The organism is Bradyrhizobium sp. USDA 4510 (assembly GCF_054059095.1).
Map to the genome: position 1 here is coordinate 1,832,376 of NZ_JBSSBT010000001.1, position 230,686 is coordinate 2,063,061.

192 protein-coding genes and 3 pseudogenes (2 of these 195 only partly in view) are annotated in these 230,686 nt (G+C 65.1%); 118 read left to right on the plus strand and 77 right to left on the minus strand.

Going from position 1 to position 230,686, the window contains the following annotated elements; translation table 11 throughout:
• The 4 genes from ACVMDN_RS08160 to ACVMDN_RS08175 all read right to left on the minus strand — a co-directional run.
• Window positions 1-260: the beginning of an ABC transporter ATP-binding protein gene (locus ACVMDN_RS08160; RefSeq protein ID WP_456835884.1), read on the minus strand. It extends 1,366 nt beyond the left edge of the window; only the first 260 of its 1,626 coding nucleotides appear in the window; the start codon lies at window positions 258-260; its stop codon lies beyond the left edge, outside the window.
• Complete coding sequence (locus tag ACVMDN_RS08165; RefSeq protein ID WP_456843632.1) at window positions 257-1,087, minus strand: ABC transporter permease; 831 nt, start codon at window positions 1,085-1,087, stop codon at window positions 257-259. The genes ACVMDN_RS08160 and ACVMDN_RS08165 overlap by 4 nt, the downstream gene beginning before the upstream one ends.
• A 2-nt stretch (window positions 1,088-1,089) precedes the next feature.
• Window positions 1,090-2,067 carry an ABC transporter permease gene (locus tag ACVMDN_RS08170; protein ID WP_168857950.1) on the minus strand — a complete coding sequence of 326 codons (978 nt, stop codon included), beginning with the start codon at window positions 2,065-2,067 and terminating at the stop codon, window positions 1,090-1,092.
• 238 nt (window positions 2,068-2,305) lie between these two features.
• Entirely contained in the window at window positions 2,306-3,919 is a 1,614-nt protein-coding gene (locus ACVMDN_RS08175; RefSeq protein WP_456835358.1) for an ABC transporter substrate-binding protein, read from the minus strand.
• 435 nt (window positions 3,920-4,354) lie between these two features.
• Between ACVMDN_RS08175 and ACVMDN_RS08180 the strand changes: the two genes are divergently transcribed.
• Window positions 4,355-4,654 carry an HU family DNA-binding protein gene (locus tag ACVMDN_RS08180; protein ID WP_021077434.1) on the plus strand — a complete coding sequence of 100 codons (300 nt, stop codon included), beginning with the start codon at window positions 4,355-4,357 and terminating at the stop codon, window positions 4,652-4,654.
• Between the two features lie 163 nt (window positions 4,655-4,817).
• Here ACVMDN_RS08180 and ACVMDN_RS08185 read toward each other — a convergent pair whose 3' ends face one another.
• Entirely contained in the window at window positions 4,818-5,597 is a 780-nt protein-coding gene (locus ACVMDN_RS08185) for an SDR family oxidoreductase (RefSeq protein ID WP_456784222.1), read from the minus strand.
• Between the two features lie 331 nt (window positions 5,598-5,928).
• On the minus strand, window positions 5,929-6,915 hold the full coding sequence (locus ACVMDN_RS08190; protein WP_156436032.1) for an ABC transporter substrate-binding protein: 987 nt from the start codon (window positions 6,913-6,915) through the stop codon (window positions 5,929-5,931).
• 476 nt (window positions 6,916-7,391) lie between these two features.
• Here ACVMDN_RS08190 and ACVMDN_RS08195 point away from each other — a divergent pair, with 476 nt between their 5' ends.
• The 7 genes from ACVMDN_RS08195 to ACVMDN_RS08225 all read left to right on the plus strand — a co-directional run bounded on the left by ACVMDN_RS08195 (window position 7,392) and on the right by ACVMDN_RS08225 (window position 14,779).
• Entirely contained in the window at window positions 7,392-8,486 is a 1,095-nt protein-coding gene (locus ACVMDN_RS08195) for an ABC transporter substrate-binding protein (RefSeq protein ID WP_057015157.1), read from the plus strand.
• Window positions 8,464-9,480, plus strand: a complete 1,017-nt coding sequence (locus ACVMDN_RS08200) for an ABC transporter permease (RefSeq protein WP_141340949.1) — start codon at window positions 8,464-8,466, stop codon at window positions 9,478-9,480. The genes ACVMDN_RS08195 and ACVMDN_RS08200 overlap by 23 nt, the downstream gene beginning before the upstream one ends.
• Window positions 9,474-10,271, plus strand: coding sequence for an ABC transporter ATP-binding protein (locus ACVMDN_RS08205; protein WP_229193070.1), 798 nt, complete (start codon window positions 9,474-9,476; stop codon window positions 10,269-10,271). The genes ACVMDN_RS08200 and ACVMDN_RS08205 overlap by 7 nt, the downstream gene beginning before the upstream one ends.
• Complete coding sequence (locus ACVMDN_RS08210; RefSeq protein WP_057015137.1) at window positions 10,265-11,437, plus strand: acyl-CoA dehydrogenase family protein; 1,173 nt, start codon at window positions 10,265-10,267, stop codon at window positions 11,435-11,437. The genes ACVMDN_RS08205 and ACVMDN_RS08210 overlap by 7 nt, the downstream gene beginning before the upstream one ends.
• 32 nt (window positions 11,438-11,469) lie before the next feature.
• Window positions 11,470-12,564, plus strand: a complete 1,095-nt coding sequence (locus ACVMDN_RS08215) for an LLM class flavin-dependent oxidoreductase (RefSeq protein WP_456835357.1) — start codon at window positions 11,470-11,472, stop codon at window positions 12,562-12,564.
• The gene (locus ACVMDN_RS08220; RefSeq protein WP_141340950.1) at window positions 12,561-13,502 is read left to right on the plus strand and encodes an ABC transporter substrate-binding protein; all 942 of its coding nucleotides are present in this window, start codon (window positions 12,561-12,563) and stop codon (window positions 13,500-13,502) included. Before ACVMDN_RS08215 ends, ACVMDN_RS08220 begins: the two co-directional genes overlap by 4 nt.
• A 431-nt stretch (window positions 13,503-13,933) precedes the next feature.
• Window positions 13,934-14,779 carry a CmcJ/NvfI family oxidoreductase gene (locus ACVMDN_RS08225; protein ID WP_168859349.1) on the plus strand — a complete coding sequence of 282 codons (846 nt, stop codon included), beginning with the start codon at window positions 13,934-13,936 and terminating at the stop codon, window positions 14,777-14,779.
• Window positions 14,780-14,820: 41 nt separating this feature from the next.
• Here ACVMDN_RS08225 and ACVMDN_RS08230 read toward each other — a convergent pair whose 3' ends face one another.
• Window positions 14,821-15,984 (minus strand): IS4 family transposase, encoded by a 1,164-nt coding sequence (locus ACVMDN_RS08230; protein WP_456834807.1) that lies wholly within the window; start codon window positions 15,982-15,984, stop codon window positions 14,821-14,823.
• Between the two features lie 336 nt (window positions 15,985-16,320).
• Here ACVMDN_RS08230 and ACVMDN_RS08235 point away from each other — a divergent pair, with 336 nt between their 5' ends.
• Window positions 16,321-17,556, plus strand: a complete 1,236-nt coding sequence (locus tag ACVMDN_RS08235) for an MFS transporter (RefSeq protein WP_076824329.1) — start codon at window positions 16,321-16,323, stop codon at window positions 17,554-17,556.
• A gap of 114 nt (window positions 17,557-17,670) precedes the next feature.
• Here the strand turns inward: ACVMDN_RS08235 and ACVMDN_RS08240 are convergent, their stop codons facing one another.
• The 4 genes from ACVMDN_RS08240 to ACVMDN_RS08255 are packed head-to-tail and all read right to left on the minus strand — an operon-like array spanning window position 17,671 to window position 20,893.
• The gene (locus ACVMDN_RS08240) at window positions 17,671-18,435 is read right to left on the minus strand and encodes an anti-sigma factor family protein (RefSeq protein ID WP_168858919.1); all 765 of its coding nucleotides are present in this window, start codon (window positions 18,433-18,435) and stop codon (window positions 17,671-17,673) included.
• Entirely contained in the window at window positions 18,432-18,959 is a 528-nt protein-coding gene (locus tag ACVMDN_RS08245) for an RNA polymerase sigma factor (RefSeq protein WP_057015143.1), read from the minus strand. Before ACVMDN_RS08245 ends, ACVMDN_RS08240 begins: the two co-directional genes overlap by 4 nt.
• Window positions 18,956-20,413, minus strand: a complete 1,458-nt coding sequence (locus ACVMDN_RS08250; protein WP_168858918.1) for a YncE family protein — start codon at window positions 20,411-20,413, stop codon at window positions 18,956-18,958. Before ACVMDN_RS08250 ends, ACVMDN_RS08245 begins: the two co-directional genes overlap by 4 nt.
• A 12-nt stretch (window positions 20,414-20,425) precedes the next feature.
• Window positions 20,426-20,893 (minus strand): DUF305 domain-containing protein, encoded by a 468-nt coding sequence (locus tag ACVMDN_RS08255; protein ID WP_057015145.1) that lies wholly within the window; start codon window positions 20,891-20,893, stop codon window positions 20,426-20,428.
• A 266-nt stretch (window positions 20,894-21,159) separates the two neighbouring features.
• Between ACVMDN_RS08255 and ACVMDN_RS08260 the strand changes: the two genes are divergently transcribed.
• The 3 genes from ACVMDN_RS08260 to ACVMDN_RS08270 all read left to right on the plus strand — a co-directional run bounded on the left by ACVMDN_RS08260 (window position 21,160) and on the right by ACVMDN_RS08270 (window position 26,442).
• Window positions 21,160-22,812: a hydantoinase B/oxoprolinase family protein gene (locus ACVMDN_RS08260; RefSeq protein WP_168858917.1), complete on the plus strand. Its 1,653-nt coding sequence runs from the start codon at window positions 21,160-21,162 to the stop codon at window positions 22,810-22,812.
• Between the two features lie 7 nt (window positions 22,813-22,819).
• Entirely contained in the window at window positions 22,820-24,859 is a 2,040-nt protein-coding gene (locus tag ACVMDN_RS08265; RefSeq protein ID WP_168858916.1) for a hydantoinase/oxoprolinase family protein, read from the plus strand.
• 347 nt (window positions 24,860-25,206) lie between these two features.
• Window positions 25,207-26,442, plus strand: a complete 1,236-nt coding sequence (locus ACVMDN_RS08270; protein ID WP_168858915.1) for an ABC transporter substrate-binding protein — start codon at window positions 25,207-25,209, stop codon at window positions 26,440-26,442.
• A 192-nt stretch (window positions 26,443-26,634) separates the two neighbouring features.
• Here ACVMDN_RS08270 and ACVMDN_RS08275 read toward each other — a convergent pair whose 3' ends face one another.
• Window positions 26,635-27,849 (minus strand): mandelate racemase/muconate lactonizing enzyme family protein, encoded by a 1,215-nt coding sequence (locus ACVMDN_RS08275; protein WP_076824326.1) that lies wholly within the window; start codon window positions 27,847-27,849, stop codon window positions 26,635-26,637.
• A gap of 237 nt (window positions 27,850-28,086) precedes the next feature.
• Window positions 28,087-29,349: an amidohydrolase family protein gene (locus tag ACVMDN_RS08280; protein WP_168858914.1), complete on the minus strand. Its 1,263-nt coding sequence runs from the start codon at window positions 29,347-29,349 to the stop codon at window positions 28,087-28,089.
• 153 nt (window positions 29,350-29,502) lie between these two features.
• On the opposite strand from ACVMDN_RS08280, the gene ACVMDN_RS08285 reads away from it, so the two are divergent.
• Window positions 29,503-29,922, plus strand: coding sequence for a nuclear transport factor 2-like protein (locus ACVMDN_RS08285; RefSeq protein WP_168858913.1), 420 nt, complete (start codon window positions 29,503-29,505; stop codon window positions 29,920-29,922).
• Between the two features lie 162 nt (window positions 29,923-30,084).
• Here ACVMDN_RS08285 and ACVMDN_RS08290 read toward each other — a convergent pair whose 3' ends face one another.
• Window positions 30,085-30,843, minus strand: a complete 759-nt coding sequence (locus tag ACVMDN_RS08290; protein WP_168858912.1) for a GntR family transcriptional regulator — start codon at window positions 30,841-30,843, stop codon at window positions 30,085-30,087.
• 201 nt (window positions 30,844-31,044) lie between these two features.
• On the opposite strand from ACVMDN_RS08290, the gene ACVMDN_RS08295 reads away from it, so the two are divergent.
• The 12 genes from ACVMDN_RS08295 to ACVMDN_RS08350 all read left to right on the plus strand — a co-directional run bounded on the left by ACVMDN_RS08295 (window position 31,045) and on the right by ACVMDN_RS08350 (window position 48,110).
• The gene (locus tag ACVMDN_RS08295) at window positions 31,045-31,899 is read left to right on the plus strand and encodes an ABC transporter ATP-binding protein (protein ID WP_057015161.1); all 855 of its coding nucleotides are present in this window, start codon (window positions 31,045-31,047) and stop codon (window positions 31,897-31,899) included.
• Window positions 31,900-31,901: 2 nt separating this feature from the next.
• Window positions 31,902-32,678, plus strand: coding sequence for an ABC transporter permease (locus ACVMDN_RS08300; protein WP_050425957.1), 777 nt, complete (start codon window positions 31,902-31,904; stop codon window positions 32,676-32,678).
• Window positions 32,679-32,722: 44 nt separating this feature from the next.
• Window positions 32,723-33,748: an ABC transporter substrate-binding protein gene (locus ACVMDN_RS08305; protein WP_168858910.1), complete on the plus strand. Its 1,026-nt coding sequence runs from the start codon at window positions 32,723-32,725 to the stop codon at window positions 33,746-33,748.
• Between the two features lie 139 nt (window positions 33,749-33,887).
• The gene (locus ACVMDN_RS08310) at window positions 33,888-35,324 is read left to right on the plus strand and encodes an amidohydrolase family protein (RefSeq protein WP_168858909.1); all 1,437 of its coding nucleotides are present in this window, start codon (window positions 33,888-33,890) and stop codon (window positions 35,322-35,324) included.
• A 173-nt stretch (window positions 35,325-35,497) separates the two neighbouring features.
• Window positions 35,498-37,930: a CaiB/BaiF CoA transferase family protein gene (locus tag ACVMDN_RS08315; protein WP_168858908.1), complete on the plus strand. Its 2,433-nt coding sequence runs from the start codon at window positions 35,498-35,500 to the stop codon at window positions 37,928-37,930.
• Window positions 37,930-39,006 carry an ABC transporter ATP-binding protein gene (locus ACVMDN_RS08320; RefSeq protein ID WP_168858907.1) on the plus strand — a complete coding sequence of 359 codons (1,077 nt, stop codon included), beginning with the start codon at window positions 37,930-37,932 and terminating at the stop codon, window positions 39,004-39,006. Before ACVMDN_RS08315 ends, ACVMDN_RS08320 begins: the two co-directional genes overlap by 1 nt.
• Complete coding sequence (locus tag ACVMDN_RS08325) at window positions 39,003-40,028, plus strand: ABC transporter ATP-binding protein (protein ID WP_168858906.1); 1,026 nt, start codon at window positions 39,003-39,005, stop codon at window positions 40,026-40,028. Before ACVMDN_RS08320 ends, ACVMDN_RS08325 begins: the two co-directional genes overlap by 4 nt.
• Entirely contained in the window at window positions 40,025-41,572 is a 1,548-nt protein-coding gene (locus ACVMDN_RS08330) for an ABC transporter substrate-binding protein (protein WP_057015153.1), read from the plus strand. Before ACVMDN_RS08325 ends, ACVMDN_RS08330 begins: the two co-directional genes overlap by 4 nt.
• A 3-nt stretch (window positions 41,573-41,575) precedes the next feature.
• Window positions 41,576-42,532, plus strand: a complete 957-nt coding sequence (locus tag ACVMDN_RS08335) for an ABC transporter permease (RefSeq protein ID WP_057015154.1) — start codon at window positions 41,576-41,578, stop codon at window positions 42,530-42,532.
• Entirely contained in the window at window positions 42,529-43,413 is an 885-nt protein-coding gene (locus tag ACVMDN_RS08340) for an ABC transporter permease (protein ID WP_028343670.1), read from the plus strand. The genes ACVMDN_RS08335 and ACVMDN_RS08340 overlap by 4 nt, the downstream gene beginning before the upstream one ends.
• Window positions 43,414-43,495: 82 nt before the next feature.
• Entirely contained in the window at window positions 43,496-46,798 is a 3,303-nt protein-coding gene (locus ACVMDN_RS08345) for a carboxyl transferase domain-containing protein (protein ID WP_456843633.1), read from the plus strand.
• 226 nt (window positions 46,799-47,024) lie between these two features.
• Entirely contained in the window at window positions 47,025-48,110 is a 1,086-nt protein-coding gene (locus ACVMDN_RS08350) for an IS4 family transposase (protein ID WP_253587271.1), read from the plus strand.
• Window positions 48,111-48,347: 237 nt separating this feature from the next.
• Here the strand turns inward: ACVMDN_RS08350 and ACVMDN_RS08355 are convergent, their stop codons facing one another.
• Window positions 48,348-49,982 carry a flavin-containing monooxygenase gene (locus ACVMDN_RS08355; RefSeq protein WP_456835356.1) on the minus strand — a complete coding sequence of 545 codons (1,635 nt, stop codon included), beginning with the start codon at window positions 49,980-49,982 and terminating at the stop codon, window positions 48,348-48,350.
• Window positions 49,983-50,217: 235 nt separating this feature from the next.
• Between ACVMDN_RS08355 and ACVMDN_RS08360 the strand changes: the two genes are divergently transcribed.
• The 4 genes from ACVMDN_RS08360 (at window position 50,218) to ACVMDN_RS08375 (ending at window position 54,910) form a co-directional block, all read left to right on the plus strand.
• Window positions 50,218-51,441 carry a cytochrome P450 gene (locus ACVMDN_RS08360; protein WP_456835355.1) on the plus strand — a complete coding sequence of 408 codons (1,224 nt, stop codon included), beginning with the start codon at window positions 50,218-50,220 and terminating at the stop codon, window positions 51,439-51,441.
• A 118-nt stretch (window positions 51,442-51,559) separates the two neighbouring features.
• Complete coding sequence (locus tag ACVMDN_RS08365; protein ID WP_456835354.1) at window positions 51,560-53,161, plus strand: GMC family oxidoreductase; 1,602 nt, start codon at window positions 51,560-51,562, stop codon at window positions 53,159-53,161.
• An 18-nt stretch (window positions 53,162-53,179) separates the two neighbouring features.
• Window positions 53,180-53,629 carry a hypothetical protein gene (locus ACVMDN_RS08370; protein ID WP_456835353.1) on the plus strand — a complete coding sequence of 150 codons (450 nt, stop codon included), beginning with the start codon at window positions 53,180-53,182 and terminating at the stop codon, window positions 53,627-53,629.
• 258 nt (window positions 53,630-53,887) lie between these two features.
• Window positions 53,888-54,910 carry a S1C family serine protease gene (locus ACVMDN_RS08375; protein WP_456835352.1) on the plus strand — a complete coding sequence of 341 codons (1,023 nt, stop codon included), beginning with the start codon at window positions 53,888-53,890 and terminating at the stop codon, window positions 54,908-54,910.
• Between the two features lie 99 nt (window positions 54,911-55,009).
• Here ACVMDN_RS08375 and ACVMDN_RS08380 read toward each other — a convergent pair whose 3' ends face one another.
• Window positions 55,010-55,939, minus strand: a complete 930-nt coding sequence (locus ACVMDN_RS08380) for a TorF family putative porin (RefSeq protein WP_456835351.1) — start codon at window positions 55,937-55,939, stop codon at window positions 55,010-55,012.
• A gap of 6 nt (window positions 55,940-55,945) precedes the next feature.
• Complete coding sequence (locus ACVMDN_RS08385) at window positions 55,946-56,602, minus strand: VIT1/CCC1 transporter family protein (RefSeq protein WP_141341359.1); 657 nt, start codon at window positions 56,600-56,602, stop codon at window positions 55,946-55,948.
• A gap of 135 nt (window positions 56,603-56,737) precedes the next feature.
• Here ACVMDN_RS08385 and ACVMDN_RS08390 point away from each other — a divergent pair, with 135 nt between their 5' ends.
• Together ACVMDN_RS08390 and ACVMDN_RS08395 are read left to right on the plus strand one after the other, a co-directional pair.
• The gene (locus ACVMDN_RS08390; protein WP_168859090.1) at window positions 56,738-57,364 is read left to right on the plus strand and encodes a hypothetical protein; all 627 of its coding nucleotides are present in this window, start codon (window positions 56,738-56,740) and stop codon (window positions 57,362-57,364) included.
• Window positions 57,361-58,761, plus strand: a complete 1,401-nt coding sequence (locus ACVMDN_RS08395) for a DASS family sodium-coupled anion symporter (protein WP_456835350.1) — start codon at window positions 57,361-57,363, stop codon at window positions 58,759-58,761. The genes ACVMDN_RS08390 and ACVMDN_RS08395 overlap by 4 nt, the downstream gene beginning before the upstream one ends.
• Before the next feature lie 476 nt (window positions 58,762-59,237).
• Here ACVMDN_RS08395 and ACVMDN_RS08400 read toward each other — a convergent pair whose 3' ends face one another.
• The 5 genes from ACVMDN_RS08400 to ACVMDN_RS08420 all read right to left on the minus strand — a co-directional run bounded on the left by ACVMDN_RS08400 (window position 59,238) and on the right by ACVMDN_RS08420 (window position 66,803).
• Complete coding sequence (locus ACVMDN_RS08400) at window positions 59,238-60,017, minus strand: alpha/beta fold hydrolase (RefSeq protein WP_456835349.1); 780 nt, start codon at window positions 60,015-60,017, stop codon at window positions 59,238-59,240.
• Between the two features lie 5 nt (window positions 60,018-60,022).
• On the minus strand, window positions 60,023-61,318 hold the full coding sequence (locus tag ACVMDN_RS08405) for an O-acetylhomoserine aminocarboxypropyltransferase (protein ID WP_456835348.1): 1,296 nt from the start codon (window positions 61,316-61,318) through the stop codon (window positions 60,023-60,025).
• Between the two features lie 109 nt (window positions 61,319-61,427).
• Window positions 61,428-62,732, minus strand: coding sequence for a nicotinate phosphoribosyltransferase (gene pncB, locus ACVMDN_RS08410; RefSeq protein ID WP_028343682.1), 1,305 nt, complete (start codon window positions 62,730-62,732; stop codon window positions 61,428-61,430).
• Window positions 62,733-62,793: 61 nt separating this feature from the next.
• On the minus strand, window positions 62,794-66,336 hold the full coding sequence (locus ACVMDN_RS08415; protein ID WP_456835347.1) for a molybdopterin cofactor-binding domain-containing protein: 3,543 nt from the start codon (window positions 66,334-66,336) through the stop codon (window positions 62,794-62,796).
• Window positions 66,336-66,803, minus strand: coding sequence for a (2Fe-2S)-binding protein (locus ACVMDN_RS08420; RefSeq protein ID WP_076827089.1), 468 nt, complete (start codon window positions 66,801-66,803; stop codon window positions 66,336-66,338). Before ACVMDN_RS08420 ends, ACVMDN_RS08415 begins: the two co-directional genes overlap by 1 nt.
• A 275-nt stretch (window positions 66,804-67,078) precedes the next feature.
• Here ACVMDN_RS08420 and ACVMDN_RS08425 point away from each other — a divergent pair, with 275 nt between their 5' ends.
• From ACVMDN_RS08425 to ACVMDN_RS08460, 8 genes are all read left to right on the plus strand, one after another.
• Window positions 67,079-68,527, plus strand: a complete 1,449-nt coding sequence (locus ACVMDN_RS08425; RefSeq protein ID WP_168859095.1) for a 6-hydroxynicotinate reductase — start codon at window positions 67,079-67,081, stop codon at window positions 68,525-68,527.
• Window positions 68,524-69,432 (plus strand): UPF0280 family protein, encoded by a 909-nt coding sequence (locus ACVMDN_RS08430; RefSeq protein WP_168859096.1) that lies wholly within the window; start codon window positions 68,524-68,526, stop codon window positions 69,430-69,432. The genes ACVMDN_RS08425 and ACVMDN_RS08430 overlap by 4 nt, the downstream gene beginning before the upstream one ends.
• A 16-nt stretch (window positions 69,433-69,448) precedes the next feature.
• Window positions 69,449-70,033 carry an amino acid synthesis family protein gene (locus ACVMDN_RS08435; protein WP_016842455.1) on the plus strand — a complete coding sequence of 195 codons (585 nt, stop codon included), beginning with the start codon at window positions 69,449-69,451 and terminating at the stop codon, window positions 70,031-70,033.
• Between the two features lie 28 nt (window positions 70,034-70,061).
• Complete coding sequence (locus ACVMDN_RS08440) at window positions 70,062-71,276, plus strand: ABC transporter substrate-binding protein (protein WP_168859097.1); 1,215 nt, start codon at window positions 70,062-70,064, stop codon at window positions 71,274-71,276.
• A gap of 214 nt (window positions 71,277-71,490) precedes the next feature.
• Window positions 71,491-73,380: an ABC transporter permease gene (locus ACVMDN_RS08445; RefSeq protein WP_456835346.1), complete on the plus strand. Its 1,890-nt coding sequence runs from the start codon at window positions 71,491-71,493 to the stop codon at window positions 73,378-73,380.
• Window positions 73,377-74,168 (plus strand): ABC transporter ATP-binding protein, encoded by a 792-nt coding sequence (locus ACVMDN_RS08450; protein ID WP_016842451.1) that lies wholly within the window; start codon window positions 73,377-73,379, stop codon window positions 74,166-74,168. Before ACVMDN_RS08445 ends, ACVMDN_RS08450 begins: the two co-directional genes overlap by 4 nt.
• Window positions 74,165-74,869, plus strand: a complete 705-nt coding sequence (locus ACVMDN_RS08455) for an ABC transporter ATP-binding protein (protein WP_038383941.1) — start codon at window positions 74,165-74,167, stop codon at window positions 74,867-74,869. Before ACVMDN_RS08450 ends, ACVMDN_RS08455 begins: the two co-directional genes overlap by 4 nt.
• Before the next feature lie 15 nt (window positions 74,870-74,884).
• Entirely contained in the window at window positions 74,885-75,340 is a 456-nt protein-coding gene (locus tag ACVMDN_RS08460) for a MarR family winged helix-turn-helix transcriptional regulator (RefSeq protein WP_057017555.1), read from the plus strand.
• A gap of 191 nt (window positions 75,341-75,531) precedes the next feature.
• Here the strand turns inward: ACVMDN_RS08460 and ACVMDN_RS08465 are convergent, their stop codons facing one another.
• From ACVMDN_RS08465 to ACVMDN_RS08475, 3 genes are all read right to left on the minus strand, one after another.
• Window positions 75,532-76,200, minus strand: a complete 669-nt coding sequence (locus ACVMDN_RS08465; protein WP_168857885.1) for a hypothetical protein — start codon at window positions 76,198-76,200, stop codon at window positions 75,532-75,534.
• A gap of 103 nt (window positions 76,201-76,303) precedes the next feature.
• A complete protein-coding gene (locus tag ACVMDN_RS08470; RefSeq protein WP_168857886.1) occupies window positions 76,304-77,704 on the minus strand; it encodes a selenium-binding protein SBP56-related protein in 1,401 nt (466 codons plus the stop codon).
• 387 nt (window positions 77,705-78,091) lie between these two features.
• Window positions 78,092-79,288, minus strand: a complete 1,197-nt coding sequence (locus tag ACVMDN_RS08475) for an amidohydrolase family protein (RefSeq protein WP_076827077.1) — start codon at window positions 79,286-79,288, stop codon at window positions 78,092-78,094.
• A gap of 146 nt (window positions 79,289-79,434) precedes the next feature.
• Between ACVMDN_RS08475 and ACVMDN_RS08480 the strand changes: the two genes are divergently transcribed.
• On the plus strand, window positions 79,435-80,208 hold the full coding sequence (locus ACVMDN_RS08480) for a ferredoxin--NADP reductase (protein ID WP_168857887.1): 774 nt from the start codon (window positions 79,435-79,437) through the stop codon (window positions 80,206-80,208).
• 120 nt (window positions 80,209-80,328) lie between these two features.
• Here the strand turns inward: ACVMDN_RS08480 and soxA are convergent, their stop codons facing one another.
• The 9 genes from soxA to ACVMDN_RS08525 form a co-directional block, all read right to left on the minus strand.
• On the minus strand, window positions 80,329-81,102 hold the full coding sequence (soxA, locus tag ACVMDN_RS08485) for a sulfur oxidation c-type cytochrome SoxA (protein WP_168857888.1): 774 nt from the start codon (window positions 81,100-81,102) through the stop codon (window positions 80,329-80,331).
• Window positions 81,099-81,419, minus strand: coding sequence for a thiosulfate oxidation carrier complex protein SoxZ (gene soxZ, locus ACVMDN_RS08490; protein WP_168857889.1), 321 nt, complete (start codon window positions 81,417-81,419; stop codon window positions 81,099-81,101). Before soxZ ends, soxA begins: the two co-directional genes overlap by 4 nt.
• A complete protein-coding gene (locus ACVMDN_RS08495; RefSeq protein ID WP_076827069.1) occupies window positions 81,419-81,883 on the minus strand; it encodes a SoxY-related AACIE arm protein in 465 nt (154 codons plus the stop codon). Before ACVMDN_RS08495 ends, soxZ begins: the two co-directional genes overlap by 1 nt.
• A 13-nt stretch (window positions 81,884-81,896) precedes the next feature.
• Window positions 81,897-82,325, minus strand: coding sequence for a sulfur oxidation c-type cytochrome SoxX (soxX, locus tag ACVMDN_RS08500; RefSeq protein WP_168857914.1), 429 nt, complete (start codon window positions 82,323-82,325; stop codon window positions 81,897-81,899).
• Window positions 82,326-82,338: 13 nt separating this feature from the next.
• Window positions 82,339-83,610: an NAD(P)/FAD-dependent oxidoreductase gene (locus ACVMDN_RS08505; protein ID WP_253587485.1), complete on the minus strand. Its 1,272-nt coding sequence runs from the start codon at window positions 83,608-83,610 to the stop codon at window positions 82,339-82,341.
• Window positions 83,611-83,668: 58 nt separating this feature from the next.
• Window positions 83,669-85,855 carry a xanthine dehydrogenase family protein molybdopterin-binding subunit gene (locus tag ACVMDN_RS08510; protein ID WP_168857891.1) on the minus strand — a complete coding sequence of 729 codons (2,187 nt, stop codon included), beginning with the start codon at window positions 85,853-85,855 and terminating at the stop codon, window positions 83,669-83,671.
• A gap of 10 nt (window positions 85,856-85,865) precedes the next feature.
• The gene (locus ACVMDN_RS08515; protein ID WP_016846497.1) at window positions 85,866-86,315 is read right to left on the minus strand and encodes a (2Fe-2S)-binding protein; all 450 of its coding nucleotides are present in this window, start codon (window positions 86,313-86,315) and stop codon (window positions 85,866-85,868) included.
• A gap of 153 nt (window positions 86,316-86,468) precedes the next feature.
• On the minus strand, window positions 86,469-87,866 hold the full coding sequence (locus ACVMDN_RS08520) for an MFS transporter (protein WP_168857892.1): 1,398 nt from the start codon (window positions 87,864-87,866) through the stop codon (window positions 86,469-86,471).
• Window positions 87,867-87,965: 99 nt separating this feature from the next.
• Window positions 87,966-88,589: a TetR/AcrR family transcriptional regulator gene (locus ACVMDN_RS08525; protein ID WP_210262874.1), complete on the minus strand. Its 624-nt coding sequence runs from the start codon at window positions 88,587-88,589 to the stop codon at window positions 87,966-87,968.
• A gap of 77 nt (window positions 88,590-88,666) precedes the next feature.
• Here ACVMDN_RS08525 and ACVMDN_RS08530 point away from each other — a divergent pair, with 77 nt between their 5' ends.
• The 4 genes from ACVMDN_RS08530 (at window position 88,667) to ACVMDN_RS08545 (ending at window position 93,551) form a co-directional block, all read left to right on the plus strand.
• A complete protein-coding gene (locus tag ACVMDN_RS08530) occupies window positions 88,667-89,029 on the plus strand; it encodes a darcynin family protein (RefSeq protein WP_016846500.1) in 363 nt (120 codons plus the stop codon).
• Between the two features lie 611 nt (window positions 89,030-89,640).
• Window positions 89,641-91,383, plus strand: a complete 1,743-nt coding sequence (locus ACVMDN_RS08535) for an ABC transporter permease (RefSeq protein WP_050385128.1) — start codon at window positions 89,641-89,643, stop codon at window positions 91,381-91,383.
• Window positions 91,384-91,406: 23 nt separating this feature from the next.
• Entirely contained in the window at window positions 91,407-92,432 is a 1,026-nt protein-coding gene (locus tag ACVMDN_RS08540; protein ID WP_168857894.1) for an ABC transporter substrate-binding protein, read from the plus strand.
• 15 nt (window positions 92,433-92,447) lie between these two features.
• Complete coding sequence (locus ACVMDN_RS08545) at window positions 92,448-93,551, plus strand: ABC transporter ATP-binding protein (protein ID WP_456835345.1); 1,104 nt, start codon at window positions 92,448-92,450, stop codon at window positions 93,549-93,551.
• Between the two features lie 232 nt (window positions 93,552-93,783).
• On the opposite strand, the gene ACVMDN_RS08550 is transcribed toward ACVMDN_RS08545, so the two are convergent.
• A complete protein-coding gene (locus ACVMDN_RS08550; protein WP_456835344.1) occupies window positions 93,784-94,572 on the minus strand; it encodes an IclR family transcriptional regulator in 789 nt (262 codons plus the stop codon).
• A 123-nt stretch (window positions 94,573-94,695) separates the two neighbouring features.
• Here ACVMDN_RS08550 and ACVMDN_RS08555 point away from each other — a divergent pair, with 123 nt between their 5' ends.
• Both ACVMDN_RS08555 and ACVMDN_RS08560 read left to right on the plus strand, forming a co-directional pair.
• The gene (locus ACVMDN_RS08555) at window positions 94,696-96,516 is read left to right on the plus strand and encodes a flavin-containing monooxygenase (RefSeq protein ID WP_456835343.1); all 1,821 of its coding nucleotides are present in this window, start codon (window positions 94,696-94,698) and stop codon (window positions 96,514-96,516) included.
• A 49-nt stretch (window positions 96,517-96,565) separates the two neighbouring features.
• Window positions 96,566-98,509 carry an alkyl/aryl-sulfatase gene (locus ACVMDN_RS08560; protein ID WP_168857897.1) on the plus strand — a complete coding sequence of 648 codons (1,944 nt, stop codon included), beginning with the start codon at window positions 96,566-96,568 and terminating at the stop codon, window positions 98,507-98,509.
• Between the two features lie 120 nt (window positions 98,510-98,629).
• Here the strand turns inward: ACVMDN_RS08560 and ACVMDN_RS08565 are convergent, their stop codons facing one another.
• From ACVMDN_RS08565 to ACVMDN_RS08590, 6 genes are all read right to left on the minus strand, one after another.
• A complete protein-coding gene (locus ACVMDN_RS08565) occupies window positions 98,630-99,334 on the minus strand; it encodes an ABC transporter ATP-binding protein (RefSeq protein ID WP_456835342.1) in 705 nt (234 codons plus the stop codon).
• Window positions 99,327-100,076, minus strand: coding sequence for an ABC transporter ATP-binding protein (locus tag ACVMDN_RS08570; RefSeq protein ID WP_076827049.1), 750 nt, complete (start codon window positions 100,074-100,076; stop codon window positions 99,327-99,329). Before ACVMDN_RS08570 ends, ACVMDN_RS08565 begins: the two co-directional genes overlap by 8 nt.
• 10 nt (window positions 100,077-100,086) lie before the next feature.
• Complete coding sequence (locus tag ACVMDN_RS08575) at window positions 100,087-101,073, minus strand: branched-chain amino acid ABC transporter permease (RefSeq protein ID WP_168857899.1); 987 nt, start codon at window positions 101,071-101,073, stop codon at window positions 100,087-100,089.
• The gene (locus tag ACVMDN_RS08580) at window positions 101,073-101,942 is read right to left on the minus strand and encodes a branched-chain amino acid ABC transporter permease (protein WP_028334343.1); all 870 of its coding nucleotides are present in this window, start codon (window positions 101,940-101,942) and stop codon (window positions 101,073-101,075) included. Before ACVMDN_RS08580 ends, ACVMDN_RS08575 begins: the two co-directional genes overlap by 1 nt.
• Window positions 101,943-101,958: 16 nt before the next feature.
• Window positions 101,959-103,212: an ABC transporter substrate-binding protein gene (locus tag ACVMDN_RS08585; protein WP_168857900.1), complete on the minus strand. Its 1,254-nt coding sequence runs from the start codon at window positions 103,210-103,212 to the stop codon at window positions 101,959-101,961.
• A 302-nt stretch (window positions 103,213-103,514) separates the two neighbouring features.
• Window positions 103,515-104,582 carry a glycosyltransferase family 4 protein gene (locus tag ACVMDN_RS08590; protein ID WP_057017535.1) on the minus strand — a complete coding sequence of 356 codons (1,068 nt, stop codon included), beginning with the start codon at window positions 104,580-104,582 and terminating at the stop codon, window positions 103,515-103,517.
• 313 nt (window positions 104,583-104,895) lie between these two features.
• Between ACVMDN_RS08590 and ACVMDN_RS08595 the strand changes: the two genes are divergently transcribed.
• From ACVMDN_RS08595 to ACVMDN_RS08615, 5 genes are all read left to right on the plus strand, one after another.
• Window positions 104,896-106,659, plus strand: coding sequence for an ABC transporter ATP-binding protein (locus ACVMDN_RS08595; RefSeq protein ID WP_076827043.1), 1,764 nt, complete (start codon window positions 104,896-104,898; stop codon window positions 106,657-106,659).
• An 84-nt stretch (window positions 106,660-106,743) separates the two neighbouring features.
• The gene (locus ACVMDN_RS08600; protein ID WP_456835341.1) at window positions 106,744-108,945 is read left to right on the plus strand and encodes an amylo-alpha-1,6-glucosidase; all 2,202 of its coding nucleotides are present in this window, start codon (window positions 106,744-106,746) and stop codon (window positions 108,943-108,945) included.
• A 60-nt stretch (window positions 108,946-109,005) separates the two neighbouring features.
• Window positions 109,006-109,593: a PRC-barrel domain-containing protein gene (locus ACVMDN_RS08605; protein WP_141340353.1), complete on the plus strand. Its 588-nt coding sequence runs from the start codon at window positions 109,006-109,008 to the stop codon at window positions 109,591-109,593.
• An 88-nt stretch (window positions 109,594-109,681) separates the two neighbouring features.
• Window positions 109,682-110,920, plus strand: coding sequence for an MFS transporter (locus tag ACVMDN_RS08610; protein WP_229190824.1), 1,239 nt, complete (start codon window positions 109,682-109,684; stop codon window positions 110,918-110,920).
• Between the two features lie 263 nt (window positions 110,921-111,183).
• A complete protein-coding gene (locus tag ACVMDN_RS08615; RefSeq protein WP_456835340.1) occupies window positions 111,184-112,815 on the plus strand; it encodes a L,D-transpeptidase family protein in 1,632 nt (543 codons plus the stop codon).
• Window positions 112,816-112,926: 111 nt separating this feature from the next.
• Here ACVMDN_RS08615 and ACVMDN_RS08620 read toward each other — a convergent pair whose 3' ends face one another.
• Window positions 112,927-113,985, minus strand: coding sequence for a class I SAM-dependent methyltransferase (locus ACVMDN_RS08620; RefSeq protein WP_057017529.1), 1,059 nt, complete (start codon window positions 113,983-113,985; stop codon window positions 112,927-112,929).
• 180 nt (window positions 113,986-114,165) lie between these two features.
• On the minus strand, window positions 114,166-115,593 hold the full coding sequence (glgA, locus tag ACVMDN_RS08625) for a glycogen synthase GlgA (RefSeq protein ID WP_253587478.1): 1,428 nt from the start codon (window positions 115,591-115,593) through the stop codon (window positions 114,166-114,168).
• A gap of 153 nt (window positions 115,594-115,746) precedes the next feature.
• Between glgA and ACVMDN_RS08630 the strand changes: the two genes are divergently transcribed.
• From ACVMDN_RS08630 to ACVMDN_RS08665, 8 genes are all read left to right on the plus strand, one after another.
• Window positions 115,747-116,979, plus strand: a complete 1,233-nt coding sequence (locus ACVMDN_RS08630; RefSeq protein WP_456835339.1) for a CaiB/BaiF CoA transferase family protein — start codon at window positions 115,747-115,749, stop codon at window positions 116,977-116,979.
• 117 nt (window positions 116,980-117,096) lie between these two features.
• The gene (locus ACVMDN_RS08635; protein ID WP_141340339.1) at window positions 117,097-118,638 is read left to right on the plus strand and encodes an ABC transporter substrate-binding protein; all 1,542 of its coding nucleotides are present in this window, start codon (window positions 117,097-117,099) and stop codon (window positions 118,636-118,638) included.
• 6 nt (window positions 118,639-118,644) lie between these two features.
• Window positions 118,645-119,595, plus strand: coding sequence for an ABC transporter permease (locus tag ACVMDN_RS08640; protein ID WP_057017526.1), 951 nt, complete (start codon window positions 118,645-118,647; stop codon window positions 119,593-119,595).
• A complete protein-coding gene (locus ACVMDN_RS08645; RefSeq protein ID WP_456835338.1) occupies window positions 119,582-120,454 on the plus strand; it encodes an ABC transporter permease in 873 nt (290 codons plus the stop codon). The genes ACVMDN_RS08640 and ACVMDN_RS08645 overlap by 14 nt, the downstream gene beginning before the upstream one ends.
• Window positions 120,451-121,437, plus strand: a complete 987-nt coding sequence (locus ACVMDN_RS08650; protein ID WP_456835337.1) for an ABC transporter ATP-binding protein — start codon at window positions 120,451-120,453, stop codon at window positions 121,435-121,437. The genes ACVMDN_RS08645 and ACVMDN_RS08650 overlap by 4 nt, the downstream gene beginning before the upstream one ends.
• Window positions 121,434-122,402 carry an oligopeptide/dipeptide ABC transporter ATP-binding protein gene (locus ACVMDN_RS08655; RefSeq protein ID WP_253587476.1) on the plus strand — a complete coding sequence of 323 codons (969 nt, stop codon included), beginning with the start codon at window positions 121,434-121,436 and terminating at the stop codon, window positions 122,400-122,402. The genes ACVMDN_RS08650 and ACVMDN_RS08655 overlap by 4 nt, the downstream gene beginning before the upstream one ends.
• Window positions 122,403-122,486: 84 nt before the next feature.
• A complete protein-coding gene (locus tag ACVMDN_RS08660) occupies window positions 122,487-123,557 on the plus strand; it encodes an alcohol dehydrogenase (protein ID WP_456835336.1) in 1,071 nt (356 codons plus the stop codon).
• A gap of 109 nt (window positions 123,558-123,666) precedes the next feature.
• Window positions 123,667-124,749, plus strand: coding sequence for an isocitrate/isopropylmalate dehydrogenase family protein (locus tag ACVMDN_RS08665; protein ID WP_076827029.1), 1,083 nt, complete (start codon window positions 123,667-123,669; stop codon window positions 124,747-124,749).
• Between the two features lie 39 nt (window positions 124,750-124,788).
• Here ACVMDN_RS08665 and ACVMDN_RS08670 read toward each other — a convergent pair whose 3' ends face one another.
• Entirely contained in the window at window positions 124,789-125,106 is a 318-nt protein-coding gene (locus ACVMDN_RS08670) for a hypothetical protein (protein WP_076827027.1), read from the minus strand.
• Between the two features lie 522 nt (window positions 125,107-125,628).
• Window positions 125,629-126,024, minus strand: a complete 396-nt coding sequence (locus ACVMDN_RS08675) for a helix-turn-helix domain-containing protein (protein WP_016844123.1) — start codon at window positions 126,022-126,024, stop codon at window positions 125,629-125,631.
• Window positions 126,025-126,588: 564 nt separating this feature from the next.
• On the opposite strand from ACVMDN_RS08675, the gene ACVMDN_RS08680 reads away from it, so the two are divergent.
• Window positions 126,589-126,903: a hypothetical protein gene (locus tag ACVMDN_RS08680; protein ID WP_156436237.1), complete on the plus strand. Its 315-nt coding sequence runs from the start codon at window positions 126,589-126,591 to the stop codon at window positions 126,901-126,903.
• A gap of 51 nt (window positions 126,904-126,954) precedes the next feature.
• Here ACVMDN_RS08680 and ACVMDN_RS08685 read toward each other — a convergent pair whose 3' ends face one another.
• From ACVMDN_RS08685 to ACVMDN_RS08695, 3 genes and pseudogenes are all read right to left on the minus strand, one after another.
• A complete protein-coding gene (locus ACVMDN_RS08685) occupies window positions 126,955-128,274 on the minus strand; it encodes a dicarboxylate/amino acid:cation symporter (protein WP_057017518.1) in 1,320 nt (439 codons plus the stop codon).
• Between the two features lie 87 nt (window positions 128,275-128,361).
• Window positions 128,362-129,816, minus strand: a pseudogene (locus tag ACVMDN_RS08690) (sensor histidine kinase).
• 234 nt (window positions 129,817-130,050) lie between these two features.
• On the minus strand, window positions 130,051-131,325 hold the full coding sequence (locus tag ACVMDN_RS08695; protein ID WP_057017516.1) for a serine hydrolase domain-containing protein: 1,275 nt from the start codon (window positions 131,323-131,325) through the stop codon (window positions 130,051-130,053).
• A 169-nt stretch (window positions 131,326-131,494) separates the two neighbouring features.
• Here ACVMDN_RS08695 and ACVMDN_RS08700 point away from each other — a divergent pair, with 169 nt between their 5' ends.
• The 6 genes and pseudogenes from ACVMDN_RS08700 to ACVMDN_RS08725 all read left to right on the plus strand — a co-directional run bounded on the left by ACVMDN_RS08700 (window position 131,495) and on the right by ACVMDN_RS08725 (window position 137,470).
• Window positions 131,495-132,409: an intradiol ring-cleavage dioxygenase gene (locus ACVMDN_RS08700; protein WP_076827021.1), complete on the plus strand. Its 915-nt coding sequence runs from the start codon at window positions 131,495-131,497 to the stop codon at window positions 132,407-132,409.
• Window positions 132,410-132,753: 344 nt separating this feature from the next.
• Window positions 132,754-134,064 carry a CmpA/NrtA family ABC transporter substrate-binding protein gene (locus ACVMDN_RS08705; RefSeq protein WP_141340334.1) on the plus strand — a complete coding sequence of 437 codons (1,311 nt, stop codon included), beginning with the start codon at window positions 132,754-132,756 and terminating at the stop codon, window positions 134,062-134,064.
• A gap of 61 nt (window positions 134,065-134,125) precedes the next feature.
• Window positions 134,126-135,028: a nitrate ABC transporter permease gene (gene ntrB / locus ACVMDN_RS08710; RefSeq protein WP_253640374.1), complete on the plus strand. Its 903-nt coding sequence runs from the start codon at window positions 134,126-134,128 to the stop codon at window positions 135,026-135,028.
• 10 nt (window positions 135,029-135,038) lie between these two features.
• Window positions 135,039-135,833, plus strand: a complete 795-nt coding sequence (locus tag ACVMDN_RS08715) for an ABC transporter ATP-binding protein (RefSeq protein ID WP_057017512.1) — start codon at window positions 135,039-135,041, stop codon at window positions 135,831-135,833.
• A gap of 115 nt (window positions 135,834-135,948) precedes the next feature.
• Entirely contained in the window at window positions 135,949-136,374 is a 426-nt protein-coding gene (locus ACVMDN_RS08720; RefSeq protein ID WP_076827212.1) for a globin family protein, read from the plus strand.
• 195 nt (window positions 136,375-136,569) lie between these two features.
• A pseudogene (locus ACVMDN_RS08725) lies at window positions 136,570-137,470 on the plus strand (SMP-30/gluconolactonase/LRE family protein).
• Between the two features lie 94 nt (window positions 137,471-137,564).
• Here ACVMDN_RS08725 and ACVMDN_RS08730 read toward each other — a convergent pair.
• Entirely contained in the window at window positions 137,565-138,650 is a 1,086-nt protein-coding gene (locus tag ACVMDN_RS08730) for a substrate-binding domain-containing protein (RefSeq protein ID WP_456835335.1), read from the minus strand.
• 118 nt (window positions 138,651-138,768) lie between these two features.
• Here ACVMDN_RS08730 and ACVMDN_RS08735 point away from each other — a divergent pair, with 118 nt between their 5' ends.
• From ACVMDN_RS08735 to ACVMDN_RS08775, 9 genes and pseudogenes are all read left to right on the plus strand, one after another.
• A complete protein-coding gene (locus tag ACVMDN_RS08735) occupies window positions 138,769-140,253 on the plus strand; it encodes an aldehyde dehydrogenase family protein (RefSeq protein ID WP_168857913.1) in 1,485 nt (494 codons plus the stop codon).
• Window positions 140,254-140,482: 229 nt separating this feature from the next.
• Window positions 140,483-141,568: an IS4 family transposase gene (locus ACVMDN_RS08740; RefSeq protein ID WP_253587271.1), complete on the plus strand. Its 1,086-nt coding sequence runs from the start codon at window positions 140,483-140,485 to the stop codon at window positions 141,566-141,568.
• A gap of 301 nt (window positions 141,569-141,869) precedes the next feature.
• Window positions 141,870-142,709, plus strand: a complete 840-nt coding sequence (locus ACVMDN_RS08745; protein WP_456835334.1) for an aldo/keto reductase — start codon at window positions 141,870-141,872, stop codon at window positions 142,707-142,709.
• A gap of 233 nt (window positions 142,710-142,942) precedes the next feature.
• Window positions 142,943-143,887, plus strand: a complete 945-nt coding sequence (locus tag ACVMDN_RS08750) for a DMT family transporter (RefSeq protein ID WP_199805253.1) — start codon at window positions 142,943-142,945, stop codon at window positions 143,885-143,887.
• 247 nt (window positions 143,888-144,134) lie between these two features.
• Window positions 144,135-148,020: pseudogene (locus ACVMDN_RS08755) on the plus strand (autotransporter domain-containing protein).
• Between the two features lie 117 nt (window positions 148,021-148,137).
• The gene (locus tag ACVMDN_RS08760) at window positions 148,138-149,220 is read left to right on the plus strand and encodes a zinc-binding dehydrogenase (protein WP_456835333.1); all 1,083 of its coding nucleotides are present in this window, start codon (window positions 148,138-148,140) and stop codon (window positions 149,218-149,220) included.
• 107 nt (window positions 149,221-149,327) lie between these two features.
• A complete protein-coding gene (locus ACVMDN_RS08765; RefSeq protein WP_253587467.1) occupies window positions 149,328-150,086 on the plus strand; it encodes an SDR family NAD(P)-dependent oxidoreductase in 759 nt (252 codons plus the stop codon).
• A gap of 4 nt (window positions 150,087-150,090) precedes the next feature.
• Window positions 150,091-151,350, plus strand: a complete 1,260-nt coding sequence (locus tag ACVMDN_RS08770) for an NAD(P)/FAD-dependent oxidoreductase (RefSeq protein WP_253587466.1) — start codon at window positions 150,091-150,093, stop codon at window positions 151,348-151,350.
• Window positions 151,351-151,408: 58 nt separating this feature from the next.
• Window positions 151,409-152,077: an amino acid ABC transporter permease gene (locus tag ACVMDN_RS08775; RefSeq protein ID WP_057017506.1), complete on the plus strand. Its 669-nt coding sequence runs from the start codon at window positions 151,409-151,411 to the stop codon at window positions 152,075-152,077.
• A gap of 162 nt (window positions 152,078-152,239) precedes the next feature.
• Here ACVMDN_RS08775 and ACVMDN_RS08780 read toward each other — a convergent pair whose 3' ends face one another.
• The 3 genes from ACVMDN_RS08780 to ppk2 form a co-directional block, all read right to left on the minus strand.
• Window positions 152,240-153,118 (minus strand): transporter substrate-binding domain-containing protein, encoded by an 879-nt coding sequence (locus ACVMDN_RS08780; RefSeq protein WP_028331874.1) that lies wholly within the window; start codon window positions 153,116-153,118, stop codon window positions 152,240-152,242.
• A 173-nt stretch (window positions 153,119-153,291) separates the two neighbouring features.
• Window positions 153,292-153,714: a DUF6294 family protein gene (locus ACVMDN_RS08785; RefSeq protein ID WP_028331873.1), complete on the minus strand. Its 423-nt coding sequence runs from the start codon at window positions 153,712-153,714 to the stop codon at window positions 153,292-153,294.
• Window positions 153,715-153,866: 152 nt separating this feature from the next.
• Window positions 153,867-154,730 carry a polyphosphate kinase 2 gene (gene ppk2 / locus ACVMDN_RS08790; RefSeq protein WP_456835883.1) on the minus strand — a complete coding sequence of 288 codons (864 nt, stop codon included), beginning with the start codon at window positions 154,728-154,730 and terminating at the stop codon, window positions 153,867-153,869.
• Between the two features lie 247 nt (window positions 154,731-154,977).
• Between ppk2 and ACVMDN_RS08795 the strand changes: the two genes are divergently transcribed.
• On the plus strand, window positions 154,978-156,150 hold the full coding sequence (locus ACVMDN_RS08795) for a fumarylacetoacetate hydrolase family protein (RefSeq protein WP_456784267.1): 1,173 nt from the start codon (window positions 154,978-154,980) through the stop codon (window positions 156,148-156,150).
• A 742-nt stretch (window positions 156,151-156,892) separates the two neighbouring features.
• On the opposite strand, the gene ACVMDN_RS08800 is transcribed toward ACVMDN_RS08795, so the two are convergent.
• Window positions 156,893-157,354, minus strand: coding sequence for an Lrp/AsnC family transcriptional regulator (locus ACVMDN_RS08800; RefSeq protein WP_016841346.1), 462 nt, complete (start codon window positions 157,352-157,354; stop codon window positions 156,893-156,895).
• A 131-nt stretch (window positions 157,355-157,485) separates the two neighbouring features.
• Between ACVMDN_RS08800 and ACVMDN_RS08805 the strand changes: the two genes are divergently transcribed.
• Window positions 157,486-159,852, plus strand: a complete 2,367-nt coding sequence (locus ACVMDN_RS08805; protein ID WP_456835332.1) for a transketolase — start codon at window positions 157,486-157,488, stop codon at window positions 159,850-159,852.
• A 291-nt stretch (window positions 159,853-160,143) separates the two neighbouring features.
• Window positions 160,144-161,577 (plus strand): aldehyde dehydrogenase family protein, encoded by a 1,434-nt coding sequence (locus ACVMDN_RS08810; RefSeq protein ID WP_076827004.1) that lies wholly within the window; start codon window positions 160,144-160,146, stop codon window positions 161,575-161,577.
• A gap of 219 nt (window positions 161,578-161,796) precedes the next feature.
• Here the strand turns inward: ACVMDN_RS08810 and ACVMDN_RS08815 are convergent, their stop codons facing one another.
• A complete protein-coding gene (locus ACVMDN_RS08815) occupies window positions 161,797-162,759 on the minus strand; it encodes an SMP-30/gluconolactonase/LRE family protein (protein ID WP_456835331.1) in 963 nt (320 codons plus the stop codon).
• Between the two features lie 113 nt (window positions 162,760-162,872).
• Here ACVMDN_RS08815 and ACVMDN_RS08820 point away from each other — a divergent pair, with 113 nt between their 5' ends.
• A complete protein-coding gene (locus ACVMDN_RS08820; protein ID WP_168857808.1) occupies window positions 162,873-163,694 on the plus strand; it encodes an NAD-dependent epimerase/dehydratase family protein in 822 nt (273 codons plus the stop codon).
• Here the strand turns inward: ACVMDN_RS08820 and ACVMDN_RS08825 are convergent, their stop codons facing one another.
• Both ACVMDN_RS08825 and ACVMDN_RS08830 read right to left on the minus strand, forming a co-directional pair.
• Window positions 163,695-164,261 (minus strand): invasion associated locus B family protein, encoded by a 567-nt coding sequence (locus ACVMDN_RS08825; RefSeq protein ID WP_141340326.1) that lies wholly within the window; start codon window positions 164,259-164,261, stop codon window positions 163,695-163,697.
• 37 nt (window positions 164,262-164,298) lie between these two features.
• Window positions 164,299-164,991 (minus strand): GntR family transcriptional regulator, encoded by a 693-nt coding sequence (locus ACVMDN_RS08830; protein WP_456835330.1) that lies wholly within the window; start codon window positions 164,989-164,991, stop codon window positions 164,299-164,301.
• A 172-nt stretch (window positions 164,992-165,163) separates the two neighbouring features.
• On the opposite strand from ACVMDN_RS08830, the gene ACVMDN_RS08835 reads away from it, so the two are divergent.
• The 4 genes from ACVMDN_RS08835 to ACVMDN_RS08850 all read left to right on the plus strand — a co-directional run bounded on the left by ACVMDN_RS08835 (window position 165,164) and on the right by ACVMDN_RS08850 (window position 170,098).
• A complete protein-coding gene (locus ACVMDN_RS08835; RefSeq protein ID WP_168857806.1) occupies window positions 165,164-166,867 on the plus strand; it encodes an IlvD/Edd family dehydratase in 1,704 nt (567 codons plus the stop codon).
• Window positions 166,868-167,021: 154 nt separating this feature from the next.
• The gene (locus ACVMDN_RS08840; RefSeq protein ID WP_168857805.1) at window positions 167,022-168,023 is read left to right on the plus strand and encodes a TRAP transporter substrate-binding protein; all 1,002 of its coding nucleotides are present in this window, start codon (window positions 167,022-167,024) and stop codon (window positions 168,021-168,023) included.
• A 153-nt stretch (window positions 168,024-168,176) separates the two neighbouring features.
• A complete protein-coding gene (locus ACVMDN_RS08845; RefSeq protein WP_076826996.1) occupies window positions 168,177-168,761 on the plus strand; it encodes a TRAP transporter small permease in 585 nt (194 codons plus the stop codon).
• Complete coding sequence (locus ACVMDN_RS08850; RefSeq protein WP_456843634.1) at window positions 168,758-170,098, plus strand: TRAP transporter large permease; 1,341 nt, start codon at window positions 168,758-168,760, stop codon at window positions 170,096-170,098. Before ACVMDN_RS08845 ends, ACVMDN_RS08850 begins: the two co-directional genes overlap by 4 nt.
• A 14-nt stretch (window positions 170,099-170,112) precedes the next feature.
• Here ACVMDN_RS08850 and ACVMDN_RS08855 read toward each other — a convergent pair whose 3' ends face one another.
• Window positions 170,113-170,907, minus strand: coding sequence for an enoyl-CoA hydratase/isomerase family protein (locus tag ACVMDN_RS08855; RefSeq protein ID WP_253587458.1), 795 nt, complete (start codon window positions 170,905-170,907; stop codon window positions 170,113-170,115).
• 257 nt (window positions 170,908-171,164) lie between these two features.
• On the opposite strand from ACVMDN_RS08855, the gene ACVMDN_RS08860 reads away from it, so the two are divergent.
• Window positions 171,165-172,388, plus strand: coding sequence for an NAD(P)/FAD-dependent oxidoreductase (locus ACVMDN_RS08860; RefSeq protein ID WP_057017492.1), 1,224 nt, complete (start codon window positions 171,165-171,167; stop codon window positions 172,386-172,388).
• Between the two features lie 102 nt (window positions 172,389-172,490).
• On the opposite strand, the gene rbsK is transcribed toward ACVMDN_RS08860, so the two are convergent.
• Both rbsK and ACVMDN_RS08870 read right to left on the minus strand, forming a co-directional pair.
• The gene (gene rbsK, locus ACVMDN_RS08865) at window positions 172,491-173,426 is read right to left on the minus strand and encodes a ribokinase (protein ID WP_456835328.1); all 936 of its coding nucleotides are present in this window, start codon (window positions 173,424-173,426) and stop codon (window positions 172,491-172,493) included.
• A 22-nt stretch (window positions 173,427-173,448) separates the two neighbouring features.
• Window positions 173,449-174,342, minus strand: coding sequence for a sugar kinase (locus tag ACVMDN_RS08870; protein ID WP_018270479.1), 894 nt, complete (start codon window positions 174,340-174,342; stop codon window positions 173,449-173,451).
• Window positions 174,343-174,568: 226 nt separating this feature from the next.
• Between ACVMDN_RS08870 and ACVMDN_RS08875 the strand changes: the two genes are divergently transcribed.
• The 9 genes from ACVMDN_RS08875 to ACVMDN_RS08915 all read left to right on the plus strand — a co-directional run bounded on the left by ACVMDN_RS08875 (window position 174,569) and on the right by ACVMDN_RS08915 (window position 184,131).
• Window positions 174,569-175,417, plus strand: a complete 849-nt coding sequence (locus ACVMDN_RS08875) for a VOC family protein (protein WP_316397733.1) — start codon at window positions 174,569-174,571, stop codon at window positions 175,415-175,417.
• A 218-nt stretch (window positions 175,418-175,635) separates the two neighbouring features.
• Window positions 175,636-176,292, plus strand: coding sequence for a TetR/AcrR family transcriptional regulator (locus tag ACVMDN_RS08880; protein WP_057017592.1), 657 nt, complete (start codon window positions 175,636-175,638; stop codon window positions 176,290-176,292).
• Window positions 176,293-176,576: 284 nt separating this feature from the next.
• Window positions 176,577-177,386, plus strand: a complete 810-nt coding sequence (locus ACVMDN_RS08885) for an ABC transporter permease (RefSeq protein ID WP_456835327.1) — start codon at window positions 176,577-176,579, stop codon at window positions 177,384-177,386.
• A gap of 136 nt (window positions 177,387-177,522) precedes the next feature.
• Entirely contained in the window at window positions 177,523-178,521 is a 999-nt protein-coding gene (locus tag ACVMDN_RS08890) for an ABC transporter substrate-binding protein (protein ID WP_456835326.1), read from the plus strand.
• A 124-nt stretch (window positions 178,522-178,645) separates the two neighbouring features.
• Complete coding sequence (locus tag ACVMDN_RS08895; RefSeq protein ID WP_253587456.1) at window positions 178,646-179,491, plus strand: ABC transporter ATP-binding protein; 846 nt, start codon at window positions 178,646-178,648, stop codon at window positions 179,489-179,491.
• Window positions 179,492-179,505: 14 nt separating this feature from the next.
• Window positions 179,506-180,912, plus strand: coding sequence for a hypothetical protein (locus ACVMDN_RS08900; RefSeq protein WP_456835325.1), 1,407 nt, complete (start codon window positions 179,506-179,508; stop codon window positions 180,910-180,912).
• Complete coding sequence (locus ACVMDN_RS08905; protein ID WP_456835324.1) at window positions 180,909-182,060, plus strand: Gfo/Idh/MocA family protein; 1,152 nt, start codon at window positions 180,909-180,911, stop codon at window positions 182,058-182,060. The genes ACVMDN_RS08900 and ACVMDN_RS08905 overlap by 4 nt, the downstream gene beginning before the upstream one ends.
• Window positions 182,061-182,074: 14 nt before the next feature.
• Window positions 182,075-183,268, plus strand: a complete 1,194-nt coding sequence (locus ACVMDN_RS08910; protein WP_456835323.1) for a dihydrodipicolinate synthase family protein — start codon at window positions 182,075-182,077, stop codon at window positions 183,266-183,268.
• Window positions 183,268-184,131, plus strand: coding sequence for a sugar phosphate isomerase/epimerase family protein (locus ACVMDN_RS08915; protein WP_456835322.1), 864 nt, complete (start codon window positions 183,268-183,270; stop codon window positions 184,129-184,131). The genes ACVMDN_RS08910 and ACVMDN_RS08915 overlap by 1 nt, the downstream gene beginning before the upstream one ends.
• Before the next feature lie 42 nt (window positions 184,132-184,173).
• On the opposite strand, the gene ACVMDN_RS08920 is transcribed toward ACVMDN_RS08915, so the two are convergent.
• Together ACVMDN_RS08920 and ACVMDN_RS08925 are read right to left on the minus strand one after the other, a co-directional pair.
• The gene (locus ACVMDN_RS08920) at window positions 184,174-184,851 is read right to left on the minus strand and encodes a potassium channel family protein (RefSeq protein WP_225160765.1); all 678 of its coding nucleotides are present in this window, start codon (window positions 184,849-184,851) and stop codon (window positions 184,174-184,176) included.
• Window positions 184,852-184,995: 144 nt separating this feature from the next.
• Entirely contained in the window at window positions 184,996-185,919 is a 924-nt protein-coding gene (locus tag ACVMDN_RS08925) for a Spy/CpxP family protein refolding chaperone (RefSeq protein WP_244558778.1), read from the minus strand.
• Between the two features lie 51 nt (window positions 185,920-185,970).
• Here ACVMDN_RS08925 and ACVMDN_RS08930 point away from each other — a divergent pair, with 51 nt between their 5' ends.
• Window positions 185,971-186,426, plus strand: a complete 456-nt coding sequence (locus ACVMDN_RS08930; RefSeq protein ID WP_244558779.1) for a hypothetical protein — start codon at window positions 185,971-185,973, stop codon at window positions 186,424-186,426.
• Window positions 186,427-186,951: 525 nt separating this feature from the next.
• Here the strand turns inward: ACVMDN_RS08930 and rocD are convergent.
• Both rocD and ACVMDN_RS08940 read right to left on the minus strand, forming a co-directional pair.
• On the minus strand, window positions 186,952-188,166 hold the full coding sequence (gene rocD / locus ACVMDN_RS08935; RefSeq protein ID WP_253641063.1) for an ornithine--oxo-acid transaminase: 1,215 nt from the start codon (window positions 188,164-188,166) through the stop codon (window positions 186,952-186,954).
• 117 nt (window positions 188,167-188,283) lie between these two features.
• Window positions 188,284-189,507 carry a cytochrome P450 gene (locus ACVMDN_RS08940; RefSeq protein WP_456835321.1) on the minus strand — a complete coding sequence of 408 codons (1,224 nt, stop codon included), beginning with the start codon at window positions 189,505-189,507 and terminating at the stop codon, window positions 188,284-188,286.
• A gap of 204 nt (window positions 189,508-189,711) precedes the next feature.
• Between ACVMDN_RS08940 and ACVMDN_RS08945 the strand changes: the two genes are divergently transcribed.
• The 6 genes from ACVMDN_RS08945 to cnbZ all read left to right on the plus strand — a co-directional run bounded on the left by ACVMDN_RS08945 (window position 189,712) and on the right by cnbZ (window position 196,852).
• Window positions 189,712-190,245 (plus strand): thiamine pyrophosphate-binding protein, encoded by a 534-nt coding sequence (locus ACVMDN_RS08945; RefSeq protein WP_057017601.1) that lies wholly within the window; start codon window positions 189,712-189,714, stop codon window positions 190,243-190,245.
• Window positions 190,242-190,832, plus strand: coding sequence for a thiamine pyrophosphate-dependent enzyme (locus ACVMDN_RS08950; protein WP_456835320.1), 591 nt, complete (start codon window positions 190,242-190,244; stop codon window positions 190,830-190,832). Before ACVMDN_RS08945 ends, ACVMDN_RS08950 begins: the two co-directional genes overlap by 4 nt.
• A 64-nt stretch (window positions 190,833-190,896) precedes the next feature.
• Entirely contained in the window at window positions 190,897-191,598 is a 702-nt protein-coding gene (locus tag ACVMDN_RS08955; RefSeq protein ID WP_076827113.1) for a TetR/AcrR family transcriptional regulator, read from the plus strand.
• A gap of 1 nt (window position 191,599) precedes the next feature.
• Window positions 191,600-192,793, plus strand: a complete 1,194-nt coding sequence (locus ACVMDN_RS08960; RefSeq protein ID WP_076827115.1) for an efflux RND transporter periplasmic adaptor subunit — start codon at window positions 191,600-191,602, stop codon at window positions 192,791-192,793.
• Window positions 192,794-192,874: 81 nt separating this feature from the next.
• A complete protein-coding gene (locus ACVMDN_RS08965; protein ID WP_456835319.1) occupies window positions 192,875-195,976 on the plus strand; it encodes a multidrug efflux RND transporter permease subunit in 3,102 nt (1,033 codons plus the stop codon).
• A gap of 132 nt (window positions 195,977-196,108) precedes the next feature.
• On the plus strand, window positions 196,109-196,852 hold the full coding sequence (gene cnbZ / locus ACVMDN_RS08970) for a 2-amino-5-chloromuconate deaminase CnbZ (protein ID WP_057017604.1): 744 nt from the start codon (window positions 196,109-196,111) through the stop codon (window positions 196,850-196,852).
• A gap of 275 nt (window positions 196,853-197,127) precedes the next feature.
• Here cnbZ and ACVMDN_RS08975 read toward each other — a convergent pair whose 3' ends face one another.
• The 12 genes from ACVMDN_RS08975 to ACVMDN_RS09030 form a co-directional block, all read right to left on the minus strand.
• Complete coding sequence (locus ACVMDN_RS08975) at window positions 197,128-198,018, minus strand: ABC transporter permease (protein WP_057017605.1); 891 nt, start codon at window positions 198,016-198,018, stop codon at window positions 197,128-197,130.
• A gap of 4 nt (window positions 198,019-198,022) precedes the next feature.
• Entirely contained in the window at window positions 198,023-198,964 is a 942-nt protein-coding gene (locus ACVMDN_RS08980) for an ABC transporter permease (protein WP_016842919.1), read from the minus strand.
• Between the two features lie 31 nt (window positions 198,965-198,995).
• The gene (locus ACVMDN_RS08985; RefSeq protein ID WP_253640354.1) at window positions 198,996-200,507 is read right to left on the minus strand and encodes an ABC transporter substrate-binding protein; all 1,512 of its coding nucleotides are present in this window, start codon (window positions 200,505-200,507) and stop codon (window positions 198,996-198,998) included.
• A gap of 17 nt (window positions 200,508-200,524) precedes the next feature.
• Window positions 200,525-201,622, minus strand: a complete 1,098-nt coding sequence (locus tag ACVMDN_RS08990) for an ABC transporter ATP-binding protein (RefSeq protein ID WP_456835318.1) — start codon at window positions 201,620-201,622, stop codon at window positions 200,525-200,527.
• Complete coding sequence (locus ACVMDN_RS08995; protein ID WP_456835317.1) at window positions 201,619-202,608, minus strand: ABC transporter ATP-binding protein; 990 nt, start codon at window positions 202,606-202,608, stop codon at window positions 201,619-201,621. Before ACVMDN_RS08995 ends, ACVMDN_RS08990 begins: the two co-directional genes overlap by 4 nt.
• Window positions 202,605-203,315: a DUF1028 domain-containing protein gene (locus ACVMDN_RS09000; protein WP_456835316.1), complete on the minus strand. Its 711-nt coding sequence runs from the start codon at window positions 203,313-203,315 to the stop codon at window positions 202,605-202,607. The genes ACVMDN_RS08995 and ACVMDN_RS09000 overlap by 4 nt, the downstream gene beginning before the upstream one ends.
• 15 nt (window positions 203,316-203,330) lie before the next feature.
• On the minus strand, window positions 203,331-205,136 hold the full coding sequence (locus tag ACVMDN_RS09005) for a gamma-glutamyltransferase family protein (RefSeq protein ID WP_456835315.1): 1,806 nt from the start codon (window positions 205,134-205,136) through the stop codon (window positions 203,331-203,333).
• 112 nt (window positions 205,137-205,248) lie between these two features.
• A complete protein-coding gene (locus ACVMDN_RS09010) occupies window positions 205,249-206,241 on the minus strand; it encodes an ABC transporter ATP-binding protein (RefSeq protein ID WP_253609667.1) in 993 nt (330 codons plus the stop codon).
• Window positions 206,238-207,221, minus strand: a complete 984-nt coding sequence (locus ACVMDN_RS09015; RefSeq protein ID WP_141340834.1) for an ABC transporter ATP-binding protein — start codon at window positions 207,219-207,221, stop codon at window positions 206,238-206,240. The genes ACVMDN_RS09010 and ACVMDN_RS09015 overlap by 4 nt, the downstream gene beginning before the upstream one ends.
• Window positions 207,218-208,177 carry an ABC transporter permease gene (locus ACVMDN_RS09020; RefSeq protein ID WP_057017612.1) on the minus strand — a complete coding sequence of 320 codons (960 nt, stop codon included), beginning with the start codon at window positions 208,175-208,177 and terminating at the stop codon, window positions 207,218-207,220. The genes ACVMDN_RS09015 and ACVMDN_RS09020 overlap by 4 nt, the downstream gene beginning before the upstream one ends.
• Before the next feature lie 10 nt (window positions 208,178-208,187).
• Window positions 208,188-209,168, minus strand: coding sequence for an ABC transporter permease (locus ACVMDN_RS09025; RefSeq protein WP_028331828.1), 981 nt, complete (start codon window positions 209,166-209,168; stop codon window positions 208,188-208,190).
• 103 nt (window positions 209,169-209,271) lie between these two features.
• The gene (locus tag ACVMDN_RS09030) at window positions 209,272-210,870 is read right to left on the minus strand and encodes an ABC transporter substrate-binding protein (RefSeq protein WP_456835314.1); all 1,599 of its coding nucleotides are present in this window, start codon (window positions 210,868-210,870) and stop codon (window positions 209,272-209,274) included.
• Between the two features lie 372 nt (window positions 210,871-211,242).
• On the opposite strand from ACVMDN_RS09030, the gene ACVMDN_RS09035 reads away from it, so the two are divergent.
• The 6 genes from ACVMDN_RS09035 to ACVMDN_RS09060 all read left to right on the plus strand — a co-directional run bounded on the left by ACVMDN_RS09035 (window position 211,243) and on the right by ACVMDN_RS09060 (window position 219,067).
• The gene (locus ACVMDN_RS09035; RefSeq protein WP_057017614.1) at window positions 211,243-211,491 is read left to right on the plus strand and encodes a DUF6489 family protein; all 249 of its coding nucleotides are present in this window, start codon (window positions 211,243-211,245) and stop codon (window positions 211,489-211,491) included.
• Between the two features lie 8 nt (window positions 211,492-211,499).
• On the plus strand, window positions 211,500-212,291 hold the full coding sequence (locus tag ACVMDN_RS09040; RefSeq protein WP_057017657.1) for an alpha/beta fold hydrolase: 792 nt from the start codon (window positions 211,500-211,502) through the stop codon (window positions 212,289-212,291).
• Between the two features lie 59 nt (window positions 212,292-212,350).
• Window positions 212,351-213,901, plus strand: coding sequence for a WS/DGAT/MGAT family O-acyltransferase (locus ACVMDN_RS09045; RefSeq protein ID WP_076827135.1), 1,551 nt, complete (start codon window positions 212,351-212,353; stop codon window positions 213,899-213,901).
• Window positions 213,902-213,913: 12 nt separating this feature from the next.
• On the plus strand, window positions 213,914-214,909 hold the full coding sequence (locus ACVMDN_RS09050) for an alpha/beta fold hydrolase (protein ID WP_456835313.1): 996 nt from the start codon (window positions 213,914-213,916) through the stop codon (window positions 214,907-214,909).
• 115 nt (window positions 214,910-215,024) lie between these two features.
• Window positions 215,025-218,258, plus strand: a complete 3,234-nt coding sequence (locus tag ACVMDN_RS09055; RefSeq protein WP_456835312.1) for a bifunctional cytochrome P450/NADPH--P450 reductase — start codon at window positions 215,025-215,027, stop codon at window positions 218,256-218,258.
• A 134-nt stretch (window positions 218,259-218,392) separates the two neighbouring features.
• Complete coding sequence (locus tag ACVMDN_RS09060) at window positions 218,393-219,067, plus strand: spermidine synthase (RefSeq protein WP_057017658.1); 675 nt, start codon at window positions 218,393-218,395, stop codon at window positions 219,065-219,067.
• Between the two features lie 65 nt (window positions 219,068-219,132).
• Here ACVMDN_RS09060 and ACVMDN_RS09065 read toward each other — a convergent pair whose 3' ends face one another.
• Window positions 219,133-219,597: a nuclear transport factor 2 family protein gene (locus tag ACVMDN_RS09065; protein ID WP_456784285.1), complete on the minus strand. Its 465-nt coding sequence runs from the start codon at window positions 219,595-219,597 to the stop codon at window positions 219,133-219,135.
• 204 nt (window positions 219,598-219,801) lie between these two features.
• Window positions 219,802-220,722, minus strand: a complete 921-nt coding sequence (locus ACVMDN_RS09070) for an alpha/beta fold hydrolase (RefSeq protein ID WP_253587440.1) — start codon at window positions 220,720-220,722, stop codon at window positions 219,802-219,804.
• Window positions 220,723-220,900: 178 nt separating this feature from the next.
• On the opposite strand from ACVMDN_RS09070, the gene ACVMDN_RS09075 reads away from it, so the two are divergent.
• From ACVMDN_RS09075 to paaE, 12 genes are all read left to right on the plus strand, one after another.
• Window positions 220,901-221,284, plus strand: a complete 384-nt coding sequence (locus ACVMDN_RS09075; RefSeq protein WP_456784286.1) for a hypothetical protein — start codon at window positions 220,901-220,903, stop codon at window positions 221,282-221,284.
• Window positions 221,281-222,363, plus strand: a complete 1,083-nt coding sequence (locus ACVMDN_RS09080; RefSeq protein ID WP_456781229.1) for a PHA/PHB synthase family protein — start codon at window positions 221,281-221,283, stop codon at window positions 222,361-222,363. Before ACVMDN_RS09075 ends, ACVMDN_RS09080 begins: the two co-directional genes overlap by 4 nt.
• Before the next feature lie 26 nt (window positions 222,364-222,389).
• Window positions 222,390-222,986, plus strand: coding sequence for an N-acetyltransferase family protein (locus ACVMDN_RS09085; protein ID WP_456835311.1), 597 nt, complete (start codon window positions 222,390-222,392; stop codon window positions 222,984-222,986).
• Between the two features lie 181 nt (window positions 222,987-223,167).
• Window positions 223,168-223,644: a phasin gene (locus ACVMDN_RS09090; protein ID WP_028331816.1), complete on the plus strand. Its 477-nt coding sequence runs from the start codon at window positions 223,168-223,170 to the stop codon at window positions 223,642-223,644.
• A gap of 238 nt (window positions 223,645-223,882) precedes the next feature.
• Entirely contained in the window at window positions 223,883-225,166 is a 1,284-nt protein-coding gene (locus tag ACVMDN_RS09095) for a DUF445 domain-containing protein (protein WP_141340846.1), read from the plus strand.
• 190 nt (window positions 225,167-225,356) lie between these two features.
• On the plus strand, window positions 225,357-226,127 hold the full coding sequence (locus ACVMDN_RS09100; RefSeq protein WP_456835310.1) for an esterase/lipase family protein: 771 nt from the start codon (window positions 225,357-225,359) through the stop codon (window positions 226,125-226,127).
• Window positions 226,128-226,336: 209 nt separating this feature from the next.
• Window positions 226,337-227,206: a phenylacetic acid degradation operon negative regulatory protein PaaX gene (gene paaX / locus ACVMDN_RS09105; RefSeq protein WP_456835309.1), complete on the plus strand. Its 870-nt coding sequence runs from the start codon at window positions 226,337-226,339 to the stop codon at window positions 227,204-227,206.
• Window positions 227,207-227,282: 76 nt separating this feature from the next.
• On the plus strand, window positions 227,283-228,275 hold the full coding sequence (paaA, locus tag ACVMDN_RS09110) for a 1,2-phenylacetyl-CoA epoxidase subunit PaaA (protein ID WP_456835308.1): 993 nt from the start codon (window positions 227,283-227,285) through the stop codon (window positions 228,273-228,275).
• A 12-nt stretch (window positions 228,276-228,287) separates the two neighbouring features.
• Complete coding sequence (paaB, locus tag ACVMDN_RS09115; protein WP_016842890.1) at window positions 228,288-228,575, plus strand: 1,2-phenylacetyl-CoA epoxidase subunit PaaB; 288 nt, start codon at window positions 228,288-228,290, stop codon at window positions 228,573-228,575.
• 143 nt (window positions 228,576-228,718) lie between these two features.
• Entirely contained in the window at window positions 228,719-229,495 is a 777-nt protein-coding gene (gene paaC, locus ACVMDN_RS09120; RefSeq protein ID WP_456835307.1) for a 1,2-phenylacetyl-CoA epoxidase subunit PaaC, read from the plus strand.
• Window positions 229,489-229,992, plus strand: coding sequence for a 1,2-phenylacetyl-CoA epoxidase subunit PaaD (paaD, locus tag ACVMDN_RS09125; RefSeq protein WP_057017626.1), 504 nt, complete (start codon window positions 229,489-229,491; stop codon window positions 229,990-229,992). Before paaC ends, paaD begins: the two co-directional genes overlap by 7 nt.
• Window positions 229,993-229,994: 2 nt before the next feature.
• Window positions 229,995-230,686 carry the 5' portion of a 1,2-phenylacetyl-CoA epoxidase subunit PaaE gene (paaE, locus tag ACVMDN_RS09130; RefSeq protein WP_057017627.1) on the plus strand. It continues 385 nt past the right edge of the window, so the window shows 692 of its 1,077 coding nt (coding positions 1-692); it begins with the start codon at window positions 229,995-229,997; its stop codon lies off the right edge, out of view.

Sequence of the window (230,686 nt, forward strand, 5' to 3'; positions counted from 1 at the left end):
TCGCGCATCTCGGCGCTGTCGGCGGCGCAGAGGTCGCGGCCGTCGAACATCATCCGGCCCCGTTCGATCGTCACCTCGTTCGGCAGCAGCCGCATGATGGCGTTCGCCATCATCGATTTGCCGGAGCCGGACTCGCCGACCACGCAGAGGATCTCGTTCGACGCAATTGAAAGCGAAACGTCGGACAGCGCATGCGGCCGGTCGGCGCCCTTGGGCAGGCGCACCGTCAGGGCGTCGAGCGAAAGGACCGTGTCGCTCATCGGCTCTTCAGCCTCGGATTGAGCGCATCGTTGAGGCCCTGGCCGACCAGCGACACCGCGAGCACGGTGACGAGGATCGCAATGCCGGGGATTGCCGAGACGTACCATTGCACCCGGAGCACGTCGCGGCCGAGCCCGATCAGATTGCCCCAGGAGGCGACGTTGGGATCGGACAGACGCAGGAAGGCGAGCGCGCTTTCCAGCAGGATCGCGACCGCCATCACCACGCTGGCATAGACGATGACGGGCGGCAGCGCGTTGGGCAGGATTTCGCCGAGGATGAGCTGGACGTCCTTCATGCCGAGCGTCTTGCCGGCCTGCACGAATTCGCGGTTGCGCAGCGAGAGGAACTCGGCGCGAGTCAGCCGCGCCGGCGCCGGCCATGACACCACGCCGACCGCAATGGTCACCGTGGTCAGGGTCGAGCCGAACACCGCGACCAGGACCAGCAGCAGCACGAAGTTCGGCAGCGTCTGGAACGCTTCCGTGATCCGCATCAGCACATTGTCGACCCAGCCGCCGTAATAGCCGGCGAAGGCGCCGACCAGGATGCCGATCAGGATCGCGATCAAGGTGGCGACGCCGCCGATCAGCAGCGAGATCCGCGCGCCGTAGAAGATCTGGGCGGCGATGTCGCGGCCGGAATTGTCGGTGCCGAGCAGGAAGCGCGGGTTGGAGAACGGCCAGATCAGCGGCCGCCCCGCCAAAGCGAGCGGATCGCGCGGATAGAGGGGACCCGCGCTGATTGCCATCGCGATGACAAGCAGCAGCAGGATCAGGCCGATCACCGCGGCCGGGCTGCGGAAGTAGCGCCTCACGGCATCCATCGTCAGCCCTCCGCCGCGATGCGCGGATCGAGCCGCGCGTAGAGCAGATCGACGACGAAGTTCACGGATATGACGAGCAGCGCGGACACGAAGACGATGCCGAGCAGGGTGTTGAGGTCGCGCTGCACCACCGACTCATAAGCGAGACGGCCGAGGCCGGGCAGCGAGAACACGCTCTCCACCACGACCGAGCCGCCGAGCATGGTGCCGGCCTGCAATCCGATCAGCGTCACCATCGGCAGCAGCGCGTTGCGCAGCACATGGCGGGTGATGACATGGGTCTCGTCCAGCCCCTTGGCGCGGGCGGTGCGGACGAAATCGAGGTTCAGGACCTCAAGCATCGAGGCGCGCATGATGCGCAAATAGATCGCGAGGAAGATCAGCCCGAGCGTCAGCGTCGGCAGCACCAGATGCGCCGCAATATCCAGCATGCGCCAGATTCCGGTCTGGACGTTGCCGATATCCTCGAAGCCGCCCGGCGGCAGCCACTGCAGATAGACCGAGAACACCACGATCGCCATCAGCCCGAACCAGAACGACGGCGTGGCGTAGAAGATCAGGCCGAGGGTGGAGATCATCGTGTCCGGCCAGCGGTTGACGCCGCGCGCGGCGATCACGCCGAACACGAGGCCAAAGAAGAACGCGAATGACAGCGACGCCGTCATCAATAGGATGGTCGGCGGCAGCCGTTCCAGGATCACGGTCGCCACCGGCTTGCCGTAGATCGAGGAGAAGCCGAGGTCGAGCCGGACCAGGTGCCACAGATAGTTCCCGAGCTGCGCCGGAACCGAGAGGTTCAGCCCGTAGAATTTGCGCAGCGCCTCGGCGGTCGCGGCGTCGCCGCCGCCCATCTGCGCCATCAGCGCATCGACGGTGTCGCCCGGCGCGAGCTGCAGCAGCAGGAACACGCCGATCAGGATCAGGAACAGGGTCGGGATCGAGGCGGCGAGCCGCCGCCCCGCAAGGCTCAGGATACGCATATTTTATCTATAGCGTTTTCGAACGATGTGGACACCGGTTCGGGGGTGGGCACCGGCCCCTTCTTACCTCGCTCCGCTTGCGGGGAGAGGTCGGATCGCATCGCCAGATGCGATCCGGGTGAGGGGGTACAGGTCTATCGATGGAGCAATATCGTGGAGCGAGCCCCTCACCCCGATCCTCTCCCCGCAAGAGCGGGGCGAGGGAGAAGAGGGCGCCACGCCTAGCGCAGATGTGGCCTCATGCGCTCAGCCACAGATCGTGCCAGCTCGTCGAGCCCCAGCGCGGGGTGTTGGAATGGTTGCGCGCCTTGGCCGTGATCACGGTGACGAAGATCTGCTCGATCGGCATCCAGACCGGCAGCTCGGTGTTCACCTCCTTGACGAAGTCGGCATAGAGCGCCTTGCGCTTGGCCGGATCGACTTCGGTGGCGGCATCGTCGATGGTCTTGTCGACGGTCTTGTCCTCCCAGCCCCACTGGTTGGTCCATGGCGCGCCCTTGGGCTGGCCGGAGCGGTACCATACCGTGGTCGAGACCGCGGGGTCGTTGCGATACTGGTGCCAGCCGGTCGCGAGATCGAAGGCGTGCTCGTCATAGACCTGCTTGAGGAAGCCGCCGCCGTCGTTGCGTACGATGTCGACCTGGATGCCGACTTCTCCCAGCGACTGCTGGATGAAGGTCGACCACAGCGAGATGTCCTCGCCCCACGGTGCCGGCAGGAGTCTCAGCGAGAAGCGGTTGCCGCTGGAGGCTTTGAAGCCGGCCTCGTCGAGTAGCGCGATCGCCTTGGCCTTGTCATAGGGGTATTGCGGCGTGTTCGGCCCGGGATAGAAGTCGGTCGAGGTCGACGGGATCGGGCCGGTGCCGAGCTTGGCGAAATCGCCCAGGAAATTGTCGATGAAGAACGGCACGTTGATCGCGTGCGCGATGGCGCGGCGGACCCGGATGTCCGCCAGTTCCTTGCGGCGGAAGTTGAACTCGATGGTGTTGGTGCGGGCGTTGCCCTCGTTGCCCTTGGTCTGGACGACGAAGCGCTTGTCCTTGCCGAGCCGCGCCATGTCCGAGATCGTCAGGCCCGAGAACGGGCTGTAGTGCAGCTCGCCGGCCTCCATCTGGGCGGCCGCGGCGGCGCGGTCGGTGATCACCTTCCAGACGATGCGGTCGAGATAGGGCGCGTTCGGCCGCCAGTAGTCCGGGTTGCGGTCGGCGATGATGTATTGCCCGCGCTCGTATTTGACGAATTTGAATGGGCCGGTGCCGACCGGCGCCAGATTGGTCGGGTTCTGCCTGATGTCGCCGCTCTCATAGAGATGCTTGGCGGAGACGTAGCCGAGGTCGGGCAGGGCCCGGAGCAACAGGTTGAGCGGCATCGGCCGCTCGTAGCGGAAGATCGCGGTCTGCGGATCGGGCGTATCGACCGATGTGAGGAACAGCTGCAGCGTCGATCCGTAGTTGAGGATCTTCTTCCACATGTTCATCGCGGTGAAAGCGACGTCCTCCGAGGTGAACGGCTTGCCGTCGTGCCAGGTGACGCCCTTGCGCAGCTTGAAGGTGACGGTCTTGCCGTCCGGGGTCGCCTCCCAGCTCTCGGCGAGCACGCCGACCGGCTGGCCGTCGGCGTCGAGGTCGACCAGATTCTCCTGGATCTTGCCGCCGATGATGTAGACGCCGGTCGAGGCCTGGATGCTGGGATTGAGCTGGCGCTGCTCGGCGCCGTAATGGACGTTGAACACGCCGCCCTTGCGCGGGGTTTCCTGCGCGAATGCCCGCATCGGATTGATGACATTGGCCGCAATCGCGGCCGAGGTCAGAAGGGCCGTGCGGCGGTTGATCTCGAGGCGGCTCAAATCCATACGCGGGTCTCCGGTACTTACAATAAAGGCTTGCATCGGGCGACCAGCCGGATCGGTCGTGGCGCCCCTTTGCGATGTTACGATGGAATGGGAACCCGAGTCATTTTCTAATGCCTCGGCCTTTTGGAGGATCGTTTCCGAAACCTGAAGTGGCGCATTGCGACGCTTCGCAACCCGGATCGGGCGCCGCATTGTCGCAGTTTGGGCCGCGCGAGTTGCGTCTGGTGATTCTCTCGAAGGGACGTTTCGGGAGCGCCGAAGCCGCGCAAACCCTGTAATTTTAGGGGTCGGAAGCGCCTTGACTTGAAAAAACACTGGAAAAAACCCTGATTCGGCGGCTGTCCACAGCGATATTGTGGTGGGGAGTGCAGAAAACACTGTTTTTCTCGGCGTTTTCCGCCATATCGTGCCCACTCCAGAATCAATGGAGCAACCATGGCTACCCAACTGTCGAAGTCGCAAGTGATCGAGAAGATCGCGACCACCACCGAACTCTCCAAGCGCGACGTCAAGAACGTTTTGGACTCGCTTGTCGATGTCGGCCACAAGGAGCTGAAGAAGGCCGGGGTGTTCCTCGTCCCCGGCTTCGCGAAGTTCGTTGTGGTCAAGAAGCCTGCGACCAAGGCGCGCAAGGGCACCAACCCCTTCACCGGCGAAGAGATGATGTTCAAGGCCAAGCCGGCCCGGAAGATCGTCCGCGCACGGCCGGTCAAGGCCGCCAAGGACGCGGTTTAAGATGAAAGGCCTCCGGTGACGGAGGCCTTTTGCTTTTGAGCCGTCGCTTCCTGCCGTTGGTTGCCAGCCCGCGTTTTCCAGCGAGTGGACACCGGTTCGCGTGAAGAAAACGCGCCAAAGCAGAATCTGGAGCTCCGGACCGGGTTGAACCGGGACCGGGGCTCTAGACTACCGGCGACCGGCCACCATCGACATTGATGGCGGTGCCGGTGATGTAGGAGCCTTGCTCCGAGGCCAGGAAGCAGGCGAGGTTGGCGAACTCCTCCGCCGTGCCGATGCGGCCGAGCGGGGTGCCCTTGGCAAGGCCCTTGGCGAATTCCCCGAAATCCGTGTTCGGCGCCTGGGCAGCATGCCGCTTGACCCATTGATCGCTCATGATCAGGCCGACCAGCAGCGCGTTCACCAGGATGTTGTGCTCGCCGCCTTCATTGGCCATGACCTTGGTCAGCGCCATGCCGGCCGCACGCGACACCGAGGTCGGCGCGGAATTGCCGGCCGGCGCTTTCGCAAAGGTGTTGAGCACATTGATGATGCGGCCCCATTTGCGCTGCTTCATGCCCGGCCACACCAGCCGGCTGAAGCGGATCGCGGCGAACAGCTTCAGGTCGAGGTCCTCCTGCCAGGCCTCGTCGCTGATGCTCTCGAACGCCAGCGTGCGTGCCGTGCCGGCGTTGTTGACGAGAACGTCGATCTTGCCGAGATCGGCAACGATCTGGTCGTGAGCCTTGGTGATATCGGAAGCCTTCGCGACGTCGCAGACATAATCGCGTACCACAAGGCCGTCCCTGGCAAGCGCTTCGCGCGCCGCAGCGAGATCGGCCGCGCCGCGGGCGAGGATCGCGACCCTGGCGCCGGATTCGGCAAACCGCCGCGCCACCGCGATCCCGATGCCCTTGCTGCCGCCGGTAACCACGGCAACGCGGTCCTTCATTGATAGGTTCATTGTTGTTCTCCCTGGGGCTGGCCCGGAGAGGACGCTATCAAACCGACAGCGCGACCAACAAGGTCATGCAGAGCAGGTGTGCTGTGACAATCAGTGCGAGATGGAGCGGACCGGACATCGGAAATCTCCATGGTGGTGCGCGGCTTGATGCTCCGTGAGGTGAGCACTGCCGCTTAGGCTCCCTCCCCTGAAAGGGGGAGGGCGGGGTGGGGGTTGCCCTCCACGGACGCCGGCGTCTGCGGAGCAGGATCCCCACCCGGATTGCTGTGCAATCCGACCTCCCCTTTGCAAGGGGAGGTGAGGAAAGAGCGTGCCCGGTTCACGCGCGCTGCTAGTTCGAGCGCGCGCTTGCCGTAAAGCTGCGGTCGACGGCCTTGCCGACATCCAGCGTCTTGCCGAGGATGCCGTAGCGCGTCGCGCGATCGGAGGCGGCCTGCACCTCCTTCACCACGGCCTCGTCGATCGCGATCGGGCTCGTCTTCTGAGCGGTGTAGGCGGCGAGCAGCACGTCCTCCGGCAGTTTTGTGAGCTCGGCCGTGTTCCTGGCGTACTCGGCGAGATGGTCGAGCGACCACAGCCGCGCCTTGTTGAGCCGCTGCACCAGGTCCTGCACCGCCGCGCGCTTGGTTGCGATCGCGTTGTCGGAGGCGACGATGAAGGTGATGGTCGGCGTCAGCCCTTCGCCGTCGGCGACGACGCGCGCCTTGTCCTTCAGCGTGGCGTAGGAGATATACGGCTCCCACACCGCCCAGGCGTCGATCGAGCCGGCGAGCAGCGCGATCTTGGCGTCGACCGGGCCGAGCGGGGCGAAGGTCGCGTCCTCGATCCTGCTGCCGGCTTTTTCCAGCGTCGCGTTGATCAGGAATTGGCCCCAGCCGCCGCGCGTGCCGGCGAGGCGCTTGCCCTTCAGATCGGCCGCGGTCTTGATCGGCGAATCCCCGCGCACCAGGATCGCCTGCGTCCGCGCATCGGAGCGCGTGCCGCCGATCGCCTTGATCGGCGCGCCCGACGCATAGACCGTGAGGAAGGACAGATCGCCGGTGTAGCCGACGTCGAGCGCGCCGGCGTTGATCGCTTCCAGGATCGGGGCTGCGGCGGGGAATTCCGACCACTCGATCTTGTAGGGCAGATCCTTGGCGAGGCCGGAAATCTCCAGCAGCGAGCGGTTGCCGCCCTTCTGGTCGCCGACGCGCAGCACGATCGCGTCGGCCGCGAGCGCCGCAGCCGATGTCGACAGGGTGATCACGGCCGTGATCAGCGCTGCCGCCGTGCGGCGGGTGAGAGAATAGGCAGGGCCCGAGCGGGTCAGTTTGCGCATATGAATTTTCTTCCTGATTCATTCGCTGCGCCGCGGAACGCGCGGCAGCGTTCGATCAAGTCTATGAGCAAGCCGTTCGCCGTCAACGAAACGGAAATCTGAATTCGCCGGCTGCGTGGCAAGGATGATCTCGTCAAGCAGGCCGCGCGTAGAAGACATCGCGCATGCGGCCGCAAAACGCCTAGATTTGATGCAGTCACGGGTGATCGCGCCGCATCTCCGTCTGGGACGATCGTGAAAATCCTTTCATCGCCGCGCGATGCGATCGTGGAGAGTTCAGCTGTGGCGCCGACAACATTCGAAATTCCATTTCATTGACGATGATCTTGTCGCGCCGCATCATTTGCATGTTGCTTTGAGTGCAATCGCGCCGGAGAAATCCGCTTTTTTCTGAACCATGTGCTTCGAACGACGGGGCGTTCAAACGGAGACGTTTTGCGCGCGGGGCGGAGCCTTGCCGAAATGCAGGAGTGAAGATGTCGACGGATAACAAGAAGACGGTGATGGATCGCCGCACATTGCTGCGTGCGGGCGCCGCCGCGGCCTTTGCCGCGCCGATCGGGGCGTATAGTGCGCAGGCCTTCGCGCCACGGGCGATCACGCCGGCGATCGACTTCTCGGAATTCCCGGTCTGCAAGACCGCATCCGATGCACCGGCTTTGACCGGCGCGCCGCGCAAGCTGAAGCTGTCCTGGAACGCCGGCGCGGTCTGCCTTGCGCCGCTGCCGGTCGCGATCGACCACGGCTTCTTCCAGAAGCAGAATCTCGACGTCGAGCTGGTCAACTATTCGGGCTCGACCGACCAGCTGCTGGAGGCGATCGCCACCGGCAAGAGCGACGCCGGTCTCGGCATGGCGCTGCGCTGGCTGAAGCCGCTGGAGCAGGGCTTTGACGTCAAGATCGCCGCCGGCACCCATGGCGGCTGCATGCGCGTCCTGACCCGCACCAATTCCGGGGTCGACAAGCTCGCCGATCTCAAGGGCAAGATCGTCGCGGTCGGCGATCTCGCAGGTCCCGACAAGAATTTCTTCTCAATCCAGCTGGCCAAGCTCGGCATCGACCCGATCAGGGACGTCGACTGGCGCGCCTATCCCGGCAATCTCCTGAACGTCGCGGTCGAGAAGGGCGAGGTGCAGGCCTTCCTGTCGTCGGACCCGCTGGCCTATCTCTGGCTGAAGGATGCGCAGTACAAGGAGGTCGCCTCCAACCTCGACGGCGAATATCGCGACAAGAGCTGCTGCATCGTCGGCCTGCGCGGCAGCCTGGTGCGCGAGGAGCCTCAAGTCGCGCGCGCCATCACCCAGGCGCTGCTCGACGCCGCGATGTTCACCTCGCAGAACCCGGACAAGGCGGCGAAGTCGTTCCAGCCCTATGCGCCGAAGGCGGCGAGCCTCGCCGATCTCGAGGCAATGGCGCGCTACCACACCCATCACCATCATCCGACCGGCGAGGTGCTCAAGCGCGAGCTGAAGGGCTACGCCGACGACCTCAAGACGGTGCAGGTGTTCAAGCAGAGCACCGACACGGCCAAATTCGCGGAGCGGATCTATGTCGACGTATTCAGTGTCTGACGCGACGGCCGCGGCCGCGCCGCGTGCGGCGGTCACGTTCTCGAACCTCTCCGGCAGTTACGGTGTCGGCCTTGCGGCGAGCCTCGTCTGGCTCGCCTTTGGCCTCTCCTGCCTTTATTGGCCCGATGTCGGCGACTGGTCGCGGACCGGATCGCTCGGCATCGGCGCGATCGTCATCGCCGCGTTCATCCTGTTCGGCACATTCAGCGCGGATTATCTCGGCGGCGCCGGGCAGGCGTTGCGCAAGCGCGCGCCATGGCTGGTGGCATTCGGCGCCTTCGTGACGTTGTGGGAGGTGGCCACCGCAAAGTTCGCCTGGCTGCCGCTGCCGTTCTTCCCGCCGCCGCAGTCGATCCTCGAGGTCTATACCGACGATCTGCCGAAACTGCTCGATAGCGTGTTCGCCTCGATCAAGCTGCAGCTCGGCGGCTACATTATCGGCGCAACCGTCGGCTTTATCACCGGTGTCTCGATCGGCTGGTCGCAGAAGATCGGTTACTGGGTGCATCCGGTGCTGCGCTTCATCGGTCCGCTGCCGGCCACCGCCTGGCTGCCGATCGCTTTCTTCACCTTTCCGTCGAGCTGGAGCGCCTCGACCTTCCTGATCGCGCTCGCCACCGGCTTTCCGGTGACGGTCCTGACCTGGTCGGGCGTCGCGAGCGTCAGCAGCGCCTATTACGATGTCGCGCGCACGCTCGGCGCAAAACCGTCATTCCTGGTGCTGAAGGTCGCGATCCCCGCCGCGCTGCCGCATGTGTTCGTCGGCCTGTTCATGGGGCTCGGCTCGTCCTTCGCGGTGCTCGTCGTCGCCGAGATGATCGGCGTCAAGGCCGGGCTCGGCTGGTACCTGCAATGGGCGCAGGGCTGGGCGGCGTATGCCAACATGTATGCGGCGCTGATCGTGATGTCGCTGCTCTGCTCCGGCGCGATCACGCTCTTGTTCCGCACCCGCGACCGCCTGCTGGTCTGGCAGAAGGGCGTCGTCAAATGGTAGCGCAGTCCGCAGCTGAGGCGATCACCTATCCGGCGGTCGGCGCCGAGCTCGATATCGAAGGCGTCAGCCACGCCTTCGATATCGATGGCGCCACGCTGCCGGTGCTCGACAATGTCAACCTCGCGATCGCGCCGGGCGAGTTCGTCGCGCTGCTCGGCCCGTCCGGCTGCGGCAAGTCGACCTTGCTGCGGCTGGTGGCCGGGCTGGAGAAGCCGCGCGCGGGCACGCTGCGCGAGGATGAAGTCCGCATCGCCGGACCGCATCCGTCGCGGGTTGTCGTGTTCCAGGACCCGACGCTGTTTCCGTGGCGCACGGTGTGGGACAATGTTGCGCTTGGCCTCGAAGCGCAGGGCATTCTGAAGGCGCAGCGCCACCGCGTCGATGACGTCATCGAGCTGGTCGGCCTGTCCTCGTTCCGCAACGCTTATCCGCACCAGCTGTCCGGCGGCATGGCGCAGCGCGTGGCGCTGGCGCGCGCGCTGGTCAACGATCCGAAGATCCTGGTGCTCGATGAGCCGCTCGGCAAGCTCGATTCGCTGACGCGGATCGCCATGCAGTCAGAACTCGTCGCGCTGTGGCAGCGCAAAGGCTTCACCACGCTGTTGGTCACCCATGACGTCGAGGAGGCGCTGGTGCTCGCCAACCGCGTCATCGTGCTCTCCGATCGGCCGGCGCGGATCAAGGCGGACATCGCTGTCGCCCGGCCGTATCCGCGGCATCGCGGCGATCCTTATCTGGCTGAGCTGCGCAAGCAGATTCTCGGCCTGCTCGGACTGGAGGCGACATGGTGAGATCTGCGGCGAGGGAGCTGCATCCGGCGGACGGGCCGGAGCACATCGCGCGCGCGTTGCGGCTCGCCGACGTCTTTGCAGCGCGTGCGCCGGCGCACGACCGCGACGCCAGTTTTCCCTTCGAGAATTTCGTCGATCTCTCCCGCGAAGGCCTGCTGGCGCTGACCGTGCCGGCGGCGCTCGGCGGCGGCGGAGCGGGCGCCCGCGACGCCACGCGCGTGCTCGGCATCATCGGCAAGGCCGATCCGTCGACCGCGCTGGTGCTGTCGATGCATTACATCCAGCATCTGGTGATGGCGCGCAGCACGCGTTGGCCGGGCCGGCTGTCGCGCAAGCTCGCCAAGGAGACGGTCGAGGGCGTGGCGCTGATCAATGCATTGCGCGTCGAGCCCGAGCTCGGCTCGCCCGCGCGCGGTGGCCTGCCGGCGACGACGGCGCGCCGCACCGAGACCGGCTGGCGGCTGACCGGCAAGAAGATCTATTCGACCGGCGCGCCGATCCTGAAATGGTATTCGGTCTGGGCGAAGACCGATGAGCCGGAGACCCGTGTCGGCTTGTTTCTGGTTCCCGCCGGTCTGCCGGGAACGCGGATCGAGGAGACCTGGGACCATCTCGGCCTGCGCGCCAGCGGCAGCCACACCGTGATCTTCGACGACGTCGTGTTTCCGCTGGATTACGAGATCGACGTGCGCACGCCCGACGACTGGAAGGTTCCTGACGTCACCCAGGCGACCGTGCATGCGATCTTCGTCGCCGCGATCTATGACGGCATCGCCCGCGCGGCCCGCGACTGGCTGGTCAAATTCCTGAAGGAGCGGGTGCCCGCCAATCTCGGCGCGCCGCTCGCGACCTTGCCACGGATGCAGGAGGTCGTCGGTGCGATCGAGGCGCGGCTTGCGGTCAATGCCCGCCTGATCGACAGCTTCGCGACCGATTTCGATAACGGCTTCCCGCTGTCCGCGATCGAGTCTAACATCATCAAGCTGACGGTGACAAATAACGCCGCGGCAGTGGTGGAGGATGCCTTGTCGCTGACCAGCAATCACGGCCTGTCGCGAACCAATCCGCTGGAGCGGCATTACCGTGACGTGCTGTGCGGCCGCGTCCATACCCCGCAAGACGATGCCACCCGTGTCTCCGCCGGACGCTCCGCGCTGGGCGTCTGAAAACGATAGCCAACAACAACGGAGTTCCCGTCATGCCGGTCGAGTTCATCGGCTTCATCACCAACAACAATGCCTCCGAGACCATCGTCCGCTCAGGCCCGGTGCTCGATCCGCCCTATATCGAGACAGTGGCCAAGGCGCATGAGCTCGCCGGATTCGATCGCGCGCTGCTGGCGTTCCATTCCACCACGCCGGATGCGTTGCAGGTCGCGCAGCATGTCCTGACCATCACCAAACAGCTCAAGGTGATGATCGCGCAGCGACCGGGCTTCACCGCGCCGACGCTGCTGGCGCGCCAGCTCGCGACGCTGGATCAGTTCTACGGCGGCCGCGTCTCGCTGCACGTCATCACGGGCGGCAACGCCATCGAGCTGCGCCAGGACGGCAACACGCTCGACGACAAGGACGAGCGCTACGCCCGCACCAGCGAATTCCTCGACGTGGTGCGGCTGGAGTGGACCAGCGAGAAGCCGTTCAACTACAGCGGCAAGTATTACAACGTCGAGAACGGCTTCTCGCAGGTGAAGCCGTTGCGGAAGGGCGGCATCTACACCTTCGTCGGCGGCGGCTCGGACGCCGCGGTCGAGGTCGCGGGCAAGCACGCCGATACTTTCGCGCTGTGGGGCGAGTCCTACGCGCAGGTGCGCGATGTCACCGCGCGGGTGCGCGCCGCCGCGGCCAGGCACGGAAGGCCGACGCCGCGCTTCAGTCTGTCGGTGCGGCCGATCCTCGCCGACACCGAAGAGAAGGCGTGGAAGAAGGCGGAACATATCCTCGAGCGCGCCACCGCGCTGCAGGACCAGACCGGCTATCGCCGTCCCAACCACGCGACCGACGGCGCCAAGCGGCTGCTGGCGCTCGCCGATCAGGGTACGCGCATCGACAAGCGGCTGTGGACCGAGATCGCCAAACTGACGGGCGCCAACAGCAATACCACCGCGCTGGTCGGCACACCCGAGCAGGTCGCCGAGGTATTCGGCGATTATTACGATCTCGGCGTCAGCCACTTCCTGATCCGCGGCTTCGACCCGCTGGTCGATGCGATCGATTATGGCCGGGCGCTGATCCCGCTGACCCGCAAGCTGATCGAAGCGCGCGACCAGCAGCGAGGGATTGCCGCCGAATGATCCGTCTCATTGTTGCGGCAGTGCTTGCGCTCGTCGCCGTCGACGCGGCCTTCGCGCAGACCACGCTGCGCGTCGGCGACCAGAAGGGCAATTCGCAGGCCGTGATGGAAGCGGCCGGTGTGCTCAAGGACGTTCCCTACAAGATCGAGTGGAAGGAGTTCGCCGCAGCCGCGCCGCTGCTGGAGGCCCTGGGCGCAGGCGCGATCGATACCGGGCTGGTCGGCGACGCGCCGTTCACCTTCGCGGCGGCCGCCAAAATTCCGGTCAAGGCGATCGCCGCGGTGCGGCAGTCGCGCGACGGGCTCGCGGTCGTGGTGCCGGAGAACTCCGCGATCAAGAGCTTCGACGATCTGCGCGGCAAGAAGATCGCAACCGGCCGCGGCTCGATCGGCCATCAGCTGATCCTGGCGGCGCTGGAATCCAGGGGTTGGCAGGCGAACGACGTGCAGATCGTGTTCCTCGCGCCGTCGGATGCCAAGGTCGCCTACACGCAAGGTTCGGTCGACGCCTGGTCGACCTGGGAGCCTTATGTGAGCCAGGAAGAGGTGCTGTTCAAGTCGCGCCGCGTCATCACGGCTGACGGCATCACGCCCGGCCTCGGCTTCCAGGTCGCAACGCCCGATGCGATCAAGGGCAAGCGCGCCGAGCTCGAGGATTTCGTGCGTCGCCTCGCCGCGGCGCGCGCATGGTCGCAGAACAATGTCGAGGGCTACGCTGCGACCTGGGGCAGGCTGATGAACATCCCGCCCGCGGTGGCGGTGAACTGGCTGACGCGGGCCAAGATCCGCATCGCGCCGATCGACGACAGCGTGGTCGCCGACGAGCAGAAGACCATCGACCTCTACGACCGCTGGGGCCTGATCCGGCAGAAGATCAACGCCGCCGACATCGTCGACCGCTCGTTTGGTGCGGCCGTCGGGAAGGGCGCGGGACTGTAGGCAATTTGCAAGCGACACCAAACATTCAGCGTCGTCCTGGCTTTCGCCAGGACGGCGGGTGCTCGCACGATTTCGGAATATTGGAAAAATATCCCTGATTTGCCCGACGTGTCAAGCTGCCCTGTCGAAGGCCGGCAGCCGCGAGGTCCTTTGCATGGGGTTGTTTTCGATATTTTGCCGGCGCACCTGCGGCGGCCCTGCAGGCGGGAGATGTGGACCGTCTGCGCGGAAGCGATTCAGCTCCGCACTATTGCACCGCTAACGAACCCGTGATTCAAAACATCCATTCGTCCGCCGGCTGCCGCGCGGCAAGGATTTTCCCCGTTTGGCACATTCCAAAACCGCAACGTTGCTATTTTCGCCACGACCTTGCCACCCCGCCCGGCGCCGCCAAGATCAAAAGCACGAACAATCGAGTCCGGGAGATCACCATGGGCCTTCAACAAACTCGCATCGAGTCGCTGCCGTTTGTGACCGCTGAACTGAATTATCTCGCGCCGACGCCGGGCAAGCCCCGGACCTACGCCTTCGATCCGCCGCCCGGCGAACCCAAATCCACCGCGCTGCCCGAAGCCCACAATGTTCCGATATTTGACGGGCGTTTGATCGCCGACAGCTTCTCGCTCGATCGCGAGGGCTTTGCGCTGGTCAAGCATCCGACCAGCGTCAAGGACTATTACGACGAGAACGAAGTCCGCAACGTCTACTATCCCGCCGTCGAAGCCTTCCTGAAGGCGACGCTGAAGGCAGATCGTGTCTTCATCTTTGATCACACCGTGCGCAAGCGCGTCGAGGGCGCGGCTGACATCCGCGGCGGTGGTCCGCGCCAGCCCGCGACCCGTGTTCATGTCGACCAGACCGCCGTCTCCGGCCGCAACCGGGTGTTCGAGCACCTGCCCGACGAGGCCGAGCAGCTGGTCAAGGGCCGCGTCCAGGTGATCAATCTGTGGCGCCCGATCCGCGGTCCCCTGCGGGATTCACCGCTGGCGATGGCCGACGGCACCACGGTCGCGCCGGAGGATTTGATTTCTTCGGACCTGATCTATCCGAACCGCAGCGGCGAGACCTACTCGGTGAAGTACAATCCGAACCACCGCTGGTTCTACATTCCCGAGATGACGCCGGACGAGGCGATCCTGCTGAAATGCTACGACTCGGCGACCGACGGTCGCACGCGGTTCGGGCCGCATACCGCCTTCGTCGATCCGACCACGCCGGCGGATGCCGCGCCGCGCGAGAGCATCGAGCTGCGCACGCTGGTGTTCCATAAGCAGTGAAGTCACCTCGCCCCGCGTGCGGCAGGGGTGTCCGGGGAAATTCAGGCATAGCGGAGCTCCATCTGGTCAGGTGAGATGGTTGATTTCCGACGGCTGGGGTTGATGGGCGGAGGTTTGTCGATGGCAGCGAGGGATCGACGCGTGAGCAGGAGCTGGCCGACGAGTTCGGCGAACCTGAGCGGGAGCATTTTGATGCAGTTGGTGTGAGCGGCGATGCGCAGCAGCAGGTAGGCAATCATCGCAGCGAGCACCTGAAGGCGGATCGCGTTGTCGTTGGCGCCGAGGAACTTGCGAATATCGAGATGCTGCTTGATCCAGCGGAACAGCAGCTCGATTTGCCATCGGCTCTTGTAGAGGGCGGCGATCTCGACGGCGCTACGGGCAAGGTCGTTGGTTAGGAGTGTGATCTTGCCGCCTTTCTCGCGTCTGATCTTGATGCGGCGGAGCGGGATTGGAAGGCGCGAATCGCCCTTGCTGATGAGCTTCACCTCGTCATCGGCAAGGATTTCGAAGTCATCCCCGTTACGCTTGCGGATGGCGCGATGCCTGAGCGAGCGAAGACGGATGCTCGTCTTCGCCCGGGTAACGAAGAAAGCCTTGCTATCATTGATCTTCTGCCACCAGTCGAAACGGCAATAGCCCTTGTCAAACACATAGGTGGTGGCGGGCTGGATTGGGGTCTGTCGGCCGATCTCGATGTCATTGACGTTCGCGGCCGTCATCTCGACGCAGGTCGGGACATCGCTCCTTGGGTCGTAGACGACATGCAGCTTCATGCCGCGGATGCGGCCGTTCCACGTCGCCCAACTGCAGACCTTGCCGAGCGGGATCGGACTGGCGTCGATCAGACGCACCATCTCCATGCCTTCACTCCGCAGCTGGCGACGCGCCATCGCCGACAGCGCCGCAAAGGTTTGCGCGAAAATGCCGATCGGACGGCGGGCATTGGCATCGGACAACGTCGAGCGCGACAGCTTGCCGGTTCCCAAGTGATAGTGATGCTGCGAATTGGCGTTGAAGCCAGTCACCACCCCGCGCAGACTGCTGTTGCCGCTAAGCTGGGCATAGATCAGCGCCACCAGATGATCCCAGCTCCTGAACGACTTGTCGTAGGCATCCCCGTCCAGACGATCCACAACCGTCTGAAACTGCCGTCGATTGATCGGTTCAAGCAGCCTTCCAAAAATGCTACCGCGATATCGCATGCTCGGCCCTCTGTGTCTCGACAACCAGAAAAGACCGATTTGCCTCGGTCCTGCCGAGCATGCACCGCGACACAGTGAATCATTCCCCGGACACCCCTGCGCGTGCGGGGAGAGGTCGGAACGCATCGTTAGATGCGTTCCGGGTGAGGGGGAGTCTCCGCACATCCAATTGTCACCGTGTTCGCGGGTGCAGCCCCTCACCCAACCCTTTAGAGCGAGCTTCGCTCGTCTCGACCCCGTGAAGAACGGGGAGAGGGCTAACCGATTGGCACCCTCCGCCCAATAATGTTACGCCCGTCGCCAAACCGCTCGGGGAAGAGGCGATTCGTGGACGGCGTGGTGACGAAGGAAGAGGCGGGGATCGGGTTCCGCGCCCTGGTGCTTGCACTTCTGGCATTGGCCTCCGGCCACATGCTGTCGACGCTGCTGCGGACCATCCCGGCGATCAGCCTCGATCTGATGGCGTCGGATTTCGGCACCTCGCCGCAGGCGCTCGCGAGCCTCACCTCGATCTATCATTTCTCCTTTGCTGCCTCGCAAATCCCGGTCGGCGCCGCGATGGATCGTTTCGGCGTGCGGCCGGTGTCGCTGAGCCTGCTCGCCGGTACCGTGATCGGAACGCTGGTCTCGGCGCTGGCGACGGGGCCTGCGAGCTTTGTGCTCGGCCAGCTCATGCTCGGCGTCGCCACTTCGGGCATGCTGATGTGCCCGATGACGCTCGCGGCGAAACAGATGTCGGCGGCGAAATTCGGCCTGTGGTCCGGCCTGATCCTCTCAATCGGCAATATCGGCATGCTGCTGTCGGCAAGCCCGCTGGCGTTCGTGGTCGATCAGTTCGGCTGGCGCGCCGGTTTCTGGGTTTCGGCCGGCTTCGGCATTGTCGTGCTGATCGCGGTGTTCGCGCTGGTGCCGCGGCAGCCGGCGGCGCATGCGGATGATTCCTCGCCGCTGCACCAGATGGCCGAGGTGCTGCGGCTCGGCATGTCGCGTGGCCTGCGTGGTCTGATCGCGCTGTCGCTGGTGTCGCTCGGCGCGTCGCTGACCTTGCGCGGCTTGTGGGGCGGCCCGTGGCTGATGGACGAGAAAGGGCTGAGCCGGATCGAGGCCGGCAATGTGCTCGGCCTGTTCACGCTGGCGATGATCGTCGGCCCAGCCTGCATCGGCGCTTTCGATCGCAAGTTCGGGCACCGCCGTGCCATGGTGGCGGTGACGCACGCCATCGCCGCGCTGCTGCTCGTCTTGATGGCGGCCGGTGCGCCGCATTTCCCGGTCTCGAACCTCTTCGGGGTTGCCGTGATGCCGACGCAATATGACTTGGTGCTGTTAATCCTGATCGGGCTCGCGACGTCGGCGCAGCCGCTGATCTACGGCATGACGCGGCAGCTTGTCGCCGCACAGAACACCGGCAAGGCGCTGTCCTCGGTCAATCTCGCGTTCTTCCTTGGCGCAGCGCTGCTGCAATCGAGCACCGCCGGCGTCGCGGCGCTGTTCGGGCTGCCTGCGGTGCTGCTGTTCATCGCCGGCGCGCTGGTGATCGGGACCGTGCTGTTCCTGATCTACACCAGGCCCTAAAGCGCGATGAGATTGGGTTGAAACGTCATCGCGCCTTGGCTCTTTGTTTGAGCATGATCTTTTCGGAAAACCGCTTCGCACTTTTCCGGATCATGCTTTAGCGCGCCGTTCCGATCAGATCGTCTGCGCCTGCTTGCGAATCTCGTTGGCAAGCGGCCGCAGGGAATCGCCCCCGCGCGGCCCCACCAGGGAGTAGCCCGTACCGCCGTCAGCCCACGAGAAGCCCGCGACATCGCCACCCGAATGCGCGGCCATCGGCGCGTTCTGGTCTGACGTCATCGGGCGGGTGAGAACCACAAGCCGCTCGCCGCGATCGTCGTCGTACATGAACATGGCCGCAGGACCATGTGCGGTCGGCACTACCCGTCCGCCCATTAAGCGATATCCCGACTTGGTGAGATCCGGCAGCTTCACCGGTTGATGCAACCGGTTGGAGACCCATTGCACAAGCTCGGTGCTGTCGCGCAGCTCGACCGGCCGCGTGCGATCGGAGGCGTACACTCTGTAGGAATCGCTGGCTTCCTCGGCGAGCGCCACAATTCCGCCGACCGGTGTCTGTGTCGCGCCACGGATCATCCATCCACCGAGGCCGCCGATCGAGAGCATCAGCATCGCTGCGATGGCCCAGCGCAACGACGAGGGGCGGCGGCGTGGGCTCTCGATCATCCTGGCGAGGTTGAGCCGCGGCGGCAGCGGCTCCTCGGCGATCGGCAGCAGCGCCGATCGCAAGAGGTTACGCTCATCGGAGTAGGCGGCGATGCGCTTGGCCACGTCCGGATGCTTGTCCAGATAGGCACGGACCTCGGCCTCGCGTTCCGGCTCGAGCGCGCGATCGACATAGGCGTGCAGATCGTCTTCTGTAATGGGTCGGTTACTCATGTCTTGTTCCGCAATTGCACGACATTATGATCCCGGTCGCCGGGAGTCCCCTCCAGTTCGTGATGCAGCCGCTCGCGGGCGCGCGCGAGGCGTGACATCACCGTGCCAATGGGCACCCCAAGCACCTTCGCGGCATCGGCGTAGGACAAATCCTCAACGCCGACGAGCAGCAGCACCGCACGCTGGTCATGCGGAAGCCTGGTGAGCTTCGCCATGACGTCGCGATACATCACCTTGTGCTCCTGCGCCGCTTCCTGGCCGAACGAACCCTCGTTTGTTTCGTCGATCGCGACATGAACGCCGCGCACCGTTGCGCGGCGAAACTGGTTGATGGCGAGATTATGCAGGATCGCGAACAGCCACGGGCGCGGATTGTCCGACCGCCGCTGCTCCCAGTGGATGACGGCGCGTTCCAGGCAGTCCTGCACCAGGTCGTCGGCCGCGGCGTGATCGCGGACCAGGGCCCGCGCATAACGCCGCAAGGCAGGTATCAGCGGCTCGACCAGGTGCAGCATGTCGCTCATGGCGCTTGTACCTGCACGACCGCGCCGAGTTTCGCCGGCTCGCCGGCTGCGATGACGAGGTAGCGTCGCTCCGCCCTGGCCGCGCTCTGCACGATCTGCCGGATCGGACCGGCCGCGTTGACGATCGCGGAGCCGGCCGGATTGGTCATGAAGGCTGCCAGCGGCTCCACCATGCCGCCACCGTCAGCGTGTTCGGCCAATCCCAGCACGTAGCGCTGCTTCGGCTCGAGCCCGGTCACGGAAGCCTGCAGCACCTGGATCAGGCCTTGATCGAACAGCGATACGCTGGTCGGCGGCTTCTCGCCCTTGGCTTGCTTTTTCGGTGCGAGCGCGAGGTGAGCGGCCTGGCCGGCGACGCCGAGGGCCTGCAGGTTCTGGCGATCTTCCGGATTTGGCGCGGCGTTCGGCACATAGACGATCGCCTGCGGCGCCTGGCCGATCGGGATATTGGCGATCACCTTGTTGGTCGCGGTGTCGATCGCGGCCAGCGCGTCGGCATTTTCGAGACCGACATAGACTCGCGTGCCGTCGCCGGACGGCCAGACGCCGTGCGGCAGATTGCCGACGGGGATGGTCGCGACTTGCGAGAAATCGTCGGTTCGGAACACCTTGACCTCGTTGGTGCCGCCGATGGTCACATAGGCGAAGGTCCCCTTTGAGGTCCTGGCGAAATTGACGTGGTTGGTGATCGGGCCGCTGTCGATGGTCTTGATCAGGTTGAACGGCGGCTTGGCGTTGAACACCTGCGTCCTGCCGACATCCTTCAGCGTGAACCAGACCTGGTCGCCATCGGGCGACGCCGCGATGTTCGGGCAGAACGGGCTTTCCTGCTTCACCTTGGCGACGATCTGATGGTCTGCGACCGAGACCACGTCGGTCTCCGGATTGAACGACGAACAGATGTAGCCGTACTTGCCGTCGGGCGAGAAGATCTGCATGCCGGGTCCCGCGGGCACCTCGATGCGCGTCGTTTCCTTGAAGCTCTGCGCGTCGATGACCGAGATGTAATTCTCGCCGCGCACGGTGACCCATACTTCCTTGCCGTCGGGCGTGAAGAACGCCTCGTGCGGTGACCGCCCGATATAGGTGACGTGCTTGACCGCGTTGGTTGCCGTGTCGATGAAGCTCACCGAGTTCGAACCGATCGAGACCACCGCGAGGGTGCGGTGGTCGGGCGAATAGCCCATGCCGTGGACCAGCACCTGGCCCTTGTAGAGCGGGCTGAAATTGCCCGGCTGCGGGTCGCCGAGCCGGATCACGCCGAGCAGCTTGTTGTCGGCCGGGTCGGTGACCGACACCGTGTTGGAGAACTGCTCGGCGGCGTAGACGCGATCGTGACGGCTGACCGGAATGTCGGGCGCGGACGCAGCGCCCGGCGCCTGTCCGGCGAAAGCAGGGCTCGACATCGCCAGCACGGTCGTGGCCAGCAGGCTCTTGAGGATTTGACGGTTCATCGTTTGAGGCTCCTAGTTCTTCATTCCGTGGGACATGTTCATATGATCGTGAGCGGCAGGCGCCGGGGTCTGCTGTGTTGGGGCGGGCGCGGACGCCGTAACCGGATCTCCGATCGCGAGCTTCATGGCGTCGATCTCCTGCTGCTGCTCGACGATGATTTCCTGCGCGATCCGGCGCAGCTGCTCGTTCTTGCCGTAGCGGAGCTCGATCACGGCCATGTCGATCGCGCCCTGATGATGCGGCTGCATCATCGCGACGAAGTCGCGGTCGATGTCGCCGCTCGGCTTGGCCGCCATGTCATTCATCATCTTGGTCATCGCGGTATCGTTTTCAGCAAGGAAGGCGCTCTCTTCGGCCGTCTGCCCGGTCTGGACCGGATGATGGTCGTCATGCGCGAAAGCAGCCGCCGCAGCTGCAAAAGCAAGCAGGGCGGCGCCGGCGAGCGGCGCAAGGCCGGACTTAAGGAATCGAGGAAGCATTTGCGTTCACCCTGGGAGTTGTCGGGGAGGCCCGAGCGGTTACGGGCTTGGGCCGGCTTGCATGGGTGGGACGCAGCAGCGTGAGTTCTATTCCGTCGTCAGGCAGATTCTTGTCGATCACGACTTGCTGATCGCCGGAATGATCCGTTTCGGCCGGGGCAGCCGATTTGCGATCCGCAAGCCACTGGCTATAAGAAGGAATTCCGGTTTCGATCGACCGGTTCCACCATCCTCCCTGCGCAAATCCTCGCGCCAAGAAGGCCAAAATGTCCGCCAAGATCGATCCGATCACCCGCTCCGTCGTCCAGCACCGCCTGTCGTCGATCGTGAAGGAGATGGGCGAAGCCATGCTTCGCACCTCGTATTCGCAGATCCTCAATTCCAGCCGCGATTTCTCGCTGGCGATCTGCGACACCAACGGGCGGCTGATCGCGCAGGCCGACCACATTCCGGTTCATGTCGGCGCCTTGCCCTGGGCGACGCTGGCGGTCGAGGAGCGCTTCAAGGATGTCGCGCCCGGCGACGTCATCCTGCTCAACGATCCCTACCAGGGCGGCAGCCATCTGCCCGATCTCACTGCCTTCGTGCCGGTGTTCGACGGTGGCAAGCGGCTGCTCTGGACCATCGTGCGCGCGCATCAGAGCGATATCGGCGGCGCCACCCACGGCGCCTACAATCCAGCCGCCACCGAGATCTATCAGGAAGGCATCCGCATTCCGCCGATCAAGCTCTACGAGGCCGGCAAGCCGCGCGAGGATCTGCTCGACCTGCTGGCTTTGAACATCCGCAACCCCAGGGAATTCCGCGGCGACCTCGCCGCGATGCTGGGCGCTGCGCATCTCGGCGAGCGCCGTGTCGCAAAACTGTTCAGCGAGTTCGGCGCGGAGACGGTCGAAGCCGCGATCGAGGCCATTCTCGATGCGACCGAGCAGCAGACCCGCGCCGTGGTGTCCGCCTGGAAGGACGGCGTGTTCTACGGCGAAGCTCTGCTCGACGATGACGGCCACGGCCGCACCGACATCAAGATCGCCGCCAAGGTGACCAAGAAGGGCAGCGACATCGAGGTCGATCTCACCGGCTCCGATCCGCAGTCGACCAGTTTCGTCAATTCGTCACACGCCAACATGCAGGCAGCGGTCGCGATGGCCTTTGCCTATCTGATCGACGCCGACATTCCGAAGAACACCGGCGCGCTGCGGCCGCTGAAGGTGGTGGCGAAGCAGGGCACGATTGTCTGGGCCGATCCCGGCCGTCCCGTCACCTTGTGCACCAGCCATCCCTCCAACGAGATCGTTGAAGCCATCATCAAGGCGATGTCGGCGTCCTGTCCAGATCGCGTCATGGGCGGGTGGGGGCGCCGCTTCCGCATCGCGATCCAGGGCGAGGACCCGCGCAACGGACGCAATTTCATCTGGCACATGTTCCAGGCTCGGCCCGGCGGCGGCGCCTCGCCGGGCGGCGACGGTTATTCGTCGATCGGCGAATGGCACTCGGTCGGCGGTCTCAAATTCGGCAGCATCGAGGTGGCCGAGGTGCGCTTTCCCCTGCATTTCCGCCAGCACGAATTCCGGCCGGACTCCGGCGGCGACGGCCAGCATCGCGGCGGGCTTGGCGTCGCGCTCGACATGGTGCTGGAGACGCAGAAGCCGGCCAAGGGCAACACCGCCGGCGACGGCGCGCGCCATGGTCCCTGCGGCATGCTCGGCGGCAAGGACGGCGAGCCGCATCATTACCGGCTGCTCTCGGAAGGCCGCGCGCCGCGCGTGTTGAAGACGAAGGAAGTCGGCATCGAGCTGCGCCCCGGCGACTGCCTCGAGATCCGGTCCTCCGGCGGCGGCGGCTGGGGTCCACCCGAGAAGCGCTCGGCGGAAGCGCGGGCGCGCGATCTTGCGCAAGGTTTGGTTTCGAAAGCGGTGTAGGGCAGCGATGTATACGATTGGGGTCGACGTCGGCGGCACTTACACCGACCTGGTTGCGACGGATCAAAGCGGGCGCACCGTGTTCGCGAAATCGCCGTCCACGCCGGCCGATCAGTCGATCGGCGTGATGGCGGGACTGGAAGAGCTGGCGCGCCGCCTCGGCGTGACGCGCGCGGCGATGCTCGCCGCGACCGATCGCCTGGTGCACGGCACGACGGTTGCGACCAATGCGCTGCTCGAGCGCAAGGGCGCCAAAGTTGCGCTGCTGACCACCGAAGGTCATCGCGACGTCGTCGAGATGCGCGAGGGGTTGAAGCCGGACCGCTACGATCTGCGCACGCCGCCGCCCGAGCCGCTGGTGCCGCGCGAGCGCCGCTTTGGCGCGCGCGAGCGGCTGAAGGCCGACGGCAGCGCTGCGGTTGCGCTCGATGCCGCCGCGCTCGGCGACGTCATCGCGGAAGTGAAACGTTCGGGTGCGAATTCCGTCGCGGTCTGCTTTCTGCATGCCTATCTCAACCCGGCGCATGAGCTTGCCGCCGTCGAGCAACTGGCGAAGGAGCTGCCCGACGTCAGCGTGTCGCGCTCGAGCGACGTACTGCCGCAGATCAAGGAATATGAGCGTGTCTCGACCACAATCGTGAACGCTTATGTCGCGCCGACGGTGCGACGCTATCTCACCAATCTGGAGCGTAGCCTGCATGAGGCGGGCTTCAAGGGCTCGCTGTTCGTCGTGCTGTCGCATGGCGGCATGGCGCCGGTGGAGGAAGCCTCGCGGCTCGCCGCGGGCACGGTGCTGTCGGGGCCGGCCGGCGGCATCTCCGGCAGCCGCCGCTGCGCCGAGATGCTCGGGATCCCCGATCTCGTGCCGTTCGACATGGGCGGCACCTCGACCGACATCTCGCTGATCGCAGATGGCCAGGCCTCGCTGTCGGCGGATGGCATGCTCGCCGGCCAACGCATCGCGCTGCGCAGCCTCGACATCGCCAGCATCGCCGCCGGCGGCGGCTCGATCGCGAGCGTCGACGGCGGCCGCACGCTGCGGGTCGGGCCGGAGAGCGCGGGCTCGGTGCCGGGACCGGCCTGCTACGGCAATGGCGGCACGGCTGCCACCGTCACCGATGCCAATGTCGTGCTCGGTTATCTCGACGCCGCCGCCTTCATGGGCGGCGCGCGGCCGCTCGACCGTGCGGCGTCGGAAGCCGCGGTGGACCGGATCGCCGCAGCGCTCGAGCTGTCGCGGATCGAGGCCGCCGCCGGCATCTACAAGATGATCAATCTGAAGATGGCCGACGGCATCCGCCTGATGACCTTGCGCCGCGGCGTCGATCCGCGCAAATTCGCGCTGCTCAGCTTCGGCGGCGCCGCCGGCATGCACGCCGCCGAGGTCGCGCGCGAGCTCGAGATCAAGCGCATCATCGTGCCGACGGTCGCCTCTGTGCTTTCGGCCTGGGGCATGCTGACCAGCGATCTGCGCTACGAGGTCAGCCGCACCCATTACGGCACCGGCCGGATTTCCGCCGACGAGGTTCGCGCCTTGTTCGCCGGGCTGGAAGAGCAGGCGGCGGGGCGGCTGCGCGACTGGTTCAAGGGCGATATCGGCATCGAGCGCTCGGCCGAGATGCGCTACGGCGAGCAGGTGTTCGAGATCGACGTGCCGCTCGGCGAGCTCGATCTCGGCGCCGCCGACCTGGTGGCGCAGATCGAGGAACGCTTCCATCGCCGCCACGAGGAGCTCTACACCTATGCCTCGCGCGGGCAGGAGGTGGTGTTCGTCAACGCCCGAGTTGCCGCCGTCGGCAAGGTGGCGCGCGGCAGCAGTGATGCCGGAAAGGCCAGCTCGGCTGCGCCCTGCGCGCCGCGCGGCAAGCGGCAGGCCTGGTTCGGTGCCTGGCGCGAGGTGCCGGTCTACGCGCTCGACGATCTCGGGCCGGCCCAAGCGCTGGCCGGTCCCGCGATCATTGAGGCCGAAACCACGACCGTCCTGGTCGACAGCGGCGACCGCGTCGCGGTCAACCCGCTGGGCTGGCTCGATATAATATTGCGCTGATCGTCAAGTCGGAACTGCACTCCCTCTCCCGCTTGCGGGCAGGGCTATCGCATGTGCGCTCGATCCCTCCACAGACTCGTCATGCCCGGCCTTGTGCCGGGCATCCACGTCTTGGTTTCCGCGCGAAAAAGACGTGGATGGCCGGGACAAGCCCGGCCATGACGATGTGGAAATAGCGCCGCCAAGCTTTTCGCTGCCATATGCGATTGCCCTGCGCTTGCGGGGGAGGTGAAAGAAGGCCTGCCTCCGCCATCAACATTTCATTTTTCCGGCATTGGCTTGGGCGATAAACTCCGCTCGCTCGGGAGGAGCGCCGGCCTGGTGCCGGCGCGTTTGTGGCGATGTTGATGCAAACAAAAAGACAAACTGCGCTTTCGATATCCCTCGTCCTCGCAGCTGTCCTCGCGGCGGCGCCGTTGCGCGCGCAGCTGGCGCAGACGGCGGCGGCCGGCAACGAGATCCGCATCGGCAACGTCATGCCCTATACCGGGCCGCTCGCCGCGTTCGCGACCATCGGGCGGGCGGAGGCGGCCTATTTCGACATGGTCAACGAGCATGGCGGCATCAACGGCCGCAAGGTCAGGTTCGTCTCGGTCGATGACAGCTCCAATCCGAAGATCGCGATGGAGCAGACCCGCGATCTCGTCGAGAAGCAGGATGTGCTGTTGATGTTCGGCTCGTTCGGCACGCCGAGCAACCTCGCGGTCCGGAAGTACCTCAACGAGAACAAGGTCCCGCAGCTGTTCGTCGCTTCCGGCGACGAGGCATGGGCGCATCCTGCGACCTTTCCCTGGACCATGGGCTGGCAGCCGACCTTCCGCGCCGAGGGGCGGATCTACGCCAATTACATCCAGGCCGCCTATCCCTCGCGCAAGATCGCGGTGCTCTGGCAGAACGACCAGTTCGGCCGCGACCTGTTCAAGGGATTGCAGGAGGGGCTCGGCGACACCGCCGGCATGATCGTCGCCGATCTCGCCTTCGATGCATCGGAGACCGCGATCCAGAACCAGATCGGAATTTTGAAGAACTCCGGCGCCGACATCCTGGTGTTCGACGGCGCGCCGGCGATCGCGGCGCGCGCGATCCGCGTCGCCGCGGACCTCGACTGGCATCCGGTGTTCATCCTCGACAATGCGTCGGCCTCGATCGCCAGCGCCTTGCGGCCGGCAGGCCTGCAGAATTCGCTCGGCGTGATCTCGACCTCGTTCCTCAAGGATGCCGGCGATGCCTCCTGGAAGGACGATCCGCAGATCAAGGCGTGGCTCGCCTTCATGGACAAGTATTATCCCGACGGCGACAAGGACGACATCTACGCCGTGTTCGGCTACGCCGCCGCCGATACGCTGATGCAGGTGCTGCGCCAGTGCGGCGACGATCTGTCGCGCGAGAACATCATGCGGCAGGCCGCGTCGCTGAAGGATTACCAGAGCCCGATCGCGCTGCCCGGGATCGTGATCAACACCGGACCGAAGGACTTCCGCCCGATCAAGCAGATGCGGCTGGTGCAGTTCGACGGCAATGCCTGGCAGCCGATCGGCGACGTGATCGACAGCGCGTTCACGGCGGTGCGCGAGGATAATTGAGGGCCGTTGAGTTGGGTCATGCGTCGTCCCGGCCTAGTGCGCAATTGCGCACGGGGGGCCGGGACCCATTACCCCAACTGCGCATTGTTTTGCTCTGCTGGGGCGATAATCCCTTACACACCAGGCAGCGGTGGTTATGGGTCCCGACCTTCGCCGGGACGACGATGGGGTGTGGGCCGGCGCAACAAACGCCTACTTCTTCAATCCATAATTCAGCAGCCCGCCCTTGTTCTTCGGCGGGTGCGCGCGCAGGCCTTCCTCGTTCGGCTCGGTGCCCCAGCCCGGGCGATCCGGGATCACCAGATGGCCGTCGACGAATTCAGGCACGTGGGTGAACAGCTCGTGGTCCCAGGCCAGGCGATCGATGTCCGTCTCCATGATGCGCAGGTTCGGCACCGCGGCGCAGAAATGCGCGTTCATCATGGTGCAGAGGTGGCCGTAGAAATTATGCGGCGCGACGTTGACCTCGAAATGCTCGGCGGCGGCGGCGACCTTCATCGACTGCCAGACCCCGTTCCACGGCGTGTCGATGATCGCGACGTCCATCGCCTGCTCGGTGAAATAGGGCAGGAACTCGCGCAGGCCGAGCAGCGTCTCGCAGGATGAGATCGGGTGCGGGCTCTGGCGGCGGATGTAGCCGAGCGCCTGCGGGTTGAAGGTGTCGATCTCGACCCAGAACATGTCCATCTTCTCGATCGCGCGCAGGATCTTGAGATAGCCCTCGGTCTTGGCGTTGAAGTTGAGGTCGAGCAGGAGATCGACATCCGGCCCCGCGCCGTCGCGGATCGCCTCCAGGTGCATGCAGAGATTGCGCAGCACGGTGCGGTCGATATTGATCTCGGGCTGGAATGGCGAGCCGAAGCCGGGGCGCCAGCCTTGCGGCTTGCCGTCGGTATAGACGAAGATGTTGGTCTTCATCGCCGTGAATTTCTTCTCGCGCACTTCGGCCCCGATCGCCTTGACGCCGTCGAGATCAGTGATCGCCGGCTTGTACCAGTCGGGATGATTGATGCGCCAGGTCGCGCAATGCGACCAGTAGACCCGCACGCGGTCGCGGATCTTGCCGCCGAGCAGGTCGTAGCAGGGCACGCCGAGCGCCTTGGCCTTGACGTCGAGCAGCGCGTTCTCGATCGCCCCGAGCGCCAGCGCCACCACGCCGCCGGCGGCAGGGCGCGTCGCGGCGAACAGCTCGACATGGATCCGCTCGTGCTCGAACGCGTTCTTGCCGACCACCCGCGCCGACAGCCGCTCGATCGCCGCCGTCACGCCGGGCGCGCCGAAGCCCTCGTCATATTCGCTCCAGCCGACCAGCCCGTCCGTCGTCGTCACCTTGACGAAGTGATAATTCCGCCAGCCGGCATCGCAGGCGAGCGTCTCGACGCTTTTGATTGTGGTGGATTTGCTCATGGTTTCCTGCCCGGTTGTTTGTTGCTGTTGGCGGGATACCAACAACGGATCGGCGGACGCGTCAATTCGCGCCAAGGCAAGGCGACAATGCGTATTGGCAAGGCGGCACTCGCCTCTTCGTTCACCGTCACCCTGAGGAGCGCGCTCTTGCGCGCGTCTCGAAGGGCGACGGCCCGGCTCTTTCCGCATGGATCTCGCGGGGCCGTGCATCCTTCGAGGCTCGCAAGAGCTCGCGCCTCAGGATGACGGGACAAACATCTCGGTGTCAGGCCGGAACAATGTCGGCCTTTGCCGTTCGAAGGTCTTGCGGCCGTGCTTGAAGCCCATCAGCACGTCGGGCAGCTCGGCGATGGCGTTGGTTCCGCTGTCGGTATCGAGCACGACGATGTCGGCGGGGTTGCCGACCGCAATGCCGTAATCCTTCAGGTTCATCAGCCGCGCCGGCAGATCGGTGACGAGATCGAGGCAGGCGTCGAACTCGCCGATCCCGGCATGCGCCGCATTGGCGTAAAGATTGGCCATCCGCAGCAGCGAAGCATCGCCGAACGGCGTGAAGGGATTTTGCACATTGTTGGTCGCGACCGAGCACAGCACGCCATCGGCGACGAGCCGGTGCGCGGCGGTCAGCCCACGCGGCGCGTTGTGGGTGGCGTCGCGGCCCATCAGATAGAGATCGGTCGCCGGCAGCACGGTGACCGCGACACCGGCCTCGGCGAGCCGAGCGCCGGCTTTCTTCAACCGATCAGGCGGCAGCGCGGAGAGTTTGGTGGCGTGCCCGATCGCGACGCGCCCATGATAGTTGCGCCGCTCGGTCTGCCGGCAGACCTCCTCCATGTGCCACCAGGAGGGATCGAGGTCGAAATCGAGATGCAGGTCGACATCGACGTCGAACTCCTGCGCGAGGTCGAAGATGCGCGCGATATGCGCGTTCGGATCGCTGTCGACATAGGGGCAGCCGCCGACCGCCTCGGCACCGTCGTTGAGCGCCGCGACCAAGAGCTCGTCGGCGCCGGGATCGTTGGTCAGGCCCTCTTGCGGAAAGGCGCAGAGCGAGAGGTCGAGCGCCCAGGCATAGTCGCGTTTCAAGGCCTTGACCGCCTCGAAGCCGCGCAGCCCGATCCTCGGGTCGATCTCGACATGCGTCCGCATCCGCGTGGTGCCCGCCGTGATCGCGCGCTCGATCACTTTTGAGCCGCGCGCAAAGACATCCTCGATCGTGAAGTCGCGCTTCATCGCCGACACCGCGCGGATCGCCTCGCCGAGGCTGGCGTGATCGTGGCCGCAGCGGCCGAGCAGGCAGGCCTTGTCGAGATGGATATGGGTGTCGACGAAGCCGGGCAACGCCAGCCGGCCGTTGAGGTCGACTTCGACCGCCTCGCACACGAGGCGCGGCGCGATCGCGGCGATCCTGCCGCCGGCGATGCCGATATCGACCGCGGCGGCGGAGCTGCGCGTCACGGCATTGCGGAAGACGAGGTCGAAGGCAGGTTTCGCGATCATCGGCGAGCAAACATCAGGATGGTTTCAGCCTAGCGGAACGGCCAGGATCCGGCAGCACCAGATTGTGTGCAGTTTTATGGTTCGATTGTCTAAAAAATATGCATACACTTTGGCGGCCAGATTGTAGAGTCCTGATTATCTCCGGAGGCCCCCATGTCCGCACCCGCCAAAGCCGATGCCCGCCCGATGTCTCATGCCGAGATCGTCGAGGCCTATCTGACCGCGTCGATGATCCCCGATCCGGATGCGGCCGCGGCCTATATGAAGCCGGGCACGGTGATCACCTTCACCGGCGGGCGCGAATTCGACCATCCGCGCGGGCCGACCGGCTTCAACGCGAAGCGCTATCGCTGGGTGAAGAAGAAGATGGACCGCTTCGATGTCTGCCCCGGCACGGACGAGACCGTCGTCTACAGCGTCGGCACGCTCTACGGCGAATGGACCGACGGCACGCCGTTCGAAGGCAACCGCTATGTCGACCGCTTCGTGGTGCGGGGCGGGCAGATCGTCAAGATGGACGTCTGGAACGACAGCGCTGAGCGGATTCTGGTGCAGCGGGGGATCGAGGCGTAGGAAGCGGTGCCACTTCTCCCTCGCCCCGCTCTTGCGGGGAGAGGGTCGGGGTGAGGGGCTGCATCCGCGAATATCGGCCGCGGATAGACCTGTACCCCCTCACCCGGATCGCATCTGCGATGCGATCCGACCTCTCCCCGCAGGCGGGGCGAGGTAAGAGCATCAGCGCCGCGCCGCATTCGGCAGCTTCACCACCTTTTCGCCGGTTGCCTCGTCGGCATAGGGGGCCAGAATATCCAGCAGATCGCGGCCGCGCTGCGGGCTCGGCGCGACCAGCGCACGGGTCGCCACGGAATCCAGATGGCTGTGCATCAGCCCCATCACCTTGTCGACGTCGCCTTTCGCCAGCGCGGCGATGATCGCGCGGTGCTCGTTGATCGCGCATTCCGACGAATGCGGCCGGCTGTACAGCGACAGCGTCAGGCAGCAGCGGTAGGCGACCTCGCTGACATAGCGCACCAGGATCGGGCTGTTCGTCATGTGGGCGAGCAGGATGTGGAATTCGGTGGCGAGCCGGATCGACACCGCGTCGGTGCCGTCGCGGGCGCGATCCTCGGCGTCGACATGGGCATTCAGCTCGGCGATCTGCGCCTTGGTCAGCTTGCCCGCGAGCTGCCGCACCACCAGCCGCTCGAGCTCGATGCGAATATCGAAAGCATCGCGCGCCTCCTGCCAGCTCGGCGTCGCCACCACGGCGATGCGGTTGCGGCGCAGCTCGACCAGGCCTTCGGCCGCCAATTGCCCGAGCGCATGCCGTGCGATGGTGCGGCTGACGCCGAAACGCTCGCCGAGCGAATCCTCGGGCAGCTTGGCGCCGGGCTCCAGCGCCTGCTCGATGATCGCGCGCCGCAGCGCGCGGCAGATCACGCTGACCTTGTCTGACGATTCAGCCGTCTTGCTGCTGTCGGCGCGCCCCGCCATTGCCGCGAATCCCTCTCGAAGGTGCTTCGAACGCCTCTTTATCATACCGCCAGAGCAATCGGGCGCTCGAATTGCATGCAGTTTGAGCCGCGGATTGCCCAAAAGGAATCCGGCCTTTGAGGCGGGGAACGCGCGATCTCCTTGATTTTCAACGCGGCTGCCGCTGGCATCCGGCTTGCATGCACTTTGCTCGTGATGCGCATGCAACCAAACTCCGAATTTGCCGGCGAGCCGATGGCCGCCGGATCCGCGCCGACCGCGATCGAGCTGTCGGACGCCTCCGTCACCTTCGGCCGCGGCGCCCGCGCCGTGCCGGCACTGTCGACAACCACGCTGCGGATCGCCGACGGCGAGTTCGTCGCGCTGGTCGGCCCGTCCGGCTGCGGCAAGTCCACCATCCTGCGGCTGGTTTCCGGCCTGGCGCGGCCGACCACCGGCGTCGTCATCGTCGGCGGCCGCGAGGTCGCGGCGCGCGCGGTGCGGGTCGGCATGGCGTTCCAGAACCCGACCATGCTGCCGTGGATGACGATCGAAAAGAACATCATGCTGCCGCTGAAGATCGTCGAGCCGTTCCGCTCGCAGTTCCGCAAGCTGCGCAAGACCGAGTTCCGCGACAAGGCCAATGCGTTGCTCGAGCAGGTCGGGCTGAAGGGGTTCGGCGGCCGCTATCCGTGGCAGCTCTCCGGCGGCATGCTCCAGCGCGCCAATCTGTGCCGCGCGCTGATCCACGAGCCGCGCATGCTGCTGCTCGACGAGCCGTTCGGCGCGCTCGACCAGTTCACCCGCGAGGAGCTGTGGGGAATCCTTCAGCAGCTCTGGATGACCCACAGGCCGACCGTGCTGCTGGTCACCCATGATCTGCGCGAGGCCGGCTTCCTCGCCAGCCGTATCTGCGTGATGAGCGCGCGGCCCGGCCGCATCCTCGACGACTCCAGGGTCGACTTCGCCCGTCCGCGCACCGTGGCGATGACCTTTGAGCCCGACTTCGTCGCGCTCAACCAGAAGCTCCGCGCCTTCATCGTCGATGCGCGCAGCGCGGCGCGCGAGGGAGCCTGACCATGTCCGTGTCAGACATCAGGCAGAAGGCCTGGTCCGCCGCCCTGATCGTGCTGTTCTTCGTCGCCTGGGAATTGTTCTGCCTGATGACGGGGATGTCGGACCTCGTGTTGCCGCGGCCGTCGCAGATCTTCGTCACGCTGTTCGAGAAATTCCCGATCCTGTGGCCGCACATCGTGCAGACCCTGGTCACCACCATGATCGGGTTCGTGCTCGGCGTGGCGCTCGGCGTCGCGCTCGGTGCCGTGATCGGGGTGTCAAAAACCGCCTACGACACCTGTTATCCGCTGCTGGTCGGCTTCTCGTCGATCCCGAAGGTCGCCGTGGTGCCGATCTTCGTGCTGTGGTTCGGCTCCGGTACCGTGCCGGCGGTGTTGACCTCGTTGTCGATCTGCTTCTTCCCGATCGTCGTCAATATCGCCACCGGTCTTGCCACCACCGAACCCGAGCTCGAGGACGTGCTGAAGGCACTCGGCGCCAGCAAGTTCGACATCCTCTGGAATGTCGGCCTGCCGAGGACGATGCCGTTCTTCTTCGCCTCGCTGAAGGTCGCGGTCTCCTACGCCTTCGTCGGCGCGGTGCTGTCGGAAACCGTCGCCTCAAACCGCGGCATCGGCAACGTCATGATGACGGCGTCCTCCAATTTCAACGTGCCGCTGGTGTTCGCCGGGCTGTTCGTGCTCGCCGGTCTCGGCGTCGCGCTCTACGTCCTGTTCTCGCTGATCGAGGGCCAGGTCACCGGCTGGGCGACACGCAAGGACAATGTCATCGCCACTTGAGACACTTCGTCAACCGTCAAGCAATGAAGCTTAAGGAGATCTCGATGCTGAGAAAAGTAAGCGCCGCGCTGTTGGGATTGGCCCTGATCGCCGCTCCCGCGCGCGCCGAGGAAACCACCATCAAGTTCACGCTGGGCTGGAAGACGCAAGGCTCGGACGCCGCATTCTTCTACGCCAAGGACAACGGCTACTTCAAAGAGGAAGGCCTCAACGTCGTGATCGACCAGGGCGAGGGCTCCGGCGCGACCGTGACGCGCATCATGTCGGGCGCCTATGACGCCGGCTTCGGCGACGTCAATGCGATCATCCAGAACGCCGCGACCAAGCCGCAGGATGCGCCGGTCATGGTCTACATGATGTGGAACCAGCCGCCATTCGCGATCGTCGCCAAGAACTCGAGCGGCATCAAGACGATCAAGGATTTCGAGGGCCACACGCTCGGCGGCGCGCAGGGGACGCCGACCACGCGGCTGTTGCCGGTGTTCGTGCACAAGAACGGGCTCGATGGCGAGAAGATCAAGGTCTCCAACATGGCGCCGAACCTGCAGGAGCCGATGCTGATCAAGGGCGACATCGACGCCGCGCTGGTGTTCAACATCACGAGCTATTTCAACCTGGTGCTGAACCGCCAGGACCCCGACAAGGACTTCAAATGGTTCTCGTTCGGCGATTACGGGCTCGACCTCTATTCCAACGGCGTGATGGTCTCGCGCAAGCTGATCGCCTCGAACCCGAAGGCGGTGGCCGGTCTGGTGCGCGCCATCAACAAGGGCGCGGTCGCGGTCGCCAAGGACCAGAACGCGGCCATGAAGGCGGCGCTGAACTATGACAATCTGATCAATGTCGATGTCGAGAAGCGCCGGCTGCAATATTCCTTCGAGAAGCTGATCGTCTCGCCGGAGATGAAGGACATCGGCATCGGCGACGTCAAGGACGACCGCATGGCGCGCGCCATCGGCTTCATCGTCGAAGGCTACCAGCTCACCCGCACGCCGGCCCCGGCCGAAGTGTTTTCGCGGGAATTCCTGCCGCCGCGCGCGGAGCGGGAGCTGGTGTATACGGCGAATTGACGCAGTTCGTCATTGCGAGGAGCGAAGCGGCGAAGCAATCCATCTTTCCGCATGCGGGGGCATGGATTGCTTCGCGGAGCCTGTCATTCGGCGGCGCTTCGCGCCGACCGGGTGGCTCGCAATGACGGCGGAGGGACCGATGGACGTCACGGCAACCCGTCTGTTCTGCGGTTCTGACCACGACATCCGCAACGACGTCGTGCTCCGTCACGACGGCGGCGTCATCACCGATATTTCCGAAGCCGCGCGCCCGGCGACAGGCCCGCGTTCCCTTGTCCTTCCCGCCTTCGTCGACGCCCACGACCACGCCCGCCCGCGCGCCTCGAGCTTCGGCGCGGTCGGCATGCCGCTGGAGAGCTGGATCCTGCGCACGGTGGTCGGCACGCCGGTCGATCCCTATCTCACCGCGGCCTCGGCGTTTGCCCGCGCGGCGCAGGCCGGCTGCGCGGCGATGATGGTGCACTACACCCGCCCGAGCGGTACCATGCCGCTCGTCGATGAAGCCAGGGCGATCGCGCGCGCCGCCGGCGATGTCGGCATCCGCATCGCCTTTGCCATCGCGGTGCGCGACCAGAACCCGATCGTCTATGGCGACAGCGAAGCGGTGCTGTCAGGTCTTCCGGCCGATGACCGCAAGACGATCGAACAGCTGTTCGTGCGGGCCCCGATGTCGCCAAAAGCGTATATCGAGCTGACCGACGCGATCGCGGCTGCGATCGGCGGGCCGAAGGTTGATGTGCAGCTTGGGCCGGCCGGGGTGCAGTGGTGCTCGAAGCCGCTGCTGGAGGCGGTCGCGGAGAACTCGGCGCGGACCGGCCGCCGCATCCACATGCATTTGCTCGAGACCACCTACCAGCGCACCTGGGCCGACCAGCATTTTCCCGGCGGCATCGTGCGCTATCTCCGCGATATCGGCTTCCTCTCGGAGCGGCTGACGCTCGCGCATTGCATCCACGCGCGGCCCGACGAGCTCGAGATGATCGCGGCGTCGGGCGCGCGCATTGTCACCAACTTCTCCTCCAACCTGCATCTGCGCTCCGGGCTGGCACCGATCGCGGCGGCGCACGGCTGCGGCTGTGCAATCGCGGTCGGCGTCGATGGCCTCGCGCTCGATGAGGATGACGACGTGCTGCGCGAGATGCGGCTGGTGCAGATGATGCACGGTGGTCTCGGCTTCAAGCGTACATGGACTGCTCAGGAATTCTTCACGCTCGCGATCCGCAACGGCCGCCGCGCCACCGGCGCGCCGGGCACCGGCGAGCTCGCGGTCGGTGCGCCGGCCGATTTCGTCAGCATCGATCTCGACCGCCTCGAGCGTGATCAGATTCTCGATGCCGATCCGCTCGATCTGCTGTTCGCACGCGGCAATGCGTCGCTGATCTCTGAGCTTGTGGTCGATGGTCGCAGCGTCGCCAAGGCCGGCCGGTGCCTCGGTGTTGATCTCCCCGCCATTGAGCAGGAACTGCGCGGCATCACCCGCGCGAGCGCGGCCACATACGCGCATGTCTTGCGCGCATGGCCGCGATTGTCGAACTCAGTGCAACACTGGTTCGAAGCGCAGCTCACCTGCAATTAGCTGCACAATCTTCGCTTCGCGCTGAGCAGCAACTTCGGTCATACGCTCGCTAATTCCGTCAAGCGGAAGAAAATTCCACTTGCATCACACAGTCGGCGCGGCTTCAAGTTCACCCAACAAGAAGACTGAATCAGTCGCTGTCACCGGCTGGTCATGTGTCGCGAGGAAGCCTGATGGGCGCGTTATCGCATCTGCGGATTGTCGAGATCGGAAGTGCTGCGGCGACGAGCTATTGCGCGCGGCTGTTTGCCGACTTCGGCGCCGATGTGCAGAAGGTCGAGCCGCGGCACGGCGATCCGCTTCGCCGCACCGCGCCGCTGACGCCCAAGGGCCGGAGCGCGTGGTTTGCGTTCCTCAACTTCAACAAGTCGAGTGTCGTCCTCGACACGCGCGATGCGGGTGCGGCATCGCGCCTGCGGGAGCTGATTGCCGGCTGCGACATCCTGCTCGACGGGCGCGGCATCGCTGCGGCGGATTGTCCCGAGATCGATCTCGACGCGATCAGGCGGGACCATCCCGGCCTGATCCATCTCGACCTCGCCTGGTTCGGCGATCGCGGTCCCTACGCCAATTTCGCGGCGACGGACTCCACGATCCGCGCGCTGACCGGACTGGTGAAGCTGGTCGGTCCGGAGCAGGGGCCGCCGATGCATGCGCCGGATTTCCAGACCGGCATTCTGGGCGGGCTGTGGGGCTTCATCGCGGCCGCTTCGTCGGTGCTCGGCCGCATGCACGATGGGCGCGGGCGCGAAAACCATCTCAGCCTGTTCGAGGCCTCTATCGCGGTCACCGAATACATCATGTTCGAGGCATTCCAGCGCGGCGACATCATGCGGCGGATCGGCGTCAACCGGTTCTGGCCGACCTTTCCAGTCGGCATCTACGAGACCAAGCAGGGCTGGCTCGGCGTCACCACGGTGACCCCGGCGCAATGGCGCGCGTTCTGCGAGATGCTCGGGCTCAACGAGTTGCGCGACGATCCTACGCTGGTCATGGGTGTCGACCGGCTGCGCCATGTGGCCGAGATCGAAGGCAGGATATTGCCGAAGCTGAAGCAGCGCACCGCGCAGGAGTGGTTCGCCGAAGGGCTCAAGCGCAAGATTCCGATCGTGCCGGTGCCGGAGGTCGCGGATCTCATCGCCGACGAGGAGAAGCGCGCCCGCGGTGCCATCGTCCCGATCACCATCGGCGACGAGACCGGCTTTTCCGCCGGCACGATGCAGCGGCTGACCGCAACGCCGCCGCTGCGCGGGGGCCGGGTGCCTGATCTCGGCGAGCAGCAGGCGAGGCGCGAGGCTGCGCCGCGCGTGCCAGCGCCCAAGCCCGCTGCAACCGATCGCTTGCCGCTCGAGGGCATCCGCGTCGTCGACTTTTCGATGGGCTGGGCCGGGCCGATCTGCACCCGCACGCTCGCCGATCTCGGCGCCGACGTCATCAAGATCGAGGCGACCCAGTATCCGGACTGGTGGCGCGGCGTCGACCGCCGTCCGGCCTATGTGCTGGAGCAGATGTACGAGAAGTCGGTGCGCTACTGCATCATGAACCGCAACAAGCGCGGCATCACGCTCGATCTGACCCGGTCGCAGGGGCTTGAATTGGCGAAGCGCCTGCTCGCCGATGCCGACCTCGTGGTCGACAATTATTCGGTCGAGGTGCTGCCCAAGCTCGGCCTCGGCTACGACGTGCTCAGCAAGATCAATCCCAAGCTGGTGATGATGTCGATGTCGGCGTTCGGTGCCGGCAGCGTGCATCGCGACTGCCGCGCTTACGGCTCGACGCTGGAGCAGGGCTCCGGCCTGCCCAGCGTGGTCGGCGATCCCGATGGTCCGCCGGTCATGAGCCATACCGCGTTCGGCGACGCCGTCGGCGGGCTCAACGGCGCCGCCGCGGTGCTGACCGCGCTGATCCACGCCAAACTGACGGGACAGGGGCAGTTCATCGATCTCGCCCAGATCGAATGCATGATGCCGTTCGCCGCGCCCTGGATCGTCGCGCATTCGACCAGTTGCGAGCCGCCGACCAAATACGGCAACCGCCATCCCGATTTCGTGCCGCATGGCTGCTTTCGCTGCGCCGGAGAAGACAACTGGATCGTCGTCGCGGCGTCCGACGACGCGATGTGGCCGAAGCTCGCCCGGCTGCTCGGCCGCGAGGATTGGGCAGCGGACGCGGCACTCAAGACGGCCGCGGGCCGCCGCGCCATCGAGGCCGAGATCGAGGCTGCGATCACGGCTTGGACCGCGGCGCGCGATGCCGATGCGGCGATGACCGCGCTGCAATCTGCCGGCGTTGCCTCCGGCGTGGCGCGGCTGCCGATCGATCTCCTGGAGGATCCGCAGCTCCACGCGCGCGGCTTCATCCAGCATGTCGACCGCGCGTTCATCGGACGACATCCGCAGCCATCGATGCCGTTTCGCGAGAGCGATGTGCCGTTCGCGATCCGCTCGGTGCCGCCGACGCTCGGCGAGCACAACCGCGAGATCCTCGGCGGCATGCTCGGGCTTTCCGACGCCGAGCTCGATGAGCTCACCCGCGAGGGCATCATCGGCACCGAGATGCTGATGGAGGAGCAGCTGGTGAAAGAGAAGAAGCGGGCGGCGGGCTGATGGAGGCAGACCAGCCGGCACAGCGCAGGGCGGAGGGGGCGCGCGAGGTCGCGCGGCCGCTGCTGTCCGTGCGCGGGCTCGGCATCCGCTTTAAGACTGCGCAGGGCGTCTGGCAGGCGACGCGCCGCATCGACTTCGACATCGCGCCCGGCGAGCGCGTCGGCATCGTCGGCGAGAGCGGCTGCGGCAAGACCATCACCGGCCTGTCGATCCTGCGGCTGTTGCCGGGCAATTTTGCCGGCCTCGACGGCAAGATCCTGTTCGACGGCGTCGATCTCGCTTCCTGCAGCGCGCGGCAGATGCGCGCGATCCGGGGCAAGCGGATCGCGATGATCTTCCAGGAGCCGATGAGCGCGCTGGACCCGGTCTTCACCGTCGGCCACCAGATCGCCGAGACGCTGCGCGTCCACACCGATGTTTCCCATGAGGAGGCGCGCGCCAAAACGCTGGAGATGCTCCGCCGCGTCGGCATCGCCTCGCCCGAGCGGCGGATCGACGATTATCCGCACCAGCTGTCCGGCGGCATGCGCCAGCGCGTGATGATCGCGGCGAGCTTGATCTGCGGGCCGCAGCTTCTGATCGCGGACGAGCCGACCACCGCGCTCGACGTCACCGTGCAGGCGCAGATCCTCGAGCTGCTGCGCGACATCAGCGAGACCTCGAAGACCGCGCTGATGCTGATCACCCACGATCTCGGCGTCGTCGCCGAGACCTGCACGCGGATGATCACGATGTATGCCGGCGAGGTGATCGAGGACGCTACCGTCGACGAGGCGCTGGTGCGGCCGCTGCATCCCTACACGTCCGGACTGTTGCGCTCGCTGCCGCATTTGAGCCCGCGCCACGGCCGCCTGCCGTCGATCCCGGGCCGGGTGCCGTCGATCGCGGAGATGCCGAATGGCTGCCGCTTCCGGGCCCGCTGCGCGCATGCGGCCAAAGGTTGCGAGGCCGGGCAGAAGCTGCAGGATGCCGGCGGCGGCAGAAGGGTGCGTTGCTGGCGCTTTGCCGAGCTCAATCTGCCGGGCGCGCTGCATCCGCCTGGCGCGCCGGCTGCTGCGAAGGTCGCGACGCAATGACCACAGCCGGTGCCGAGCCCCGCCGCGATGCCATCGTCTCGGTGCGAGACCTTCAGGTCCGCTTCCAGACCTCGGACCGCCGCGCCACCGTGAAGGCGGTCGACGGCGTCAATTTCGACGTCCGCCGCGGCGAGACCTTCGGCATCATCGGGGAGTCCGGTTCGGGCAAGACCACGATCGGCCGCGCGCTGGTGTTCCTGCTCAATCCCAGCGCCGGCGCCATCCTGCATGACGGCATCGATCCAACGGCGCTGCCACGCCGGGAGTTTCAAAACCATCGCCGCGACTACCAGATCATCTTCCAGGACCCGAACGCCGCGCTCAATCCGCGCATGACCATTCTGGCCTCGGTGCTGGAGCCGCTGGAGCTCGCACGTGTCGGCAGCCGTGCCGAGCGCGAGCGGCAGGCGCGGGAGGCGCTGGAGCGCGTCGGCCTGCCGCAGGAGTTCGGTGCGCGCTACCCGCATCAGCTGTCCGGCGGCCAGAAGCAGCGCGTCGTGATCGCCCGCGCGCTGACGCTCAAACCCAAACTGATCGTCTGCGACGAGGTGGTGGCCGCGCTCGACATGTCGATCCGCGGCGACGTGCTCAATCTGTTTGCCGATCTGCAGCGCGACCTCGGGCTGACCTACGTCTTCATCACCCATGATCTCGCCGTGGTCTCGCATATCAGCGAGCGCGTCGCGGTGATGTATCTCGGCCAGTTCGTCGAGCTCGGGCCGACCGAGGAGGTCGCCGAGCGCCCGCTGCATCCCTACACGATCGCGCTGCTGTCAGCCGAGCCGCGGCCGCTGCCATCCACGATGCGGCAGGAGAGCCGCATCGTCCTGCAGGGCGAGGTGCCGAGCCCGATCCATCCGCCCTCGGGCTGCCGCTTCCGTACCCGCTGCCCGCACGCGCAGCCGCTCTGCACCGACCGCGTGCCGGAGTGGCGCGAGCTGAAGCCCGATCACTGGGTGGCCTGCCATTTCGCCGACCGCCTGAATTTTTCGCCGAACTCACAACCGGAGACGACGCCATGACAATGACGACACGACGCGAGGCCATGGCGCTGATCTCGGGCGCATTGGCCAGCACCACGCTCAGCGGCCGTGCGTTTGCGGAAGGCGCGCCGAAGAAGGGCGGCACCTTGCGCATCTCGGCGCCGGCCAATCCGTCGAGCCTCGATCCGGCGACCGGCGGCGCCGGCTCCGACCACGCCTTCCTGTTCACGATGTACGATACGTTGACCGAATGGGAATTCGACACGCTGAAGCCGAAGCCCGGCCTTGCCGAAAGCTGGAAGTTCACCGACCCCACCACGCTGGTGCTCAACATCCGCGCCGGCGTCACCTTCCATGACGGCACGCCGCTCGATGCGGAAGCGGTCAAGTTCAATCTCGAGCGCAACCGCAGCGATGCGAAGTCGAACATCAAGGCCGACCTGCTCTCCGTCGCCGCGGTCGAGGTCACTGGCCCGCAGCAGGTGACGTTGAAGCTGAAGACACCCGATACCGCGCTGCCCGGGATTCTCTCCGACCGCGCGGGCATGATGGTGTCGCCGACGGCGCTGAAGGCGGCCGAGGGCGGCGTCGTGACGCGCAAGCCGGTCGGCGCCGGCGCCTATTCGTTCGTCAGCTGGGCCGACGGCGAGAAGATCGTGGTCAAGCGCAACGAGAAATACTGGAAGCCGGAGCGGCCGCTTCCTGACGCCATCGAGATCTCGATCATTCCCGAGCTCACCACCGGCGCCCGCTCGGTCACCGCCGGGCAGAACGATCTGATCTACCAGCTGCCGCCGCGGCAGAAGGTGATCATCGAGCGCGCCTCGAGCGTCAAGGTGGTGCATGGCCCGACGCTGTACGTGCTTCAGATCTTCCTCAACTGGGCCAAGCCGCCGTTCGACAATCTCAAGGTCCGTCAGGCGCTCAACTTCGCGATCGATCGCGAGTCCTTCGTCAAGGCCGCGCTCGCAGGTCTTGCGGAGCCCGCCTACATGAACCTGCCGAAGGCGCATTGGGCATACGACGCGGAGGTCGCAAAACTCTATCCTTATGATCCCGACCGAGCGCGCAAGCTGCTCGCCGAGGCCGGCTTCAAGGAGGGTACCCAGATCGAGCTCGGCGGCTATCCGGACCAGGATTCGGTGCAGCGTCAGGAGATCCTGATCGAGCAATTGCGCAAGGCCGGCATCGGCGTGCGCTTCGTCAACGCCCCGATCGCGGAAGCTTCCGCGGCCTTCTTCGGTCCGGAGAAGAAGGGGGCAGGGCTGCTCTCGGCCTGGACCGGCCGGCCCGACCCGAGCCTGACCTATTCGCTGATGTTCACCAAGGACGCCTATTACAATGGCGGCCGCGCGCCGGTGCCGGCCGAGCTCGAGGCCGCGATCAAGGAATCGCGCGCCTCGGAGGACATCGACACCAGGCGCAAGGCGTTTTCCACCGTGCAGCGGCTGGTGATGGAGAACGCCTTTGTCGCGCCGCTGGCGTTCCAGTTCGAGCTGGTCGCCATGAACAAGAAGGTGCAGGGCTATCGGCCGAACCTGCTTGGCAAGCCGAAATACGACGACGTTTGGCTCGGGAGTTAGGCGATGGCGCGGCGGTCACCGGTCAAGGTCGTCGGCAGCCGCCTCGTGCAGGCGCTGCCCGTGATCCTGCTCGCGACCTTCATGGTGTTCGCGCTGCTCAAGCTGGTGCCCGGCGACATCGCCGTGACGCTGGCGGGCGACAACGCGACCGACGCGCGGATCACCGAGATCAGGAAGATCTACGGCCTCGACCGCCCGTTCCTGGTGCAATACGGCGCCTGGCTCGGCAATGTCGCGCAAGGCGATCTCTCGCAATCGCTATTGACCGGCGAGAAGGTCGCGGACTCGATCGGGCGCGCGTTTCCGAACACGCTGCTGATCGTCGTGATCGCGCTGGCGCTGGCGCTGGTCACCGGCATCCCGATGGGCGTGATGGCCGCGATCAAGCCGAACGGCTGGATCGACAAGCTGATCAGCATGCTGGCGTCGCTCGGCGTCGCGGTGCCCGGCTTCTGGCTCGCGATGATCCTGGTGGCGGAATTCTCGCTGAAGCTGAACTGGCTGCCGGCGACCGGCGCAAAATCCTTCAGCGCCTCGCCGGTCGATGCGATCAGGCATGCGCTGCTGCCTGGCATCGCGATCGCGGCCTACGGTATGGCCGAGGTCGCGCGCCAGCTGCGCGGGGCGCTGCTGGAGGTGCTGTCGTCGCAATATGTCCGCACGCTGCATGCCAAGGGGCTGTCGATGTCCCGCATCCTCTGGCAGCACGGCCTGAAGAATGTCGGCGTCAATCTGCTCACCATCATCAGCCTTTTGGTCAACCGCATGCTGGCGGCGACCGTGGTGATCGAGGCGGTGTTCGCCATTCCCGGCCTGGGCAGCCTGATCGTGCGCGGCGCGATCCAGCGCGATTTCCCGATCGTGCAAGGCGTCGTCTTCACCATGGTGGTGGTTGTGATCGCGGTGAACCTGATCACCGATTTGCTCTGCGCCGCGGTCGATCCGAGGATCGAGCAATGACCGAGGTGGCGCTTGCACCCCTGAAGGCACCGGCGCGGCCGACGCGGCTGCGGCGATTCGCGCGCTGGCTCGCCGGCGACCTCCGCGCCGCGCTGTCGATCCTGGTGCTCGTGGTGCTCGTCGTCGTCGCGATCGGCGCGCCCTGGATCGCGCCCTATGCGCCGACCGCGCAGGACGTCAACAACATGCTGGCGCCGCCGGGGCCGGCCCATCTGCTCGGCACCGACGACCTCGGCCGCGACATCTTCTCGCGTTTGATCTACGGCGCGCCGGCCACCGTCTACGCCAGCCTGCTTGCGGTCGGCGTTGCGGTCCTGATCGGGCTGCCGGTCGGCCTCATCGCCGGCTATTTCGGCGGCTGGATCGACGACATCATCAGCCGCATCATCGACACCTTCCTGTCGTTCCCCGCCATCGTGCTGGCGATCGCGGTCACCGGCGCGCTCGGCATCGGGCTGACCAACGGCATGATCGCGGTCGGCATCACGATGTTTCCGGCGCTGGCGCGCATCGTCCGCGCCCGCACGCTGATCGTGCGGCAGGAGCTCTATGTCGATGCCTCCAGAGGCTTCGGCGCGCCGACATGGCATGTGCTGTGGCGGCACGTGCTGCCGAACACGCTGCAGCCGGTCATCGTGCAAGTGACGCTCTTGCTCGCCGCTGCCCTCTTGGCCGAAGCCAGCCTGTCGTTCCTCGGCCTCGGCATCCAGCCGCCGGACCCGAGCTGGGGCGCCATGCTGGCGCGCGCCTATCAATACATGGAAATCGCCCCGGAGCAGATGTATGCGCCGGGTCTTGCCATTCTCGTCGTCTCCCTGGCGTTCAATGCGCTCGGGGAATCCTTGCGTGTCGTGCTCGATCCGACCATGAAGGATCGCTGACTGTGAGACGTCGGCCGGTCACGCACGATTTCTTCACCTCTCCCCGCAGGCGGGGCGAGGTAGCAAACTTACGGAACCGATCATGTCCTTCAAGAAATTGCTGATTGCCAACCGCGGTGAGATCGCGATCCGGATTGCCCGCGCCGCTGCCGACAGCGGCATCGCGACCGTCGCGATCTATCCCGCCGACGATGCCGCCTCGCTGCATGTCCGATCCGCCGACGAGGCGCGCGAGATCCCCGGCCGCGGCGCGCGAGCCTATCTCGACATCGAGGCGGTGGTTGCGGCGGCCAAGGCCGCGGGCTGCGACGCGTTGCATCCAGGCTACGGCTTCCTCAGCGAGAACACCCAATTGGCGCGGCGCTGTGCCGAGGAGAAGATCACCTTCGTCGGCCCGTCGCCAGAGGCGCTCGATCTGTTCGGCGACAAGGCCAAGGCAAAGGCGCTGGCGAAAAAATGCGGCGTCCCGATCATTGCCGGCACATCAGGCGCGACCAGTCTCGACGAGGCAAAGGCGTTCTTCGCCGCGCTCGGCGCCGGCGCCGCCGTGATGATCAAGGCGATCGCCGGCGGCGGTGGGCGCGGCATGCGGGTGGTCGAGGATGCCGCCAAGCTCGACGAGGCCTATGCGCGCTGCCAGTCGGAGGCCAAGGCGGCGTTCGGCAACGATGCGGTTTATGTCGAACGGCTGATCCGCAAGGCGCGCCATATCGAGGTGCAGATCATCGGCGACCGTCACGGCGTCATCAGCCATCTCTGGGAGCGCGAATGCACCATCCAGCGCCGCAACCAGAAGCTCATCGAGGTGGCGCCGAGCCCGTCGCTGAGCGAGGGAATGCGCGCGCGCATCATCGAGGCGGCGAAGCAGCTTGCCACGGCTGCGCGCTACGACAATCTCGGCACCTTCGAATTCCTGGTCGATGACGAAGCCGGCGAAGGCGAGGGTGCCTTCGCCTTCATCGAGGCCAACCCACGGCTCCAGGTCGAGCACACCGTCACCGAGGAGGTGCTCGACGTCGACCTCGTGCGCGCGCAGCTCGCGGTCGCGGCCGGCGCCACGCTGGCCTCGCTCGGCCTCGCGCAATCAGCGGTACCGCTGCCGCGCGGCTACGCCATGCAGCTCCGCGTCAACATGGAGGTGATGGACGAGAAGGGCATCACGAAACCGACCGGCGGCACGCTCGCCGTTTTCGACCTGCCGTCCGGCCCCGGCGTTCGCGTCGATACGTTCGGCTATTCCGGCTACCGGACCTCTGCCGCGTTCGATTCGCTGCTGGCAAAAGTCATCGTCCATTCGCCGAGTCCAAAATGGACCGACGTGGTGCACAAGGCATCGCGCGCCTTGCGTGAATTCCGGATCGGCGGCGTCGCCACCAACATCCCGTTCCTCGGCGCCATCCTGGCGCATCAGAGTTTTGGGCGGAACAAGATCAGCACCAACTTCATCGATACCCATGTTGCGGCGCTGGTCGGCGCGGCGCAGGATCTCGCCGCACCATTGATCGAAGTGAGCGAGGCGGCTGCGACCAAGGCCGTTGCTGTCGAAGCCGCCCCCGAGGGATCGCTCCCGGTGCCCGCGCCGCTGCAGGGCACGATCGTGGCGATCGAGGTCGCGGAGGGCGATCTGGTTCGGCCCGGCCAGCAGATCGCGGTGCTGGAATCGATGAAGATGGAGCATCTGGTCACGGCGCCGCATGGCGGCCGGGTGACCAGGATCGCGGGCGGCATCGGCGTCACCCTGATGCATGGCGAGCCGATCCTGTTCCTCGAGCCTGCCGAGGTCGACGGCCATCACGCGGCGGAGGAGGCCGCGATCGATCTCGATCACATCCGGCCTGATCTCGCCGAGCTGATCGCGCGCAAGGCGATCACGCTGGACGAGAACCGCCCGGCCTCGGTCGAGCGCCGCCGGAAGACCAACCAGCGCACCGCGCGCGAGAACATCGCGCAGCTGGTCGATGAGGGCTCGTTCGTCGAATTCGGGTCGCTGGCGATCGCGGCGCAGCGCCGCCGCCGCAAGGTCGAGGATCTCATCAAGAACACGCCGGCCGACGGCCTGATATCAGGCGTCGCCACCGTCAACGCCAAGGATTTCGGCGCCGACGGCGCGCGCTGCATGGTGATCTCGTACGACTACACCGTGCTCGCCGGCACCCAGGGCCATATGAACCACAAGAAGATCGACCGCATGCTCGGCCTCGCCGAGCAGTGGCGCATGCCGCTGGTGTTCTACGCCGAGGGCGGCGGCGGTCGTCCCGGCGATACCGACCGGCTTGGCATGACCGGCCTCGACGGCCCGTCCTTCGTGCAGTTCGCAAAACTCTCCGGACTGGTGCCCATGGTTGGCGTGGTCTCCGGCTATTGCTTCGCCGGCAATGCCGCGATGCTCGGCGTCTGCGATGTCATCATCGCCACCAAAAATGCGTCGATCGGCATGGGCGGTCCGGCGATGATCGAGGGCGGCGGGCTCGGCGTCTACCATCCGGCCGAGGTCGGCCCGGTCTCGTTCCAGTCGCCGAACGGCGTGATCGACATCCTGGTCGAGGACGAGGCCGAGGCGACCACGGTGGCACAGAAATATCTGTCCTACTTCCAGGGCGCGGTGCAGGACTGGAAGGCGCCGGACCAGCGGCTGCTGCGCCGTGCGATCCCGGAAAATCGCCTGCGCGTCTACGACATCCGCAGCGTGATCGACCTGATCGCCGACGAGGGCTCGGTGCTGGAGATCCGCAGGGATTTCGGCGTCGGCATGATCACGGCCTTCATCCGCATCGAGGGCAAGCCGTTCGGCCTGATCGCCAACAATCCGAAGCATCTCGGCGGCGCGATCGATGCGCCGGCCGGCGACAAGGCCGCGCGCTTCATGCAGCTGTGCGACGCCTTCGACATCCCGATCGTCTCGCTCTGCGACACGCCGGGCTTCATGGTCGGCCCCGAGGCCGAGAAGACCGCGATCGTGCGCCATGTCGCGCGGATGTTCGTCACCGGCGCCAGCATCACGGTGCCGCTGTTCGGCGTCGTGCTGCGCAAGGGCTATGGCTTAGGGGCGCAATCGATGATCGGCGGCGGCTTCCACGCCTCGTTCTTCACGGTGGCGTGGCCGACCGGCGAGTTCGGCGGCATGGGTCTCGAAGGCTATGTCCGCCTCGGCTTCCGCAAGGAGATGGAGGCGATCGAGGACCCGGTCGAGCGCGAGAAGTATTTCCAGACCAAGGTCGCCGAGCTCTACGCCAACGGCAAGGCGGTCTCGATCGCCTCGGTGCTCGAAATCGACGAGGTGATCGATCCCGCCGACACAAGGCACTGGATCATGGCCGGCCTGCGCTCGGTGCCGAAGCCGGAGCCGCGGACCCACCGCAAGCGGCCGTGCATCGATGCGTGGTAGGGTGGCGTAGGGCGAGTTAGATCGTGCATCAAACTCGGTGTCGTCCCGGCGAAGGCCGGGACCCATAACCACCGATGGTCATTGTTGCACGGTGCTGGGGCCATAGCCTCCTTCAACAACCCAACCCTGTGGTTATGGGTCCCGGCTTTCGCCCATAGGCGCTAAAATAGGATTTGCGCCTTGGATTCGTTTGTGATTCCAAGATGGAATGGCACACGAATCGCTTGTGAACAAAGATTGGGCGCGCGTTGTCGCCCGACTTGGCGGAGCCGAGGCTCTGAACATTAGCGCGCGCAAGACGAAGGCGTTTGTCCGTCCGCGGGAGATCAGCAATGCGGTCGACTTGCTGCGCCTGATCTTGGCTTATTGCCTTGGTGAGAAAGGGCTGCGGTTGACGGCGGCATGGGCCACGTCGGTTGGGCTTGTCGATATCTCCAACGTGGCTCTGTTGTATCGCTTACGTCAGTGCGGAGATTGGCTGGCAATCTTGGTCGAGCAGGCGCTTGCCGACGCGGCGCCGAAGGCGATCCGCGGTCGTCTGATCCGTATTGTTGACGCCACGACGGTCCCCAAGGCTGGGACGAGCGGCAGGAACAAGAACGCAGTGTGGCGTATCCATAGCGCGTTCGATCTTCCGCAGGAGCGCTTTGGTCACTTCGAACTGACCGATCAGCGAGCGGGCGAGACGCTGGATCGGATACCGGCGGTTGCCGGTGAGATCCGTCTTGCCGATCGCGCCTATCTGCAACCGGAGCGCATGGCGCATCTCGTCGATGCCGATGCAGACTTCGTGATCCGGGCCGGCTGGAAGAGCGCGCGCTGGCTCGATGCCGAAGGTAATCTTGTTGACCTCACTGCCGAACTGCGCAACGCCTCGGCGCGTGGCCTGATCGATCGGCCGATTTGGATAAAGCGCAAGTCAGGTGCGCCGCCGCTCGCAGTGCGTCTGGTTGCCGCGAAGAAGCCGGCGCAAGCTGCTGCGGCTGCGCGACGCAAGGCGCGCCGGACTGCACAAAAGGGAGGTCATCAGCTCTCCAGGCAAACACTTGACGCCGCAGATTGGGTGATCCTGGTGACCTCACTCAGGCCAGAGGACTTCACGACTGCAGATATCCTCGCCCTCTATCGGCTGCGATGGCGCATTGAGCTCGGCTTCAAGCGGCTGAAAAGCCTGATTGGCCTGAAGGGACCTCCCGGAACCGACGAGCGGTCCGCCAGACCCCATATCCTCGCTCATCTGCTGATCATTCTATTGCTCGAGCCGCTCGTCGACGAACTCGAAGACTCTCCCCGCTTGGCCGACGCCGCCTGACCCACCCAGTGACGTGGCGTCTGCTGCGCCAGCTCGTCGCTTCGCTACGGCAAGCGATCATTCCACAGCCCGCAATCGCTCTACTCTGCAGAGCCAGTCACGCTCTCCGGCGACATCTACGCGAGCCACCCAGACATAAGCGCCACTATCAGACTATGATCAAACTATCTTAGCGCCTATGGGCTTTCGCCGGGACGACGGCGGCGGGTGGGCGGGCGTCTCGCGTCATTGAGAGAGTTACCCCAACCGCAACTCCGCATACCCCTTCGCCGCCACCTCGTCGCATCGCGCGCGATATGCCGGGGCGCTGCCGCTGTAGCGGGCGACGATGCGGGTTTGCTTGCCCTCGACGTTGCGGTTGATGCCGGTCATCCAGGAATCGACCTCGTTGGACAGCAGGCCGACGCCGAGCGCCTTGACATGCTCGGTCCAGTCGGCGGTGCCTTCAGGCGTGGCGTCGAGGAAGGTCAGGTCTCTCTCCTGCGCAAAGCGGATCAGCCCGGTGACCCAATCCACGCTGTATTCAATGCTGCGCGGGATGTTGCCGAGCGCGGTGTGCGGGCCCATCAGCATCATCATGTTGGGGAAGCCGTCGACCATCAGCCCGAGATAGGTTTCCGGGCCGTGCGTCCATTTCTCCTTCAGCCGCGTACCGTGCGCGCCGCGGAAATCGATCTTGTCGAAGCTGCCGGTGATGGCATCGAAGCCGGTGGCGTAGATGATGATGTCGAAGGCGTAGTCCTTGTCGGTCGTCCGGATGCCCTCGGGCGTGATCCGCTCGATCGGCGTCTCCTTGATATCGACCAGCTCGACATTGTCGCGGTTGTAGACCTCGTAATAGAAGGTCTCGAGCGGCAGCCGCCGCGTGCCGAAGCCGTGGTTCTTCGGGATCAGCATCTCGGCGACCGCCTGGTTCTTCACGCGCTGACGGATCTTGCGCGCGACGAAATCGCTGATCGTCGCATTCGCCGCGCGGTCGATCAGGATATCCTTGAAGTTGCCTTGCCAGATGCCAAACCCGCGCTCGCCATAGAGCTTCTCGTAGAACGCCTCGCGCTCCGCCTCGCTCACCTCGAACGCGCCGCGCGGATCGGGCGTATGCACGAAGCAGGCGAAGGTCTCCTTGCAGCGCGCGAAGATCTCGGGATAGCCGGCCTTGATCCTGACTTGCGTCTCGGCGTCGATCTTGCCGTTGTGCAGCGGCGCCGCCCAGTTGGCGGTGCGCTGGAACACGGTGAGATGCCCGACCTCGCCGGCGATGGTCTGGATGGTCTGGATGCCGGTCGCGCCGGTGCCGATCACGGCGACGCGCTTGCCGGTGAAATCCACCTTCTCCTTCGGCCAGCGCGCGGTGTGGAACGATTGGCCCCTGAAATCGTCGCGGCCCTCGATGCGCGGCAGGGTCGGCGTCGACAACGGGCCGATCGCGGTGATCAGGAAGCGGCAGGAGTGCTGCGCGCCACTTTCGAGTGTGACCCGCCAGCTTCGCGTGTCGTCCTGGTAGATCGCGGACGCGACGCGGCTCTCGAACTGGATGTCGCGGCGCAGGTCGAACTTGTCGGCGACATAGTTGCAGTAGCGCAAGGTCTCGGGCTGGCCGGCGAAATGCTCCGACCACTCCCATTCCTCGAGCAGCTCCTTCGAGAACGAGTAGCCGTAGGAATAGCTCTCGGAATCGAAACGTGCGCCGGGATAGCGGTTCCAGTACCAGGTGCCGCCGACGCCGGTGCCGGCCTCGAACACGCGTGTCTTGAGGCCGAGCTCACGCAGCCGGTAGAGCTGGTACATGCCGGACAGGCCGGCCCCGATGATGATGACGTCGTAGTCCAGTGCAGCCGTCTGGGCGGTGTTGTCCTGGCGCGATGCGGCCACCTTGCGTTGCTCCCTGATGGATTGATTGCCGGCAAGGCTAGCCGGACTCACGGCTGCCGACAAATCTTGGAAAACGAGGGCTGCTATCGCGATTTGCCGGGTTCGCCGCGCCCGCGACATTCCGTGTCGCGAACTGTGCGCCCCGCATCTTTACTCCGCCGCGGGATTCCCTCTATCGTCGTTGCGACACAACGATCGCCCGCCAAGCGGCGACGGAACCAGCGGGAGTGAAGCGATGGGAGAGGCGCTGCGCAGGCCGACGTCGACAGACGTCAGCAATCCCGGGCTTTATCAGGACGACACCTGGCGGCCGCTGTTCGCGCAGCTCCGCCGCGACGACCCCGTGCATTATTGCGAGGCGTCGGCCTACGGCCCGTACTGGTCGGTGACGCGCTACGACGACATCTTCGCGGTCGAGCTGGATCACCAGAACTATTCCTCCGCGTCCGAGCTTGGCGGTATCCAGGTCGCGGACCAGCCCAAAGGGCAGGAGCGGCCGAGCTTCATCCGCATGGATCCGCCCGGCCACACCGCGCAGCGCCGCACGGTGGCGCCGATCGTGGCGCCGTCGAACCTTGCCAATTTCGACGCCCTGATCCGCAAGCGCACCGCAGCCGTGCTCGATGCGCTGCCGCGCAACGAGACCTTCGACTGGGCCGAGCGGGTCTCGGTCGAGCTCACCAACATGATGCTGGCGACGCTGTTCGATTTCCCCTTTGAAGATCGCGCCAAGCTGACCTGGTGGTCGGATGTTGCGATAGCCAACGTCGAATCCCCCGACGCGGTGGTGCATTCGGAGGTCGAACGCACCGCCGAGCTGGTCAAGATGGGAGAATATTTCCGCAAGCTGTGGGACGCGCGGGTCGATGCGCCGCCGACCTTCGATCTGATCTCGATGCTGGCGCATTCGGACGCGACGCGGAATCTGGCGCCGCACGAGTTCATCGGCACGATCGGGCTGTTGATCGTCGGCGGCAACGATACCACGCGCAACTCGATGTCGGCCGGGCTGATGGCGCTGTGCGAGAATCCGGAGCAGTTCGAGCTGGTCCGCGCCAGGCGCGAGCTGATTCCGAATCTGGTGTCCGAGACCATCCGCTACCACACGCCGGTGCTGCACATGCGCCGCACCGCGCGCTACGATGTCGAGCTCGCCGGCCGGAGGATCCGGAAAGGCGACAAGGTGGTGATGTGGTACATCTCCGGCAACCGCGACGAAGACAAGATCGAGCGGGCCGACGAATTCATCATCGACCGCGCCAAGCCACGCCAGCACCTCGCCTTCGGCGCCGGCGTCCACCGCTGCGTCGGCGATCGCCTCGCCGAGCAGCAATTGCGCATCCTCTGGGAGGAGGTCCTGGCGCGCGATCTGCGTTTTGAGCTGATGGGCCCGCCGCAAAGGCTCTATTCCAATTTCATCCGCGGTATACGAAGCTTGCCGGTGAGAATCGTCGATTGAAGTTGTGGGGTTGTCATTCCGGGGCGATGCAGAGCATCGAACCCGGAATCTCGAGATTCCGGGTCTGGTCCTTCGGACCATCCCGGAATGACGGGGTCATAAAGATCAAGGAACAAGAATGAAGAACGATCCCGTTGACGTCCTGATCATCGGCGCTGGCGCCTCCGGCGCTGCGGTGGCCTGGAGCCTCGCCGATACCAGGATGCACATCCTCTGCCTCGATCAGGGCGGCTGGATGAATCCGGCCGAATATCCGAGCACAGGGCGCGACTGGGAGGCGAAATTCTACGGCGAGTGGTCGTCCAGCCCGAACGTCCGCAAGCGGCCCGAGGACTATCCTATTAACGACGACAATTCGCCGATCAAGGTCGTCAACTTCAACGGCGTCGGCGGCTCGACCGTGATGTACACCGCGCACTGGCCGCGGCTGCATCCGTCCGATTTCAAGGTGAAGACGCTCGATGGTGTCGCCGACGACTGGCCGATCGATTATGACGCGCTCACGCCGTTCTTCGAGGAGAACGATCGCATGATGGGCACGTCGGGCCTGTCGGGCGATCCGCTGTCGCCGCTGAGCCATCCGCCGATGCGGCAGCAGCCGCTCGGGCTGTCAGGCCCCTTAATCGGCAAGGCCATGAACAAGCTTGGCTGGCACTGGTGGCCGTCGGACACGACAGTGGCGACGATGGATTACGAGGGCAGGGCGCGCTGCATCAATCTCGGCCACTGCACGCCGGCCTGCGCGCAGGGCGCCAAGGCCTCGACCGACATCACCTACTGGCCGCACGCGGTCCGCGCCGGGGTCGAGCTCAAGACCCACTGCCGGGTGCGCGAGATCCTGACCAACGAGCACGGCATGGCCTCCGGGGTCGTCTATTACGACAAGGACGGCGTCGAGCAGTTTCAACCGGCCGAGGTCGTCATCATTGCCTGCAACGGCGTCGGCACGCCGCGGCTGCTGCTGAATTCGGCGTCAGGCAAATTCCCCAATGGCCTCGCCAACTCGTCGGGCCTGGTCGGCAAGAACCTGATGTTCCATCCCTATGCGCAGATCTACGGCTTCGTGAAGGAGCCGACCGACAGCAACCGCGCGCCGCCGACCTGCCTGTGGAGCAAGGAGTTCTACGACACCGATCTGTCGCGCGGCTTCGTCCGCGGCTACGGCATCCAGTTCGGCCGCGGCGCCGGGCCGGTGTTCGAGGCGGTCGCGAGCGAGCAGAAGGGCATCCTGCCCTGGGGCAAGGATCATCACCGCGTGTTCCGCAAGCTCAACGGCCATCGTCTCGCGGTATCGGCGATCTGCGAGGATCTGCCGGAGGAGCACAACCGCGTCACGCTCGATCCCGTGCTGAAGGACAGCCACGGCATTCCCGCGCCGAAGATCGACTACACGATCAGCGCGAACAGCCGGAAGATGATGGATCACGGGCTGGCGCGCGGCCGGGAGATCCTCGAGGCCGCCGGCGCCACCGACATCTGCATCAATGATCCGATCCCGTGGGGCGGCTGGCATCTGCTCGGCACCGCGCGGATGGGCACCGATCCGACGCGCTCCGTGGTCAACGAATGGGGCCGCTCGCACGACGTGAAGAACCTGTTCATCGTCGACGGCAGCATCTTCGTCACCTCGGGCGGCGTGAACCCGACCTCCACCATCCAGGCCCTTGCGCTCTACATCGCCGACCAGATGAAGCAGCGTCTCGCCAATCTGTTCGACTGAGGCTGCCAGAGAACCGACATGTCCGATGCAAAACAACTGACCGCAGCCCAGCGCGCCGATCTGCGCACCGTCGCCGCCATGATCGTCCCCGAAAGTGACGAGTACAAGGTGCCGGGGGCGGACGATGCCACGATCCAGGCCGACATGCTCGCCACGCTCGGCCGCGATACCGCGCTGGTTGCGCAGGCGCTGGATCATCTGGCGCAACTCGCCCGCAAGCCGCTTGCCGAGCTCGACGATGCCGAGCGCGACGCGGTGGCGCAGGAGTTTCGCAAGCTTGGCGGCGCCGCCGCGGCGACGCTCGTTCGCGTGGTGCTGCAATGCTACTACCGCGACGACCGCGTGTTGCGCTCGCTCGGCCTCGAGCTGCGTGCGCCGTTCCCGAAGGGCCATGTGCTGCCGGACGGCGACTGGTCGCTGCTCGATCCGGTCAAAGCGCGCGGCGGCACGCTGCGGCGGGCGACCTAGCGTTGTGTCCGTGACTTGACAGTCCATTCCGTCATTCCGGGGCGCGACGAAGTCGCGAACCTCAGATGCGCAATCGCGCATCGGGGAATCCAGCGGTCGTGCATCGAGATTCCGGGTTCTCGCTTCGCGAGCCCCGGAATGACACTGAGTCAATCGCGCGTCAGAGACGCAGCCCTAGCCATCCGGGCAGGTGCAGGGCGTAACCACTTGCGGCGCGGGGAGCCGGTCACCATCTGAGGAGACCAAAGGACTCTCGCCATGCTGGATTTTACCTCAGATACCGCCGGTGACACGCCGTCACCGCGAACGGCCGATGCTGCCCAGGATAACGACCGGGCGTTGCTAGATGCCTATTCGAATGCCGTGATCGACGTCACCGACCGCGTCGGGCCCGCCGTGGTCCGGGTCGAAACCGGGCCGAAAGTGCGCAATGCGCGCGAGCGCGGCGGGCTCGGCTCGGGCATCGTGATCTCGCCCGATGGCTTCGTGCTGACCAACAGCCATGTGGTCGGATCGTCGAAGGAGATCCGCCTGCGCGACACCGAGGGCTTCGTCACCGACGCCCATGTGCTCGGCGTTGATCCCGACACCGATCTCGCGCTGCTGCGGGCCGATGGCGCGCGCGATCTGCCTTACGCGTCGCTCGGCAACTCCAAGACGCTGCGGCGCGGCCAGCTCGTGGTCGCGATCGGCAATCCGCTCGGCTTCGAATCGACCGTCACCGCCGGCGTGGTGTCGGCGCTCGGACGTTCGATCCGCTCGGTGAGCGGGCGCACCATCGAGGACGTGATCCAGACTGACGCCGCGCTCAACCCCGGCAATTCCGGCGGGCCGCTGGTGTCGTCGAAGGGGGAGGTGATCGGCATCAACACCGCGATCATCAACGGCGCGCAGGGCATCTGCTTTGCGGTCGCCTCTAACACCGCGCAGTTCGTGCTGTCCGAGATCATCCGCCACGGCTATGTCCGCCGCGCCTATATCGGCGTCGCCGGCCAGACTGCGCCGGTGCCGCGGCGCCATGCCGTGCTGGCCGGGGTCGAGAACAAGATGGGTGCGCTCCTGATGCAGATCGAGCCGGACAGCCCGGCCGCGCGCGCGGCGCTGCTGCCCGGCGACGTCGTGATCAGGCTCGACGGCGTAGAGATCAACGGCGTCGACGACCTGATCCGCGCGCTCGACCACAGCCGGATCGACCGGAGCCTGTCGATGGACGTACTCCGCCTCGGCCGCCTGCGCGCGATCGACATCCACCCGATCGAAAGGAAGCCCGCGAAGCAGTGAAGCGGGTGAGGGGGCCGTCTCCGCGGATAGAGACTTCATTCGCAACTCGGCATGCGGGCCGGGCGGCCCGGCAACAACCCTAAGCCCCAAAGTTCCTGACTAGTTCAATGCAAACCAGACCTTGGCGACAAACGTCGCGCCGCACCAGTTCGAGGTCAGGCCATCCGGGTTGGTGGAGAGGTTTACACGACCGCCTGGCTGCGCGTTTGGATCGCCGGTAAAGACAAAGCAGTTTTCCTTCGTCAGATTGGTGTCGTAGTAGCGCAGGTCGAAGTTGAAAGCCTTGTGGGTGAAGGTCACGCCCGCCTGCCAATTGAGATAGGAAGGTAAAGGGAATCCGCCGAGTTGCTGGCTTTGATTGCCGAACCAGGAATAACCGGCAGCGGTTGTGAAGGATATGGCGACGTCGTGCGGCAGCAATTGGCTCGGCACATCATAGGCGACGCCACCTGCCACATATTGGCTCCAGGCCCCGGTGTTCGAGACGTTCGGCGAATAGGCGTAGCCTGCGGCAAGGCGGACTTGTTCGCTGATTTTCCGGTCACCGCGGATGACCGTCTCCCAATAATTGATTCCGTTGGTTTCGCCGGGAAGTCTTTCTCCGGGATAGGTGAAATAGGTCACGCCAAAATCGAAATCGATGGTTGCGAATGTCGGACGGATACCAGCGGTGTAGGTGAACTCGGCGGCTGGTTGTGTCGGCAGGTTGACGGTGGCGACCGTTGTGCCGGCATATAGCTGGCCCCATCTTGCTTCCAGGGCGGCGCCGACTGCAGGTCCGTGATTGGACAATGTCACGCCGCGATAGATGTAGTCGGACGCAAGTCCCGCGCGGGCGCTGAATTCCAGTTCGTTCGCAGACGTCGTGTGGTTGGTGTCGGCCGCCGACCATCCGCGATTACCAAGGCCGATTGCTCCGGCTGGGTTGGGGGCTTGGGCAAAAGCGAGATCGCTGGTCGAAAGCAAAAGCCATAGCGCGACCACCCCTGTGATCGAGCGACCACGTGTTGCGTCTTTTCGCTGCCGCACTGTCGCTTATCCTCCAAGAGCTACCGCGACGCCAACCAGTGCACTCCCCATAGCCACCATCGACAGCCCTGCCATCCAGGGCCGCAACCCGCTACGGACTCCAAATGCGTAACCGCAGCAGAACAGCATCACGATGGCGACAACGTAGGTCACATGCAAGGCTAATCTGGGGTCGCGCAGCAGCACGAACGGAATTGTCAGCGGGAAGATCGAAAAGAAACTCAACAAGCAAAGACCCAGCGCTCCCGTCCAGTCGCGCTTCGTCAGCCTTGGACCAAGGAACGGTTCAGGCAATTGCTGCAAAGTTTTCCGAAGGACTTCCAGTCGGTCCAGAGGTAGGATTGCCGCCAATTGAGGCGGCAATGCATCTGAGATGATGCGCTGCGCTGTTTCGGGATCGGGCGCCTGCCTGATTGCGCGAAGCGTGAGAGCCTTGTTACCCCGGTCATTGATACGAGCCAGAAGATAAAGACCGCCGTCAACAATACCCCAGGCCAGATTGCAGCCTAGCGCTCCCAGCAGCATCGTACGAATGTTGATGCCAGCACCCGATGCGATACTCAGGGAGCAGATGAAGGTAAGTGCCATAATCAGACCGAATAAGGTCTCCGAGATTCGTTCCATCGGATCCAGTACGCGTCGAGGCGCTGAGGCGTCTGACATGAAATCATCTCCCGTTGGCCTTCTCGGCTCCGTTTAGGTGCTGCGCACTCTGCGCCTGACATCGATTGATCCATGTCAAGGCGGGATTTCAATTCCGTGCAGGTATCCGGCCCTAAGTATACGCGGAGGCGAAATATGTTTCTTTTCGCTGCGCTCTGGTGCGGTTGTCTGATGATGAGCGGCCGCAGCTTCCGCGCTGCACCGTGGCTCCGGCGCGATGGCTGGCAAAGATCATCTCTTCTTTTCGTCGCGCTAATACTTGCGGGAGCTGGCGCTGTGTCGCCGGTGCAAGCTGCCTCCGAAGATTCCGAGTGGCACGAGTTCAGCGGAACGTGGACCGCGGCTGGCAGCCGCCGCGACATTGGACTCGGTGGCGATCGACGAGCTTCGGTTGCCGATTACAGCGGATCACTCATGCTCTACGGGTCCTCACGTCCTGCGCTGGGCTTCCGCGCTGAGGCCATCCTACTCAACGACAGCGCTACCGGCCTGACAGGACGGGCTGTCTGGACGGATGACACAGACAATCACGTCTATAGCGAGCTTCGCGGCGAAACCACCCCGGCAGGCAATCGCATCGTCGGGACATTTGTGGGCGGCAGCGGTCGGTACAAGGGTGCGACGGGCACCTACGAATTCTCCTGGCGCTTTCTTCTGGAAAACGAAGACGGTGTCGTTCAGGGCCAGTCGATGGGGCTCAGCGGCAAGGTCCGATTTCTGTCAACACCAAGTGAGCCCGGCGCAGGAACGTCCAAGCCATGAAACGCCCCCTCACATTCCTGAAGCCGGCGTTGCCGTTCATGCTGGCGGTCGGCATCTGGCTGACACCCGTTCCGGCTGGATTGACCCCGCCCGCCTGGCACCTGTTCGCCGTGTTTGCATCGGCGATCGCATCGGTCCTGATCGGCTCTTTTCCGTTGCTCCCATCCGCGCTGCTCGCTGTCGCGGCGGTGGTCCTGACCGGCACTATTTCGCCGGCGAAGGCCTTTGCGGGCTTTGCCAACGCCAGCGTGCTGCTGGTCGTGATTGCCTTCCTGGTCGCGCTCGCCGTGGTGAAGTCGGGCTTGGGGCGGCGGATCAGCCTGTTCATGGTCGGTCTGTTCGGCAAATCGTCTCTCGGGCTTGCCTACAGTATCGTCATAACGGACGCCATCATTGCTCCGGGTTTTCCCAGTAACACGGCGCGAGGTGGGGTTCTGTTCCCGATAGTGCTGTCGGTCGCCAGCGGGTCCGGTTCGCGACCGGAGGAGCCCGAGGGGCGTAAACTGGGCGGTTATCTCATGTTCTGCGGGATGGCGAGCTTGTCGGTTTCGTCTGCACTTTGGATGACCGCCACCTCGGCCAACCCGCTCGGGGTCCAGATAGCCAAGGGGTTCGGGGTAGAAATCGGCTTCGGCAAGTGGCTGGTCGTGGCCGCAGTGCCTGCGCTGATTGCGCTCTTGCTGCTTCCCTGGCTTGTGGCGCGCATTTTCCCGCCAGGGATTGGCCAAACACCCGACGCACCCGTTGCTGCCCGGAAGGAGCTTGCGGAGCTTGGTCCGCTCAAGCGCGATGAATGGATCACGGCCGGAATCTTCGCATTCATGATCCTGGGTTGGGTATTTGGCGATTCGTTGCAGCTGAATTCGACCAGCGTCGCTTTCGCTGGCCTCGGAATGTTGCTCATGTCAAATGTCATAGGATTGAAAGACATTGCAGAACACGGAGAGGCCCTCGAAACGTTTCTGTGGCTTGCCGTGCTGTTTGCCTTGAGCGGGCAGCTCAACGAACTCGGGTTTATGGGTTACGTCGGCCAGCGGCTGGCGTCCTACATCGTCGGCCTTTCGTGGCAGATGACCTACGTCATACTGGTCGCACTGTATGTGTTAATTCACTACATGTTTGTCAGTCAGACTTCACAGGTGCTGGCTTTGCTCGGCGTCTTTGTTGACGTCGGCATCCGAGGAGGCGTGCCCGCACCGTTGATGGCGTTTGCTCTGCTGTTTGCAAGCAGTTACTTCTCAGTCATTACGCCCCAGGGTGGCAGCCAGAACGTCATCTTCGTAAGCAGCGGCTATCTCACACAGCGGGAGCTCTATCGGCTTGGCCTGCTTGTGACGCTCTTCTTTCTTGCCGTGTTCCTTGTAATCGGAACTCCCTGGATCCTGCTGGTCACGTGACTGCGCGCAGCCTTGACCTACCAGTCTGACTTCGGGAGTTCATTGGGGTTCGAGGCGGCGACAGCATCCGCACGCGCGGATGCGCATGCGATGACGTTTGGCGAAAATTCGGAATAATAGAAGATATCGCTGATTTGCCCGACATGTCAAGTTGCCTCTCCGCGCGCCGGCGGGCGCCCTGCTACTTTGCATGGGGTTGTTTTCGATATTTTGGGGGCGCGCACCTTCGAAGGAGGTTCTCCAACCTCAGCGGCAAACGGCAGTTCGAGTGCAAGAGCATCGGAGCGGAGTGAGGGTTCTGTCTCCCCGATCTCATCTGCGGAGAGAGCCCCTCATCCGCCGCCGTAGCCGACGCTGCGCGTCAGCGTTGTTTAGAAACGGCGGCCATTGGCCGCCTATGCCACCTTCTCCCACATCCGCCTTCGCCAAGGCTACGGCGGACATGAGGGGAGAAGGGAAGGGGAGCTTGCGCGCCGCTACTGCAGCGCTGCCAGCAGTTCGTCGGGCGTCTCGACCATCATCATGTGGCCGGCTCCCGCGAGCACCACGGTGCGCGCATTCGGCGTCGCGGCGGCGAGTGTCTTGCCGGCTTTGGCCGGGGTCATCATGTCGCGCTCGCCGAGGATGAAGGTCGCGGGCACCTTGACCGCGGCAGCAGCCGTGAGCGCGTTCTGGTAGGCGTTGCAGGCGTTGAGATCATTGTACAGCACGCCGGGCTTCGCCTCCTGCAGCACCCGCTGCGCGCCCTGGTGCATCCACAGGCCCGGCGCGAGACTGCCGCCGAGCTCGGCCTTGAAGCCGAGGCCCCAGATCGAGACCATGTCGATCGCAGCGACGTCATTGGCCTCGGCGGCCTTCAACAGATCGGGGCCGACCGTCATGGTCGCGGCGGTGCCGATCAGCGCGAGGCCGGAGACCTTGTCGGGATGCCGCGCCGAGGTCTCGATCGCGATCAGCGATCCCATCGAATGGCCGATCAGCCGCGCTTTCGACGCGCCGGCTGCCGAGATCAGCGCCGCGATCCAGTCGGCCATCTCGGCGATGGTCGGGAGCGGCTTGCCGGCGGAGCGGCCATGGCCGGGCAGGTCCGGCGCCAGCACGGAAAAACCGTGATGGGCGAACCAGCGGCTGTGCAGCGCCCAGGTCGAGGAATCGAAGCCGGCGCCGTGGATCATCACCACCGCCGGCAGCGACGGATCGAACGGCTTGCCGCCGGTCGCGATGAAGGTGTCTGATCCGTTCACGGAAAGCTGCATGGTGCTCAAGTCCTTTGCGAGGCGCGCAGCGCCTGGCCGAGATCGTCGATGATATCCTGCGCGGTTTCGATGCCGACCGACAGCCGCACCAGCTCCTCGCCGATGCCGGCGGCCTTGAGCTGCTCGGCATCCATCTGCTGGTGCGTGGTGCTGGCGGGATGGATCACCAGCGTCTTGGCGTCGCCGACATTGGCGAGATGGCTGATCAGCTTCAAGGACTCGATGAACTTCTTACCTGCGGCGCGGCCGCCCTTGATGCCGAAGCTGACGATCGAGCCGGCGCCGCGCGGCAACAGCTTCTTCGCCAGCGCGTAATCCGGATGCGTTTCCAGCGAGGGATGTAGCACCCAGTCGACCGCCTTGTTCGCGGTGAGGGCGTCCAGCACCGCATGGGTGTTGCTGACATGGCGGTCCATGCGGACGCCGAGCGTCTCGATGCCCTGCAGCAGCTGGAAGGCGTTGGTCGGCGACAGGCAGGCGCCGAAATCGCGCAGGCCCTCGGTGCGGGCGCGCATGATGAAGGCGGCCTTGCCGAACTGCTCGTCGAAGACGATGCCGTGATAGCCGGCATAGGGCTCGGTGAGCTGCGGGAATTTGCCGGAGGCGCGCCAGTCGAACCGCCCGCCGTCGACGATCACGCCGCCGATCGCGATGCCATGGCCGCCCATCCACTTGGTCGCCGAGTTCATCGCGATGTCGGCGCCGAGCTCGATCGGCTGGCTGAGATAGGGCGTCGCGAAGGTGTTGTCGATCAGCAGCGGAATCTTCGCGTCATGCGCGATTTGAGCCACCGCGGGGATATCGAGTACTTCGAGGCCGGGATTGCCGATGGTCTCGCCGATCACGAGGCGGGTGTTCGGCTTGATCGCGGCACGGAATTCGTCGAGCGCACGCGGCTTCACGAACGTCGTCGTGATGCCGAACCGCGGCAGCGTGTGCGCCAGCAGATTGATGGTGCCGCCATAGAGCGAGGCGGAGGCGACGATGTGGTCGCCGGCATTGAGCAGGGTCGCGATCGCAAGATGCATCGCGGCCATGCCGCTGGCGGTGCAGATCGCGCCGACGCCGCATTCGAGCGCGGCGATCCGCTCTTCCAGTACCGCGGTCGTCGGGTTCGAGATGCGGGTGTAGATGTGGCCGGCGCGCTCCAGATTGAACAGCGCCGCGGCATGATCGGCATCCTGGAACACGTAGGACGTGGTCTGATAGATCGGAACCGCGCGCGCGCCGGTCGCGGGATCGGGGCGCTGGCCGGCGTGCAGGCTCAGGGTTTCGAAGGCAGGCGGCTTGGGTGCGGGCATGCGAAGCTCGTCAGGTCAGTCGATGGGAGTGGTGGGTTGGCGAGGAGTCTTTTATTTGACGCGTTTTCTTCACGCGAACCGGTGTCCACTTCGTCTTGAAAACGCTTTGTTAGACGTGAACTGCGGTGCGAACACGGCCGACATTGCCGAACACACGCAAATAGCGCTCGACCTCGGACGGGATGCCGGTCGCCTTCTCCGGATTGTCGGAGAGCTTGACGGCCGGGCGTCCGTCGACCGACGTCACCTTGCAGACGATCGAGATCGGGTCGAGCTCGGCGGTGCCATCGGGTGCGCAGCCGACGAAATCGTTGGTGAGGTTGGTGCCCCAGCCGAAGCTGACGCGCACGCGTCCCTTGAAATGGTGGAACGTCTCCTCGATCGAGCCGACATCCATCGCGTCGGAGAACACCAGCAGCTTCTCCTTGGGATCGCGGCCCTTCTGCTTCCACCATTTGATGATCTCTTCGCCGGCCGTGATCGGCGGCGCGCTGTCGGGACGAAAGCCGGTCCAGTCGGCGACCCAATCGGGCGCGTCGCGCAGGAACGGTTTTGTCCCGAAGGCATCAGGCAACGCGATCAAGAGGTTGCCGCCATAGGTGTGGCGCCATTGGTCGAGGATGCGATAGGGCGCCCAGCGCAGCGCCTCGTCGTCATTGGCGAGCGCGGCCGCGACCATCGGCAGCTCATGTGCGTTGGTGCCGATCGCCTCGAGGTCGTTGTCCATCGCGAGCAGCACGTTCGACGTTCCGGTGAAGGAGGGGCCGAGGCCTTCCTTCACCGCCTCGACGCACCAGCGCTGCCAGAGGAAGCCATGGCGGCGGCGTGTGCCGAAATCGGACAGCCGCAAGCCGTCCAGCTTGCGCAGCCGCTCGACCTTGGCCCACAGCTTGGCCTTGGCGCGGGCGTAGAGCACGTCGAGCGCGAAGCGGCCGTAGGTCTTGGTCGCCGCGCGCGAGCGCAGCTCGTTGAGGATCGCGAGCGCCGGGATCTCCCACATCGTGGTGTGGGTCCACGGCCCGTGGAAATGCAGCTCGTACTGGCCGTCGACCTTGTGCAGCTCGTATTCGGGCAACCGGAAGTTCGAGAGCCAGTTGATGAAATCGGGCGAGAACATCTGGGTCTTGCCGTAGAACGTGTTACCGGCGAGCCAGATCAGCTCCTTCTTGGTGAAGCGGATGGTGCGGGCGTGGTCGAGCTGGGCGCGCAGCTCGGCCTCGTCGATGACCTCGGCGAGCCGGATATGGGTCGAGCGGTTGATCACCGAAAAGGTCGTGCGCGTGTCCGGATAGCATTCCCGGATCATCTGCTGCATCAACAGCTTGTAGAAATCGGTGTCCAGCAGGCTGCGCACGATCGGGTCGAGCCGCCAGCCGTGGTTGTAGGTCCGGGTCGCGATATCTGTCACGGTCATGCGGGAACCTTAGCCTGCCGGGCGCCGCCCGCCCAGTGGGTATCGGGCGGAACATGGCAGGTCAGCGCGCTATGGTCTGCCGTATACGGCCGACGGTGGCGGCGACATCGGCCCAGGCAGGCTTATCAGGGGCGAATTGCCGCCGCAGGAAGGTGACAAGCTCGGCGACCTGGCCGTCGCTCATGCTGTCCTTGAAGGCCGGCATGTAGCCCAGATCGGTCACGGCCGGCTTGGCGATGCCGTGCAGGATCACCTGGATCAGGTTATCGGGCGCGTCGCTGTGCAGGTTGCTGTTCAGCGCCAGCGACGGCCGGCTGCCGAACAGCGGCGGGCCGCCGACCTCATGGCAGACCGCGCAGGCGCCTTGATAGATCCGCGCCCCCGCCGAGGCGGCGGTGGTGACGACGGTGCCGGCTTCGAGCTTGGCGGCCATGGCATCGTGCGCCGACCGATTGGTGCCCTCGTTGAACGCGGCGAGGTAGACCGCCATCGCGCGGATGTCCTGGTCGGGCAGCGCGGCGAGCTCCTGCACGACCGGCGCCATCGGCCCTGCGGCAACGCCGTGCAGGCGCGACTCGCCGGTGCGCAAATAGGCGTAGAGCTCGTCCTCGCTCCAGGGGATCGGCGCCTTCGACAGCGACGTCAGCGCCGGCGCCTCCCAGCCCTCGGCGAAGCCGCCAGCGAGATAGGCGCGCTGCCGTTCGGCGCCGAGCGCATTGCGCGGCGAGTGGCAGGCGCTGCAATGGCCGAACCCTTCGATCAGATAGGCGCCGCGATTCCATATCGCTGACTTCGATGGATCGGGCTGGAACGCCTGCGCCTGATGGAACAGCGCATTCCATCCGGCGAGCAGCGGCCGCAGGTTGAACGGAAAGACGAGCGCGTTGGCCGGCGTTTCGGCGCGCTCCGGCGCCTGCGCCATCAGATAGGCATAGAGCGCCTGCAGGTCGGCGTCACTGGTCCTGGCGAAGTGCGTGTATGGAAACGCCGGATAGAGATGGCGCCCGTCGCGATGAATGCCCTCGCGCATCGCGCGCTCGAAGGCGGGATAGGACCAGGCGCCGATGCCGGTGTCGACGTCGGGCGTGATGTTGGTGGTGAAGATGGTGCCGAACGGCGTCTCCAGCGGCCGACCGCCGGCGTTCGGAACGCCATGCTCCGACGTATGGCAGACGGCGCAGGCGCCGAGCGCTGCAAGCTCCTTGCCACGGGCGATCGTCGCAGCGGAATAGACCGAGGCGTCGGGCCGGGCGATCGGCGCGATCGCGCGCCAGGGCAGCACGGCCGCGCCGATGCCGATCGCCGCTGCGCAGAGTGCGGCAATGCCGGCGAGCACGCCGCCGCGCTTTGCAAAGGGATTCTGCCATCTGTTGAGGTCGGCCGTCTGCGCAGGCGGCGGGAGCGGGGCGGGTGCGACCGGTTGCTCGCTGCGCAATCCCTTCAGGATGCGCTCCGGCGTGAACGGCAATTCGCGGAAGCGGACCCCGGTCGCGTCGTAGATCGCGTTGGCGATCGCGGCGGCACTCGGCACCGAGGCGGACTCGCCGACGCCGAGCGGTGGTTGATCCTGCCGCGGCAGCATCAACACATCGATCTTCGGCAGCTCAGGAAACTTGATGATGGGGTAGGCGCCCCATTCCCGCGCCGCCACCGCGCCGCGCTCGAAGGACACTTCCTCCATCAGCGCGCGGCTGGTCGACTGGATCACGTTGCCTTCGATCTGGTGCCGCACGCCCTCCGGATTGATCATCAATCCGGAATCCTGGCCGGCGACGACGCGGGTCACGCTGACATCGCCGGTCGCCTTGTTGACGGCGACATCGGCGATCCACGCCGACCATGCTGCGCCGTAACCGGGAAACTTGCTGTGCACGTACAGCGCATAAGCAAAGCCGCGGCCGCGCACGATATCGCCGTCCGCCTCGGGTTCTTTCCACACCGGGCGCGGCGTCCAGCCGGCGCGCTCGGCAACGGCATTGACGAGATCGATCGCGCGTTGGTCCTTCAGATAGCGCAGCCGGTACTCGATCGGATCGACCTTCGCCTCCGCCGCAAGCTCGTCGATGTAGGATTCATGCGCAAAGGTGTTCGGCAGCGCCGAGACGCCGCGAAACCATGACGCGCGCACGATCGGCGGCATGTCGTTGGCGATCACGCGCATGTTCTCGTAGTCGTAGGGCGGGATCGCGGTGCGGTCGCCCATCTCGAACACCGCGGCTTCAGGCGCGATCCGCCCTGTGAGCAGCAGTGCCAATGTCGGCGCGCCGTTCGAGGGATAGCGCGTGGCAAAATCGTAAGCGGCGACGCTGCCGTCGGCGTTGAGCCCGCCATTGACGTCCATCAGCTGCGCGGTGCCCTTCGGCTCCCAGGCATGCTCCTGCTCGCGGGTGAGCTGGACGCGCACCGGGCGGCCGACCGCGCGCGACAGCAGCAATGCATCGGCAGAGACATCGTCGGCGCAGTTGCGGCCGTAGCAGCCGGCTGCCTCCATCCGGATCACGTCGATCTCGGATTCCGGTCGCTGGATCAGCAGCGCGAGGTCGCCGCGCAGGATGTGCGGGTTCTGGGTGCCGGACCAGACCCGGACCGCGCCCTCGCTGTAATCGGCGACCGCGCAGGACGGGCCGATCGAGCCGTGCATCTGGTAGGGCCAGAGATAAGTCCGCTGCATCGGCTTGGCGGCGGCCTTGAGCGCGGCGTCGACGTCGCCCTTGTCGATCAGCTGGCGCGGCGTCGAGGGATTGGCGCGCAGCGCCTTCTCCACGTCGGCAAGATCGGTCAGCGCCGGTCCCGACTTCCAGCTCACCTTGAGCTGCGCGGCGGCCTTGATCGCATTCTCCTCGCGCTCGGCAACGACGCCGACGAAATCGCCGATCCGCACCACCGCGACGAGGCCTGGAATATCGCGCACCGAAGCTTCATCGACCGCAATCAGGCTGGTGCCGACGAACGGGCCGGCATCGACGCCGGCGTAAGGCGGGCGGACCACGCGGCCGTGCAGCATGCCGGGCACGCGCACATCGTGAACGTAGACAAGCTCGCCGGTGGCCTTCGCCGGCACGTCGACGCGCGGCACGGACTTGCCGACGACGGAATAGGCGCTCACGGCCTTGACCGGAACGTCGTCGGCAAGATCGAGCCGGATGGTTTCGTCCGCGATCAGCTCGCCATAGCTGACGCTGCGGTTGTCGTGGCCGCGGATCAGGCCGTCCTCGATCGCGAGGCTACTCGCCGGCAGCTCAAGCCGCTCGGCCGCGCGTGCGAGCAAGAAGTGTCGCGCTTGCGCGGCGGCCTTGCGCAGGGGAACGGCGGTGATCTGGATGGTTTCGCTTGCGATCGTCGGGCCCTGGTTCGGCACCACGGCGGTGTCGCCGAGGATCACGACGACGCGGGCAAAGGAGACGTCGAGCTCTTCGGCAACGATCTGACCGAGCGCGGTGCGGATGCCGGTGCCGAGATCGACATGGCCGTTATAGGCATTGACCGTGCCGTCGGCCGTGATGGTGATGAAGGTCTCGAACTCATCTTCGGCGCCCAGCACCGCAGGGCGGACGACCGACAGCGAGCCGCGCTGGCGTTGCTCAGGAGCCCGTGCGTCCACCATCAATCGCGCGCCTCGAGCGCGTGGCCGGCCGCACGCATCGCCGCGCGGATGATCTCGATATGCGCGCCGCAGCGGCAGAGGTTGTAGCGCAGCGCCTCCAGCACCTCATGCTCAGACGGATTGGGATTGCGCGTCAGCAAGGCCTTGGTGGTGATGATCATGCCATTGAGGCAATAGCCGCACTGCGCGGCTTGTTCGTGGATGAAGGCATCCTGCACGGGATCGGGGTGCTCGCGGCTGCCGAGACCTTCGAGCGTGACGATGTTGCGGCCGGCGCAGCCCTCGATCGGAATCACGCAGGCACGCGCAGCGACGCCGTCGATCAGCACCGCGCAGGCGCCGCACTCGCCGAGCCCGCAGCCGTATTTCGGTCCGTTCAATTCGAGGTCGTTGCGCAGCACGTAAAGCAATGCGGTGTCGGGAGCGGCGTCGACATCATGATTCCTGCCGTTCACGGTCAGGCGCATTGCCCCGGTTCTCCCTTGATGTTTGCGCTGCAACGTCAGCGTCGGATCGCCGACGAGGATAACGTTTGTATACAAACGTGCAAGCGGCGGCATGCCGCGCTGCAGCGCGTGCCCGCTTTATGAACAGGGTGCGCACGCGAAGGGCACGGTTTGATTGCAAAGGCCGCTTGACAGGTCACGGGCTCGCGCGCAGGATCATTCGTATACGAATGATATGCATGGGAGGCGGAAGCGCAGTATGATCGACCGCCGCCACAAGTCCAGGCTTGGTCACGATGGCTGACACAATGACCGTCGCCGCCGGCGACAAGATCCGCTGCGATGCCTGTCCGGTGATGTGTTACATCAAGCCGGGCGCGGCCGGCGCCTGCGACCGCTATGCCAACCATGACGGCACGCTGGTGCGCGTCGATCCGCATGTCGTGCTGGAGCGCACCGTGTCGCATGGCGGCAAGCTGGTTCCGTTCCAGGTGAGCGGCGATTGGGACGGCAAGATCGTCCGCCAGCCCGAACTGTTCGTCACCGCGATCGGCGCAGGAACAACCTATCCGGATTACAAGCCGGCGCCCTTCATCGTGTCGTCGGAGGTCGACGGCGTCGACATGGTCACCGTGGTGACTGAAGGCATTTTCTCGTATTGCGGCGTCAAGGTGAAGATCGACACCGACCGCTACCTCGGCCCGGAAACCGCGACCGTGCGCTCGGACGGTGAGGCGGTCGGCCATGTCACGACCAGCGAATATGGCTCGCAGATGCTCTCGCTCGGCGGGGTGCATCATTTGACCGGCGGCTCCAAGAAGGAAGGCCGCGTCACCTGCGACACGCTGATGGATCTCTCCAACTGCAAGGCGGTCGAGTTGACCATCGACGGCGGCGCCACCGTCGTGGTGCAGGCCGGCAGGCCGCCGATCGTCAATGGTGTGGCAGAAGAGCGCATGCGGGTCGGCTGTGGCTCGGCGACAATCGGCATGTTCGCCAAGCAATGGCACGGCAAGGTCGATGAGGTCGTGGTGGTCGACGATCACATCACCGGCGTGCTCAGCGAGCACCAGGCCGGCAAGCTGCTCGACATCGCCGACACCGGGATCAAGATGAAGGGGCGGCGCTCGACGCCGGGCCGCTATTTCCAGGTCGCCGATCCCGGCACCGGATGGGGCGGCACCAACATCTCCGATCCGCTGTCGATCCTCGGCCCCTTCAATGCGAAGGAGGCGCGGCCGGGGCTCACCATGCTGATGGTCTCGACCACCGGCGAGCATGCGTCCTATTACGTGCTCGACGAGGCGTTGAAGCCGGTCGAGACCGAGATGCCCGCCGATCTCAGATTTTCGGTCGAGCGCATCCAGGAGAATTGCGAGCCGGCGCTGTGCACCGTGCTGTTCATGGGCGGCGCGGGCGGATCGTTGCGCGCCGGCGTCACCGATAATCCGGTGCGGCTGACCCGTTCGGTCAAGGACGCGCTGACGCGGGTGACCAGCGGCGGCGCGCCGGTCTATGTCTGGCCGGGCGGCGGCATCACCTACATGGTCGATGTCACGCAGATGCCGGCCGGTGCCTTCGGCTACGTGCCGACGCCTGCGCTGGTGGCGCCAATCGAATTCACGATGCGAATGTCCGATTATGCGGCGCTCGGCGGCCATATGGACTATGTCCGGCCGCTGTCGTCGCTGCGCGACAGTGCCGAGGTCCGGCCGATGCCGTATCTTCCGGGGCGGCGTGCATGAAGCGGCTCCCGCAAATTGCGCTTCTTCCTGACGGCAAGCGGCTGCATTTGCAGGACGGTCCGATTGATCTGGTTGTCGAGGCCAAGGGCGGCGATGCTGACATTCGTACCGCCTATCAGGCTGCGGCGGCGCGCTTCACCGGATTGCTTGACGAACTCTGCGCGGAACTGACCGAACTGCGCAGCGCAGCCGCTCCGGGCGGGTGCACGCTGAAAGGCGTGGTCGCGCGGCGGATGCTTGCAGCGGTCGCGCCGTTTGCCGCCGATTGCTTCATCACGCCGATGGCGGCGGTCGCGGGCTCCGTCGCCGAGGAAATCCTCGGCGCGATGCTTGAGGCCACGCCGCTCGACCGCGCCTATGTCAACAATGGCGGCGACATCGCCCTGCATCTCGGCGACGGCGAACAATTCACCGTCGGCCTGATGGATCGGCCGGACCGTCGCGGCGTGATGCGCACCATAATGGTCGATGCCGACACGCCAGTCCGCGGCATCGCGACCAGCGGCCGCCACGGTCGCAGCTTTTCGCTGGGCATTGCCGATGCCGTCACCGTACTGGCGCGGACGGCGTCGCAGGCGGATGCCGCGGCGACCGTGATCGCCAACGCGGTCGATCTGCCGGATCACCCCGCGATCCTGCGCTGTCCGGCGAGCGAATTGCAGCCCGACAGCGACCTTGGCGCGCGGCTGGTGACCCGCGATGTCGGGCGGCTCTCGGGACGCGAGATCGAGCAGGCGCTCGAGGCGGGGGCGGCGCGGGCGCGTGACCTCCTGATGTCGGGATTGATCGAAGGCGCGGCATTGCGTCTACTGGCCGAAACGCGGCTTGTCGGTGCAACTGGGATTGGGGCGCCGGCGTCGCACGCGTTACTGAGAAGAACGACAGAACACATGCTGCGGGCATGACCGGGAGCGAGGCAAGATGAGCGCCGTCATTCGCAAGATCGTCACCGTGGTCGAGGAGACCCATCTGGAGATGGGCAAGACCATCGCACCGCCGACAAGGCGTGCTGCCGCGATCGCCGTGATCGAAAACCCCTTTGCCGGCCGCTATGTCGAGGATCTGTCGCCGCTGATCGCGATCGGCGAGGAACTCGGCGAACTGCTCTCGAAGCGGGCCGTCGCCGCGCTCGGCATCGACGGCGCCAAGGCGCACAGCTACGGCAAGGCCGCCGCCGTCGGTGAGAATGGCGAGCTCGAGCATGCGGCGGCGATCCTGCATCCGAAGATGGGCGCGCCGGTGCGCAAGGTGCTGTCGAAGGGCGCGGCGCTGATCCCGTCGTCGAAGAAGCGCTCGGGGCCCGGCACCACGCTGGATATTCCGCTCGGGCACAAGGACGCGGCTTTCGTGCGCAGCCATTTCGACGGCATGGAAGTGCAGATCAACGACGCGCCGCGGGCCAACGAGATCATGGTCGCGGTCGCGGTAACCGACAGCGGACGGCCGCTGCCGCGTGTCGGCGGGCTGACGGTCGGCGAGATCAAGGGCGAAGACGGATTGCGATAATCTCTTTGAAGAAAAACTGGAGGACGGGATGCGTGGTTATTTCGTAGGGGCGGGATTGGCGATCGCGGTCGCGACCATGGCAACGAGTGCCATGACAACGCAGGCCATGGCGCAGAGCGAAATCAAGATCGGCGAGATCAACTCTTATTCCTTGCTGCCGGCATTCACCGAGCCCTATCGCAAGGGCTGGCAGCTCGCGGTGGAGGAGATCAATGCCGCCGGCGGCATCGGCGGCAAGAAGCTCGTGGTCATTTCCAAGGACGACGGCGGCAAGCCGGCGGATGCCCAGACCGCGGCGAACGAGCTGGTGTCGAGCGAGAACGTCGCGATGCTCACCGGCACGTTCCTCTCCAATATCGGCCTTGCCGTTTCTGACTTCGCCAACCAGAAGAAGGTGTTCTTTCTGGCGGCAGAGCCGCTGACCGACGCCATCACCTGGTCGAAGGGCAACCGCTACACGTTCCGCCTGCGTCCCTCCAACTACATGCAGGCCGCGATGCTGGTAGAAGAAGCCGCAAAACTGCCCGCAAAACGCTGGGCGACGATCGCGCCGAACTATGAATACGGCCAGTCGGCGGTCGCGGTGTTCAAGAAGCTGATGTCGGCGAAGCGGCCCGATATCCAGTGGGTCGACGAGCAGTGGCCGCCGCAGGGCAAGATCGACGCAGGTCCGGTGGTGCAGGCGGTTGCCGCGGCGAACCCGGAAGCGATCCTCAACGTCACCTTCGGCGCCGACCTCGTCAAGCTCGTGCGCGAAGGCAACACCCGCGGCCTGTTCAAGGGCCGCACCGTGGTGAGCTTCCTGACCGGCGAGCCGGAATACCTCGATCCGCTCAAGGACGAGACGCCGGAAGGCTGGATCGTCACCGGCTATCCCTGGTACGCGATCAAGACGCCGGAACATGACGCGTTCCTGAAGGCCTACCAGGCCAAGTACAACGACTATCCGCGGCTCGGCTCGATCGTCGGCTACCAGACCATCAAGGCGGCGGCGGCGATCCTTGCCAAGGCCGGCTCGAGTGATCCGGAGAAGCTGATCGCGGCGGCGGAAGGCATCTCGATGCCGTCGCCATTCGGCGAGATCACCTTCCGCAAGATCGATCACCAGTCGACGCTGGGCGCCTTCACCGGCAAGACCGCGCTGAAGGACGGCAAGGGCATCATGGTCGACACCGCCTATCGCAAGGGGGCGGACTATCTGCCCAGCGATGCCGAGATCGATAAGCTGCGGCCGAAGGATTGATTTTTTTCTTCTCCCTCGCCCCGCTCTTGCGGGGAGAGACTTGAACTTCTCCCTCTCCCCGTTCTTACGGGGAGAGGGGTGGGGTGAGGGGCTATCTCCGCGAACGAGCGCGCGGAGAGTCCCCCTCACCCGAATTCAAGCTGGCGCTTGAATTCGACCTCTCCCCGCAGGCGGGGCGAGGCGAGGTGAACGGAAACTCCAACGCGGACCGCCCATGGCCTTCTACGTCGTCCAGTTCCTGACCGGTCTTGCCAGCGCGGCGTCGCTGTTCCTGGTCGCTTCGGGTCTGTCGATCATCTTCGGCGTGACGCGGATCGTGAATTTCGCGCATGGCGCGTTCTACATGCTCGGCGCCTATGTCGCCTTTACCCTGACCGAGCGCTTTTCCGGTGCGCTCGGCTTCTGGGGCGGCATCGTCGTTGCCGCGCTGGCCGTGGCCGCGATCGGCGTGCTGGTCGAGATGGTGCTGCTGCGCCGGATCTATCATTCGCCGGAGCTGTTCCAGTTGCTCGCCACCTTCGGCCTGACGCTGATGGTCGAGGACCTCGTGGTGCTGATCTGGGGGCCGGACGATCTGGTCGGCCGCCGCGCGCCCGGCTTCAAGGGCGCGATCGAGTTCTTCGGCCAGAATATTCCGAGCTATGACCTGTTCCTGATCGTGCTCGGGCCGGTCGTGCTCGGCGTGCTCTGGCTGTTGTTCCAGCGCACCCGCTGGGGTGTGCTGGTGCGCGCGGCGACGCAGGACCGCGACATGGTCGCGGCGCTCGGCGTCAATCAGAAATGGCTGTTCACCAGCGTGTTCGCGCTCGGCGTCTTCCTCGCCGCGCTCGGCGGCGCGCTGCAGATTCCGCGCGATGCGGTCAATCACGCGATGGATCTGCGCGTCATCGTCGAGGTCTTCGTCGTGGTCGTGATCGGCGGCCTCGGCAGCATCATCGGCGCCTTCGTCGCGGCGGTGCTGGTCTCGGAGCTCAACGCCTTCGGCATCCTGATCTTCCCGAAGATCTCCATCATCCTGGTGTTCCTGGTGATGGCGGTGGTGCTGATCGTCCGGCCGTGGGGGCTGTTCGGCAAGCCGGAGGCACCGGCACGGCGCACGCCGGGGCTGACCGTCAATCCGTGGCGTCCGCTGACGATGAACGAGCGGTTCGCCGCGATTGCCGTGCTGGTCCTCGCCGCCGCGCTGCCGTTCGTCGCCGGCAATTATTTGCTCACGGTCGGCTCGGAGATCGCGATCTTCGTGATCTTCGCGGTCAGCCTGCACTTCCTGATGTCGGTCGGCGGGCTCGCCTCGTTCGGCCACGCCGCCTATTTCGGCCTCGGCGCCTATGGCGTGGCGCTGCTCGCCAAGATGGCCGGCCTGCCGATGATTGCCTGCCTGCTGCTCGGGCCGCTGCTCGGGCTCCTCGGCGCCGCCGTATTCGGCTTCTTCGCGGTGCAGCTCTCCGGGGTCTATTTCGCGATGCTGACCCTGGCCTTTGCCCAGATCGTCTGGTCGATCGCGTTCCAATGGGTGTCGGTCACCGGCGGCGACAACGGCATCCTCGGGGTCTGGCCGGAGAAATGGGCGGCGAGCCCGTCGCATTTCTACTGGCTGTCGCTCGGCATCGCCGCGCTCGCGGTGGTGATCCTCCGCATCATCGTGTTCTCGCCGTTCGGCTTCGCGCTGCGCGCGACGCGCGATTCGCCGCTGCGCAGCGAAGCCATCGGCATCGACGGCAAGCGCATCCAGTGGACCGCCTTCGTCATTGCGGGCACGGTCGCTGGCCTTGCCGGCGCGCTGTTCGCCTATCTCAAGGGCAGCGTGTTCCCCGACAATATGGGCATCTCGCTGTCGGTCGATGCGCTGGTCATGGTGCTGCTCGGCGGTGTCGAGACGGTGTCGGGCGCGGTGGTCGGCGCCATCGTCTACAAGGCGCTCAACATCTGGCTGGTCAGCCAGACCGATTGGTCAAAACTCGTGCTCGGCGCGTTCGTGGTGCTGATCGTGGTCGCGTTCCCGAAGGGCATCGTCGGCACGCTGGAAGCCTTCATGCATCGCCGGCGCAAATCCTCGTCGTCGGTATCGCCCTTGCTGACCTCCCGCATCGAGAGCGCCGAATGAGCATGGTTCCCACATTGCTGTCGGTCGAGGGGCTGACCAAATCCTATGGCGGCGTGCATGCCGTGCGCGGCGTCTCCTTCGAACTGCGTGCCGGCGAGATTTTGGCGCTGATCGGGCCGAACGGCGCGGGCAAGAGCACCTGCTTCGACATGCTCAACGGCCAGAACATTCCCGACAGCGGCCGCATTCGCGTGCTGGGCGCGGAGACCACGGGCAAGAAGCCGCGCGTGATCTGGCGCATGGGCGTCGGCCGCACCTTCCAGATCGCGGCGACATTCCCCACCATGACGGTACGCGAAAACGTGCAGGTCGCGCTGGTCTCGCATGGCGGGCAATTGTTCAACCTGTGGGCCTCGACCGCCCGCCACGCCCGCGACGAGGCCGGGCGGCTGCTCGATCTGGTCGGCATGGGTGCCTATGCGGAGCGGCCCTGCGGCGAGCTCGCCTATGGCGACGTCAAGCGGCTCGAGCTTGCGATCGCGCTCGCCAACCAGCCGAAGCTGCTCTTGATGGACGAGCCAACCGCCGGCATGGCGCCGCGCGAGCGCGTCGAGCTGATGCGGCTGACGGCGCGGATCGCGCGCGAGCAGTCGATCGGCGTGCTGTTCACCGAGCACGACATGGACGTGGTGTTCGAGCATGCCGACCGCATCCTGGTGCTCAACCGCGGCAGCCTGATCGCCGAAGGCTCGCCCGAGGAAGTCCGCGGCAATGCCCAGGTGCGGGCGATCTACCTCGGCGAGGGCCTCGTCTATGACGCCCGGCACCGCGAGGGGGCATCGGCATGAAGCTGACGGTAAAGGATCTCAACAGCTTCTACGGCCCGGCGCATATCCTGTTCGACATCGCGCTCGAGGTCGGCGAAGGCGAAGTGGTTGCCCTGCTCGGGCGCAACGGCGCCGGCAAATCGACCACGTTCCGCTCCATCGTCGGCCTGGTCGAGAACCGCTCCGGCCGCGTCATGTTCGAGGGCCGGGACGTCTCGGATCTGCCGACGCACGCGATCGTGCGCGGCGGGCTCGGCTATGTCCCGGAGGAGCGGCGCATCTTCACGGATTTGACGGTCGAGGAGAATCTCGAGGTCGGCCGCCAGCCGAAGCGGGCAGGCGCGCCGCAATGGGATCGCGAAAAACTGTTCAAGCTGTTCCCGAACCTCGGCGAGATGCGCGGCAGGCCCGGCGGGCGCATGAGCGGCGGCGAGCAGCAGATGCTGACGATCGCGCGCACGCTGATGGGCAATCCGTCGCTGGTGCTGCTCGATGAGCCCTCGGAGGGCCTGTCGCCCAAGATCGTCGAGCAGATGGTCGATGCGATCCTGGCGATGAAGAAAGAGGGCGTCAGCATCGTCGTCTCCGAGCAGAATCTGCATTTCGCCCGGCTGATCTCGGATCGCGCCTACATCATCGAGCGCGGCCGGATCTGCTTCGGCGGCACCATGGCGGAACTCGATGCGCGTCCGGATATCCGCGACGCGCATCTGTCGCTGTAAAGGGCGGAGTAGACAATGGCGAGGAGTGCGGCACCGAAGCGAAACGGGAAGGCGACCAAGCCGGGATACGTGCTGGACGAGCAGATCGGCTTCATCCTGCGCCAGGTGTCGCAGCGCCACGCCGTGATCTTCGCCCGCGAGATCGGCATCAATCTGACGCCGACGCAGTGGGCAGCGCTGTCGAAGCTGTCGGAGGTCGGCGCCTGCTCGCAGAACCAGCTCGGGCGGCTGACCTCGATGGACGTTGCGACCATCAAGGGCGTGATCGATCGCCTGACCGCGCGCGGCCTGACCGAGACCTCGCCCGATCCCGACGACGGCCGCCGCCTGCTGGTGAGCCTGACGCGCGCCGGCCAGCAAATGGCCGACAAGGCCGCGCCCAATGCGCTCGTGATCTCCAGGGAAACGCTGGCGCCGCTGGACGCCAAGGAGCGCGAGACGCTGATCGCGCTGCTCGGCAGGCTGCGGTGACATTATCTATCCCCGTCACCCTGAGGAGCCGCGCGCAGCGTGGCGTCTCGAAGGGTCGACGGCCCCGACTTCTGCCGTGGGCTGTTCACCCTTCGAGGCACGCTTGCGCGTGCACCTCAGGGTGACGGGTCGCCGCTACTGCTTCGTGCGATCTCCAGCGTCTTACCTACGGGCAGGGTGCCGCGCCCGCACTACGTCGCAAGAGCAAGCGCCAGCGCGACGACACCCACCAGCACCAGGCTGAGCGCCCAAACCGTGTCCAGGTTGAACCAGCTCCGGGATACGAATTTGAGGCCGAGATAGCGGTAGACCAGCCACGCCAGGCATCCGCCGGCGGCGATCATCGCGCCGGCATGGACGATCGAGACCAGTACGGCCATCGTGAGGCTGGTGTCGATCAGGCTGTTGGCGGCCGCATGGCCTTGGTCGGCTTCAGCCTCGCGGCACAGCCCCAGATAGATTGGCACCAGCATCAGCGCCGCGCCATGCGCGATCGCCACGGCGAACGACCACAAAGCGAGTTGCGTCGGCGGTATCCGCGCCAGGGCGCGCGGATGGCGTCGGTCGATCAGCCGATAGACGCCGAACAGGATGACGAGCAGGCTCGCGCCGATCCGGATCGTGCGCTGCCATTCGACGAGCGTGATCAGCAGCGCGAACGGAAGGATCACCAGCAACATCGCCAGCAAATGACCCATCGCGAGCGGGCCAAGCGCGGTCACCAGCGCGCGCGAACTCCTCTGCATTAACCCCGCAGAAACCGCGAGCGGCCAGCCCATGCCCGGGTTGATCCCGTGGTAGAGGCCGCTCGCGATGACCGCCAGCCACAGCCAGGCCGGAGTCCAGTCGGCGGGGCTCACGTCAGGGCCTTTTCCGTTCCGATCGAATCGGAACGGGCTCTGGATTCTTGCTTTGACGCGTTTCTTTTCACGCGAACCGGTACCCACTTCGCTCGCGAACGCCCTAGACCGACGGATAGCAGAACGAGTCGGTGGAGCAGTCACCGCCATCGAGCCGGATCTGGTGCGCCCGGTAGCCGTCGGGGAAGCTGACCCAGTAGTCCTTCGCCAGCTCGAGGCCTCCGCCCGGGCTTGCGTTCGCCATCACCTCGGCGCCGGGAATGCCTTGCGGATAGAACTGGTTGTCCCAGGTCGAGTAGAGCGAATTGGTCCAGTACACCCGCTTGCCGTCGCGGCTGATCTCGACCATCTGCGGCCCGCCGGCAAAAGCCTGTCCGTTCGGATGAGGCGCACGATGAACGATGCCGCCGATGCGGACCGATCCGGCGAGCTTCGGCTTGCGCGGATCGCTGACGTCGTATTGGCGCATCTCGCCGGTGCCCCAGCAGGCGACGTAGAGAAACTTGTCATCCATCGACAAGTCGATATCGGTCACCAGCGGAGGTACGGCGCCGAAACCCTGCAGCAACGGCGGCAACTGGTCTTTCGATGCAGGCTCGGGCGGGATCGTCACCGTCTTCTCGATGTGAAACTTGCCGCCCTCGCGCCACCAGGTCCAGATCGAACCCTCAAGGTTCGTGGTATCGACCACTACGCCAACGAAGCCGTGTTCGCGAACCGGATCGTGCGCCGGACGCACCTCCAGCGCCATCTGATGATTGGCGCCGAGGTCGATGGTCTGGACATTGCGTCGGGCGCGCAGGTCCCAGAAATGCAGCCGATGGCCGTATTTGTTCGACAGCAGGTCTTCCGGCACGATGCCGTTCTCGAACTGCGGCGGCAAGGCCCACTCGCTGCTCACCATGTAGTCGCGCGGCAGATTCCACCAGAAGTCATAATGCTTGGTCTGCGGCCCACGATCGATCTCCCACCGGCCGAGCACCTCGAATGTCTCGCAGTCCATGATGAAGATGCCGGGCGGGCCGTCGGTGCCGTCCTTGCCGCTCCCGCCGAGCGTGCTGACATAGATGCCTTCCGGCCCGCAGTGGATGGTGTGCGGTCGCGAATAGCCGGTCTTCTTGAAGATTTCCTCCGGCTCGATGATCTTGTGGATCTTGGCTTGCGTCGGGTCCGGCTTGGTGTCGACGATATAGATCCGGGAGGATCGCATGCCGGGGATGATGAGATAGCGACGTTCGAGGAAGGCGTGTCCTGCCAGCGGGGACAGCGCCGACGAGCAGGCGTTCCAGCCGAAATGGTGGAACTCGTCGCCCTTGTTGGGCATCGTCACCGTATGGACGATCTTGCTGTAGGTTGGGGAGCCGGGCTTGACGTCGATCACCGCGAGTGCGTCCGGCTTCGAGAAATCCGGACTGAGCAGCACGGTGTAGGCAAAGCTCTCGGCCGGCGCTTCCATCGCGAGCTTCGGCGAGGCGTGGAACGTAGGATCTGGCCTCATCGTCATCGGCTGCCTCCTGATTGTGTGATGTGGATCGACACGGCACGGCGGCATGCAGCAGCAAGAACTTAAATCCGGATCGAAAAATGCCTCTTGCGAGTGCTGCCGGCTAAGGTTCGCTTGCGGGCAGACTACACCTCAACGGTGACAGCTGAAAACAAGGTTCGGTGACGGCGCCGGCGCGGCAAAGCCGCGCGCCGCCGGGCGCGCGATCTGGCAGCCCGCTCAAGGGGTTGAGCAACCGATCCAGCACATCAGCCTGAGAGCAAGTGAATGTATGACTGACGAGTGGCACCAAACGCTCAGCGCCGTCCCGGCCTTCGCCCGGGGCGACACCGGATATGTTGCACCGCTGTTCACCCCGTCACCTCCGCGCAACGGCTTTGGTGCACGTCACTTCGCCACCACCTCCGGCACCTTGCCCGCGGGCGGCGTGTTGCGGCTGCGCTGGGTGCGGACGATGCCGTCGATGATGGTCATGCCGATGCCCGGGAGATCGCCAAGCTGAACGCTCTCCAGGATGTTCTTGCCCGGCGAATGCTGTGCCTTGTCCATCAGCACGAAATCGGCCGAGCGGCCGACCTCGATCAGACCGCAATCGAGCTCGCGCATCCGCGCGGTGTTGCCGGTCGCCAGGCAGAACGCCAGCTCGGCCGGGAGCTCGCCGAGCGAGGACAAGAGCGAGACCATCCGCAAGATGCCGAGCGGCTGCACGCCGGAGCCGGCGGGCGCGTCGGTGCCGAGGATGACGCGGTGCAAATCGCCCATCTCGCGCGCGGTGCGCAGCGTGAACAGCGCCGAGCGCTCATTGCCGTTATGCACCAGCTCGAGCCCGCGCTTGCAGCCCTCGCAGATGCAGCGGATCTGGTCGTCGGGCAGGGCGGTGTGGCCGCCATTGATATGGCCGACCACGTCGGTGTCGGCCTCCAGCACCACGTCCTTGTCGATCAGGCCGGAGCCCGGGATCGACGGGCCGCCGGTGTGGATCGTGCTCTGAATGCCGTATTTGCGCGCCCAGCCGACCATTTTGCGCGCGGTCGGTCCGTCCTTGACGCCGCCGAGCCCGACCTCGCCGAGCAGCTTGACGCCGGCGGCGGCCATCTCCTTGAAGTCGTCCTCCACCATCTCGCATTCGATCACGGGCGCGCCGGCATGCACCTTCACGCCGCCCGGACGCAGCGTCCAGAACGCGCGTTGCGCGAAGATCGCCATCGCCTTCAGCCCGACGACGTCGCGCGGCCGCCCGGGCATGTGCACTTCGCCGGCGGAGATCATGGTGGTGACGCCGCCATGCAGATAGCTGTCGATCCAGTTGATCTGGTTCTGCCGCGGCGTCCAGTCGCCGGCGACGGGGTGGACGTGGCTGTCGATCAGGCCGGGCGCGACCGTCGTGCCATTGGCATCGACGATGGTGGTGGCGCCTTCGGTGTCGACATCCTTGAGGCGGCCGATCGCAGTGATCTTGCCGTTCTCGGCGACGATGGTGTCGGCATCCAGGATCGGCTTTTCCAGGGCCCCCGACAGCAATAGCCCGATATTGCGGATCACCAGCTTGCTCGGACCGGTCGCCTGGGGTGCATCGTGCGCCATGGTTTTTCCTTTAGGTTCAACGCCTTCGCCGGCCATTGTGCCCGTGGCTTGACGGCCGGATCAAGCTGGATTATTCATTTGTATACGAACGATCGTGTACAAATGATTTTGCCGCCAATCCGGCCCGCGCGTCAAGGAAACTGACGATGAGCAATTTCAACCAGGAAAGCGTCCTCAGCGTTCACCACTGGACCGACACGCTGTTCTCCTTCAAGACCACGCGCAACCCGTCGTTCCGCTTCCGCAACGGCGAGTTCACCATGATTGGGCTCAAGGTCGGCGAGAAGCCGCTGCTGCGGGCCTACAGCGTCGCCAGCGCGAATTACGAGGACACGCTGGAGTTCTTCTCGATCAAGGTTCCGGACGGCCCGCTGACCTCACGCCTCCAGCACCTCAAGGAAGGCGACGAGATCATCGTCAGCCGCAAGGCGACCGGCACGCTGGTCATCGACAACCTCGAGGATGGTCGCAACCTCTATCTGGTCGGCACCGGCACCGGCCTCGCGCCGTTCCTCAGCGTGATCAAGGATCCCGAGACCTACGACCGGTTCGAGAAGGTCGTGCTGCTGCACGGCTGCCGCCGCGTCAAGGAGCTCGCCTATGGCGAGATGATCACCGAGAAGCTGCCGCAGGACGAACTGATCGGCGAATTGGTACGCGACCAGCTGATCTACTACCCGACCGTGACGCGCGATCCGTTCCATAACCGCGGCCGCATCACCGACCTCATCACCTCGGGCAAGCTGTTCACCGACATCGGCCTGCCGGCGCTCGATGCCGCGCATGACCGCGTCATGATCTGCGGCTCGCCGGCGCTGGTCGCCGACACCCGCACGCTGCTGAACGGCCGCGGCTTCGTCGAAGGCAATCACGGCGAATCCGCGCAATTCGTGGTCGAGAAGGCGTTCGCCGAGCGCTGAAGCCCGCACATTTCGCCGTCATTGCAAGCGAAGCGAAGCAATCCATTGCTACCCAGCGCGCGGAGGGATGAATTGCTTCGTCGCTCCGCTCCTCGCAATGACGCGGATGGAGCTGTGTAGTCAAGGCCTGACCGCCGGCGTCTCGACCGGCATGCCACGCGCCCGCGTCATCAGATAGAGCTCGAGCTCGACCAGCTCGGGCGAGCCGTAATCATAAGCCTGCGCGCGGATACCGGTGATGCAGGCGCGCAGCCGCCGCTGCAACGATCCGAGCGCCTGCCATTCCAGCCGGTACAGCGGATAGCCGGTCGGCTGCCCTTGCGTGATCGCGCTGCCCGCGAGCTTCTTGTCCCAGTTATCATCGTGGCAGTTGGTGCAGCCGAGATTGAGCTGGCCCTGCCGCTGCATGAACAGCGCGTGGCCCTGTTCGACGAACGGCGCGAGCTCCGGATCGTCGTCGGCCACAATCGGCATGCCGCGCGATTGCCGTGCGACATAGGCGGTCAGCGCCAGCAGCTCGCGGCTTTCATAGGCGAAAGGCGAGGCCTGCTGGTGATTGCTCTGGCAGAGGTTGATCCGTCCCTCGAGGTCGACCGGCTTGCCTAGCGCCTTGTCGAAGGCCGGATAGTGCGCCGCGACGCCATTCATGCTGACGCGGGCGTCGTTGTGGCAGTCGGCGCAGGCCTTGTTTGCGGTACCGGCCTTGCGCGTCCACAAGGCCTCGCCGTCGAGCACGGACAGCATGCCGGGATTGGCGGTGTCCTCGTCCTGCATCGCCTTGCTGTCGGCGCTCATGAAGCTGTAGCCGGAGCGGCGTTCGGATCGCGGGATCTCGGTCGCGAGCGCGGCGCCCGCCATCGCCGTCAGCAGCGCGATGCAGACCGCAATCCTCATTCGACCGTGATCGAAGCCTGCGCGGTCTCCGAAAACCCTTTGTCGCCGATCCATTCGAATTCGAACTTGCCGCTCTCGGTCACCGTGGTGAAGAAGGTGATGAACGGATTGGCCGCGATCGCAGGATAAAGATCGGCGCGGAACACTTCCTTGCCGTTGAAGCGGCAAGTGAAGCTCGTGATGATGTCGCGCGACACCACGCTGCCCGAGGCCGTGTGGCGGTAGCCGGTCTCCATGATGTGCGACATCAGCGTCTTGATCTCGATGACGCTGCCGCGCTTGGCCTTGGCCGGGACATTGATCAGGGCCGACGGCATCAGATCGCCTCCTCGGTGCAGGCAGCGAGCGTCACCACGACGTCGGCGGTTGCAGACCAGAACGTGTCGTCGGACAGCCGCGCGATGGCGGTGACCTTCTGGCTGTCAGCGAGGCGGATGCGGGTTGACACCTGGGCGCGCCCGGCGCGCGGCCCGAGATGGAAATTGCCGATGTTCGGCTGCGGGTTCTTCTCGTTGAAGACGTGGATGCTCTTCACATACTCGTCCGCCGTCATCGGGCTGGTGACGCTGACCGTCATCGGCACCGTGTTGCCGTTCTCGACCAGCGGCGGAATGTCGAGCTTGACCTTGCCGGTGTGCACATCGGCCTCGCCGACGACATTGCGGATCGCGGCCGACAGCATCGCCGGCGTCGCGTCCACGGGGCGCACGATCACCAGCGCGGCGGCGCCGCCAGTCAGGCTCAGAAACGTCCGGCGTGTGGTGTGGTCCGAATTCGCCATCGATTGATTGGTCCTAGTTCCGCAGTGTCGTCAAGTAAGCCACGAGATCCTCGATCTGCTCCGCCGACAGGATCGGCTTGCCGCGCCAAGAGGTGCCGACCCGCACGAGCCCTTCGACCCGATAGTAGGACGGCATGATCGTCGCCGCGTTGAGATGCGACGCATCGACCAGGCGGAGCCGCAACTGTCCTTCCGACCAGCGGCTGCCGCTTCCGGCAAGGTTCGGCGCGAGGTCGCCCTGGAACGCCTGCTCGGGAAATGGGCCGCTGTGACAGAGGATGCAAGTGGAGGAACGCTCGACGATCAGGGCGCGGCCGCGCGCCACATCGCCCCTGGTTCCCGTCAGCGAGGCCGGAATCGCATCGCCCACGACGGTGTAATTCCGCAGCTCCTCGGCGCCGACGGGCCAGCAGGCCGCGAACAGTCCCGCGGCGAGAAGCATTGTGAGGGCGAGCCTAGCCAAAGGCATCTCCCGTGATCCTCTTGAACCAGTCGAGCGCCTGATCGGCCTCGCGCTGGCGCAGTTCGCGCGGCGCATCGACCGGGCTCGTGGTGACCTCCGCTTCGGCGTACTGATCTTCCTTCGGCTGATAGATGCCCTTCAGCGAGAAGGCGTAGCCCGGCGCGACCGTGTTGTAGCAGGCACCATCCAGCCGCGGCGTCTCCGGCGCCTTGCCGGCAAGCGCGCTCACGATCGCGGCCGCGCAGGCGCGGCCTTGCGCTGCCGCCGCGGAGGCGGATTTCGGGATGCCGCCGGCGATCGCGGCATCACCGATGACGTGGATGTTGGGCACGAGCTTTGAAGCAAATGTGACGGGATCGATCGGGCACCAGCCGGTGTGGTCGGCGGCGCCGGCGATGTCAGCGATGCGGCCGGCCCTTTGCGGCGGGATCACATTGGCGACCGCGGCGGTGTAGTTGCCGAAGTCGGTGACGATCTCGTTGGTCGCCGGATCGACCGACGTCACCCGTCCGCCCTGCGACAGCGCGATCCGTTCGATCATGCCGGGATAGAGCTCCGTCCAGGCCTTCTCGAACAGCTTCTGCTGCGAGTAATTGTCCTTGGCGTCGAGCACCAGGATCTTCGACTTCGGCTTGTTCGCCTTCAGATAATGCGCGATCAGGCTGGCGCGCTCGTAAGGCGCGGGCGGACAGCGCAGCGGCGCAGCCGGCACCGCGATCACGACGAGGCCGCCATCGTCCATGGCTTCAAGCTGCTTGCGCAACAGCATGGTTTGCTCGCCGGCCTTCCAGGCGTGCGGCATCTTCTCGGCCGCTGCCTCGTCATAGCCGGAGAGGGCGTCGAAGCGCATGTCGATGCCGGGGGCCAGCACCAGCCGGTCATAGGACAGCGTTGTCCCATCAGCGAGCGCGATGCTGCGCGCCTGCGCGTCGACCTTCGTCGCCGCCTGTGCGGCAATCGTGATGCCGTCGGCCCCAACCTTGTCATAGGTGAATTGCTGCGCGGCAAGCTCGCGCAGACCTGCAATCACCTCGTTGCTGAAGGGGCAGGCGGTGAAAGTCCTGTTCGGCTCGATCAGCGTAACCTGAAGCTTGGTGTCGAGCCGCCGCAGCGCCCGCGCGCAGGCCGCGCCGCCGAAGCCGCCGCCGATCACCGCGATGCGCGGCGCCGCCTGCGCCAACGCCGGACGCGCCAAGGCGGCCGCTGCGACGGCAGCGGCGCCACGGATCACATCCCTGCGCGTCTGATGACGCGTGACGGCCATGCACGAGAATCCGAAAAAAGGAGGCGGCGGCCGGTCGGGGCCGCCGCTTCCGGTTTGATCAGGCGAAGCTGATGTTCTGGTTGCGCAGCGGGAAGCTGCGGATGCGCTTTCCCGTCGCGGCGAAATAGGCGTTGAGCACCGCCGGCGCCGCAACGCCGATGGTCGGCTCGCCGACGCCGCCCCAGAATCCGCCGCTCGGCACCATCACCGATTCCACCTTCGGCATCTCGTTGATGCGCATCGAGTTGTAGGTGTCGAAATTGGTCTGCTCGATGCGGCCGTCCTTCACGGTGCAGCCGCCGTAGAACAGCGCGCTGAGGCCGTAGACGAAGGAGCCCGCGATCTGCCGCTCGACTTGCGCCGGGTTGACGACATAGCCGGGATCGGTGGAGGCGACGATGCGATGCACCTTGATCTTGCTGCCGTCGGTCACCGAGATCTCGGCGGCGCCGGCAACATAGCTGCCATAGCCCATTACCTGCGCGATGCCGCGATAGACGCCCTGCGGCGCCGGCGTGCCCCAGCCGATCTTCTCGGCCACGGCGTTGAGCACGGCGAGATGCTTGGGGTGCTTGCCCATCAGCTTGCGGCGGAATTCGAGCGGGTCCTGCCCGACCGCCAGCGCCAGCTCGTCCATGAAGCATTCCATGTAGATCGCGTTGTGATTGACGTTGACGCCGCGCCAGAAGCCCGGTGGAACGTGCGGGTTGCGCATCGAATGCTCGACCAGCAGGTTAGGCACCGAATAGCCGATCGCGGCCTCGCCGGCTTGCGCGACGCCCTGGAACGCGGCGGGGTCCATGCCGTTCTGCAGCGCTTCCGGGCGCACCGAGAACAGGATGGATTGACCCGACAGCCGGTAGTGCAGCGCGACCAGGTTGTTGTCGGCATCGAACGCACCGGTCAGCTTGCACTGCGTGATCGGGTGATACTTGCCGTGCTGCATGTCCTCTTCGCGCGACCACAGCAGCTTGATCGGCGTGCCCGGCATCTGCTTGGCGATCGCCACCGCCTGCCGCACATAGTCGGTCATGCCGCGCCGGCCGAAGCCGCCGCCGAGCATCAGCTTGTGCACGTCGACCTTCTCCGCCGGCACGCCGGAGGCCTCCAGCGCCGCCGCGAACGCCGCCTCGCCATTCTGCGTGCCGCACCAGACCTCGCATTTGTCAGGCGTGTAGAGCACGGTGGCGTTCATCGGCTCCATCGTGGCGTGGTTCTGGTAGGGATAGCTGTAGATCGCCTCGACCTTCTTGGCAGCGCCGGCGATCGCCGCCTTGGCGTCGCCATTCTGGTTGCCAATGTAGGCCGGCTGCGCATTGTCGAGACCTTCGGCGAGCCACGTCGCGATCGTCTCGCTGGAGACCTTGGCGTTGGGGCCTTCGTCCCAGACAATCGGCAACGCATCCAGCGCGGTCTTGGCGTGCCACCAGGTGTCGGCGACGACGGCAACGGCGCTGTCGCCGACCTGCACCACCTTCTTGACGCCCTTCATGCCAGCGACCTTGGCCTCGTCAAAGCTCTTCACCTTGCCGCCGAACACCGGGCAATCCTTGATCGCGGCGTTCAGCATGCCCGGCAGCTTGACGTCGATGCCGTAGACCATCTTGCCGGTGGTCTTGTCGACGGTGTCGAGCCGCTTCAGGCCCTTGCCGGCGATGGTCCAGTCCTTCGGGTCCTTCAGCTTGACGTCGGCCGGCGGCTCGAGCTTGGCCGCGGCTTCCGCGACCTTGCCGTAGGTCGTCGTCTTGCCCGAGGGCGTGTGGGTGATGACGCTGTTGACGGCCTTGCATTCCGAGGCCGGCACCTTCCACTCGTTGGCTGCCGCCTGGATCAGCATAACGCGCGCGGTGGCGCCGCCCTTGCGGACATAATCCTGCGAGGTGCGGATGCCGCGGCTGCCACCGGTCGAGAAGTCGCCCCAGGCGCGCTTGCGGGCGACGCTCTGGCCGGGCGTCGGATATTCTGTCGTGACCTTCGACCAGTCGCATTCCAGTTCTTCGGCGACGAGCTGGGCGAGGCCGGTGAGCGTGCCCTGGCCCATTTCGGAGCGGGCGATGCGGATCACCACGGTGTCGTCGGGCCGGATCACGACCCAGGCGTTGACTTCAGGCGCGCCGTCGGCCGCGCGCACCACGGCGGGGCCGCCGAACGGCAGGTCGAGGCCGAGCGCGAGGCCGGCGCCGGCGGTTGCGGTGCCGATCACAAAGGCGCGGCGATTCAGTTTTGGCATGACGTGCTGGTTCATCGCTGCGTCCTTATGCGTTCGCGGCAGCATGGATCGCCTCGCGCACCTGCTGGAAGGTGCCGCAGCGGCAGATATTGGTGATGGCGTCGTTGATGTCGTCGTCGGTCGGCTTCGGATTGTCCTTCAAGAGCGCCGCGACGGCCATGATCATGCCGCTCTGGCAATAGCCGCATTGCGGCACGTCGCTGGCGATCCAGGCGAGCTGCACCTTGTGCATCACGCCGCCCGCCGCGAGACCCTCGATCGTGGTGATTTCCTTGCCGGCCGCTTCGCTCACCGTGACGCCGCAGGAGCGCATCGCGACGCCGTCGATATGCACGGTGCAGGCGCCGCATTGGGCGATGCCGCAGCCGTATTTGGTCCCCGTCAGTCCGACGTTCTCTCTGATAGCCCACAACAGTGGCGTATCGTCCTCGACGTCTACAGTGATTGTCTTGCCGTTAATTTTGAGGTTTGCCATCGCGATCCCCTGAATGGTCCGATCCTCCGACCGGACTGCAGCGCGATGTTGGCCTTGAAACTGGAACGGTTCAAATCAAGAAAATGCGCTCGCAGCGCGAAAGAAAGTTAATGCTGTGGTGTTTGGCCGCGGACTGTGCGCGCCGCATACCTGTCATGACTTTTGCGGTGAAGCGACCGCCAAACGCAGGAAGCTCATGACGCTGCCGAGCGCGGCGAATCCGGCACCCAGCGCCAGCGCCACGGTGGCGCCCTCGCGGTCGGCCAGCGCGAAGCAGAGCGCGGCGAGGGCGGCGCCGCTGGTCTGCCCGGTCAGCCGCGCGGTCGCGACGATGCCGCTGGCGCTGCCGCTGCGATGCGACGGCGCGCTCGACATGATCGCCTTCATGTTCGGGGTCTGGAAGAAACCGAAGCCGATGCCGCAGATCATCGTGCGCCAGACGATGTTGGCGACGCTGGGCTCGGTCGGCAGGGTCGCGAGCAGCACCATGCCAAGTCCGAGCAGCAGCATGCCGATGCCGCCGAGGATGCCGGCCGGATAGCGGTCCGACAGCCGGCCGCCGATCGGCGCCATGAAGGCGACCACCAGCGGCCAGGGCGTCATGAAGAAGCCGGTCTCGACCTGCGAGCGGTGCAATATGTCCTCGAAGTAGAACGGCAGCGATACGAAGGCGAGGCCCTGCACAGCGAATGAGCAGACGGCGGTCGCGGCCGACAGCGCGAAGATCGGCCGCCGGAACAGGTCGATCGGCAGCATCGGCGCCGGATGGTCGGCATGCCGCCGGGTCAGGATCCATCCGAACAGGACGGCGCCGACAAGCTCGGCGATGACAAGCGCCGGCGCGGCCTTGTGCGCGGCGCTGCCGATGCCGATGATGAAGAGGCCGAGACAGGCGCAGGCCAGCGCCGCGCCGGCGAAATCGAAGGCGTGGGTGGCGCGCGGCGTCGTCGGCAGCGTCTTCATGCCGATCAGCAACGCGACGACGCCGAACGGAATATTGACGGCGAACAGCCAGGGCCATGGGCCGAGCGCGAGGATTCCGGAGGCGATGGTCGGCCCCAGCGTGAAGGCGGTCGCGACCACGAGCGCATTGTGGCCGAAGCCGCGGCCGTGCATCCGGCTCGGATAGACGAAGCGCACCAGCGCTGTGTTGACGCTCATCAGGCCGCTGGCGCCGAGCCCCTGCAAGGTGCGCGCAACCAGCAGACTCGGCAGCGACCACGCCAGGGCACAGCCGAGTGACGCCAATGTGAACAGCAGCAGGCCGCCGAGATAGATTCGCTGGTGGCCGACGATCTCGCCGAGCGCGCCGAGCGGCAGCAGCGTCGCGACCAGCGCGATCTGATAGACGTTGACGACCCAGACCACTTCCGCAGGGCTGACATGCAGATCGCTCGCAATCGCCGGCAGCGCGATATTGGCGATCGCGGTATCGAGCGAGGCCATCGCCAGCGCCGTGAAGATCGCGGCCACCGCCCAGCGGCGGCGTTCCCAAGGCAACCCATCGGTGATCGGCGCCGTTGCCGCGGTGGTCGGGGTCTTCTCGAGCATGCCTGAAATGTCTCCGCGACCGCCATGTACTACGCCGGCATCCCGTTCCCCAGCCGCGCCATTGCATGATGCGTATGCGAAGCGGCCTTGCCGGAAGCGTCAGAAGTCCCGCCGCGGACCGAACAGATATCCTTCGATGGCGCGCAGCACCCGGCGGCTGGCCGCAGCCTGCGAGAGGTCGTTTTGAAGCGCGTGGTCGACCATGGCGCGGCTGATCACGATCAGATCCTCGATGGCGTCATCGTCGACTGACCTTGCGATCTCACGACGATGCCGCGCCAGCAGGGCGGCGACCAGTTCCTTCAATTCGCCGGTCGCTGACGTGCCCAATGACGCCGGGCGCAGGCGATCCTCCTCGGCCTCCAGAATGCGATTGAGCCCGGCGCGCTCGGCATGCGCCTCGAGCTGGGCCCGAACGATCAGGCTGAGCGATACCGTCAGGCTCTTGCCCTCGGATGCCGCGACCGCATCCCGCACTTTCGCCAGCAGCGCGTCCTCGAACCTCGTGATCAAAGCCAGCGTCAGCGCGTCCTTGTTCGGGAAGTACTGGTACACCGAGCCGACGCTGATCCCGCCGCGCTCGGCGACCGCATTGGTGTTGTAGCCCTCGAGCCCGCCCGCTTCCAAAACGCGAGCCGCCGCTTCCAGAATCACCGCCACGGTTTCCCGCGAACGCTGCTGAAGCGGCTGTTTCCGGGCCTTGATGCGCCGCTTCGCCGGCATGAGGGGCATCTCCCAAAACGCGAGTTGTGGAATATGAGCAATTACTCACATTATGGCCGTGAAAGGAGAACCGATCAATGGTGACACTGCAAACGACCTCGTCCCCCGTGCTTCCCGAACACGAGGACGATCCGCACAGGTTTCATATCTTCGTCATGGTCAAGACCACGCGGCACTGGCTCGATCTGAAGACCGAGCAGCGTCTCGCCTTCCTGCATGAGGAGGTCATTCCCTTGCTCCGGCGTCGCCCGGAGCTGAAGGTGCGCTGGTTCGAGCCGGAGGCCTTCTCGACCAGGGCGACCGACGTCATGATCTGCGAGACCGATGACCTCTCGGCCTGGGCGTGGTTCTGCGACCACCTGCGCGAGACGAGGTTCTGGGACCACTATTTCGAAGTGCTCGACATCATGCCGGCGCTCGAAGGCAATTACCTTGCCTAGAATGCCGACGCCGGCCCGGACTGTTCCGGGCCGGCGTCACGGCAGCCTGTAGCGACGCAACTGCGTCCCATCCACATCTGTCATCGCCCGGCTCGATGTTCAGCCCGGACAGATCACTGACGGGTGTTCGGAGACATAGCTGACACATCAACATTGGCTGGATTGGTCCGATTCGGGAGGCCGTCCATGCCTTGGAGTGAGGTGTCAGTGATGGATCACCCGCTTTCGCTTGCGCGGGTGATGACACCGAGTGGCTGTTTTGGCATCTCGAATTCCGCCCCACCCGCATCGTCGTCCCGGCGCAGGCTGGGACCCATAACCACCGATGCTGCTTGTTGGGCGTGCTGGAACGACGAGTCCCGTTCAAGACATCCGCCGCGGAGTATGGGTCCCGGCCGTCGCCGGGACGACGGCGGTGGAGCAGCGTGCGAACGCGATCAATCGATTTCGTGTTCCCGCGGTGCGTCACAGAAGCGCGCCGAAGCGACTTTCGGATAGCTTGCGTCACAGTCGCGATCGACTACCCTTGGTATACAAGCAGGCCCGGCGTCAGATCGGGCCGCAAGAGGGAACGCGCATTGCACGGACAGGCCGACCGGCGCAGCGAAGCCATGCGAAGCGCCAGCGAGGGAACTCGCCGCCGCGCGTTCACCGGCCTCTGGGTCGCGGCATTGCTGGCGATCCTGACCTTCCTGGTCATCTATCCCGTCTTCATGCTGCTGCTCGGCGCGCTCACCGACACCAATCCGGTGGTCGACGGCATCCGTCTCAGCCTGAGCCATTTGTCGATCGCCAATTTCCTCGCCGTGCTGGCCAATCCGAACGTCGCCGAAGCGCTGCTCAACACGCTGATTGCCTGCGGCGGCGGCACGGTGATCGCGGTCGCGATAGGGCTCCTGTTCTCCTGGATCGTGGTGCGCACCAACACGCCGTTCAAGGGCTTCATCGCCGCGGCCAGCATCCTGCCGCTGTTCGCGCCGCCGCTGGTCGCGGGGGTGGCCTGGGCCATTCTCGGCTCGCCGAAGACCGGCTTGATCAATACGATGTTCAAGTGGATGGGCTCCGACCTGCGCGTCGATCTCTATTCGATGTGGGGCCTGGTGTTCGTGTTCGGCATCTACTACGCGCCATATGTCTACATGTTCACCTCGTCGGCGCTGCGCAACATGGACCCGAGCCTGGAGGAGGCCGCGGAGATCTCCGGCGCGAGCCCGGTCGCGACCCTGTTCACGGTGACGTTCCCGCTGATCATGCCGGCGATCGTCTCGGGCATGCTGCTGTCGTTCATCGTGATGCTCGGCATCTACGGCATCCCCGCCGTGCTCGGCGCGCCGACCAACCTGAACGTGCTCACCACTTACATCTTCAAGCTCACCAACTGGTCGCCGCCGCTCTACAACACCGCGGCTGCGGTCGCGATCATCCTGATGGTGGTCACGGGGCTCCTGGTCTATCTGCAGCAGAAATTGCTGAGCGGACGCAGCTATACCACCGTCGCGGGCAAGGCGTTCCGGCCGCGCAGCCTCGATCTCGGCCCATGGCGCTGGCTCACCTTCGCGATCGGGATCGTCTACCTCCTCATCGTCGTGGTGCTGCCGTCGCTGGCGCTGATCGTCGCGGCGTTCCGCAAGTTCATGTTCATCCGCGACGTCGCGAGCCTGTTCGACATGCGGCAATATTCGCTGACGCATTTCGAGAGCATCTTCGACAATCCGTTGACGATGCGCTCGATCTACAATGCGGTCGAGGTCGGCGTCATCACGGCCGTTGTCGGCGGCGCGCTCGCCTTTGCGATCGGCTACACCATCCATCGCACCCGCGTCAGCGGACGCGGCGCCATCGACCTGATCTCGACGCTGCCGGTCGCGATCCCCGGGCTGGTGGTCGGCGTCGCCTATCTCTGGGCCTGGATCGGCGTGCCGGGCGGGCTCTACGGCACGATCTGGATTCTCGCGCTGGCCTTCATTGCGCGCTTCATGCCGGACACCGTGAAGGCGCTGTCGACCTCGTTCCTGCAAATCCACCGCGAACTCGAGGAGGCCGCCTGGGTCTGCGGCAAGGGCATGCTCGGCACCATCAGGACGATCGTGTTGCCGCTGGCGCGGCCGGGGGTGCTGGCGTCGATGACGCTGCTGTTCGTGCTGGCGATCCGCGAGCTCGGCTCGTCGCTGTTCCTCTACACCAGCAACACCATGGTGATGTCGGTGCTGCTGCTCGACTATTATGAGGGCGGCAATATCGGCAAGACCGCGGCCTTCAGCCTGGTGCAGACCGTGCTGCTCGGTGTCCTGATCGGCGGCGCCAACTGGCTGTCGCGCGGATCGGCGCAGGGCAACGTGGCGCGGACCGGATAACAACGAATAAGGGGAGGATTGCGATGGATAGACGAACCTTCACCACACTGGCCTTTGCAAGCGTGGCGACGCTTGCATTGGCGCCTGCGGCACAGGCGCAGGAGTTCGGCTCGGCGGAGTTGATCGCGGCGGCCAAGTCCGAAGGCAAGCTCGTCTACTACACCGCGAACTTCGCCGAGATCGAGCAGCAGGTCATCAAGGCCTTCAATAAGCGCTTTCCCGAGATCAAGGTCGAGATGGTCCGGGCGCCCGGCGGCCAGCTGATCACCCGCGTGAAGACTGAGGCCGCGGCCGGCAAGCTGATCGCCGACGTCGTCGACCATTCCGACCGCGCGCTGATGCAGCCGCTGGAAGACCTGTTCCAGGATTACGCGCCGCCGAACGCGGCCGATTACGATCCGCACGCGCTGATCTCGCCGAAATACTGGCCGCGCGCGACGATCGCCTGGTCGATCGCCTACAACGCCGAGCTGGTGAAGGACCCGCCGAAATCCTGGATGGACCTGACCAAGCCGCAGTATGACAAATTGATCGGGCAGGTGTTCGCGCAGTCCGGCGGCACCACCTGGACGCGGATCATGTTCGAGCGCCAGGTGCTCGGCGAGGACTATTGGGCAAAGCAGGCCGCGACCCATCCGGTGCTGTATCCCTCCGGCGCGCCGACGGCCGATGCGCTGGTGCGCGGCGAGATCGCGATCGCGCCGCTGCTCTACAACGTGATCTACCAAAAGAAGAAGGACGGCGCGCCGATCGAGATCTTCTTTCCGCCCGAAGGCGCTCCGGTCAATCCCTACGCGACCGGCATTCCGAAGACGGCGGTCCATCCCAATGCAGCAAAGCTGTTCCTGAACTGGTGTCTGTCCAAGGAAGGACAGACCTTCATGATCAAGGAGCTTGGCAATCTCACATCCCTGAAGGCGCCGCCGGCATATCCGGAGGGGTTCGATCCAAAGGTGGTCAAGCTCTGGTATCCGAAGTTCGACGAGTATGTGAAGCTGCACGCGGCGTGGGTCGCGGACTGGGACAAGACGTTTGGCTACCGGCAATAGGCTGATGGTGCAGCGATGACGGCGACGCTCGAAGTCACCGATCTCAGGAAGCAATTCTCGATCGGCCGCCCGGCCATCGACGGCGTCAGCTTTGGCGTGCCGGCCGGCGAGATCGTGGTGCTGCTGGGGCCGTCCGGCTGTGGCAAGACCACGACGCTGCGCTGCGTCGCCGGGCTCGAGCATCCGACCGGTGGCGAGATCAGCATTTCCGGGCGGGTGGTCTCCTCGCCGGCAAGCGGCATCCTCGTGCCGCCGCGTTCGCGCGATCTCGGCATGGTGTTCCAGTCCTATGCGGTGTGGCCGCATATGACGGTGCGGCAGAACGTGATCTATCCGCTGAAGCACCGCAAGCTCGGGCGCACCGATGCTGCCCGCATGGTCGAGGAGGCGCTGGCGCTGGTCGGACTGTCCGACTATGCCGACCGGCCGGTGGTGGCGCTGTCGGGCGGCCAGATGCAGCGCGTCGCGCTGGCGCGCAGCATGGTGTACCGGCCGCAACTCCTCCTGCTCGACGAGCCGCTGTCGAACCTCGATGCCAAACTGCGTCTGCGGCTGCGCGACGACCTTCGCGTCATCCTCAAGCAGACCGGGATGACCGCGCTCTACGTCACCCATGACCAGGCCGAGGCGGTCGTGCTCGGCGACCGGATCGGGGTGATGCGCGACGGCAAGCTGCTGCAGATGGACACGCCCGACGTGATCTACAACCGTCCGGCCGATCTGTTCGTCGCCAATTTCACCGGCGCCACCAACGAGCTCGCGGGCACGCTCGTCACATGCAATGGCCGCTATGGCGTGGTCGATTTCGGTGACGGCCGGCAGGGGGAGGTCGCGCTGTGCCAGGCGCTCAAGCCCGACGAGAAAGTGCGGATCGCGCTGCGGCCCGAGAACATCGCGATCGGCCGGCCCGACGGCGCCAACACGTTCTCGGCAAAGGTGCTCGACCGCAGATATCAGGGCACCCAGACCGCCTACGGCATCGAGCTGTTCGGCAAACGGCTGGAAGCGATCGAGCTCGGCACCGCCGCGCGCCATCAGGTCGGCGTCGAGGCACAGGTCGCGTTGCCGCGCGAATGCCTGTGGGCCTATCGCGACAGCGGGCCGGCATCGCATGATTAGAGCGTGGTATTGTCGCGTCGAGTGGCGAAGGGCTGGGCTCCCTCGCCCCGCTCTTCGCGGGGAGAGGGGGGGGGGGGAGGGGCTGCTTCCGCGAATACAGTGATAGTTGCGTTTGCGGAGGCTCCCCCTCACCCGGAACCCATCTAACGATGCGTTCCGCACGCGGGGGCGAGGTGAAGCGGCGGCCGTCGCGTGGCGCGATGGCAGGCAGCCTGTGCCGCCAGCGCGCCGCCTAACCTTCCTCCACCAGCGCGCGGATGCTGCGGGCGAGTCCGAGGATGCGCGGACCGCATTCGCGCTCGATCTGCTCGGCGCTGAAGCGGAAGGAGGGGACGCCGCAATTGACCGACAGGCATTCGCCGGTCGGCGTCCGATAGAGCGGGGCGGCGACGCCGAAGATCTCGCGCCGCCATTCGCCCAGCGAGACGGCAAAGCCGCGCTCGCGGCACAATTCGATGTCGGGCAAGGTGCGCTTCTGCACGTAATCGAATTCGTCGGGGCGCTCGGCCTTGACGCGCGCGACATAGGCGCCGAGCTCGTCCTCGGTGAACAGCGACAGCAGGGCGCGCCCCACCGCGGTCGGCGCCAGCGTGCTGACAAAGCCGACGTCGGGCACGTGCGGCGCCGTATCCGTCGTGCGCAGCGTCTCGACATAGATGAAGTCGATCCCGAACGGCATCGCGATCGACACCGTGCCGCCGGCATAGGTCGCGAAGTCGCGCATCAGCGGACGTGCCAGTTGACGCACCTTCAGCGCGGACAACACAGGATAGGCGGCGGCGAGCGCACCCAGCCCGAGCACGAAGCGGCCCTTGGTGTCGCGCCTGAGATAACCGAGCTGCTCGAGCGTGTAGGTCAGCCGCGACACCGTCGGCCGCGACAGGCCGGTATGCAACGCGAGTTCGGCGTTCGACAGCGAGCCGGGATGACGGCGAAACGCCGCCAGTACATCGAGCCCATGCGCAAGGGTGGTCGCAAAGGACGGGGCCGCCTGAGTCTCGGCAGGGGAAGATGCTATCATACGGAATATTGGTCGCAGATGGCCTGATTTGTCAATATATCGGAATGAATTTGCAAATCGTGTCGATATCGGTTTATCTGCCGGGAATAAGGACAAGGAACCGCTGGAGCGAGGCGACTCCCGATGACGATGACCGAGCAAGCCCGAGACGCAAAGCCCGCCGCGATCGACAAGGAGAGGCTGCGCCTGAAGTATCAGGAGGAGCGCAACAAGCGGCTGCGTCCCGACGGCAATGACCAGTATCTCCAGATCAAGGGCCAGCTCGCGCATTATCTCGACGATCCCTACACGCCGGTCGTTGAGCGCGCGCCGAAGACCGATCACGTCACCTTCGCCTTTATCGGCGGCGGCTTCGCCGGGCTCGCCACCGCGGCGCGGCTGACCGAGGCCGGGCTCACGGACGTCCGCATTGTCGAGAAGGGCGGCGATTTCGGCGGCACCTGGTACTGGAACCGGTATCCCGGCGCGCAGTGCGATACGGCGTCGATGGTCTACATGCCGCTGCTCGAAGAGACCGGCCACATGCCGTCCGAGAAATACGCGCATGCGCCGGAGATCCTCGCGCACTGCCAGCGGATCGGGAGGCAATTCAATCTCTACGACAATGCGCTGTTCCACACCGAGGTGACGAGCCTCGATTGGGACGCGGCGCAATCGCGCTGGATCATCCGCACCACGCGGGGCGACGCGTTCACCGCGCAATATGTCGGCATCGGCACCGGCCCGCTGCACGTGCCGAAGCTGCCCGGCATTCCCGGCATCGAGCGCTTCAAGGGCCACTCGTTCCACACCAGCCGCTGGGATTACGACTACACCGGCGGTGACCCCAAGGGCGCGCTGATGGAGAAGCTGGCCGACAAGCGCGTCGGCATCATCGGCACCGGCGCGACCTCGGTGCAATGCATTCCGCACCTCGCGCGCGCCTGCAAGGAGCTCTACGTATTCCAGCGTACGCCATCGTCGGTCGATGTGCGCGGCAACGAGCCGATCGATCCCGACTGGTTTGCCGAGATCGCGACGCCGGGCTGGCAACAGCGCTGGCTGGAGAATTTCACCGCCAACCAGGCCGGCGGATCGGCCGAGGAGGATCTGGTGCAGGACGGCTGGACCGACCTGTCGAAGCGGATCCGCGCCAAGATCATGCTGCTGCCGCGCGAGCAGCGAAGCGTGGAGAACATGCGGGCCGCGTTCGAGGATTCTGACTTCGAGAAGATGGAGGAAATCCGCAACCGGGTCGACACCATCGTCCGCGATGCCGACACTGCCAGGAATCTCAAGGCCTGGTACGGCCAGCTCTGCAAGCGGCCATGCTTCCACGACGCCTATCTGCAGGCGTTCAATACGCCGGGCGCCCATCTGGTCGATACCGACGGCAAGGGCGTCGATGAGATCACCGAGAACGGAATCGTCGTTGCGGGCAAGGAGTATCAGCTCGACTGCATCATCTATGCGTCCGGCTTTGAGGTCGGTACCGAGTACAAGCGGCGCGCGGGCTTCGATCTGACCGGCCGCGACGGCATCAAGCTATCGGAGCACTGGGCCGAGGGCATGCGTACCAAGCACGGCATCCACGTGCACGGCTTCCCCAACGTGTTCTTCGTGCAGCCGACCCAGGGCGCCAATCTGATCTCCAACGTGCCACACAATCTGACCGAAGCGGCGCGCACCATCGCGCTGATGGTCGGCCACGCGCAGGACAACGGCTTCATGGAAATCGAGGTCAGCAAGGAAGCCGAGGATCGCTGGGTCGAACTGCTGCTGACTGGCGTCGGCCGGATGATCGGCGGGCCGGATTGCACGCCCGGCTACTACAACAATGAGGGCCGTGAGCCCGGTCCCGCGGCCAAGCTCAGTGTCGGCCATCCCTCGGGCGCGCTGGCCTACTTCAAATATATCGACGGCTGGCGCCGTAGCGGCCAGTTCGAGGGCGTGCAATTCCGCTGAGGGAAGCGCGATCGGAACCGATTTCCGCCAATCGAGGGAGTGCTTGAGTATGGCCCAGACAACCGCAAGCGAAACGTCGCACGAAAGTCCGAAGGCGGCATCCGCGCCGGTCATCGCGCAGCACGCGGCGACGCTGAAGGCGCTGCCGTTCGCCGACACCAGGGACTTCGACGACGCCGCGCGCGGCTTTCTCGGCACCATCGAGAACGCACGCGTCACCTCGGCCCAGGGCAGGGCGGTCTGGAGTCTCGAGCCCTACGGATTCCTGTCCGAGGAGAAAGCGCCCGCGACCGTCGATCCGAGCCTGTGGCGGCAGTCGCGGCTCAACATGCATCACGGCCTGTTCGAGGTGGTGCCGGGTGTCTACCAGGTGCGCGGCCTCGACATCGCCAACATGACCCTGATCGAGGGCGACACGGCCGTCATCGTGGTCGACACGCTGACCTCGATCGAGGGCGCGCGCGCCGCGATGGAATTGTACTTCCGGCACCGCGGCAAGCGGCCGGTCGCCGCCGTCATCTTCACCCACACCCACACCGACCATTGGGGCGGCGCCCGCGGTGTGCTCGACGACGCTATGCTGGCGACGGGCGTGCCGATCATCGCGCCGAACCTCTTCATGGAGCATGCGGTCTCCGAGAACATCATCGCGGGGCCGGCGATGCTGCGCCGTGCGCAATACCAGTTCGGGCCGTTCCTCGCCAAGGGCGTGCGCGGCCATGTCGACTGCGGCCTCGGCAAGACTATGGCGGCGGGCGGCGTGGCGCTGCTGCGGCCGACCGATTTGATCATCGCGACCGGCGACAAGCGCGTGATCGACGGCGTCGAGTTCGAATTCCAGATGGCGCCGAACAGCGAGGCGCCGGCGGAGATGCATTTCTTCATCCCGCGCTACAAGCTCCTGAATCTTGCGGAGAACTGCACGCACAATTTCCACAATCTGCTGCCGTTCCGCGGCGCGGATGTGCGCGATGCGCTGGCCTGGTCGAAATATCTCGGCGAGGCGTTGCAGATGTGGGGCGGCAAGGCGGAAGCGATGTGCGGCCAGCACCACTGGCCGGTGTGGGGGCGGGAGCGGATCGACAGCATGATCCGCGAGCAGCGCGACCTCTACAAATACGCGCACGACCAGACCATCCGTCTGATGAACCATGGGCTCAATGCAGCCGAGATCGCCGAGACGATCCGCCTGCCGCAGAGCCTGGAGGGCGCCTGGCACGGCCGCGGCTATTACGGCCACATCAGGCACAATGTGAAGGCGATCTACCAGAAATATCTCGGCTGGTACGATGCCAATCCGGTCAACCTCGATCCGCTGCCGCCGGTCGAGGCCGGCAAGAAATATGTCGAGTATATGGGCGGCGCCGACGCGATCCTGAAACGCGCCGCGGCGGATTTTGCCAAGGGCGAATTCCGTTTCGTGGCGCAGGCCGTCAGCCATCTCGTGTTCGCCGAGCCTGATAATCAGGCCGCGCGCTCGCTCCTCGCCGACACGTTCGAGCAGCTCGGCTATGCCGCGGAAAGCTCGACCTGGCGCAACGCCTATCTGTTCGGTGCGCAGGAGCTGCGGCAGGGCATGCCGAAGACGCCGCCGCGCTCGCCGATGCCGCGCGAGACGCTGGCTGCGCTGCGCACCGAGCAGCTTTGGGACGTGCTCGGCATCCGCCTCAACGGCCCCAAGGCCGAAGGCAAGCGCATCGTGCTGAACTGGAGCTTTACCGATACCGGCGAGACCTTCGTGCTCAATCTCGAGAATTCAGCCCTGACCTACGTTAGGGGTGCGCAGGCGGCCGATGCGCAGGCGAGCTTCACGCTGGCGCGCAGCGTGCTGGACGAGGTCATCGCCAAGCTGACCACTTTCCCGGACGCCGTCGATGCCGGCAGGATCAAGACATCCGGCGAGCTGCAGCGGCTCGATGAATTGATGGCGCTGATGGACGAATTCCCGCGGATGTTCGAGATCGTCGAGCCGAAGCGGACGGCGGTGACGTGACGAAGTCGTTCCGGGGCGATGCGAAGCATCGAACCCGGAATCTCGAGATTCCGGGTCTGGTCCTTCGGACCATCCCGGAATGACGTGGCACTTAACTTACGCACTGAGTTGGCAAGTATCTCAAATCCCGAGATACGCCGCCTGCACCTGCTTGTTGCCCGCGAGCTCGGCGCTGCTGCCTTGCATGATCACATTGCCGCTTTCCAGCACGTAGGCCCGCTGCACCAGCGACAGCGCGCGGCTGACATTCTGCTCGACCAGCAGGATCGCGGTGCCCATCTTGTGGATCTCGCCGATCTTCTCGAAGGTGACGTCGGTCATCACAGGCGCGAGGCCCAGCGAGGGCTCGTCCAGCATCAACAGGCGCGGCTTCAGCATCAGGCCGCGGCCGACCGCGAGCATCTGCTGCTCGCCGCCGCTCATGGTGCCGGCGAACTGTTTCCTGCGGTCGGCGAGCCGCGGGAAGATACTGTAAACGAGCTCCATCGTGCGCGCGCGATCCGCCCTGGCCTTCGGCGTGTAGGCGCCGATCTCGAGATTCTCCTGCACCGTCATTTCCGGGAACACCTGGCGGCCTTCCGGCACATGCGCGATGCCGAGCTCGGGGATCCGGTAGGGCGGCAGCGTGGCGAGGTCGACGCCGTCGAACGTGACCTTGCCGCCGAACAGCTTGACGAGGCCGGAGACGGCGCGCAGCGTCGTGCTCTTGCCGGCACCGTTGGCACCTAACAGGCCGACGGCTTCGCCCTCGCCAATGGAGATGCTGACATCGGTGATGGCAGGGACCGAGCCGTAGCTGGCGCTGACGCGCGAGAGCTCAAGCATGGGCGTCTCCCTGCGCCGGCGGATGCACATAGGAGCCGAGATAGGCGCGGATCACTTCCGGATTCTCCACGATCTCCTTCGGCGCGCCCTCGGCGATCTTCTGGCCGTGGTCGAGCACCACGATGTGGCGAGCCACCGCCATGATCGCGCGCATCACATGCTCGACGATCACGATGGTGAGGCCGCTGGCGGAGAGCTTCTTCACCAGCGCCACCGCCTGGTCGATCTCGGCCGGGTTGAGTCCGGCCATCACCTCGTCGAGCAGCAGGATCTTTGGCTGCGTTGCCAGCGCGCGGGCCATTTCCAGCCGGCGCTGGTCGATGGTGGTGAGGTCCTTGGCCGGGGTCTGCTCTTTGACGGAGAGGCCGACGAACTCGATCGCCTCGAGCGCCTTGTTGCGCGCGGCCGCGATATGCCGGTCGCGCAGGAACGCGCCGGTCATCACATTGGCGAGCACGGTCATCGCGCCGAACGGCTTTGCCACCTGGAAGGTGCGGGCAAGGCCCAGCGCGCAGACATCATGCGGCTTGAGCCCCACGATCTCGTGACCGAAGGCGAGCACCGAGCCGGAATCCGGCCGATGAAATCCCGTGATCAAATGAAAGCTCGTGGTCTTGCCGGCGCCGTTCGGCCCGATCAGCGCGACCGTCTCGTTCTCCTGCACCGTGAAGCTGACGTCCTGCACGGCGCGCAGGCCGCCAAAGCGCTTGCTGAGACCCTTGATGACGAGTGCTTCTGCCATCGCGACGACCTCAGGCGCGCGCCGGCTTGCGCCGGGCGGTGCGGTGATAGATGTCGGTCGCGAACCCGATCAGTCCGGTCGGCCGCCACAGGATGACAGCCATCAGGATCAGGCTGTAGACCGTGAGCTGGATGCCGCCGACCGAGCTGCCGAGCCAGCTTTGCAGCAGCGCCGACGTGGTCTCCAGCAGCACGGTGCCGATCACCGGTCCCCACAGCGTGCCGATGCCGCCGACGATCGACACCAGCGCCGCCTCGATCGAGACGTTGAAGCTGAACGCGGTCGCGGGATCGATGAAGTAGATGTATTGCGTGTAGAAGGTGCCGGCGAGCGCGGTCAGGAACGCGCTGATCATGTAGATGTCGCGCTTGACCTTCGGCGCGTTGACACCGACCGCCTCGGCGGCGTCCTCATCCTCGCCGATCGCGACGAGATAGTAGCCGATCCAGGATTTCTCGATTCTGTAGGTGATCCACAGCCCGACCACGAGCAGGCCGAGCACGACGTAATAGTACGACGACTTTTCCTCGAACTGCATCATCAACGGCGCACTGCCGAGGTTCGGGATCGTGGTGCCTTCGGCGCCCCAGGCGAAGTCGCGGAACTTGAGGAAGATCAGCATCAGCACCTGGGCTGTCGCGATGGTGGCGATGGTGAAATAGGGACCGCGCAGGCGGAAGCAGAGCCAGCCGATCGGCAGGCTTGCGAGCATCGCGACCACGCCGCCCGCGATCATCCCGATCCAGGGCGAGATGCCGTAGTTCACCTGCATGATGGTGGAGGTGTAGGCGCCGAGCCCGAAATAGGCGGCGTGGCCGAGCGACAGCTGCTTGGCGTAGCCGCCCATCAGGTTCCAGGCGACGCCGATGAAGGAGAACAGCAGGATGCGGATGAAGATGTCGATCGCGAACGATGAGGTGACGAGCTGGGGCAAGGCGAGCATGACGACCGCCCCGATCGCGAGCCACAGCCATTTGAAGTTGCTGGACGTCTGCATCACCGGCCCCTCCTGGCGCCGAGCCCGCTCGGCCTGAACGCGAGCGTCAGCAGCAGCAGCGCGAACACCACGATCAAGCCGGAATCGGCGCCGACGAACTGGATGCCGAGCGATTCCGCGACGCCCATCATCAGGCTTGCGATCAGCGCGCCCATCACATTGCCGAGCGTGCCCATCACGACCGCGACGAACGCCATCAGCACGAACACCTGGCCGACGAATGGATAGGCTGAATAGAACGGCATCAGCAGCGAGCCGGCGGCGCCCGCGAGCGCCAGCGCGGTGCCGAACGCGACCGCGAACACGCGGTTCGGATTGATCCCCATCAGCATCGCGACGTCGCGGTTCTGCGATGCGGCGCGCATCGCGCGGCCGAGATCGGTGGTGTGCAGGAATACCCACAGCAGCCCGCTTAGCGCCATCGCGACCGCGAAGGCGATCAGTTTCGCCACCGGGATGTACAGCCCGCCGATATGCCACGCCGCATCCGAATAGGACGTGTGGACTGTGCGGTAATTGGCGCTGAACAACATCAGCGAGAGATTGAGCAGCAACAGCGACAGCGCGAAGGTCAGGAAGATCTGCGGCATGTCGTTCGGCCCCAGCACCCTGCGGATCAGGAAATGCTGGATCAGGACGCCGGCGAGGAACAGCACCGGCATCGAGACCACGAGCGAGACCAGTGGATCGATGCCGAACTGGGTGGCGAGGAAGAACGAGATATACATCCCGATCATCACGAACTCGCCCTGGGCGAAGTTGACGATCTTGACCACGCCGAAGATCAGCGTGACGCCGATGCTGACAAGCGCGTAGATGCCGCCGATGAGCAGGCCGTTGATCACGGCCTGGGCCAGTGTCTCCCACATGCGATGCGACCGCGGTTCAGGTCTTCATCAGCGGGGCGCGGGCGTCTTCCTTCGGGAAGACGCTGACGAGATCGGTGTTTTGCCACTGCACGCCGACCGGGCGGCCGTAGACGTTCTTGCCGTCCGGCCCGAACTTCACCTTGCCGCCCGGCGCCATCGCAGCAAAGCCCGAGGAAACATCGAGCGTCGAGAGCGCCTCGCGCACCTTCTTGGGATCGGCGGAGGCGGCGCGCTCCAGCGCGTCGGCCAGCATGAAGGTCTGCGCGACCAGGCCGCCGGCATATTCGAACGCGAACTCGCCGGTGCGCTTCTTGAATTCGACATTCACCTTCTGCGCGTCGTCGCTGACGTCGTGGTTCCAGTGCGCAACGCCCTGCAGCCCCTCGGCGGCATTGCCGACATTCTTGTAGAAGTCCGGCATCACGAAGCCGCCGGAGCCGCCGTTGATCGCGATGTTGAGCCCGACCTGCTTTACGGTGCGCACGATCAGGATGAGGTCGTTGAGATAGGACAGCGAGAACAGCGTGTTGGCGCCGGAGGCCTTGACCTTGTTGATCAGCGGGCTCGCGTCGGTGAAGCCGGCCGAGTAGGGCTCGAACATCACGATCTCGACGCCTTCGCCCGGCGCCAGCTCCTTCAGCCCGTTCGAGGTCGAGGTGCCGAACGCGGTGTTCTCGAAGATTACGGCGACCTTGGCCTGCTCGCTGACCAGCTTGGCCATCTGCAGCTGCGCCTTGGCAAACTGCGAAGCGCGCGCGAACGGCGTGAAGGTGTAGGTGCGTCCCTTGTTGAGCTGATCGGAGCTCGATCCGGTGATGATCGGGACCTTCGCCCGTTCGCAGACTTCGCTCGCGATCAAGGTCAGCGCGCTGGCATAGCAGCCGTGGATCGCCGACAGCTTGTTGCCCGTGATCAGGCGGTCGGTCTCGGTGCGCGTCACCGTGGTGTCGCTCTGCACGTCCGAGACGATGAGGTTGAGCTTGGCGCCGCCGAGCGACTTGATGCCGCCGGCCTCGTTGACCATGTCGACCGCGAGCTTGGCCGCAGCCACGCAGCCGACGCCGATCTGCGCCATGCTGCCGGTGGTCGGATAGAGCGCGCCGATGTTGATCGGATCGGCCGCCCAGCCGCGCAGCGGAACGGCGCCGAACGCGCCTGCCGCCAGCACGCCGCCGGTCTTGGCGAGGAATTTGCGGCGGTTCAGCTTGTTTTGTGAGGCTCTGGTCGGTGCGGCATTATTAATGGCCGACGGCTTGCGGTCCCCTGTCATAACGTTCCCCCTGCGCGATCTCGGCACGGTTGCTCCGTCCGCTCGCTTATTATTTTTTGCTCAAGCGCGGCGCATAAGAGCACGTAATTTGGCATTCGCAAAGGCGATATCAGCCGAACTGATGGGGAAACCTGTCATCGCTGGTGCGTCGCAGCAATCGTGCGACGCGGGCATGCGTAGTGTTTTGCTGCGTGAGAGTTGCCGCCGCTCACGACGGTATTATTGACAATCGAACGACCCGACGGACCGGCACGGATGGTGCCGGCCGGCCCGCCGGATCATTCGATCGGCCGCTGCAACTGCTACTCTGCGCTGGCCACCAGCTTGAAGCGCGGCTCGGCTTCCATCAGGCCGCGGAAGGCGGCGAGATAGTCGAGCGCCATGCGCCGCGCGGTGAAGCGGGTCTCGAACTGCTTGCGGATCGCGTCGCGATTGAGCGTTCCTAGGCGGCCGACGGAGGAGATCGCACTGATCTCGTCCTCGACGATGAAGCCGGTCAGGCCATCCTCGATGATCTCCGGCACCGAGCCGCGGTTATAGGCGATGACGGGCGTGCCGCAGGCCATCGCTTCGATCATCACGAGGCCGAACGGCTCCGGCCAGTCGATCGGAACCAGGAGCCCGATCGCGCCGCTGAGAAAATCCGGCTTCTCGCGGTCGCTGATTTCGCCGATGAACTCGACCAACGGGTTGCTGGTGATCAGCGGCTTGATCAACTCATCGTAATATTCCTGGTCGGCACGATCGACCTTAGCCGCGATCCTCAGCGGAATGCCGCAGCGGGTTGCGATCTTGATCGCGCGATCGACGCCTTTCTCCGGCGCGATGCGCCCGAGTACCGCGAGATAGGACGGCTTCGCCGGTTGCGGCGTCAGCAGATTCTCCGGTAGGCCGTGATGGATGGTGCGCACCCAATGCGCCTGCGGCACCGGCCGCCGCTGCGCGTTGGAGATCGAGATCACCGGAATCTTCGAGAAGGTGTTGAAGACCGGCTGATGCTCCGGCAGGTCGAGCCGTCCGTGCAAGGTGGTGACGAACGGCGTCGGCTGCCGCGCGAACAGCGACCACGGATAATAGTCGAGATGGCAGTGCAGGAAGTCGAACTCCTCGTCGTCGGCCTTCTGCCGCACGCGTTCCAGCATCACCATGTGGAGCGCATTGGGATCGCGGACCGAGCCGTCGAGCCGCAGTGCCTTCGGCCAGGTCGCATCGAGCTTCGCGGAGGTTTGAGAATCGCCACTGGCGAACAACGTCACGTCATGTCCAAGTGTTACAAGTTCTTCGGTCAGCCAGTGCACGACCCGTTCGGTGCCGCCGTAGAGCTTGGGGGGAACAGCCTCCGTCAGCGGGGCAACCTGCGCGATGCGCATCTCTCCGTCTCCTGTTTGTAATGTGGAATGAACTACCCTCAGCCCTCAGATGGCACCGACATGCCAAAGACGGGAACGTTCTCGCACGTGCGAGGTTCCTTAGATGTGGGAGATCTGCCGCTTCTTTCTTCCATCACACTGTGGTCTTGCTGATGCCATCACGCTCCAACACGGTTTTGCCTATGCCAGCGTTGCAAAATTGTTGCGCAGTGATGGCTGCATCAAGGAATCCCACCGCCGCCCTTCACGTCATCGTGCGCGAGAGCTTCGACTAGAATTTTCTCGTTCACCTTCAACAGCTTTGCAGGACGTCATGGACCATCTGTCAGGATACGCGCATCGTCCGTTTCCCTTTGTGTTGCGCTATCTGCGCCGGCGTCTGCCGTCGCATGTTGTGATTTTGTCAGCCGTTGTTGCGGCGGTTGCCTGCTCGGTAGGCACGCAATACGGCGTGAAGAATCTGGTCGATGCGCTGTCGGCAGGGCCGTCGGCCGCGAACGGCGTATGGCTGGCATTCGCTCTGCTCATGTCACTGATTGCAGCTGACAACTTCCTGTGGCGGATCGCGAGCTGGACCGCGAGCTACACCTTTGTCAGCGTCACCGGCGATCTTCGCCGCGACATGTTCCGCCATCTCACCGGCCACGCGCCGAGCTATTTCACGGACCGGCTGCCGGGCATGCTGACCAGCCGGATCACGGCGACCTCGAACGCGGTGTTCACCGTCGAGAATATGTTCGTATGGAACGTGTTGCCGCCCTGCATCGCGACCTTCGCGGCGATCGCCCTGGTTGGAACAGTCAGCGTGACAATGTCAGCAGTGCTGATCCTGATCGCCGGAACCATGGTGGTGGCCATGTTCCGCATCGCCGCCGCCGGCCGGCCGCTGCATGACGATTTCGCCAACAGGGCGGCCGCCGTGGACGGCGAAATGGTCGACGTCATCAACAACCTGCCGCTGGTACGCGCGTTCTGCGGCCTCGGCTATGAGCACGAACGCTTCGATGCGACCGTCAATCGGGAACTCGTCGCGCGTGGCCGTTCCCTGCGCTACCTCGAGAAGCTTCGTCTCATTCACGCCGGCGTGACCGTCATCCTGACCATCGCGATGCTGGCCTGGGCGCTCAGCCTCTGGCAGCAGGGCGCGGCGACCACCGGCGACGTCGTGCTGGTCTGCACGCTCGGCATCTCGATCCTCAGCGCCACCCGCGATCTCGCGGTCGCGCTGGTCGACGTCACCCAGCATGTCGCGCGGCTGACCGAGGCGCTGGCGACGCTGCTGCAGCCGCACGAGCTGAAGGACCATCCGGAGGCCGAGGCGCTGGTGAAGAGCGGCGCCGCGATCGCCTTCAACAACGTCTCGTTCCGCTATCCCGGCGGCCTGCAGGTGTTCGAGCGCTTCAGCCTGCGCATCCAGCCCGGCCAGCGGGTCGGCCTGGTCGGCCACTCCGGCGGCGGCAAGTCAACACTGTTTACCCTTCTGCAGCGCTTCTACGACGTCGAGCAGGGCAACATCACCGTCGACGGCCAGGACATCTCGCGCGTCACGCAGCAAAGCCTGCGCGCCGCAATCTCGGTGGTGCCGCAGGATATCTCGCTGTTCCACCGTTCGATCCTGGAGAACATCCGCTACGGCCGGCCGGACGCCACCGACGACGAGGTGCTGCGGGCGGCGATCGCGGCGCGCTGCGACTTCATCGAAACTTTGCCCGAGGGCATGAACACCATCGTCGGCGATCGCGGCGTCAAGGTCTCCGGCGGCCAGCGCCAGCGCATCGCGATCGCGCGCGCCTTCCTGAAGGATGCGCCGATCCTGCTGCTCGACGAGGCCACCGCGGCGCTCGATGCCGACTCCGAGGAGGCGATCCGCGAGGCGTTGTCGCGGCTGATGCGCGGGCGTACCGTGGTCGCGATCGCGCACCGCCTCGCGACGTTGCGCAGCTTCGACCGCGTGCTTGTGCTGCAGGGCGGCCGGATCGTCGAGGACGGTCCGCCCGATATCCTCGTGAAGGGAAGGGGCCCCTACCGCGACCTGGTCGCGCGTGAAATGGGCCGACTTTCCACCAGCGCGGCCTGACCCCGCGTCGTCAAGTGCGTTTGTGCGTTCCGGTGCGTTCGTTCGAACCAGGATACGGGCCAAGCAAAGTCGCCAGAGGTTCAGATGGCAGCTGACGTCGTTACGCAGATCATCACCGCTCGCATCACGGAGCACGTCGCCGAATCGCCGTTCTACATTCCGATGACCGGGCCCGCGGCGCGGCCGCGGCGCTCGCTCAAGCATGACGACACCTTCATCGTGCTCGACAGCCATGGCGACATCGGCGCCTCGGCCGGCGGGCCGGACGGCCTGTTCAACGCCGACACCCGCTACCTGGCGCGGCTGGAAATGGTGCTGGAGGACGTGCAGCCGCTCCTGCTCGGCTCCAACATGCGCGACGACAATTCGGCGCTGACGGTCGACCTTACCAATTCCGACGTCTATCGCGACGACCGCCTCACGCTGCCGAAGGACACGCTGCATATCGTGCGCTCGATCTTTCTGTGGCGCGGCACGGCCTATCAGCGCATCGGCCTGCAGAATCACGGCGATCATGCCGCAAGCTTCGATCTCACGCTGCTGTTCGACAATGACTTTGCCGATCTGTTCGAAGTGCGCGGCGAGCGCCGGCCGCGGCGGGGCATCGGCTCGAGCAAGCTGCTCGGCCCGACCGACGTGGTGCTGGAATATTGCGGCCTCGACGAGCAGACGCGGATCACCGCGCTGCATTTCGATCCGCGGCCGACGCGGCTGTCGGTCAACGCGGCGACCTATCATTTCGATCTCGAGCCGGGGCAGGTCACGTCGCTGTTCGTCGCGGTCTCCTGCAACAAGCCGATCATGCAGAAGCCGGTGCCGTTCTTCCGCGGCCTGCTGGCGCATCGCCGCGAGATGCGGACTTCGTCGGCCGGCGCAGCCAGCATCGAGACCTCGAACAACATCTTCAACGAGGTGCTGTGCCAGGCGATGGCCGACCTCAACATGCTGATGACCGAGACGCCGCAGGGCCGTTACCCCTATGCCGGCATTCCCTGGTATTCGACGACGTTCGGCCGCGACGGGCTGATCACCGCGTTGCAGATGCTGTGGGTCGATCCACGGATCGCCAAGGGCGTGCTGAAGCGGCTCGCGCTGTTCCAGGCCAAGGCGGTCGATCCGCTGGCCGATGCCGCGCCAGGCAAGATCCTGCACGAGATGCGCGGCGGCGAGATGGCCGCGCTTCGTGAGGTGCCGTTCGCGCATTATTATGGCAGCGTCGATTCGACTCCGCTGTTCGTGCTGCTCGCCGGGCTCTATCTGGAGCGCACCGGCGATTTGGAGACGCTGCGCGAGCTGTGGCCCGCGGTCGAGGCCGGCTTGCAATGGATCGACGGCCCGGGCGATCCCGACCGTGACGGCTTCGTCGAATATCAGCGCGCCACCGAGGAGGGGCTGCGCAATCAAGGCTGGAAGGATTCGTTCGACGCCATCTTCCACGCCGACGGAACGCTTGCCGAGGGCAATATCGCGCTCGCGGAAGTGCAGGGCTACGTGTTTGCCGGCAAGCAGCTTGCCGCGCGCGCGGCGCGCAAGCTCGGCTTTGCCGACAAGGCTGCGAAGCTGGAAGCCGAGGCCGAGCGGCTGCGCGAGCGGTTCGAGGAAGCATTCTGGTGCGAGGAGCTCGGCACCTATGCGGTCGCGCTCGACGGCGCCAAGCAGCCCTGCAAGGTGCGCACGTCGAATGCCGGCCAGGCATTGTTTTCCGGTATGGTGCGGGAAGACCGCGCGCGGCGGGTCGCCGCCGATCTGATGAGCCAGAAGTTCTTCTCGGGCTGGGGCATCCGCACCGTCGCCGCGGGCGAAGTGCGCTACAACCCGATGTCCTATCACGACGGCTCGATCTGGCCGCATGACAATGCGCTGATCGCGCTCGGATTTGCCCGCTACGGCCTCAAGCATTCGGTCGCGCATCTGTTCAAGGGCCTGTTCGACGCCGCGAGCTATATGGAACTGCGGCGGCTGCCGGAATTGTTCTGCGGCTTCCGCCGCGAGCGCCGGCGCGGCCCGGTGCTCTATCCCGTGGCCTGTGCACCGCAGGCCTGGGCGAGCGCGACGCCGTTCACGCTGCTGGAGGCGGCGCTCGGCCTCGAGTTCGACACCGCGCGCGGCGAGATTAGGTTGCGCGATCCGCGGCTGCCGGAGTTCCTCAACGACGTGGTGCTGCGCGACCTTAGACTCGGCGCTTCCAGCGTCGATCTGAGGCTGCGCCGCCATGACGACGAGGTGTCGCTCGAAGTGTTGCGCACGCGCGGCCAGATCCAGGTGTCTATCGTGCTGACGCATTGAGCGTCGTCGCGCGGCATGCGTGCGCCGGGAAATCGCGGGGAGGGTAACATGCGTCCGAGGATGATGATGATGCTGGTCGCAGCGGCGCTGCTGGCATGCGCGGGTGTCCGGGCCGCCGACGACGAAGCGCCGGCGCCTGCACCATCGCCGCCGGCCGTGCAGGCGCCGCCAGCAACGCCAGCAACTCCTGCGCCGCCGGCAGCCCAGGCGCCGCCAGCAGCCTCTGCGACGCCGAAGGAGCAGGCGAAGGAGCCCTCAAAGGAATCGTCCAAGGAACCGTCCAAGGAACCGTCGCCGCCGCCGTCGGTGACCGTGATCGGTGCTCGCGATGCGCACGGCATTCTCGGGCGCGACGTTCGCAGTTCCGCCAATGAGAACATGGGCCGTATCGTCGACGTCATTGTCGACCGCGACGGCAAGGTCCGCGCCGCAGTGATCGATTTCGGCGGCTTCCTCGGCGTCGGCAGCCGCAAGATCGTGGTCGATTGGAACGCGCTGCGTTTCGCCGGTGTTTCCAGCAAGAGCGACAGCATCACGCTGGACCTCAACAAGCAGCAGGTGAGCGCTGCGCCCGAGTACAAGGAAGATACGCCGCTGATCGTGCTGGGCGCGGCGGGAAGCCTGCATCCATGGGATTACGAACATTAGGGGGGTAGAGCTGGTCGCGCGTCCGAACTCTTCTTTAGAGACGGTTGGCGACGATCGTGGCGAGCGATCAGCCGGCAGCACCAACGTTGTGTCAATTGTCCCCGATCAGCCCACTCCGGAGGAACCGCGCGGGCCGTCGCGGGAAAGCCAGCGCGGCCTCGACTGGTTCATCTTCTTCCTGGCCGACGTGCAGACCGGCTTCGGCCCGTTCGTCGCGGTCTATCTGACGACGCAGAAATGGACCCAGGTCGAGATCGGCTTCGTGCTCTCGATCGGCGGCATTATCGGACTCTTGGGCCAGATGCCCGGCGGAGCGATCGTCGATGCGGCGCGCTCCGAGCGGGTCGTTGCGGGCTGTGCGGTGGCCGCGATTGGCGCCAGCGCGTTGGCCTACGCGCTCTGGCCGATCTTTCCCGTGGTGACGCTCGCCGCGACGCTGCACGCGCTCGCGAGCTGCGTGCTCGGTCCGGCGATCGCCGCGATCAGCCTCGGCCTGGTCGGGCCGCTTGCGATCGGCGAGCGGCTCGGCCGCAATGCGCGCTTCGCCTCGCTCGGCAGCGGCTCGGCCGCAGCACTGATGGGCGCCTGCGGCTATCTGCTGTCGAGCCGCTCGGTGTTCCTCGTCACCTTCATCCTGGCGATCCCGACGCTGTTGTCGCTGGCCCGGATCCGCGAGCGCGAGATCGACATCGCGCAGGCCCATGGCGAGGTGAAACGGGAAGTCCCCGACAAGCGCGCCACCAGCGTCGTCGGCCTGGTGCGGCAGCGGCCGCTCTTGATCTTCGCCGGCGCGATGATGCTGTTCCAGCTCGCCAATGCCGCGATGCTGCCCCTGATGGCGGGCGTGGTGACGACCCGGTCGAGCCAATGGGCGCCGGTTCTGATCGCGGCCTGCATCATTGTGCCGCAGGCGATCGTCGCGCTTTCCTCGCCGTCGGTCGGCCGCAAGGCCCAGGCCTGGGGGCGGCGGCCGCTGTTGTTGATCGCATTCGCCGCGCTAGCGATCCGCGGCCTGTTGTTCGCGACGGTGCGTGACCCCTATGTGCTGGTCATGGTGCAGATTTTCGACGGCATCACCGCGGCGATCTTCAGCGTAATGGTGCCGCTGATCGTGGCCGACATCGCCTTCGGCAGCGGCCATTTCAACCTGGCGCAGGGCATTGTCGGCACCGCGGTCGGCATTGGCGCGTCGCTCAGCACGGTGCTGGCCGGCTATGTCAGCGACAAGCTCGGCAGCAGCACGGCCTTCATGGGCCTCGCCGGGATCGCCGCATTCGGGCTGTTCGTGATCTGGCTGGTGATGCCGGAGACGCGGCGGACGGCATGATGGCAGGGCGCAACCGCGGCACCATTGGCCGCCACCGACCAGACTGGGATACGGCTACCGGTCGGTTTTGCTGCGCGGCACCCTTTCTCCTGCATGTGCCGTCATATATGAGTGAATACATAAGTGATTTGCTGCTGGAACGAGTCCGATGGTCCCCAGGAGCGAGTTCGCGCGTTGGACCGTGGCGGCGATTAATCAATCCAAAATCGCGGTCTGGTACGGGATTGACGGAGCGCGGGCAGGCATTTCGACCGAGGAGCGGCATGGTACATCGAACGACGACGGCGCAAACCACCGGAGCGATGCGGCGTTGGGGCCAACCCGCCTTTGTGACTTTCGCAGCGATGGTCACACTTGCGTCACTGACCGGTGGCGTCGCGGCGAAAGAGCAGCGTCCCGCGGCAGCCGTCGAGGCGACCGCGCCGCGCACCGCTGGCGAGCCGATCATGGCGATCGTGTCGATCAAGGCCCAGAAGGTGACGCTCTACGACGCCGAGGGCTGGATCTACCGTGCGCCGGTCTCGAGCGGCGTCAAGGGACGCGAGACGCCGGCCGGCGTCTTTGCGCTGATCGAGAAGGACAAGGACCACCACTCGACCCTGTATGACGATGCCTGGATGCCCAACATGCAGCGCATCACCTGGAACGGCATCGCGCTGCATGGCGGGCCGCTGCCGGGATATGCGGCCTCGCACGGCTGCGTCCGGATGCCCTACGATTTTGCCGAGAAGCTGTTCGACAAGACCCGGATCGGGATGCGGGTGATCATCGCGCCGAACGACCCGGCCCCGGTCGATTTCACCCATCCGGCGCTGTTCGTGCCGAACGCGCAAGCCATTGCGGCAGCTCCGGCGCGCGCCGAGAAGCTCAGCCGCGAGGCCACGGATGCCGCCAAGGCAGCCGACGAGGCGAAGAAGGCTTCGATAGCCGCGACCAAGGAGGCCGCACTGTTCACACCGCCGTCGCTGCGCAAATTGCAACAGATCAAGACCCGTGCCGATGCTGCGGTTGCGTTGGCCGACAAGACGCTCGCCGCGGCCAAGACCGACCAGGCCAAGGCGCGCGCCGAGGATCTGAAGCAGAAGGCGGTGGCCAAGGCCGCGGAAGCGACCACGCAGTTCGAGGCCGCCCAGGGCGACGCCAAGCCGAAGCTCGACGCCGCAGCCGCCGCCAAGGACGCCACCAAGGCGGCCGAGACCAGGAAAGCCGATACCCAGAAGGCGGCGACCGAGGCGAAGCTCGCGCTGGAGCCGGTGTCCGTCTACATCAGCCGCGCGACGCAGAAGCTTTACGTTCGGCGCAACACCCACAAGCCGTGGGCTGATGGCGGCGAAGTGTTCGACTCGAGCATCGAGGTTCCAGTCACGATTCGCGATCCGGACAAACCGATCGGCACGCACATCTACACGGCGATGGCACGCAACGACGCGGGCGGTCTGCGCTGGACCGAGGTGTCGATCGACGACGGCGACAGCGCCAGGAACGCGCTCGACCGCATCACCATCCCGCAGGATGTGCTGGATCGCATCGCGCCGACCGCCGTTGCGCGCTCTTCGATCATCATCTCGGACGAGCCATTGAGCGCCGAGACCAACTATCGCACCGAATTCGTCGCCGTTCTGAGCAACCAGCCTCAGGGCGGTTTCATCACGCGCAAGCCGACCCGGCCCATGATGACCGACGACATGGTTGCGAGCAGAGACGACGACGGTTTCGGCTTCTTCTATCAGCGCAGCTGGAATCCCCAATCGGGCACCCAATACGGTACTCCGTATGGCAGTCCCCAATACAGCAATCCTCAGTACGGCAATCCCCAGATTTACGGTAATCCGCAAGCGGCCAATCCGCGCCGGCGCGGCGGCCAGTACTTCTGGCAATCGCAACAGGACTGGTAGCGGGGCGTCGAGGACGCAGGCCGCAACGAGCGGCCGGGGCGTGAGATCAGCATTGCAGCGTTGGGCGGCGGCGTGATGTCGCCGCCCAATCGCATTGTGCGGTTGCCCGTCTTACGGGCGAGCTTCCAGGATCAGGTTGAACGGCGTTTCCGCGGCGCGGCGGAACCGCGAGAAGCCGCCCTGGCGCGCCACCTCGCGCAGTCTTGCCTCTCCGGCCTGCGCGCCGAGCGCGAGCCCGACCTCCTGGTCCAGCGACGCCGGCGTGCAGATCATCGTCGAGGCGGCGTAGTAGACGCGCCCGATCGGATTGAGGTTGTCCTCCAGCCGGTCGTTGGCGAACGGCTCGATCAGCATGCAGGTGCCGTCGTCGGCGAGGGTGGAGCGGGTATGCTTGAGGGCGCCGACCGGATCGCCCATGTCGTGCAGGCAGTCGAAGAAGCACACCAGGTCATAGCCCTTGGCCGGGAATGTCTTGGCGGAATGCGTTTCGAAATGAACGCGGTCCGACAATCCCGCCTCCCGCGCGGACTTCCGCGCCGCCTCGATCGAGCCCTCGTGATAATCGAAGCCGTAGAAGGTTGATTTTGGAAACGCCTCCGCCATCAATCGCGTCGAGACGCCGTGCCCGCAGCCGACGTCGGCGACGACGGCGCCTTTCTTCAGCTTGTCGACGACGCCCTCGAGCGCCGGCAGCCATTCCTGCACCAGATAGTGCTTGTAGCTGGTGCGGAAGAAGCGGGCGGTGCCGCAGAACAGGCACTCGCTGCGCCTGTTCCAGCCGACGCCTTTGCCGGTCTTGAAGGCGTCGGTAATTTTTGGCTCATCGAGAAAGGTCGCGCCGACCAGGCTTCCGACGGCGCCGAGGAAGACCGGGCTGTCCTCGTCGGCCAGCGCGAGCGCCTGCTCGGGCAGCATCGAGAATTTTCCGGATGCCTTGTCGTACTCGATGTAGCCGGAGGCCGCCTGCGCCGACAGCCACTCCTGGATGTAGCGCTCGGCCGTTCCCGTTGCCTTGGCCAAGGCCGCGGCATTCATCGGCCCGCCCTGCGCGAGGGCCCTGTACAGCCCGAGCTTGTCGCCCAGCAGCATCAACGAGGCATTCATCGCCGCGCCGACATCGCCGATCATCTTTCCCATGAATGAATTGAGGCGCTCTTCGTTGACGTCCATGATGTTCCTCCATCGCAATCGCGTTTGGCCAAAAGTCATCATTCGCAATTTCACGCATGCGTCGTCGTCCAGCCGTGTGGCGACGTGATTGCCTGAAAGGTTCGGTGCAATGACCCGATTGTTACCGGGCCGGTGGGATCCCACAAACGCCGGGCTTCACAAGCCCGCGAGGCGAGCCGCCTACGCCATCACGCGCGTCATGATCAGCCTTTTGTACAGCGCACCATAGCAGGCGGCCGACAGGTCCCAGCTGTAGGACTTGGCCATCGCGCTGGAGCGCATGGCGTTGAGCCGGTCCTTGACGCGGTAGGCGTCGAAGGCGCGCCTGACGCCGCCGAGGAAGGATTCCGCCGACGGCTGCGCGAACAGGAAGCCGGTCTCGCCGTCGGCGATGGTTTCCGCAAGCCCGCCGGTCTGGTGGCCGATCGGCAGCGAACCGAAGCGCTGCGCATACATCTGGCTGAGGCCGCAGGGCTCGAAGCGCGACGGCATCAGGGTGAAATCGCTGCCGGCGAAGATTCGGCGCGCCTGCCCATCGTTGAAGCCGATGATCACGCCGATCGCATCGGGCCGGCGGCGATGCGCGGCCACCAGCGCATCCTCGATGGCCGGCTCGCCGCTGCCGGTGACGACGATCTGTCCGCCGTCCCTGACGATCTCGTCGGCGGCCGACAGCACGAGGTCGACGCCTTTCTGATGCACGAGGCGGGCGACGAGGCCAAAGATCGGCCCGCGCGAGACCGCAAGGCCGAACTGGCGGCGGACATAGTCGGCGTTGGCCTGCTTGCCCTTCCAGTCGCCGGAGCCGAACGGCTGTGCGAGCTGCGCGCAGTGGCGCGGGTCCCAGCTCTCGTCGATGCCGTTCAGGATCCCGGTCAGCTGGTCGGCGTCGGAGCGCACCCGGAGCAGGCCTTCCAGGCCGCAGCCGAGCTCTGCGGTCGTGATCTCCCTGGCATAGGTCGCGCTGACCGTGGTCAGATGCGAGGCGTAGACGAGGCCGCCCTTGAGGAAGGAGAGCTTGTCGTAGAACTCCAGCCCGTCGATGTGGAATGAGCTTTCCGGTGCGCCGATCCGTCGCAGCGAGTCCTTCGGAAACAGGCCCTGATAGGCGAGATTGTGGATGGTCAGGATCGAGGGGATCCGCGCGCCGCGCCAGGCGAGGTAGGCCGGTGTGAGCGCGGCCTGCCAGTCGTTGGCGTGTACGAGGTCCGCTGCCCAATTCTTGTCCAGCATCCCGGCTGCAAGTTCGGCAGCGGCGGAGGCAAAGCGGCCGAAGCGGATGTCGTTGTCGGGCCAGTCGCGGCCGGACTCATCGCCATAGGGATTGCCCGGCCTTTCGTAGAGTTGCGGGCACAGCAGCACGTAGACCGGAAGTCCGTCCCTGGTCGACGCACGCCCGAGCGTGCAGGCCGGCATCTCGGCGAGCGCTCGGCATTGCCCAACGATTTCAATATGCGTGAACTGTTCGACCACATCCCGGTAGCCGGGAAGCATGATCCTGACGTCGCTCCACGGGCGGAGCGCCCGTGGAAGGGCGGCGGAAACGGCGGCGAGCCCGCCCACGCGGACGAAATCGTCCATCTCCGTCGTGACGAATAAGACCTTCAACAAGCGCCCTCGTTCCAGCCCGTGACATGGCTATGCAAGATCGGGTCCAATCTGCCTTTGAGTAAAATGCAAGACGGCCCGCGCTCCCGGTCTGGACGAGACGCTTTCCTGCCAGGGTGGCTCACTTTAGGGTCACGCGACGCCGAACAACCAATGACGAAGGTGGAGGAAGCCTTGCCGACGACCATAGCCGCTGACGATGAGGGGAATTTGACACGGAGCTTCGACGGCCTTCGCGTGCTCGATTTTTCGACCACGATCGCCGGACCTCATTGCACGCGGATGCTCGCCGACATGGGCGCGGAGGTGATCAAGATCGAGCCCGCCGAGGGCGAGACGATGCGGACGCGGCCGCCGGTGCGCAACAATTGCTCGACGGCGTTCGGCCAGCTCAATATAGGCAAGAACAGCCTGGTGCTCGACCTGAAGTCGCCGGCCGGCGTCGAAGCCGTGCGCCGGCTGATCGCCACCGCCGACGTGCTGGTGGAGAATTTCCGTCCCGGCGTGATGCGGCGGCTGAAGCTCGACTATGCCTCTATCCGCGACATCAATCCGAAGCTGATCTTTTGCTCGATCTCCGGCTACGGCCAGACCGGCCCGTCGGCGGAATTGCCGGCCTATGCGCCGGTGATCCATGCCGCCTCGGGCTACGAGATGGCGCATCTCGCCTACCAACCGGGCCGCAACCGGCCGGACTATTGCGGCATCTACCACGCCGATGTGCTGACCGGCGTCTACGCCTTCGGTGCGATCTCGGCGGCGCTCTACCAGCGCGCCGCCAGCGGCAAGGGCCAGCACATCGACGTCTCGATGCTGGAATCGATGCTGAGCCTGACCCTGAACGAGTTGCAATGGTCGCAATTCGAGGTGAAGCAAACCCAGCGCCCGATGTTCGGCCCGATCGAGACCACCGACGGCTACGTGATGGTGGCGATCGCCAGCGAGAAGACGTTCCAGAACCTGATGCAGGTGATCGGTCGTCCCGATTGGGTGTCCGATCCGCGCTTCGCCAAATATTCCGATCGGCGGGAGAACTGGGCGGGCCTGATGGAGGGCGTCGAGGCATGGTCGCGCTCGGTCAGCACGCAGGCCTGCCTTGCCGCGCTCAACGAGTATGGCGTGCCGTCATCGGCCTATCGCACCGTGCGCGAGGCGCTCGCCGATCCGCAAATCGCCCATCGCGGCGCGCTGGCCGAGGTTGCGGACGGCGGCGGCAGCTTCAAGGTGCTCAATCTGCCGTTCCGCATGTCCGGCGCTGCGGTCGGTGCGCGCAAGCGGATGTCGACGCTCGGCGAGCACACGCTGTCCTATCTGAAGGAGATCGGGCTCTCCGAGGATCAGATCGCAGGCTTCGCGGCGCAACCGGCAAAGACGGCGCGTCATTAAGCCTGCGGCTTTTCATCCGCATTACGGTCTTGTCGCGCGCGGCGATTCCGGACAATCTGCCGCCCAACAGACGACGATCCGGAACACCGGACGTCGCCCACCTGGGAGGGAGCATTGATGAAGCTGGTCGGGCGCGCGCACGCCGTTGCGCGCATATTTCTTGTGGCGGGATTCAGTGCCGCGGCATTCGCTGCATCGGCCAATGCGCAGAAGCTGGGCGGCACGCTCAACGTTGGCCAGGAACTCGACATTCCCGGCTTCGACCCGCTCAAGGTCGGCGTCTACGACACCTCAGCCAATACCGCGGCGGCCGCAATCTTCGACACGCTGACCACACTCGACGACAAGGGCGAGGTGAAGCCGAAGCTCGCGCTGTCATGGGAGCATTCGGAAGACTTCAAGACCTGGACCATCAAGCTGCGGCCAGGCGTCAAATTCCATGACGGCACGCCATTCAACGCGCAGGCGGTGAAGGAGAATTTCGACCGCCAGAAGGATCCCGCCAACAAATGCCGTTGCGCCTTCTACATCACGAACATCATCAGCGTGAACCCGGTCGACGACCTGACGGTGGTCTATAATTTCAGCGACCCGGCCGTGAACTTCCCGGCGACGCAGACCATTCAAAGCTCCAACAACGTCATGCAGTCGCCGACCGCATGGAAGACCAAGGGCGACGACTACAACCGCAACCCGGTCGGCACCGGTCCCTACATCCTGAAGTCCTGGACCGCCGGCGACCGCATGGTGCTCGAGAAGAACCCGGACTACTGGAACAAGGGCAAGCCGTATCTCGACCGCATCGTCCTGAAGCCCTTGCCGGATGCACAGTCGCGCTTTGCCTCGCTGCAATCGGGCGAGGCCGACATCATCTGGGACGACGAAGCCGATGCCGACAACATCATCAGGGCGCGTAAGGACACGAGCCTGACCGTGCATACCTATGAAGGCTCGGGGGCTGCAGTCGCTGCCTTCAACACCAAGGTCCCGCCGTTCGACGACGTGCGCGTGCGTCAGGCGCTGGTGATGGCGCTCGACCGCACGAAGATGTCGCAGGCGATTACCAATGGTCTGGCGCGACCGGCCAGCAATCCCTACGGCGACGGGTCCTGGGTGAAGTGCAAGGATGACGGCGCGCTGCCCTACGATGTCGAAAAGGCCAAGGCGTTGATCAAGGATTACGGCAAGCCGGTCGAATTCAAGATGCTGGTCACGGCGACGCCGCGCGGCCGCACCGGCGGCCAGGTGCTGCAGCAATTCTGGAAGCGCATCGGCGCCAACATGGAGATCGAGCAGGTCGATCAGGCAACCATTCCGCCGCGCGCCTTCATGCGCCAGTTCCAGCTCACGCCGTGGCGCATCGTCGATCTCGCCGATCCCGATCCGCAGATGTACGCCAATTTCCACACCGGAAGCCCGGTGGCGCTCGCGAACTACTCCAATCCAGAGCTGGACCGGTTGCTGGAGCATGCGCGGACCACGGCCGACGTCGCCCAGCGCACCGAGGACTATTGCGCGATCAGCCGCCTGATCAACAAGGAAGCAATCTGGTTCTGGACTTTCCAGAACACCTACTACGCAATCTCGAGCGCGAAGGTGAAGGGCGTGCCGAAGATGTTCAACGGGGTGCTCGACGTCTCCGACGCCTGGAAGGAATAGCCTTTCATGCTGTTCTTCGTCGCGCGCAGGCTCCTGTACTTGGTACCGGTGCTGATCGCGGTCTCGGTCCTGACTTTCGTGATCGCCTCGCTGTTGCCCGGCGATCTGGCCTATGTGATCCTCGGCGACCAGGCGACGCCGGAGAACGTCGCGGCCCTGCGTCACGATATGGGGCTCGATCAGCCGATCTGGCTGCGCTACCTCGGCTGGCTGTGGCACATCCTGCAGGGTGATTTCGGACGATCCTTCCGCACCGGGCAGACGGTGCTGCAGGCTGTCAGCGACCGCGTCCCGGTCTCGTTCGAGCTGATGATCCTGGCCGAGCTGATCGGGCTCGCGATCGGCGTGCCGCTGGCGATCGCCTGCGCGGCCAAGGCGGGCAGCGCGTTCGACCGCTTCATGACCGGCTCGGCCTTCGGCATGCTGTCGGTGCCGACCTTCCTGTCCGCGATCCTGCTGATCTATCTGTTTGCGGTCGAGCTGCGCCTGCTGCCGGCGACTGGCTACGTGCCGTTCACCGAGGACCCGGTCGCCAATCTGCGCTTCATGGTGCTGCCGGCGTTGACGCTCGGGCTTGCGGAATGGCCGGGCATCATGCGCGTGCTGCGCTCCGACATGATCGCGGCGCTGCAGGAGGACTACATCGCGCTCGCCAAGGCGAAGGGCCTCAAGCCGTCGCGCATCCTGTTCGTGCACGCACTGAAGCCGTCGTCGCTGACGCTCGTCACCATCACCGGCATCAATATCGGCCGCCTGATCGGTGGCGCCGTCATCGTCGAGTCGATCTTCGCCTTGCCGGGGATCGGCCGCCTCCTGGTCGGCGCGATCTATACCCGCGATCTGATCATCCTGCAGGGCGTGGTGCTGCTGGTTGCCGCGGGCTTCGTGATCATGAATTTCATCGTCGACATGCTCTACGCCCTTCTCGATCCGAGGATCCGCCATGGCCACGCTTGAGCTCAGCCTCGAGGAAGAGGCCGGTGCGACGCCGGCTCGGCGCCGCCGCGGGCTCGGCATGCTGTTCTGGATCGCGATCGGCTGGATGACGCTGGTGTTCACGGTCGCGATCTTTGCCGACCTGCTGCCGCTGCCGAGCCCGACCGACATGGACATGCTGGAGCGGCGGGCGCCGATCTCCGCCGAGCATTGGCTCGGCACCGACGGTCTCGGCCGTGACGAGCTGTCGCGGCTGATCTATGGCGCGCGCATCTCGCTGATCGTCGGTCTCTGCGCACCGATGATCGGTGTCACGATCGGCGGCGCGCTCGGCATGTTCGCGGGCTATTTCCGCGGCCGTTTCGAATCCTTCGTGGTCGGCAGCATGGACGTGCTGCTGGCGTTCCCGCCGCTGATCCTGGCGCTTGCGGTCACCGCCTACCTCGGCCAGTCGATCTTCAATCTGACCTGCATCCTCGGCGTGCTCGGCATTCCAGCCTTCATGCGGGTGGCGCGGGCGGCGACCTTGTCGCTGGCGCGGCGCGAATTCGTCATCGCGGCGCAGGCGCTCGGCGCCACGCATGCGCGCATCCTGCTGCGCGAGCTGCTGCCCAATGTGATGCTGCCGCTGCTCGCCTTCTTCCTGCTCGGCGTCGCCGTCACCATCGTGGTCGAGGGCTCGCTGTCGTTCCTCGGCCTCGGCGTGCCGCCGCCGATCTCGAGCTGGGGCAGCATGATCGGGGAGGGGCGTGAGAGCCTCGAGGTGGCGCCGCGGGTCGCCTTCATTCCGGCGATCGCGATGTTCCTGACCGTGCTCTCGTTCAACCTGATCGGCGATACGATGCGTGCGCTGACCGATCCCAGGCAGGGGGCGCTATGAGCCGGACGCTGCTCTCGGTCGAGAATGCGGTGGTCGACCTGCCGACGCCGCGCGGCAATCTGCGGGCGGTGGATCATGTCGATCTCGCCGTCGGCGCCGGCAGGACGCTCGGCATCGTCGGCGAGTCCGGGTGCGGCAAGACCATGCTGTCGCGCGCGATCCTTCAGCTGCTGCCCAAGAAGGCGAAACTGTCCGGCCGCGTGATGTTCGACGGGCAGGATCTGACGAAACTGCCGGCGGAGAAATTGCGCAAGCTGCGCGGTCGCTCGCTCGCGGTCGTGTTCCAGGACCCGATGACCTCGCTCAATCCGGTGCTGACCATCGGCACCCAGCTGATCGAGACCATTGTGGAACATCTCGAGCTCGATCTCGCCGAGGCCCGGCAGCGCAGCATCGAACTGTTGGCGGCGGTCGGCATTCCCGCGCCCGAGCAGCGCCTCGCGCAATATCCGCACCAGCTCTCCGGTGGCATGCGCCAGCGCGTCGCGATTGCGGTGGCACTGTCCTGCGAGCCACAGCTCCTGATCGCGGACGAGCCGACCACCGCGCTCGACGTCACGATCCAGGCGCAGATCCTCGATCTCCTGGCGCGCGAGCAGCAGCGCCGTCACATGGCGATGATCATCATCACGCATGACCTCGGCGTGGTCGCCGGCCGCACCGACGAGGTCGCGGTGATGTATGCCGGACGCGTCGTCGAACGCGCGCCGACGCCTGCCTTGTTCAAGCAGATGCGGATGCCCTACACCGAGGCGCTGCTCGCCGCGCTGCCGAAGCTCGACGTCGCGCCGCATACGCCGCTGCCGGCGATTTCGGGGCGGCCGCCCGATCCGACCCGGCCGCTCAAGGGCTGCTCGTTCTCGCCGCGCTGCCGCTATTCCGCGGAGCGCTGCGGCGCGGAGAAGCCGCAGCTCAGCCGGGCCGAAACGCCGGAGCATCTCTACGTCTGCTTCCATCCGATCACCGCGGGGGTCCGCGCATGATGCTGCAGGCAGCACCCGATCCGCTGATGAAGGTGGAAAACCTCGTCGTCGAATATTCGGTGGGAGGCAAGACCATCCATGCCGTCTCCGATGTCAGTCTCGAGATCGCGCGCGGCGAGACGCTGGGGCTGGTCGGCGAATCCGGCTGCGGCAAGTCCACCCTTGGCCGCGCGGTGCTGCAATTGCGCCAGGCCGTCTCCGGCAAGGTGCTGTTCGATGGGCACGATCTCACCACACTGAAGGGCGAGCCACTGCGCAAGATGCGCCGGCGCGTGCAGCTGATCTTCCAGGACCCGATTGCCTCGCTCAATCCGCGGCGGCGGATCGGCGACATCGTCGCCGAGCCGCTGGTGATCGCGGGCGTCAAGGATCCCGAGGAACGCCGGCGGCGCGTCAGTGACGTGCTGTCGGCGGTCGGCCTCGATCCGGCGCTGGTGAGCGGACGCCTGCCGCATGAATTCTCCGGCGGACAATGCCAGCGCATCTGCATCGCCCGCTCGCTGGTGCTCAATCCGGAATTCGTGATCTGCGACGAGCCGGTGTCCGCGCTCGATGTCTCGATCCGCGCCCAGATCCTCAATCTGCTGGAGGAGATGAAGGCGCGCTACGACCTGACCCTGCTGTTCATCGCCCACGACCTCGCCGTGGTGAAGGCAGTCTCAGATCGCGTCGCGGTGATGTATCTCGGCCGGCTCTGCGAGGTCGGCCCGTCGGAGCAGTTGTTTGCACGGCCGGCGCATCCCTATACCGCGCTGCTGATCGAGGCGATCCCGGTGCCGGATCCGGATGTCCGCCCGACCCAGAGCGTGCCGGTCGGCGAGCCGCCGTCGCCGATCGCGCCGCCCTCCGGCTGCCGCTTCCGCACCCGTTGCCCGCGGGCCGACGCGCGCTGCGCCAGCGAAGTGCCGGAACTGCGCGTGGTTGCGCCCGGCCAGTTCGCGGCTTGCCATCATCCCCTGATCTAAATATCCGGAGGCCGACACCGCGTTTGTCCCGGACGGGCAGGCGTGGCAAGGTCCGCCGCAAGAACAAGCTACGGGAGAACAGCGATGAAGAGTTTCCAGGTCGTCGATTTCAACGCCCCCTTGAAGGAGGTCGATCAGCCGACGTCACAGCCGTCGGGCACGCAGGTGCTGATCAAGGTCAAGGCCGCCGGCGTCTGCCACAGCGACCTGCATATCTGGGAGGGCGGCTATGATCTCGGCCACGGCCGCAAGCCGCTGTCCCTGAAGGATCGCGGCGTCTCGCTGCCGCGCACGATGGGCCATGAGACGGTCGGCGAGATCGTGGCCTTCGGGCCCGACGTCAGGGACGCCGACAAGGGCGGCCTCAAGGTCGGCGATATCGCTCTGGCCTATCCCTGGCTCGGCTGCGGCAAATGCCCGACCTGCCTCGGCGGCGACGAGAACATGTGCGCGATCAAGCCGAATGCGCTCGGTGTCTATTGCGACGGCGGCTACGCCGACCACATGACGGTGCCGCATCCGAAGTATCTGCTCAACCTCAAGGGGCTCGATCCCGTCACGGCCGCGCCCTATGCCTGCTCCGGTGTCACGACCTACAGCGCGCTGAAGAAGGTCGAGAAGGATCTCGACACACCGATCGTGATCTTCGGCGCCGGCGGTCTCGGGCTGATGGCGCTCTCACTGTTGAAGGCGATGGGCGGCAAGGGTGCGATCGTGGTCGATATCGACGCCAGGAAGCGTGAGGCGGCCGAAGCCGCCGGCGCGCTCGCGACCGTCGACGGCAAGGCGCCCGACGCGCTGGAACAGCTTGTCAAGAAGGCCGGCCAGCCGATCCGTGCCGCGATCGATCTGGTCGGCAACGCCCAGACCTCGCAGCTCGGCTTCGACTGCCTGACCAAGGGCGGCAAGCTCGTGATCGTCGGCCTGTTCGGCGGCGGCGCGCCCTGGGCGCTGCCGCTGATCCCGATCAAGGCGGTCACCATCCAGGGCAGCTATGTCGGCAATCTGCGCGAGACCCAGGAGCTGCTCGACCTCGTGCGGACCAAGAAGATTCCGGCGATCCCGGTCACGCCGATGCCGCTGGCAAAGGCGAACGAGGCGCTGACCAACCTGCAGAAGGGCCAGCTGGTCGGCCGCGCGGTGCTGACGCCGTAGTCTCCCTTCCGTCATTCCGGGGCACGCGAAGCGTGAACCCGGAATCTCGAGATTCCGGGTTCGATGCTCCGCATCGCCCCGGAATGACTGTTGTGCTCCGGAGAATCTCATGTCGGCCAACAACGCACTCCACATCGCCGTCCTCGGTGGCGATGGCATCGGCCCCGAGGTGATGGCGCCGGCGCTCGACGTGCTGCGCAAGATCGAGGCGTCGGCCGGTCTCAAATTTCGCTTCACCGAGGCGCCGGCCGGCGCGGGCCATTACAAGGAAACCGGCAAGTCGATGCCGGAGAGCACGATCCGGCTGTGCGAGGAGGCCGACGCGATCCTGCTCGGAGCCTGCGGCCTGCCGTCGGTGCGCTACCCCGACAACACCGAGATCGCGCCGCAGATCGAGTTGCGCATGATCTTCGATCTCTACGCCGGCGTGCGGCCCGCGCGGTTGATCCCCGGCGTATCGAGCACGATCGTCGGCGCCGACCAGCGGGGTATCGACCTCGTCGTGATCAGGGAATCGACCGAGGGCCTGTTCGCCTCGATGGGCAAGGGCGTCGTCACCGACAGCGAGGCGCGCGAGACGATGGTGATCACGCGCCACACCTCCGAGCGGCTGTTCGAGTTCTCGTTCCGGCTCGCCGAACGCCGCAAGGCGCGCGGCAAGGTCAATGGCGGGCTGACCTGCGTCGACAAGGCGAACGTGTTCAAGGCGTTCGCATTCTTCCGGAACATCTTCGACGAGACTGCGAGGCGTCATCCCGACGTCAGGGCTGACCACCTCTACATCGATGCGGCCGCGGCTGCGCTGGTGAAGCGTCCGTGGGACTTCGACGTCATGGTGACCGAGAACATGTTCGGCGACATCCTGTCCGATCTCACCGCCGGTCTGATCGGCGGCATGGGCATGGCGCCGTCAGCCGACATCGGCGACCGCTACGCGGTGTTTCAGCCGTGTCATGGCACGGCGCCCGACATCATGGGGCAGGGCAAGGCCAATCCGACCGCGATGATCCTGTCGGCCGCGATGATGCTGGACTGGCTCGCCGACAAGCATGGACTCGAAAGCGCCGCCGAAGCCGGCGAACGGATCGAGCGCGCGGTCGACAAGGTCTACGCCGACGGCATCAAGCCGTTTGAGTTCGGCGGCAGCAACGGCACGACCGATGTCGCGAAGGCGGTATTGGCAGCGCTCTAGCGCGGAAGGGTGAGGGGGCCGAAGCCCCCTCGCTGATGATTAGCGATGGTGTCCGCCGTGATGGCCACCATGATGTCCGCCGTGATGAGGGCGGTGCCCGTAATGATGCGGGCGATGGTGGAATTGCGGACGATGATGCCATCCGTGATGGCGCGGTCCGTAGTAGCCGTATGCGCCCGGTCGCCAATAGCAGCGGCCCCAGCGATCGCAGACCTGGCGCACCTTGTCGACATTGGACGTTTCGCCCGCGATGTGACCGGCTTGCGGAAGCCCGTTGGGCATCGCGGATGCCGCGCCGGACATCAACGCTGCGCTTCCAAGCGCGGCGAGTCCAATAACGGCAAGCTTGATATTCATCGAGATCTCCTTGGTTGAAGCCTGAGAACGTCCATGCGGGCCACTTCGTTGCTGCGACAAAAAAGACAAGCTCGTGCACTTGGTTCTGGCGGCGCCGGTTCAACTGAGGAAATGCGGGAGTTATGAGGTCGCCTGATGTGCGGGCGACAATTGGCCGCGCGACAGAATAGCGACGCATTGCGCGCGCATGCGCTGCGCGAGATCGGCAGTCGAAGCGCGAGCTGAAAAGAGCGGCGCGCATGCGCGGCTACCTGCGCGAAGATCATGCTCACGTGGAGCGGCGGGATCATGACGCGATGCTCGTCGCCGCTTCATGACCGCGCATCCGGCGGGGACTGAAGGTATCCGCCTGGATCACAAAATCTTGAAAGACAGCCGCGCCTCAAGAAAAAGCGCTACCATCGGCGATGGCAGCGCTTCGACGTCTTCCTGGCCCGACCGGCGTGTGCAGCCGCAGCGGCCGGTGACCGGCCGTTGCGGTGTGGTGGGATCGCGTTCGCGGCGACGCGACCCGATCCGCGCTCAGTCTTCGTTGGCGGCGATCGATTCCATCAGCGACACCAGCTGACGTTGCACCGTCTGATCCTTGATCTTGCTGTAGGCGCGCAGCAACCGGAGGCTGAACGCGCTGTCGAGGAACAGCAGGCTCTCGACTTCGCGGGCCTTATTGTCGCCGTCGTAGAAGAAGGTGACCGGCACATCCAGCGCGGTCGCGATCTGTTGAAGGCGGGCAGCGCCGACACGGTTGACGCCCTTCTCGTACTTTTGAACCTGCTGGAAGCTGACGCCAAGCTTGTCGCCGAGTTCGGCCTGCGAGATCTTTTGCTCGACACGGCGCAGGCGAATCCGCTTGCCCAACTCAATGTCCGGCTTGCCGGCACTGCGCTGCTTCATCTTCTTTGCTGCTGATCTGTTCATTCTTGTGACCCGTCCTTCAAATCGAGAATCCCTGGCCCGGCTGGGTCAGGGACACGTTCATGATGTACCGCGTTAAGCTCGAGTGGATCGCCAGTTCGTCTGAACTACGAAATCCAGGAAGATCGCGGGATGGTATCCAAACGCAAACGCGCAAGGAAACACCCTAGTACCGACTCGGTCGACTACCTGAAGTCGACCGCGCCAAGGTGTCTGTCGACACCCCGCCCTCTACATTTGGCAAAATATTGACCAAACCACAACTAGCGCGAGTTTGATCGACACAGATTTTGCGCACATGCATAATAGGCGTCAATGCACAGCGCCCGTAGTTCTACGGGCCACTATATTGTACGGGCGTCGTTGCACGGATGCAACCCCAGCTAGTGCAGCCTGAGGTCGAGAAGGGGCCGGCGGGTGCTTGACTGAATCATCCGATTTGCAAGAGTTTGACGTAAGTCCAAGTCAGGCTTTCGGAATGTTGCTGGACAATTGCCCAAAAGTTCTCAATCATCTGGAACAAATGTGTGCCTACGACAAGCCGGCGAACTCTGGCGGGAGGGGCCAATGAAGCGAAAGAGGGGAACGCCTCGACTCTACCTCGCGGCTTCGGGAGTTGAAGATATGCCGGTCGCAAACACGGAAGAACGGTTGCTGGCGCTGCTTGCAACGCTGGAGGAATGTCAGGCGTTCCTGACCGACCGGGCGAACACGGAGACGGCACGGCTGTTGTCTCTCGCCATCCTCGAGCTTCGGATGGAGCTCCACAAGGTGACGGATTCCGAGCTGAAGGCCCTCTGTGACATGATCGCTTCGGATGAGCCCGTGCTGGAACAATCGACGGCCCGGCAACTGCCGCCGTATTTGAGGCTGATCAAGTAAGTCAGCGCCCCGCGCCACGCGCGGGACGCCGCTCGGCTTGGGACGCGCGGCTCAGCCCGCGGTCACGTCAACCGCCTCGGCGCCTTCGAGCACGCGACGGGCCTTGTCGCGGTCGAGGTCGCCTTCCCATGCCGCGACCACGACGGTGGCGACGCAGTTGCCGATCAAATTGCCGACTGCGCGCGCCATGCCGATGAACCAGTCGACCGAGAGCACCAGCACGAGGCCAATCGCCGGGATGCTCGGCACGGCGTTGAGCGTCGCCGCCAGGATGACGATCGCCGAGCCGGGCACGCCGTGCGCACCTTTCGAGGTGATCAGCGACACGCCGAGCACCAGCATCAGGTCGCCGAACGACAGCGGCGTGTTGGTCGCCTGCGCGATGAACACGACCGCGAGCGTCAGGTAGATCGAGAAGGCATCGAGGTTGAAGGAATAGCCGGTCGGGATCACGAGGCCGACCACCGAATCCTTGACGCCGAAACGCTCCAGCTTGCGCATCACCTGCGGCAGCACCGCGTCGGACGATGCCGTGGCGACCACGATCATCAGCTCCTCGCGCAGGTAGCCGAGGAATTTGAGGATGTTGATGCCGGCGAGTGCCATCACGGCGCCGAGCACGCCGAGCACGAAGATCGCGACCGACACGTAGAACAGCGCGACCAGCGAGAGCAGCTGCTTCAGCGAGCCGACGCCGTATTTGCCGACCGTATAGGCGACGGCGCCGAGCACGCCGATCGGCGCGAAGCGCACGATCAGGCCCATGGCGCGGAACAGCACGGTCGAGACCGCGTCGATGAAGGAGGAGATTTTCTCGCCCTTCTCGCCGCCGACCAGCGCCAGGCTGACGCCGAAGATGATGGCGAAGAACAAAACCTGCAGCACGTCGTTGCGCGACAGCGCGTCGAACGAGGTGGTCGGAATGATGTTGAGCAGGAAGCTGCCGATGCCTTCGCCCTTCAGCTTCTGCGCGTTGTTGGCATAGTTGCCGAGCGCCTTGGCATCCAGCGTCGAGGTGTCGATGTTCATGCCGTGGCCGGGGCCGAACAGATAGGCGAGCAGCAGGCCGACCACGAGCGCAACCGTCGTCATCGCCTCGAAATAGACCAGCGCCTTGACGCCGACCCGGCCGACCTTCTTGAGGTCGCCGGCACCCGCAATGCCGTGCACGACGACGCAGAACACGATCGGCGCCACGATCATCGAGATCAGCTTCAGGAAGGCATCGCTGAAGATCTTCAACCCGATCGCGAAATCGGGCGCGGCCATGCCGATGACGATGCCGAGCAGCAGCGCGACGAGCACCTGCACGAACAGTGATGTGTAAAGCGGCTTGCGCGCAACTGTCGCTTCCGCTGCGATGGTCGACATGACTTCCCCCTGTTTCTGGCCGGCCGAACCCGCCAATCATAGCAACTTGCGTGCCAAGATGTCGCAGGATCGGCCACTCCTGTCGGGTCAGCCGTCGATTTCGAGAGTGCTGGTCACGGTGTAGACGACGCCGTGGGGCAGGAAATCCACGGTGGCCTCGCCACCTAGCTGGTCGCGGGCGCTGCGCTCGATCAGCCGGGAGCCGAAGCCACGCTGGACCGGCGCGGTGACCTGTGGGCCGCCGGTTTTCGGTCCAGATCATGCGCAGCTTCGGTCCGGGGCTCTCGTTGAGGATTTCCCAGTCCAGCGTCACCGTGCCGGTGTCGTTGGACAGTGCGCCATATTTGGCGGCGTTGGTCGCCATCTCATGGAGGATCATTGACAGCACCAAGGCAAGCCGGGGCGACAGCGGCACGCGGGGGCCGAACATCCTGACCCGCTCGGACGTGTTCAAGAGGTAGGGCCGCAGCACGCGGCTGACGACGTCCTGGAAGTCGGAGCCCTGCCATTTGTCGGTGGAGAGCAGATTGTGCGCCTCCGCCAGCGCGCCGAGCCGCCCCTCGAACTTGTCGCGCTCGGTGCGGCTTGCGCTGCGGAAGGTCTGCGTGGCGATCGATTGCAGGATCGCCAGCGTGTTCTTGACGCGGTGGTTGAGCTCTTCGATCAGCAGGTCGTGCAGCATCTCGCCGCGCGCGATCGTGGTTGCCATCCGCACCGCAAAGCCGAGCCCGACCAGCAGCAGGATGCCGCCGATCACGCTGGTGATCGCCAGCGAGCGCCACAGCGGCGCCACCAGCGAGTTCTCGGCGATCAGGCGACGGTCCAGCCGGTGACGCGCGACCTGGTGAAACCGGTGATCAGCGCCACGCCCTCCAGCGACACGGTCGGCAGCGTCGCCTCGCCGCGGCGGAACATCTCGGCAAACAGCGATGGCGAGGCGCGCTGGCCGATGGTCGCCTGCGGATTTGGCACCCGCGCGAGGTTGACGCCGTCGCTGTCGAAGATCGAGATGGTCCAGTCCTGGTTGAGGCGCTGCTTCTCGATGATGGCCTGGAACACCTCGATCGGCGGGCTGAAGGAGATGTCGTAGAGCACCTCACCGTCGCGCATCACCGGTACCTCGACGGTGATGATCAGCCGCTGCTTCACCGCGCCGAAGAACAGGTTGGAGTATTGCGGCTGCCGCGTCGCGAACACCTTCTCGAGGATCTCGAGATTGTTGCGCGGCGGCAGGCTCGCGGTGTCCGGCGTCAGCGAGGAGAACACCTGGCGTCCGGCGCGGTCTGCCACCAGCACCACGCCTTCCTTGCCGTACTGGTCGATGAAACCGACCGCGACGCGGCGGAAGTTGTCGAAGTCGCTGTTGCGCAGCGAGTTGGTCAGGGCCAGCACCTGCAGCCCGCCGGTCATGCGCTGCATTTCCGCATCGAGCAGCAGACGGATGCTGCGCGCCGTCTCCAGCACGCGCTGCGTGGCCGCCTGACGATCCCGCTGATAATTGTGGAAGACGATCCCGACCGCGAAGATGATCAGCGGCAACATCGTTCCCGCGACCAGAAGCGCGAGACGGACTGGCAATGTCAGTTTCGGCACGAAGTCCCCGGGTCGGTGCCCATTCGCTGCGAGCTTAGGGGAGGCGGGAAAAATTCGCCAAAGGAAATAGTTTTATATCAGAAAGGTTCCGCGGCGCCCAAAGCAAGATCCGGAAAAGTGTGAAGCGGTTTTCCGAAAGGATCATGCTCGAACGAGGAGTGTGCGCCGCGCAATGACGTCGTGTCAGAGATTGCTCTCGGTGATCGCGGCGTAGACCATGGTGCGCAGCTCGCGCCGCAGCGGATAGGCGCTCGACGGCAGCACCTGGGTCATGAAGATCGTGATCAGCTCCTCGGCCGGGTCGATGAAGAACGACGTCGTCGCGGCGCCGCCCCAGTTGAATTCGCCTGGACTGCCGGCGATCAGCGTCTGCGACGGGTGCATGGTGACGGCGAAGCCGAGGCCGAAGCCGATGCCGTTATAGGCGGCTTCGGCGAACATCGAGCGCGACATCGCCGGCAGGTCGACGCCGCCGGGCAGATGGTTCGAGGTCATCAGCTTCAGCGTCTTCGGGCCGAGCAGCCTGACGCCGCCGAGCTCGCCGCCATTGAGCAGCGTCCGGCAGAAGGTCAGGTAGTCGGCCGCGGTCGAGCACAGTCCGCCGCCGCCCGAGATCAGCGAAGGCGGCGCCAGGAACGAGCTGGTGGTCGGATCGTCCTGCAGCGTCAGTGTGCCCTTGCGCTCGGCGGCGAGCGGGTTGAAGCCGCCCTGCGGATCGGCGGAATAGCAGGCGGCAAACCGATGCGCCTTGTCGGCCGGCACGAAGAAATCCGTGTCGTTCATGCCGAGCGGCTTGAAGATGCGCTCCTTCAGGAATTGCTCGAACGGCTGGCCGGAGATCTTGCCGACGAGATAACCGAGCACGTCGGTCGAGACCGAGTAGTTCCAGGCTTCGCCCGGCGAGAACTCCAGCGGGATCTTCGCCAGGTCCTCGATCATGCCGTCGAGCGTGCCGGCCTTGATGACCTCGCCGATCTTCTTCTCGCGATAGGCCGCGTCGACATTCGAGCGCTGCTGGAAGCCGTAAGTGAGGCCCGAGGTGTGGCGCAAGAGGTCGACGATCTGCATCGGCCGCGTCGGTGGGCGGGTCAGGAAGGCGGGCGCGGTGCCGGCGACGAATACGCCGAGGTTCTTCCATTCCGGAATATATTTCGCGACCGGCTCGTCGAGCGCGACCTTGCCTTCCTCGACCAGCATCATGAAGGCGACTGATGTGATCGGCTTGGTCATCGAATAGATGCGGAAGATGGTGTCGTCCTTGACCGGCGCCTTGCGCTCGAGATCGGCAAAGCCCTGGACCGTGGAATGCACGATCTTGCCGCGGCGATAGATCAGGACCTGCGTGCCGGGAAAACGGCCGGCATCGATGTAGCGGCTCTTCAGATGCGCTTCGAGGCGGTTGAGGGCAGTGGTCGACATTCCCGCGGATTCGGGCGAGGCAGGCGTGGGGGCTAGCATCAGGCGTTTCTCCGGCTTGCAAGGCAGCCTTGATAGCCGAAAAGTGTCTGCTGCACCAATCCGCTGCCGCTTACCGGCATTGAGCTGGTGGTGTACCGTCGCCCCTGCAATCGCGCCCCCGAAGGGGCCCAAAGTATCTGCCAAGGTATCCGTCAAGGGAAACGCCGAGATGACCCAGTTCAACGAAACCGAGCTCACCGCCGCCGTCATCCGCAGCTTCGACCAGACACCCGATCCACGGGCCAAGTTCCTGCTGCAGGAATTGGTGAAGTCGCTGCACGATTATGTGCGCAGGACCGATCTCACCTTCGAGGAATGGGACCAGGCGATCGGCTTCCTGACCCGCACCGGGCAGAAGTGCACCGACATTCGCCAGGAGTTCATCCTGTTGTCCGACGTGCTCGGCGTGTCGATGCTCGTCGATGCGGTCAACCATCGCGATCGCGATGGCGCGACCGAGACCACCGTGCTCGGCCCGTTCTATGTCGGCGAGCACAAGGTGACGCCGCACGGCACCGACATCTCGGCAAGCCTGCCGGGCGAGCGCATGTTCGTGCAGAGCCGCGTCACCGACCTCGGCGGCAAGCCGCTGGCCAATGTGCCGGTCGATATCTGGCACGCGGACGATGACGGATTCTATGACTCGCAGAAGCCGAGCTATGCCACCGAAGGTCCGTCGTCGCGGGCGCGCTTCATCACCGATGCCGACGGCCGCTTCTTCTTCCGCACTATCGTGCCGTGCAGCTATCCGATCCCGACCGACGGCCCGGTGGGGCAGATGATCACGCAGACCAACCGTCACCCGATGCGGCCGGCGCATGTGCACTTCCTGGTCAACGCCAAGGGCTACGAGCCGCTGATCACGCATGTCTTCGTCGAGGGCGACAAGTACATTGATTCCGACGTCGTGTTCGGCGTGAAGGATGAATTGATCGCCAAGGTCGAGCGCCGCACCGATCCTGTCATGCCCGATGGCCAGCGTTCGGATGGGCCGTGGAGCCTGATGACCTACGAATTCCATGTGAAGCCCGGCGGCGGAATGGCGCCCGCGCCGCTCGGCGCCAAGGTCACCGAAGACGCCTGATCGGTTTCCGAACGCTTCTGCCCAATTCTTGTGCGCCGCACAAGGATTGGGCGAATCGCAAGCTTTGGCAGCGCGCGGAAAATTCGCGCGGGCTGCGACATGTTGCGCAAGGCTTTGCGTCAAAATCGATTTTTGCACTGCGGTAGATTGGCACAAGGCTTGAATCATCATTAGCCGACGCCATTGAAGCCGTCCCTCGAGGCTACCCCATCGGATTTCTGACGCCGCCAGACTGGGGCCTTCCCGGTGCACGCCCCTTTTGCGCCCTGCGCGCGTCGCCATCCGGAGGACGGCGCTCGACGCACTGACGCAACACCGCAACGCAACGACGCAAAGGACGACCGATGACCAAGCCCACCGACAAGCCGCCAAGCCGCGGCCTCAGCCGCCGTCAGCTCCTGAAGGCAACCAGCGGCGCCGCCGCGCTGCTCGCCGCGGCCAAGCTCAACTTTCCCGCAGGCGCGTTCGCGCAGGGCGCCGGTCCCGAGGTGAAGGGCGCCAAGCTCGGCTTCATTGCGCTGACCGATGCCTCGCCGCTGTTCGTCGCCAAGGAGAAGGGCATCTTCGCCAAATACGGCATGCCCGATGTCGAGGTGCAGAAGCAGGCCTCGTGGGGCACCACGCGCGACAACCTCGTGCTCGGCTCCGAGGGCAACGGTATCGACGGCGCGCATATCCTGACCCCGATGCCGTATCTGATCTCGGCCGGCAAGGTAACGCAGAACAATCAGCCGACGCCGATGTACATCATGGCGCGGCTCAATTTGAACGGCCAGTGCATCTCGGTCGCCAAGGAATATGCCGATCTCAAGGTCGGCATCGACACCGCGCCGTTCAAGGCGGCGCTGGAGAAGAAGAAGGCCTCCGGCAAGGCGGTGAAGGCCGCGATGACTTTCCCGGGCGGCACGCATGATCTGTGGATCCGCTACTGGCTCGCCGCTGGCGGCATCGATCCCGACAAGGACATCGAGACCATCGTGGTGCCGCCGCCGCAGATGGTGGCCAACATGAAGGTCGGCACGATGGACTGCTTCTGCGTCTGCGAGCCGTGGAATCTGCAACTGATACATCAGGAGATCGGCTATACCGCGATCACGACCGGCGAGCTCTGGGACAAGCATCCGGAGAAATCGTTCGGCCTGCGCGCCGCCTGGGTCGACAAGAACCCGAAGGCCGCGAAGGCGCTGCTGATGGCTGTCATGGAAGCCCAGCAGTGGTGCGAGAAGGCGGAGAACCGCGCGGAGACCGCGGCGATCTGCGCCAAGCGGCAGTGGATCAACTGCCCGGTCGAGGACATCACCGACCGCATGAAGGGCAAGTTCGACTACGGCACCGGCCGCGTGATCGAGAATTCGCCGCAGCAGATGCGGTTCTGGAGCGACAACGCCTCCTATCCCTATCAGAGCCACGACCTCTGGTTCCTCACGGAAGACATCCGTTGGGGCAAGTACGAGGCAGGCTTCGACACCAAGGCGCTGATCGCCAAGGTGAACCGCGAGGATCTCTGGAAAGAGGCCGCCAAGGAGCTTGGCGTGTCCGACATTCCGGCCTCGACCTCGCGCGGCAAGGAGACCTTCTTCGACGGCAAGGTGTTCGATCCCGCCGATCCCGCGGCCTATCTGAAGTCGTTGTCCATCAAGCGTGTTGACGTCTGATTTGAGCGAGCCGCGCGAGCAGTGCGGCTCTCCTTTTTTTGACCATGGAGATTTTCGTTCAATGTCGATGCCTGCCATGAAGACCGAAGTGTCGGCGGTCGCGATCCCGACGGCCGCTGCCGCCGCGCCGGTCGTGACCATGACGCCGAAGCGCGCGCCGCGCGCCGAGATCTACGCCAGGATGGCGAAGGAGACCGCGGCGCGCGTGGTGCCGCCGCTGATCGTGGTCGCGCTGCTGCTGGTGGTGTGGGAGCTGATCTGCCGGCGCGCCGGCTCCAGCCTGCCGCCGCCGTCGAAAGTGTTCAAAGATACCAAGGAGCTGATCCTCGATCCGTTCTTCGACAATGGCGGCATCGACAAGGGCCTGTTCTGGCATCTCTCCGCCAGCCTGCAGCGCGTCGCCTACGGCTATTCGCTGGCGGCGATTGCGGGCATCGCGCTCGGCACGCTGGTCGGACAGTCGGTCTGGGCGATGCGCGGGCTCGATCCGCTGTTCCAGGTGCTGCGTACCATCCCGCCGCTCGCTTGGCTGCCGCTGTCGCTGGCCGCATTCCGCGATGGCCAGCCCTCGGCGATCTTCGTGATCTTCATCACCTCGGTGTGGCCGATCATCATCAACACCGCGGTCGGCATCCGCAACATCCCGCAGGACTACCGCAACGTCGCGGCGGTCGTGCAGCTCAATCCGCTGGAGTTCTTCACCAAGATCATGATCCCGGCGGCCGCGCCCTACATGTTCACCGGCCTGCGCATCGGCATCGGCCTGTCCTGGCTCGCGATCGTCGCCGCGGAAATGCTGATCGGCGGCGTCGGCATCGGCTTCTTCATCTGGGATGCGTGGAATTCCTCGCATATCAGCGAAATCATCCTGGCGCTGTTCTATGTCGGCATCATCGGCTTCGTGCTCGACCGGCTCATTGCGGGCCTCGGCAAAGTGGTGACCCGCGGCACGGCGGCGAACTGAGGAGGAAGTCATGCAGGCCTATCTGAAGCTCGATCACATCGACAAGACCTTCACCCGCGGCAACGCCACCACGGAGGTGCTGAAGGACATCAACCTGACGATCGAGAAGGGCGAATACGTCTCGATCATCGGTCACTCCGGCTGCGGCAAGTCGACCCTGCTCAACATCGTCGCCGGCCTCACCGGCGCCACCAATGGCGGCGTGCTGCTGGAGAACCGCGAGGTCAATTCGCCGGGGCCGGATCGGGCCGTGGTGTTCCAGAACCACAGCCTGCTGCCGTGGCTCACCGTCTACGAGAACGTCAAGCTCGGCGTCGACAAGGTGTTTGCAAGGACCAAGAGCAAGGCCGAGCGCGACGCCTGGGTTATGCACAATCTCAGCCTGGTGCAAATGGCGCATGCCAAGGATAAGCGGCCGAGCGAGATCTCGGGCGGCATGAAGCAGCGCGTCGGCATCGCGCGTGCGCTCGCGATGGAGCCGAAGGTGCTGCTGCTGGACGAGCCGTTCGGCGCGCTCGACGCGCTGACCCGCGCGCATCTGCAGGATTCGGTGATGGCGCTGCACCAGAAGCTCGGCAACACCATCCTGATGATCACCCACGACGTCGACGAGGCGGTGCTGCTGTCGGACCGCATCGTGATGATGACCAACGGTCCGAGCGCGCGGATCGGCGAGGTGCTCGAGGTGCCGTTGGCGCGGCCGCGCAAGCGGCTCGAGCTCGCGACCAACCAGGGCTACTTGAAGTGCCGGCAGCGCGTGCTCGAATTCCTCTATGAGCGCCACAGCTTCGTCGAGGCGGCGTGATGATCACGTCGACGGCAAGCGTTTCCGCTTTGAACCGAAGCGCCGGCTTCGGTTACCAATGCTCGCGTTTTGAAAAATCGTTGCAGCACTCATTTCATGACCGAGGAGAATTGAGATGAATCCGGCTCAAATCAAGCTGGTTCAGGACAGCTTTGGCAAGGTCGCGCCGATCTCGGAGCAGGCCGCGGTCATTTTCTACGACCGCTTGTTCGAAGTCGCGCCCGCCGTGAAGGCGATGTTTCCGGTCGACATGAAGGAGCAGCGCAAGAAATTGATGACGACGCTTGCCGTCGTCGTGAATGGGCTGAGCAATCTCGACACGATCCTGCCGGCCGCGAGTGCGCTGGCCAAGCGGCATGTCAGCTACGGCGCCAAGCCCGAGCATTATCCGGTGGTCGGCGGCGCGTTGTTGTGGACGCTGGAGAAGGGGCTCGGCGAAGCCTGGACGCCTGACGTCGCCGCCGCGTGGACCGCGGCGTACGGCACGCTGTCCGGCTACATGATCTCGGAAGCCTATGGCCCGGCGCAGCCGGCCGAATAGGAAAACGTCGTAAGCACAGGACGGCTGTCCAACCGTCATTGCGAGGAACGAAGTGACGAAGCAATCCATTTTGCCACGCATGGAGGTATGGATTGCTTCGCTTCGCTCGCAATGACGTGGTGGGCTTTGGGGTATTCGACGGCGCCAGCAATCTTCTTTATGGTTCGCCCCGTTCCGCCAACGGGTGAACCAACAATGATGTTCCTGGAAACGCCGCCGAAACTGAATCGCGACTGAAATCTTCTCCGTCGTGCCGGCGGAATTCCGCCGCAGGGTGGCGAGCGAATGGGCCGACGCCAACCGCCCGGGCGCGGTGACTGACTGCTTCATCGAGGGACCGTCGTTCGATGCCGACGGCAATCTCTACATCGTCGACATTCCGTTTGGCCGCATCTTCAGGATCGCGCCGGACAAGTCGTGGTCGCAGGTTGCCGAGTATGACGGCTGGCCGAACGGGCTGAAGATCGATGCGATGGGCCGCATCCTGATCGCCGATTATCGGCACGGCTTGATGGAGCTCGACGCCAGGTCCGGCGAGGTCACGCCGCTGCTGCGCTCGCGCAACTCGGAATCGTTCCGCGGCTGCAACGACCTGCACATCGCCTCGAACGGCGACATCTATTTCACCGATCAGGGCCAGACCGGGCTGCACGATCCGACCGGCCGCGTCTATCGGCTGCGGGTGAACGGAGCGCTCGACTGCCTGATCGACACCGGCATCAGCCCGAACGGCCTGGTGCTCGATCCGCACGAGGCGGTGCTGTTCGTCGCGATGACGCGCGACAATGCGGTCTGGCGCGCGCCGTTCATGAAGGACGGCAGCGTCTCCAAGGTCGGCCGCTTCTGCTCGCTATTCGGCCCGAGCGGACCCGACGGCATGACGATGGACGTCGCCGGTCGGCTGTTCGTCGCGCACGCCTCGCTCGGCCATGTCTTCGTGTTTGCGCCGAACGGCGAGTGCATCGCGCGGATCAAGTCCTGCGCCGGGCCGAGCTGCACCAATGTCGCCATCGGCGGCGCCGACCGCGACCGCCTCTACATCACGGAATCGGTGACTGGCTCGGTGCTGGTCGCCGACATCAGCGGGCTCGGCTAGCTATCTTCCTGACTGTCGACCATCGTTATCGCACTTGGCGCGAGTCCCGAAGGATCGACGGCCATCAGGTCGGCCGTTGCCGGGGTCTGGCTGATCAGCGGTCGGAATGCAGCTTCTCGAGAAACTCCTTCACCCCGCTGACGGCGCCGGTGTTGGAGGCGACATAACCGGGAAGGGCGCCCACCGCCTTGTGGAACTCGCTGCTCTTCATGATGTCGAGCACGCGCTGCATCGGCTCGGTCTCGAGGAAGGCGCGCTTGCACACGAAGAAATAATCTTCCGTGAGCAGGCGGATGAAATCGAGCCCGAACTGCCGCGCCGCGGCCTCGACGCCAAAACTCGCATCCGCCATGCCGCTTGCGACATAGGCGGCGACCGCCGCATGGGTGAATTCCATATGCTGGGCGCCGTTGATCCGCCCTTCAGGGATCTTATGCAGCCTCAGCAATTGATCGAATAGCAGCCGCGTGCCGGAATCGTGGTCGCGGTTGACGAAACGGGTCTTGCGCTCGACGAGGTCCTTCAGCGTCGTGATCTTCAGCGGATTGCCGCGCTTGACCATCAGGCCCATCTCGCGGGTCACGAAATTGATGACGCGGTCCTCGCGCGGATCGAGCCATTCGCGGCAGGCCTTGATGCCCTGCGCGCGCAATTCGCCGCGCGGCAGGTGCACGCCGGAGAGATCGCAGGCGCCCTGCGCCAGCGAGACCAGCGAGTTCTGGTTGCTGACATAGCGCAGATCGACGCCGACGCCGCCCGCGCGATCAAGGAATTCGCGCAGCTTGGATACCGCAAAGCCGTGGCTGGCATGGACCCGGATCACCGACGGTCGCTGCTCGAGAAATGGCTTGATCTCGGTGACCAGTTCCTGCGCGAGGTTCTCGAGCTGCAGCCCGAGCCGCGCCTGCATGCGCTCGCCGGCCCACACCAGCTTCTCGCCGAATGGCGTCAGCTTCGAGCCCTTGCCGCGGTGGGTTTCAACCAGCGGCACGCCGAAGAACTCGGTCCATTGCTCGATCAGGTTCCAGACATGGCGATAGGACAGCTGCGCATCGCTGGCGGCACTGGTGATCTTTCCGGTCTTCCGGATCTCGTTGAGGATGCCGAGCATCACGACCGCGGTCTGCGGGCTATCCTCTTTCCGAAAGCGCCAGACGGTCTCGATCTCGATCTGCAGCATCGTGGTCACCACTTATGAAATTGACTTCATATCCTTGGCATGCCAATAGGCACAAGATATCATATTTACTGCTGATCGAAGTCTCCTAGGTTGAGTGACAACACCAGGAGGAAATATGATGTCCGTTGCATATGACTATGAGCGTGACGCCCGCCGCGCCCCGACCATCAGGGACGAACTGCTGCTGATCGACGGCGCCCGCGTCCGTTCGTTGTCCGGAAATACCTTCAAGTCGCTCAATCCCGCCACCGAGCAGGTGATCGCTACGATTGCCGAAGGCAATGAGGCCGATGTCGATCGTGCCGTGGCGGCTGCCCGCCGCGCCTTCGAGGGGCCGTGGCGCACCATGCGCGCGGCCGAACGTGGCCACATTCTGCTCCGATGGGCTGAACTGCTGAAGCAGCATGCCGACGAGATTGTCGCGCTCGAAAGCCTCGATGCCGGCAAGCCGATTGCGGGTGTGCTGCGCCAGGATTTTCCGGCCGCCATCGACACGCTGACCTATTACGCCGGCTGGGCCGACAAGATCAGCGGCGATGTGGTCTCGGCGCGCGACGACGCGTTGACCTATATGGTGCGCGAGCCGGTCGGCGTGGTCGCCGCGATCGTGCCGTGGAATTTCCCGCTGATGATCGGCATGTGGAAGCTCGCGCCGGCGCTCGCCTGCGGCTGCACGGTGGTGATGAAGCCGGCCGAGCTGACCTCGTTGTCGGCGCTGCGCATCGGCGAGCTCGCGCTCGAGGCCGGTTTGCCGAAGGGCGTGCTCAACATCGTGACCGGGCCCGGTCGCGTCGTCGGCGACGCGCTGGTCAATCATCCCGATGTCGACAAGGTGACGTTCACCGGCTCGCCCGGCGTCGGCCGCGGCATCATGAAGGGCGCCGCCGGCAACTTCAAACGGGTCTCGCTCGAGCTCGGCGGCAAGTCCGCCAATGTGATCTTCGACGATGCCAATCTCGAAGCCGCTGCCAAGGCCGCGGCTGCCGGCATCTTCTTCAACGCCGGGCAGGTCTGCTCGGCCGGCTCGCGCGTGCTGGTGCAGGAGAACGCCTATGACGAGGTGGTCGAGCGTCTGGTCGACCGTGCGGAAGCGTTGCGGATCGGCGATCCCGCCGATCGCGCCACCGCGCTCGGGCCAGTCATCTCCGAGAAGCAGATGCGCTCGATCCTCGATTATGTTGAGATCGGCAAGCATGAGGGCGCGCTGCTGGCCACCGGCGGTGCGCGGGTCGGTGACCTCGGCTATTTCATCAGCCCCGCGGTGTTCGCCAACGTTGCGCACGAGATGCGCATCTCGCAGGAGGAGATTTTTGGCCCCGTCGTCAGCGTGATCAAGTTCAAGGACGAGGCCGATGCGCTGCGCATCGCCAACGGCACCGCCTACAGCCTCGCTGCCGGCGTCTGGAGCGCGGATATGGGCCGCGTGCAGCGCTTCGCCAAAAAGGCCCGCGCCGGCACGGTGTGGATCAACACCTATGGCTACACCGACGTGCGATTGCCGTGGGGCGGCGAGCGCGATTCCGGCCTCGGCCGCGAGCACGGCACCGCCGCGCTCGACAATTTTACCGAGCCTAAGGCGGTGTGGATGAACCTCAACGTTTGATGCGCGTCGAGAGACGCGAGAGCGCGCGTCACAATACAGCTGTCGTCCCGGCGAAGGCCGGGACCCATAACCACGAATATCTGTTGTTGCACAACGGGTGGAATGGCGAGTCCCGCCAACGACGACTGCTGCGGAGTATGGGTCCCGGCCTTCGCCCATAGGCGCTAAAATAGGATTTGCGCCTTGGATTCGTTTGTGATTCCAAGATGGAATGGCACACGAATCGCTTGTGAACAAAGATTGGGCGCGCGTTGTCGCCCGACTTGGCGGAGCCGAGGCTCTGAACATTAGCGCGCGCAAGACGAAGGCGTTTGTCCGTCCGCGGGAGATCAGCAATGCGGTCGACTTGCTGCGCCTGATCTTGGCTTATTGCCTTGGTGAGAAAGGGCTGCGGTTGACGGCGGCATGGGCCACGTCGGTTGGGCTTGTCGATATCTCCAACGTGGCTCTGTTGTATCGCTTACGTCAGTGCGGAGATTGGCTGGCAATCTTGGTCGAGCAGGCGCTTGCCGACGCGGCGCCGAAGGCGATCCGCGGTCGTCTGATCCGTATTGTTGACGCCACGACGGTCCCCAAGGCTGGGACGAGCGGCAGGAACAAGAACGCAGTGTGGCGTATCCATAGCGCGTTCGATCTTCCGCAGGAGCGCTTTGGTCACTTCGAGCTGACCGATCAGCGAGCGGGCGAGACGCTGGATCGGATACCGGCGGTTGCCGGTGAGATCCGTCTTGCCGATCGCGCCTATCTGCAACCGGAGCGCATGGCGCATCTCGTCGATGCCGATGCAGACTTCGTGATCCGGGCCGGCTGGAAGAGCGCGCGCTGGCTCGATGCCGAAGGTAATCTTGTTGACCTCACTGCCGAACTGCGCAACGCCTCGGCGCGTGGCCTGATCGATCGGCCGATTTGGATAAAGCGCAAGTCAGGTGCGCCGCCGCTCGCAGTGCGTCTGGTTGCCGCGAAGAAGCCGGCGCAAGCTGCTGCGGCTGCGCGACGCAAGGCGCGCCGGACTGCACAAAAGGGAGGTCATCAGCTCTCCAGGCAAACACTTGACGCCGCAGATTGGGTGATCCTGGTGACCTCACTCAGGCCAGAGGACTTCACGACTGCAGATATCCTCGCCCTCTATCGGCTGCGATGGCGCATTGAGCTCGGCTTCAAGCGGCTGAAAAGCCTGATTGGCCTGAAGGGACCTCCCGGAACCGACGAGCGGTCCGCCAGACCCCATATCCTCGCTCATCTGCTGATCATTCTATTGCTCGAGCCGCTCGTCGACGAACTCGAAGACTCTCCCCGCTTGGCCGACGCCGCCTGACCCACCCAGTGACGTGGCGTCTGCTGCGCCAGCTCGTCGCTTCGCTACGGCAAGCGATCATTCCACAGCCCGCAATCGCTCTACTCTGCAGAGCCAGTCACGCTCTCCGGCGACATCTACGCGAGCCACCCAGACATAAGCGCCACTATCAGACTATGATCAAACTATCTTAGCGCCTATGGGCCTTCGCCGGGACGATGATGTGGAGATATCGCCGGGATGACGATGTGGAGACATGGTCGTCGGTATGCTTTATCGTCCTGCGCGGAGCCACAAGGGAACTACGCAGAACGAGGCGATCGTGCAGACGAAAAAATTCGGCGACAACGGCCCGCAGGTCTCGGTGATCGGGCAGGGCACCTGGTATCTCGATCGCCGTGACCGCAAGGCGGCCGTCGCTGCGCTGAAGCGCGGCATCGATGCCGGCATGACGCATATCGACACCGCCGAGATGTATGGCGACGCCGAGCTCGTGATCGCGGATGCGATGTCCGGCCGGCGCGACGAACTGTTCCTGGTCTCGAAGGTCCTGCCGAGCAACGCCTCGCGGCGCGGCACTATTACCGCCTGCGAGCGCTCGCTGAAGCGGCTGAAGACCGATCGCCTCGATTGCTATCTGTTGCACTGGCGCGGAACCACTCCGCTTGCCGAGACGGTCGCGGCGTTCGACGAATTGATCGCGGCGGGCAAGATCCGGTCCTGGGGCGTCAGTAATTTCGACACCGAGGATCTCGACGAACTGCTCGATGTCGCGGGTGAAGGCAAGATTGCCTGCAACCAGGTGCTCTACCATCTGCAGGAGCGCGCCATCGAGCACGCCGTGATCCCGTGGTGCGAGCAGCACGGCGTCGCCGTCGTCGCCTATTCGCCGTTCGGTCACAATGATTTTCCTTCGTCGTCGAGCAGGGCCGGCACGCTGCTGCAATCGATCGCGCAGGCGCACAAGGCAACGCCGCGCCAGGTGGCGCTAAGTTTCCTCACGCGGCTGCCGTCGGTGCTCGCGATTCCGAAGGCGTCGAACGCGGAACACGCGGCGGAGAATGCGGCGGCAGGAACTCTGAAGCTCAGCGGCGATGAACTCGCCGCGCTCGATGCCGCGTTCCCGCGCGGGCCGAAGCCGCGCTCGCTGCCGATGCTCTGAGGGCGTTCCGCTCCACACAGTTCTTAACAAACTGTTGCAGTTGCGGCGGCACACGGCCTGCGGCGGGCGGTCGCGCGCGCTGGCGCATATCGGAGTCCCGTTTTCGGGCATTGTTCTCGCGGCGGAATTGGCGTTTTGTACGAGGAGCAGATTCCCTTTATTTTGCCTTCGAGATTGCCGTGACACCGCCCCCCGCAGCCGTGGCCGCCAGGCTGGACAGCGTTCCCCTTTCATTGCCCGCAAAGACCGCGCCCGCAGCGACAAGCAAGGCGCCCACCCGCACCGACCGGCCGTTCAAGGGCATCGCGCTGATCCTGCTGTCGACCGTGTTCCTGGGCACCTCCGACGTCACGGCAAAATATCTCTCCTCCACGCTGCCTTCGATCGAGATCGCCTGGATCCGCTTCCTGGTGTTTGCGATGATCATGACGCCGGCGATGCTGCCAGGCTCGCCGCTGTTCGCGCTGCGCAGCAGCCGTCCCGGCCTGCACGTGCTGCGCGGCGCCGCGCTGCTCGGCTCCTCGCTGATTTTCATCACGGGGCTCGGCTTCCTGCCGATCGCCGAAGCCTCCGCCACCAGCTTCGTCTCGCCGCTGTTCGTCACCGCGCTGTCGATCGCTTTCCTCGGTGAGAGGGTCGGTATGCGACGCTGGATCGCGACCGCGGTCGGCCTCGCCGGCGTGTTTATCATCCTGCGGCCGGGCACCAGTGCCTTCCATCCCGCCGCGATCTTTCCGATCGTCTCGGCGCTGGCGTGGGCGGCCACGTTGATCCTGACGCGCATGATGAGCGGCAGCGAGCGCCCGATCACCGTGATGACCTATTCGTCGATCGTCGGCGTCGCCATCGTCAGCGCGCTGGTGCCGTTCGTCTGGGTCACGCCGAGCTGGCACGACATCATGTTCGGCATCCTGATCGGTGTTGCGTCCACCGTCGGACAGTGGATCGTGGTGCTGGCGTTCCGCTATGGCGATGCCTCGGTGCTCGCGCCGTTCTCCTACACGCAGCTGCTGTGGGTCAGCATCCTCGGCTTCCTGATCTTCGGCGAAGTGCCCGACCGTTGGACCATTCTCGGCGCCGGCTTCATCGTCGCCTCAGGCCTCTACACCGCGCATCGCGAGCGCGTCCGACGGTCGCAGCTGCTGACCGTGGCCAGCGAGCCGTCGCCGAACGCCTGAGCGTCCGGACGAAATCGTGCGTCGGTTGCGAAGCCGGCTTCAACTAGCGTTGCGCGGGTACAACAGTCGGGCCGAAATCTTTGATCTCGGATCGCTGAATCACCGGATTTCGGAAACGATCGGCGAACCTCACGGTTCGCCGCGTGCTAACCCTAGCCCCAAGAGCGCCGCAGAGCGTTTGGGGGTCGGGTACGTGCATTTTGGTTCGTTCTTTTTCCTGTCAGCTGGTCGGTCGTCTCGCGCTGCGATGGCCCTGGCACTCTGCGCCCTGACCAGCGCAATCGCGTTGCCGACCGGTTCGGCACGAGCGCAGAGCTACACCTGGGGCGGCACGGGCAGCTCGACGAGCACCGATGTCTACGAACTCCCGACCAACTGGTCGACCACGTCGGCCGGCGCGCCGCCGATCCTCCCGAACCAGTCAGCCATTTTCGATTCATCGGGATCGGCGACGGTCACCATCGGGCCCGGCTTGATGCTGCCGGGGTCCTGGAGCTTCACCGCCAATTCGCAATCCTACACGATCAATGGCAACCCGGTTGGCTTCAGCCTGTCCGGGCCGACCGGCGGCCTGATCAACCAGGCCAACAACGGCCAGACCATCACGATCAACGCCAACCTCACCGACGGCATTGGCGGTCCGGCGATGGTGCAGCAGCTCGGCAACAGCACGTTGGTGCTCGCGGGCACCAATGCCTATTCCGGCGGCACGCTGATCTCCGCCGGTACCGTGCAGGTGACGAATGCGGATTCGGTCGGCACCGGCACTATCACGCTCAATGGCGGCACGTTCCAGATGCAGTCGCCGACGGTTTCGAGCGTCGCCTTCGCCAACAACATCGCGGTCAATGCGGCCAGCGGCACGGTCGATGCGAACGGCGCCCAGGTCAATCTCCAGGGCGTGATCGCCGACGGCGTCGGCGCCGGGGTTCTGCGCCTGATCGACTCGTCGGCGTCCGCGTTCTCCAATGTGCAGCTCTCCGGCGCCAACACCTATTCCGGCGGCACGCTGGTGGTCGATACGACCGTTGTCGTCAGCAACAACAGTTCGGTCGGGTCAGGCACCGTCACGCTCGACAATGCCTCGTTTCAGGCCGACGGCCTCATCAACCTGACTTTCAGCAACAACTTCAAGATCAACACGTCGGCGATCGGCAGCGCGATCGACGCCAATGGCGTGACGCTCACGATCGCCGGCAACATCGCCGACGGCAACGGCCCCGGCAAGCTGACGGTGCTGGATAATTCAGGCGGCCTCGGCCGCGTGGTGCTGCTCGGCACCAACACCTACACCGGCGGCACCACGATCTGCGATTGCGCGACATTGCAACTCGGCGACGCCAGCCACACCGCTTCGATCGTCGGCGAGGTCGCCGTCGACGGCAAGTTCGACATCGTGAATGCCAACACCGCGGGCATCACCAAGATCGTCAACGACGGCTTCAACGGGATCGCCACCACGACGTTCTACAATTCCACCACGGCGTCGACGGCGACGATCGTCAACCAGAATTTCGGCATCACGGAGTTTCGCGACAGCAGCACCGCTGGCAATGCCACCGTGAGCAACACCGATGGTGCGCTCACAGTGTTCCGCGACACCAGTTCTGCCGGCAACGCCAGGTTCACCAACACCAACGGTGGCACTGTGGTGTTCGGCGACGCGTTTGGTCCTCCCGGCGGCTCCGACACCAGCACGGCCGCCAAGGCCGTGATCGACAACTCCAACGGCGGCGCCGCGGTGTTTCTGGGCCACACCAATGCAGGGCAGGCCACCATCACCAACGGCACCAATGGCGGCTCGACGCAGTTTTTCGAGTCCTCATCTGCGGCTTCGGCAACCATCGTTACGCTCGCGGGCGGTCAGGTCGCCTTTTTTCAGAACAGCACGGCGGCGAACGCCAGTTTCGACAACAGCGGCGTGCTCTATTTCGGATCTGTCGGTATCAACCCGGTGGAGGCGCCGACCGCGGCCAACGCGACGATCGTCAATCGGGCTGGCGGCGTTCTCCAGTTCGATGCCTATGCCACCGCGGGCAATGCGATTATCGACAACCAGGCCGGCAGCCAACACATCTTCACGGCGTTCGCTACCGCGGGCGACGCCACCATTACCACTGAAGCCGGCAGTACCATTAAGTTCTTCAACAACGCGACCGGCGGCAACGCACAGTTCATCACCAACGGCACCGGACTGGTCGATTTCTCGCTCAGCACGGGGCTGAACGGCGACGGGCGCATCACCGCGGGTTCGATCGCAGGCTCTGGCTTCTATTATATCGGCTCAGGCAACACCCTCGCCGTTGGCAGCAATAATCTCTCGACGACGCTCAGCGGCGTGCTTGCCGACTTCGATCCGTTGAACCCATTCCATATCTGTGGCTGTTTCGGCGGCGGTCGCACCGGTCCGGCGAATTTTGAAAAGACCGGCAGCGGCACGCTGACCCTGTCGGGCACCAATACCTACACCGGCACCACCGTCGTCAATGGCGGCATCCTGCAGGTCGACGGCTCGATCGCCTCGTCGAGCCTCACCACGGTGAATGCCGGCGGCGCGCTCTCCGGCATCGGCACCGTCGGCAACACGACGATTGCAAGCGGCGGCATCCTGATGCCCGGCAACGCGACACCAGGCACATCCCTGAACGTGGCGGGCAACCTCGCCTTCCAGTCGGGGGCACTGTACCTCGTCGGGCTCAATTCGACGGCGTCCACCTTGGCCAAGGTGAGCGGCAGTGCGACGCTGGCCGGATCGGTCGGCGTCAGCGTCGCCGCCGGCAGTACGATTGCCAAGCAATACACCATCCTGTCGGCGGCCGGCGGCCGCAACGGCACGTTCGCCGGTATCGATTCAACCGGGCTGCCGTCGAACCTCGTCGCGACGCTCGGCTATGACGCGAGCAACACCTATCTGAACTTCACGCTCGATTACGGCGCGAAGTCGAAGCTGAACGTCAATCAGCAGAACGTCGCCGCCACACTGCAGAACTTCTTCAACGCCAATGGCGGTATCAACGCGGTGTTCGCCGGGCTGTCGCCGGCCGGCTTGACGCAGGCCTCGGGCGAGGGCGCGACCGGTTCGCAGCAGGCGACGTTCAACGCGATGGGCCTGTTCCTCGGTCTGCTGACCGATCCGTTCGTCGCCGGGCGCGATGGTGGGTTTGGCGGCGGCGCGGGGGCGACGCCGTTCGCCGAGAAGAGCATGCCGCTCGCCTATGCGGCGCGCCAGAGCGAGCCGCGCGATGCGCTGGCCGCGATCTATACCAAGGCGCCGCCGCGGCTGGTCGATTTCGAGCAGCGCTGGAGCGTATGGGCGGCGGGCTATGGCGGCTCGCAGACCACCAGCGGCAATGCGGTGCTGGGCTCGAACAACACCAGCAGCAGCCTCTATGGCACCGCGGTTGGCGCCGACTACCGCTTCTCGCCGAACACCATTGCCGGCTTTGCGCTCGCCGGCGGCGCGAGCAGCTTCAGCGTCAACGGTCTCGGCTGGGGCCGCTCTGATCTGTTCCAGGCCGGTGCGTTCGTTCGCCACAGCGTCGGCGCGGCGTACTTGAGCGCGGCGCTCGCCTATGGCTGGCAGGATGTCACCACCGATCGCATCGTCGCCGCGGCCGGCGCCGATCATCTGCGCGCCAACTTCAATGCCAATGCCTGGTCGGGCCGGCTCGAGGGCGGCTATCGCACTGCCACGCCGTGGATCGGGCTGACGCCTTATGCGGCGGCGCAGTTCACGAGCTTCGAGCTGCCGGCCTATGCGGAGAGCGTGGTCTCCGGCGGCGGTGCCTTCGCGCTGAATTATGCCGCGAAGAGCGTCACCGACGTGGAGCGAACTCGGTCTGCGCTCCGACAAATCGTTCGTTATTGACGGCGGCATCTTCACGCTGCGCGGCCGCGTTGCCTGGGCGCATGACTTCAATCCGGACCGCGCCGTTGGTGCGGTGTTCCAGACGCTGCCCGGCGCGGCCTTCATGGTCAACGGCGCGGCGCAGGCCAGCGACTCGGCGCTGACCACCGCCTCCGCCGAGCTGAAGTGGCGCAATGGCTGGTCGGCCGCCGCGACCTTCGAGGGCGAATTCTCCAACGTGACACAGTCTTACGCCGGCAAGGGCGTTATGCGCTATACGTGGTGACCCTCCGTGCTATAGCCTCCTGCGGCGAAAGCTTGTCCCGGACTTGATCCGCGACAGCATTTCGCGAGACGAAATACGCATCAAAATGAGTGGGACAAAACCCACGCGGGAGGGAATATGCGCGCAGCGATCTTCAGGAACGGCGAGATTGTCGTCGACCGGGTGCCCGAGCCGAAGCCCGGCGCCGGCCAGGTGCTGGTCAAATCGCTCGCCTGCGGCATCTGCGGTTCCGATCTGCACGCACGCAAGCATGCCCACCGCATGGTGGAGCTGAGCAAGTTCCTGCCCGGGCGCACGCCGATGGATCTGTCGCGCGACGTCGTGTTCGGCCATGAGTTCTGCTGCGAGGTCCTCGACTACGGCCCGAACACGACGCGCAAGCTGAAGCCCGGGACGAAAGTGTGCTCGCTGCCGGCGCTGCTGACGCCGCAGGGCCCGAAGGGCATCGGCTATTCCAACGATTATCTCGGCGGCTATGCCGAGCAGATGCTGCTCAGCGAGCCGCTGCTGCTCGAAGTGCCGAACGGGCTTGCGGCCGAGCACGCCGCGCTCACCGAACCGCTTGCGGTCGGCGTGCATGCGGTGGCGATGGCCAACATCCAGGGCGGCGAGGTGCCGTTGGTGATCGGCTGCGGACCGGTCGGGCTGGCGGTGATCGCGGCGCTGAAGATCAGGGGGCTCGGACCGATCGTTGCTGCGGATTATTCGCCGGCGCGGCGCCTGCTCGCCGAGAAGATGGGCGCCGATGTGGTGGTCGATCCCGCCAGGACGCAGCCCTATGCGAGCTGGGCCGAGCACGCCCAGATGACCGATGCGGAGAAGGCGGCGCGTCCGCCGATGCAGGCGCTGCTGCCGCCGCTGAAGCCTGCGCTGATCTTCGAATGCGTCGGCGTGCCCGGCGTGCTGCAGCAGGTGTTCGAGGGCGCCCCGCGCAGCGCCCGTGTCGTCGTGGTCGGCGTCTGCATGGAGACCGACAAGTCCGAGCCGATGCTCGGCATCATCAAGGAGCTCAACGTCCAATATGTGCTCGGCTACACGCCCGAGGAATTCGCCTATTCGCTGCGCCTGATCGCGGAAGGCCAGGTCGATGCCGCATCGCTGGTCACTGGCCGCGTCGGCATCGACGGCGTCGCGCAGGCGTTTGCCGATCTCGCCAATCCCGAGGCGCACACCAAGATCCTGGTCGAGCCGTGGCGCTGATTTGGCGTTGAACCTGGCGCTAAACTGATGGCCAGGGGCGCGGTTTGCATTTCGTGACGCCGAATCTATAGTTCGCTGTCTCGTATCGCACTGACAGCACGTACCTCATGCGAATTTCGATCATCACGGGAGGCGGCTCCGGCATCGGCGCCGCAGTCGCGCGCCGGCTCGCCGGCCCCGCTCAATCCCTGATGCTGCACGGACAGGGCGTCGAGGCCGCTGGCCTCGCGCGGCTGAATTCGGTCGCGGAGGAATGCCGCAGCAAGGGCGCGAAGGTCGAGGTGAGCACCGGCGATCTCGCCAAGGCCGGCGCCGGCACCGCGCTGGTCGCGGCAACGCGGGCCGCGTTCGGGCCGATCGACAGCATCGTGCACGCCGCGGGCTTTGCCGACCGGCGCGAATTCTTAAGCCTGCCGCGCGAGGCGCTGGAGCGCGCCTTCGCGGTGATGGCTGCGGCCTTCCATGAAATCGCGGCGGCGGCGCTGTCCGACCTCACGCGCAGCGCGCAAGGCCGCGTCGTCGCGGTGTCGAGCTTCGGGCCGCATCGCTTCGTGCCCGGCGCCACCTATCCGGGATCGGCCGCCGCGAAGGCCGCGCTCGAGGTGCTGGTGAAGTCGCTCGCGATCGAGCTCGCCGCGTCAGGCGCCACCGCCAACGCCGTGATGCCGGGCTACACCCGCAAGGATCCCGGTCTGTTCGGCGCGCTTGATACCGCGACCTGGGAGAGCGTCGCAAAGGCCAATCCGATGCAGCGGCTGGCCGAGGCCGACGAGGTCGCGGCCGTCGTCGCCTTCCTGCTGTCGCCGGAAGCATGCCACGTCACTGGCGCGACGCTGCCGGTCGATGGCGGGCTGACCTTGATGTGACGCCATGAGCGAGGGCGAACCAACAGAGCAGGTCGATGTTGCGGTGCTCGGTGCCGGTATGGTCGGCGTCTCGGCGGCCCTCGCCGCGCAACAGCGCGGGCTCTCCGTCGTCGTCGTCGATCGCCGCGAGCCCGGCAGCGAAACCTCCTACGGCAATGCCGGCATCATCTCCTCGGGCTCGATCCTGCCGCTCAATACGCCGTCGCTGCTGAAGAACCTGCCGAAATATCTGACCAACGCGCATCCGGCGTTGCGCTGGAACATTGCGTGGGCGCTCGCCAATGCCGGCTGGGTGATGCGCTTCCTCGCGGCGGCAACGCCGTGGCAGACCAAACCGCGCGCCGCCGCGCTGCACGGCCTGATCGGGACCTCGCTGAAGCTGCATCGCGACTGGATCGTGCAGGCCGGCGCCAGCCATCGCATCCGCGAGACCGGCTGGCTCAAGGCCTGGCGCAGCGACGGGCTCGCCGCCGCCCAGGCCGAGCAGGCAGCGCTCGCCGAGTTCGGCATCAGGAGCGAGGTGCTTGATCGCCAGGCGATCTCCGCGCTCGAGCCCAACATCATTCCTGCCTATAGCGTCGGCCTGCTGCACACGCAGACGGCATCGGTCGATTCACCCGGCGCAGTGGTCAAGGCCTACGCGCAGATGTTCGCCGCTGGCGGGGGCACGATCAGGCAATCCGGAATCCGGCGGATCGAGCCGCACGGCGACGGCTGGCGCGTGCAGCTCGCCGACGGCGAGATCGCCGCGCGCCATGTCGTGGTCGCGCTCGGGCCGTGGTCGGCCGAGCTGCTGCAGCCGCTCGGCTATCGCGTGCCGCTGGCGTTCGAGCGCGGCTATCATCAGCATTTCGTGCCGAACCCGGCACGCAAATTGCTGCGGCCGATCCATGATGCGGAAGGCGGCTTTCTGATGACGCCGATGGAGCAGGGCGTTCGCGTCACCAGCGGCGTCGAGCTCACCGCGCGCGACGCGCCGTCGAATTTTTCGCAGCTCGAGGCGGTGGTGCCGATGGCGCGCAGCGTGGTTGAATTTGGCGATGCGCTCGGCGAGCGCTGGCGCGGCGCGCGGCCGACGCTGCCCGACAGCCTGCCGATGATCGGCGAGGCGCCGCGACATCGCGGGCTCTGGCTCGCCTTCGGCAACCAGCATATCGGCTTCACCACTGGCCCCGGAACGGGCGCCGCAATTGCGGCGATGATCGCGGGCGATGCGCCGCCGTTCGAGGTGCGGGCATTTTCGCCCGCCCGGTATATCGCGTGACTCGCGCGAGACCGCCTGCAATGCTTGGCGATCAAGCGCGCGGCAACCGAGGGGCAGGATGAACTACGTCTGGGATTTCGGCATCCTTGCCAAGTACAGCCATCTGTTCTGGCTCGGGCTCGGCTGGACCATCGCCTACACGATCGGCACCATCATCCTCGGGACCCTGATCGGCCTGATCGTCGGCATGCTGCGGCTGCGGCGCATTCCCGTGATCGACTGGCTCCTGATCGCCTATATCGAATTGTTCCGCTGCACGCCGCTGCTGGTGCAGATCATCTGGTTCTACTACGCGTTTCCGGTCGTGATCGGCGTCAACATCCCGGCGCATGTCGCCGCCGTCAGCGTGCTGTCGCTCTATGGCGGCGCATTCTACGCCGAGATCGTGCGCGGCTCGATCGAGAGCGTGCCGATCGGGCAGTGGGACGCGGCGAAGGCGCTCGGCTTCCGCGGCTGGCGCCTGATGCGGCTCGTGATCCTGCCGCAGGCGCTGAAGCCGATGATGGCGCCCTATGTCAACCAGTCGGTCACGCAGCTCAAGAACACCTCGCTGGTCTCGATCATCGCGGTACCCGATCTCGTCTACAACGCGACCTTGATCAACGCCGACACCTACCGGCCGCTCGAGGTCTACACCATCGTGGCGCTGATCTATTTTGCGATCCTGTTCCCGTCGACGCTGGTGGCGAGGCGGTTGGAGCGCGGGCTGACCTACGACAAGGTGTGAGTTGCCTGACCTCTCCCGCTTGCGGGGGAGGTCGGATCGCATCGTTAGGTGCGATCCGGGTGGGGGCTCTCTCCATACATAGGGTGTCGCTTGTGGCGACACCCCCACCCCGGCCCTCCCCGCAAGCGGGAGAGGGAGATCACTGCCGTCTCGGCAATCGCCTCAGATACTCAACTCCACCGGTACATCCTCGGGCTTGACGCCGGCAAGGCCGAGGCCCTTGACGAACCATTCGCGCATCTGGCCGATGCCGCGGTTGTAGTCGATCCACACCGAGAGAAAATCGCGCCAGCGCTTGTCGGCTTCGCGCCGTACCGCCGTGCCGCTCGCGATCGTCACCGATGGCGAGGCCAGGATCTTGTAGGTGCCGAGGTTCGGGTTCTTGGCGATCGCGGTCAGCCCGAGCACCAGCGCGTTGACCACGCAATCGACGCGACCCGATGACATTTCCAGCATCACCTCGTCGCGCGACTTCAGCGACTTGATGGTGGCGTTCGGCGCAAAGCGGCGCGCCACCGCCTCGTTGGCCGAGCCGACGTCGACCGCGATCTTGACCTCGGGCTTGTTGATGTCGGCCCAGGTCTTGGCTTCCAGCCCCTTCTTCAGCATCGCGCCGAACGGATGCGGGAACACCAGATTGGTGAAATCGACCACCAGCGCGCGCTGCGGCGTCGGGTTGAGCGCGAAGCCGAGGTCGATCTTGTTGGCCTGCAGATCAAGGATTGAATTGCCGTAGGTCGACTCGACATACTCCAGCTTGACGTCGAGCAGTTTGGCCAGGTCGTTGGCCATCTCGATCGAGAAGCCGGACCAGGTGCCCGAGGCGAGGTCCTTGTTGAAATAGGGCAGCTCGCCCGGCAGCACCGCGATCCGCAGCACCTTGTTGGCCCGGATGCGATCCAGCGTGTTGTCGGCTGGCGTCTGCGCCGAGGCCGGCGTTGCCATCGCGGCCGCGAGCGCCGCGCCGCTGCCGATCCCGAGCGCATAGCGCAGCGCGTCGCGGCGATCTTCGGAGATTTTGATGTCGTCGGATTGAGTCAAGCGGGCCTCCCTGCACCAGATCGGGGGAAGCCTAGCGTCGGTATCCGGTGCCAGCAAGTGCGCGCGCCTGCACCATTGGTAGGCAAGGCGAGGGCGCGGTCGCCTACGTGCCGGACTTCACCTCTCCCGCTTGTGGGGGAGGTCGAATAAGCCGCGAACCGCGCCCCTAGGGGTTAGCAACGATAGGTCATGTTCGCCCCTGTGACCGAAGAAAAGAAAACGGCGGGGAAGCTCAGTTCGGCTACCCAATCGAGCACTTGGTTGTCTGTCTGGGTTTCTGGACTTGAAAGGTGTGGAAATTGAAAAAGCACCGTCCCGTGAATGTCCAAAAGAACGAGACGATCGATAACCCAAACATCACCGTCGTCGGTCGAGAAAAATTTTGCCAGCAATTCTGCTGTTCCGTCAGAACGAAGCCTGAGAGTGGGGCCGTTGTTCAGGGTGCCGTTCAAGAAGCCGGACAGCTTGCAATCGCCGTAACGAATAGGCGCGCTCCAACTGAGGTCAAGGGTTTGGATAGCATGTGTCGCAACACCCTTATAGCTTTCTGGCTGGTCGGTCGCCGAGCTTTTGCTTTCAAGATGTTCTTTCAACATAGCGTACGCCTCCTTCTAGCCCGCGAATTGCGAGCAACCTCTGGTTTAAAGGGAGGGCGCAAAAGGACCAGTGAGCTGCCTCACAATCTCCAATCGCGATTTAGTGATCCTCCCCGTAAGCGGGGGAGGACAGAGCGTGCTCGTGCCCAGAATCAATATCGTCCCGGCACGTACATCTCCTGCGGGATCGGGCCGCGGTGATAGTCCGGGTTGCGCACCCGCGGCGGCAGCACCACCGGCTGGTGGGTGACCGCCTGATAGGGGATCTGGCTCAAGAGATGCGAGATGCAGTTGAGCCGGGCGCGCTTCTTGTCGACTGCATCGACGATCCACCACGGCGAGTCCTGCAGGTGCGTGCGTTCCAGCATCGTTTCCTTGGCCTTGGTGTAGAGCTCCCAGCGGGTCCGCGCCTCGACGTCCATCGGGCTCAGCTTCCACTGCTTCAGCGGATCCTGGATCCGCATCGAGAAGCGGAACGCCTGTTCCTCGTCGGTGATCGAGAACCTGTATTTCAGGAGGACGGTGCCGGAGCGGATCAGCATGCGCTCGAATTCCGGCACCGAGTTGAAGAATTCCTCATACTGCTCGTCGCTGCAGAACCCCATCACCTTCTCGACGCCGGCGCGGTTGTACCAGCTGCGGTCGAACAGCACGATCTCGCCGCCGGCCGGCAGATGCGAGACATAGCGCTGGAAGTACCATTGCGTGCGCTCGCGCTCGTTCGGCGCCGGCAGCGCCGCGATCCGGCAGACCCGCGGGTTGAGCCGCTGGGTGATGCGCTTGATCACGCCGCCCTTGCCGGCGGAATCGCGGCCCTCGAACAGCACGACGACCTTCTTCTTCTCGTGCTGCACCCAGTCCTGCAGCTTGACCAGTTCGCCCTGCAGCCGCAGCAATTCGCGGAAATAGAACTTGCGGTCGATCGACGGCCTGCCGGCGGCGCCGTCATGGTCGAGCTCGTCGAGCCTCATGTCGTCGAGCTCGAGCTCGAGTTCCTCGTCGAGGCTGTCGGCCATCTCCTGATGGATGCGGGCGCGCAAGGCTTCATCCCGCAAGGCTTCGTCCCGCAAGGCTTCATCCCGGGAGGCTTCGTCGGTGAGGGCTGAGGTCGTCATGAAGGTCCGTCTTTCAGTGTGTTAGATGGATCGGACGGCAGCATTGACGGGCGATGTTACCCCTCTATGACAATGCCGTGACCGCTGTTTCACGCCGCCGGGCGGACTGTGCTAACAAGCCGACAAAACCAAAAAGGGAGATGTGCCGATGATTTCGCTCACGCCAAAAGACGTCCTGCCGGAGGACGGCACCGCCGGCACGCTGGTCGGGCGGGTCTGGTTGCCGCAGGCCGGCGGGCCCGCCGTCGTCGCGGTGCGGGCAGACGGTGTGTTCGATGTCACGGCGCGGTTCCCGACGGTGAGCGCGCTCTGCGAGGAAAGCGATCCCGCGGCCGCGCTGCGCGCCACGGGCGGCGAGCGGATCGGCGATTTCGAGGCGATCCTCGCCAACACCCCGCCCGACGGCCGCGACAAGGCCAGGCCGCACCTGCTGGCGCCGGTCGATCTCCAGGTGCTGAAGGCCGCCGGCGTCACCTTCGCGATCTCGATGCTGGAGCGCGTGATCGAGGAGCGGGCGCGCGGCAATCCGTCCTCGGCGGACGCGATCCGCAAGGAAGTGGTGCGCCTGGTCGGCGACGATCTCTCCAAGCTGAAGCCCGGCTCCGAGCAGGCGGTGAAACTGAAGCAGGTGCTGATCGATCAGAATGCCTGGAGCCAGTATCTCGAGGTCGGCATCGGTCCCGACGCCGAAGTGTTCACCAAGGCGCCGACGCTGTCCTCGGTCGGATCAGGCATGGATGCCGGGCTGCATCCGAAGTCGACCTGGAATAATCCGGAGCCGGAGGTCGTGCTTGTTGTCTCCGCCGCCGGCAAGATCGTCGGCGCCGCGCTGGGCAACGACGTCAATCTGCGCGACTTCGAGGGGCGCTCGGCGCTGTTGCTGTCGAAGGCCAAGGACAACAACGCTTCCTGCGCGATCGGCCCGCTGCTCCGGCTATTCGACCAGACCTTCTCGCTCGACGATGTCAGGAAGATGGATGTCGGCCTGACCGTGACTGGCGCAGACGGCTTCGTGCTCGAGGGCCATTCCTCGATCAGCAAGATCAGCCGCGACCCGACCGATCTGGTCGCCCAGACCATCGGCCCCGTGCATCAATATCCTGATGGATTTGCGCTGTTCCTCGGCACGATGTTCGCGCCGGTCAAGGATCGCGATGCCAAGGGCGAGGGTTTTACCCACAAGCGCGACGACATCGTGACCATCGCCGCGCCGCAGCTCGGCAAGCTGGTCAACCGGATGCGCAATAGCGACGAATGCGAGCCCTGGACCTTCGGCGTCGGTGCGCTGATGAAGAACCTCGCACAGCGCAAGGTGCTGTGAGGATCAGGACGGGGCGGCGAGTCCACTACCTCGGCCACTTCGTCGGCCGTGTGCGGCCTGTCGCGTGGCGGCAGGTCGGCGCCGAGTTGCGCCGACAATCCGGCGACGTTCAGCCGCCTCTCGCAGCGCGTTGAACGACGACGATGGTGACTGTGCCGAAGCGTCGGCGTTGTCGAACATGTTCAGAAACCTGCGCGGCAGATCGACCGTGTGGCGCAACTTGAGCGCGCTAAAACACGCGGAATTTGCCGCTTTTTCCTAGCTTTATGTGAACCAGTTCATCCTCGTTCGCGCCGGTCCGCTCCAGCATATCGGCTCGACGCGAACAGAAGGAGTCGCGGACATGAGCGAGCAGCCATCAAACGGAATGCCGGATTGGCTCACCACCGATATGCTGGTCATTGCCGTCTCACTGGCCATCATCGTGATTGGGATATGGATCGCGCCGTAGCCTGGTTGTCGCGGCGAGGCCGTCCAGCCGGGCAGGGCGCCAGCGCCAATCACTGGGTTGCCCGACGGCGCAAGCCTCTTTTGCAAAACGGAACGAGATGCAAAGCTCGGACGATTCACACACTCAGTGCCGTCCCTGCGAAAGCAGGGAACCCATAACCCCAAATGCAAATTGTTAAGCGATGCTGCAACGACGAGTCCCTCTCACAACAACTGCTGCGCCGTATGGGTCCCGGCCTTCGCCGGGACGACACTGTGGGGTTGGCGTCATTCGAGTGACCAACCAACGCCCTCACACCGGCAACGCCGTCGAATACTTCACCTGGCTCAGCGCAAAGCTCGACTCGATAGAGGCGATGCCGTCGAGCCGGGTCAGCTTGTTCTTCAGGAATGCCTCATAGGAGGAAAGGTCGGCGGCGACGACGCGCAGCAGATAGTCGCGGTTGCCGGTCATCAGATAGCATTCGAGCACCTCGTCCCATTTCGAGATCGCGCGCGCGAAGCGGTTGAGGTCTTCCTCCTTCTGCCGCGCCAGCTTGATCGAGATGAAGACGGAGACGTGCAGCCCGATCGACTTCTGGTCGACGGTTGCGATGTAGCGAGAGATCACGCCGCGCTCCTCGAGCAGCTTGACCCGGCGGTGGCAAGGCGACACCGACAGCCCGACCTTGTCGGCGAGTTCCTGCATGGTCATGCGGCTGTCGGTCTGGAGCAGACTCAGGATCTTGCGGTCGATGGCATCGAGGGCAGGCATTGGGATGAACTCGTCAGTTGAAGTCGGATCGTGGGAATTTATCCCAATTTTTCCTGTGCTGTCGCGTGGAATTGAGATTTTCGCCGCCGCCTGCGGCAGTAACATTCCGGCATATCGCCCGGAGCATTGCCATGGGAATCGCGCCTGAACGCCTCGACATGCTGTCCGCCCTGGCCCGCAAGGTGCTGTGGCTGTCGTCATGGACCATCCATCACGCCAACCATGTGCGGCCCTCTACCGACGGGTTGAAGGTCGGCGGCCACCAGGCCTCGTCGGCCTCGCTCGCCAACATCATGTCGGCGCTTTATTTCTCGGTGTTGCGCCCGCAGGACCGCGTCGCGGTGAAGCCGCATGCGAGCCCGGTGTTCCACGCCATCCAGTATCTGTTCGGCCACCAAACCCGCGACAAGCTGGAGAATTTTCGCGGCTACAAGGGCGCGCAGTCCTACCCCTCGCGCACCAAGGACAGCGACGACGTCGACTTCTCGACCGGCTCGGTCGGCCTCGGCGTCGCGCAGACGCTGTTCGCCTCGCTGGTGCAGGATTACGTCAAGGCGCATGGCTGGCTGCAGGACCGGCCGGAGGGCCGCATGATCGCGCTGGTCGGCGACGCCGAGATGGACGAGGGCAACATCTTCGAGGCGCTGCTCGAAGGCTGGAAGCACGGCCTGCGCAACACATGGTGGGTGGTCGACTACAACAGGCAGTCGCTCGACGCCGTGGTGCGCGAGGGGCTGTGGGCCAAGTTCGAGACCATGTTCCGCAACTTCGGCTGGGACGTGGTGATCGTGAAGTACGGCAAGCTGATGCTCGAGGCGTTCGCCGAGCCCGGCGGCGAGGCGCTGCGGCGCTGGATCGACAACTGCCCGAACCAGATGTACGCCGCGCTCTGCTTCCAGGGCGGCGCCGCGTTCCGCAAGCATCTGCGCGACGACATCGGCGACCAGGGCGAGGTGTCGGCGCTGATCGAGCGCCGCAGCGACGACGAGTTGCTGGCGCTGATGTCGAATCTCGGCGGCCACGACATGGCGAGCATGATCGAGGCCTTCGAGGCGATCGACCATGATCGGCCGGTCTGCTTCATCGCCTATACCATCAAGGGTGTCGGCCTGCCGATGCAGGGCCACAAGGATAACCACGCCGGCCTGATGACGGTCGCCCAGATGGAGAAATGGCGCGCCGCGCAGAATATCCGCCCCGGCCACGAGTGGGACAAGTTCGAGGGCCTTTCGCAGGAGCCTGCGAAGCTCGAGGCATTCCTGGCCGAGTCGCCGTTCAACCGCGAGGGGCGCCGCCGCCTGTCGGCGCCAGAAATCGACGTGCCGGAACGGCTGGCCTTCAAGGCCTCGGCGCAGATGTCGACGCAACAGGGTTTTGGTCTCGTGCTGCACGAGCTGGCGCGCGGCGATAGCGAACTCGCCTCGCGCATCGTCACCGCATCGCCCGATGTCACCGTGTCGACCAATCTCGGCGCCTGGGTCAACCGCCGCGGCCTGTTCGCGAAGGCGGAGAACCACGACTTGTTCCGGCAGGAGAAGATCCCGTCCGCCTACACCTGGGAATATTCGCCGAAGGGACAGCACCTCGAGCTCGGCATCGCCGAGATGAATCTGTTCATCATGCTGTCGGCGCTCGGCCTGTCGCACCAGATCAACGGCGCGCGGCTGTTGCCGGTCGGCACGCTGTACGATCCCTTCATCGAACGCGGCCTCGATGCGCTGAACTATGCCTGCTACCAGGATGCCCGCTTCATGGTGGCGGCGACGCCGTCGGGCATCTCGCTGGCGCCGGAAGGCGGCGCGCATCAGTCGATCAAGACGCCCTTGATCGGGATCGGGCAGGACGGGCTCGCCTCGTTCGATCCGGCCTTCGTCGATGAACTTGCCGTGATCATGGGCTGGGGCTTTGGCCACATGCAGCGCGAGGGTGCCGAGGGTGGTTCGGTTTACTTGCGACTCTCGACCCGTACGCTGGAGCAGCCGCAACGGATCATGACCCCGGACCTGCAGCGCGACATCACCGACGGCGCCTATTGGATCCGCAAGCCGGGCCCGAACTGCGACATCGTCATTGCGTATACCGGCACCGTCGCGCCGGAGGCGATCGAGGCGGTCGGCCTGATCGGCGAGAGCCACCGCGACGTCGGTCTGCTGGCGGTCACCTCCGCCGACCGGCTCTATGCGGGTTGGTCCGCCGCGCGGAATTTGCGCCGTGACCGCCGCGGCGCGCAGCATTTGAGTCACATCGAGCGCATGCTGGTGCCGCTCGGCCGCGACTGCGGCATTGTGACCGTGATCGACGGCCATCCGGCAACGCTCGGCTGGCTCGGCAGCGTGCGCGGCCACCGTGTCGAGGCGCTCGGTGTCGAGCATTTCGGCCAGACCGGCACGATCGGCGACCTCTACCGCCACTATGGCATCGACGCCAATGCCATCATTGACGCGGCGGAAAGCGTCTCGGTCGGCGCCCCGGTGCGGCATCGCAAGATGGCGGTGTAGCCACATCGTCGTCCCGGCGAAGGCCGGGACCCATTACCACAACTGGCAGCAAGTAAACGCGACTCGTTCTAACAGCACCCTTTACCAATTGCCGGCGGTGGTTATGGGCCCCGGCCTTCGCCGGGGCGACGAGGCCAACCTTGCCACCTGCGCGATAGCGACATTATATGCTGTTCGCGCGCACGAGCCGCGTCCCGCATATGGCGGGTTCAATTCGCCGGGCTTTCGTGCAAGGATGCCTGCCGAACGCTTTCGTTCCCCATTCCATACGCCCCGTACAAGAGGTTTCCGATGGTCAATCGCATGCAATTCTACATCGACGGCGCCTGGGTCGATCCCGTCGTCAAAGGCAAGTCCACCCCGGTCGTCAATCCGGCGACCGAAGAAGCGATGTATGAGATTGCGCTCGGCTCCAAGGCCGATGTCGACAAGGCAGTCGCCGCCGCCAAGCGCGCCTTCGAGACCTTTTCCCGGACCAGCCGCGAGGAGCGCGTCGCGCTGCTCACCAAGATCGTCGAGGTCTACAAGGGCCGCATGAAGGAGATCGGCGCCGCCGTCTCCGACGAAATGGGCGCGCCGTTGCCGATGGCCGAGAAGCTGCAGGCCGGCGCCGGCCTTGGCCACCTCATGAACACCCTCGAAGTGCTGAAGAAGTACGAGTTCGAGGAGACCATGGGCACCGCCGTGATCGTGCGCGAGCCGGTCGGCGTCGTCGGCATGATCACCCCCTGGAACTGGCCGCTCAACCAGATCGCCTGCAAGGTCGCGCCCGCGCTCGCCGCCGGCTGCACCATGATCCTGAAGCCGTCGGAGTTCACCCCGACCTCGGCGCTGATCTTTGCGGAAATCCTCCATGAAGCCGGCGTGCCGAAGGGTGTGTTCAACCTGCTCAACGGCCTCGGCCCGGAGGTAGGTGCCGCGATGAGCGAGCACCCGGACATCGACATGATCTCGTTCACCGGTTCGACCCGCGCCGGCGTCGACGTCGCCAAGCGTGCGGCGCCGACCGTGAAGCGCGTCAGCCAGGAGCTCGGCGGCAAGTCGCCGAACGTGATCCTCGACGGTGCCGACCTGACCAAGGCGGTGACCGGCGGCGTGATGCACATGTTCAACAACTCGGGCCAGTCCTGCAACGCGCCGTCGCGCATGATCGTGCCGCTCTCCAAGATGAAGGAAGTGGCCGCCATCGCGAAGGGCGTCGCCGACAAGACCAAGGCCGGCGATCCGCGTGCGGACGGCACCACGATCGGTCCGGTGGTCAACCGCGGCCAGTGGGACAAGATCCAGGCGCTGATCCAGAAGGGCATCGACGAGGGCGCAACGCTCGTCGCCGGCGGCCCGGGCCTGCCCGAGGGCGTCAACAAGGGCTTCTATGTCCGTCCGACCATCTTCGCCGACGTCACCAATGACATGACGATCGCCCGCGAAGAGATCTTCGGACCGGTGCTGACCATCCTCGGCGCCAAGGACGAAGCCGACGCGGTGAAGATCGCCAACGACACGCCGTATGGTCTCGCCGGTTACGTCTCCGCCGACACCGTGGAAACCGCGCGCCGCGTCGGCCGCCAGATCCGCGCCGGCAACGTCAACCTGCAGGGCGTGCCGAACGAGCGCACCGCGCCGTTCGGCGGCTACAAGCAGTCCGGCAACGGCCGCGAGTGGGGCCGCTACGGTCTGGAAGAATATCTCGAGGCCAAGGCGGTCGCCGGCTACAACGCCGCGTAAGCCGAGCCACGAGAGACGCGACTTTTGGCGCCGGGGCAGGCAACTGCTCCGGCGTCAGCCATTTTGGGGGCGCAAGGTCTTGAAGAGTGCGAATCTTGCGAAGATGAAGGTTGCAGTCTCGCCGTCATTGCGAGCGAAGCGAAGCAAAGCAATCCATCTCTCCTCACGGGCGGACAGATGGATTGCTTCGTCGCTTCGCTCCTCGCAATGACGGCCGGGCTAGCCGCCGAGCGCGCCTTGGGTGTTGACGTAGAGCGCATAGATCGACTGGCTCGCCGCCATGAACAGGCGGTTGCGCTTGACGCCACCGAAGCAGAGGTTGGCGCAGCGCTCCGGCAGCGCGATGCGGCCGATCATGACGCCGTCGGGCGCGAACACGACGACGCCGTCGAGTTCGGGATCACCCATGCCCCAGCCGCACCACAGATTGCCGTCGATGTCGCAGCGCATGCCGTCGGGCGTGCCCGGGCCGGCGTCGATGAAGACGCGCTTGTTGGAGATCGTCTTGCCGTCGGCTGCGACGTCATAGGCGAGGATCTTGCGGTTCGGCTCGCCGCGGGATTCCACGACGTAGAGGATGTTCTCGTTCGGCGAGAAGCACAGCCCGTTCGGCCCCAGCACGCCCTCGGCGACGATGGTGGCCTTGCCGGTTTCGGGATCGAGCCGGTAGACGTTGGGCTCGATCTCGGGATCGGCCTTGTAGCCTTCGTAGTTGCCGAGCAGGCCGAAGATCGGATCGGTGAACCAGATCGAACCGTCGGATTTCACCACGACGTCGTTCGGCGAGTTCAGCCGCTTGCCGCCGAAGGAGTCGATCAGCACCGTGATCGATCCGTCATATTCGGTGCGCACCACGCGGCGGCCGCCATGCTCGCAGGTGATCAGCCGGCCCCAGCGATCGCGGGTGTTGCCGTTGGCGAAGTTCGACGGCTTGCGGAAGATGCTGACCGCGCCGGTCTCTTCCTCCCATTTGAGGATGCGCTGGTTCGGGATGTCGCTGCACAACAGATAGCGGCCGTCGCCGAACCACACCGGACCCTCGGCCCAGCGCAGGCCGGTCGCGATGCGCTCGACGGCGGAGAGTTTCAGCCAGTATTTCTCGAAACGCGGATCGAGCGCGCGGATCGCGGGATCGGGATAGCAGGTCGCGGGACGCCAGCCGGCGGAATGAACATCGGACATTTGCTGTTCTCGTTGTTGTGTTTCGATGGTGTTTCCTTGAGCGCCTGGTTTGCTATCATTGTCGGCCTGCGACCGCAATTCGATCGCAGCAATCAGGAAAGAAGAGGGACGGCATGCCACGCATATTGATGACCGGCGCATCAGGGGGAATCGGAACGAGCCTGCGCAAGCTGCTGTCGCCGATCTATCCGGATCTCCTGCTGAGCGATATCAAGCAGCCCTCCGATCTCGGCAGCAACGAAAAGTTCAAGGCGGCCGATCTCGCCGACCTCGCACAGGTCGAGGCGATCTGCGAAGGCGTCGACGGCATTCTGCATTTCGGCGGCTATTCGGTCGAAGGCCCCTGGGACGCGATCCTGCAGTCCAACATCATCGGTTGCTACAATCTGTTCGAGGCGGCGCGCAAAAAGGGCGTCAAGCGCGTGATCTTCGCCTCATCCAATCACGCGGTCGGGTTCTATCCGCGTCATCACCGCATCGGCACCGACGTCACCGCGCGGCCGGACAGTCGCTATGGTGTGAGCAAGGTGTTCGGCGAAGGCGTCGGCGCGCTCTATGCCGACAAGCACGGCATCAAGGTCACGTGCCTCCGGATCGGCAATTTCGGCGAGGCGCCGCTCGACCACCGCAGGCTCTCGATCTGGCTCAAGCCGGAAGACCTCGTCCAGCTCTGCCGCATCGGGCTCGAGCATCCCGACATCCATTTCGAGGTGCTGTACGGCGCGTCCTACAATGAGCGCTCGTGGTGGGACAATCACCGCGCCTACGATCTCGGCTATCGTCCGACCGGAAGGGCTGAAGATTTCCGCGAGCACGCGATGGCCGAGCAGGCCAAGCTGCCGCCGGATCCGGTCGGCGACTATTACCAGGGCGGCGCGTTCTGCAGCATGGAGTTCGACGGCGACAAGGAGAGGGTGATCGACTGGAAGAAGTGATCAATCCTCGCATTGCGGCAGTTGCTTCACGGATTCGGTGTGCTGCTGCGCCTCCTTCGAACCTTGCCCGGATGTCTTGGGCGGGCTGCCGGGCCCGTCAAAGGTCTCGGCGAAGTGCGTGAGGGGAAAGGCGAGGCTTATGGTCTGCCCGGTGAGGTTCTTGGCTTCGACAGCGATCGTCTGCGCGTGCTTCAGCCGCTCGATCATTTCGCCGTCGGCCTCGAGCGTGCCGCCGCAGCCGAGCGTGTAGCAATGCGGCCTCGCGATCTGGATCGGCTCGTCCTGATCGATGCGGAGGCTGATCGTGCCTTCCAGCATGGTCCGCGTTCCGACATTGGCGCTCACGATCGCGCGCTTGCTACTCTGCGGCGAGACGCTGAGTGTGCCGCCCGATGGCGAGCACTGACCGCGCGCGGCGGCGCCGACGAAGCAGCTCGCCTCTGTCAGGCACGTCTTGGTCCAGGGCTCGTAGGTGAGCTGCGTCGCGCGCGGATCGGCCGCTTCGCCGACGCCGCCGAGCGCAAGCTGCACGGTGAACGATCCAAGGAATATAGCCACATAGCGCATCGCCGTCTCCTTCACGAGCAGGCCGCCGCGTATCGCGCTATTGCGGCTTTTTGTCGTTGGAGATGCGGACGAGATAATCCGCCTTGCTGTACTGCATGTGATCGACGCAAAGCTGCGCCAGCGCCCAGCTGTCGCGGCCCTTCAAGAGCTCGATCATCAATTCGTGCTGGCGGCGCGACAATGCAAGGCCCTCGCTGTCGGCGAGATTCTTGGCGCGCATCGGCAGCGTCAGGTTCATGTAGTCCTGCAGCGAGCGGACCAGATAGGGATTGCCGCAGGCGGAGAATAGCGCGAGGTGGAACGCATCGTTAGTCTCGTGAATGCCGCGCATGTCCTGCGCCTCGGCCTTGATGCAGTAGTGCCGTTGCAGCTCGCTCAACTGGTCGATCAGGCTTTGCGGCGCGGGCAGGGCGATCATCAGCGCGGCCTGCCGCGTCAGCATCTCGCGCACCTCATAGATCTGCCGCACTTCCTCGGCCGCATAGAACCGCACCGTGGCGCCGACATTCTTCTCGCGCAGCACGATGCCCTGGCGCTCGAGCTGGAACAGGGCCTGGCGGACGAAATGCCGGCTCGCGCCGTAGCGCTGCATCAGGTTATCCTCGACCAGGCGCAAACCGGGCGCGAAGCGGCCGAAGATGATGTCCTCCTCCAGCCGGCGGATCACCTCCGCTTGTTCCTCCTCGCGCGAGGGGGCCTGGAGTTCGGGCAATGTGGGCTCGGCTGTCATGCGCTCTCGGCTTTGGATCGGTGCCTGAGGTCAGCATAGCGCCACGGTTATTGTCAATAATGGGGGCGATTTTGCCGCAGACCAGCCACCTGCCGCGACCGGATTATCTCATATTGACAATAATTCCTGCCGCTCCTTAAGTGCGGCCGAACAACCACGGGACGAGAAGAAAATGGCCGACGGACTTCGCAAGGGACTGACAAGCTATGGTGACGCCGGCTTCTCGCTGTTCCTGCGCAAGGCGTTCATCAAGGCGATGGGCTATTCTGACGATGCGCTCAATCGCCCGATCGTCGGCATCACCAACACCTACAGCGACTACAATCCCTGCCACGGCAACGTGCCTGACATCATCGAGGCCGTGAAGCGCGGCGTGATGCTGTCGGGCGCGATGCCGTTCGTGTTCCCGACCATCTCGATCGCGGAGAGCTTTGCGCACCCGACCTCGATGTATCTGCGCAACCTGATGGCGATGGATACCGAGGAAATGATCCGCGCCCAGCCGATGGATGCGGTGATCGTGATCGGCGGTTGCGACAAGACCTTGCCGGCGCAGATCATGGCCGCGATCAGCGCCGATCTGCCGACGGTGGTGATTCCGGTCGGGCCCATGGTCGTCGGCCATCACAAGGGCGAGGTGCTCGGCGCCTGCACGGACTGCCGCCGGCTGTGGGGCAAGTATCGCGCCGGCGAGATCGACGACAACGAGATCGAGGCGGTGAACGGCCGCCTCGCGCCCTCGGTCGGCACCTGCATGGTGATGGGCACTGCCTCCACCATGGCCTGCATCACCGAGGCGCTCGGCCTGTCGCTGCCGATGAGCGCGACGATCCCGGCGCCCCATGCCGAACGCTTCCGTTCCGCCGAGGCCAGCGGCCGCGTCGCCGCCGAGATGGCGAAGACCAAGGGACCGAAGCCGAGCGAGATCCTGACGCCGTCCTCGTTCCGCAACGCCCAGGTCGTCATGCAGGCGATCGGCGGCTCGACCAACGGCCTGATCCATCTCACGGCGATCGCCAACCGCTCGCCGCACAAGATCGACCTCGAGGCGTTCGACAAGCTCGGCCGCGAGGTCCCCGTGCTGGTCGACCTCAAGCCGTCGGGCGAACACTACATGGAGCATTTCCATCACGCCGGTGGCGTGCCGAAGCTGATGGCGCAGCTCGGCGACCTGATCGATCTCGATGCCAAAACCATCACCGGCCAGACCTTGCGCGAGGTCGTCGCCAATGCCGAGGATGTGCCGGGGCAGGACGCGATCCGCTCCAAGGCGAACCCGATCAAATCCGAAGGCGCGATGGCGATCCTGCACGGCAATCTCGCGCCGCGCGGCGCCGTGATCAAGCAGTCGGCGGCGAGCCCGAAACTATTGCAGCACACCGGCCGCGCCGTGGTGTTCGAATCGGTCGAGGACATGACGCTGCGGGTCGACGATCCCGCGCTCGATGTGACCGCCGACGACGTGCTGGTGTTGCGCAATGCCGGCCCGAAGGGCGCGCCGGGCATGCCGGAGGCGGGTTACCTGCCGATCCCGAAGAAACTCGCGCGCGCCGGCGTGAAGGACATGGTCCGCATCTCCGATGCGCGGATGAGCGGCACCGCGTTCGGCACCATCGTGCTGCACATCACGCCGGAATCCGCGGTCGGCGGTCCGCTCGGGCTGGTGCGGAACGGCGACATGATCCGGCTCGATGTCGCCAAGCGCAGCATCGATCTGTTGGTCGACGAGGCCGAATTGCAGAAGCGCCGCGACACGCTCGCGCCGGCCGGGTCGCCCGATTGGGCCAAGCGCGGCTACGCGCATCTCTTCAACGACACCATCCTGCAGGCCGACGAGGGCTGCGATTTCGACTTCATGCGCGCCAAGGGGAAGTAGCTTGCAAAGTTCGGCGCATCTGCTGAATTGTCGATAATTTCTGCGATGTGGTGCTCGTTGTCGCCTACGACGAGCTGATTGCCTCTGTTTTATTGACAATCCTGCGCGACTGGTGGGATGATCCCCCTCAATTAAAAACAGGGGGAACGTCGCGATGGGCTATTCAGCCAGGATCGTCGGGATTGCCATGGCCGCGGCAGCGCTGCTGCTTTCCGCGGGCGCCGGCGCGCAGGAAGTCAAGCACTACCGCTTCGCGCACGATCAGCAGCTCAACACCGGATACAGCGTGGCCTACGACATGTTCTCCGCCAAGCTCAAGGAGTTGAGCAAGGGGACCATGATCGTCGACCAGTATCCGGGAGCGCAGCTCGGACAGGAGCCGCAGCTGCTGCAGCTCGTGAAATCCGGAGACATTGAATTCGCCATCATCTCGTCGGCGAACACCGCGACTATCTCGCCGCAGGCCGGTGTGATGTCGCTGCATTTCCTGTTCCGCGACGCCAACCATGTGGTGAAGGCCCTTGCCGATCAGAAGGTGATTGACGCGATCAAGGCGATGATCGACGACACGTCGCAAGGCCTTCATGTCATCGCGACGGGCAGCCAAGGCGTTAGAAGCATCTACGCCAGGAAGGAAATCCACAACGTCAGCGACCTCAAGGGTGTAAAGATTCGCGTTCAGGCGACGGCTACGGAAGACACGATCTTCCCGGCTTACGCCGCGCAAACCGTCCATATGCCGTTCGGCAGCGTGTACACGTCGCTGCAGACCGGCGTCGTCGAGGCGGCGGAAAACAGCGTGAATGTTTACCTCGTCAATAAGCACTACGAAGTCGCGCCGGTGCTCTCGATGACCGAGCATGAGGCCAACAATGCGCTGTTGTTCATCAGCGACAGGCTGTGGCAGAGCCTTTCAGCCGAGCAGAAGGCCTGGGTGACGACAGCGGCCGCGGAGGTGAGCGCCAAGGAGCCGGCGAAGGCGTTCGAACTGGAGAAGAATGCGGCTGCAAAACTGAAGTCATTCGGCGTCAAGGTGGTCGGGGATGTGGACAAGAAGAGCTTTACCGCGATCGCCGATCCCTATCTCGACAAGCTCGCCAAGGATCTCGGGCCGCATGCGGAGAAGATTAAGAATTTGATCCGCGCGGTCAACTAGCCCACTTCCTGCGTCGTCCCGGCGAAGGCCGGGACCCATACGCCGCGGCTCGTCCATTGAAGCACCGGGCCGCCGTTCTTTCTCAAAGCATCAGGCGCCGGTGGTTATGGGTCCCGGCCTTCGCCGGGACGACATAAGAGGACGGAGCATTCGATGGCCATCGCCGACACACTGGTGCTGCAACGGCAGCGGCATCTGAAATGGCGGGCGCTCGACCGGCTCGAGCTGATCCTGATGATGCTGTGCGGCCTGCTGTGCTTCGGCTTCTCGCTGTCGGTGACCGCCGATATCGTCACCCGCACCATCGGTCATCCCTGGCTGTGGCTGCAGGAGGTGACCTCGACGCTGTTCATCTACGCGATCTTCATCGGGGCCGCGGTCGCGACACGGCGCAACGACCATCTCTATCTCACCGCGATCTCCGAAGCGCTGCATGGCAGGTCGCGGCTGATCGTCGAGATCGTCATCCGTCTGGTGGTGCTGGGTGTCGCCTTCTGCCTGGTCTGGTACGGCTATCAAAATTACCTCCGAGGCTTCGGCAGCTTCCGCCTGCCGTCCGGTACGCCGATCGCCTCGCTCTATGCGGTGATCCCGCTGTCCGGCATCCTGATCGGCCTGTTCACGATCGAGCAGCTCGTCAATGGGATCCGCAATGGCTTCGACCATCCGGAGCCGCCGGATGACCACCTTCCGATTCCTGCGATCGATACCCGCGCGACGACGGGAGTGCAGCCGTGAGCGCACCGGTCGTGCTTGCGCTGATGTCGTTCTGCTTCCTGTTCTTCGGCTATCTCGGCGTGCCCGTGCCGTTCTCGCTGATGGCCGGCGTGTTCGTCGGCGCAGTGCTATCAGACGTCTCGCTGGCGGCGATCATCCAGAAGGTCTTCGACGGCGTCGATTCCGAGGCGCTGCTTGCGATCCCGTTCTTCCTGCTGGTCGGCGAGCTCATGAGCTCGGCAAATGTCGTGGTCCGCATCGCCAATCTGTCGGTCTCGCTGGTCGGTCACATCAGGGGCGGGCTGTCGCAGGTCGTTGTCGTCTTCAGCATGTTCTTCTCGGAAATGTCCGGCTCGACCACCGCCGATGTCGCGGTCATGAGCCGGGCGCTCGGCGGGCCGATGCGGCGGGAAGGGTATGAGCCGGCCTTCATCGCCGCGATCATCGCCTCGGCGTCGACGATCGCAGCGCTGGTGCCGCCGAGCATCACGGCGGTGGTCTATGGCGCGGTCGGCAATGTCTCGATCGCCGGGCTGTTCATGGCCGGTGTGGTCCCCGGGCTGATGATCGGCTTCGGGCTGATGATCTACTGCTACTTCTTCGGTCCCTCGGGCCTGTGCAAGCCGCGCGCGCCGCTGCGCCAGGTTGCGTTCGCCGCCGGTGACGCGGCGCTACCGATGATGATCCCGGTGATCCTGCTGGGCGGCATCCTGACCGGCTGGTTCACGCCGACCGAGGCCGGGGTCGTCGCGGTCGCCTACATCATCGTCGTGGTGATCCCGGCGCTGAACCGCGGGCACCTGAAGAAGATCCCGTATGATTTCTGCCTCGCCGGCCTGATCTTCTCGCTGCCGCTGATCACGATCGGTGCCGCGAACGCGTTCGGCTGGATGCTGGCCTATCTGCGCGGCGCGATCTACATCGCCGACTGGATCACCTCGATCGCCGGCAACGACCCGCATCTCATCATGCTTTTGATGGTGCTGCTGTTCACCGTGGTCGGCGACTTCATCGAGCCGGTGCCGACCATCATCATCTTCATGCCGCTGGTCAACGCGCTGACCCAGGCGGGCGACATCAACGGCGTGCATATGGGCGTGGTGCTGATCGCAACGCTGGCGTTCGGCCTGATCACGCCGCCGTACGGGCTCGTGCTGCTGATGGCCTCAAAATTCGTCGGCATCAGTTTTGCAAAAGCGTTGCGGGCGGCGCTGCCGATCTATGTCGTGTTCCTGGTCACGATCTGCTTCACGATCTATTTTCCGAAGGTCGTGCTGTGGCTGCCCAAGCAGGTGATCCCGGAATCGGTCGGCTGTTTCAAGGCACCCGGCGGCACCGGCTATATCTGTCCGAACTAGCCGGTCCGTCGCGCCTACTTCGACTTGCTGGTGAACTTCTTCACGGCGACGCGGAAATCGTCGGTATGCATCGCCGTGATGATCTTGTGTTCCTCGGCGTCGAGCTGCTGCTTGGTCGGCGTGGTGGCGGCCTGATAGACCAGTGATTTGGTCCCCGCGATTGCGGCGGGCGGATTCTGCGCCAGGCGCTCGGCGAGCTGCCGCGTCGCTGCCTTCAGCTCGGCCGCGGGGACGGTCTTGACGACGAGACCCCATTCATAGGCCTGCTGCGCGGTGAAGCCATCCTCGGCCAGGAAAATCTGCAGCGCGCGGCGGGTACCGACCGTGCCGACGATGCCGACCGTGCTGCCGCCATCCGGCGATACGCCGATCTTGGCATAGGCGGGCGTGAAGCGGGCATCCTCTGCGGCGATACACAGGTCGGTCACGAACGCGAGGCCCATGCCGGCTCCGGCCGCCGAACCATGCACGCTGGATAGCACGATCTTCGGCATCCGCCGGACCGTCTCGATGAAGGCATGGTAGTGGTGAAGCATCTCGCCGACCACGGGGGCGACATTGTTGGCTTCGGTCGCGGCGCCGATGGTCTGCAAATCGCCACCGGCGCAGAAGGCGCGGCCTTCGCCCTCGATGACCAGTACGCGAACGTCCTTGTTGGCTTCGACCTCGGCGCTGAGCTGCTCGAGCTTCTTGGCAATCGTCATGTCGATCGCGTTGAACGCGGCCGGCCGGTTCAGTGTGATGGTCGCGATGGCGCCGTCGATGCGGAGCAAAGCGGGGTCGGTGGCGGAGGGGGCGGGTGCTGGCATATTGAAGACCTTGGGCTAGTTGGTTCCGGACATTTAAGGCCTTGGCGGGAGCCGTGGCAATCCGGCCCGGCGCCCGGGGGCCGCGGGCGCGCCCAGAATCGCCTGGGACCCCCTTGCATCGGTACGAGCCATGAGGCCAAATGGCGTGCGCCTTCGGTACGCAGACACGAGCGCTGTGGGGACGGGGCAAGCAAGCTAACATCGACAAGAGGAAACGGCATGGGTCACTCCTGCTCGCGCGTATTTGGGTTGTTCCGATGACAGGCTCGGTCATCATCGTCGGCGCCGGACACGCCGGCTTCCAGCTCGCGGCGTCGCTGCGCCAGGCCGGCTTCGCCGAGCGCATCGCCCTGATCAATGACGAAGGCCATTTGCCGTATCAGCGGCCGCCGCTGTCGAAGGCCTATCTGAAAGGGACCGGCGGGCCCGAGAGCCTGATGTTCCGGCCCGACAAGTTCTACCAGGACAACAAGATCGAGCTGATCACCGATCGCGCCCATGCGATCGACCGCAATGCGCGGAAGGTGGCGCTCGCCTCCGGCGCGTCGCTCGATTACGGACACCTGGTGTTCGCAACCGGCGCGCGGAACCGGCTGCTGGATATCCCCAACGCCAAGCTCGACGCAGTCCGCTACCTGCGCATTCTGGATGAGAGCCAGGCGCTGCGCGACTTGATCGCGCCCGGCATGCGCGTCGTCGTGATCGGTGCGGGCTTCATCGGGCTCGAATTCGCCGCCACTGCCCGGGCCAAGGGCCTCGAGGTCGACGTGGTCGAGCTTGCCTCCCGCGTGATGGCGCGGGCGGTGACCGCGGAGATTTCCGAGTTCTCGCAATCCCGCCACAGCGCGGCCGGCATCCGGATTCACCTCGGGGTGCAGGTCACGGCGATCGAGGCCGATGGCGGCAAGGTTACCGGTGTCAGCCTGAGCAACGGCACGCATATCCCGGCCGACCTCGTCGTGGTCGGCGTCGGTGTGCTGCCGAATGTCGAGCTTGCGGCGGAGGCCGGGCTGCCGGTGGCATCCGGCATCATCGTCGACGAGCATTTGTTGACCGCCGATCCGAATGTCTCCGCGATCGGCGATTGCGCGCTCTACACCAGCAAACGCTTCGGCGGGTCGCTGCGGCTGGAGTCGGTGCAGAATGCGACCGACCATGCGCGCTGCGTGGCGTCGCGGCTGACCGGCAAGACCGAAGTCTATGACGGTCTGCCGTGGTTCTGGAGCGACCAGGGCCCCGACAAGCTGCAGATGGCGGGTCTCACCACCGGCTACGACCGCGTCGTAGTGCGCGGCGACCGCGCGCAGGGCGCGTTCTCGGCGTTCTGCTATCGCGGCGACAAGCTGCTCGGCATCGAATCGATCAATCGCGCCGGCGATCACATGTTCGGCCGCCGGCTGCTCGGCGCCGGCGGCTCGATTACGCCGGAGCAGGCGGCGGATGCGAGCTTTGATCTGAAGAGTGCGCTGGCGCAAATGTAAGCAAGCGTCGTCCCGGCGAAAGCCGGGACCCATACTCCGCGGCAGTCGTTGGCGGAGACGAACGCAGTTGCCACGCGTGTGCCCCCAAACTGTGGCCGGTGGTTATGGGTCCCGGCCTTCGCCGGGACGACTTGGGGAGAGAGCGTCCTCCACCTCATCCGCCGTCGGCATCGACGGCGCGGCTCCCATCCGTTGCACGCAAATCGAGGCCGCGGCGTTGGCGTAGGCCAGCGCGTCGCCGAGCGGCTTGCCGATGGCGAGCTGTGAGGCGAGGGCGCCGACGAAGCAATCGCCGGCGCCTGTGGTGTCGACGGCCTTGACCTCGCGTCCCGGCACGAGCAGCGGCTGGTTGTCGACCAGCGCCAGCACGCCGCGCTTTCCGAGCGTGACGCAGACGATCCTGCCTTGCCCCAACGCCCGGGCCGCCTCGGAGAAGCGCTCCGGCGTGTCGCTGTCGCGCAGCCCCGTGCCAGTCAGGTAGCCGAGTTCGGTCTCGTTCAGAACGAGGATGTCGACGAGATCGAGCAGAGCCTTGTCGGCCTGTTTTGCCGGTGCCGGATTGAGGATCGTGGTGGCGCCGACGGCGCGGGCGCGCCGGAAGAAGGCAGCGATCGCCGGCAGCGGGATCTCGAACTGGCTGACCGCGACGTCACCCTTCATAAGTGAGGGGACCTTGACATCATGAGCGTCAACGAGCCCGTTGGCGCCTGGCACGACGACAATCGTGTTGTCGGCATTGGCGAGCGTGATGATCGCCGTGCCGGAATGCGTGCCGTGCGTGGTCTTGACCGAGGTGAGATCGACGCCTTGCGCGGCAAGGAACGTTCGCAGCTCCTTGCCGAATGCGTCGGTGCCGAGCCGGCCGATCAGCGTGGTCGCTACGCCGAGCTTGGCCGAAGCCACCGCCTGGTTGGCGCCCTTGCCACCGGGAAAATAGAGCACGGCCTCGCCTGCCACGGTTTCGCCGATCCGCGGATGGCGCTCGGCGGTCGCCACCACGTCCATATTGATGCTGCCGGCGACGAAGACGCGCCCCATGGCCTAGCCCCATTCACCCCTATCAAGCCTCGGCGCGAAACTCCTGCTTGACCGCCGCGATATCCGCCAGCGTCGGCAGGCCGGCCTCGTTGCCGAGCTTCTGGATCTTGAAGGTCGAGGCTGCGCGCGCGAACTTGAAGTGCTCATGCCAGCCTTTGCTCGGGTTTGAAAGGTAGGAGTAGATGTAGGCGCCGTGGAAGACGTCGCCGGCGCCGTTGGTATCGATCACACGCGCGCGCGGGATCGGGAAGGCCGGCAGCGTGCGCACTGTGCCGGCCTCGTCATACCAGAGCAGGCCGCGCTCGCCCATGGTGACGCCGCCGACCTTGCAGCCGCGGCTCTTGAGATAGTCGAGCATCTGCTCCGGCGTCTTGTCCATCTGCTCGCACAGGCGTTCGGCGACGATCGCAATGTCGATGAATGCGAGCAGCTCGTGGGTGTTGGTGCGCAGGCCGCCGCCGTCGAGCGAGGTCAGGATGCCGTCCTCGCGGCACAGCTTCGCATAATGGATCGCGGCGTCCGGCTGGTGGCCGTCGATGTGCAACGCGCGGCAGCCCTTGATGTTCAGCAGCGGAAAAGGATGGATGTGCTGGTCGTCGCGGCAGCGGACGATGGCGCGCTTGCCGTCGTTCGGCATGATGAAGGACAGCGAGGAGGAGTTGACTTTGCGGGGGTGGAACGAGATGCCGTACCTGTCGGCCATGTCCCAGAACATCCGTCCCAGCCAGTCATTGGCCATGGTGGCGATCAGGTCCGGCGGGACGCCGAGCTTGGCGCAGCAGAATGCTGCGGTCACGGCGTTGCCGCCGAACGACACCGCATAGGCGTCGGCGACGTGCTTTTCGTCGCCAACAGGCATGTGATCTGTGATGAAGGTGACGTCGATATAGGTCTGTCCGATGAAGAGGGCCTGCATTCGCTTTCCGTCGTGGCTTGGTGTGGTCCCGGCCGGCGGTTCCAGACTAGCATTGCTGATCGGCCGATATCGCTGAAAATATTCGCAACCCTGCCTGGTTTACAGGTAGAGATGATGGCTGCGCCAGGCCGTTCTGGCATGCGGCATAACGGCCGGCGGCAGTCCGTGGTTCCGGGTTGGGTTAAGGGAGAAACACAATGACGGCAGATTCGGGGAGGTTGCAGCCATGATTACCGGTCTCGATCACATCGTCGTCCTGACCAGTGACATCGCTGCTGCCAGCGCGGCCTATGAGGCGCTGTTCGCGCGGACGCCTTCCTGGCGCTACAGTGGCGGTGGTGCGAACCGCACGCTGTTCACGCTCGACAACACCACGCTGGAATTGGTGGCGCCGCTCGGCGACGATGACGCAGCCCAGCGCATCCGCAGCGCGCTCGTTACGCAAGGTGAGGGGCTTGCGAGCCTCTGCTTCCGCACCAGCGACATCGCCAGGACACACCGCCGGCTCGACCGGCTGACGCTGAAGCCCGAACCCGTCACTGAAGTCGAAAGCCGCGACGAGACCAGCGGCGCCGTGCTGTCGTGGAAGCGTACGCGGGCCGCGACCGATGCGACGCGCGGCGTGCGCATGTTCTTCCTGGAACGCGAGCAGGAGCGGCCGTTGTCGGTGCGTACCACGACCGCATCGATCACCGCGATGGATCATGTGGTGGTTTCGACCGCCGACCCGGAACGCGCCGCCGCGCTCTATGGCGCGCGGCTCGGGCTCGACATGGCGCTCGACCGGTCGCATCCGGAGTGGGGCCGGCTGATGTTCTTCCGCTGCGGCGACCTCGTGGTCGAGGTCACGCACCGGCCGGGCAAATCGGAGACGGACGCGCCGGACCGGCTGCGCGGCATCTGCTGGCGCGTCACCGATATCGACGCCACACGTGCGCGGCTGATCGCCGCTGGCGTCGACGTCTCCGAGGTTCGTACCGGCCGCAAGCCCGGCACGCGCGTGATGACGGTGCGCAACAGCACATGCGGTGTGCCGACGCTTCTGGTGCAGCCTTCACAAGGAAAGCCGGACTAGGCCGCGTTTCATGCGCGCGTCGTCACGACAGCGTGCATCCGGGAATGGCAGGGAGGACGCTGCATGCCGCGTCTGCGAGAAATATTCCCGCATGGCCGTCACGACAACATTCGTTCTCAAACGTCGTTCGTCATGCTACATTCATCAATTCAGCATCACGGGCGATCGATTTGGCCAAGGCAAAGCGAATACAGAGATGGCAGCGCGACCCCCAGGGGATGCGGCTGCGGATTCTCGAGGCTGCCAAGCAGGAATTCGCCGCCCATGGCCTCGCCGGCGCGCGGGTCGACCGCATCGCGGCCAACGCCGACGCCAACAAGCGCATGCTGTACTACCACGTCGGCAACAAGGAGGATCTCTATCTCGAGGTGCTGGAAGGCGCCTATGAGAAGATCCGCGCCGAGGAGCGCACCCTCGATCTCGAGCATCTCGATCCGCCCGAGGCAATCGGGCGCCTGATCGACTTCACGTGGAACTATTTTCTGCGCAACCCCGAGTTCCTGGCGCTGCTGAACACCGAAAACCTCGCCAAGGCAAAACACCTGAAGCGTTCGACCAAGGTCAAGTCGATGCACTCGCCCTTTGTCGAGATGATCCGCACCGTGGTGACGCGCGGGGTCGAGAGCGGCGATTTCCGCGTCGCGGTCGATCCGGTGCAGCTCTACATCTCGATTGCCGGGCTCGCATTCTTCTATCTCTCCAACAGCGCCACGCTGAGCGTGATCTTCGGCCGCGACCTCTTGAAGAAGGACGCCCGCGACGAGCGCCTCGAGCACATGACCGCGCTGGTGCTGGCGGCGCTGACCGGCAAATCCACGGCGGCGTTCGGCGGCGCGATGCCGGTGCTGCGCGCGGCCGAGCACCGCGTGGTGTGAGGTCTTGCGATCATTGCGGTGATCCGTAGCCCGGATGGAGCCAACGGGTCGCGCGAACGCGCGCCCGATGACAGGCTCCGCGCAATCCGGGGAGTTGCATGCGCGGATAGCGGTCCCGGGTTTCGCTGCGCTTCATCCGGGCTACGAAGTCTCATCCGACAAAAATTCTCACCTGACGAAAGTCGCGTATTTCGGCGCGATTTTGCCGCGCGCTTGGGGCTGGACAGTATTTATCCAACGGGTTAATTTCTGAACGAACAGAGAGACTGCAAAGGGAGCGTGACGTGGCGGAGGCAAAGAGCCCTTCGGGCCTGTCGAAGGTGCTGAATGTGGCGTGGGTACGTCCGTTCCTGTTTTTGGTTGTCATCGTGGCGGCCTGGGACCTCGCGATCCGCTTGTTCCATATTCCCGCCTACCAAATTCCCTCGCCCGGCGACGTCGTCGCGGTGCTGTGGAGCGACTGGCCGGAACTGCTGCGGCAGTCCTGGCCGACAACCTATGCAACGATCTGCGGCTTCCTGCTCTCGGCGCTGTTCGGCATTCCCGTTGCGATGCTGATCGCGGGCTCGAAGACGATCGAGAGCTACGTCTATCCGCTGCTGGTGTTCTCCCAATCCGTGCCGAAGATCGCGATCGCGCCGCTGTTCGTGGTGTGGTTCGGCTTCGGCATCATCCCCAAGGTGATCTCCGCGTTCCTGCTCGGCTTCTTCCCCGTGGTGGTGTCGGCGGTGCAGGGCTTCAAGTCGGTCGACCCTGATATGGTCGATCTGGCGCGCGCGATGCAGGGCAGCCGCTTCCAGGTGTTCCGTGCGGTCAACCTGCCGCACGCGATGCCCGCGATCTTCTCCGGCCTGAAAGTCTCGGTGACGCTCGCCGTGGTCGGCGCCGTCGTCGGCGAGTTCGTCGGCTCCAATTCCGGCATCGGCTATGTGATGCAGCGCTCGATCGGCACCTTCGACCTGCCGACGATGTTCGCCGCGCTGGTGATCCTCGCGCTGCTCGGCGTCATCCTGTTCTGGATCGTCGACCGCATCGAGCGGCTGGTGATCCCCTGGCACGTCAGCCAGCGCGATGACATCATTTTTGCTTCCTAGGGATATCGCAGAGCCACCTAACGAAAAGGGAAACCGTCATTGCGAGTGAAGCGAAGCAATCCATCGCGCCACAAGCTGAGAAATGGATTGCTTCGTCGCTCTCGCTCCTCGCAATGACGAAAAACAGGGAGAGAACGTGATGCGATTGATCACTGCTGTCATTGCCGCACTGGCCTGGACCGCGCTTGCGGTGGCCCCTGCATCTGCGGCCGACAAGGTCGTGCTGATGCTGAACTGGTACGTCTACGGCGAGCACGCGCCGTTCTATTACGGCAAGGCCAAGGGCATCTATGCCACTGAGGGCATCGACCTCGAGATCCAGGAAGGCCGCGGCTCGGCCGCGACCACGCAGGCGGTGGCCGCCAAGACCGCCGATTTCGGCTATGTCGACGTGCCGACGATGATGCGCGCGGCCGTGAAGGGTGCGCCGGTGATTGCCACCGGCGTGCTGCTGCAGACCAGCCCGATGTCGGCGATGAGCCTTGCCGACAAGAACATCAGGAAGCCGGAGGACATCAAGGGCAAGACGGTCGCGATCACGCCGGCGGATTCGATGACGCAGATCTGGCCGCTGTTCCTGAAGAAGACCGGTCTGAAGGAAAGCGATTTCAACACCGTCGCCGGCGACGGCCAGACCAAGCTCAACGCCGTGATCAACGGCCAGGCCGACCTGCTGCTCGGCTACGTCATGGACCAGTCGATGAAGATCAAGGACGCCACCGGCAAGGACGTCTATCCGATCAAGTTCGCCGACTACGGCATCAACATGGTGTCGTCGGGCATCATCGCGAACTTCGACTATGTGAAGGCCAATGCCGACCTGGTCCGCCGCTTCATGTCGGCGACGACAAAGGCGGTGGAAGCCGCGGAGAAGGACCCCAAGGCGGCTGCGCAGTCGATCCTCGACGCCAACCCGAAGGGCGGCAAGATCGACACGTTGACGCAAGGCTTCGAGCTGACGATCCCGCTCTATCGTACGCCGGAGACCAGGACCAAGCGGCCGTTCCAGGTCACCGACCAGAACATGACCGAGTCGGTCAATTTGATGGTCGAGTATGGCGGCCTCGACGCCAAGGCCAAGGCCAATCCGAAGGCGTTCTACACCAACGACTATCTGCCGAAGGGTGACTCGTGAGCGCAACAAACACCGTCATTCCGGGGCGATGCGAAGCATCGAACCCGGAATCTCGAGATTCCGGGTCTGGTCCTTCGGACCATCCCGGAATGACAGCATTCTACATCCCAGTGGATTCGACAGAATGAATCCTGCAACCAAACCAGCCGATGTTCAGCCCGCCGCGCATCTGCGCCTGGTGTCGGACCGCGCCGCGGATGCCACGCCGGGTATCAAACTCTCCGGCGTCTCGAAGACCTACCGGTCACGCGACGGCGATGTGCCGTCGCTGCGGCCGCTCGACTTCACCATCAACGACGGCGAGTTCTTTGTCGTGGTCGGGCCCTCCGGCTGCGGCAAGTCCACGCTGCTCAAGATGATCTCGGGCCTGCTGCCGCCGACGACCGGCGAGGTGCTGGTCGACGGCGAGCCGGTGACCAGGCCGCACGGCAATGTCGGCATCGTGTTCCAGAACGCGCTGCTGCTGCCGTGGCGCAACATCCTCTCCAACGTGATGTTGCCGATCGACATGAAGCAGCTGCCGCGGGACAAGTATCTCGCGCGCGCCAAGGATCTGCTGAAGCTGGTCGGCCTCGAAGGTTTCGAGAAGAAGCTGCCCTGGCAGCTGTCCGGCGGCATGCAGCAGCGCGCCTCGATCTGTCGCGCCCTGGTGCACGACCCCAAGATCATGCTGATGGACGAGCCGTTCGGCGCGCTCGACGCCATGACGCGCGAGCGGATGAATGTCGAATTGATGCGGATCCAGCGCGAGACCGGCAAGACGGTCCTGTTGATCACGCACTCGATCCCGGAAGCCGTGTTCCTCGCCGACCGCGTGCTCGTGATGACCGAGCGGCCCGGCGCGATCGCCGCGATCTACGACGTGCCGATGCCACGGCCGCGCTCGCTCGAGACGATGTCCGATCCTGTCTTCAACGAACTGGTGCAGCGGATCCGGAAGCATTTCTTCTCACAGGGGTCGCTGGACTAACACCCGAGCCGTCAATGCCGCTTCGCCTCAAAGTCAACGATATCGTCTTCTTCGAACGGCCGCTGGTGTTCGCCCGGCCGTTCCGCTTCGGCGCGGTGACGATCACCGCATCGACGCAGATGTTCGTGCGGGTCGAGATCGAGGTGGAAGGCAAGGGCCGCGCCACCGGCGCCAGCGCCGAGATGCTGGCGCCGAGATGGTTCGACAAGCGGCCGCATCTCACCGAAGCGCAGTCGCTCGACGGGCTTCGCCGCTCGCTTGCGATCGCGCGCGGGCTCTATCTGGCGAACAAGGGTCTTGAGACCGCGTTTGGCCTCCACGCCGAACGTATCGGCCCGCAGGTTGCGGCCTGCGCAGCTGAAGACATTCCGCCGCTTGCCGCCGGCTTTGGCCCGGCCGAGATCGACAAGGCGATCCTGGATGCGCTGCTGCGCGCCGCCGGCGCGAACTTCTTCGACGGCATGGCCGGCAATATCGCCGGCATCGACGCGCGGCTGACGCCGGATCTCGACGACGGCGCGATCGCGCGGTTCCTTTCAACACGCAAACGGCTCGAGCGTGTCGCCGTCAGGCACACGGTCGGAATGGACGACAAGGTTGAAGGCGAGGGCGGCGTCGCTGACCGCAACGAGAATGCCGGTGCGCGCTATTTCAAGCTCAAGCTGAACGGCGATCCTGCACATGACGCGGCGCGGCTGGCGCGGATCGGCGGCGAGCTCGCAAAGCTGCCTTACGCAACCAGGATCACGCTCGACGCCAACGAGCAATATGCCGACCTTGCCGCGCTGAACGCGCTGGTCGACCGGCTCGACCATGACGCGGCGCTGCAGCCGATCAGGGCAAACCTGCTCTATATCGAGCAGCCGATGCCGCGCGATATCACAAGAGCCTCGCCGCTCGGGAAGCTGGCGGCGCACGGCTTCATCATCGACGAGGCCGACGATTGCTATGATGCATTCCCGCAGGCCCGCGCGCTCGGCTATCGCGGCATCTCCTCAAAATCCTGCAAGGGCATCTACAAGTCCATCATCAACGCCACCCGCGCGGCGGCGTGGAACGCTGAGAGCGGCGGGTATTTCATCAGCGGCGAGGACCTGACCTGCCAGGCCGGGCTCGGCGTGCAGCAGGACCTCGCGCTCGGGGCGCTGATCGGCGTCACCCATGCTGAGCGCAACGGACATCATTATGTCGATGGCTTTGCCGACACCCCGGCCGACGAAGCCGACGCCTTCTTCACCGCGCATTCCGATCTCTACACGCGCGCGGGCAGCAAGGTCCGCCTCGCGATCCATGACGGCGATCTGCTGACGGAATCGATCGCCGCCGCGCCGGGCTTTGCCAGTTCGATCCATCCGGACTGGTCCACCATGCAGCCGCTCAAGCGGCCAACACCACGCGTTTCGCAGGAGCAAGCAGTATGACGACCAAACGCCTCGGCCTGATCATGAACGGCGTCACCGGCCGGATGGGGCTCAACCAGCATCTGATCCGCTCGATCGTCGCGATCCGCGAGCAGGGCGGTGTGCGGCTCGCGAACGGCGACCGCGTCATGCCCGATCCGATCCTGGTCGGCCGCGACGCCGAGAAGGTCGGCGCGTTGGCAAAACGCTACAACATCGAACGCCACACCACCGATCTCGATCGTGCGCTCGCGGACAACGGCGACACCGTGTTCTTCGACGCCGCGACCACGCAGGCGCGGCCCTCGCTGCTGACCAAGGCGATCAACGCCGGCAAGCATGTCTATTGCGAGAAGCCGATCGCGACCAACCTCGAGGAGGCCGTTGCGGTGGTGAAGCTCGCCAATGCCAGGGGCCTCAAGCACGGCACCGTGCAGGACAAGCTGTTCCTGCCGGGCCTGAAGAAGCTCGCTTTCCTGCGCGACTCCGGCTTCTTCGGCCGCATGCTCTCGGTGCGCGGCGAGTTCGGCTATTGGGTGTTCGAAGGCGGCTGGCAGGAAGCGCAGCGGCCGTCGTGGAACTACCGCGCCGAGGACGGCGGCGGCATCATCCTCGACATGGTCTGCCACTGGCGCTACGTGCTCGACAATCTGTTCGGCGAAGTCGAGAGCGTGACCTGCCTCGGCACGACTGACATCCCCGAGCGCTATGACGAGAAGGGCAAGAAATACCAGGCGACCGCCGATGATTCCGCCTACGCCACCTTCCGCCTGAAGGGTGGCGTCATTGCGCACATCAACATGAGCTGGGTGACGCGTGTCTACCGCGACGACCTCGTCACCTTCCAGGTCGACGGCACCCATGGCTCGGCGGTGGCGGGCCTGACCGACTGCGTGATCCAGGCACGCCAGGCGACGCCGCGGCCGGTGTGGAATCCGGACGAGAAGCGGATGCATGATTTCTATGCCGACTGGCAGAAGCTGCCTGAGAACGTCGTCTACGACAACGGCTTCAAGGAACAGTGGGAGATGTTCATCCGCCATGTCTGCGAGGACGCGCCCTACAAATACACCCTGCTCGAAGGCGCCAAGGGCGTGCAGCTCGCCGAATGCGCGCTGAAGAGCTGGAAGGAGCGGCGCTGGATCGACGTCGCCCCGATATCAGTCTGAGAAGGGACTTTGTCATGAACAAGCCTGTCCGACCGATGTCATCGCTGTCGCTGAAGCTGCCGACCGCTGGCGGCGGCCTCGAGACCTATCGCCTGGCGGCGTCGCGGACCTTTCCGGCGAAGCTCGAGGGTACGCTGAACCGCGTGGCATTCTCGGCCGCGCATGTGGTGGCCGATCCGCGCGCCGACGTCGATCCCTGGCTGGCCGCGGCGATCGACTGGGACAGGACGATCGCGTTTCGTGAGCACGTCTGGGACCTCGGCCTCGGCGTCGCCGAAGCCATGGACACCGCGCAGCGCGGCATGGGGCTGGACTGGGCGACCTCGCTCGAACTGATCCAGCGCTCGGTGAAGGCGGCCAAGGCCAGGGGCAATGCGCTGGTGTTTTCCGGCGCCGGCACCGACCATCTCGCGGTGGAAGATGCCAGGTCGATCGATGATGTGATCCGTGCCTATGAGGAGCAGATCGCGGCAGTGGAGAAGGCCGGTGGCCGCATCATCCTGATGGCCTCGCGCGCATTGGCAAAGCTCGGCAAGAGCGCTGACGACTACGCCAGGGTCTACGACCGCGTGCTGTCGCAGGTTCGTGAGCCCGTGATCATCCATTGGCTCGGCGACATGTTCGATCCGGCGCTATCAGGTTACTGGGGCACGGCCGATCTCGACAAGGCGATGGATACGGCGGTTGCGATCATCAACGCCAATGCGGCCAAGGTCGATGGCGTCAAGGTCTCGCTGCTCGACAAGCAGCGCGAGATCGACATGCGGCGCCGACTCGATCCGCGGGTCAAAATGTACACCGGCGACGACTTCAACTATGCCGAACTGATCGCCGGCGACGACAAGGGATTTTCCCACGCGCTGCTCGGCATTTTCGATGCGATCGCACCGGCGGCGTCCTACGCGCTGTCGCGGCTCGCGGCCGGCGATGAGGCCAGCTTCCACGATGTGCTTGGACCGACGGTGCCGCTGTCGCGCCACATCTTCAAGGCGCCGACGCGCTTCTACAAGACCGGCATCGTGTTCATGGCCTATCTCAACGGGCACCAGGATCATTTTACGATGGTCGGCGGGCAGGAGAGCGCGCGCTCGAACTTGCATCTTGCCGAGCTGTTCCGGCTCGCCGACAAGGCTGGTCTGCTCGCCAATCCGGAGCTCGCGACGCGCCGGATGGCGACGATCCTGGCCACGCGCGGCATCGACGCCTGATGCGCGACTTTTCCAACGACCACCGCTGGCTGTCGCTGAACACGGCGACCGTCCGCAAGCAGGGCGATCTTCTCGCCATCGTCGAGGCCTGCGCGCGCCATGGCATCCGCGCCATCGATCCCTGGCGCGACCAGGTTGCAGCCGTCGGCCTCGATCGCGCCGTCCGTGCGGTCAAGGATGCCGGGCTCGATCTGTCGGGCTATTGCCGCGGCGGCATGTTCACGGCAGATGGCGTGCATCGCAGCGAAGCGCGCGACGACAATCGCCGTGCGGTCGACGAGGCGGCCGCGCTCGGCGCCTCCTGCATCGTGCTGGTGGTCGGCGGCCTGCCGCAATATTCGCGGCCGGGCAGCGCGGCGTCGAAGGATATTGCGTTGGCACGATCGCAGGTGCATGACGGCATCGCCGAGATGCTGGACTATGCGAAACAAGCAAAGCTGCCGCTCGCGATCGAGCCGCTGCATCCGGCCTATGCCGCCGACCGCGCCTGCGTGAACACCACAAGGCATGCGCTCGATATCTGCGACGCACTCGATCCCGGCAGAACCGGCACGATCGGCGTCGCGCTCGACGTCTATCACATCTGGTGGGATCCGGAGCTGATGCGCCAGATCGCGCGCGCCGGCCAGGATCGCCTGCTCGCGTTCCATGTCTGCGACTGGCTGGTGCCGACCAAGGACATCCTCAACGACCGCGGCATGATGGGTGACGGCGTCATCGACATCAGATCGGTGCGCGCCGCCGTCGAGGCGCAGGGCTTTGACGGCTATTCGGAGATTGAGATCTTTTCGAATGACTGGTGGGGCCGTCCGCTGGACGAAGTGCTGCGAACCTGCATCGAGCGGCACCGGACGGTGGTCTAGGACGCCGTCAGGTGGGCACGGCGCTGCATGCTTCCCGCCCCATCAGGACTCCTCGTTGCGGTGCTCGATCTCAAGCGTGACGAGCCGCGCCAGCAGCGTTGCCGGATAGAGCTGGCCGAAGATCGCCTCGAGATTGCACAGGCTCCGCGCGATCGGATGCAGCGGAGCGACGTCGCCATAACCTGTCGTCGTGAGCGTGGCGAAGCTGAAATAGAGGACGCGACTCGCCAATGTCGGGCTGTCTTCCACCTTCATGCCGGGAAATGCGTCGGGCCTCAGCGTACCGACAAAGGTGTAGAGCGCCGCGAAGATCACGGCGACCGTGAGATAGAGCAGGACCGCGCCGATCACACGGTGATAGGTGACGCGGCCTGGCGCGAACGTCGCGCGCGCCACCGTCACGGCCATGGTGAGGCCGACGAGCAGCCAGGATGCGGCGAACAGGTTGAGATCGAAAATTGAAGGTGAGCGTAGTCTCAGGATCCCGCCCGTGACGATCATGACGAGCGCGACCAGCATCGTGACGACCGCCAGCGTGCTGCCTGACATCAGGAAGACGCCGCCGACCAGGACCAGCGCGAGCAGGAGCTCAAAAATCTGGAACTCGAACAGCCCCAACGCCTGCAACGGCGCCACCACGAAAATCATGACCAGGAGCAGGACAGTGAGCACCGTCAACAAGGAATCGCCCCAGCGCTCGCGTAGCTCGCCAGTGCTCATCCAGCCGCGCTTCATTCCCGCCCCGTCATTCGGCATTGCATCAGGATGCCGGTACCAGACATTGCTGCGCGCCGGCCGCAAAGGCAAGATGGGGGGCTGGCAATCTGTGGCGCGGACGGCGATCCGGATCGCCGTCCGGCCGTCTCAGGGGCTCGCGACCCGCTGCAGCGTGTTGAAGCGGGCTTTCTGCTCGCTGCTCAGCATCGCATAGAACTCGTCCAGTGCGGGCTCGATCAGCTTCGCGGCTTTCTGCATGGCTTCGAGCCGGTGCTGCATTGCCTCCAGCCGGCCGACCGGCGTCAGCTGCACGTCGTTCGGGCAGGCCGCCTGCAGGTCCGCTATGGCTCTTGTGGTCGCATCGCTCAGGCGGTCGAGCGCCTCCTTCTGCTTGCCGGCTGGATGAAGCGAGGCCGCGATCCGGTTGATCGGCAGGTGCGCCAGGTCGGATTTCGAATCGCCGCAATTGCCGGCTTGCGCGGTCGCCTCCTGCTGCGGCGAACGCTCGCCGACATGTGGACCGAGCGCATTGAAGCGGGCCTGTTGCTCGTCGCTGAGCGAGCTGTAGAAATTCTCCAGCGCAGGCCGCACGATCTTGATCGCCTCGAGCGTCGCGCTGATGCGGTTTTGCATCGACCGCAAGCGGCCGGTGGGCGTCATGGCATAGCTGTCCGAACAGGAGTCCTTGAAGATATCGGCGGCCTTTGCCGCTGATGTCTTCAACTCGTCGAGCAGGGCGCGCTGCTGCTGGTCCGGCCGTACCGCCCGCGCGATGTCGGCAAGCGGCCAGGCCGTGACGCCCTTGTCCGGTTCGCCGCAGAGCTGCTTGACTGCCTGCGGGCTCGTGTCGGTGCGCTGACGGGACCGATCGCGGCCCGCCGTCGCCGGATAGTCGCCAGGATAGATGCTGGCATAGGCGGAGTAGGGACTGTTGGTGTCCCAGAACACGGTGTCGACGAAGTCGTCATAGGCGTAGGCCCAATAGCCGGGCTCGTAGGCATAGGACCAGAACGTGTAGTCAAAGATGTCCGAATAGGCGTAGGGCCAGAACACCGGCCCAAGCCACGCCACGAAGGCCGCGTGGCTGCCGCGTCGCCAGGCATGTCGGGGCGCCCAGCCGCCTTGGCGCGCCGCAAGCCCTGCCTGGCCTTGCGCGCCTGCCTGCTCGCGGAAGTGCGCGGCAAACCGCTCGCGCTGCGCCGCCTGCGTCGCGGCCGTGGTCGCGACCGCGGCTCCAACCGTTGCTGCCGGCGCCAATCTCTGCTGGCGGGCAACGTCGGCCTGCTGCGCACGCTGCTCGCGCTGCAACAGACGGCTCTGCGCCTGCAGGGCACGGTCATGGACGCGTTGCGCGCGTGCACCTTGGACCTTTTGCGACTGCAATTGCTGCACGCGTTGCTGCAGGCGATCGATCCGGGTCTGCCGCTCGGTGGTCTGGCGCGAGAGCGCGTCACGCTGCCGCTGCTGCGCCGCCTGCTGGCGTTGCTGGATCATCTGCTGATGCTGCTGCGCGCGCTGTTGAACGCGCTCCGTCGGCGACGGCCGCTCGCTCAAGCGCGAAGGTGGACTCGGGCGTGATGGCGCCGCGATATGCGGAGCCTGGCGCTGCGGTGCTCCTCGACGGAATTCGGGGCGTGGCGTTGCGACACGCGGCGCGGCGATATGGGGGGCCTGCCGCACCGACGGGGCGGCGAAATGCGGGGCCGGGCGCGGCGCCATCGCCGGTCGCTGCGGGGCGTGGAACGCGGGTGCTGCCGGCCGTGCCATCGCGGGTGGCCGAGCCATTGCAGGCGGTCTCGCCATTGCGGGCGGCCTGGCCATTGCGGGAGGGGCGGCGTGTACAATCGGCGCGGCGGGACGCGCCATTGCGGCCGGTGCAGCCGGCCTTGCCGCCGGTGGACCCTTTCCGTGTGGCTGGGCGGACGCGCCGCCGTGCGCCACGAGCATCGAGCTGCCAATCGAAAAGACAACAAGCAAAGCGCTGCGGGAAAGCATGAGCTTAGCTCTCCGTTCAACAGTCGTCCGCAGTACTTTAACGCACCGACGTCGGATTCGTTCGTTATGGCTGCGGCCGGCGTTACGGTCTTCCGGCGAGGGGAACCGTCAGGAGACGTCCTGCGTGAGGGTCGCCGCGATCCGCTCCGTCGCCCAGTCGACCTGATCGGCCGTGATCACCAGCGGCGGAGCGATCCGGATGGTGTGCTCGTGGGTGTCCTTGGCGAGGATGCCGCGCGCCTGCAGCGCCAGACAATAGCGACGGGCGCCGCCGGCTTCCGGATGCAGCTCGATCGCCAACATCAGCCCGCGCCCGCGCACCTCGCGGATCACGTTGGCGCGGATGTCCTGCAATCCGGCGAGAAAGCGGGCGCCCTGTTGCGCCGCGTTCTCGATCATTCCCTCGTCTATCAGCACGCGCAGCGCCGCCCGCGCCACCGCGCAGGCCAGCGGATTGCCGCCGAAGGTCGAGCCGTGCTGGCCGGGCCGCAACGTGCCGAGCACGGCGTTGTTGGAAAGCACCGCCGACACCGGATAGAAGCCGCCCGACAGCGCCTTGCCGAGCAGCGTCACGTCGGCCTCGATCCCTTCGTGCTGCTCGGCGAGCAGCTTGCCGGTACGGCCGAGCCCGGTCTGAATCTCGTCGAGCACAAGCATCACATTATGCGTGGTGCACAGCTCGCGCACGCGGGCGAAATAGCCTGGCGGAGGAATCACGACGCCGGCTTCGCCCTGGATCGGCTCGACCAGGAAGGCCGCGGTGTTCGGCGTGATCGCCTGCTCGAGCGCGGCGGCATCGCCGAACGGGATGATCTTGAAGCCCGGCGCGAATGGGCCGAAATGGTCGCGCGAGCCGGGATCGGTCGAGAAGCCGACGATGCCGAGCGTGCGTCCGTGGAAATTATTGGCGCAGACGATGATCTCGGCCTGCCCGTCCGGCACGCCCTTGACCTCATAGGCCCATTTGCGCACCGACTTGATCGCGCTCTCCACCGCTTCAGCGCCGCTGTTCATCGGCAGCACCTTGTGCGAGCCGGTCAGCTCTGCGAGCTCGCGGTAGAAGGGAGCAAGCTGGTCGTTGTGGAAGGCGCGCGAGGTCAGCGTCAGCCGCTGCGCCTGCTCGATCATGGCTGCGAGGATCTTAGGATGGCAGTGGCCCTGGCTCACCGCCGAATAGGCGGAGAGACAGTCGAGGTAGCGGTTGCCATCGGTATCCCAGACCCAGACGCCTTCGCCGCGGGACAGCACGACCCCGATCGGCTCGTAATTGTAAGTGCCGAACTGCGCCTCGGTTGCGAGGAAATCAGTGACCGATGCATTCATCATGCGTCACTCCCGCTGCAGCGCACGAGAGATTACATCAAATCGTGCCTGCAGTTGATTTGGGCATCAGTTCCTCCACAGGGAAGTGTGTCGCCGGCCGAATTCGCAGGGGACAATTTATGCGCTGATGCTGCAGGGCACGCTGAGGAAGCCGCGGAAGCGCACCCGCCCGCCGCGCACCGGCTCGCCGTCGAGCGCGTAGTTCGGGAAGCGTTTGAGGAACCGCGAGATCGCGATGGCGCCTTCGAGGCGCGCCAGCGCCATGCCGGCGCATTGATGCGCGCCGGTGCCGAAGGCGAGGTGGCGGTTCGGCGTGCGCGCGACGTCGAAAGCTTCGGGGTTGGGGAATTGCGCGGGGTCGCGGTTGGCCGCGCCGATGCAGAGCGTGACCAGCGTGCCCGCCGGCAGCTTGATGCCGCCGAGCTCGGTCTCTTCCACGATCATGCGGTTGCCGAGCTGGTTCGAGCTTTCGTAGCGCAGCATCTCCTCGACCGCGGTCTTGATCAGCTCGGGTTGCGCGATCAGCCGTTGCTTCTGATCCGGATTTTGGCTGAGCGTCACCAGCCCGTTGCCGATCAGATTGGTCGTGGTTTCGTGGCCGGCGTTGAGCAGGAAGATGCAGTTGTGCAGCAATTCCTTCGCGGTCAGCCGCTCGCCATTGTCCTCACCCTGGATCAGCCTTGTCAGCACGTCGCGTTCGGGATTGCCCGGCTTCTTGCGGCGGCGTTCAACCAGCGTTTCGAGATAGGCGAGGAAATCCTTCACCGCATTGTTGCCGCGATCGAACGCCTCCTTGCCGATCACCGGCTCCAGCGCGCCCAGGATCGCCAGCGACCAGTCACGCAGCGGCTTGCGTTCGTCGTGCGGCACGTCGAGCAGATTGCCGATCACCTCGACCGGAATGGCCGAGGCGAAGTCGCCGATCAGCTCGAAGCGGTCGCGGGTCTCGATCCGGTCGAGCAGGCTGTCGACCAGCGCGATCAGGTCAGGCTCCATGCCGGCGATCGCCCGCGGCGACAATGCGCCCATGATCAGCCGCCGCACGCGGGTATGCGCCGGCGGATCGTTGAAGACGAGGCTGGTCGTGTGATGCTCGTAGAGCAGCGAGTTGCCGTATTTCGGCAAGAACTCCTTCTTCTTGTCGGAAGAGAATGCCTTGGTGTTCTTGTAGGCGGCGATGAGGTCGTCGTAGCGGGTGAGAAAATAGCAGCCGTTCGGCAGCCGCTTGACCGGCGCGCTCTCGCGCAACGCGCGATAGGTCGGGTAGGGGTCGGCATAGAACTCCGGCGTCAGCTTCTCGAGGTCGAAGCCGTCAGCCAGCTCGCGCGCGTGTCCGTTCATGGCGCATCCAACCCAATTAGTTTCATTTGCAACTAACGTAAGCCGCGGGCGGCGGCCGCGCAACACAATTTGCTGGGGCCGGGAACAGCGCGGCGGGGCGTCGCGTGGTGCGAGCAAATCGCAGAGCCATATGCGGTTTTGCGCTTTGATGAAGCGCGCGCGCCCCTCTACAGTCGCGATCAAACAACAAGACCGGAAACGCCAATGCATGCCCGTGCCGACACTGCGGCCTCCTGGCCCGAGGAGATCTTCTCGATATTGCAGCGCTTCGAGGTGCGTCAGGTGCCCTACGTGCCCGACGCCGGCCATTCAGAGCTGATCGAGCGGGTGCTGGGGTCGTCCTCGATGCGCGGCATCGCGCTGACCACCGAGGAAGAGGGCGTGGCGCTGCTCGCGGGCGCCTGGGCCGGCGGCCAGCGCGGCGTGCTGCTGATGCAGTCGAGCGGGGTCGGCAATTGCATCAACATGCTGTCGCTGGTGCAGATCTTCCGCCTGCCGTTCCTGACGCTGGTGACGATGCGCGGCGAATGGGGCGAGTTCAATCCCTGGCAGGTGCCGATGGGCTCGAACACGCAAGGGATACTCGAACTGTCCGGGATCAAGGTGCTGCGCGCCTCGCACCCTGAAGAAGTCCGCGAAGTCGTCGAGGCCGGCGCAGCGCAGGCCTTTAACGCCTGCACGCCCACCGCCGTCCTGCTGTCGCAGCGCCTGATCGGGGCAAAGGTCTTCACCAAATGAGCAAAGCCAATCTCCTCGACCGCCGTGCCGTCGTTTCCGAACTGCTGAAAGATCGCAAGGGCGCGTTCGCCGTCGGCGGCCTCGGCGCCTCGACCTATGACATCGCCGCTGCCGGCGACCACGACCGCAACTTTTATCTCTGGGGTGGCATGGGCGGCGCCGTGATGATCGGGCTAGGCCTCGCGCTGGCCCAGCCGACGCTGCCGATCGTCGTGATCACCGGCGACGGCGAGATGCTGATGGGGATGGGAAGCCTCGCCACCGTCGGCCTGCAGCAGCCGAAAAATCTCTCGATCATCGTGCTGGACAATGAGGCTTACGGCGAGACCGGCGGCCAGGCCAGCCATACCGGCGGAACCGCCGACCTCGTGGGTGTTGCCAAAGCCTGCGGAATCGGGGATAGCCGGGCGATCAGCACGATGGCTGAGGTCGAGGCTTTTGTCTCGTCTTTGCAAGACGTTACGGCGGGGCCGCGGTTCGCCAGCGCGAAGATCGACGGGGCCAATCTGGAGCGCGTGCTGTCCAGCCGCGACGGCACCTACCTCGTGAACCGCATCAGAGGGTCGATCGGCCACACTCCTATTTAAAGTGGCTTTCGCGGTGCAATAGAACCTTGACTTTTGGTAAAGTGAGTGATTACTCACGACCCAAATGTCTACCTTACGCATGACGAGTGACTTGCGGCGTCAGTTGATCCTGAGCGCCGCCAAGCGGTGTTTCGCCCGCAGCGGCTTTGCCGGCACCACGACAAAGAGCGTGGCGGCCGCGGCTGCCATTTCGGAAGGGCTGCTGTTCAAGCACTTCCCGTCCAAGGCGGCGCTCTATGCCGAGATCCTTGCCGAGGAGTGCGAGGCGGATCCCGATCTCGCGCATCTGCTCGGCCAGGAGCCCTCGACCGCGACCCTGGTCGAGCTGGTGCAAGGCATGGTCGATCACTTCATGCAGTTGCGTGATGCGCCGGACCAGGAAGAGACGCAGCGGATGCGGCTGATGGTGACGAGCCATCTCGACGACGGCGAGTTTGCGCGGCTGCTCTACGACAAGGTCGGCAAGCTGATCGGCCCGACCTTCGCCGCCTCGCTCGAGCGGGCGATCGCCGCCGGCGAGGCCACGAAGATCGGCGACGAGCCGCTCAACCTATTCTGGTTTGCGCACCATACCGTGCTGATGGGTGCGCTGACCCAGCTGCCTGCGACACCATGTCTCCCCTACGGCGATGCCGCTGCGGCCGAGCGGCAGCTTTGCCAATTCATCCTTCGCGGCATCGGACTTACCGAAGCCGCAATTTCAACTCATTTGGGCCGCCAGCCGTCGCCGATCGCAGGACCGTCGGTAACTGCAGAAAGTGCATGACATGAATATTCAGACCGAAAGCCACATCTCGGGGCAACCGATCAAGGAGAAGCAAGCCAAGCGTCCCGTCCGCATGGTGCGCTGGTTCATCATCGTAGGCCTGTTGCTGGCCCTGCTCGTCGGTGCGCTGGTCGGCTTCAACGCCTTCCGCAGCCACATGATCGCGCAGTTCTTTGCCAACAATAAGCCGCCGCCGGCGAACGTGTCGGCCGTCGAGGCGAAGACTGAGGTGATTCCGAACCTGCTGACCGCTGTCGGCGATCTCGTCGCCGTGCACCAGGTCAACGTCACGACCGACGTGCCGGGCCGCATCACCGAGATCCAGTTCACCGCCGGCAGCCACGTAAAGGCCGGTACGCCGCTGGTGCAGTTGTTCGACGCACCGGAGCAGGGCGACCTCGCCAACTACAAGGCGCAGGCGACCGTGGGCGAGCTGCAGCTCGACCGCGCCAAGCAACTCGCGTCGCGCCAGTTCGGTCCGCAGTCGACCGTCGATACGGCGCAGGCGGCTTACGACCAGGCCAAGGCGGGCATTGCCAAGACCGAAGCGCTGATCTCGCAGAAGCTGGTGCGCGCACCGTTCGAAGGCGATCTCGGCGTGCGCCAGGTCGAAGTCGGCCAGTATCTGACGGCCGGCACGCAGATCGTGTCGCTGACCGATCTGTCGGTGCTGTACGCCAACCTGACCGTCACCGAGAAGCAGAGCTCTCAGATCAAGGTCGGCCAGGCCGTACGGGTCTCGGTCGACGCCTATCCGGGCCGCACCTTCGAGGGCAAGATCACGACCATCGAGCCGCAGATCGCGACCGACACCCGCAACATCCGGGTGCAGGCCACGATCCAGAATCCGGACAGCATCCTCAAGCCCGGCATGTTCGCGACCACCACAATCGTGCTGCCCGGGAAGCCGCCGGTCGTGACCATTCCCGAAACCGCGGTCGACTACACGCTGTACGGCGACTCGGTGTTCCTGATCACCGAGAAGAAGGGCGACGACGGCAAGACCACCCTGACCGCGGACCGCACCTTCGTGAAGACCGGCAACCGCGTCGAGGGCCGTGTCGAGATCCTCAAGGGTCTGAAGGCGGGGGACAAGGTCGTCGCAGTCGGCCAGATCAAGCTGCAGTCGGGCATGCCGGTTGCGATCTCGACCGATCCGCCGCCGCCGGTTCCGGCCGAACCGCCGCGCTACTGATCTTCATTCATCGAACTCGGAGGGCCATCGGCCCTCCGCCACATCTTGCCGCAAGCCGGCAGAACACGAATCGAGTTGGCGATGGCCTTCACTGATATTTTCATCAAGCGCCCGGTGCTGTCGGTCGTCGTCAGTCTGCTGATCCTGCTGATCGGCCTGCGCGCGGCGATGGTTTTGCCGATCCGGCAATATCCGAATCTTTCGAACACCGTCGTGACGATCACCACGTCATATCCCGGTGCGTCGCCCGAGCTAATCAACGGCTTCATCACTACGCCGATCGAGCAGGCCGTCGCGTCGGCCGAAGGCGTCGACTACATGACGTCGAACTCGGTGCTCGGCACCTCGACGATTCAGGTCTACGTCAAGCTCAATCACGATCCGAACCAAGCGCTCACCGAGGTGCTCGCCAAGGTCAACTCGGTCAAATACCTGATCCCGAAGGAAGCCTTCGATCCCGTCGTGACCAAGGCGACCGGTGACACCATCGCCGTGATGTATCTCGGCTTCTCCAGCGAGGAGCTGACCGGATCGTCGATCTCCGACTATCTGACCCGCGTCGTGCAGCCGGTGCTCTCGACGGTCGATGGCGTCGCCTCGGCCGACATCCTCGGCGGCCAGACCTTCGCGATGCGCGTCTGGCTCGATCCGACCCGCATGGCCGGACGCGGCGTATCGCCCAACGACGTCGCCGCCGCGATCGCCGCCAACAACTTCCAGGCGGCCGCCGGCCAGACCAAGGGCTTCTTCATCGTCTCCAACGTCTCGGCCAATACCGACCTTCAGAACATCGACCAGTTCAAGCGGATGATCGTGAAGGCGAAGGACGGCGGCTTCGTGCGCATCGAGGACATCGCGACGGTGGAGCTCGCGGCGCAGAGCACGGACGCCAGCGTCGCCTTCAACGGCGAGCATGCGATCTTCATCGGCATCAAGGCGACGCCGCAGGGCAACCCGCTGACCCTGGTGAAGGGCGTGCGCGCGCTGTTCCCCGACCTCGAGCGCAACCTGCCGCCGTCGATGAAGATGAAGGTGGCCTACGATTCCACCAAGTTCATTCAATCGTCGATCGATGAGGTCGAGAAGACGCTCACCGAAGCGGTCCTGATCGTCGTCGTCGTTATCTTCCTGTTCCTGGCCTCGCTGCGGTCGGTGATCATTCCCGTCGTCACCATCCCGCTGTCGCTGATCGGCGTCTGCATCCTGATGCTGGCCGCCGGCTTCAGCTTCAACCTGCTGACGCTGCTGGCGATGGTGCTGGCGATCGGCCTCGTGGTCGACGACGCGATCGTGGTCGTGGAGAACATCCATCGACATCTCGAGGAGGGCCTGCCACCGGTGCAGGCATCGCTAAAGGGTGCCCGCGAGATCGTCGGTCCCGTCATCTCCATGACGATCACGCTGGCGGCGGTGTACGCGCCGATCGGCTTCCTCGGCGGCGTGACCGGCACGCTGTTCCGCGAATTCGCCTTCACGCTGGCGGGCTCGGTGATCGTGTCGGGCGTGATCGCGCTGTCGCTGTCGCCGATGATGTGCTCGGTGTTCCTCAAGAGCGCGGAGGAGGGGCGTTTCGCCAAGGTGGTCAATCGCGTGTTCGGCGCGTTGACGCGGGCCTATGGCCGTCAGCTCGACCGTTCGCTCGACTACCGCCCGATCACGGCGCTGTTCGCCGTGACCATCCTCGGTCTGGTCGGCTTCCTCTATATGCACATCCAGAAGGAGCTGGCGCCGCAGGAGGACCAGGGCATCGTGTTTGCGGTGACCAAGGCGCCGAAATACGCCAACATCGACTACATCGATTTCTACGGCGACAAGATGGACAAGGAGTTCCAGAAGTTTCCCGAGACCGATCTGCGGTTCATCCTGAACGGCATCACCGGTCCGCAGGGCGGCTTCGCGGGCATGCTGCTCAAGCCGTGGGATGAGCGCAAGCGCAGCGCGCAGGCGCTGCAGCCGCTGGTTCAGGCCGAGCTGTCCAAGATCGAGGGCATCAGTGCGTTCGCGTTCAGCCTGCCGCCGCTGCCTGGCGGCCCCGGTGGTCTGCCGGTTCAGATGGTGATCTCTTCGACGGCCGGATTCCAGCAGGTGTTCGACCAGATGAGCAAGTTGAAGGATGCGGCGCGCAAGAGCGGCCTGTTCATCGTCACCGACAGCGACCTCGACTTCAACCAACCGGTGGTCCGGGTGAAGGTCGACCGCTCCAAGGCGAGCGACCTCGGCATCACCATGCAGTCGATCGGTGGCGCCCTGGCGACGCTGCTCGGCGGCAACTATGTCAATCGCTTCAATCTGGAAGGACGCTCCTACCAGGTGATTCCGCAGGTGCCGCGCGCCAGCCGGCTCGCGCCTGAGGCGTTCAACGATTACTACGTCCCGACCGCGACCGGGCAGCTGGTGCGGCTGTCCACCGTGGTTTCGGTCGAGACCGGCGTCGATCCGAACGCGCTGACCCACTACAACCAGCTCAACTCGTCGACCTTCCAGGCGGTGCCGATGCCCGGCGTCTCGATGGGCCAGGCGGTGGAGTTCCTGCAGGGTGAAGCCAAGAAGCTGCCGTCCGGCTTCAGCTACGACTTCCTGGCCGACTCCCGGCAATACGTCCACGAAGGCAACCAGCTGCTGGTCACCTTCGCGTTCGCCATCATCATCATCTTCCTGGTGCTGGCGGCGCAGTTCGAGAGCCTGCGCGATCCGTTCGTGATCATGATCTCGGTGCCGATGGCGATCGTCGGCGCCCTCATCCCGCTGTTCTTCGGCGTCGCCACCATGAACATCTACACCCAGGTGGGCCTGCTGACGCTGGTCGGATTGATCACCAAGCACGGCATCCTGATGGTGGAGTTCGCCAACGAGTTGCAGCTCAACGAGGGACTGGACCGCCGCGCGGCGATCGAGATGGCCGCCCGGATCCGCCTGCGTCCGATCCTGATGACGACGGCGGCCATGGTCACCGGCCTGCTGCCGCTGCTCACGGCCTCGGGCGCCGGCGCTGCCAGCCGCTTCTCGATCGGGCTTGTGGTCGTCGCCGGTATGACGATCGGCACGCTGTTCACGCTATTCGTGCTGCCAATGGTCTACACGGTGATCGCGACCGACCACCAGGCCGCTGCCCATTCCGATCGCGCCAAGCAGATCGCCGACTACGAGCTCGACCGTCGCGGCGGCGCGCTGAAACCGACCTGAGCCCTCCAAGCTCATGCTCGCAGGGAAGGCGGCACTGGCGAAAGCCACTGCCGCCTTTTCTTTGTCTCGTGATAGCCTTTGCCGACGGCGGGCAGAAAATACTCGCCTCAAGGAAATCCGGAGGAAACAGGCATGGCGAGCGAGTTTGCGGCGGGCAATTACCGGTTCATTCCGGCCGTGTTCCAATATTCAAGCGGCGCGCAGGCGAACGCGGGCTATGAGATCGAACGGGTGCGCTTCGATCGCCTGCTGCCGCTCGCGGAAGGTTTTGCGCGGATCGCGGCCTACATCCGCGACGCCGGCCGGCCGCTGACCGCGTTCTGCGCCTGCGAATTGCGTTCGCCGGCCGCCTTCACCGAGGACGGCTTCCGCGCCTTCAACCAGCACTACGTCAAGACGCTCGCCGAATGGGGCCTGTTCGACGGCACCATCAATCCGGTGGCGCGCAGCAACGTCTGTCCCGAGATCGATCCGCCGGCCGAGCCGTCGTTCCATGCGTTCTCGTTCACGCGGCCGAGCACGACGACGTCGCCATCCTTCGTGATCGCCGGCGGTGCGGAGGCGCGCGGCGGCACCGCGAGCTATCCCGACCGCATCGTCTGCTATCGCGATCTCAGTCCCGGCGCGTGGCGGGAGAAGGTCCGCTTCACCGCCGGCGAGATGGAACGCCGTCTCGCCGAGTTCAGCTTCGGCTGGCAGGAGACGACGGCGGTGCAGGCCTACACCGTGCACGACATCCATCCGGTGCTCGTCGACGAGCTGGTCCGCCGCGGCGCCACCCGCTCCGGCCTGACCTGGCACTTCTGCCGCCCGCCGGTGGTCGATCTCGAATACGAGATGGATTGCCGCAGGGTGCTCAGGGAAGTGGTGATTTAGCTTCCGCCGTCATTGCGAGGAGCGAAGCGACGAAGCAATCCATAGTTCCGCATGCTCGGTGATGGTGGATTGCTTCGCTTCGCTCGCAATGACGAGAACTTGGTGTCCCGTCATCCTGAGGTGCGAGCGAAGCGAGCCTCGAAGGATGAACGGCCCGGTCGGTGGCCGTCGACCCTTCGAGACGCGCGCAAGATGCGCGCTCCTCCAGCGACAAAGGCGAGCCTTTGCGCGGGGGTGACGGAGAGAGCACAGGCGCTCGCTGTGGCACGAATCCACTACCGCGCTTTCGGATCGAGCGCGTCGCGCAGGCCGTCGCCGACCAGATTGAACGACAACACGACCAGGAAGATCGCAAGCCCAGGCCAGACTGCCATCCATGGCGCGCTGGTCAGGAAGCGTTGCGCGGCGTTGAGCATGCTGCCCCAGGACGGCGCCGGCGGCTGCTGGCCGAGGCCGAGGAACGACAGCGCGGCCTCGGCGATGATCGCGGCCGCGATCGACAGCGTCGCCTGCACCAGCAGCGCCGGCAGGATGTTGGGCAGGATGTGGACCAGCGCGATGCGCCAGCGCGGATTGCCCATGGCGCGCGCCGCCTCGACGTAGTCCTCGACCTTGACGCTCATCACCTGGCCGCGGGTCAGGCGGATGAAGATCGGGGTCGCCGAGACGCCGATCGCGATCATGGCATTGCTAAGACTCGGGCCGAGGAACGCTGCGAGTGCGATCGCCAGGATCAGGAACGGGCAGGCCAGCATCGCATCGGTGATGCGGCTGATCAGCGCGTCGATGAAACCGCCGCGATAGCCGGCGACGAGGCCGAGCGGCACGCCGACCGCAAGCGCGATGCCGACCGAGATGACGCCGGCAAGCAGCGAGGCGCGAGCGCCGAACACGACGCGGGCGAACACGTCGCGGCCGAGCTCGTCGGTGCCGAGCCAGTGCTGCGCCGACGGCGCCTTGCGTACCAGCGACCAGCTCGTCGCGACCGGATCATAGGGCACGATCAACGGCGCGAACACGGCGAGCAGGATGAAGAGCGCGATCACGGTGAGCCCGAGCACGGCACCCTTGCGCCGGATCAGCCGCCGCCAGGCGCGCCGCGCCGGGCTCTCGAGCGTTTCGGCGGCGGCAAGCGGAGCGAGGGGGCTGAGTGCAGCGTCGGTCATCCGATCAACCCCTCAGCCGCGGGTTGACGAGGATGTAGGCGATGTCGGCGATCAGGTTGAGCGTGATGTAGATCGTCGCCGTGGTCAGCACCACGCCCTGCACGACCGCATAGTCGCGGTTGAACACGGCATCGACGATCAGCTTGCCGAAGCCCGGGATCGAGAAGATCTGCTCAGTGAGCACCGCGCCCGACAGCAGCGTGCCGAGCTCGAGCGCGCCGAGCGTGATGATCGGCGTCAGCGCGTTGCGCATCGCATGCTTGAGGATCACGGTGCGCTCGGACAGGCCCTTGGCGCGCGCGGTGCGGACATAGTCGCTCTCCAGCACCTGCAGCATCGCGCTTCGCGTATGCCGCATCAGGATCGCCGCGATCGCATTGCCGAGCACGAAGGCCGGCATGACCGATGCGGCGAGGCTCGCGCGCCAGTTTTCGCTGAGCGGCACGTAGCCGGAGGCCGGCAGCCAGCCAAGTTCGACGGAGAACAGGAAGATCAGCATGATGCCGAGCCAGAAATTCGGCGTCGAGATACCCCACAGCGCGAACAAATTGGCGCCATAGTCCCACGCGGTGCCGATTTTCACCGCCGAGATGATGCCGGCGGGAATGCCGATCAGGAAGGCGACCACGATCGCCATGCCGGCGATTTGCATCGTAACCGGCAGCTTCTGCGCGATCAGGCTCGACACCGGCATCTTGTTGCGCAGTGACTCGCCGAGGTCGCCCGTGAGCACGCCCTTGACCCAATAGGCGTATTGCACCGGGATCGGTTGATCCAAATGGTATTGCTGGCGGATCTGTTCGATGACGGCCGGATCGCGCTCCTCGCCGGCCATGACGAGTGCCGGATCGCCGGGCAGCAAATGTTGCAGCGAGAAGATCAGGAGCGAGACGAAGAACAGCGTCGGGACCAGCTGAACCAGCCGCTTGGCGAGGAAGTTCAGCATTGTCGGCCCCGCGTGTCCTGCGCTGTGGCGATCATTTCAATTTCAGCCCGACCACGCGCACCAATCCGTCCGGCATCTGCCGGTAACCCGCGACTTTTGTGGAATGCGCGATCAGGAGTGTGCGGTGATAGAGATAGATGATCGGCTCGTCATTGAGCACGATCCTGGTCATCTTCTCGTAGATTGCCTTGCGCTGGGCGGGATCGTTGATCAGCCGTGCATCTTCCATCAGCTTGTCGGCTTCCGCGTTAGAATAGCCGCCATCGTTCTGCGGCGCCTTGGTGTGCAGGAAGACATAGGAATTGCCGTCGGGATCGATCCGGCCGCTCCAGTTGATCTGAAACACCTGAAATTCGCCGGCCTGGGCCTGCTTGAAAGTCGTCGCGAATTCGACCACGCGGATCTTGATGTCAAAGCCGGCTTCGGCCGCCATCGACTGCACGACCTGGGCTACGGCTTCGTTCTCGGCGCCTTTGGGGACCATGTAGTCGATGGCGACGGGCAGCGTGACACCGGCCTCCTTCAGCAGCGCCTTGGCCTTGGCAATGTCGCGTCCCCGAACCGGAAACGCCTTCTGATAGTAAGGGTGTGTCGGGCTGACCCACTGATTGCCCGGCGTGAACTCGCCGTTGAAGACGACCTGGTTGAGCGCCTCGCGGTCAATCGACAGATCGAGCGCCTGGCGCACCTTTTCCGACTGGCTGAGCGGCCCCTTGCTCTTGTCGTTGCCGATGTTGATGGTGAGGCCGAGATAGCCGAGTTCAGGTGCGGTCGACAGCACGAGCCGCTTGTCACTTCGGACGTCCTTGATATCGGTGGCAAGCACGCGCTCGATCAGATCGAGCCCGCCGGATTTCAGATTGGCGAGCCGCACCGTGGCATCGACGATAGGAAGGAACACGATGCGATCGATGAAGACGTTGTCCTTGTTCCAGTAATCCCCGAATTTCTCGAACACCATGCGGTCCTGCTGCACGCGTTCGACGAACTTGTAGGGTCCGGCGCAGACTGGATGCAGTCCGAATTTGTCACCCGCTTCCTTCACCGCCTTCGGCGAAACCATCATGCCGGCGCGGTCGGTCAACTGGGCGATCAGCGGCGAGTAGGGCGTCTTGAGCACCAGCTTGATGGTCAGGGGATCAACGACGTCGACGTGGTCGAGCGCAGCCAATTCCGGTTTGCGAAACGAGGTCGGCAGTGTCAGATGGCGCTCCAGCGAGAATTTGGCGGCTTCGGCGTCGAACGGCTCACCGTCGTGGAACTTGACGCCCGGCCGGAGCTTGATCGTCATCTCCTTGCCGTCGGCCGAGTTCTCGTAGGACAGCGCGAGCTGCGGAACGATGTTCAGCTTCTCGTCAATGTCAAACAGCTTGTCGCAGAAGGCTGAAAAGACGATGCGGCCGACATAGGTGCGTCCGATTGAAGGATCGAGGATGTCGGGGTCCTCGGCGAGCCCGATGCGAAGTGTCGTCTCGGCACGCGCACTCGTTCCGCACCAGGTCACGAGGGCCGCCATCAGGACTGCCAAGCGCCAAAATCTCATCGCCAACCCCTTATTCCCTACGCCTCTGTTCCCTGTGAAATAACCCCGGGCTGCGCCGAGGCTTCCGCCGCATTGAACGCCGCCACCAGCTTTTCCAGTGTCGGCGAGAACCCGCCATCGGAGGGCACGATCGCCTCCGCGCCGGGCAGCTCGCCCGTCCGGTGACAGGCCGATGCATAACCGGTGCCATCTTCGCGCAACTGCGGCACTTCACTGCGGCAGCGCGCGATCACATAGGGACAGCGGGTATGGAAGCGGCAGCCGGAGGGCGGATTGAGCGCGCTCGGCAGTTCGCCCTCCAGCACGATGCGGCTGCGCTTCGCACGCGGCTTCGGCACCGGGATCGCCGACAGCAGCGCGCGGCTATAGGGATGGCGCGGCGCGGCGAACAGCGCTTGGGCATCCGCGGTCTCGACGATGGTGCCGAGATTCATCACGGCGACGCGATCGGCGATGTGCTTCACTACGGCGAGATCGTGCGAGACGAAGATGTAGGCGAGCTTCAGGCGATCCTGCAGGTCGCGCAGCAAATTCAGGATCTGGGAACGGATCGAGACGTCGAGCGCCGACACCGGCTCGTCGCAGATGATCAGCTTCGGCTCGACCGCGAGCGCGCGGGCAATCGCGATGCGCTGGCGCTGGCCGCCGGAGAATTCATGTGGATAGCGCCGCGCGAACCGCGGCTCGAGCCCGACCAGGCGCAACAGCTGCTCGACCCGCTCGCGGCGGTCCGCGGCCGGGACGAGATTGTGCAGTGCCAGCGGCTCGGTCAGGATCTGGCTCACCGTCATGCGCGGGTTGAGCGAGGCGTAGGGGTCCTGGAAGATCAGCTGCGCGTCGCGGCGGAAGGCGCGGAGCTGCTCGGCATTGAGCGTGCCGAGGTCGCGGCCTTCGAAGCGGATCCGTCCGGCATCCGGCTCGATCAGCCGCAGCACCAGCCGGCTGACGGTGGATTTGCCGCAGCCGGATTCGCCAACCAGCGCCAGCGTCTTGCCGGCCTCGACCGTGAAGCTGACGCCGTCGACCGCCTTCACATGGGCGGTCGCCCGGCCGAACAGCGAGCGTTCGGCGACGAAATGCTTGACCAGCCCTTCGACCTCGAGCAGCGCGGTCATGACACCAGCCGCTCCAGCGGCGCGCGGAGACAGCGCGAGGCGTGGGTTGGGCTCAGCATCGCGAGCGGCGGCGGCGCTTGGGTGCAGGCAAGTTCCACGAACGGACAGCGCGCGGCAAAGCGGCAGCCGGCGGGCGGGTTCGCCATGTTCGGCACCATGCCCTCGATGGTGGCGAGATGGCTGGTGCGGCGATCGAGCCGCGGGATCGAGCCGAGCAGGCCGACCGTGTAGGGATGCTGCGGATTGGCGAACAGCTCGTCGACCGGCGCGCGCTCGACGATCTCGCCGGCATACATCACCGCGACCTCGTCGCAGACTTCGGCGACGACGCCGAGATCGTGGGTGATCAGGATGATCGCGGCGCCGCTCGCGGCCTTCAGCTCCCGCATCAGATCGAGGATCTGGGCCTGCAAGGTGACGTCGAGCGCGGTGGTCGGCTCGTCGGCGATCAGAAGCTGCGGATCGCAGGCCAGCGCCATCGCGATCATCACGCGCTGGCGCATGCCGCCGGACAGCTTGTGCGGAAACTCGTCGACGCGTTTCTCGGGCGAGGGAATATGCACGCGGCGCAGCAGCTCGATGGTGCGTTCGCGCACCGCGCGGCGGGAGCCGCCGCGGTGGCGCAGAATCGTCTCCGTGATCTGGTCGCCGATGGTGAAGCTCGGGTTGAGCGAGGTCATCGGCTCCTGGAAGATCATCGCGAGGCGATTGCCGCGCAGGTCGCGCAGCGTCGCATCAGGCACGTCGAGCAGGTCGAAGCCGTCGAAGCGGATCGTGCCGGAGACCGCGGCGGATTGCTTCGGCAACAGCCCCATGATCGCGAGCGAGGTCACGCTCTTGCCGCAGCCGGACTCGCCGACCAGGCCGAGCGTGGCGCCCCTGGCGACGGAGAGATCGACGCTGTCGACGGCATGCGTGGTGCGGCCGTCATCGCCCTGGAAAGTGACGCGCAGGCCTTCGATCTCGATCAGCGGGCCAGCCGTCATTCGCGGCTCGCGCTTGCCGCTGCGACGCCGGCGTCGATGGTGGCGCGATCGCTGGTTCCGGCCGGGTTGTCGCGGGTCGGCATGAAGCTCCGGAATGGCACCCAGTGCTCTCGGCTGACGGCCTCCAGCCGCTCAAGCTCGCGCAGGGGATCGGCGTGGTCGTCGACGCGCAGGTCGAGCAATGGCCATTCCTCCGCGCCGTGGATCAGAAGAGCCGCCGATTGCTTGCCGCGCTTGTCCCCGCCGGCCGCTTCGCCGGCGAACATCGCCTTGATCAGCCGCTCCGCGAACGGCAGCTTCTCGTTCTCGGCATAAACGCGCGCGGTCTCGTCGAGCACCGCGGGGCCGGCCAGCATGTTGCCGGCGATCGAGAACCCGTCGCCGGCGATATGGCCGAACCAGTCGATGCAGTCCTTGCCGGAATGCGCCGCGATGCGGCCCCTGACGTCCATGACATGGAGCTGCCGGCTTTCGCGGCCGCTGTCGGGCGCAATCAGCGCCGCGATCACCTCATGCGGGCTGTCGCCGCTGCGTAACAGCGCGAGGCCGTCGATGCCGTAATAAGGATTGACCAGCGCCTGCGTCGCCACCGCGCCGATTGCGGGTGCGATGTGCGGCACCAGCGCGCCGACCGCGAAGAACCGCGTCGCGACGGCGATGCCGAGCTGGCCATTGGCGCTGTCACGGGCGATGATCGACCAGGTCATCTCAAACCTTCGTGTCTAGCGGCCTGCGGCGTAACCCTGCATACCGCGCGGATTGGCGGCGGCGCGGCGGCGGGCACCGACCTTCGAGGCCGCGGTGAGGCGGCCTTCCGACCAATCGGGACCAATCTCGACCACATGGCCGCGGCGTTTCAATTCGTCGATGGTCGATTTCGGCACGCGGTTTTCCAGCACCAGGACGCCGGGCCGCGAGGTGCGCGGCCAGAACGAGATCGGGAAATGCTCGGAGTGCCAGGCCGGCGCGTCGATCGCCTCCTGCAGATTGAGCCTGGCGTGGACATGGCGCAGGAAGAACTGCGTGATCCACTGGTCCTGCTGATCGCCGCCCGGCGAGCCCCAGGAGAGATACGGTTCGCCGTCGCGCAGCGCCATGGTCGGCGAGAGTGTGGTGCGCGGCCGCTTGCCCGGCGCGAGCGAAGCAGGGTGGTTCTCCTCGAGCCAGAACATCTGGGCGCGGCTGCCGAGGCAGAAACCGATCTCGGGAATCACCGGCGAGGACTGCAGCCAGCCGCCGGACGGCGTCGCCGAGATCATGTTGCCGGCCGTGTCGATGATGTCGAAATGCACGGTGTCGCCACGCACCTCGCCGAACCGGCCGACGGTCGGCTCGCCCGCACCCATGGCGCCGACCGCTTCGCGATGCCCTTCGGCGTGTCGCAACTTCACGACGCCGCCGAAGCCCTCGACCGAGCCGGGGCGGAAGTCGAGCGACGCCTTGTCTTTCGAGATCAGCTTGCGCCGTTCGTTGTTATAGGCATCGGACAGCAGCGTTTCGATCGGGATCTCGGTGAATTTCGGATCGCCGTAGAACGTCTCGCGATCGGCATAGGCGAGCTTGGCGGCTTCGATCTGCAGATGGATGAAGTCGGGGCCCGCGGGATCGAGCCCGTCGAGCTCGAAACCCTTCAGCAGCGCGAGCTGCTGCAGCATCACCGGACCCTGGCTCCAGACCCCGGCCTTCTGCACGGTGTAACGGCCGTAATCGTAGGTAAGCGGCGCCTCGATGCTCGGTTGCCAGCGCGCCATGTCGTCGGCCGACAGCACGCCGCGATGCGGCGAGCCGGAGACGTCCATCACCTCCTGGGTGCGGCAGAACTTGTCGATCGCCTCGGCGACGAAGCCCTTCGACCAGGCCTGCCGCGCGCGCTCGATCTGCGCCACGCGATCGCCGCCGGCGCTCTCCGCCTCGCTCAGGATGCGTGCGTAGGTCTCCGCGAGCTTCCTGTTGGTGAAGATGGTGCCGGGCTTCGGCACCTCGCCGCCAGGCAAATAGACGTCGGCCGATGTGGTCCAGTATTTCCGGAACAGCTGCTCGACGGTCTTGATGGTGGCCGACGCACGCTCGACCAGCGGATAGCCGTCGCGTGCGTAGGCGATCGCGGGCTCCAGCACGTCGCGCAGCTTCATGGTGCCGTAGTCGCGCAGCAGCAGCATCCAGGATTCGAATGTGCCGGGCACGCAGGCCGCAAGCAGGCCGGTGCCGGGCACCATCTCGAGACCCTCGCTGCGATAATGCGCGATGGTTGCCTTCGCCGGCGCCGGGCCCTGGCCGCAGATCACCTCGCTCTTGCCGCGCTTGACGTCGTGCACGATGATCGGCACGTCGCCGCCGGGGCCGTTCAGGTGCGGCTCGACCACCTGTAGCGTGAAGGCGGTGGCTACTCCGGCGTCAAAGGCGTTGCCGCCTTTCTCCAGCGTTGCCATGCCGACCGCGGTGGCGATCCAGTGCGTCGAAGTGACGACGCCGAAGGTGCCTTCGATCTCGGGCCGGGTTGTGAACGGATCGGGGTTGATGTTGCTCATGGCGATTGACCGTTCGTCGGTTTGTTGTTGGGCCTCTTTGGCGGCCGCACTTGATCACAGGCCGGCTGGTATGCCAACCGCTTGGTGCACATGGCCGCTCCCATCCTCGTGATCATGCCGGAACGACGGCGGGACTGTTGACGGCATGGCAGGCGACGCCGTCGATCAGTTCCGGCGTCTTCTGGCGGCAGAGATCGAAGGCGAGGGGACAGCGTGGGTTGAACGAGCAGCCCGGCGGCGGATCGATCGGGTTGGGAATTTCGCCCTTCACCGGAATACGCTGCCGGCCGGACATCGCAAGATCCGGAACCGCGCCGAGCAGCATCTTCGTGTAGGGCATCCGCGGGTTCTCGAACAATTCTCGCCCTTCGGCGATCTCGACGATGCGGCCGAGATACATCACGCCGATCCGGCTCGCCATGTGGCGGACCACCGCGAGATTGTGGCTGATGAAGAGATAGGTGAGGCCGAACTTGTCCTGCAGGTCGCGCATCAGGTTGAGGATCTGCGCCTGCACGGAGACGTCGAGCGCCGAGGTCGGCTCATCGCAGACGATGAACTCGGCCTCGGATGCCAGCGCGCGGGCGATCGCGATGCGCTGGCGCTGGCCGCCGGAAAATTCGTGCGGGAATTTTTGGCCGTCGTCGGGGTGCAGGCCGACCAGCGAGAGCAATTCGCCGACCCGGGCCTTGATGTCGCGCTCGCCCTGGATCAGGTCGAAGGCGCGGATCGGCTCGGCGACGATGGCGGCGACCCGGTAGCGCGGATTGAGGCTCGCATAGGGATCCTGGAAAACCATCTGGATGCGCCGGCGCAGCCGGCGGCGCGCCTGGCCCTGCCGCGGATCGGTCATCGAGACCCCGTCGATGACGACCTCGCCCGAACTCGGCGGCAGCAGGCCGACCACCATGCGCGCGACCGTGGTCTTGCCGGAACCGGATTCGCCGACCAGCGCGAAGGTCTCGCCGCGCTTGATGTCGAAGGAGACGCCGTCGACGGCTTTCAGGAATTCGAGATGGCCGCCCTCGATCACGCGGTTGAGCCACGGCTTGGAGACGTCGAAGACGCGGCGCAGGTTCCTGACCTCGATCAATGTTCCGCTCATGCCGCCGTCTCCTTCGCCGGCTCGAACAGATGACAGGCAACGAACTGCGTGCCCTGTCGGATCGGCTCGGGGCGTTCGACGTGGCAGCGATCGAAGGCAAACGCGCAGCGCGGATTGAACGGGCAGCCCGGCGGAATCGCCGACAGCCGCGGCATCGAGCCGGGGATTTGCACCAGGCGCTTGTCCTCGCCGGCAAGCGTCGGGATCGCACCCATCAGGCCCCTGGCGTAGGGATGCAGCGGATTACGCACCACCTCCTGCACCGGGCCGATCTCGGCGATGCGGCCGGAATACATCACCGCAACGCGGTCACAGGTCTCGGCGATCACGCCCATGTCGTGGGTCACCAGCATCACCGCGGTGCCGTGGTCGCGGCCGAGGCGCTTGATCAGCGCGATGATCTGCGCCTGCACGGAGACGTCGAGCGCGGTGGTCGGCTCGTCGGCGATGATCAGTTCGGGCTCGGCGCAGATCGCAAGCGCGATGACGACGCGCTGGCGCATGCCGCCGGAGAATTCGTGCGGGTAGCCGTCGATGCGCTTCTCCGGCGCTGGAATGCCCACTTCGGCCAACAGATCGATGGCGCGCCTGCGCGCGGCGCTCTCGCTCAGATTGCTGTGGGTGCGAATGGTCTCGATGATCTGGTCGCCGATCCGGTAGAGCGGATTGAGGCTGGTCAGCGGATCCTGGAAGATCATGCCGATCCGCCTGCCCCTGATGCGGCGGATCTCCTCCGGCGGCAGATGGTCGATCCGCGTGCCCGAGAGCTCGATCTCGCCGCCAGAAATCCGCCCGGGCGGATCGATCAGCCCGATCACGGCAAGGCCGGTGACCGATTTGCCGGCGCCGGACTCGCCGACCACGCCGAGCACCTCGCCCTTGGCGATGTCGAATGACACGCCGTTGATGGCGCGCAAGGTCGCACGGCGGGTGACGAATTCCACCTCGAGATTGCGCACGGAAAGAACAGGCTTGGTCATCGGAGCTTCGGATTGAGGGCGTCGCGCAGCCAGTCGCCGAGCAGGTTGATGGAGAGGATCAGGCCGGCCAGCGCAATGCCGGGGAAGGCGACGATCCACCATTCGCCGGCGAACAGATAGTTGTTGCCGATCCGGATCAGGGTGCCGAGCGAGGGCATGGTGTCGGGCATGCCGGCGCCAAGGAACGACAGCGTCGCCTCGGTGATGATCGCGAGCGCGAGGTTGATGGTGGCGATGACGAGGATCGGGCCCATCGTGTTGGGCAGCACGTGCCGCAGCATGATCTTCGGCGCCGGCAGGCCGATCAGCTGCGCCGCGGCCACGTAATCCTTGTTCTTCTCGACCATCACCGAACCGCGCACGGTGCGGGCATATTGCACCCAGAAACTGAGGCCGATCGCGATGATCAGGACGCCGAGCGTGCTCATCTCGTCGAGCCGGCTGCCGAGCACCGATTTGGCGACGCCGTTGACCAGCAGCGCGATCAGGATCGCGGGGAAGGTGAGCTGTACGTCGGCGATCCGCATGATCATGGTGTCCACCACGCCGCCGAAATAACCTGCGATCAGCCCGAGGGCGATGCCGAGCGCGCCGGCAAAGACCACGCCGGCCAGGCCGACCGCAAGCGAGATGCGCAGGCCGTAGAGGATCGCCGAGAGCACGTCACGGCCCTGCTCGTCGGTGCCGAGCAGGAACGGGCTCTGGCCGTCGGCGGTCCACAGCGGCGCGATCCGCGAGTTGATCAGCTGCAGCTGTGCCGGGTCGAACGGGTTCTGCACCGCGAGCCATGATGCGAAGATTGCGAGCAGAAAGAACAGCAGCGTAATGACGGCGGCGACCATCGTCAGCCTGGAGCGACGGAACGAATAGAAGATGTCGCTGTCGAGCGCGCGCCTGAACCAGCCGGCAGGGGCCTGGTGGCCTTGGGAACGATGGGGGACGACGGCATCGGACATCGGTCAGCCCTCACGCCGCGCGGCCGACGGTCGAGCGCAAGCGCGGATCGACCACGGTGTAGAGGATGTCGACCACGAGATTGATGGTGACGAAGATCAGCGAGACCATCAACAGATATGCGGCCATGATCGGGATATCGACATTTTGCACGGCCTGCACGAACAGAAGTCCCATGCCCGGCCATTGGAACACGGTTTCGGTGATGATCGAGAAAGCAATAACCGAGCCAAACTGCAGGCCGGCCACCGTGATCACGGGAACCAGGGTGTTCTTCAGCGCATGGCCGAAATGGATTGCGCGCGTGGTCAGCCCGCGGGCGCGGGCGAAACGGATATAGTCGGTCCGCAGCACTTCCAGCATTTCGGCACGCACCAGCCGCATGATCAGGGTCATCTGGAACAGCCCGAGCGTGATCGCCGGCATGATCAGCGCCTTCAGGCCCGAGACGGTCAGCAGTCCGGTGGTCCACCAGCCGAGCTTCACCACCTCGCCGCGGCCGAAGGAGGGCAGCCAGCCCAGCGTCACCGCGAACAGATAGATCAGGAGGATGCCGATCAGGAAGGTCGGCAGCGAAATGCCGATCAGCGATACCGCCTGGAATAATTTGGCAAGCACGGTGTCGCGGCGCAGCGCCGAATAGACCCCCATCAGGATGCCGGCCACCATCGCGAACAGCGTGGCGCAGATCGAAAGCTCCAGCGTCGCCGGCAGCCGCTCCGCCAGCAGCGAGGAGACCGGCAGGCGGAACTGGTAGGACACGCCGAACTTGAACTGCAGCGCATTGATGAAGTAGCGGCCGAACTGCACCAGCACGGGATCGTCAAGGCCGAGCGAGTGCCGGATCTCAGCGCGCTGCGCGGCCGAGGTGTCGATCGAGACGATCTGGTTTACCGGGTCGCCGGCGAAGCGGAACATCGCGAACGCGATCACGCCCACGGCGAGCATCACGCCGATCGCCTGCAGGAAGCGGCGAAGAGTGAAGGCCAGCATCTCTACCTTTCACTGCTTTTGACATTCGGCTCGCGGCCTTGCGCGGCCGGAAAACGAGCGGTCCCGGAAGCCTGCGCTTCCGGGACCCAATTCGCCAAAGCCACTATTCACCCTGCTTGGTCGCCCAGTAGAGCAGCACCTGGTTGTCCGCGCGCTGGGTCAATTTGACCTTTTTCGACACGCCCCACACCAGCGGTTGCTGATGCAGCGGAATGTAGCCGTAATCCTTGATGACGATGTCGTAGGCCTGCTTGATCAACTGGTCGCGCTTGGCAGTGTCGCCCTCGACCAGGACCTTGTCGGTGAGCGCGTCGACTTCCTTGTTGCAATAGCCGCCGAGATTGGCCTCGCCCCTTGTGGCATCCTTCGGATCGTCGCGGCAGCCGAGGATGTCGTGCAGCACGTTGTGCGAGTCGGAGGTCGCGGGCGTCCAGCCCAGCATGAAGAACGAGGTCTGGTAGCCGCCGGGCTTCAGCACCTTGGCGAAATACTGCGCTTTCGGCTGCGCCAGCAGGTTCACCTTGACGCCGATGCGGGCCAGCATGCCGACCACCGCCTGGCAGATCGCGGCGTCGTTGACATAGCGGTCGTTCGGGCAGTCCATCGTGACTTCGAAGCCGTTCGGATAGCCGGCGTCGGCCAGCAGCTTCTTAGCACCATCAGGATCGAGCTTCGGCCGGGTGAATTCCTTCGACAGCGGATAGAGCTCGGGGGCGATCATCAACGTCGAAGGGGTCGACATGCCGCGCATGACGCGGGTCTTGATCAGATCGACGTCGATCGTCTTGTAGAAGGCTTCGCGGACGCGGATGTCCTTGAACGGATTCTTGCCCTTGACGTTGGAATACAGCAGCTCGTCGCGCGCCGTATCCATGCCGATGAAGATGGTGCGAATCTCCGGCGCGGTCATGACGGTGGCGACGCCGCTGGAATTGACGCGCTGGATGTCCTGCAGCGGAACCGGTTCGATCACGTCGACTTCGCCCGAGAGCAGCGCGGCAACGCGGGTGGCGTCGGAGGCGATCGGGGTGAAGATGATCTCCTTGAGATTATGCTCGGGCTTGCGCCAATAGCCGGCAAACGCCTTGAACACGGTCTTCACGCCGGGCTGGTGGCTCTCGATCGTGAAGGGGCCGGTGCCGTTCTCGTGCAGCGCCGCGTAGCTCGGCGTGGTCGCGGAGGCCGGCGTCGGTGCAACCGAGTTGTTCTCCTCGCTCCACTTCTTGTCCATGATGTACCAGCTATCCCACTGCGAGATCAGGATGGGATTGGGCGAGTCGAGCGTTACGTCGACGGTGTAGTCGTCGACCTTACTGAACTTGGCGTCGGCCGGGACGTTGCTGAGGAAGTTGGAGCCCTTGGCGCGGACGCGCTCGGCCGAGAACAGCACGTCGTCGGCGGTGAAGGGATCGCCATTGTGGAATTTCACGCCCTTGCGCAGATGGAAGCGCCATTTGGTCGGGCTCAGCGTCTCCCAGCTTTCCGCCAGGGCCGGAATGATCTTGAGGTCCTTGTCGCGCGCGGTGAGGCCTTCGTAGACGTGGGCGTGGTGCGCGATCGTCGTGGTTTCCTTCAGCGTGTAGGGATCCAGCGACTTCAACTCGCCCTGGTTCGCATACTTCAACGTTTGGGCCGATGCCGGCAAAGCAAAGGCGACGAGTGCGGCGACAGTGGCCGCAAACAAACTCCAACGTCCCGACATGTAATCCCGCGTCCCCGTTTTTGTCCGCCGGCTGCTTTGTCCGGCTGGTATTATTGATCCATGTTGCCAGAGTTTACCGGCCGCGCAAGCGCGATTTGCCAAAGGGTTAACCCATCCGCGCGGGTGCAGCGCAATGAACCGGCTTGGAGAGTAGGCTGTTGGCGCGAACGCGTGACATTCGACTTTCGGAGTGCCGCTTGTCGGTCACGGGAATGATCACCGGCGCGCCTCGAGCAACCGCTCCAAACGGTTTGGTTGACCATAACGGATGATTGAGGCCGACTGCCCCCCGGGGCAGGTACGGCTCGCTTGCGCAACTCGCCCCGTCCCGGCGATACTGTGGCGGGCCAAGGCGCATTTGAGGAGGCGGATATGAAAGTCAACGTCGAGATAGATTGTACGCCCCTCGAAGCGCGGCAATTCTTCGGCCTGCCGGATGTGGGACCGATGCAGACCGCGGTGATGGACAAGCTGCAGCAGCAGATGACGTCGAACATCGACAAGATCTCACCGGAATCGCTGATGCAGAGCTGGTTCACCTTCGATCCCAAGCTCGCCGAACGCTTCCAGGACATGTTCGTGGCGATGGCCGGCTTCGGCGGCACGAGCAAGAAGAAATAGTGACCGACATGGACAGGAGCGTTGATGGGACCGAACGCCGGTTGCGCCCGCCGAGCCTGTTCCTGATGCTGGCGGAGGCGCGCGGCGTGCTCGAACTCAATTCGAGCCTGCTGCTGTCGCCCCTCCTGATGCAGGCGCCGAAGGGCGATGGTCATCCGGTGCTGGCGCTGCCGGGCTTCCTTGCCAGCGACCTTTCGATGGCGCCGATGCGGCGCTATCTCAAGGAGCTCGGCTACGACGCCTATGCCTGGAACATGGGCCGCAATTTCGGTGGGATTTCCAGCAGGCGGGCTGCGCTGCGCGACCTGCTGAAGCGGGTCCATGAGGCGACCGGGCGCAAGGTCTCGATCATCGGCTGGAGCCTCGGCGGCGTCTATGCGCGCGACCTGGCGTTGCAGATGCCGGAGCTGGTGCGCTCCATCATCACGCTGGGCAGCCCGTTCGCCGACGACATCCGCGCCACCAATGCGACGCGGCTCTATGAGCTCTTGTCCGGCGAAGCTGTCGACGACATCCCTGAGATCCGCGCCGCGATCGCCGGCGACATGCCGGTGCCGACGACCTCGATCTATTCCCGCACCGATGGCATCGTGAACTGGCGGACCTCGCGCGTGCGGCCGTCGGCCACCGCCGAGAACATCGAGGTGCATTTCGCCAGCCATATCGGCCTCGGCGTCAATCCCGCGGCGCTGTGGGCGATTGCGGACCGGTTGGCCCAGCCGGAAGGGGAATTCCGGCATTTTGACCGCTCGGGCCCCTTTGCCATTGCCTACGGGCCGGCAGAACAGGCACTATCCTGACCAAACGACGAGAAGCGCCGCCCAAGGCGCCCGCGTAAGTAGGCTCTCGGGAGGAGACCATGAGCGACGCCAAGAAGCTGTCCTCGCTGGACGCATCGTTTCTCTATCTGGAAACGCCGGAAATGCCGATGCATGTCGGCAGCATGGCGATCTTCCGCCTGCCCGACGGCTACAAGGGCGACTTCTTCGAGGAGTTCAAGGCGATGATCGCCTCGCGGCTGCACATCGCGCCGATCCTCAAGGCACGCCTGCAGAAGGCGCCGCTCGACATCGATCACCCGTCCTGGGTCGAGGACGATCAGTTCGACATCGACCGGCACATCTTCCGCGCCAGCCTGCCGGCGCCGCGCGATCGCGCGACACTGGAGCGCATCGTCGGCTGGATGCACGCCAAGCTGTTGAACCGCGCCCGCCCGCTCTGGGAGTTCTACGTCTTCGAGGGCATGAAGGACAACGAGATCGGGCTCTATTCCAAGATGCACCATGCCTGCATCGACGGCGGCGCCGGCGCGGCGCTGACCAGCATGATCTACGACCTGACGCCGGTGCCGCGCGAGATCGAGCCGCCGAGCGCGAAGAAAGTCGCGCAGGAGCCGCGCGACATCGCGGCCAATCTGATCGACGCCTATCAGCAACTCTGGACCCAGCCGTTCGAGGCGGCCGCCGCCGCGCAGAAGAGCCTGGAGCTGCCGCGCTCCGGCAAGAGCGATCTCGGCTCGATCCTGTTCGACAACGCCATGTTCCAGATCGAGAGCGCGGTGAAGTTCGCCGGCTCCATGCCGACGGTCATGAAGAGCCTGTCCGACGTCGTCGCCAAGGTCGCCGATCCGAGGTCGCGCGAGAGCCTGCAGGCGATGTCCTCGCCGCCGACCATCCTCAACAAGGCGATCTCGTCCGAGCGCAGCTTTGCCGGCACCTCGATCTCGCTGTCGCGGGCCAAGGCACTGGCGAAGGCGTCCGGCGGCAAGCTCAACGACGTCGTGCTGGCGCTCGCCTCCGGCGTGGTGCGGCGCTATCTGATCAGCCAGGGCGCGCTGCCGAACAAGTCGCTGACGGCAGGCGTTCCGATCTCGCTGCGCGAGGAGGGCAACGCCGAATCCAACAACCAGGTGTTCGGCATGATCTGCTCGATCGCGACCGACATCGAGGATCCCCGGAAGCGGCTGGAAACCATCATCGCGCAGTCGACCAAGTCCAAGGAAATGTCGCATCCGCTGCGCGCTTTGGTGCCGCAGGTCACCAACATCTCGTTGCTGGGCGCGCCGATCCTGGTGCAGATCATGGCGCTGCTTTACAGCCGCTCCGACCTCTCCAACGTGCTGCCGCCGGCCACCAACATCACGGTCTCGAACGTGCCGGGGCCGCGGCAGACGCTGTATGCGGCGGGTGCCGAGCTGCTGCACATCTTCCCGGTTTCGATCTCGACCCACGGCGTGGCGCTCAACATCACCGTGCAGAGCTACCGCGATCAGCTCGATTTCGGCTTCATCGTGGGCGCCAACATCATTCCCCACGTGCAGGTGATGTGCGACATGCTGCCGCTCGAGTTCGATGTACTCGAGGCGGCGTTCGCTCCCCCGCCCGCGGACATCAAGGGCGCAGCCGAATAAGGATCCCGGTCGATGATTGAGATGCCACCGCTGCAGTTCGCCGAGACGAACGGCATCCGCATGGGGTTTTATGAAGCAGGCCCCAAGACCGACACGCCGCCGGTGGTGCTGTGCCACGGCTGGCCTGAACTGGCGTTTTCCTGGCGCCACCAGGTCAAGGCGCTGGGCGAGGCCGGCATCCGGGTGATTGCGCCGGATCAGCGCGGCTATGGCGCGACCGACCGGCCGGAGCCGGTCGAGGCCTACGACATGGAGCACCTGACCGGCGACCTCGTCGGCCTGCTCGACCATCTCAAGATCGACAAGGCCATCTTCGTCGGTCACGACTGGGGCGGCTTTGTCGTCTGGCAGATGCCGCTCAGGCATCCTGCGCGGGTCGCCGGCGTCGTCGGCGTCAACACGCCGCATTGGGACCGCGCGCCGATGGACCCGATCGCGCTGTTCCGCCAGCGCTTCGGCGATCACATGTACATCGTCCAGTTCCAGGATCCGGGGCGCGAGCCCGACCGCATCTTCGGCAGCCGCGTCGAGCAGACCTTCGACGCCTTCATGCGCAAGCCGGTGCCGCGTCCGGCGGACGCGCCGCCCGAACAGCCGATCGCCGGCGTCGGCGCCTCGGCGCGGCTCAACCTGGCGTTTCCGCAGATGATCGCGAATTACGACGCCAAGCATGATCCGCGCACGCCGATCCTGTCCGCGGACGAGAAAAAGGTGTTCGTCGACACCTTCATCAAGACCGGCTTCACCGGCGGCATCAACTGGTATCGCAATTTCACCCGCAACTGGGAGCGCTCGGCCGGGCTGGACCATCACGTCCGGGTGCCGTCGCTGATGATCATGGCCGAGAACGACGCGGTGCTGCCGCCCTCGGCCGCCGACGGCATGGAGCGGCTGGTGCCGGACCTCGAGAAGTACCTGGTCAAGGACAGCGGCCATTGGACGCAGCAGGAAAAGCCTGACGAAGTCAGCGCGAAGCTGATCGAATGGCGCAGAAAGCGGTTTGGCTGACGACGGCGTCGTCATTCCGGGGCGATGCGCAGCATCGAACCCGGAATCTCGAGATTCCGGGTCTGGTCCTTCGGACCATCCCGGAATGACTGAGGTTAGAGGGGGCACTTCGAAAATGGCGTCCGGCAACAGACTGAGTCCGATTCCGCATCCGCCGACGAAGCCGGTGGTCGGCAACATGCTGTCGCTGGACTCGACCGCGCCGGTGCAGCATCTCGTCAAGCTCTCCAAGGAGCTCGGACCGATCTTCTGGCTCGACATGATGGGCGCGCCGCTCGTGATCGTGTCCGGCCACGATCTCGTCGACGAGCTCTCCGACGAGAAGCGCTTCGACAAGGCGGTGCGCGGCTCGCTGCGCCGGGTGCGTGCGGTCGGCGGCGACGGCCTGTTCACCGCCGACACTAAGGAGCCGAACTGGAGCAAGGCGCACAACATCCTGATGCAGCCGTTCGGCAACCGCGCCATGCAGTCGTACCACCCGAGCATGGTCGACATTGCCGAGCAGTTGGTCAAGAAATGGGAGCGCCTTAACGCCGACGAGGAGATCGAGGTCGTCCACGACATGACGGCGCTCACCCTCGACACCATCGGCCTCTGCGGCTTCGACTACCGCTTCAATTCATTCTACCGCCGCGACTACCACCCGTTCGTGGAATCGCTGGTGCGATCGCTCGAAACCATCATGATGACCCGCGGCCTGCCGCTCGAGGGTCTGTGGATGCAGAAGCGGCGCAAGACGCTGGCCGACGACGTCGCCTTCATGAACAAGATGGTCGACGAGATCATCGCCGAGCGGCGCGGCAGCACCGCCGCGACCGACGACAAGAAGGACATGCTGGCGGCGATGATGACCGGCGTCGACCGCGCCACCGGCGAGCAGCTCGACGACGTCAACATCCGCTACCAGATCAACACCTTCCTGATCGCCGGCCACGAGACCACCAGCGGCCTGTTGTCGTGCACGATCTACGCGCTGCTGAAGCACCCGGAGGTGCTGAAGAAGGCCTATGAGGAGGTCGATCGCGTCCTCGGTCCCGACGTCAATGCGCGGCCGACCTATCAGCAGGTGACCCAACTCACCTACATCACGCAATGCCTGAAGGAGGCGCTGCGGCTGTGGCCGCCGGCGCCGGCCTACGGCATCGCGCCGCTCAACGACGAGATGATCGGCGGCAAGTACAAGCTGAAGAAGAACACCTTCATCACCATCCTGGTGATGGCGCTGCATCGCGATCCCAGCGTCTGGGGTCCGAACCCCGACGTGTTCGATCCCGAGAATTTCAGCCGTGAGGCGGAGGCCAAGCGCCCGATCAATGCCTGGAAGCCGTTCGGCAACGGCCAGCGCGCCTGCATCGGCCGCGGCTTTGCCATGCACGAGGCGGCGCTGGCGATCGGGATGATCCTGCAACGGTTCAAGCTGATCGACGTGCATCGCTACCAGATGCATCTGAAGGAGACGCTGACCGTCAAGCCGGATGGCTTCAGGATCAAGGTGCGGCCGCGCGACGACAAGGACCGCGGCGCGTTCGCCGGCAGCACGGGCGCGGTTGCGGCCGCGCCGAAGGCTCCGCGCGCGCCGACCACGCGTCCCGGCCACAACACGCCGATGCTGGTGCTCTACGGCTCCAATCTCGGCTCCGCCGAGGAACTGGCGACCCGCATGGCCGATCTGTCGGAGATCAACGGCTTCGCGACGCGGCTGGGTCCGCTGGACGATTATGTGGGCAAGCTGCCGGAGGAGGGCGGCGTGCTGATCATCTGCGCCTCCTATAATGGCGCGGCGCCCGACAACGCGACGCAGTTCGTCAAATGGCTCGACAGCGACCTGCCGAAGGATGCCTTCGCCAAGGTCCGCTACGCGGTGTTCGGCTGCGGCAACAGCGATTGGGCGGCGACCTACCAGTCGGTGCCGCGCTTCATCGACGAGCAGCTCACCAAACATGGCGCGCGCGCCGTCTATCCGCGCGGCGAGGGCGACGCGCGCAGCGATCTCGACGGCCAGTTCCAGAAATGGTTCCCGGAGGCGGCCAAGGTCGCGACCAAGGAATTCGGCATCGACTGGAATTTCACCCGCACCGCCGAGGACGAACCGCTCTACGCGATCGAGCCGGTGGCGCAGGGTGCGGTCAATACCATCGTGACACAGGGCGGCGCGGTGCCGATGAAGGTGCTCGCCAACAGCGAGCTGCAGACCAAGGCAGGCGCTCATCCGTCGGAGCGTTCGACCCGGCATATCGAGGTCGAGCTGCCGTCCAGTCTGAAATACCGCGTCGGCGATCATCTCAGCGTGGTGCCGCGCAACGATCCTACATTGGTCGATTCCGTTGCGCGCCGCTTCGGCTTCCTGCCGGCCGACCAGATCCGTCTGCAGGTCTCGGAAGGCCGCCGCGCGCAACTGCCGGTCGGCAACGCCGTGTCGGTCGGACGGCTGCTCACCGAGTTCGTCGAGCTGCAGCAGGTCGCGACCCGCAAGCAGATCCAGATCATGGCCGAGCACACTCGCTGCCCGGCGACCAAGCCGAAGCTGATGGCCTATGTCGGGGACGACGATGCCTCGGCCGCGCGCTATCGCACCGACGTCTTGGCGAAGCGCAAATCGGTATTTGACCTGCTCGAGGAATATCCGGCCTGCGAGCTGCCGTTCCACCTCTATCTTGAAATGCTGTCGCTGCTGGCGCCGCGCTATTATTCGATCTCGTCGTCTCCGGCCGGCGAGGCGCAGCGCTGCAGTGTCACCGTGGGCGTGGTGGAGGCGCCGGCAAGTTCCGGCCGCGGCATCTACAAGGGCGTCTGCTCGAACTATCTGGCGCGCCGCCGCGCCGGCGACACCGTCCACGCCACCATCAAGGAGACCAAGGCCGGCTTCCGCCTGCCCGATGACAATGCCGTGCCGATCATCATGATCGGGCCGGGCACCGGGCTCGCACCGTTCCGCGGCTTCCTGCAGGAGCGCGCCGCGCGCAGGGCGCAGGGCGCGACGCTGGGGCCGGCGATGCTGTTCTTCGGCTGCCGGCATCCTGAGCAGGATTTCATCTATGCGGATGAGCTGAAGGCGTTCGCAGCCGACGGCGTCAGTGAACTCCACACCGCCTTCTCGCGTGCCGATGGCCCGAAGACCTATGTGCAGCACCTTGTCGCCGCACACAAGGACCGGGTCTGGGAGCTGATCCAGAAGGGCGCGATCGTCTATGTCTGCGGCGACGGCGGCAGGATGGAGCCCGACGTCAAGGCGACCTTGATCTCGATCTATCGCGAGCGCACCGGTGTCGACACCGACGCCGCCGCGCGCTGGATCGAGGAAATGGGCACCAGGAACCGCTACGTGCTCGACGTCTGGACAGGCGGCTAGGCTCACGCCTTCGTAGCCCGGATGAAGCGAAGCGTAATCCGGGACAGCGTCTCATGCGGACGGGGCAGACCCCGGATTTCGCTTCGCTCCATCCGGGCTACGGCAGAGGTGCCTGCCATGATACAAACCGCCGCATGATTCCATGGGAAAAGATCGATACCGCGCGCATTCCCGGCACCGAGGGTGAATTGCGTCTGATGCGGCGAGGCCACGAATTCTCGATCATGCTCGGCACCAACGAGCTGATGAACAGCCGCCTGTCGGGCTCGGAAGAGGCGTTGGCGACGCTTGCCGCGAAGAAGATCGAGACGGTCGCACGGCCGCATTTTCTGATCGGCGGCCTTGGCATGGGCTTTACGCTGCGGGCCGCGCTCGCCGTGCTCGGACCCGAGGCGCGGATCACGGTGGCCGAGCTGGTGCCGGCGGTCGTTGCCTGGGCGCGAGGCCCGATGGCGGAGATCTTCGGCGACAGCCTGAACGATCCGCGCGTGAGCATCCGGGAGGAGGATGTTGCCAGCGTGATCGAACGCCAACCGCTCGGCTTCGATGCCATCCTGCTCGACGTCGATAACGGGCCTGAAGGTCTCACCCGCAAGGCCAATGACGCGCTGTATGATGTCTCCGGGCTCAAGATCGCACACGCCGCGTTGCGGCGCGGCGGCGTGCTCGCCGTCTGGTCGTCCGGTCCGAATGCCAAGTTCCCGAAATCGCTCACCCGGGCGGGGTTCGCGGTCAACGAAATTGCCGTCCGCGCCACCGGCCGAGGCCGCGGTGTCCGCCACGTGATCTGGATCGCGGTCAAGCAATAGCGGGCGTCCCGGCGCGCTCGCCAGCCTGATCATGCCAGTGGCTGAACACAAGCCATCACGATGCCTCAGAACATCGTGTTGCTGTTGGCGGGATTCTCCGGAATGGGCTGCGCCACGTCCCAGTGCTCGACGATCTTGCCGTCCTCGAGTTTGAAGATGTCGATGATCGCGTTGCCGCGGGTGCCGGGCTCGCGCACGGCGTGGACGTGCAGGATCACGTAGTCGCCGTCGACGAATGAGCGCTTGATCTCGCTGTGCGAGTTCGGAAACTTCTCGCGCAGGAAGCCGATGAACTTGCGGAAGCCTTCGGGGCCGTCGGCCGCGCCGGGATTGTGCTGCACATAGCGGTTGCCGACATAGGCGAGCGCCGCGTCGGCGTCCTTCTGGTTCAGCCCCTTCTCGTAGAACGCCAGCACCGCCTTGCGGTTGGCTTCCTGCTGCGCGTCGCTGGCAGCCGCCATTGCCGATGAAGACGCGAGCGCGAGGAGGAGAGCGGCGACGGCTGTCTGTGGCCGGAGGATGGTCTTCATCTGGTTGCTCCCGGTGGCTGAGCGGTGGATAGCGCTCTCTACAGCGTCCGTGCCGCGCCCGGAAGAACGCACTCCTGGCTCACATGGTTACCGGAAGATACCGGAGCCCCGTTCCGATTGAATCGGGACGGGGCTCTCGATTTTGGCTTTGGGGCGTTTTCTTCACGCGAACCGGGATCCACTTCGCTCGAAAACGCTCTGGCCTCACGCCGCCTTCGCCGCCGCGCCATGCGCGTGCTTGTCGATGGCGTCGATGATCTGCGGCCACATCGGAATCGGCAGGGCGTGGCCCATGCCCTCGATCATCACCAGCTTCGCGCCCGGGATCGAGACCGCGGTGTCCTTGCCGCCTTCGGGATGCACCAGCGGATCGATGGTGCCGTGGATCACCAACGTCGGCGCCTTGACGCCGCGCAGGCGCTCCTTGCGGCTGCCGGAGGCGAGGATGGCGCGGAGCTGACGGCCGACGCCCTCCGGATTGAGGCCGCGCTCGAAGGTGCGCCGCGCGCGTTCGGGATCGAGCGCCTCATCTTCAGGGAACGAGCCGTTACGCAGGACTTTCCAGGTCTGCCCGAAGCGGACGAAATACTCTTCCTTGCTCTTCGGTGGCGGCGCCATCAGCACTGCGGTCGCCTCGCGGGTCGGGCCCGGGATCTTTGGATTGCCCGTGGTCGACATGATCGAGGTCAGCGAGCGCACGCGTTCGGGGAAGGTGATGGCAACCTCCTGCGCGATCATGCCGCCCATCGAGGCCCCGACCAGATGCGCGGTGCGGATGCCGAGCACATCCATCAGCCCGATCGTGTCCCTCGCCATGTCGGCCAGCTTGTAGGGCGCTGCGACCGGGATCTTCAGGAAGCGGAGCTTGAGCAGTTCGAGCGCGGTCAGCCGCTTGCCGCCGCTCAGGCGGGAGGATTTGCCGATATCCCTGTTGTCGAATCGGATGACGCGAAAACCGCGCGCGGCGAGCTGGCGGCAGAACTCGTCGTCCCAATGGATCATCTGGGCGCCGAGGCCCATGATCAGGAGCAGCGGCTCGGCATTCGCATCGCCAAACATCTCGTAGCAGATGTCGATGCCATTGGCGCGGATGATCTGCGGCGGCTGATGGGCGAGCGTGGTCACGGGCGTCCCCTGCTGGTGTCGCGGTCAGGAACCTCTATGCCACGGATTGACGCAGCGCAGAAGAGCCTCGGCGTCGCCGGTCGCGCCGCGCTGTTGACCGATCAGCAGCAACAGTGTCGTATGGCAGAAACAAATGGAAGCGCGGCAAGCGCCCGAAATTGGTGTGGAGGAGCGCCGCATGGCCGACAAGGGCAACGACCCTGCCGTGATCTGGCAGACGATGATTGGCGAGATGGAGAAGGGGTTCAATTCCTTCGGCAACCAGCTCATGAGCTCGCCGGAATTTTCCAAGGCGATGAACCAGGCCGGCGGCGTCGCGGCCGGTGCGCAGAAGCAGCTCGGCGAGCTGATGGAGAAATATCTGCTGGCGATGAACCTGCCGAGCCGCGCCCAGCTCGTCGGCATGGCGGAACGCCTGCAATCGATGGAGAACCAGCTCAACGAAATCAAGACGCTGCTGCAGCAGGTGCACCACAATTCGCTGGCGCCGGACGACGGCCACGGCGCAACGCCGCGGCCACCGCGCACCAAGCAGCCGCCAGCGGACGGAGGCAGCAAATGAATGCTCCCACCCCCTTTGATTTCGCCTCGATCTCCGAGCGGGTCCAGTCCGAGGTGCAGCGCGCGATCCAGCGCAGCATCAAGGGCGTCGAGTATTTCTCGAGCTCCGGCCCGTCGCTCGGCTCGACGCCGAAAGATGTGCTGTATTCGCGCGGCACCATGAACCTCTATCACTACCGGCCGCTGGCCAGCGAAGTCTATCGCGTGCCGGTCCTGATCGTGATGGCGACCACCAACCGCGGCTACATCCTCGACCTGGTGCCGGGGCAGAGCTTCATCGAATTCCTGCTCAGGCGCGGCTTCGACGTCTACATGCTGGACTGGAGTGCGCCGAAGCCGGAGGAAAAATCGCTGCGCATGGAGGATTACGTCCTCGACTTCATTCCGGAATCGGTCCGCCGCGTGCAGCAGGATTCCGGCGAAAAGGACGTCTCGGTGATCGGCTATTGCTTCGGTGGCGTGCTGTCGCTGCTCTACGGCTCGATCTTCAACGACGGGCCGATGAAGAACCTGATCTGCTTCACCACGCCGATCGATTTCCGCGAGATGAAGCTGTTCTCGAATTTCGCCGACCGTCGTTATTTCGACGTCGACCGCCTGATCGACAGCACCGGCAACATGCCGCCCGAACTGATCCTGCAATCGTTCGACATGTTGCGGCCGGCCGCGCGTGTCGTCGGCCAGATCCAGCTCTGGGACAACATCTGGAACGACGAGTTCGTCAAGTCGTACCGGATGTTCGATCGCTGGGCGACCGACACGCTGCCCCTCGCGGGCGAATATTTCCGCGCCATCACCAAGGACCTGATGTGGGACAACAAGCTCTACAACGACACCATGACCGTCGGCGGCCGCGAGGCAAAGCTTGCCGACATCAAGGTGCCGATCCTGCACGCGGTCGCCGAGCACGACCACATCGTGCCGTATGATGCGGCAAAGCATCTGATCACCAAGATCGGCTCCGAGGACAAGGAGGAGGTGATGCTGAAAGGCGGTCACGTCTCGCTGGTCGCCGGCGCCAATGCAATCAAGCGGCTGTGGCCGAAACTGGACTCCTGGCTGGGCAAAAGATCGACCTAAGAAGGGTCGACTGGAGAGAGATCGACATGACCGAACAACGTTCCTATCCGCGTCGCGTCAAGACCGAGGCGGGCGACATCGAGTTTCGCCTGATGATTCGGGACCACGAGGCCGCGGTGCTGGCCTTCGCGCAAAAGCTGCCGACGCACGATCTCTTGTTCCTGCCGCGCAATATCAGCCAGCCGAAGGTGCTGTCGGCCTGGATCAACGAGATCGAGCGCGGCGACATCACGAGCCTGCTCGCGATCAAGGACGGCAAGGTGGTCGGCTGCGGCACCCTGGTGCGCGATCCGCATTCCTGGTCGCCGCATGTCGGCGAGATCCGGATGGTGGTGTCGCTCGACGTGCGCGGGCAGGGCGTCGGCCGGGCATTGTCGCAGGAGATCTTCGCCATCGCGCTCGGTGCCGGGCTGGAGAAGTTCTCGGTGCAGATGACCATCGACCAGCGGGCGGCGATCGCGCTGTTCGAGAGCCTCGGCTTCAAGGCCGAGGCCCTGCTGCGCGACCATGTCCGCGACGTCGAGGGCAAGACCCACGACATTGTCGTGCTGGGGCACAATGTGGCGCAGGTCCGGGCACAGATGGAGGCGTACGGGGTCTCTGACGCGGTAAGCGGTAATTAGAAACCGTTTGATGCCGGCTCACTAAGCAATCTGCCGGACATTCATGCTGTTCACAGGTTCGTGATATCGCGCTGCAACATAGATGTTGCGGTGCATCATGAGCCGTGTCATAACACGGTTGCCCCGGGCCAAACCGGACGGGGTGAGCCCATAGCTCAAACCTGAGGATGGAGAGACCCCAATGACCACCGAAACCAATTCCGTGCTGAACAGCGTCAAGGAAGCCTTCGCGCCCGTCACCGAGGCGTTCACCAAGCTTCAGAACCTGGAAGTTCCGGAAGCCGCCCGTGAGTTCGTGAAGAAGCAGGCCGAGGCCGCCAAGACCCGCGCTGCCGATGCCTATGCCGGCTCGGAGAAGGTGACGAACGTGATCGAGTCCGCTGTTGCCGGTTCGGTGACCGAAGCCGCCAAGATCAGCCGCAACATCCAGCAGGCGATCTACCAGGACGCCGAGGCGTTCTTCGCCGGTATCGACAAGCTCGCGTCGGCCAAGTCGCTGAGCGAAGCCGCCCAGATCCAGTCGGAGCTGGCCCGTGCGCGTGGCGAACTGTTCGTCTCGCGGGCGAAGGCCACCACCGAATATCTCGGCAAGCTCGTCACCGACGGTGCGAAGACCGCGCAGGACAACTTCGCCAAGGTCTACGGCAAGACCGCCTGATCGCGGCCGCGCTGACCAACTGCCCTTTTCGAAGGCCCGCCATTTTGCGGGCCTTCTTTTTTGGCGGTGTCCTTCATAACTCATGTATCCATCGTCATTCCGGACGACGCGAAACGGCGATCCGGAATCTCGAGATTCCCCGGTGCGCAATTGCGCACCTGAGGTTCGTGCTTCGCACGCCCGGGAATGACGGCGGTGCGGCCATGCTATGCTTCGTTCGTCACCCCTGCGAAACCCCATGACCCTTCCCGCCGCCCTCATCGCAACGCCTGTCGACGTCGAACGCGCGGCCGAGCTGCGGCGCGTCAAGTGGCTGGCGACCGGCGTGCTGGCGGCAACCTTCATCATCTTCATCGCAGCGAAGGCGCTGCTGCCGGTGCACCCGGTGTTCGGTTTCATCGCGGCATTTGCCGAGGCTGCAACCATCGGCGGCCTCGCCGACTGGTATGCCGTCGTCGCCTTGTTCAAGCGGCCGCTCGGCCTGCCGATCCCGCATACCGCGATCATCCAGAGCAATCAGGCGCGCATCGCCGAGAAGCTCGGCGAATTCATCGAGAACAACTTTTTGGAATCCGGGCCGGTCGAGGCCAAGCTGCGCGAGATCGATTTCGGTTCGTTCATCGCCGACTGGCTGCGCGACCGCAAACGTTCGGAGGATCTCGCCCGCTTCGTGCTGCGGATGCTGCCCGAGGCATTCGCGGCGACCGAGAGCTCGGGGTTGATGCAGTTCATCAGCCGCCGCGTCACGACGCAGGTGCTCTCGATCGACCTCGCGCCGCTTGCGGCCGGCGCGCTGCGCGGCTTCGTGCAGGAGGGCAAGCATGGCGGCCTGCTCGACGACATCCTGCGCGTGTTGCACCAGACGCTGACGCAGCAGGAGACCATGGCCGTGATCCGCGACAAGGTCCGCGCCGAGATGCCGACGCTGCTCAGGCTCTATCGTGCCGACAAGTTCGTGGTGAACCGGATCATCGCGTCCGCCACGAAGTTCTTCGAGGAAGTGCGCAACGATCCGCAGCATCCGTTCCGCGGCGAGTTCGACCGCATGCTGCTGTCCTTTGTCGACCGGCTCGGCAGCGACAAGGCATTCGCCGACCGCATCGATGGTCTCAAGCGCGATTTGATGGCGCGGCCGGAGCTTGCCAATCTCGGGCGCACCATCTGGGCCAACGTCAAGGACTTCATCGAACGCAGCGCCTCGGGCGAGTCGCAGGTGCTGCAGCATCAGCTGGCGCGAATGTTGGTCGAGGCCGGCGACGCGCTCGACGGCGACACCGACCTGCGCGGCGAGATCAATCAGGGCCTGGTGGCGATCCTGCGCACCGTCGTCGCCGAGCAGAAGAGCGGCGTCTCGGGCTTCATCGCCGACCAGATGAAGAGCTGGGACATGGAGCAGCTGATCTCCCTGATCGAGGTCAATGTCGGCAAGGATCTGCAATACATCCGCTTCAACGGCGCGCTGATCGGTGGGCTTGCCGGCCTTGCGCTTTACACCCTGGAATACACGCTGCGGCTGCTGTGACCGATTGGGCACGAACGTCACTTTAGTTGTGGCAAGTGTGACCCGGACCGCTTGCACGAAAGTGTCCGGTTCCCTAGCTTTTCAGGACAGATTGTTGCGTTGCGGAACGAATTCCGCCGGGTTTGAGTCAATCCCGTTGACCATTCTCGTTGGTCCCATTGCCGGCGGTCCTGCCGGAAGAGGAGCTGAAATGTCCGTTGCTGCGCAGACGATACGCCCGCCGTCCAGGACACTGATGTTCCTGGAAGGCCGCGCCATTCATGAGCTCGGCGCCTTTCTTGGTGCATTGCCGCTGCTCAGCCTCGCGCCGCGCGGCGATGGGCATCCGGTGCTGGTGCTGCCGGGGCTGATCGCTTCCGACATGTCGACCCGGCCGCTGCGCGACTTTCTCAGGAGCAAGGGCTACGCCGTCAGCGGCTGGCGCCAGGGCCGCAATCTCGGGCTTCGCGCCGGCGTGCAGGACGGGATGGTCGAGCTGCTGCAGGAGATGAATGAAACCACCGGCCGCAAGGTCTCGGTGGTCGGCTGGAGCCTCGGCGGCCTCTATGCGCGCCAGCTCGCCAAGATGATGCCGGAGCGCGTGCGCCAGGTGATCACGCTCGGCAGCCCGTTTGCCGCCGGCCCGAAGTCGACCAACGCCTGGCGCGTCTATGAGATGGCCAGCGGGCGTCGTGCCGACGAGGAGGACCAGCGTTTCGGCGGCTCGCTCGCCAGCGCGCCGCCGGTGCCGACCACCGCGATCTTCAGCCGCACCGACGGCGTCTGCGCCTGGCAGGGCTGCCGCGAGCAGGCCTCGTCGATGACCGACAGCATCGAGGTCGAGAGCAGCCATTGCGGCATGGGTCATCACCCGGCCGTGGTCTACGCGGTCGCCGATCGCCTCGCGCAGAAGGATGGCGAGTGGGCGCCGTTCGATCGCAGCGGCTGGCGCAGCATCGTCTATCCGGATCCCAATCGCTGACATGTCTCTTCCTTGCCTCGCCCCGCTTGCGGGGAGAGGCCGGATCGCATGAAGCGCAGCGCAATGCGATCCGGGTGAGGGGAGTCTCCACGAGCGCAACTCGCACCGTGATTGCGGAGAGCCCCCTCATCCCGAGCTTCTCCCCGCACGCGGGAGAAGGAGAAGACCCTGCATTGTCGTGAATCGACAAAACGCGCTATGCGTTGGGCATGTCACAGCCGCTTGCCCGCATCGTCGATCAGCTGAAGCGCGAGCCGTCACGCACCGGCTCGATCATCATCACCGTGTTCGGCGATTCCATCGTGCCGCGCGGCGGCTCGGTGTGGCTCGGCACGCTGCTGGAATTCTTCAAGTTCCTCGACATCGACGGCAATGTGGTGCGCACCGCGATGTCGCGGCTCGCCGCCGATGGTTGGCTCGAGCGCAACAAGGTCGGCCGCAACAGTTTTTATCGGCTGAACGCCAAGGGCCGGCAGACCTTCGACACCGCGACCCGGCACATCTACGATCCGCCGCCGTCGGACTGGACCGGCCGCTTCGAGCTGCTGTTGATCGGCAATGCCGAGGACCGCGACGCCGCGCGCGAGGCGTTGAAGAATGCCGGCTTCGGCACCCCGCTGCCCGGCGTATGGGTCGCGCCGTCGGGCGTGCCGATCCCCGATGAAGCGTCGCGCGCGATCCGGCTCGAAGTCTCCGCGGAAGATGACAGCGGCGGCCGGCTGCTCAGCGAGAGCTGGCCGCTCGACCGCACCGCGGACGCCTATCTGAAGTTCATGAAGACCTTCGAGCCGCTGCGCGGCTCGATCATCCGCGGCGAGACGCTGAGCGACGCCGACGCCTTCACCGCGCGCATACTCTTGATCCACCATTACCGCCGCGTCGTGCTGCGCGATCCGCTGCTGCCGTATCCGCTGCTGCCGAAGGATTGGCCGGGCAGGGCGGCGCGCAAACTCTGCGGCGAGATCTATCGCGGGCTGCTTTCGCCGTCGGAACAGTGGCTTGACGACCACGCAACCAACGAGGACGGGCCGCTGCCGAAGTCCAATGGGGCGGTGGCGCGCCGTTTCGAGGGCGTCTGAACATATTACAAAAACTTCTTGCATTTGGAAATTTATGTTATATATTCCTGCCTAACAACACATTGGGAGGTCGGCCATGTATACGCAGGCGCTCAACTCATCCGACGGCGACGATCGCGGCGTGGAGGATGTCGCCCGTGCCAGTCAGTTCCAGGCCCGCATCGATGCCGACGAGCGCATCGAGCCGAACGACTGGATGCCCGCCGCCTACCGCAAGACGCTGACGCGGCAGATTTCCCAACACGCCCATTCCGAAATCGTCGGCATGCTCCCCGAGGGCAACTGGATCACCCGCGCGCCGTCGCTGCGCCGCAAGGCTGCGCTGCTCGCCAAGGTGCAGGACGAATGCGGCCACGGCCTCTATCTCTATGCCGCCGCCGAGACGCTCGGCACCTCGCGCGAGGAGCTGGTCGACGCGATGCTCTCGGGCAAGGCGAAATATTCCTCGATCTTCAATTATCCGACGCTGACCTGGGCCGACATCGGCGCCATCGGCTGGCTGGTCGACGGCGCCGCGATCATGAACCAGATCCCGCTGTGCCGCTGCTCCTACGGCCCCTATGCGCGGGCGATGATCCGCGTGTGCAAGGAGGAATCGTTCCACCAGCGCCAGGGTTTTGAGATTATGGTGACCCTGTGTCGCGGCACCGCGGAGCAGAAGGCGATGGCGCAGAACGCGCTCGAGCGCTGGTGGTGGCCGGTGCTGATGATGTTCGGTCCGCCGGACCAGGTCAGCCAGCACAGCGACACCTCGACCAAATGGAAGATCAAGCGCTTCTCCAACGACGAGCTGCGCCAGAAATTCATCGACGCCACCGTCCCGCAGGCCGAATTCCTGGGCCTGACGATCCCCGATCCCGGCATGAAGCAGAACGCAAACGGCAATTGGGAACACAGCCCGATCGACTGGGACGAGTTCAAGCAGGTGCTGGCAGGCAACGGCCCCTGCAACCGCGATCGTCTCGCCGCGCGCCGCAAGGCGCATGAGGAGGGTGCCTGGGTGCGCGAGGCCGCGATGGCCTATGCCGAGAAGCGCAAGAGCCGTCAGCTCGCGCAAGCCGCAGAATAAGGGAGCGCCGCCATGGCCACGCCGAACGTTCCGCTCTGGGAAGTCTTCATCCGCAGCCGCAATGGCCTGGCGCACAAGCATGTCGGCTCGCTGCATGCGGCCGACGCGACGCTCGCCCTGCAGGCCGCGCGCGACATCTACACCCGCCGCGGCGAGGGGCTGTCGATCTGGGTGGTGCCCTCGAACGCGATCACCGCGTCCGATCCGTCCGAGAAGGGCATGATGTTCGAGCCGGCGGAATCCAAGATCTACCGTCACCCGACCTTTTACGACGTCCCCGACGAAGTCGGGCACATGTGAATTTCACCCGTCATGGTGAGGAGGCGCGCAGCGCCGTCTCGAACCATGACGCCCGATCGTAACCGCGGCCATCCTTCGAGACGCCTGCTGCGCAGGCTCCTCAGGATGACGTCGAGCAAGTGGATGCAGGTGGAATAGAGAACATGGCAACCGCCAACATCGAAGTCTCCGAAACGCCGCTGGTGCTCTACGCGCTGCGCCGCGCCGACGACGCGCTGATCCTCGGCCATCGGCTGTCCGAATGGTGCGGCCATGCGCCTGCGATGGAAGAGGACATGGCGCTCGCCAATATGGGGCTCGACCTGCTCGGTCAGGCCCGTGAGCTCTACACCTACGCGGCCAAGGTCGAAGGCCGAGGCAACGACGAAGACAAGTTCGCCTATCTGCGCGACGTCAGGCAGTACCGCAACCTGCTGCTGGTCGAGCAGCCGAACGGCGACTTTGCCCGCACCATGGTGCGGCAGTTCTTCTACGCGGCATTTGCCGATCTCTACTGGCGCGCCATGATGGCCTCGTCCGATCCGACGTTTGCCGCGATCGCGGCGAAGTCGGAGAAGGAGAGTGCCTATCATGTCAGACATTCGTCGGAATGGATCGTTCGCCTCGGCGACGGCACCGAGGAGAGCCATCGCCGCGCGCAGGACGCCATTGACGATCTCTGGGCCTATACCGGCGAGATGTTCGCGGTGGACGACGGCGAGCGCGGCCTGATCGATGCCGGCATTGCGATCGACCCGGCGGCGCTGCGGCCGCGCTGGCTGAAGCCGGTCACTGGTATTGTGAACGAAGCGACGCTGGCGCTGCCCTCAGGCAACTGGATGCAGCAGGGCGGCCGCAGTGGCAGCCACAGCGAACATCTCGGCCATCTCCTCAGCGAGCTGCAATCGATGCAGCGGACCTTTCCGGGGGCAACATGGTGACCGTTGCGCTCAGCGATGCCGATCTGCGCCGGCGCGCCTGGAGCGCGGCCGCGCAGGTGGTCGATCCCGAGATCCCGGTGCTGACCATCGCCGATCTCGGCGTGCTGCGCGACGTCGCGGTCCACGACGGTTATGTCGAGGTCGCGATCACGCCGACCTATTCCGGCTGTCCCGCCATGAACATGATCGCACTCGAGATCGAGCTCGCTCTGGCGCGTGAAGGCATTCATGGGCCGAAGGTCCGTACCGTGCTGTCGCCGGCCTGGACCACCGACTGGATGAGCGAGGACGGCCGCCGCAAGCTGAAGGAGTACGGCATCGCGCCGCCGCTGCCGGGCTCCTCGCGCCGCGCGCTGTTCGGCGAGCAGGCGGTCGCGTGCCCGCAGTGTGGCTCGGGAGATACCGAGCTGCTGTCCGAATTCGGCTCGACGTCCTGCAAGGCGCTGTGGCGTTGCAGGAGCTGCCGTGAACCCTTCGACTACTTCAAGTGTCATTGACCATGTCGACACCACGATTCCACCGCCTGTCCGTCAGCGATCTGCGCCGCGAAGCGTCGGACGCGATCTCGATGACTTTTGCGATCCCCGACGATCTGCAAGGCGACTACCGTTTTACGCCGGGCCAGTATCTGACGCTGCGCACCACGATGGATGGCGAGGAGGTTCGCCGCTCCTATTCGATCTGCTCCGGTCCCGACGACGGCGAATTGCGCATCGCGGTGAAGAAGGTCGACGGCGGCGCGTTCTCGAACTGGGCGGCCGAGGAATTGAAGACCGGCGACGAGCTCGACGTGATGACGCCGACCGGCCGTTTCGGCGTCGCCCACGCGCCGGGCGAGGCGCGGACCTATGTCGGCTTCGCCGCCGGCAGCGGCATCACGCCGATCCTCTCGATCATCAAGGGCGTGCTGGCGCGCGAGCCGGACAGCCGCTTCTTCCTGTTCTACGGCAACCGTTCGACTGAGGGCGTCATGTTCCGCGAGGCGCTGGAGGAGCTGAAGGACCGCTTCATGCAGCGGCTCTCGGTATTCCACGTCATCTCGGGCGAGGAGCAGGACATTCCGATCCTGCACGGCCGGCTCGACGGCGAGAAGGTACGGGTGCTGCTGCGCTCGCTGGTGCCGGCCGAGACGGTCGATCACGTCTTCGTCTGCGGTCCGGCCGCGATGAGCGAGACCATCGAGGCCACCTG

Bases quoted from the DNA above. Each gene is read 5' to 3' on its own strand.
- ACVMDN_RS08510 (WP_168857891.1), bottom strand. From the start codon at position 85,855: ATGAACCAGCACGTCATGCCAAAACTGAATCGCCGCGCCTTTGTGATC.
- ACVMDN_RS08175 (WP_456835358.1), bottom strand. From the start codon at position 3,919: ATGGATTTGAGCCGCCTCGAGATCAACCGCCGCACGGCCCTTCTGACC.
- ACVMDN_RS09050 (WP_456835313.1), top strand. From the start codon at position 213,914: ATGATTGAGATGCCACCGCTGCAGTTCGCCGAGACGAACGGCATCCGC.
- ACVMDN_RS08680 (WP_156436237.1), top strand. From the start codon at position 126,589: ATGAAGCGAAAGAGGGGAACGCCTCGACTCTACCTCGCGGCTTCGGGA.
- ACVMDN_RS08910 (WP_456835323.1), top strand. From the start codon at position 182,075: ATGAACAAGCCTGTCCGACCGATGTCATCGCTGTCGCTGAAGCTGCCG.
- ACVMDN_RS09000 (WP_456835316.1), bottom strand. From the start codon at position 203,315: ATGACCTGGTCGATCATCGCCCGTGACAGCGCCAATGGCCAGCTCGGC.
- ACVMDN_RS08280 (WP_168858914.1), bottom strand. From the start codon at position 29,349: ATGATCGCGAAACCTGCCTTCGACCTCGTCTTCCGCAATGCCGTGACG.
- ACVMDN_RS08605 (WP_141340353.1), top strand. From the start codon at position 109,006: ATGATGATGATGCTGGTCGCAGCGGCGCTGCTGGCATGCGCGGGTGTC.
- soxA (WP_168857888.1), bottom strand. From the start codon at position 81,102: ATGAGGATTGCGGTCTGCATCGCGCTGCTGACGGCGATGGCGGGCGCC.
- ACVMDN_RS08170 (WP_168857950.1), bottom strand. From the start codon at position 2,067: ATGCGTATCCTGAGCCTTGCGGGGCGGCGGCTCGCCGCCTCGATCCCG.
- ACVMDN_RS08315 (WP_168858908.1), top strand. From the start codon at position 35,498: ATGGGCGCGTTATCGCATCTGCGGATTGTCGAGATCGGAAGTGCTGCG.
- ACVMDN_RS08695 (WP_057017516.1), bottom strand. From the start codon at position 131,325: ATGCTAGCCCCCACGCCTGCCTCGCCCGAATCCGCGGGAATGTCGACC.
- ACVMDN_RS08835 (WP_168857806.1), top strand. From the start codon at position 165,164: ATGGCCGACGGACTTCGCAAGGGACTGACAAGCTATGGTGACGCCGGC.
- ACVMDN_RS08600 (WP_456835341.1), top strand. From the start codon at position 106,744: ATGGCAGCTGACGTCGTTACGCAGATCATCACCGCTCGCATCACGGAG.
- ACVMDN_RS08805 (WP_456835332.1), top strand. From the start codon at position 157,486: ATGGGAATCGCGCCTGAACGCCTCGACATGCTGTCCGCCCTGGCCCGC.
- ACVMDN_RS08660 (WP_456835336.1), top strand. From the start codon at position 122,487: ATGAAGAGTTTCCAGGTCGTCGATTTCAACGCCCCCTTGAAGGAGGTC.
- ppk2 (WP_456835883.1), bottom strand. From the start codon at position 154,730: ATGGCCGACAGCCTCGACGAGGAACTCGAGCTCGAGCTCGACGACATG.
- ACVMDN_RS09010 (WP_253609667.1), bottom strand. From the start codon at position 206,241: ATGAGCGGAACATTGATCGAGGTCAGGAACCTGCGCCGCGTCTTCGAC.
- ACVMDN_RS09035 (WP_057017614.1), top strand. From the start codon at position 211,243: ATGAAAGTCAACGTCGAGATAGATTGTACGCCCCTCGAAGCGCGGCAA.
- ACVMDN_RS08570 (WP_076827049.1), bottom strand. From the start codon at position 100,076: ATGGCAGAAGCACTCGTCATCAAGGGTCTCAGCAAGCGCTTTGGCGGC.
- ACVMDN_RS08370 (WP_456835353.1), top strand. From the start codon at position 53,180: ATGTCCGATGCAAAACAACTGACCGCAGCCCAGCGCGCCGATCTGCGC.
- ACVMDN_RS08720 (WP_076827212.1), top strand. From the start codon at position 135,949: ATGAATCCGGCTCAAATCAAGCTGGTTCAGGACAGCTTTGGCAAGGTC.
- ACVMDN_RS09055 (WP_456835312.1), top strand. From the start codon at position 215,025: ATGGCGTCCGGCAACAGACTGAGTCCGATTCCGCATCCGCCGACGAAG.
- paaX (WP_456835309.1), top strand. From the start codon at position 226,337: ATGTCACAGCCGCTTGCCCGCATCGTCGATCAGCTGAAGCGCGAGCCG.
- soxZ (WP_168857889.1), bottom strand. From the start codon at position 81,419: ATGCCGTCGGCCCTGATCAATGTCCCGGCCAAGGCCAAGCGCGGCAGC.
- ACVMDN_RS08920 (WP_225160765.1), bottom strand. From the start codon at position 184,851: ATGAGCACTGGCGAGCTACGCGAGCGCTGGGGCGATTCCTTGTTGACG.
- ACVMDN_RS09085 (WP_456835311.1), top strand. From the start codon at position 222,390: ATGACCGAACAACGTTCCTATCCGCGTCGCGTCAAGACCGAGGCGGGC.
- ACVMDN_RS08375 (WP_456835352.1), top strand. From the start codon at position 53,888: ATGCTGGATTTTACCTCAGATACCGCCGGTGACACGCCGTCACCGCGA.
- ACVMDN_RS08705 (WP_141340334.1), top strand. From the start codon at position 132,754: ATGACCAAGCCCACCGACAAGCCGCCAAGCCGCGGCCTCAGCCGCCGT.
- ACVMDN_RS08990 (WP_456835318.1), bottom strand. From the start codon at position 201,622: ATGACCGCGCTGCTCGAGGTCGAAGGGCTGGTCAAGCATTTCGTCGCC.
- ACVMDN_RS08525 (WP_210262874.1), bottom strand. From the start codon at position 88,589: ATGCCGGCGAAGCGGCGCATCAAGGCCCGGAAACAGCCGCTTCAGCAG.
- ACVMDN_RS08985 (WP_253640354.1), bottom strand. From the start codon at position 200,507: ATGAGATTTTGGCGCTTGGCAGTCCTGATGGCGGCCCTCGTGACCTGG.
- ACVMDN_RS08685 (WP_057017518.1), bottom strand. From the start codon at position 128,274: ATGTCGACCATCGCAGCGGAAGCGACAGTTGCGCGCAAGCCGCTTTAC.
- ACVMDN_RS08245 (WP_057015143.1), bottom strand. From the start codon at position 18,959: ATGAGCGACATGCTGCACCTGGTCGAGCCGCTGATACCTGCCTTGCGG.
- ACVMDN_RS08250 (WP_168858918.1), bottom strand. From the start codon at position 20,413: ATGAACCGTCAAATCCTCAAGAGCCTGCTGGCCACGACCGTGCTGGCG.
- ACVMDN_RS08260 (WP_168858917.1), top strand. From the start codon at position 21,160: ATGTCCGCCAAGATCGATCCGATCACCCGCTCCGTCGTCCAGCACCGC.
- ACVMDN_RS08275 (WP_076824326.1), bottom strand. From the start codon at position 27,849: ATGAGCAAATCCACCACAATCAAAAGCGTCGAGACGCTCGCCTGCGAT.
- ACVMDN_RS09100 (WP_456835310.1), top strand. From the start codon at position 225,357: ATGTCCGTTGCTGCGCAGACGATACGCCCGCCGTCCAGGACACTGATG.
- ACVMDN_RS08870 (WP_018270479.1), bottom strand. From the start codon at position 174,342: ATGCAGGCCCTCTTCATCGGACAGACCTATATCGACGTCACCTTCATC.
- ACVMDN_RS08530 (WP_016846500.1), top strand. From the start codon at position 88,667: ATGGTGACACTGCAAACGACCTCGTCCCCCGTGCTTCCCGAACACGAG.
- ACVMDN_RS08515 (WP_016846497.1), bottom strand. From the start codon at position 86,315: ATGGCAAACCTCAAAATTAACGGCAAGACAATCACTGTAGACGTCGAG.
- ACVMDN_RS08405 (WP_456835348.1), bottom strand. From the start codon at position 61,318: ATGCCCGCACCCAAGCCGCCTGCCTTCGAAACCCTGAGCCTGCACGCC.
- ACVMDN_RS08775 (WP_057017506.1), top strand. From the start codon at position 151,409: ATGAACTACGTCTGGGATTTCGGCATCCTTGCCAAGTACAGCCATCTG.
- ACVMDN_RS08900 (WP_456835325.1), top strand. From the start codon at position 179,506: ATGCCGCTTCGCCTCAAAGTCAACGATATCGTCTTCTTCGAACGGCCG.
- ACVMDN_RS08590 (WP_057017535.1), bottom strand. From the start codon at position 104,582: ATGCGCATCGCGCAGGTTGCCCCGCTGACGGAGGCTGTTCCCCCCAAG.
- ACVMDN_RS09090 (WP_028331816.1), top strand. From the start codon at position 223,168: ATGACCACCGAAACCAATTCCGTGCTGAACAGCGTCAAGGAAGCCTTC.
- ACVMDN_RS08395 (WP_456835350.1), top strand. From the start codon at position 57,361: ATGAAACGCCCCCTCACATTCCTGAAGCCGGCGTTGCCGTTCATGCTG.
- ACVMDN_RS08190 (WP_156436032.1), bottom strand. From the start codon at position 6,915: ATGCGCAAACTGACCCGCTCGGGCCCTGCCTATTCTCTCACCCGCCGC.
- ACVMDN_RS08785 (WP_028331873.1), bottom strand. From the start codon at position 153,714: ATGTTGAAAGAACATCTTGAAAGCAAAAGCTCGGCGACCGACCAGCCA.
- ACVMDN_RS08230 (WP_456834807.1), bottom strand. From the start codon at position 15,984: ATGCGATATCGCGGTAGCATTTTTGGAAGGCTGCTTGAACCGATCAAT.
- ACVMDN_RS09030 (WP_456835314.1), bottom strand. From the start codon at position 210,870: ATGTCGGGACGTTGGAGTTTGTTTGCGGCCACTGTCGCCGCACTCGTC.
- ACVMDN_RS08615 (WP_456835340.1), top strand. From the start codon at position 111,184: ATGGTACATCGAACGACGACGGCGCAAACCACCGGAGCGATGCGGCGT.
- ACVMDN_RS08770 (WP_253587466.1), top strand. From the start codon at position 150,091: ATGAGCGAGGGCGAACCAACAGAGCAGGTCGATGTTGCGGTGCTCGGT.
- ACVMDN_RS08445 (WP_456835346.1), top strand. From the start codon at position 71,491: ATGGCCTTCTACGTCGTCCAGTTCCTGACCGGTCTTGCCAGCGCGGCG.
- ACVMDN_RS08955 (WP_076827113.1), top strand. From the start codon at position 190,897: ATGTCTACCTTACGCATGACGAGTGACTTGCGGCGTCAGTTGATCCTG.
- ACVMDN_RS08670 (WP_076827027.1), bottom strand. From the start codon at position 125,106: ATGAATATCAAGCTTGCCGTTATTGGACTCGCCGCGCTTGGAAGCGCA.
- ACVMDN_RS08860 (WP_057017492.1), top strand. From the start codon at position 171,165: ATGACAGGCTCGGTCATCATCGTCGGCGCCGGACACGCCGGCTTCCAG.
- ACVMDN_RS08360 (WP_456835355.1), top strand. From the start codon at position 50,218: ATGGGAGAGGCGCTGCGCAGGCCGACGTCGACAGACGTCAGCAATCCC.
- ACVMDN_RS08580 (WP_028334343.1), bottom strand. From the start codon at position 101,942: ATGTGGGAGACACTGGCCCAGGCCGTGATCAACGGCCTGCTCATCGGC.
- ACVMDN_RS08270 (WP_168858915.1), top strand. From the start codon at position 25,207: ATGCAAACAAAAAGACAAACTGCGCTTTCGATATCCCTCGTCCTCGCA.
- ACVMDN_RS08980 (WP_016842919.1), bottom strand. From the start codon at position 198,964: ATGCTGAACTTCCTCGCCAAGCGGCTGGTTCAGCTGGTCCCGACGCTG.
- ACVMDN_RS08645 (WP_456835338.1), top strand. From the start codon at position 119,582: ATGGCCACGCTTGAGCTCAGCCTCGAGGAAGAGGCCGGTGCGACGCCG.
- ACVMDN_RS08640 (WP_057017526.1), top strand. From the start codon at position 118,645: ATGCTGTTCTTCGTCGCGCGCAGGCTCCTGTACTTGGTACCGGTGCTG.
- paaB (WP_016842890.1), top strand. From the start codon at position 228,288: ATGGCCACGCCGAACGTTCCGCTCTGGGAAGTCTTCATCCGCAGCCGC.
- ACVMDN_RS08520 (WP_168857892.1), bottom strand. From the start codon at position 87,866: ATGCTCGAGAAGACCCCGACCACCGCGGCAACGGCGCCGATCACCGAT.
- ACVMDN_RS08425 (WP_168859095.1), top strand. From the start codon at position 67,079: ATGGCTGACACAATGACCGTCGCCGCCGGCGACAAGATCCGCTGCGAT.
- ACVMDN_RS09045 (WP_076827135.1), top strand. From the start codon at position 212,351: ATGAGCGACGCCAAGAAGCTGTCCTCGCTGGACGCATCGTTTCTCTAT.
- ACVMDN_RS09020 (WP_057017612.1), bottom strand. From the start codon at position 208,177: ATGTCCGATGCCGTCGTCCCCCATCGTTCCCAAGGCCACCAGGCCCCT.
- cnbZ (WP_057017604.1), top strand. From the start codon at position 196,109: ATGGCGAGCGAGTTTGCGGCGGGCAATTACCGGTTCATTCCGGCCGTG.
- ACVMDN_RS08950 (WP_456835320.1), top strand. From the start codon at position 190,242: ATGAGCAAAGCCAATCTCCTCGACCGCCGTGCCGTCGTTTCCGAACTG.
- ACVMDN_RS08830 (WP_456835330.1), bottom strand. From the start codon at position 164,991: ATGACAGCCGAGCCCACATTGCCCGAACTCCAGGCCCCCTCGCGCGAG.
- ACVMDN_RS08165 (WP_456843632.1), bottom strand. From the start codon at position 1,087: ATGGATGCCGTGAGGCGCTACTTCCGCAGCCCGGCCGCGGTGATCGGC.
- ACVMDN_RS08295 (WP_057015161.1), top strand. From the start codon at position 31,045: ATGCAACCAAACTCCGAATTTGCCGGCGAGCCGATGGCCGCCGGATCC.
- ACVMDN_RS08335 (WP_057015154.1), top strand. From the start codon at position 41,576: ATGGCGCGGCGGTCACCGGTCAAGGTCGTCGGCAGCCGCCTCGTGCAG.
- ACVMDN_RS08630 (WP_456835339.1), top strand. From the start codon at position 115,747: ATGACGAAGGTGGAGGAAGCCTTGCCGACGACCATAGCCGCTGACGAT.
- ACVMDN_RS08965 (WP_456835319.1), top strand. From the start codon at position 192,875: ATGGCCTTCACTGATATTTTCATCAAGCGCCCGGTGCTGTCGGTCGTC.
- ACVMDN_RS08210 (WP_057015137.1), top strand. From the start codon at position 10,265: ATGGTGAGATCTGCGGCGAGGGAGCTGCATCCGGCGGACGGGCCGGAG.
- ACVMDN_RS08480 (WP_168857887.1), top strand. From the start codon at position 79,435: ATGAGCAATTTCAACCAGGAAAGCGTCCTCAGCGTTCACCACTGGACC.
- ACVMDN_RS08845 (WP_076826996.1), top strand. From the start codon at position 168,177: ATGGCCATCGCCGACACACTGGTGCTGCAACGGCAGCGGCATCTGAAA.
- ACVMDN_RS08975 (WP_057017605.1), bottom strand. From the start codon at position 198,018: ATGACCGACGCTGCACTCAGCCCCCTCGCTCCGCTTGCCGCCGCCGAA.
- ACVMDN_RS08635 (WP_141340339.1), top strand. From the start codon at position 117,097: ATGAAGCTGGTCGGGCGCGCGCACGCCGTTGCGCGCATATTTCTTGTG.
- paaA (WP_456835308.1), top strand. From the start codon at position 227,283: ATGTATACGCAGGCGCTCAACTCATCCGACGGCGACGATCGCGGCGTG.
- pncB (WP_028343682.1), bottom strand. From the start codon at position 62,732: ATGACCGTGACAGATATCGCGACCCGGACCTACAACCACGGCTGGCGG.
- ACVMDN_RS08320 (WP_168858907.1), top strand. From the start codon at position 37,930: ATGGAGGCAGACCAGCCGGCACAGCGCAGGGCGGAGGGGGCGCGCGAG.
- ACVMDN_RS08415 (WP_456835347.1), bottom strand. From the start codon at position 66,336: ATGGTGGACGCACGGGCTCCTGAGCAACGCCAGCGCGGCTCGCTGTCG.
- ACVMDN_RS08430 (WP_168859096.1), top strand. From the start codon at position 68,524: ATGAAGCGGCTCCCGCAAATTGCGCTTCTTCCTGACGGCAAGCGGCTG.
- ACVMDN_RS08895 (WP_253587456.1), top strand. From the start codon at position 178,646: ATGAATCCTGCAACCAAACCAGCCGATGTTCAGCCCGCCGCGCATCTG.
- ACVMDN_RS09015 (WP_141340834.1), bottom strand. From the start codon at position 207,221: ATGACCAAGCCTGTTCTTTCCGTGCGCAATCTCGAGGTGGAATTCGTC.
- ACVMDN_RS08215 (WP_456835357.1), top strand. From the start codon at position 11,470: ATGCCGGTCGAGTTCATCGGCTTCATCACCAACAACAATGCCTCCGAG.
- ACVMDN_RS08715 (WP_057017512.1), top strand. From the start codon at position 135,039: ATGCAGGCCTATCTGAAGCTCGATCACATCGACAAGACCTTCACCCGC.
- ACVMDN_RS09080 (WP_456781229.1), top strand. From the start codon at position 221,281: ATGAATGCTCCCACCCCCTTTGATTTCGCCTCGATCTCCGAGCGGGTC.
- ntrB (WP_253640374.1), top strand. From the start codon at position 134,126: ATGTCGATGCCTGCCATGAAGACCGAAGTGTCGGCGGTCGCGATCCCG.
- ACVMDN_RS08330 (WP_057015153.1), top strand. From the start codon at position 40,025: ATGACAATGACGACACGACGCGAGGCCATGGCGCTGATCTCGGGCGCA.
- ACVMDN_RS08455 (WP_038383941.1), top strand. From the start codon at position 74,165: ATGAAGCTGACGGTAAAGGATCTCAACAGCTTCTACGGCCCGGCGCAT.
- ACVMDN_RS08310 (WP_168858909.1), top strand. From the start codon at position 33,888: ATGGACGTCACGGCAACCCGTCTGTTCTGCGGTTCTGACCACGACATC.
- ACVMDN_RS08800 (WP_016841346.1), bottom strand. From the start codon at position 157,354: ATGCCTGCCCTCGATGCCATCGACCGCAAGATCCTGAGTCTGCTCCAG.
- ACVMDN_RS08665 (WP_076827029.1), top strand. From the start codon at position 123,667: ATGTCGGCCAACAACGCACTCCACATCGCCGTCCTCGGTGGCGATGGC.
- ACVMDN_RS09025 (WP_028331828.1), bottom strand. From the start codon at position 209,168: ATGCTGGCCTTCACTCTTCGCCGCTTCCTGCAGGCGATCGGCGTGATG.
- ACVMDN_RS08620 (WP_057017529.1), bottom strand. From the start codon at position 113,985: ATGGACGTCAACGAAGAGCGCCTCAATTCATTCATGGGAAAGATGATC.
- ACVMDN_RS08305 (WP_168858910.1), top strand. From the start codon at position 32,723: ATGCTGAGAAAAGTAAGCGCCGCGCTGTTGGGATTGGCCCTGATCGCC.
- ACVMDN_RS08760 (WP_456835333.1), top strand. From the start codon at position 148,138: ATGCGCGCAGCGATCTTCAGGAACGGCGAGATTGTCGTCGACCGGGTG.
- ACVMDN_RS08255 (WP_057015145.1), bottom strand. From the start codon at position 20,893: ATGCTTCCTCGATTCCTTAAGTCCGGCCTTGCGCCGCTCGCCGGCGCC.
- ACVMDN_RS08365 (WP_456835354.1), top strand. From the start codon at position 51,560: ATGAAGAACGATCCCGTTGACGTCCTGATCATCGGCGCTGGCGCCTCC.
- ACVMDN_RS09005 (WP_456835315.1), bottom strand. From the start codon at position 205,136: ATGAGCAACATCAACCCCGATCCGTTCACAACCCGGCCCGAGATCGAA.
- ACVMDN_RS08585 (WP_168857900.1), bottom strand. From the start codon at position 103,212: ATGACAGGGGACCGCAAGCCGTCGGCCATTAATAATGCCGCACCGACC.
- ACVMDN_RS08550 (WP_456835344.1), bottom strand. From the start codon at position 94,572: ATGATAGCATCTTCCCCTGCCGAGACTCAGGCGGCCCCGTCCTTTGCG.
- ACVMDN_RS08815 (WP_456835331.1), bottom strand. From the start codon at position 162,759: ATGTCCGATGTTCATTCCGCCGGCTGGCGTCCCGCGACCTGCTATCCC.
- ACVMDN_RS09040 (WP_057017657.1), top strand. From the start codon at position 211,500: ATGGACAGGAGCGTTGATGGGACCGAACGCCGGTTGCGCCCGCCGAGC.
- ACVMDN_RS08470 (WP_168857886.1), bottom strand. From the start codon at position 77,704: ATGACGATGAGGCCAGATCCTACGTTCCACGCCTCGCCGAAGCTCGCG.
- ACVMDN_RS08540 (WP_168857894.1), top strand. From the start codon at position 91,407: ATGGATAGACGAACCTTCACCACACTGGCCTTTGCAAGCGTGGCGACG.
- ACVMDN_RS08325 (WP_168858906.1), top strand. From the start codon at position 39,003: ATGACCACAGCCGGTGCCGAGCCCCGCCGCGATGCCATCGTCTCGGTG.
- ACVMDN_RS08810 (WP_076827004.1), top strand. From the start codon at position 160,144: ATGGTCAATCGCATGCAATTCTACATCGACGGCGCCTGGGTCGATCCC.
- ACVMDN_RS08555 (WP_456835343.1), top strand. From the start codon at position 94,696: ATGACGATGACCGAGCAAGCCCGAGACGCAAAGCCCGCCGCGATCGAC.
- rbsK (WP_456835328.1), bottom strand. From the start codon at position 173,426: ATGGGGCGCGTCTTCGTCGCCGGCAGCATCAATATGGACGTGGTGGCG.
- ACVMDN_RS08565 (WP_456835342.1), bottom strand. From the start codon at position 99,334: ATGCTTGAGCTCTCGCGCGTCAGCGCCAGCTACGGCTCGGTCCCTGCC.
- ACVMDN_RS08450 (WP_016842451.1), top strand. From the start codon at position 73,377: ATGAGCATGGTTCCCACATTGCTGTCGGTCGAGGGGCTGACCAAATCC.
- ACVMDN_RS08905 (WP_456835324.1), top strand. From the start codon at position 180,909: ATGACGACCAAACGCCTCGGCCTGATCATGAACGGCGTCACCGGCCGG.
- ACVMDN_RS08650 (WP_456835337.1), top strand. From the start codon at position 120,451: ATGAGCCGGACGCTGCTCTCGGTCGAGAATGCGGTGGTCGACCTGCCG.
- ACVMDN_RS08435 (WP_016842455.1), top strand. From the start codon at position 69,449: ATGAGCGCCGTCATTCGCAAGATCGTCACCGTGGTCGAGGAGACCCAT.
- ACVMDN_RS08995 (WP_456835317.1), bottom strand. From the start codon at position 202,608: ATGACGGCTGGCCCGCTGATCGAGATCGAAGGCCTGCGCGTCACTTTC.
- ACVMDN_RS08840 (WP_168857805.1), top strand. From the start codon at position 167,022: ATGGGCTATTCAGCCAGGATCGTCGGGATTGCCATGGCCGCGGCAGCG.
- ACVMDN_RS08460 (WP_057017555.1), top strand. From the start codon at position 74,885: ATGGCGAGGAGTGCGGCACCGAAGCGAAACGGGAAGGCGACCAAGCCG.
- ACVMDN_RS09075 (WP_456784286.1), top strand. From the start codon at position 220,901: ATGGCCGACAAGGGCAACGACCCTGCCGTGATCTGGCAGACGATGATT.
- ACVMDN_RS08390 (WP_168859090.1), top strand. From the start codon at position 56,738: ATGTTTCTTTTCGCTGCGCTCTGGTGCGGTTGTCTGATGATGAGCGGC.
- ACVMDN_RS08225 (WP_168859349.1), top strand. From the start codon at position 13,934: ATGGGCCTTCAACAAACTCGCATCGAGTCGCTGCCGTTTGTGACCGCT.
- ACVMDN_RS08820 (WP_168857808.1), top strand. From the start codon at position 162,873: ATGCCACGCATATTGATGACCGGCGCATCAGGGGGAATCGGAACGAGC.
- rocD (WP_253641063.1), bottom strand. From the start codon at position 188,166: ATGAATGCATCGGTCACTGATTTCCTCGCAACCGAGGCGCAGTTCGGC.
- ACVMDN_RS08495 (WP_076827069.1), bottom strand. From the start codon at position 81,883: ATGGCGAATTCGGACCACACCACACGCCGGACGTTTCTGAGCCTGACT.
- ACVMDN_RS08940 (WP_456835321.1), bottom strand. From the start codon at position 189,507: ATGAACGGACACGCGCGCGAGCTGGCTGACGGCTTCGACCTCGAGAAG.
- ACVMDN_RS08340 (WP_028343670.1), top strand. From the start codon at position 42,529: ATGACCGAGGTGGCGCTTGCACCCCTGAAGGCACCGGCGCGGCCGACG.
- ACVMDN_RS08595 (WP_076827043.1), top strand. From the start codon at position 104,896: ATGGACCATCTGTCAGGATACGCGCATCGTCCGTTTCCCTTTGTGTTG.
- ACVMDN_RS09065 (WP_456784285.1), bottom strand. From the start codon at position 219,597: ATGAAGACCATCCTCCGGCCACAGACAGCCGTCGCCGCTCTCCTCCTC.
- ACVMDN_RS08195 (WP_057015157.1), top strand. From the start codon at position 7,392: ATGTCGACGGATAACAAGAAGACGGTGATGGATCGCCGCACATTGCTG.
- ACVMDN_RS08730 (WP_456835335.1), bottom strand. From the start codon at position 138,650: ATGCTGCAGATCGAGATCGAGACCGTCTGGCGCTTTCGGAAAGAGGAT.
- ACVMDN_RS08285 (WP_168858913.1), top strand. From the start codon at position 29,503: ATGTCCGCACCCGCCAAAGCCGATGCCCGCCCGATGTCTCATGCCGAG.
- ACVMDN_RS08795 (WP_456784267.1), top strand. From the start codon at position 154,978: ATGATTTCGCTCACGCCAAAAGACGTCCTGCCGGAGGACGGCACCGCC.
- ACVMDN_RS08475 (WP_076827077.1), bottom strand. From the start codon at position 79,288: ATGGCGCACGATGCACCCCAGGCGACCGGTCCGAGCAAGCTGGTGATC.
- ACVMDN_RS08675 (WP_016844123.1), bottom strand. From the start codon at position 126,024: ATGAACAGATCAGCAGCAAAGAAGATGAAGCAGCGCAGTGCCGGCAAG.
- ACVMDN_RS08575 (WP_168857899.1), bottom strand. From the start codon at position 101,073: ATGCAGACGTCCAGCAACTTCAAATGGCTGTGGCTCGCGATCGGGGCG.
- ACVMDN_RS09095 (WP_141340846.1), top strand. From the start codon at position 223,883: ATGACCCTTCCCGCCGCCCTCATCGCAACGCCTGTCGACGTCGAACGC.
- ACVMDN_RS08220 (WP_141340950.1), top strand. From the start codon at position 12,561: ATGATCCGTCTCATTGTTGCGGCAGTGCTTGCGCTCGTCGCCGTCGAC.
- ACVMDN_RS08545 (WP_456835345.1), top strand. From the start codon at position 92,448: ATGACGGCGACGCTCGAAGTCACCGATCTCAGGAAGCAATTCTCGATC.
- ACVMDN_RS08385 (WP_141341359.1), bottom strand. From the start codon at position 56,602: ATGTCAGACGCCTCAGCGCCTCGACGCGTACTGGATCCGATGGAACGA.
- ACVMDN_RS08855 (WP_253587458.1), bottom strand. From the start codon at position 170,907: ATGCCAGCACCCGCCCCCTCCGCCACCGACCCCGCTTTGCTCCGCATC.
- ACVMDN_RS08700 (WP_076827021.1), top strand. From the start codon at position 131,495: ATGACCCAGTTCAACGAAACCGAGCTCACCGCCGCCGTCATCCGCAGC.
- ACVMDN_RS08875 (WP_316397733.1), top strand. From the start codon at position 174,569: ATGATTACCGGTCTCGATCACATCGTCGTCCTGACCAGTGACATCGCT.
- ACVMDN_RS08240 (WP_168858919.1), bottom strand. From the start codon at position 18,435: ATGAGTAACCGACCCATTACAGAAGACGATCTGCACGCCTATGTCGAT.
- ACVMDN_RS08765 (WP_253587467.1), top strand. From the start codon at position 149,328: ATGCGAATTTCGATCATCACGGGAGGCGGCTCCGGCATCGGCGCCGCA.
- ACVMDN_RS08440 (WP_168859097.1), top strand. From the start codon at position 70,062: ATGCGTGGTTATTTCGTAGGGGCGGGATTGGCGATCGCGGTCGCGACC.
- ACVMDN_RS08205 (WP_229193070.1), top strand. From the start codon at position 9,474: ATGGTAGCGCAGTCCGCAGCTGAGGCGATCACCTATCCGGCGGTCGGC.
- ACVMDN_RS08880 (WP_057017592.1), top strand. From the start codon at position 175,636: ATGCGGCTGCGGATTCTCGAGGCTGCCAAGCAGGAATTCGCCGCCCAT.
- ACVMDN_RS08960 (WP_076827115.1), top strand. From the start codon at position 191,600: ATGAATATTCAGACCGAAAGCCACATCTCGGGGCAACCGATCAAGGAG.
- ACVMDN_RS08400 (WP_456835349.1), bottom strand. From the start codon at position 60,017: ATGCAGCTTTCCGTGAACGGATCAGACACCTTCATCGCGACCGGCGGC.
- ACVMDN_RS08200 (WP_141340949.1), top strand. From the start codon at position 8,464: ATGTCGACGTATTCAGTGTCTGACGCGACGGCCGCGGCCGCGCCGCGT.
- ACVMDN_RS08945 (WP_057017601.1), top strand. From the start codon at position 189,712: ATGCATGCCCGTGCCGACACTGCGGCCTCCTGGCCCGAGGAGATCTTC.
- ACVMDN_RS08300 (WP_050425957.1), top strand. From the start codon at position 31,902: ATGTCCGTGTCAGACATCAGGCAGAAGGCCTGGTCCGCCGCCCTGATC.
- paaC (WP_456835307.1), top strand. From the start codon at position 228,719: ATGGCAACCGCCAACATCGAAGTCTCCGAAACGCCGCTGGTGCTCTAC.
- paaD (WP_057017626.1), top strand. From the start codon at position 229,489: ATGGTGACCGTTGCGCTCAGCGATGCCGATCTGCGCCGGCGCGCCTGG.
- ACVMDN_RS08420 (WP_076827089.1), bottom strand. From the start codon at position 66,803: ATGCGCCTGACCGTGAACGGCAGGAATCATGATGTCGACGCCGCTCCC.
- ACVMDN_RS08180 (WP_021077434.1), top strand. From the start codon at position 4,355: ATGGCTACCCAACTGTCGAAGTCGCAAGTGATCGAGAAGATCGCGACC.
- ACVMDN_RS08655 (WP_253587476.1), top strand. From the start codon at position 121,434: ATGATGCTGCAGGCAGCACCCGATCCGCTGATGAAGGTGGAAAACCTC.
- soxX (WP_168857914.1), bottom strand. From the start codon at position 82,325: ATGCTTCTCGCCGCGGGACTGTTCGCGGCCTGCTGGCCCGTCGGCGCC.
- ACVMDN_RS09060 (WP_057017658.1), top strand. From the start codon at position 218,393: ATGATTCCATGGGAAAAGATCGATACCGCGCGCATTCCCGGCACCGAG.
- ACVMDN_RS08825 (WP_141340326.1), bottom strand. From the start codon at position 164,261: ATGCGCTATGTGGCTATATTCCTTGGATCGTTCACCGTGCAGCTTGCG.
- ACVMDN_RS08290 (WP_168858912.1), bottom strand. From the start codon at position 30,843: ATGGCGGGGCGCGCCGACAGCAGCAAGACGGCTGAATCGTCAGACAAG.
- ACVMDN_RS08535 (WP_050385128.1), top strand. From the start codon at position 89,641: ATGCGAAGCGCCAGCGAGGGAACTCGCCGCCGCGCGTTCACCGGCCTC.
- ACVMDN_RS08915 (WP_456835322.1), top strand. From the start codon at position 183,268: ATGCGCGACTTTTCCAACGACCACCGCTGGCTGTCGCTGAACACGGCG.
- ACVMDN_RS08505 (WP_253587485.1), bottom strand. From the start codon at position 83,610: ATGGCCGTCACGCGTCATCAGACGCGCAGGGATGTGATCCGTGGCGCC.
- ACVMDN_RS08735 (WP_168857913.1), top strand. From the start codon at position 138,769: ATGTCCGTTGCATATGACTATGAGCGTGACGCCCGCCGCGCCCCGACC.
- ACVMDN_RS08560 (WP_168857897.1), top strand. From the start codon at position 96,566: ATGGCCCAGACAACCGCAAGCGAAACGTCGCACGAAAGTCCGAAGGCG.
- ACVMDN_RS08265 (WP_168858916.1), top strand. From the start codon at position 22,820: ATGTATACGATTGGGGTCGACGTCGGCGGCACTTACACCGACCTGGTT.
- ACVMDN_RS08345 (WP_456843633.1), top strand. From the start codon at position 43,496: ATGTCCTTCAAGAAATTGCTGATTGCCAACCGCGGTGAGATCGCGATC.
- ACVMDN_RS08185 (WP_456784222.1), bottom strand. From the start codon at position 5,597: ATGAACCTATCAATGAAGGACCGCGTTGCCGTGGTTACCGGCGGCAGC.